Origin of the sequence: Rahnella sp. PD4 (assembly GCF_049199325.1) — a bacterium.
Classification (GTDB): domain Bacteria; phylum Pseudomonadota; class Gammaproteobacteria; order Enterobacterales; family Enterobacteriaceae; genus Rahnella; species Rahnella perminowiae.
This window is the reverse complement of the sequence record NZ_JBLZQF010000002.1, coordinates 1-230,686: the sequence shown is the minus strand read 5'-3', so window position 1 is coordinate 230,686 and position 230,686 is coordinate 1. Positions and strand designations below refer to the sequence as shown.

The following is a 230,686-nucleotide window of genomic DNA, read 5'->3' as shown; positions in this document are numbered from 1 at the left end:
GCCGGTCGGATGCAGCATTTCTTTGCCACGGAACAGCGCCGCAATGCGTGTCGCCTGGGGCATTTGCAGATCACGCAGTGCGGCACCGACGCACCATTTGTCGGAACCGAGCTGATAGACAAATTGTTCCCAGTCGTTATAAACATCGATATCCAGCCCGACGCGTGAAATCGGCGTTGGTTGCGGCGGCACCAGCACTTTGGCTTTTTTGGCCGCAAAGCCTAAGGATGTGCCCTGAAGCAGCAAGGAAACCAGCACGATAAAGAAGGCGACATTAAAATACAGTGTGGCGTTAGGCAGTCCGGCCATCATCGGGAACACTGCCAGAATGATCGGCACTGCGCCACGCAGCCCGACCCAGGAAATAAAGAAGCGCTCACGCAAGGTAAAGTTTTTGAACGGGATCAGACTGACAAACACCGACAGCGGGCGTGCCAGCAGAATCATCCACAATGACAGTGCCAGCGCTGCGACAGCAATGGGCAACAGATCGCTTGGCGTCAGCAACAAACCCAGCACCAGGAACATACCAATCTGGCTGAGCCAGGCCAGCCCGTCAAAGGTTTGTAAAATACCGTGACGGTTGCGGATGGGCATATTGCCGAGCATCAGGCCGCACAGATACACCGCCAGAATGCCGCTGCCTTCCAGTGACATGGTTGCCGCGTACACCAGCAAACCCCCGCTGAATGCCAGCAGCGGATACAGCCCGGTCGCCAGCGTAATCTTATTAATCAGCTTGTGCAGCAGCCAGCCGCCGCCCACACCAAACACGATGCCGAGGCCAAACTGGCGCACCACATCAACAACAAACATCAGGCTAAGGCCCTGTTCACCTTTAGATATCATGTCTATCAGGGTGATGGTCAGAAATACCGCCATCGGGTCGTTGCTGCCGGATTCAATTTCCAGCGTGGCGCTGACACGTTCGTTCAGACCTTTACCCCCGATCAGCGAGAAGACGGCTGCCGCATCGGTTGAACCGATAATTGCGCCAATCAGTAAACCCTGCATCAGGTTGATATTGAACAACCATGCGGCGGCCAGCCCGGTCAACCCGGCGGTAATCAGGACACCGATTGTCGCCAGAGACAGGGCAGGCCACAGGGCAACACGAAAGGAAGAGGCCCGCGTACGCATCCCGCCGTCCAGCAAAATTACCGCCAGCGCCAGGTTACTGATCAGATAGGCGGCGGGGTAATTATCGAAGGCAATACCGCCAATTCCGTCGACGCCCGCCAGCATGCCGATCGCCAGGAAAATGACCAAAATAGGGATGCCAAGCTTAGAAGAGAACGAACTGAGCAAAATGCTCGCTGCGACTAACAGGGCGCCAATAAAGAAAAGAGTATTAATCGTGCTGGCGTCCAAGAGCGTTCTCCTTGTAAGGCATGAATGGAGCGGGGTGTGCGGTATCGTCATCAGTGACAATGCCTTTAATTTATCAGGAAAATGATCGCGTTGCTGAGGTCATTTAGGATTTTTATTAGTTGCACTTAAAAATAAAAAACTATGCTTAAAGAGGAGTGAGGTTTATATGCAGTGCATACAAAAGGAAACCACAATGAGTGAATTTACCGGTGTACACCGCGAGGTGATGAAAGATGGCGCGATAAAACATGTTCTTATCCGCGATGCGCAAGGCAATGAACAGTCAGTTGCAGCAAAAGATTATATTTCGCAAGGGATCGAGCCAGATCTGAATGAGTTGCCCGAAGTTGAGACTGACAGTGAATTCCCGGTCGCGGGCAAAGCCTGAGGAACAGAGCTCCCCGCTGCGAAACAGCGGGGTTTTTTCAGGATTTCAACAGGATAAAAGGATCAGACGCCTAAGCGATCGCGCAGAGAATAATAGGCTGCGCCCAGCATGGTAAACGGGACCTGAAAATTGCGGCCGCCGAAGAAAGGCATGTGCGGCAAACGCGCAAACGCATCGAAGCGTTCAGCATCGCCACGCAACATTTCGGTGATGAGCTTTCCGGCCAGATGCGTTAGCGTAACGCCATGCCCGCTGTCACCCTGCATGTAATAAATGTTATTTTCCAGCCGGCCAAACTGCGGCAGGCGTGATAACGTCAGCAGGAAATTGCCGCCCCAGCGATAATCGATCTTCACGCCCTTAAGCTGCGGGAAAGTACGGTTGAGTTTGGGCAGGATCACTGAATCGATATTGGGCGGATTTTTGCCGCCGTATGTCACGCCGCCACCATACAGCATTCGCTTATCAGCGGTAAGGCGGAAATAATCGAGCAGATAATTACAGTCTTCTACGCAATAATTGTTGGGCAACAATGACAGCGCCATGTCATCGGACAAGGGTTCGGTTGCGATGATCTGCGAGCCACACGGCATGCTCAGACGTGTGAGGCGGGGCGCCAGTTGCTGACTGAGATAGGCATTACCTGCCAAAATCACATATTTGGCTTTCACCTGACCTCGGGCTGTGTGCACTAATGCCGGTTCCCCGTGATCAATACGCGTGACAGCGGAGCCCTCATATATACGTCCGCCATGACGGCGCACCGCTTCGGCTTCACCCAACACCAGATTCAGCGGATGAAGATGACCGCCATTTTTATCCAGCAGCCCGCCCACGTAGCGATCGGTGGCGATTTCGCGACGCACGGCGGTTTCATCCAGCAGTGTCAGGTGAGTGTGGCCGTAACGGTTCCATAACTTTTGCTGTTCGCGCAGCTTCGACAACTGACGGGTACTCAGCGCGGCAAAAATACAGCCGGGGCGATAATCGCAGTCGATGGCATACTGGTCGATACGCTGGCGAATAATGTTCGCGCCTTCAAACATCATACTGCCGAGCATATCCGCGGTCTGACGTCCGTAGCGGTCTTCGATCACATCAATATCGCGGCTATAAGAATTGACTACCTGGCCGCCATTGCGCCCGCTGGCCCCCCAGCCCACGCGCGCGGCTTCAAGCACCACCACGTCGTAACCGGCCTCACACAAATATAAAGCAGACGAAATGCCGGTATAGCCTGCACCGACAATACAAACATCGCACTCAATATTGTCTGTCAGTTCCGGCCACGGCGCGTGTTTGTTGACGGAACTGGCGTAGTAGCTGTCGGTATGTGGCACCCCGGCCACGCGGGGACTTCCTGTTTGGGCACTCATGATGACATCCTTCCTGAGGTTCCCGTTGCCACGTACTGAGCCGGTGACAACTAGAAGGTATTAGGCGTATGTGCGCTGACAATCCTGCAAATCCGCGACGAAATATTACTGAAACTGTGAGGGTCAGCCGTGTTAATGGCATAACTTTGTCCCGCACGCAGCGGGTAACGTTGACCATTGACGGTTAAGATGATTTCTCCTTCTAACAGGGTGCCGACTTCCTCGCCCTGATGTTTGATTTTGTCGCCCGTGGTGCTGCCGGGCTGATAGGTCTCCAGCAGCATGGCGACACTGTGGTTTAGCGTGCCGTTGTGCACCATTCGCATGGAGACGCCACGACTGCCGATTTCGATTAAATCCGCCGCATTAATCACGATTTGCGGCGCGTTACTTTTATGCTCTTCGGCGAAAAACTCCGAAAGTGACAGCCCGTAAACCCGCAATAACTTCTGCAACGTACTCACGGCGGGGCTGACTTTATCCTGTTCGATAGTGCTGATGGCGCTGTGTGTCAGGCCAGACAACTCGGCGGCTTTGCGTTGTGACATCCCGAGTTGCTGGCGAATTTCAGAAAGCCGGCGACCAGGCGCCAGACTGACTTCGCTCATCCGTTTATTCCTCTCGTACGCTCCGGGCCTGATGGCCCTTGCGACAGGCAGCGATAAAAGCGTTAAACAGCTGACGCGACACCGGGTCAGTCAGACTGTGCCATTCCGGATGCCATTGCACACCAAGGGCAAACGGATGATTGCGGACACTCACGGCTTCCACCAGATTGTCCGGTGCGCGCGCTTCCACGGTCAGTGCTTCACCCAGACGGTTAGCCCCCTGACCATGGAGAGAATTCACCTGAAATTGCTGATAATCGGGTAGTAATTCTGAAAGTAAGCCCCCCGGTTCGATATGCACCGGATGCACGAGATCATACTGATTGTCATGTGGCAGGCTGGTATCTTCGCGGTGATCCATATAGCCCGGCACCTCCTGTACTTTGCGGTGCAGACTGCCGCCGGTGGCCACCACCAGCTCCTGCAAACCGCGGCAGGCGGCAAAGAGCGGGATCTTCTTATCCAGCGTTGCGCGTATGAGTTGTAAACTCAGGCGGTCGCGGCCGGGATCGGCCAGCTCCTCGACACCTTCTTCACCGTACTGATGAGGTTCAATATTGCTGGGGCTGCCGGTGAGGAAGATGCCGTCCAGACCGCGCAGAATCTGATCTATCGCGCCTTCGCGAGCCGCCAGTTCATGCGGCAAACAAACCGGAAGGGCATCGGCGTTGAAAATAGCGTCCAGATACTTTTCATGGACAGTGAGGGCAGGGTTTTCATCAACCGTGTTTTCGCACATGACTACCCCAATGACCGGTCTGTAGCGCGTCTCTTTTCCCGCAGATGCCGTGGAAAATATATTGCCCATAATACCGCCTCGTTGAGTAGATGAATTGACTGACAGCACGCGCCTCCCCGCACGTCTCTGTTCAGAATATTGACCTTTCATTGACCAATTTAGCAGCGCTCTGCTCGCTTTTCAAACGGATATGTTACGGGAATGTAGATGTTGCAAAAAATTAATGTTGAGGCTAGGGTTAATAATATGGCTGTTATTTTGAGCAAAAAAAGCGTTTTTTTGAGCATAACTGAGAGGATCCCGACTCCATGAGAGCACAGCGTTGAACACAGTGATGACCCGGTAAAGATAGCCGGCTGGCACCATGGTGGGGCCTGATATGCCGGAAACCAGCAAATGGCGGAAAACCTATGCAAGCGACTGAACTGATGAAAGAAATCAAGAAAGAGATTAGCGGGACTGAACCCCTCGCTAAGCACGTTGAAGAGCGAAGTAGCGCGTTCCAGGATGAAGTGTCTGAATACCTGGAGCGTCATCCACAAACTCTTCACGTCGACGTCCTGCTCACCGATCTCAATGGCTCCTTCCGCGGCAAACGCATTCCCGTCTCAGCACTTCGAAAACTCGAAAAAGGTTGTTACTTCCCGGCATCGGTCTTCGCCATGGACATTCTCGGTAATGTCGTGGAAGAAGCCGGATTAGGCCAGGAACTGGGCGAACCCGACCATGTCTGTGTGCCGGTTCCCGGTACCTTAACGCCCTCCGCCTCCGATCCTGAACATACCGGTCAGCTGCTTCTGACCATGCTTGACGAAGATGGCACTCCCTTTAACGTTGAACCACGCAATGTGCTTAATCATATCTGGCAAACATTGCGCCAGCGGGGTCTGTTTCCGGTGGTAGCGGTAGAGCTGGAGTTCTATCTGCTCGACAGGCAGCGCGATGCCGAAGGCTATATTCAGCCACCTTGTACGCCGGGGACGCAGGAACGCAGTATGCATAGTCAGGTTTACTCCGTAGATAATCTTGATCACTTTGCCGATGTGCTCAGTGACATTGATCGCCTGGCTCACATTCAGGGTTTACCGGCGGACGGGGCGGTAGCAGAGTCCTCACCGGGACAATTCGAAATCAATTTGCACCACAGCGAAAATATTCTGCGCGCCTGTGATCACGCCCTGATGCTCAAACGTCTGGTGCGTCTGGTGGCAGAGAATCATGATATGGACGCCACTTTTATGGCGAAACCCTACGACGAATACGCGGGCAGCGGGATGCATATCCATCTCAGCGTGCTCGATGACAACGGTAAAAACCTGTTTGCCGGTGACGGTGGCGACGATTCTGAACTGATGAAACGCTCCCTTGCCGGAATGATTGCGCTGATGCCTGCATCCATGGCATTACTGGCGCCGAACGTGAATGCTTTCCGCCGCTTCCAGCCGGGCATGTATGTGCCGACCCAGGCCTCATGGGGACACAATAACCGTACCGTTGCACTTCGTGTGCCTTGCAGCGGAACAGCAGACCACCGTGTGGAATACCGCGTCGCTGGTGCTGATGCTAACCCGTATTTAGTGGTTGCCACGGTGCTGGCAGGCATGCTGTATGGACTGGATAACGATTTGCCATTACCTGAACCGGTTACCGGTAACGGTCTGGAACAGGAGGGTATTCCGCTGCCTATCCGCCAGAGCGATGCATTGTATGATTTTGATGAACAACCGGCGCTGAAAAAGATCCTCGGGGAGCGTTTCTCGCAGGTCTATCACACCTGTAAATCTGATGAACTTCTGCAATTTGAGAGAAGAGTAACGGAAACGGAAATCGACTGGATGCTGAAAAATGCCTGATTCCGGGGGCGTGCCTGGCACTGTGTAAAAGGTTAAACCTTAAGTGTTGCCACGCCCATACAGGGGGGATCTGTGCGTGAATGTTTTGAACGCGAAAAGAATTTGTAACGCAACGCCTGTGAATGTTGTCATTTATGCGTGATTTGTGCAAAATACGCCGCACTGCAGATAACCGACGCTTAAAGGCGCCGGTTATTTTTTTTGTATATGCAGTACCCAACTAATTCAACAGAGGCCGGACCCAGATCCGGATAGATAACAAGGTTCGTGTGCGATCCCAAATTAAAACCGGTCGCCACTATGAGGAAATGTAACATGGGGCAATACTTCAAACCTGTACCGGTACCCGCCGGTGCTACTTTCAGCTGCGGCCACATTCGCACAGCCTTCATCTCCGCGTTCAGCGAGGTGAAGATCACTCCCCCGTTTACTTGTAATAACTCCCGAAGTTTTCCCTGTACGTTGCTTTCAGAGGCGTTTAAGCGCCCGGTATTTGCAATCCAGGGAGGGCTGAACCATGTCTGCTAATGCTACTGCCGCTCCGGCCACCCAGCGTGTACAACTGCGTAAAACCCTGACATTGGTTCAGGTTGTGATGATGGGCCTCGCCTATCTGCAGCCGATGACCATTTTTGATACCTTCGGTATCGTTTCCGGCCTGACCGATGGCCACGTTGCGACGGCGTATATCTTCGCGTTGATTGCCGTCCTGTTTACCGCCGTCAGTTACGGCAAGCTGGTGCAGCGATTCCCGTCTGCCGGTTCTGCTTACACTTACGCGCAAAAAGCTATCAGCCCGCACGTCGGCTTCATGGTCGGCTGGTCATCATTGCTGGACTATCTGTTCATGCCGATGATCAACATTCTGCTGGCGAAAATCTACCTGGAAGCCATCTTCCCGGGCGTGCCGTCGTGGATCTTTGTCGTAGCCCTGGTCGGCATGATGACCGCGTTCAACCTGCGTGGCATCAAAATCGTCGCAAACCTCAACAGCATCATTGTTGTCGTGCAGGTGGCGATCATGGTGGTCTTCCTGGGCCTGTTAGTTCGTGGCGTCTACATGGGCGAGGGCATGGGCACTCTGGCAACGACTAAGCCATTCTTCAGTGAGAATGCGCATGTGGTGCCAATGATTACCGGAGCGACTATCCTGTGCTTCTCGTTCCTGGGCTTTGACGGCATCAGTTCGTTGTCTGAAGAAACTCCGAACGCGGGCAAAGTGATCCCGAAAGCGATTTTCCTGACCGCGCTGATCGGGGGTATCATCTTCGTGGTGGTGTCTTACTTCCTGCAACTGTATTTCCCGGACATCTCGCGCTTTAAAGATCCGGACGCGTCTCAGCCTGAAATCATGCTGTATGTGGCAGGCAAGTTCTTCCAGTCCGTCATTCTGTGTTTCAGCTGTGTAACCGTTCTGGCATCGGGCATGGCTGCCCACGCCGGGGTTTCCCGACTGTTATATGTGATGGGTCGCGATGGTGTATTCCCGGAAAAACTGTTCGGTTATGTGCATCCGAAATGGCGCACCCCGACATTCAACGTCTTGCTGGTTGGCGTTGTGGCGATGTCTGCGGTGACCTTTGATCTGGTTACGGCGACGGCGCTGATCAACTTCGGCGCGCTGGTGGCGTTCACCTTCGTGAACCTGTCTGTGATTTCACAATTCTACATTCGTGAAAAACGTAACCGTACATTCAAAGATCACGTCAATTACCTGATCCTGCCGGTGATTGGTGCACTGACCGTCGGTGCGCTGTGGCTGAATCTGGAATCGAGCTCGATGACACTGGGCTTAGTCTGGGGAGCGATTGGTCTGGGGTATCTGGCGTTTATCACCAAAGCGTTTCGCAAGCAGCCGCCGCAGATGAGCGGGGAAATAGCACCGGAAGCGTGATTTTTGCCCTTTGAAAAGGGCAGGAAACTTTCTTTGCAGATGGCCGCTGCAATGGCGGCTCTAATTTGCAGCAAGCCTCTGCAAAAGAGGCTTTTAAAGTAGCTTAGTGAAAGTTTCGGTTTTTCAACAACAGTTATCATACGGCTTTTCGTGCCGAAACCGACGAGAGAGGAAAGTGCTTTTCCTCTCTCGACTCTCCTCGCTTTTTTCACTGCGCGCTTCGCTTGTTACAATGTTTCAGGTGCTATTGCGACAGGCTGGAAATCTTGCCGCTGTGCGGTACCTTCTCTCGGTCTTCGAGCCATAGGTCTCGAAGCCGCTCCGTTCAGCAAGATTTCTGAATCGCCCGCACGATCTTAAATTCAACATCAAACTGATGTTTATCTTTTAGAAAAGTGGATTGGCGTGCTCAAAAATGGCACCGAATGAACGGTTCGAGACCTATGGCTCGAAACCTGAAATTCGGGAATCGCGCAGCGATGACATTTTGCGCCACTCGCTTAAGTGACAGAACATGTCCGTCGTACTTGCGATAGCGCGCAGTAAAAAAGCGCGGAGGAATCCAAAGGAGGGGAAGCACTCCCCTCCTTTGGGCGGTTTCGGCGCAACGAGTTAAGTGATCATTGTACGTGAGAAACCGAAATTTACTCGGTCAGTTTTTAACGTCGGTAACTCACTGATTTTGAGAAACCGAAATTTTCACTATTCCAGAAGGGGGCGTTGGGGAATCCCCAAAAATTAACCCACCAGTTTCTTCCCATATTCAAACAGCGCCTTGAGAAGCGCTATCTTCTCAGCATCCCCCTCATGCAAGTTATAGAGCGATTCAAGCTCTAAAATGTACGCCTGCACACGTTCGTCCGTCAGTTTCTCCTGGCGATGCAACGTCCAGCGCTTTTGCTCGGCATCGGTAAGCGTGGCGGGGTAGTTGCGTGCACGGAAACGGAACAACAGCGGCTCAATGCGCGCGTCGTTAAAAGTCAGATCCAGCGCGGGAAGGTTCTCCGGACGGGTTTCCAGAATGATGCGCATGGCCGCGCGATCGGCATCTCTGAAAAAACCATCGTAAAGGCGGGCGTCCACGTCATCGGCCGGGGTAAAGGGTTCAGCTTCAGCAAACATCGCGACCACTTTCTCGCGCACCTGCGGATTTTGACGTAGCAATTGCAGATTTTCCAGGCAGCGCTGACGGTCGATCCCCAGGCGTTCGGCATTTTCCGGTAACAATGTCTTGGCCGGAGCCAGCACCGGACATTTATTGATATGCACCAGTTTGATCGGCAGCGGAGATTGTCCGGCCTGCAAAGCATCGCGGCGGCTGTACAGGCGCTCACGCATTTCATCAGGACTGAGATCTAACAACGTCGACATATCACCGGCGAGGTCACACATGATCACCGCATTCTTATTCTCAGGATGCCACGCCAGTGGTGCTACCCATGCGGTATTACCCCGTGCAGCGCCGAACATACCGGAAACATGCACCAGCGGGGCCATGGCAGGAATATCAATCAGGGTATTAAGTTTATGTTTGCTGCGATGCTCGAGCAGAAAGTTAAACAAACGCGGCTGCGCCTGCTTCACCAGTTTCGCCATGGCGATAGTCGCGTAAACGTCGGCCATCGCATCATGGGCATTTTCATGTTCGATACCATTGGCTTTGGTCAGATGTTCAAGACGGAAACTCGGGAAGCCATCATCATTTTCCGGCCAGTTGATGCCTTCCGGACGCAGCGCATAACAGGCGCGCATTACATCCAGTAAATCCCAGCGGGAATTGCCGTTTTGCCAGCTGTAGGCATACGGGTCGTAAAAGTTACGATAAAGGATATTCCGGCTGACTTCATCGTCAAAACGGATATTGTTATAACCAACAATGCAGGTGCCCGGCACGCTGAATGCCTGGTGAATTTGCGCGGTAAACTCGGCTTCAATCACACCGCGCTCCAGGGCAATTTGTGGCGTGATGCCGGTAATCATCACTGCTTCAGGTTCAGGCAGATAATCATCAGAAGGGCGGCAATAAATCACCAACGGTTCTTCGATGATATTGAAATCTTCGTCAGTTCTTACCCCGGCAAACTGCGCCGGACGATCCAGCGCCGGGTTTTTACCAAAGGTTTCATAATCGTGGAAGTAGAACGTTTTTTGCGGCTTATCTGACATAATTTTATTGTGCCTAAATTCGTATGTATTTTACTGTCCAAACCAGTGCGTCAACCAGGCGTATCGCCACCCAGTATTCTATCAGATAGAGTCTGCTGAGTCCGGTTTGCCAACAATGCTCGGAGAAAAATGGTTTGTCTGTTTACATAACATTATCATGGCTCCCGGTGACAAATGAACTCTGTGAATTTTAAAGTATTGAATGGTAAGTAAACAAATTTTTAACATGGTAATAAGCTTGTGATCCGTTTTTTCCACAGGGAAAATCTGTCTCAAAATATTTGCTTAGTAAGGATTCGGCCATAAATGGTGAAATTATTCTGGATAGTAACAGCATATATAGTAAGGCGAGCACATTATCCCGTTCAGAATTATATTTACAGGCGGCAGGATTATGATTGCTCATAAATATAGAGGGGAGGGGAATGCGGAAAATTTTAACATCAGCGTGATTTTCGTTGAAAAAAGCCTTTGCTGTTTTAGCAAAGGCTCAGTATGTTTATTTTTTAACGATCATAATAGAGTCACATGAAGGGTTACCATGTTTATCTATCGTTAGGGTCGTAAGCATGTTATTAAATTTCCTTACATCAAGAGATGAAGAGCCGTTGTTCTCGATATGGCTTGATATATGTCTTCCAGACATGTCGGAAATGGTGACATCCACACCATCAGCTGTTGAACACGTATTCCGGACTGATGAAATGAGGAGTTCATTAATGCCATTTAACGTCCAGGTTATTGTGGTCGGACGGTTTTCACCTGGATGTCCATAGAGAGTTCCATCATCTTCAATGTCTAATTTGCCCCACACATCACCTAAAGAAATCGATCCCGTTGAATAAGGAATGAACAGACTGGTGTCGTAAATCCCTTTCCATTGCGGGTAGCTGATATAATATTTTGAGATGAAATCCATCATTTCATTATAGGTAAACGGCCTCGTTCTTTCATAAACATAGGCGGTAGCCCCCTTTTCGAGCGGATAGCCATTTCCAACCCTTTTAAAAGCTTTTCCTATCCCCTCATTATTTAGCAACTCTTTTGCAGGAATTGTAATAACTTGCTGGCCTGATGGCGTTAAATGTGTTTGTACGGGATCAACAACGATGATGAACCTGGACATCAGTGCAGGAATGTTCAGCCCGTCTCTGAGATCAACCTGGGACATTCCAGTCAAATACTTACTCAATTTCAGATTTGAAAGTGTGTCGAGCATATTATCGTTAAGAACACCACTGGATGATAAAACAGTCAGTTTTTCAGTATCATGTAGCATGCTCTGAATATCAGAAGATAACCTGACATAGTTGCCATAATTATCAACACGCATTGGTGTGTATTTAGTGGGCAAATATTTTGAGAAGTCATTGATGTTTGTATTAAATAAGGACTGCTTATTAATGATAAGACAGATGATTATTGTTAATGAGACAAGAATGGCTTTAGGGACGGTAGAATTCAGTTTGAAAAGGAACCATTTTATTGAAATGGCTGAAGCGATAAGTACCCATAATGCAAAAGGCAGGCAGTGATGCAAACCCGGTGATTGAGTTTTTGTAAAGATGAAAAAACTAAAAACCAAATTGAATAAAGAAAAAATGACTAAATATTTCTCTTTCGTTTTCTTAGTAAAAATTGATACGACTACTGATATTATAAAAAATGGAAATATGTACAATCCAATATCATGCAAAACGTTATAAAGAGATGATGCGACACTGGACTGATAAGCAGAATAGATAAACGAGTAATCAGTTGTTGCCACTCTGACAAGCAAGTTCCATTGCAATGCTATCGATAATAATATTGATACAATTCCAGATATAAAAAAGAAGGTGCAAATCCTAAAGATTTTTTTAAAACTATGCCCTTCTACTTTATAAATAAAATAATTCAGCACAGGTAAAGAGAGATACATTGAAATGACAGTATAGGCATACCATCTTCTGAGTAAAAATGGCGACCATAAAATAGCACCAAGGATGATCGCTCTTTTGATATTCAGTTTACCAGACAGATCTGTTTTACATGTATAGATAATCGCTGATATAACAAAGATAAGACCGCAAATATCAGGATAACCTCTGAGCGTAGGAGCCCAAAAAGCCACAAAAGTTGCAGGCAGGACCAGAGAAATAATTGTCCAGCAGACAGACTGCTTCTCAGAAAATTGTTTTAATAGGACTGAAAACAGAAGTGATACGGGGAGCAAATAAACAATGGACAGCGATAATATATAGGTGAGCCTACCCTCTCCACCAAAAGCGTAAAAGAGGGAGGTTAAAGCCACGGGGAGGAGATTATAATCATCATTTTTTATCGACGAAGCAAGTCTCGACAGTGTCCCAACAGGATCAATAGAAAAGCCCAAACTGAATTGTTGCCACAATCTCCAGTACCCATTGGAATCCCAATAATATATATTATGTTCCTTCCCTACATAATGCATTGTAAGGTAAGTCACAAATAAAAGTACCACTGTAAAAAATATAGTACCCCTGAATTTTTTACTTAAATTCATTGTCATCACCACGCTTTTCCTCAACAAAAAAACGAGGCCTCCCTTTAGTTTCGATGTAAATCTTTCCAACATACTCACCAATCACACCCAGGCAGAGCAGTTGCACACCCCCCAGGAAAATGATTGAAATCATTACTGAGGTCCAGCCCTCAACAGTGCTACCTGTGATTTTTTCAAAAATCGCATAAGCTGCTGTTATTATTGAAATAAGACAGGTAATAAAGCCCAGTGCAGATATCATCCTGAGTGGGGTTATAGTCAGCGATGTAATGCCTTCTACAGCTAATGAAAGCATCTTCTTTAATGGATATTTGGATTCTCCGGCTACCCGGTCATCTCTCGAATAATAAACCCTTGCTGAATTAAATCCTAATAATGGAACAATTCCGCGAATATACATATTCTGTTCTTTAAACGTAAGCAAACAATCGACAGCCTTTCGACTCATCAGTCTGTAATCAGCGTGATTAGAAACCTGATTTACTCCCATCTTTTCCATCAGTGAGTAGAACAGATTGGCACTTATTCTCTTGAATGCACTGTCGGTGGAGCGATCATCCCTCACACCATAGACAATATCATTACCTTCTTGATATTTTTCAACCATCGTTTCTATGCACCGAACATCATCCTGAAGATCGGCGTCTATACTTACCACAACATCTGCAGTTGTATTCGCTAAGCCTGCTATCAGTGCATTCTGATGGCCTCGGTTTTTAGAAAGTTTAATCCCAGAGACAAAAGTGTTTTTCTGGCACGCTTCTTTAATCTGATCCCATGTGTCGTCTTTGCTACCGTCATCAACAAAAATTATCTTGCTGCCTGCGCCGATTTTTTGCGTTGAAATTAAATTGCATAATACCTCGCCTAATACTTTTAGGCAGTGTGGGAATGCTTCTTTTTCATTATAGCATGGAACCACAATTTCCATTCTAGGAGGGGTATTATCGCATTCCTGCGGTATATCAAAATCGTTCATTTCATCACCCAAAATCTATTAAGTAGGAAGCCTGTTATGGTATAAAAAATCATCCCTATGATTTGCGAGAAAAAAGTGTAATCCGGGAAGAAGAATAATATGCATTTAATTGGAACAAGGTTAACAAGATAAGCAATTCCGCAAGTCACCAGAAATTTTATCAATCTGCTGAAGCTTGGGGTCGAATTAAATGTAAAGAGCGTATTTAGGATAAAACTGAATATTATACCAACTACGTAGCCAATAGCATTGGCCAAATAAATGTTCACGTTGGCATACATCAGGGAAAATATAACGATACCTGTTAACCCTGTATTGAAAAGCCCAACAACCATATATTTAGCGAGTAATTTATTTGTGGACACTCTAACCTGCTTAAAACACGTACCGTAAGTTGATAGGTAATGGTAGTTAAAAATGTTAACTTAACAAGCGTTAACATAATGAATGTGATTATGTTATGGCTACCTAGGTGTGTCAGACTGGATTTTACTCAACACTACAGCAACCTGTCGCCAAGAGACCTCTCAATGTCCTCATACTTCACAGGCAAACCGAGGCTTCCGGCATTGCTGTATCTGTACTCTTATCCGTGTCGCTCAATTACAGTATTTGGTGAAAATTACGTCAACAAATTGATAGTGCTGCAATACATATATTTTCAACGAGATATAACGATCTATGGAATTTACTCTGTCACTCAAAAATATTGACTTGTTATTGTTAATAAATTTTCTTAATTTTGCGACCAGACTTAGAAGATAAGCACAAACCCCGTCTGATAAGCAGTAAATGCACCGAAGGATATTGTCACTGAGAAGAGAGTATTTTCCTTCCGAAGCTTCCTTTAACCCCATTCCAAAATATTGGCACAATCCAGGGCCGGTTGTTAAATAAATCCCGGAGGTCCGCTTTTCCGTCTCACCGTACCCAATCCCTGATAAAAACCAGGGTGATCCCCTCTGGTAACTCGGCTAAACTAGCGCCTTCTTTGTATTTATGCCTTACGGCAGGCTCAACGTGCGTCTCGACAAGAAAATTTCTCAGCTGGATAACATCATTTACCGTAATTACAGAGTTACTCACGCCCTGCGTATTGCGGTGGCGTTTATTCTGACATTCCTGATTGTCCGGCTGACAAAAATCCCTGAAGGCACCTGGCCGCTGATCACAATGGTGGTGGTGATGGGGCCGATTTCCTTTTGGGGGAATGTGGTTCAGCGGGTGCTGGAGCGCATCACCGGCACCGTATTCGGTTCACTCTCAGGGTTGATAGCCTTATGGCTTGAACTCTATTCCTTTCCGCTGATGTTGATGTGGTGCGGGATTGTGATGTTCGTCAGCGGCTATCTGACTCTCGGCAAGCGTCCGTATATGGCGCTGCTGATTGGGATTACGCTGGCGGTCGTGTGTGGCGCGGGACCTGGCGATATGAATACTGCACTGTGGCGTTCCGGTGATGTGATTTTCGGCTCCCTGCTGGCACTGCTTTTCGCCAGTATTTACCCCCAGCGCGCGTTTATTCACTGGCGCATGCAGATGGCCGATTACCTGATGTCGCTGAATAAACTCTATAGCGCCTGGCTGTCGCCGAACATGCTTGAACGCCCGCAGTTGCACGGTAAAATGAAAACCACGATGGGGCAGATGGTCAAAATGCGTTCTCTGTTTGCTCCCGCCAGTAAGGAATCGCATATTCCGCGTGAAGTGTTTGACGCTATCCAGACTCTGAGCCGTAATCTGTTGTGTACTCTTGAACTGCTGGCCGATGCCTACTGGAGTTCGCGCGAAAGCCATTTCCTGATGCTCAATGCCCGCACGCTGCGCAGCGCGCAACGGCTGATGCTCGATACGCTGGAAAAACTCAGTCTGATGCTGATGAACGGTACCAAAGGTGATGAACTGACGATCAATCATCAGCTGAATGAATCTGCAGAAGAACTGAAAGCGCTGATGGCGGAAATGAATGCCGCACACCATCTGGAAGCGCAGGTGTACGGCTATGTGTGGCTGAGTTCGCAGGTCGCGGAACAACTGCGGGCGATGGGAGACCTGATCACCATGACGATGCAAAAAGAAGACGCTCAAATAAGCAGCGTTAAAACGCCAAAAGCATGAAGGGATTTTTGTCTGCGGTCTAAAACGGGTAAGATGGTCTTATTGGACGATTATCTGAGCGCACCGCCCGATCTTTGCTAGTCTTCCTGCTAACTGCCGGTAAGGCAGACCAAGCGGTTGCGACAAGTCAGTCACTGAATCTGTGTAACTTAATCGAAGGTGTTAAAATGGACAATATCAACAAGCCGAGTTTCCAGGACGTTCTGGAGTTTGTGCGCATTTTCCGTCGTAAAAATAAATTACAACGTGAAATTGCTGACAACGAAAAGAAAATCCGTGACAACCAGAAACGCGTTCTGCTGCTCGATAACCTGAGTGATTACATCAAACCAGGCATGAGCATCGACGAAATTCAGGCGATCATTGCCAGCATGCGCGGCGACTATGAAGATCGCGTTGATGACTACATCATCCGCAATGCAGACCTGTCGAAAGAACGTCGTGAAATGTCCAAGAAACTGAAAGCAATGGGCGAAATCAAAGCCAACGAAACCAAGTAATTTCGTCGCCGCTGAAAGCAAAAACCGGGTGGATACCCGGTTTTTTTACGTTTGCACTAATCCAGCACACGCAGCGGCTTACCCGCCAGAAATGACCGGATATTCTCGACCGCTTCGGTGAAGTACACCTGATAATTACTGTCGGCGACATAACCCAGATGGGGTGTCGCCAGCACGTTCGGTTGCGTTCTGAAAGGATGATCGGCCGGCAATGGCTCGGCATCAAAGACATCAAGTCCGGCACCGGCTAACTGACTGTTTTGCAGCGCGCTGAGCAGGGCGGGTTGATCGACAATGGCAGCGCGCGACGTATTGATCAGCAGGGCAGAGGGTTTCATCTGTGCCAGTTCTTTCGCACCCAGTAAGCCGCGTGTGCGCTCGCCGAGCACCAGATGAATGGAAACCACGTCGCTGGTTTGCAGTAACGCTTCTTTTGATGTGCAGAATTTTACGCCATGTGCTGCGGCGTGTTCTGCGGTCAGATTATGACTCCACGCGCACACCTCCATGCCAAAGGCCTGCGCGATATGGGCCACCTTCTGGCCAATTTTCCCCAGCCCCAGCAGACCAAGCTGTTTACCGCTCAGGCCGACGCCCAGCGTGCTTTGCCACGGGCCGTTGTGACGTAGCGCATTATTTTCCGTGACCAGATGCCGTGCCAGCCCGAGGATCAGGGCCCACGTCAGCTCAACCGGCGCGGCCTGTCCGCTGCCGGTGCCACAGACCGTCACGCCATGTTTTTTCGCAGCGACAAGATCAACCGACGCATTACGCATGCCGGAAGTGATCAGCAGTTTCAGATTGGGCAGGCGGGCAAACAGCGCAGCGGTGAATGGCGTACGTTCGCGCATAATCACCACAATGTCGGCATCTTTCAGCGTTTCAGCGAGGGCATTTTCGTCGGCAATATGTTCTGTCAGCGCACGGCATTCCACCTGTGGTGCAAGTGACTGCCAGTCAGCCAGCGACAGGGAAACATTCTGGTAATCATCAAGAATCCGGCAGTGAAGTGGCATGGAAATCTCTCATCTGAAAATCATGATAAAGAGATATAACACTGAAACAGCCGGGAGGTGAAGTCTCCCGGCTACGCGGCCTGAAAAGATTAATTAATGCAGATGAGAAAGGCTGGGCGCGCTGATGCGCAGGCCGTCTTCGCTGAACACCATACAACGTTTGGCATCAAACCAGGTGGTCAGGCTCTGATAAGGGTTGAAAGCCATGTCGCCCGGTAGCAGCATTTTAAAGCCATCAATGCCATAACACTGACCAAACAGATACGTGCTGTTGCCCAGCCGCTCTACCACTTCGCAGTTAAATTCCAGCACGTTTTCGGTTTCCTGCGACAGCAAATGTTCAGGGCGGATCCCAAGCGTGACTTTATCACCCGCCGACAGTTCAGAGGTGCTCAGTGCCAGTGTCAGGGTCTTCTCCGGCGTCAGGCGTACTTCGAGCTGTTCCGGCTGCCAGCGGATCACTTCAGCAGGCAGGAAATTCATTTTGGGTGATCCGATAAACCCCGCGACAAACTGATTCACCGGATTGTAGTAAAGATCCATCGGTGCGCCCATTTGCTCGACTTTGCCGTAATTCATCACCACGATTTTATCGGCCAGTGTCATGGCTTCAGTCTGATCGTGTGTCACATACACCATGGTGGTTTTCAGTTCCTGGTGCAGCTTGGAAATGTGTAACCGCATATCCACACGCAGCTCTGCATCAAGGTTAGACAGGGGCTCATCGAACATAAATACCTGCGGATTACGCACAATCGCACGCCCGATGGCGGTTCGCTGGCGCTGTCCGCCGGAAAGCTGTTTCGGTTTTCTGTCCAGCAGATGAGAAAGCTGCAACGTTTTGGCGACCATCTCCACCTGATGACGAATTTCTTCTTTCGGCACGCCGTTGACTTTCAGCCCGTAACCCATGTTTTCTGCAATGGTCATGTGCGGATAAAGCGCGTAAGACTGAAACACCATCGCCACACCACGCCGGGAAGGATCGACGTCATTCACCCGCTGCTCGCCGATGTAAACGTCTCCTTCCGTAATCTCTTCCAGCCCGGCAATCATGCGCAGCAGGGTGGACTTACCGCATCCTGATGGCCCGACGAAAACGGTGAATTCGCCGTCTTCAATATCAATATTGATGCCATGTAATGTCACTGTTTTATCAAAACGCTTGACCACATTTTTAAGTCTGATGCTGGACATGTGAGACCTCATAAAGAATTCATACCGCTGATGTTTCGGACTATAACCACCTTGTGTAAGCGTTTGCACAAGCGGGTTCGAATTTTGGAGAGAAGATCACACAATGCGCATCTTTTTGTAGTGATTTATAGCTTGTAAGTTTAACGTATAACATAGTTTTTAAGGCGACATTAATCAGTATTAAATCAGCTTTTATGGGGTTTGATACAAAGATTTTAGATTGAGTGTCGTTATAAACCCTACAAAAATGTTATACCTTCACATCCAGGAGCAACAATGAAAATTACACACCTTACTGCCTTGGTACTGATGTCGTTAAGTCTGAGCAGCCAGGCCGTCCGGGCAGCCGGGGGGCAACTGCTTATCTGGGAGGATATTAAGAAATCTTCCGGTATTTCCGACGCGGTGAAAGATTTTGAAAAAGAGAACAATGTCAAAGTCGTTGTGCAGGAAACGCCTTATGCACAACAAACGGAGAAATTACGTCTGGATGGTCCGGCAGGCATCGGCCCTGACGTCGTCGTGATCCCTAATGATCAGCTGGGCACGGCCGTGGTACAGGGGTTACTGGCACCGCTGAATCTCGACAAAACGTTTCTTGCCAGCTTCACACCGCCGGCGTTAAACGCCTTCCAGCTTAAAGGACAAACCTACGGTGTGCCGAAAGCAGTCGAAACGCTGGTGCTGATTTACAACAAAGATTTACTGCCGCAGGCACCGGCGACCCTCGACGAGTATTACACCTTCTCCAAAGCCGAAAGGGCGAAAGGCAAATACGGCCTGTTAGCCAAGTTTGACGAAGTGTATTACGCCTATGGCGCGATGGCTTCCATGGGGGGCTACATTTTCGGTAAAGATGCGAAGGGTGAAATCAACGTTGAAGATATCGGCCTGAACAAACCGGGCAGCATTGAAGCCATTACTTATCTGAAGAAATTCTATGCCGACGGGTTATTCCCGGCAGGGATTGTCGGTGATAACGGGCTGAACGCTATCGACTCGCTGTTTACTGAGAAGAAAGCGGCTGCGGTGATCACCGGCCCGTGGGCCTTCCAGCCATATGAAGCGGCGGGTATTCACTATGGTGTTAAAGCGTTACCGCTGCTGCCAAACGGCAAACCGATGAGTTCATTCCTCGGCGTGAAAGGTTATGCGGTTTCAACTTACAGCAAGCAAAAACCGCTGGCGGAGAAATTCATCACCTTCATCAACCAGCCGAAGTACGCCAAAGTGCGCTACGAAGTGACCAAGGAAATCCCTGCTCTGACGGCGCTGGTTAACGATCCAATGATTAAAAACGATGAAAAAGCCAACGCGGTGGCAGAGCAGTCTACCCGCGCGACGGCCATGCCGGGTGTACCGGAAATGCAGGAAGTCTGGGGTCCGGCGAATAACGGTATTCAGCTGGGTGTGACCGGCAAACAACCGGTTGATGCCGCGCTCAACGATGCGGTGAAAAATATTCAGATGCAAATCGAAGCGGCGAAAGCCAGCAACGAGTAACCGGTAACGCTTGCTGAAACCCCGTATGTCTGACAGGAGGGAGTGATTTCACTCCCTCACCAGTGAAAGGAACATCTTTGTGTCTATGCGTCTTCATGAGGAAAACCCGGCGCCACTTTCCGCCAGCCACCATGCACCGGTGGCGCTGGCGGTGGCGCTGATCCCCGGTTTTGGGCAGTTTTATAACCGGCAATGGGCCAAGGGAATACTGTTTTTTATCATCCTTATTTGTTTCGCCGGCGTGTTCTATGATTTCCTGCGTCAGGGATTATGGGGTTTATATACGCTGGGTGAAGAAGTACCGCGTGATAATTCGATATTTCTGCTCGCCAAAGGCATTATCAGTCTGCTGATTGGCGCATTCGGTGCGGCTTTTTATTACTGGAGCCTGCGCGATGCATGGGCAAACGGTAAACGCCGTGACCAGGGCATGGAATTACCCAGCGTGCGTAAGCAATATCATTTGCTGCTGCGTGAAGGTTTTCCCTATCTAATGATCACACCGGGTTTTATTTTACTGGTGTTTGTGGTGGTTTTTCCGATTATATTCGGCTTCTCAATCGCGTTTACTAATTACAATTTATATCACACGCCACCGGCGAAATTAGTCGACTGGGTGGGGTTCAAAAACTTTATTAATATTTTCACGCTCAATATCTGGCGCTCCACATTGCTGGATGTATTGCAATGGACGGTGGTCTGGACGGTGCTGGCGACCACGCTGCAATGTACGGTGGGTGTCATGCTGGCGATTCTGGTGAATCAGAAAGATTTGCGCTTCAAGGCGCTGATCCGCACCGTGCTGATATTGCCGTGGGCGGTGCCGGGTTTCGTTACCATTCTGGTATTTGCGGGTATGTTCAATGATTCATTTGGCGTCATTAATAACGGCATTCTGGCGGCCTTAGGTATTGAGCCTAAAGCCTGGCTGACCGATCCGTTCTGGACCAAAACAGCGCTGATCATGATGCAGACCTGGTTGGGCTTCCCGTTTGTGTTTGCCATGACTACCGGCGTATTGCAGGCTATCCCGAACGATTTATATGAAGCCGCGACGATGGATGGTGCCAGTACCTGGAAGAAACTCAAAACCATTACGTTGCCGCTGGTCTTATATTCCATTGCGCCAATTATTATTACGCAATACACCTTCAATTTTAATAATTTCAATATCATCTATCTGTTTAATAACGGTGGCCCGGCGGTGGCCGGTTCGAATGCGGGCGGAACGGATATTCTGGTGTCGTGGATATATAAACTCACCATGTCATCTTCGCAATATGCTATTGCGGCGACCATTACAATTCTGCTGTCGATATTTGTAGTCGGTATTGCATTGTGGCAATTCCGGTCAACGAATTCATTTAAACAAGATGATATGGCGTAACCGGGAGAAGGAATATGAGTAAACACACCAGTATTAAAAGAAACCGGTTTATCCGCCTTGCGCTGAGTTATTTACTGTTGCTGATGGTGGGGGTAATTATTATTTATCCGCTTATCTGGACAGTCGGTGCGTCACTCAATGCCGGTAACAGCCTGCTCAGTACGTCGATTATTCCGGAGAATGTCTCGTTCCAGCATTACAAAGACTTATTTAACGGTGAAGTGAATTATGTCGGCTGGTACTGGAACTCGATGAAAATCAGTTTCCTGACCATGATCCTGACCCTGATTTGCGTGAGTTTTACCGCTTATTCCTTCTCGCGCTTTCGTTTTAAAGGCCGGAAAGACGGGCTGATGCTGTTCCTTTTATTGCAGATGATCCCGCAGTTTTCGGCGCTGATCGCCATTTTCGTGCTGGCGCAATTACTGGGGCTTATCAACAGCCATCTGGCGCTGGTACTGATTTACGTCGGCGGCATGATCCCAATGAACACCTATCTGATGAAAGGCTATCTCGATGCCATTCCGAAAGATCTGGATGAATCAGCGCGGATGGACGGCGCCGGTAATTTCCGCATTTTCATCGAAATCATCATGCCGCTGTCGAAGCCGATCCTGGCGGTGATAGCGCTGTTTTCCTTCACCGGCCCGCTGGGGGATTTCATTCTTTCGAGCACCATTTTGCGTACACCGGATAAGTACACCTTGCCGATTGGCCTGTACAACCTGGTGGCGCAAAAAATGGGGGCTAATTACACCATGTACGCCGCAGGGGCGGTACTGATCGCCGTACCGGTCGCCATTTTCTATCTCGCCTTACAAAAATACTTCGTTTCCGGCCTGACGGCTGGCAGTACAAAAGGATAATCCGATGTCTTTATTTTCTAAGAAGATTTTCAATAAAAGCGCAATGGCCTGCGTACTGCTGGCCATGTCGTTCTCCGGTGTGGCACAGGATGTGGTGATCAAAAAAGTCGCTAACGTGCCCGCAGATTTCATCAAGGGTGCCGATATCTCGACGCTGATAGATGTGGAGAAACACGGCGGCAAGTTCTTTGACCAGAACCACAAACAGACCGATGCGATGGTGATCCTCAGGCAGAACGGTTTTAACTACGTCCGTTTACGCTTATGGGTGGATCCTAAAGATGCACAGGGCCATCCGTACGGCGGCGGAAATAACGATCTGGCCACCACGCTGGAACTGGCGAAACGTGCTAAAGCCCTGGGTTTTAAAATCCTGCTTGATTTTCATTACAGCGATTTCTGGACCGATCCCGGCAAACAGTTCAAGCCAAAAAGCTGGGAGAAAATGGATTATCCGCAGTTGAAAACTGCCATTCATGATTATAGCCGTGACGTGATCGCCAAATTCCGCGCACAGGGCACCGTACCGGATATGGTGCAGGTCGGTAACGAAATGAACGGCGGCATTTTGTGGCCGGAAGGCAAAAGCTGGGGCGCGGGCGGCGGCGAGTTTGACCGTCTGGCCGGGTTGCTGAATGCGGCGATTACCGGTGTCCGCGCGGACGAAAAAAATCCGTCAGATATCAAAATTATGTTGCATCTGGCTGAAGGCACCAAGAACGATACCTTCCGCTGGTGGTTCGATGAAATCAACCGTCGCAACGTGCCTTATGACGTGATTGGCCTGTCTTTTTATACTTACTGGAATGGCCCGATTTCAGCGTTGCAGACCAATATGGATGACATCAGCAAACGCTACAACAAAGACGTGATCGTCGTGGAAGTGGCTTACGGCTATACCACCAAAAACTGTGATGCAGCTGAAAACAGTTTCACGGAAAAAGAAGCCAAAGACGGCGGCTATCCGGGCACGGTGCAGGGCCAGGCCGATTTCCTCAGCGATCTGATCAAAAGCCTGGTGGCCGTGCCGGATCATCGCGGCAAGGGCCTTTTCTACTGGGAACCGACCTGGATCGCTGTTGACGGCGCCGGCTGGGCGACACCTGCCGGTATGACCTACATCAATGATCACTGGAAAGAGGGCAACGCCCGCGAAAATCAGGCGTTGTTCAGCTGTGACGGCCAGGTTCTTCCTTCCATCAAAGTCTTCAATTAATCCCTTTTTCCCCGGCCGGATTGGCCGGGGTGTGAATATTTCTTAAAGTTCCTAAGGACCCAAGCATGACGAAATTTCCTCCTCTGAGCAGTAAGATTTCCGGCCTGTTACATGGCGCGGATTACAATCCGGAACAGTGGCTGGAGAGCCCCGATGTCCTGATTCGTGATGTCGAAATGATGAAAGAGGCGTGCTGTAATGTCATGTCAGTCGGAATTTTCAGCTGGTCAGCGCTGGAACCCGAAGAAGGCCATTTCACGTTTGGCTGGATGGATCAGGTGCTGGATCGTTTGCACGAAAACGGCATTTCGGTATTTCTCGCCACACCAAGCGGGGCGCGTCCTGCGTGGATGTCGCAAAAGTACCCGGAAGTCCTGCGTGTGGGGCGCGACCGTGTAAAAGCGCTGCATGGCGGACGTCATAATCACTGCATGAGTTCGCCGGTGTATGCCGAAAAAGTTCAGGTGATGAACAGCGCGCTGGCGAAGCGCTACGCACATCATCCGGCCGTCATCGGCTGGCATATTTCCAACGAATACGGTGGCGAGTGCCATTGTGATTTTTGCCAGACCCGTTTCCGCGACTGGCTGAAAGCCCGTTATGTCACACTGGATGCGCTGAATAAGGCCTGGTGGAGCACCTTCTGGAGCCACACTTATACCGACTGGGCGCAGATTGAATCACCATCACCACAGGGCGAAAGTGGCGTTCATGGGCTGAATCTCGACTGGCGTCGTTTTAATACCGATCAGGTGACCCGTTTTTACAGTGAGGAAATCCGTCCGCTGAAAGCGGAGAACCCGGCGTTACCGGCGACCACCAATTTCATGGAATATTTCTACGATTACGATTACTGGAAACTGGCCAGTGTGCTGGATTTTATCTCGTGGGACAGTTATCCGATGTGGCACACCCGCAAAGACGATATTGGTCTGGCGGCGTATACCGCGATGTATCACGACCTGATGCGTACCCTGAAACAGGGCAAACCCTTTGTGCTGATGGAATCGACGCCGAGTTTCACCAACTGGCAGCCGGTTAGCAAACTGAAAAAGCCGGGGATGCACATTTTGTCCTCCCTGCAGGCAGTCGCGCACGGTTCGGATTCGGTGCAGTATTTCCAGTGGCGTAAAAGCCGTGGTTCTTCGGAGAAATTCCACGGCGCGGTGGTTGATCACGTCGGGCATATTGATACCCGCGTCGGACGCGAAGTGTCTGAACTGGGCAGGATTTTATCCGCACTGGCGCCGGTGGCAGGCAGCCGCGTAGAAGCCAGAGTGGCGATTATCTTCGACTGGGAAAGCCGCTGGGCGATGGACGATTCCCTCGGGCCGCGTAATGAAGGGCTGGAGTATGAAAATACCGTCGCCGGACATTACCGCGCACTGTGGTCGCAGGGCATTGCGGTCGATGTGATCAACGCCGACTGCGATTTAACCGGTTACGACCTGGTGATTGCGCCGATGCTGTATATGGTGCGGGCAGGCGTCGGTGAGCGGATCACCGCGTTCGTGCAGGCCGGTGGCCGGTTTGTCGCAACTTACTGGAGTGGTATCGTTAACGAAACAGATTTGTGTTTCCTCAGCGGGTTCCCGGGGCCGTTGCGTCCGGTGCTGGGGATCTGGGCGGAAGAAATCGACAGCCTGACTGATGACCAGCACAACAGTGTCAGCGGTACCGAAGGCAACGCGCTGGGCTTAAACGGTCCGTACCGTGCCAGCAAATTGTGTGAAGTGATTCATCTTGAAGGCGCGGCAGCACTGGCAACGTATGGCGAGGATTTCTACGCGGGAACCCCGGCGGTGACCGTGAATCTGTTTGGCAAAGGCCAGGCCTATTACCTGGCTTCGCGCAACGATCAGCAATTCCATGCTGATTTTTATACCGCGCTGGCGAAAGAAATGCAGTTGCCGCGGGCGATAGAAACGGATTTACCGGAGGGTGTCACCGCAGCACGTCGCACAGACGGCGAAAATGAATTTATCTTCCTGCAAAACTACGCCGCAGACAGTCAGACGGTGACGTTGCCGGATGATTACCGCGACATGGTGCATGGCGGTGTATTACCCCGCAAACTGACGCTGCCGGCATTCGGTTGTCAGATCCTGTCGCGCCGTTTATCTGCCATTTCTTAAACTCTTATTTTTAACAACCACGTGCAATCAGGTTTTTCCGGTTGCACGTTTTTTTTCATTCCTGAAAGAGAGTGTTCATCATGGTAAATATTAAAGACTTTATGCATGTATTCTCTGCGAAGAATAAAAGCCCTGAAAATGAGATCCCGCCACCGACTGATGTGGCGTTATTAATTGATGCACTCGGCGGGCGCGATAATATTATTAACGTTGATGCCTGCATTACCCGTTTGCGGGTGACGGTAAAAGAACTCAGGCGGGTGAACTCCGGCGCTATCCAGCAGACCGGCGCGATTGGCGTGGTAATCATCGGTCAGGAAGTGCATGCCATATTTGGTAAGCAGTCCGACAGCCTGAAGAAATTAATGACTGAGAAGTTTGGTTTAAAAAGTAATTAATCTCTCTTACGTAAACGCACTAAAAATAAAGGCAGCCCGACACAAGGCTGCCTTTATTATTTCTGCTTTCTATAAATGATAATAATGATGCTGCTGTGCGGAGAAAAAACGTAACGATCCCCTACAAGAGAAATTAAGTTTTGTCTGTCGCTTTATTACAATGAGGATATTTTTTTAATAATTAACACCTGTTTTTTCAAATCCATTGGAGTTGCAGCAAGGCAGCAAGTGAGCGAGTCCCGATGAGCTGACTTATGTCAGTGATTCGGGTGAGCAAACGTAGCTAATGCAGTTGCAGCTTCAAGGAAGAAAAAAATCACCACCAGGCTTCGACCTGAACACCAAAGTTCCACGTATCCGCTTTGGTATGATCATCAAACGTATCGCCATGCTCCGAATCATTCAGATAAGACGCGAACACACGCAGTTCAGGACGTGACATAAACTCCGGCCCGGCTGCCAGCCCCATCGCCAGTGTATATTTTTGACCGCCTTGTTTGTAACTCGCCCCGGTCTTGTAATCATCTTTCTGGTAGAACGTACCGACTTCACCGATGGTGCGTACATAATCAGTCCACTGATATTGCGCACGTCCCACCAGAGAAACCAGTTCAGTCGTATCGGTGTAATCAGTGATGTTTTCTGCGTGGCCGTAGGTCAGCACATGGTTAAGGCTGAACTTACTGGTGATCGGGATAAGACCGGTGATGATGCCGCGATAACCGGTGGCATCATTGGTATAGTTCCACATATCGTACCAGCCGCCGCCCTGTGAAATCATGTTCTGCGCCAGACCTTTATTCGCGTACTGCAATACCAGTTTGTTATAGCCGCCCCACATGTCCTGGCTGATTTCACCGGTCAGCATCACGCCGTTATCCGCATCATACAGGCCGCCGTACTCTTTCTGGTCATGCGACAGATTTGGCATGGCGTAGTCGGCACCGATTTCCATCCACGCACCGCTCCAGGGTTTAATTCCGGCATAACGCACGTCGATGTAGTTGATGTTCACATCATTATTACCGTCCACGCGGTAATCTACGTCATTGGCATCGCCACGGATCCACGCCAGAGAAAGCGCGCCTTCGCCCATTTTAAGATTTTCAATACCGGCACCGGCACCGGAAATGTTCCAGTATTTGGTATCGATGATGTGTAAATCATGACGCTGGTAATAACGTTTACCGCCCCAGATCACGGCATCTTTATCCCAGGGGACCAGCCCTTTGATTTGCAGATTCAACTGGCGCAGGCCGAACTGTGCATCGTCATTTAAGGTGTTTTCATCATCATTAGAGCCGTCAGACACCATACTGACCATGGAGTCGACGTAAAAACTCACGTCATCTTTCTTGTAAACTTCGCTGCCCAGTTCAATTTCGCCGTAGGTGTCATCTTCGTTGCCCAGACGCCCGACTTTATTTTTCTGGAATTGTTCCAGACTGCCACCGCCAGAAACCCCCACGCCCGAACGCAGATATCCATGAAAATCAATATCATTTGCCACGGCAGGGCCCGCTGTGATGGCGAGGGAAACCGCCACAGCCAGAGTGCGTAAGTTGTGTTTCATTTTTTTTCCTTATGATTGTATGACGTTCACATTTACGGAATCTATAAGATACCCAGAAACAATAATGATCAATTTTACATATTGTGAAATGTGATATATGTCTACAAGTTATGGATTATTGATAAATCGTGAGTGATATAAATCACGAATATATTCAATGTTAACGTATAACTTATGCATTACCGGTCACCCGGATTGAACTTTTAAATGAGATCCCGTACGTTGGCTCGATTATCATAGGATTGAGCAAAATCACGGGTTGCGGTCTGGGGAAAGAATGAAATCAAAAAGTTCGACATTAGAGGATGTTGCCCGCTATGCCGGTGTTTCGTATCAGACGGTTTCGCGGGTGTTAAACAAATCGGCCAATGTCTCAGATGCCACGCGTCTGAAAGTTGAACAGGCCATTGAAGTTTTGCGCTATGTGCCGAACCGGCTGGCACAGCAACTGGTGGGGAAGCAGAGTTTTACCATCGGACTTGTCACGACGTCACTGGCGCTACACGCGCCTTCGCAAATTGCCGCGTCAGTGAAGAAATATGCACATCAGGCCGGGTATCAGGTACTGATTTCAATGATTGACGGAGACGTCAACCAGAGCATTCAGGACTCGATTAATGAACTGAAATCACAACGTGTTGAGCGTGTCATCATCAACATTCCGCTGGAAAGCGCCGAGGCGGGACGGATTTATGAAAATAACCGCGACATCCTGTGTCTTTTTCTTGACGTCGATCCCACCAGCCCGGTGTTTAATGTCTGCTTTAATCCGGCTGACGGTTCACGCGCCAGCGTGGAATATCTGCATGATTTAGGGCACCGTGAATTTGCCTTGCTGGCGGGACCGGAGGATTCTGTCTCTTCCCGTTTACGTCTGGAAAGCTGGCAGGAAACGCTGGCAGAGAAGGGCATTCAGCCGGTGACGGTTATTCACGGCGACTGGAGTGCAAAAAGCGGTTATTACAGCGCGTTGCAGATTTTGCGTGAAACTCCGCAATTCACCGCCATGCTGGTGGGAAATGACCAGATGGCGCTTGGCGTCATCAGTGCGCTTCATCAGCACAATGTGGCCATCCCGCAGCATGTGTCGATCATCGGATACGATGACACCTACGACAGCGCTTTCTTTCATCCGGCACTGACCACCGTCTCACTGGATCTCGATTTGCAGAGCAAAGAGGCGGTTGAACATTTGCTGGCCGAAAACCCTGAGACGATGTCATCGAAAATTCTGCCTGCGAAGCTGGTGGTGCGTAATTCCACCCGTGCGCCGGGGCAGCAGGAGAAAGATCTCAACCTGATAGCCGATCAGCTCAATATTCTGGCGCAGCAGTTGCGGGGGCAGTAAGAAAACGCTTTAATTCTTTACCTATTAAAAAACCCATTGAAATATCAGATGAACAGGCAAAAGGATGTGATGAAATGACGTTATGGCAGTGTTATTTGCAGGGCTGGAAAAAGTATGTAGATTTCCGTGGCTGCGCGACCCGCAAGGAGTTCTGGACATTTGCGCTGGGTAATTTGCTGATTATTATTTTGCTGACCATGGGCGTTTCATTCCTGTTCGCGCTGGCGGGGAATCCTTACAGCATTTTTTACGCCGGGGTTGCTTATACTTTGTTTGCCCTGGCGACGGCATTACCGCTTCTCGCGGTCGGGATCCGGCGTATGCACGACATCAACCGCTCCGGCTGGTGGTTTGGCGGTGTTTATCTGGCAGGTATTGTTTCGCGCCTGCTGAATACCATCCTGATGCAGTACGCCTCGCCGGAAACCTATGTGTGGATGAAAATCACGTTGGGTATTGTACTGGGCTGGATCCCGCTGCTGGTCATGATTTTCCTGTGCTGTCAGAAATCCAGGCCTGCGCCGCAAACACAATCCCGCATTGTTGAGTAATGCACTACTGAACACCCTGTCGCGCATTTAGTCCGATAAGTTTGCCGCCAGTTGCGCGGCAAATACCTCCAGTTTCGTCAGCCCCCACGGCCAGTCGCCGAACCCTGATTCCACATTGATATGTCCGGCCTCCCCGATATCTGCCAGTTCGCAGCGCCACGTCTGCGCCCAAAACTCTGCCCGGGTAAAGGTCAGCAACGGATCGGTATGGCTGGCGACCAGCAGCCCCGGTACGGCCAGCGGTACAGGAAGAATGTCATCATTGAGCCCGAACCGCATGGGCTCGGCAGGAGCGACCAGCATCACACCCGCCGTGAGTTGCGGATGACGGTTCGCCCACACCAGGCTTGCGAGCGCGCCAAAACTGTGGCCGATCAGCAGCAGCGGGGAAGGGGCCTTTTTCTGCTCACGGTCAATGGCAGTAATCCAGCCTTCAAGATCAACCTGCGCCCAGTTGCGCTGCTTTATGCGCAGCCAGTGGGGATATTGTTCATGCCAGCGGCTTTGCCAGTGCCCGGCTTCGCTGTCACGCAATCCGGGAACCAGCATGCGGGTTATTTCAGGCACCGGGCTCATTGTGGGAAAGCCATCAGCACGATGGCAATTGCCAGCAAATCCGCACTGCCTCCGGGGCTGAGATGACGGGCTATCAGGGCGTTGTCCATCTGCTGTAAATCCTCCGTCTGCCAGCCTGTGTTCAGTAACCGGCGGGCATAATCCTGTACGAAACGTAATCCGCTGAGGCCGCCGCGTGCCACCAGATTGGTGTCGGGGTTATAGGCCATCAGGCGCAGCAAAGCATTAAGGCTGCGGCGTTCAGAATGGCTTTCCTGATACCAGTATGGAAAAACGTGGCGACGCAAAGTGAGGAATCCGCTCTGTACCTCGCCCCGGGCACCGGTCATCCCGTGTGCCACAAACAGCCGTTCACCCGCCGACACCGGCTGGCGGCAGTGTTGTAATTCGCGCTCAACCAACCCTTGCGTCATGGCGGCCACTTCAGCACATAAGCGGTTGCGGGTCAGCAACCGGCGTTGTCCGATCAGTCTGCCTGCGGCGGTGCACAATAACCCGAGCGAGAAGATGCCGCCTTTGTGGGTATTAATCCCCTGTGTTGCGCCGAACATCGCCTGCTCACAGGCCAGTCCGGTCGGACGGATGCGCATCAGCATCCCCTGTAAGGGTTGCAGAAAATCCTGCTGACCAAGAGTAAAAAACTGATGGAGCCAGGGCGTGATGGCATCAATGCTGCGCAGAAACAGGGGCAAATCCATGTCGCTGTGCGAGCCGTTGTTGGCACTGTCCACCAGCCCCGGTTTGGGGGTCAGCCAGACTTCACGGCGCAACGCTTCGGCTGCCAGTGCGGCAATGTCAGTAGAGACAGGATGTTCAGAGCATACGGTGCCAGCCATCAATCAGTGCCTCCACTTTGGCGATAACTTCCGGTAGCGGGTGCTGGCGCGAACGGGCACAGGCATGGGCGGGGCCATCGCAAATCAGACAGCGGCGGCTGGCATTGTCGAGCGAACGGCGGCCCACAATGCCCGCCTGCGGGCAGATCACATCGAAATCCCATAAACGCCCGAGGATATGTGATTGTTCCAGTTCAACCGTAGCCGCTTTCACTTCCGGCGCAGGATGTTTCACGCACCAGAACGCTTCCGCACCGGTGGGCAGCCAGAAGACCTGTTGTTTCAGTACCGGCCAGCCATGTTGCAGCAACATGACTTCGGCACGTTGCAATGCCTCACGCATAACCTGACGATACACGACAGAGTCTTTCACCGGCCCCGGCGTTACCAGCGTGAGTGAAATCAGCGGTTGCGAGAATTGAGTCAGCCAGTGGGTTTGCCGTTTGGCCCGCAGTTCCTTTGCTGCCAGCAAATCCTCAAGGCTGACGCCTGCATCAGCAGGCGTCATGATGGTCATTTATGCGTCCTCTTTTACCTGATGAACCACGTCAATGACACTGCCGTCGCGATAGCGGATAACACCCACGATGCGGTCAGTGAATTCAATCGGTTTCGGTTCGCCGGTCAGGGAAATCGCCCGCTGATACAACGCCTCGATGTCCATGATTTTCAGACCCGCCTCCTCCAGTCGCTGCCGGATTTCCGGACGTGCCGGGTTGACAGCGATGCCATGATCAGTCACCAGCACATCGATGCTTTCCCCCGGCGTTACACGGGTGGTGACGCGGCGCACCACCGTCGGAATTCGGCTGCGCAATAAAGGCGCGACGACAATGGTCAGATTGGCCGCACTGGCAACATCGCAATGACCGCCGGACGCGCCACGCATGACACCGTCGGAACCGGTGATGACATTAACGTTAAAACCGGTATCGATTTCCAGCGCGCTCAGAATGACGATATCCAGCTGGTCGCAGCTCGCGGCCTTTGCACCCGGATTAGCATAAACGTTGGTGGATATCTCGATGTGCTGCGGGTTACGGCTAAGTGACGCCGCCGCCTGACCGTCGAAACATTGCGTATCCAGCAGCGTTTGAATCAGACCTTTTTCATGCAAATCCACCAGACTGCCGGTGATGCCTCCGAGGGCAAAACGGGCGGTGATCTGGTGGCGTTCCATTTTCTCTTCCATGAAACGGGTGCAGGCCGTGGCCGCCGCGCCGGAACCGGTTTGCATCGAAAATCCCGGTTTGAAATAACCCGAGTATTCAATGACTTCAGCCGCCGTACGGGCGATCATCAGTTCACGCGGATTACTGGTGACACGGGCAGCGCCGACGCTGATTTTCGCCGGATCACCGACCTGATCGACTTTAACGATGTAATCCACCTGATCCTGTACCAGGCTGGCGGGCATATTAGGGAAGGGCACTAATTCTTCGGCCAGCAGCACCACGGTTCTGGCGAATTGCGCATCCACCATGGCGTAGCCCAGCGAACCACAGCAGGATTTACCCTGTGTACCATTGGCATTGCCGAATTCATCGCTGCACGGCACGCCAAGGAATGCGACATCAATGTTCAGTTCGCCGTCCTGCAATAATTTAACCCGACCACCGTGCGAGTGGATTTGTACCGGTTGGTCCATCAGCCCGTGAGAAATGGCATCGGCCAGTTTGCCACGCATCCCCGAGGTATAGATTTGGGTGATGACACCGTGGCGGATATGTTCGATCAGCGCATCATTACAGGTCATCAGTGAACTGGATGCCAGCGTGAGGTTTTTAAAGCCGAGTTTTGCCAGCGTGGCGACGACATTATTAATAACCTGATCACCTTCACGGAAAGCATGGTGGAAGGAAATGGTCATGCCATCTTTCAGGCCGCTGCGCGCAATCGCCTGTTCCAGTGAATCGCATAATTTACGATGCAGACGGGCATCAGGATCGGAAAGATATGGCGTATTACGGTGCGCACCGTCAAAGGCAACCAGATGTCTGAGCTGCGGATAAAGACTGTGCAAAGTTTCAGTTAAATGACTCATTAGCTTGATATTCCTGTACAAAATTAAAGGCTAGCGACGGATACCGGATGCGCTGGCGCGTTCAAGTACCACCTGCGCATGGTTGATGATCGGGCCATCGATCATCTTGCCGTTGAGCGAAATCACGCCCAGCCCGTTGCGCTCGCCTTCTTCTGCGGCGGCAATCACCCGGTGCGCATAGTCCACATCTTCCTGCGTCGGCGCGTAAGCGTTGTGTAACAGCTCAATCTGTCGCGGATTGATCAGGGATTTGCCGTTAAAGCCCATTTTGCGGATCAGCTCCACTTCACGCAGGAAACCGGCCTCATCATTAATGTCGGAATACACCACGTCGAAGGCGTCAATTCCGGCGGCACGTGCCGCGTGTAGCACGGCGCAGCGGGCATAAAACAGTTCGGTGCCGTCGCCGCGCTCGGTTTGCATATCCATCACATAATCGAAAGCCGCCAGCGCAATGCCGATCAGACGCGGCGAACAGCGGGCGATCGCCACGGCATTGATTACACCAATAGCTGATTCGATGGCGGCCATCACTTTGGTGGAACCGACTTCGCGCCCGCAGGCCTTCTCGATGCGTTCGATATGCGCTTCCAGCTCAAAAATATCGTCCGGCGTATCGGTTTTGGGTAAGCGCACCACATCCGCACCCGCCCGTACCACGGCCTCCAAATCTTTAAGGCCAAACGGTGTACTGAGCGGGTTGATACGCACTACGGTTTCGATATCGCGATACATCGGGTGTGAAAGCGCATGGAAAACTAAAATGCGTGCCGTGTCTTTCTCACGCAGTGAAACGGCATCTTCGAGATCAAACATGATGGAGTCAGGGCGATAAATGAATGCCGTGGATAACATGGCGGCACTGGCCCCCGGCAGGAACAGCATGCTGCGGCGGAGTTTTTTCATCGTAACATCTCCCAGTTAATCTCTTCAGCCTGTGCCGCACGCAGTACTGCACTTTGTACCCGGGCACGAATGACGCAATCCAGTGCACCTTTGTCTTCAATAATCACCAGACCCGCGATAACACCGAGTGTATTCAGGGTGTCATTCACGACACGGCGGATCTGATCGCCAAACTGTTTGGCGACTTCACTGCTGATCACCACATTCAGCTCACTGGCCGGGGCGATTTTTACCAGTAAATCGCTGGATTCAACCGTTCCTGCCAGCGCCTCCTTCACAATTTTCATGGGTTTTTCCTGCTGTTAACAAAGTGAGGGTGAAATAATAAGAACATCGCCATGCACCGGATCCGCGGGCGCAGTGGCGGAATAATGTTGCTCAAGGTGGGCGTAAGTACTGGGCGGAACAATGTCGCGGATACGCGGTAACTGATGCGTCCGGAGCAGCGCACGCACTTCAGATGCCGAAATTGCCCTGCCGCTGGCATGACGTTTGCGGGGCAACTCAGTCACCTTCAGCGGTTGCGACGCCAGGCGGGCAGGTGCTTCCAGCCAGTCATGCATGTCGCAGTTGTACTGATGAGTCACCGGACAGAAAGGTTCGCTGCCCACAAAACGATGCGTAATCCCTAATGCCGGGGCGATGTACTGACGGAAAATCAGCAAATCCATCACGCTCCACGCCTGATTCACCAGCCCCGCATCCTTGAGGAAATAGCCGGGAAAGGTTGCGCGGGAGATTAGGTATTCAGAACCGACATGCACCGTCACGTTGGGCAGGTCCGCGACCCCCATACGGACCATTTCAAGACGTTCCTGAAACGGGAAATACGACACGTCTTCGCTTACCACAAAGACATGCAGCCAGTCGCAGGTTGCTGCCGCCTGTTCGGTGAGAAAGCGATGCCCGAGAGTGAACGGGTTGGCGTTCATCACCACCGCACCGATGCGCTGGCCATGATGATAATGGCGCTGTAAACCGCAGCAGTACTGACTGATGCCCACGGGTGTGTTTTCCATCAGCACGGCGACGTCGTCCCACTGGACCAGCGGGTAAAACCCGCAGCCACGAAAGCGCTCCCGATTTGACGGCCGGGTGTACAGAAATAAATGGAATTTTCCGCCAGATACCGCCAGATTTTCCACTTCACCCAGCAATCTGGCGCTGAGGTTTTCGCCGCGCCAGTCGGCAGCCACGGCAACGCATTTGATAATGTTGCTGACCAGACCTGCGCATCCGACCAGCCGGCGGCCCGAGCAGGCCACCACGAACTGCTCTATGTCGTCATCCATACCTAACTGGCTTTGTTGCAACAAGGCGCGGATATCCTCCAGCATGCCTTTCGGTGGCTGGCTGACAGAGATGACATAAAAGTCGGGTTCGTCACGGCTGAACATAATGCATTCCTGATGTCTGGTGTAAGTCGACGCAATGTTTAAAACGCCGGGCTGAATGCCCGGCCAGGTCAGTTGGTTTTAAGAGGTTAGTGAGCCGCCCGGGCATGGCTCACCTGACGGCCGGCGGCAACCTTGGTTTCTGCCGCAACAATCACATTGCTGAGATGACCAATCTTTTCAATTTCTACTTCGATGCGATCGCCGGGTTTCATAAACAGCGGCGGTACGCGCTTTTTACCTACCCCACCTGGCGAACCGGTAATGATCACGTCACCGGCACTCAGTGAGGTAAAGGTGCTGATGTACTCAATCAGTTCGGCAACGTTGTGGATCATGCTGCGGGTGTTGTCGTCCTGCACCATGTGACCGTTCAGCCAGGTGCGGATTGCCAGTGTGTGCGGGTCTGGGATCTCATCGGCCGTGGTCATCCACGGCCCGAACGCACCGGTCTGTGGCCAGTTTTTACCGGCGGTAAACCAGGTGTGCTGCCAGTCGCGGGCGGAACCGTCCATATAGCAGCTGTAGCCGGCGACGTGCGCCAGGGCGTTTTCGCGGGAAATATTTTCCCCGGCAGAACCGATAATCACTGCCAGTTCACCTTCGTAATCAAATTCGACAGAACGGCTCGGTTTGATGACGGGAGAAGCGTGGCCGGTTTGTGAATCAGCAAAGCGGACGAACAATGTCGGTGCCGGATTATGCTGGTCAAATTCTTTGCGTTTTTCGGCGTAGTTCATACCAACACAGAGAATTTTTTCCGGATTCTGGATGACCGGCAGAAAAGTCAGATCGTCGATATCCACATCTGCGGGCAGGGTCGCCAGCGCCTGAGCCTGTGCCAGTGCATTGCCTGCCAGCAGAGCTTTGAGGTCCGGATAACGCTGACCGAGATGGCGACCAAGGTCGATCATGCCGTGCCCGGTTGCGATGCCGTAGGACTTGCGCCCCTGATAAAGATAACTTGCCAGTTTCATAAAAATATCCTGAATTAAAAAAGAGTTAGCGCGGCATCAGACGAGGAAGTTGCCGAGCACCAGCAGGGCAACCGAGACATTAATGGCCCCGCCAATACGTGTGGCTATTTGGGCAAATGGCATCAGTTGCATGCGGTTACCGGCAGTCAGAATGGCGACATCACCGGTACCGCCCTGGCCACTCTGGCAGCAGGAAACGATGGCGACATCAATCGGGTGCATGCCAATTTTCTTGCCGACGAAAAAGCCGGTGGTGACCAGCGCTGCAACAGTGCTGACAATGACCAGCAGATTAGAAATCGTGAATGCGGCAACCAGTTCATTCCACGGTGTGATGGCGACGCCGACGGCGAACAAAATCGGGTAAGTGACGGAAGTCTGGAAGAATTTGTACACCACCTGAGAACCTTCGAGCAGGCGGGGAGAAACGCCGTGCGCCAGTTTCAGGCCAACAGCCGCAAACAGCATCCCGACCGGTGCAGGAAGACCAATCAGCTTGTGTAACAGCATGCCCACCATATAAAGCAGAACGGCCAGTAATGCACCTGAGGCAATGGTCGTGACATCGGTTTTACCGCCAGCCACTGTCGGCGTGTTGCTTTCCGTTGTGGCATTTTTAGCAGACGGCATCAGCTGACCTTCGCCGGTGAGGTGTGGATAGCGTTTACCTAGCTGATTGAGAGAACCGGAGATCACGATAGCCGTCAGGCTGCCCAGCATCACGATAGGCAGGATGCGACCCAGCGCCACACCCTGGTCCATGTGTAATAAGGTTGCGTAACCAATGGACAGCGGGATGGCACCTTCACCCACGCCACCGGCCATGATCGGTAAGATCAGGAAGAAGAAAATCTGAAAAGGTTCCATGCCCAGCGCCAGACCGACCCCCATCCCGACCAGCATGCCAACCACTTCGCCGCACAACATTGGGAAGAAAATACGCATGAACCCCTGGATCAGCACTTTGCGATCCATGCTCATGATGCTGCCCACGATAATGCAGCAGATGTAGAGATACAGAATATTGGTGCTTTTGTAGAACTTGGTGGTGGACTCCACCACAACATCCGGCAGCAGGCCGTAATAGACCAGCGCGGAAGGAATGAACGTGGCGCAAATCGCCGCAGCGCCCATCTTGCCGATAAAAGGCAGACGCTTGCCGAACTCGCCACAGGCAAACCCAAAGAACGCTAACGTGGCGACCATCACCACGATGTCGCTCGGCAGTTTGCCGTCAAGACAATCTATTGCGATAAGTAGCCCCGCCATGGCGAACAGCGGTAACGGAATAATGCCGATTTTCCAGGTATCGAGAATGTGCCACCATTTTTCTTTTAATGAGAGCTGTTTAACGCAGGAAGATCCCGCAGTAACAGAATAGGTGTCGTCAGTTGTACTCATTATGAATCCCCTGTGTCAATTTGTGCAGGGAGTATAAGAGTAATGCTGACCGGTAATATGTGAGGTGCCGCAAATTAGAAAAGGTGTTTTAAAGGAGTGAAAGGTTTTTATGGTTTTAATTAATTTAAAAACTCAGGCCGCTATTATTTTCGTGGTTTTTATGGTGTTATTTGCAATTATAATATTACTGTTAATTTATGGTGAAATAGCTGTTGTGAATTATGGGGTTAGCCGCCCAGGCCCTGACGCGCCTGATGATGTTATGCGGCATGCCTCGCAACTTTAATCCTTCACGCTGACGCAAATACCGGGGCGTGATAATATCTTTGCACTTTCTATTAATATCACTGTCTGGTTATAGGTTTCCCGATGCGGTTTCGGCCTTCTTTTCAGATAAAGCTATTCATTTATCTTGTCATGCTATTTATGACACTTTTTTCGATAGCGGGCATTTATTACTATTATGATATAGAACGTCAGTTATATGAAGATATGGGTACTCGTGCAAAAGTTCAGGCAGAGGAAATTGCACTTATTCCTTCATTAATTACCGCCGTTGAAAATAAGGATGTTCCGGCTATTAATCATTTAATGATGAGTATTTCTGCACGCAGTGATGCCAGTTACATGGTGATAGGCGATGGTAAAGCAATACATCTGTTTCATTCGATTTATGCTGACCGTGTGGGGAAAATGCTGGTCGGGGGAGACAACGGGGATGTGCTGGCGGGCAGAAGCACCACCACCATCCGGCTGGGAGGTATCGGCTTATCGTTGCGCAGTAAGGCACCGATCATCAACGGGCAAGGCAACGTGGTCGGTATCGTTTCTGTGGGGTATCTCACCAGCCACATCAATAACCTGACTATCGAAAAAGTCATCCGTATTTTGCTGGCCGCCGCCACCTTGCTGCTGGCGTTGTTTACCTTCTCATGGTTTTTTTCACGTTCGATTAAACGGCAGATGTTTTCGCTGGAGCCCCGTGAAATAGGTCTGCTGGTGCGTCAGCAAAAGGCGCTGATGGAATCGATTTACGAAGGTGTGATCGCTATTGATGCGCAGTTGCGGGTCGCGGTCATCAACCAGGCGGCCAAAAAATTGCTCAGTCTTGACGTGCCGTCCCGTGAACTGCGAGGTCAGCCGCTCGGGCAGGTGATTGCGCCGGTCAGTTTCTTTGATCCGCAGGTTATGCTGGAAAAAGATATTCACGATGAAATCTGCCTGTTCAACAACCTGACAGTGATCGCCAGCCGGGTACGGATCATGCTGGAAGACCAGCTCCAGGGGTGGGTGATCACTTTTCGGGATTGCAGCGATATCGACCGGCTCAGCATCCAGCTGAGCCAGGTGCAGCGTTATGCCGATAACCTGCGGGTGATACGCCACGAACAGCTCAACTGGACGGCAACACTCGCCGGGCTCCTGCATATGGGACGTTACGACGAGGCGATCCGCTATATCGAAGCTCAGTCTGAAAGTGCGCAGGAATTGCTGGATTTCGTTTCGGCGCGATTTTGCTCACCAAAATTATGCGGTCTGTTACTCGGGAAATATGCCCGTGCACGGGAAAAAGGCGTTGAGCTAAAATTTGATCCCGCCTGTGAGTTAACGCATCTGCCTGCCGCGCTCAGTGAAACCGAACTGATGTCGATCATTGGCAATCTGCTGGATAACGCCATCGAAGCCACATTACTGCGCGGCAATGAAGCCGGGCCGGTAGACGTGTATGTCGTTTCCGGCGCAGATGATCTGGTGATTGAAGTCGCTGACCATGGCATCGGGATAGCGCCGGAGCGGCGCGGGCAGATTTTTTCGCTGGGGGTGACATCCAAAACACAAGGCGATCACGGTCTGGGCCTGCATCTGGTTGCCAGCTATGTCAGCCATGCTGGTGGCACTATTGAAGTATCTGACAATCCGCCAACTGGCGCTGTTTTTTCGGTTTTTATTCCACACCACCGCCCTGAAGAACAAAGTGGCTTTATGCCGGTAAATCCCCGTCCAGAAGCACTGGAAGAGAGCAAATGATGCAAGCTGAAATGATTGACGTAATGATTGTTGAAGATGAAAGCCAGCTGGCACAACTGTATGCCGAGCTGATTGATAATCATCGCTGGTTGCGGCTGGTAGGCAGGGCCACCACGCTGCATGAAGCAAAAGTGCTTATCGAGGAAAAGCATCCGCAATTGCTGTTGCTGGATAACTATTTGCCTGACGGACAGGGAATTTCATTGATAGAGGATGACCTGCTGAAGAAAACGCACTGTTCGGTAATTTTTATCACTGCCGCCAGCGATATGACTACCTGCAGTCAGGCTATCCGCTGTGGTGCGTTTGATTATATCCTCAAACCGGTTTCGTGGAACCGGCTGCAACAATCGCTGGATCGCTTTATCCAGTTCAGCCAGACCCAGCGGACATGGAAAGTGGTGGATCAGCAAAACGTAGACAGTCTTTATCAGCTACAGGCGAAGGATTTTACGCCGAGAGCGGGCAATAAAGGTATCGAGGAAAATACGCTGAACCTGGTGGAAGGCATCTTTATGCAGAATGCCGGACGCTGTTACTCAGTCGATGAGGTGGTCAGCGAAACGAGGTTGAGTAAAACCACCGCCCGCCGCTATCTCGAACACTGTGTGCAAAAAGGGGATTTAAAAGTCGAAATGCTGTACGGGAAAATCGGCCATCCCCGCCGGATGTACCGGCGGGCATAATCCCGGTGAGTCATTCTGTCCTTTTGGCCTTCGGGTATTTCCACAACCAGCGGCCGCTGGCCATACGCCAGTAGAAAAACAGGCCGCGCACGATCCAGTCGAGGAACATCCCCAACCAGATGCCGACTACGCCGAAACCCAGTACGATACCGAGGAAATAGCCCACCACAATACGACAGCCCCACATCCCGAGCATAGAAACATACATGGTAAAGCGGGCATCACGCGCCCCCTTCAGGCCAGCAGGCAGCACCCACGAGGCCGCCCAGAAAGGCATAAAAGCAGCATTCAGCCAGATCAGGATTTTTACCACGTCGATAACGTCTTGCTCATTGGTGTAAAACCGCGCCAGCAAACCGGCAAATGGCACCGAAAGTAAGGCCAGCACACACAGCCCGAAGGTAGAAAGCCAGAAAATATGGCGCAGCTGACGCTCGGATTGGGCAATCTGTCCTTTGCCCAGACGTGTCCCGACGATAATGGTTGAGGCTGACCCCAGCGCATTCCCCGGCAGGTTGATCAGTGCGGCAATTGAAAACGCAATAAAGTTACCGGCAATCACATTGGTGCCCATGCCTGCGACAAAAACCTGCGTCAGTAATTTACCGCCGTTAAACAGCACCGATTCGATACTGGCCGGAATACCAATCCCCAGCACTTCACGCAAAATGTTGGTATTGAGCGGCAGTAAATAGCTTTTCAGGGAGATTTTCAGTGAAGGATTAAAACCGACCATCAGCACAAAAATAACCGCAATCGCACCGATATAGCGGGCAATGGTCAGCCCCAGGCCGGCACCGATAAAGCCCAAACCGTGCCAGCCGAAACAGCCATAGATCAGTACGCTGCTGATCACCAGATTAAGGATGTTCATCCCGCCGTTAAGTAGCATCGGGATTTTGGTATTACCCGCACCGCGCAAGGCACCGGAACCGATCAGTGCGATAGCCGCAGCCGGATAGCTCCAGCTGCTCATTTGCAGGTAAGACAGCGCCAGTTCTTTTACCTCCGGCTCTGCATTACCGGCGATCATGTCAATAATCACATGCCCGGAAAATTGCAGAAGTATCGCCAGCAGGACGGCAAAAACGGTCATGATCGCCAGTGACTGACGGGCTGCCGCACGGGCGCGCTCATGGTCGAGTTTACCCAGGCTGAACGCAACCACGACGGTCGTACCCAGATCGACGGCGGCGAAGAATGAAATCACCACCATGTTGAAACTGTCGGCCAGGCCCACTCCAGCCATCGCTTCCTTGCCCAGCCAACTGACCAGAAACGTACTCAGTACGCCCATTAGCAGAACGCAGGCATTTTCGAAGAAAATAGGAACAGCGAGGGGCGTGATTTCACGCCAGAACAACGTACGGTAAGAACGCCGTTTCGGATACCAGGGCGTGCGCTCGATGGCTTTGCGCAAAGAGACGATGACGTTTTGCAAGAGAGTTCCAGTGTGACAGAAAGTAGAACAGCGTTTTAAATTATGATGGTAAAAGACTCTGCATTATGCAAAGTCTTTTTTTAGGAAATCCTTAATTCCCCGTCATATTTCGTGCCGCAGATGCGTCGGCTGCGTTTAATGACCCGAATCACTTACTGAAGGTAAGTTCATCGGGATTATCAAATTTGCTGCCGGCAACACGAACTGTTTAGGGGAAGTCAGCGTGGTGATCAGCGGAAAGGGGGTTCGTTAAATGTCCGCAGTTTACGTGAATGCAGGTGATCGCCCTCGGCGCGCAACAGGTCAATGGCGCAGATACCAATTTGCAGATGTTCTGAAATGGCACCTTCGTAGAATTTGTTTGCCTGGCCGGGCAGTTTGATTTCTCCGTGCAGCGGTTTATCAGAAACGCACAACAACGTGCCGTAAGGCACCCGGAAGCGGTATCCCTGTGCGGCGATGGTGGCGCTTTCCATATCGACGGCAACGGCACGACTGAGATTAAAGCGCAGCGCTGACGCGGCATAACGCAATTCCCAGTTACGGTCGTCGGTGGTCACGACCGTGCCGGTACGCAGGCGTTGCTTGACTTGCTCACCCGGCATGCCGCTCATCATTTTGGTTGCGTCATACAAGGCACGTTGCACTTCAGCAATGCTTGGGATCGGGATATCCGGCGGCAGTACGGCATCCAGCACATGGTCGTCACGCAAATAAGCGTGAGCCAGAACATAATCACCGATCGACTGTGTTTCCCGTAATCCGCCGCAGTGACCAATCATCAGCCAGACATGCGGGCGCAGAACCGCCAGATGATCGCAAATGGTTTTGGCATTGGCCGGACCGACGCCGATATTGACCAGCGTAATTCCCGCACCGTCGCGGGCAATCAGATGATAGGCGGGCATCTGGTGTTTTTTCCAGGCCAGATCGGAAACTGCCTGTTCAGGGTTTTGCGTTTCGGCTGTAATAAATACGCTGCCTGCGCAGGCCAGTGCTTCATAAGGACTTTGCGGATCAGCAATCTGCGCACACGCCCAGCTGACAAACTCATCGACATACCGGGTGTAGTTGGTGAACAACACGTACGGCTGAAAGTGTTCGATAAGCGTGCCGGTGTAATGACGCAGGCGTGCCAGCGAAAAATCGGCGCGCAGCGCATTGAAATGGGACAGCGGAAAGGTGTCGCCGGGATAATGCAGGCCGTCAGCGGTTTCATCGCCAATCTGCGACAGTTCGGTGGTCGGGAAATGTTTCGCCAGCCCGGCACTCATCGATCGGTCAAGCATCAGATCAGAGCCGTCAATCACATATGAATAAGGAATTTCCTGTTGTGACGGCACCACTTCGATAACCGCGTCATATTCCTCGCCCAGCAGGGAAAGCTGTTCCAGCAGATAGTGACGGAACAGCTCCGGGTGCGTGATGGTATTGGCATAACGGCCTGGATGCGAAAAACGGCCATAAGCGCGGGTCGGGTTTTTGGCTGGCGTCACGCCATCCCAGCTGACACGCAGTTCCGGATAAACAAACAACCCGGCAGCACGCGCCGTGATATCAGGCAGCGCACCCTCAACGATGAAATCTTTAATCGCATTCCGCAGTGCGGCGACAGAATTGTTGTACATTTCTTCGAGCTTCTCAATCGCCTGTGAAGGAGTGAGGGACTTGTTATCCATACGCTTTTCCTTTGTGCTTCATTTATCATCATTCATTCTAAATATGGCTTGTCTGCACGGTGCCGCCAATGTTTTATTAGGGTACGGGAGCCAGATGGTGCTTTTATGAACGAACAGGGGGAAGTGAATGATCCGGGTATGGGGCAGAAAAACATCGTCAAATGTGCAGGCGCTGATGTGGTGTATCGGGGAATTAGGGCTTGCGTATGAAAGGACCGATATCGGCCATAAATACGGTGGTAATGACACCCCGGAATTTCTGGCGATGAACCCCAACGGCACGGTTCCTGTGATCCGCGAGGGTGAAGGCCAGCCGCTGTGGGAAACCGGTGCCATCCTGCGTTATCTGGCCGGGAAATACGGCACTGATGAATTCTGGCCGCAGGATCCTGAACGGCGTGCCGAAACAGATAAATGGACGGAGTGGGCAAAAATCGGTGTCGCGATGAACTTCACTGTGCCGGTATTCTGGATGGTAGTAAGAACGGCGGCTAAAGATCAGGATCATCAGGCATTAGAAAAATCATTGCAGAATCTTAATAAGAAGCTGGCGATTGCCGAAGCGCAGATTGCCCGGCATGGTTACCTTGCCGGAAGTGAATTCACCCTGGCCGATATTCAGTTTGGCCACAATTTGTACCGCTACTTCGATATTGCCATTGCACGACCGTCCTTCCCGGCTATCGAGCAGTATTACGAAAAACTCACCCAGCGTCCGGCATTTGCGGAACATGTAATGGTGTCTTACGAGGAATTGCGGGTGGTGTAAATCTGCTTCAAATGCTAAAAAGCCCGCTTATATTTTTAAGCGGGCTTTTTTAAATGGCCTGTGTTTCAGCGGTGCACGGGTGTCTTCATAAAAATCGCCGTAAGGGCGGAAAGCAAACAGCCCGCCATCAGATAAATGGCGACGGAATGCCATTCACCGCCGGAGAAATTCAGCAATGCGGCCGCAATAAACGGCGTAAACCCACCGCCCACTACGCTGGCAACCTGATAACCTACGCCTGCACCGCTGTAGCGGTAACCCGCACCGAACATTTCCGTAAACATGGGCTGCTGCACGCAGACCACCATATCGTGAGCGATATTTGCCAGCAACAGCGAGAAAATCACCACGCCGGCAATTGAACGTGCTTCGAGTGCCATAAAGAACGGGAAAGCGCTCAGCGCGCCGACTACAGCGCCGGTGATGTAGATGCGGCGGCGACCGTAACGATCCGCCAGCCAGGCGAACAGGGGAATTGTCAGGCAACTGATACCGCCGACCAGCAGCCCGATATTCAGAAACAGCTCACGCGACAGCCCCAGATTATGCGTCGAGTAGTTAAGGGCGAACGCAGTGACTATGTACATCGTCAGCAGTTCGCACAGGCGCAGAAGGATGATTTTCAAAAAAGCCCCGGGATGGCGAAACAGCGCTTCAAATACCGGCAGTCGCTTTTTGGCCGCTTTGGGTTGCCCGACCTGAGCACGTTCGAACTCGGCGGACTCTTCCATGCCCTTACGCACCCACAGCGCGCCGATCACCAGCACAACGCTGAACAGAAACGGCAAACGCCAGCCCCAGCTCAGGAACTGCGCGTCGGTGGTCAGGCTGCTTATCAGCGACACCAGACCGGTAGCGAGCAGCAGGCCGACACCATATCCCATCTGGATCCCGCTGCTGTAGAACGCTTTTTTGCCGGAAGGCGCACTTTCAACCGCCAGCAGTGTCGCGCCACCCCATTCACCGCCCACGGCAAATCCCTGAATGGCGCGCAGGATGACCAGCAGAGCCGGAGCCCACCAACCGATCGTGGAGAAAGCGGGAAGAATGCCGATACAGGCGGTGGCAATGCCCATGATCCAGACAGTCATCATCAGCATGCGTTTGCGGCCCAGACGATCGCCGAAATGACCGAAAACAATGCCGCCGAGCGGACGAAAGAGAAAGCCGACACCGAAGGTGGCAAAGGCGGCGAGCGTACCCATTGCCGGGTCGATTTGCGGAAAAAATTCACTGTTAAACACTAATGCTGCGGTAATGCCGTAGAGCAAAAAATCGAACCAGTCTACGACCGCGCCAACGAAGCTGCCCCAGGCAGCACGGCGGGCACGGTGATATGAAGGTATCTCCTCATCGGGGCGGGAGGCAGTGAGCATGGAGTCCATAATTGTCCTGTCTGTTCGTCAGTATTCTAAAATTTTCGTTATTAAAATCGGTATTCTTTATTAAAATCGGTAAAAGTATTCACCTGGCTTACATGCAACAAAAGAAAAACCGCTACTGAGACTACAGCGTCAACCTCCCGGTTAAAAACGCTTTTCAAAACAAAAGGGCAAAGTCACGCAGACAATCGGACGGGCGGGGCGTGACAGAGCGTTTCGTTTTCAGAACGGGCTGGCATTGCGGGCTTCGATCCGTTCTCCGCTGACGGGATGAACAAAATGCAGTTCACTGGCGTGCAACATCAGTCGCGGAGCCTGTTCAGTGCCCGGCAGCAGGCGTCCGCCATACAGGTCACAGCCCAAAATAGGGTGGCCCAACTGCTGACAGTGAATGCGAAGCTGATGAGTGCGTCCGGTTTCCGGGGTCAGTTGTACCCGGGTCAGTGGCAGTAACGCGCCATTTTCCTGCTCATGATAAAAGCGCTCAACGACCCGGTAGCCGGAGCGGGCGGGCTTGCCATGGATGGCGCAAATCGACATCAGCGGAAACAGCGCCGGGTCTTTGGCAATCGGTGCGTCTGCCACCCCGTCGTTATGTTCGAGATGTCCGCAGAGCAGGGCGCTGTACTGTTTGGTCACTGTGCGCTGGCTGAATTGCTGACAGAGTGCGGCATTGATAGCTTTATTACGCGCAATCACCATCAGACCGGAAGTCCCGAAATCCAGACGGTGGACCAGTGTACAGCCGGGAAATATCTTGACCAGCCGGTGATGTACGGAATCAAGGTTTTGCGGATTTTTCCCCGACAGGCTGAGCAGTCCGGCAGGTTTATTGATAAGCACCAGATGTTCATCCTGATAGAGCGTTTCGATGGGGTCATAACAAGGCGGGGCAATAAAAGTATCGATAATCGCAGACATCGGGTTACCCGGATGAGGAGTGGAAGCGGATAATAGCGAATTTTAAACCGGGTGGCGAATCTTGCGGTTCACCTGACAGAGCAAGGGATAGTAACAGAAAACCCCCGCCGAAGCGGGGAGAGGTTAACGCTTATTTCAGCGCCGCGCCGAGCACCAGAAACAGGCAGTTGAGCACAACCAGCAGGCCGAGCAGTGGCAGCACCCACAACAGATAGCGGGTATAGCTGACTTTGGCCAGCGCCAGTCCGCTCATCACGATGGCTGAGGTGGGCGAAATCATCGCTATTGTACCGACCGCGCACTGAAATGCCGTCACCACCATTTCGCGGCCGACGTCGGTAAAATCTGCCATGGGTGCCAGCACCGGCATCGCCAGTGTCGCCAGCCCGGATGAACTGGGCACCAGGAACGACAGCGGCATGATCAGCAGATACATCATGACGGTGAAGGTGCCGGAAGGCGCGCCGTTCGCCAGACTTTCCATAGAGTGCAGTACCGTGTCGGTGATCTGCGCGTTGTGCATAATTACCGTGATGCCACGCGCCAGCACGATAACCAGCGCGGCTCCCATAAAGTCGGAGATGCCTGCCAGCATCGCGTTGTAGAGCCCGTTGCCGCGCAGGCCGCCCAACAGGCCGGTCACTATCGACATAACAAAAAACAGCGCGGTCAGCTCGGGGAAGTACCAGTCCAGCTGCCAGGACCATGAGGTGGCGTTCGGTCCGGCGATCACCTGCGCCCAGGGAATGATGGCGAAAATCATGAAGACGAACGTGACGGCGAAAGTCAGCATCACGCCTTTCTGGCGGCGGTTCATCGGCGGTGGCAACTGTAATCTGGCCTGCGCCAGTTCCCGGTCCTCAGCGGAAAAGCCCACTACCGAATGTGCGGCGTTGCGCTGCACACGGCGGGCATAGCGCACCACATACAGAATGGCGACGGCCGTCAGCACGATAAACATCGCGAAGCGCAGACCGATGCCGCTGCCCATCGGCACGCCAGCGCCCGCCGAGGCGGCGCCGGTCATGAACGGATTGACCGTGGAGTTCATGTTGCCCACCACCGATCCCACCAGAATCACGCCCACCGCTGTCATGCGATCGAAGCCCAGGCCCAGCAGCAGCGGCACCAGCAGCGCATAGAAGCCCAGTGTCTCTTCGCCCATGCCGTAAGTGGAGCCGCCGATGGCGATAAGCAGCATCACCATGACGATAAGCAGCCCGCCGCGCTGTCTGAAGCGTTGTGCCACGTGTCCGAGACATGCGTCGATCGCGCCGGTTTTGGTCGTTGTGACGATAAAGGCGCCCAGCGACAGCACGTAGAAAAATACGCCGATGGCGCCGAACAGGTTACCGCTCTCGTAGGGACCGACATGGCCAGCGGCATTCTCCACGCCGTAAAGCCCGTTTACCGGTGCCAGAAACAGTTCTTTGATCCGCTGCACGGTGGTCAGCGGACTGGCGGTGACCTGAAAGCTGCCCGCCACCGGGCGACCGTCCGCCATATGGTATTGTCCGGACGGAATGATGAACGTCAGCAGCCAGACGACGGCGGTGATGGCCAGCAGAACAGTGTAAGTGTTGGGAAAGCGCCAGGCTTTACGGGTCGCCGGGGCGGCGGCGTTTTCATATTCAGACATCATGCACCTCGTGAAACGGAACGGACTAATGAAGGGGCGACCAGGCGGCGCGCCAGCGCAACCCCGCCCATGACCGGCGGACATGCTAACAACAGCAGCGACAGCCGGGGATCGTGTTTGCGCAGACGTGCGGCCAGCCGGTCGAACAGCGGCGGCTGATGGCGGATTACGCCGCCAGCCGCCACTACACAGTCGATTCGGGCACCGCGCCGGCACAGCCGGGCGATAAGTTCCGCCAGCGATTCGGCCGCAGCATCGACCACGCCCGCTGCCAGGGGCGAACCGGCCTGCAGGCATTCGAAAATAACGGACGCGTGGCGACTCCAGACGCTGACAGGCTGACGCAGCAGTTGCGACGGCAGATCCAGCAGGTGGTCTGCCCCGAAGGCGCGTGTCAGTGCGATGGCGAGCGGATCGTCGCTGCGTCCCCGATCCCAGTCCGTCAGTACCGCGCGGATCCCTTCACGCACCAGACCGCTGGCACCGCCTTCGTCGCCCACCAGCCAGCCCCAGCCGCCAGCCAGCAGCCAGTGGTCTTCCGGCCCCAGCGCCGCCGCCACCGAACCCGTACCGGCAATCAGCCCGGCCGCGTGTGGCTGGCTGGCGCACAGCGCGACCAGTGCCGCGTCGTTGACCACCTGACATGCGCTGTCGGGAAAGTGACCCGCCATCAGTGCCGTCATGCGTGCGCATTCGTCGGGCGTATCGCAGCCGTGTGCGCCGATGCCTATCGCCCGGGGCGGGGCGGCGAGTCCGGCCTGTCCGGCGGCGAGGGCAATCAGCTCAGCCATGCGCGCGGCCTTGAAGGCATAGCTTTCGCCGCCCCAGCGTCCGGTCGGCCACTGCGCGTCCATCCGCGCCTGTCCGGCGCTGTCTTCGATGCGGATATGAATTTTGCTGCCGCCCACATCCATTCCCAGCCAGCTTTGTGTCATGACACCACCCCGCTGATTTTGGTATCCAGCCGTGCGACAACGCCGGCATCAATATCGCGATCCACAACCCGGCCCAGCGCGATCGCCAGCAGATCCATGACCAGTATTTCCAGCGCCAGGCGCTGCAGCGGCGGCAGGACCGGCAGTTGCACGGTCTCTGTGCCGGGCAGCGACACGGCCTGATCTGTCACAAGCAATATCGGTACGCCGAAGGGTACAAGCTGCTTCGCCAGCAAGATTTCCCGCTCGCCGCCGATCAGCACGTGTGCGGTGCCGTGACCCACGGCATCGGTCATGCCGTGCAGATAGTGGCGCGTCCCCATGCCCATCGCTGCCATTTTCGGCCCTTCGCGCAGCAACAGGGCGCCCTGTTCAGCGGCGCTGAGGCTGGTGCCGCCACCAACGAAATCGATACAGCCGGTGTGACCGGCCTGCTGTGCGAACCGATCCACGGCCGCCCGGGCGGTATGCCTCACTGCGTCCAGTTGCGCGGGTAACTGACGCCAGCCTGCGTTGCAGTCGCGTCCGATCAGCGCATCCGTCAGCAGGCCCAGGCAGACACTGGTGGCCAGCAGCGCCACGGAGGACATGCCGGAATCGATCAGCGTGCCGAGCCAGAGCGTGTCGGCGCTGACCGCCGCCAGCGGCGAGTCTGCCTGATTAACCAGTGCCAGCCGCCGCCCGGGGCGCTGCTGTTCCAGCACTCTCACAACTTCCGGGCTGCGTCCGCTCTGAGAGACGCCCAGATACCAGTCTGCCAGCGGCGGCGTGCCATCAGGCATATCGTCACCATTGCTGCGTAGCGCCCGCAAACCGGCCGCTCGCAGTTCATGTACCGGCGCGGCGAGCACCGCATAAGATGCGCCGATACCGGCGAACAGCAGCGTGCCGCCGCGCAGTGCGGTGATATCCAGCGTGTCCAGCCACGCCTGTGCGCGTTCGCAGGTCGACTCCAGCGCGGCGGCCTGCCGGGCGACGCCCTGGGCGAAAGGGATTAAAATTTCTGTGCCGGTCATGTCATCATTTCCCTGTAGTGTTAAGGATGAAACTTTTATGTCACAAACAACTTCGCACAGTTTGTGCAGTGCGGGAAATGACGTAATAAATCGATAAAAATCAGTAAACTGATGGTTTTTCGTTGCATTTTTCTCGTGCCGTTTCAGCCGGTGCTGACAATTTTCTGCGTGATAACTTGACCGTGAGGCATCATCTCGCGCATAAAACTTGACCTTATTGCCATAACATTGACCGAAATAGTCTGAAGCAGCGGCGGAGTGGCAAGGTAAATAAGTATTCCCTATGATGGCGCGCCGCCCGTTTCGGGCGACTCCGTCCCCCGGTGCACACCGTGCGGTTAACCGCGTAAAGGAGAGAGAATGACCCATTCATCATGGCCGGTGCTGGTGCTGGCCCGCGATCACGACGCGGCAGTGATTAGCCGGGCGCTGAAGCGGCGGCGGCTGCAACGTCTGGCACGTGGCATCTACAGCGGTGACATTGACACCCCTGCCGACATCATCGTCAGACGTTATCTGTGGCAAATCGTCGACTATTTCTTTCCGGAGGCTGTGGTGTGCGGGGCGAGTGCAATGCGTGCCGATCCGGCCGCGGGTGGCGTCATCGAACTCTGTCATTCGCGGCGGCGGCCGGTTGTCCTGCCGGGGATAACGCTGCGTCCTCAGAGTGGCGCGGCGCGCCAGCCTGACGACACGCCGCTGCACGGTTCGCTATGGCTCAGTTCGCCCACGCGTAGTTTGTTGTGGTTTTTCAGCCAGCCGGTGGCCGGCCGCGACAGCGGGCTGCTCTATAGCTGGTGGCGCCGGCAGGAGGCGGAACGCCGTGAGCTGTTGTCTGGTCTGGCGCAGCGTGCTCATACGCTGAATCAGCAGGCGGCTGTGGCGGAGGTGACGGCGTTTTTACGCCAGCGCACCGGAGAGACGACTCTGCCGGACGGGGAGGGGACGGGGCCGTCTCCGGCGCTCAGCGTTACGGCGCAATTGCTGGCGATCGAACTCATCGCGCTGGGCGGTGCGACTCAGTCCGAGCTGACGGCAAGGCTCGGCATGGCCAAAAGCACGGTGTCCACCGGTCTGCAAGAGCTACAACGTCACAGCTCGATCGTCGCCACGGCCGGTGCCAGAGGGCGCGGTGCCAGTGTGTATCAGCTGGCGCGTCAGGCAGGGTGGGTGCTGGGTGCGGATATCGGCAACAGTCAGGCGCTGTTTATCGCCCGTAGTCTGGATGGCCGGCAGCTGGCGCTGCGTCAGTTCACCAATGGCGCGTCCGCGCAGCTTATCATTGCGGCAGCCGACGCCATCGCCGCACTGCGTCAGGAACTGTCCGCCTTTGGTCCGCTGCTGGCGGTGACGGTCGCTTTGCCCAAACCGGTGCGCCCGGATGTGCCGCTTTCCGGACGCGACGGTCCGTCGCAGGCCGGACTCTCGCCGGATGCCATTCTGGCACGGCTGCCGCTACCCGACGGCGTGCATCCGTTGGTGGAGAATAACGTCAACTGTGCGGTGGTGGCCGAAGTTAACCACGGCATCGGCCGGGGGCTGCAGGATGTCGCCTTCCTGCAGATAGGCGAACGCATCGGCTGCGGCATTATAGCCGGGGGCGCGCTGATTCACGGTGCGCGTGGCTGCGCCGGTGAAATCGCCGACCTGCCGTTTCCCTGGAGCGAGCGGGAGAAACCGGGCGAGTTACTGCTTGAGCAGCATCTGGCGCAGCGCGGATTTCTGGATAGCTTCAACGCACAACGGCCGCCGGGCGCTCCGGCGGTACGCTCGCTTGAGGCGCTGCTGGAGCGCGCGGCGCGCGGCGAACCTGTCGCCCAGCAGGCGGCGCAACACTACGGCGAGCAGATCGGTTTTCTGGCGTTAGGTTTGGTGGCGATACTGGATCCGGCCATGATCATTCTCGGCGGCAGCGTCGGCTCGAACCGGCTGATTGTCGCTGCGGCGCGGCGGACAGTTGCCGCCATATCCCCCTATACCACCGTCGCCGCCTCGCAGTTTGGTCATCTGGCGACGGCGGAAGGTGCTGCTCAGCTGGCGCTTGAGGCCGCGCAGCGTAAACTGCTGGGCAAAGCGGTGCGGCCGCGCCAGGGCGACGCGGTCTGATTTGACGCGGACAGGGACAGAAATTGATGCGATGTCCGAACGGAATCGCGAAACGTTAGCGTTAACCGGACCGGATGAGCAGTTGAGTGCGGCAGACATCCAGAATTTCATCAGCCAGAGCGGAATTATCCGGGCAGGCACGGGACAACACCAGGGCACCGACAAGATGGGCGATGGTATCTATCAGGTCAGCGCGCGTGCCATTTTCAGTTCCTAAAATTGCCAGCTGGCGTTCAATTCCGGCGGCAAATGTCGCCTTGATTGACGCAGACTGACGGGCTGTATCGGTGCCCAGTGCCGACATCACACACCCTTTTCCCATATCATCGCGATGTTGTCGGGAGAGGTAGTATTCAATAAATTTTTCCCGGTCCACACCTGCCGTGCTTTCTGCAGAACGCGTAAAACCGCAGCTCATTGCCTCCGCCATCAGATCAGACTTGGAACCAAAGTGCTTGTAAAACCCGCCGTGGGTTAAGCCTGCAGCAGACATCAGTTCCGCAACGCCCACGCCATCGTAACCGCGTTCACGAAAAAGTTCTGAGGCCGTTTCAACAATGCGCATCCGGTTTTCCCGAACCTGCTCTTTTGACACTTTCATGCTTTCCTGCCCTCTCAAAAATAGGGGTTAAGTATACATTGATGATGGTCATAATCAAACCGGTTGACTTTATAGATTATGATCATCATCATTATGCTGACACGTTGACCCACCCCTTAGCAGGTAAATAAACATGACAAATCAACGCTTATTTCAGCCCTATGATCTTGGCGCAATCACACTGGCCAACCGCATCGTGATGGCACCGCTGACACGTAACCGGGCCGCAGCGGGTCTGGTACCGGGCGAACTGGCGGCGACCTACTACGCCCAGCGTGCCACCGCAGGGTTGCTGATTACCGAAGCGACGCAGATCTCCGCACAGGCGCAGGGTTATCAGGATACGCCGGGGATCTACACACAAGCTCAAATCGATGGCTGGCGCAAAGTGACTGACGCCGTGCATGCCAAAGGCGGGCGCATATTTGTACAGCTTTGGCATGTAGGACGAATTTCGCATGTTGATTTGCAGCCTGGTGGCGCTGCGCCGGTCGCACCGTCCGCTATCCGTGCCGGGACGAAGACCTTTGTGAACAATAGTTTTACTGACGTTTCTGAGCCACGTGCGCTTGAATTGCAGGAAATACCGGGGATTATCGATGATTTCAGGAAGGCATCGGCCAATGCCATTGCGGCCGGATTTGACGGCGTAGAGATCCACGGTGCCAATGGTTATCTGCTGGAACAGTTCCTTAAAGATGGTGCTAATCAGCGTACTGATGAATACGGTGGCTCTGTCGGGAATCGTGCGCGCCTGTTGCTGGAAGTCACGGCGGCCGTAAAAGATGAGATCGGTGCAGAACGTACAGGCGTACGTATTTCACCGGTTTCACCTGCTAATGCGATTTCATGCAGTGATCCGCAGCCACAATATGATTACCTCGCTGAACAACTCGATGCATTAGACATCGTATACCTCCATGTGGTTGAAGGCGCGACGGGCGGCCCGCGTGATATATCACCGTTCGATTACGACTCCCTGCGCCGGCGTTTTAAAAACACCTACATCGGCAACAATGGCTATGACCTGGAACTGGCGTCCGCTCAGCTTGCGCAAGGCAAAGCCGATCTGTTCGCGTTTGGTCGCCCGTTCATCGCCAACCCGGATCTGGTCGGCAGGCTGAAGACGGGCGCGCCTCTGGCCTCACTCAATCCTGAAACGCTTTATGGCGGTGGCGCAGCGGGATATACCGATTACCCGTCGCTGACTGAGACCAGCAAGTAAAGCCCTACCTACATCGCACATGGCGGATTCTGTTTACACCTTAATAAAGAAGATCAACTTATGACTAAAGCTTCAGTTCTCATCACAGGCGCATCCACGGGTATTGGTGCTGTTTACGCGGAACGGTTTGCCCGCCGGGGCCACGACCTGGTTCTGGTCGCGCGCGACAACGCGAAGTTAGAAACACTGGCCGCGCGTCTGCGACAGGAAAATGGCATTTCTGTCGACGTTCTGCCTGCCGACCTCACGCAAACGCGTGATTTAGCCGCGGTCGAAGCCCGTCTGCGTGAAGACTCACGGATTGGCATCCTTATCAATAACGCGGGTATCGCGCAGTCCGGCAGTTTTACCGGGCAGACGCCTGATTCGATAGAAAGCCTTATCGCGCTTAACGTCACCGCCCTGACCAGACTGGCCAGCGCCGTGGCACCACGCTTTGTGCAAGCGGGGGAAGGATCGATCGTCAACATCAGTTCTGTCGTAGGCCTGGCCCCGGAATTTGCCATGACGGTTTACGGTGCAACTAAAGCCTTTGTTCTTTTCCTGTCTCAGGGACTGAATGTCGAGCTGTCATCTAAGGGCATTTATGTCCAGGCGGTACTCCCTGCCGGCACTTACACGGAAATCTGGGACCGTGCGGGTATCGACATCAGTAACGCGGCAAAATTCATGGAAGTGGGCGAGTTAGTGGATGCCGCACTGGTGGGCTTTGATCGCCGTGAACAGGTCACCATCCCGCCTTTACATAATGCTGCCCGCTGGGACACCCTCGATGCTTCGCGTCAGGCGCTGCTTTCAGACATCAAACAAGATGAAGTCGCTGAACGATATAAAGCACTTTAGTCAATGAGGTGAACTGTGCAGAACGGTCTTCCGGCGGTTCTGCACAGCGGTAAATCCGACATACATCTCTTACAGCCTGTCCTCTCATCAGCGATGAGAAACCACAAACTCATCATGAAGGCCTTATTCAGCATGACAAAAAAACGTGTAGCACTGGTTACCGGTGCGTCCTCAGGTATTGGCGAAGCATCTGCTCTTAAACTTTTAGCGGCGGGGTATAGGGTATATGGCACGAGCCGGCGTGGTCCTCAGGCGGGAAAGCCTCCGTTTCCGTTACTGACGCTGGATGTGACAGACGACGCTTCTGTCGGGGCCGCCATTGATGAGTTGCTGCGCCTGGAGGGGCGGATCGATGTTCTGGTGAATAATGCGGGTTTCGGGGTCGCGCCGGCGGCGGCGGAAGAAAGTTCTGTCGAGCAGGCCAAACACATTTTCGACACCAACTTCTTGGGCATCGTCAGGTTGAGCCGGGCAGTGATCCCTTATATGCGCCGTCAGGGCAGCGGGCGCATCATTAACATCGGTTCGATACTCGGGATCGTTCCGTTACCTTATGTGGCACTTTATGCTGCCAGTAAGCATGCGGTTGAAGGGTATTCGGGTGCACTGGATCACGAACTGCGCACACAGGGCATCAGAGTTTCTGTCATTGAACCTGCCTACATAAAAACACAGTTTGAAGCCAATAATATCGAGCCGGATGCCAGGCTGGAAGAGTATGACCAGATCCGGGCTAAGCTGGCGAAAGTGGTGAGCAAGGCGATGGCTGAGGCGGAAAGTCCGCAGGTTGTGGCTGACGTGGTGGTTAAAGCGGCTCAGACGTTACGCCCGAAGATGCGTTACACGGCAGGCAAGCTGGCCGGTCAGTTGAATTTTATTCTCAGATTCGCCCCTGCTTCATTTCTGGATAAAGTGGTGCGCAAAAGTCTTCAGCTTGATGCGAAAGCATAAAAAAGACGTTTTTACGATGGGTTATTACCGGGGATTTTTTGCGCGGCAACAGGGCCGCTAAGGAAATTTCATTGGCAAACGCGACAGGGCAAACAACAAATGAAAACTAAGACGATGAAAGCGTTTACGTTTAAACGCTATGGTAAATCCCCAGAGCGGGGATTTGATAACGTAGATTATCCTGCCCCTGATGCTGATGAAATCCTGGTTAAAGTTTATGCGGTGGGTCTGAACCCGATTGATAACATTATCCCAACCGGAATATTTAAGCCGGTTTTGCATTTTAAGCTCCCCGCCACATTGGGCAGCGACTTGTCCGGAGTGGTCATTGCCGTGGGGAGTCGTGTGACGCGTTTCTCCCCAGGCGACGAAGTCTTCGCCAGCATTTTTGACAAGGGAACGGGTTCCCTTGCCGAATTTGCTTTGGTGCCTGAAAGCGCGGCGGCCATGAAACCCGCCAGTCTGGATTTTGTGCAGGCAGCTTCGCTCCCGATGGTGAGCCTCACATCCTGGCAGGCACTGACAGAGCGAGCCGGGCTGCATCCGGGCCAGAAGGTTTTTATTCCGGCAGGTTCAGGGGGAATTGGCAGTTTTGCCATCCAGCTGGCGAAGCATCTTGGCGCAAAGGTGGGGACAACAACCAGTACGGGCAATGTCGAATGGGTGCGTCAGCTTGGCGCAGACGAAGTGGTTGATTATAAAAAGCAAAAATTCGAAAATGTGCTGAGTGGCTACGATATGGTTCTCGGCACTGTCAGAGGCGATTCAATTGAAAAATCTACCCAAATTCTCAGGCCGGGTGGAAAGATTGTTTCTCTCACCGGCCCGTTAGATGCTGCGTTCGCGCGGACCCGGGGATTAAATTTCTTTCTGCGTTTTGTCTTCGGGCTGATGAGCCGCAAGATGATGCGTCTTGCGAAAAAACGAGGGCTGACCTATTCATTTCTCTTTGTCCGTCCTGATGGCGATCAGCTTACTCAAATCGGTAAACTCATAGAGGCTGAACAAATCAGGCCCGTGATCGACAAGGTATTCCCTTTTGCACAAACAAAGGAAGCTCTTGCCTATCTGGGGCAGGGACACGCGAAGGGGAAAGTGGTCGTTAAGATGCAGGAGTCATAACAGGTAAGATTTGAATCTGTTTAAACGAAAATCGACAGGATCAGTCTCTGCTCTTTTGACGGGATATCCTGGCCATTGCGATAGTTAAAATTGTTCGCTTACCTCGGGCTCTTTTTATGTCATCTGTTGAAATGAAATATATCCCGCTTTGTGATCTTCAACATCTCATGGCGATAAACCTCCATCACTAATATCTCCCGTGACGGACATTTTCCAGCATGGCGGAAGATTAACGACAAAAAATTAAAGCCCGCTTAAATCTCCTTAAACGGGCTTCTCTCATGAAACCATCCGGCTTACACCTTCCTTTCTCAAAATGAGCATTTGTTTGCTTTGCCCGACAGAATTCCCCGCTTATTACGTCACAAAAAACATAAGTTCCCATTTTTGTTTACTTCCGTTTTGCTATTTAAGCTATGAGCATCATCACTATTTAACCTGTTTTATACATTTATTCTGAATACAGAGAAGGTGGGTGGCTATGTTTCTTGAAGAGCGTCGGCAACAAATCCTGGAATATCTGGATAAAAATGAGCGGGTAAAAGTGGATGTTTTGGCATCCCTGTTTGCGGTGACCCGAGAAACCATTCGCAATGATCTGAATGTCCTGGCGGCTGAAAAATTGGTTCAGCGCTGTCACGGCGGGGCAATGGTAATCCGGCGAAGTTTGCAGTCAAAGCTGATTACTGACACCGGCGATAACTTTGAAGTGTTGCTACAACGGCTGCAGAGTCAGAAAAGAAAGCAGATTGTGCAACAGGGTAAAGGAAAGAACATGAAAGGTAAGGTGTGTATTCTGGGTTCATTTAACGTCGATATTGTGGCAAAAGTTGAACGTTTTCCAAAAGGCGGGGAATCTCTGCTGGCGCTGGGCAGCACACTCGGCCCCGGCGGCAAAGGGGCTAACCAGGCCACGGCTGTCAGTCGTGCAGGGGCCAAGGTGCATTTCGTTTCCAAGGTGGGTAAGGACCAGTTCAGCCAGTTTGCTTATGATCACCTGACCTCCTCGGAGATTCACTCCTTTACCCTTTATCAGTCGGAAACCGAACCAACCGGCAATGCCATTATTTATGTCTCGCAGGAAAACGGCGAGAACATGATTGCCATTTATTCCGGTGCCAATAAAACCATCAGCGAAGACGAAGTGGCGGCAATCGCACCCGAACTTGAAGATTCGGACGTGCTGCTGGTGCAGCTCGAAAACAACTTTGCCGCTACCTTGAGTGCGATGAAGCTGGCTAAAGCGCTGGGAGTGAAAGTGATACTCAACCCGGCTCCTTTCTCGAACCACGCGCTTGAGTGTCTTGAATATGTTGACGTTATTACCCCTAATGAAACTGAGGCATCGCAGCTGTCCGGCATTGACGTGAAAGATGTAGCCAGTGCCAAAGAGGCTGCACAGCGTATCGTCAGTCAGGGTGCCAGGCGGGTCATTATTACGATGGGATCGCGCGGCGCGCTGCTGCTTGACGGCAATCAGTTCCAGCACATTCCGGCTTTCCCGGCGCTGAGCGTTGATACCACCGGTGCAGGAGACGCCTTCAACGGCGCGCTGGCCTCAGGTATCGCCAATGGGCAAAGTCTGGTGCAGGCGGCGACCTATGCCTCGGCATTTGCCTCGCTGGCAGTCGAACGCGAAGGCGCATCAAACATGCCTGATAACCCCCAGGTTTTGGCACGTCTGGCGCAGCGGTAAATGCTGCGTTCACTCTTTAATTTCCTGTAACGGTCGCTGCTTTGATGCATTGAGTCTGGCGGCCACGTAATCGATTCCGTCTTAAGGAGCAGTAATGACTAAAAGTATTGAAGGTATCGTGCCGGTGATGTTGACCCCTTTCACCGCAGACAACCAGATTGACTACCCTGGCCTGACCCGTTTGATCGACTGGTATCTTGAGAAAGGTGTCGATGCGCTGTTTGCCGTGTGTCAGTCGAGCGAGATGCAATTTCTGACTCTGCAAGAGCGCGTTGAGCTGGCGGAGTTTGTGGTGAAACACGTCGCTGGGCGCGTGCCGGTGATTGCCTCTGGCCACATCAGTGATGATATTAATGACCAAATCAGTGAGCTGAAGGCGATGGCGAAAACCGGAGCCGACGCACTGGTACTGGTCACTAATCATCTTGACCCGAAAAATCAGGGCAGTGAGACCTTCTTCGCCACGCTGGATAAGTTGCTGAGTGTTTTGCCTGAATCTATGCCGCTGGGACTGTATGAGTGTCCTGCACCGTATCGCCGCCTGCTGACCGACGAAGAGCTCACTTACTGCGCTAACACCGGCCGCTTCGTTGTACTGAAAGACGTGAGCTGTGACCTGGCAACCGTTACCCGCCGTGTGAAGCTGGTGGCGAATACGCCGTTGAACATCATTAATGCTAACGCCGCGATCGCTTATCCGGCGATGCAGGCGGGGTCTAAAGGATTCAGCGGCGTGTTCACCAATTTTCATCCCGAGCTTTACAGCTGGCTGTATCACAAGGCGGCAACCCAGCCGCAACTCGCCGATGAGTTAGCCATTTTCCTGTCGCTGGGCGCGGTGACGGAAACATTAGGGTATCCGAAGAATGCCAAGATTTATCATCAGCGTCTGGGCACTTTCGACAGCGAGTTCTGCCGGGTGAATAAAGACAATGTGCTGGAAAAGTTCTGGGGACTGACGGTATTGCTGGATCAAATCCACAGCGGCACTGCGCTGTGGCAGAAAAAAATCGCTGCCGTATAAGAGACGATAGCGGTGAGTGATGCGGATGAGCAGCCGTCTTATCCGCTGATTAATCGCCTGGTCGAATATTCTTGCAAATGATTACGCTTCCGGGCAGTAAGTTTTAATTTATAACATTTTTAGCCGTAATCCGACCCTTGATATAAATAAATATAAAAGGATTATTCAACATGATCGTATGTTGCCTGAGAGACTGGGAACGTGAAAAATTCGCTTTCCATCCGATTATTAATAAAGGTATTGAGTATATTACTCAAACTGATTTCTCAACACTAACACCAGGGAAGTTCGATATTATTCCGGGCAAGATGTTTTGTCTTTTTCAGGAAATGAATACCGTTCCTGCTCATGAAATGCGCGCTGAGTCACATTTCAAGTTTGTCGATATTCAATTTCTCTTGCAGGGAGAAGAAACCATCGGTGTGGCGCGTGGTGCGGCGGAGCATGAGGTGGCAGAAGACCGGGCTGAGAAGCACGATATTGTGTTTTACCAGGAAACGAATAATGAATCGCTGATTCATCTGGAACCCGGCATGTTTGCCGTTTTCTTTCCGCAAGATTTACATCGTCCTTGTTGTAATACCCAAAGCGAGTCTTTTATTCGTAAAGCTGTGATTAAAATTCATCTGAGCCTGTTCAGTGATGCCTTATTTATGAATAACCCATAGTGGATGATTTAAATTATGAAAGATGCTACCTCTTCTCTCGATGCACCTCTGGTTAAAACGGCCGCTCCTGTTGTTTCACGCTTGCGCTGGGGCATTATTTTTATTTTGTTAATGGCGGCAGTGATTAATTATCTCGACCGTGCCAATTTAAGTATCGCCAATACGACTATTGCTAAAGAGTTTGGTTTCAGCCAGACGGAAATGGGTCTGCTGCTGTCGGCATTCCTGTGGCCTTACGCGCTGGCAAACCTGCCGGCGGGCTGGCTGGTTGACCGTTTTGGGCCTAAAAAAATGTTCTCATGGGGCGTGGGCCTGTGGTCCACCTTCACGGTGATGGCAGGTTTCGTTAATGGTTATTCCATGTTCTATGCCCTGCGCATGCTGCTGGGCATATCCGAATCACCGTTCTTTACCTCCGGCATCAAGATCACTCACCGCTGGTTCTCTGACAAAGAGCGCGCGCTGCCGACCTCCATCATCAATACCGGCTCGCAGATTGCCAATGCCATTGCGCCGCCAATCCTGACCGTGCTGCTGTTAACGCTCGGCTGGCGCGGCATGTTTATTGCCATTGGCCTGGCGGGGATTCCGCTGCTGCTGGTCTGGCTGAAATTTTACCGCAATCCGACCGAGCGCGAAGAAAAGGTGATCCACGCCAATTCTCAGTGGGTGCAGAAGTCGGTGACCGACGTTAACGGCAATAACAAGGCGAGCTGGGGGGCGCTGTTCAGACATAAAACCACCTGGTTTATGGTGATCGGTAACTTTTCTATCATGTTTACCATCTGGGTTTACCTGACCTGGCTGCCGGGTTATCTGGAGAAATCGCTGGGCTTTAGCCTGAAACAAACCGGCTGGCTGGCGGCCATTCCGTTCCTGGCGGGGATTTTGGGCGTGCTGTGTGGCGGGGCCATTTCTGACCGTCTTATCCGTCGCGGTGTGAAAACCATTACCGCGCGTAAGGTGCCGATTGTTGCCGGTGCTGCGCTGGCGGCCTGCTTTGTTGCGCCAATACCGTTCGTGCACAGCACAACATTGAGTATCGCACTGTTGTCGATTGGCTACTTCTTCTCGCAGCTGCCGCAGGGTGTGATCTGGACGCTGGCTTCAGACATTGCGCCGAAAGAGCAGGTGGCATCGATGGGGGCAATTCAGAACTTTGGTGGCTTCCTGGGGGCAGCCTGTGCGCCGATCGTCACCGGAATTATCCTTGATGCAACCGGACAGTTCACCAACGTCTTCTTCCTCGGTGCCGGTTTACTGATGTTGGGTGCGCTTAGCTACGGACTGTTCGTGAAAAAGCCGATTCTGGTGACAATGTCGAGATAATGACAACCGTAAGCTGCATTAAACGCCTTGCTATCGGGGTGTTTAATGAGTGCTGTTTTCTGACATTTCTCCGTTCAGAAGTGGACATACCAATCTGAGCGGGGGGACGTCTGACGTAATCGCGGCATGGCGCGATTGCCAAACAATAAACAGCGTGCGAACTCACCCTTAAATCTGCTGAAATTAAAATGTATCGCATATTAGACGCGGGGGCTGAAACCGAGTATTTCAATATTCTGATGGGAAATGTGAAGGTCACCGGCATTAGACAATACCGATGCGGAGGGGGAATGAAAATGCATCGGGAAGACTTTTCACGCTAACTCGTTGAATTTAAATTATACAAAGGTTTGTTCAGTTTTATGAAAATCAAAAAGCCCGCTTAAGTTTCCTTAAGCGGGCTTCTCTAAATGATCCTTATCCATTTGAATGCCAGAGCCCGGATTGCAGACTGGTGAGATTTTCCTTTTTCTCGCAGTCCCTGATAATAAAGTCTGGCCCAGTATGATGAGTTAGCGTAGGTTTTCGCTCCATTGGAACTCAAACCCCTCAAGCAGACATGACAGCCCGCTGTGTGCCACAAGCGGAACTTGCTTACATCATGCTATGTTAGTTTGCTGGGAGCAGGTCAAGATGTTCACTGCGCCTATGCTTCAGCAACACCTGCCAGAACTTTTCAAGGAATAAAGAAATGGCTCGTAAGTATGTTTATGGTGATAAACCAATCCGTACAACAACCGCTGAGATAGTTGAAAACGAGTTTGCTGGAAAGGCTACGGCTGCCCAGGTCGATGCAATTTTAAAGAAAAGATTTCCACATTACAAAGACAATACTTATTTGAATCTGATAGTTAACGCAGTTAACTGCAATCGTGGTCACTGGAGTTTTAACAGGACTGCCAGACGAACAGATGATGCCACCCATCGCCACCATGAATATGATCGACTTTTCAAGCGCGGAAACGTTTTCGAGGTCTATGATTCCGCACTTCATGGTGTGTTTGAAATCTATGAAGCTTCAGACGGCAAATGGCTAACACGTCCGGTTAAAAGTGAGTTTGAAAAGGCCATAGAAACAGCGTCTCAACTTACCTCAGAACAACGTAGAGAGAAGCTGGCTACAGCCAACACCACGCCAGAAAGGGTCATTATAAAGAGCTATACCTTCAAGCGTAATCCCCTCGTTGTAGCAGAGGTATTAGCCTTAGCTGGAGGTAAGTGTCAAAGCTGCCTACGTGATGCACCATTCAAGCGGGAAGATGGTAGACCGTATCTTGAAGTGCATCATGTGGAGTGGCTTGCTAACGGTGGAGAGGACTCTGTTGAAAATGCTATTGCACTCTGTCCGAACTGTCACCGCGAAGCACACTACGGCGCGCTTGTGTTGAAGCCGGCTAACATTAAGTAGTCTTCTTATAGCCCTCAACGTCTGCTCCTCGCTCTCAGCAGACCTTCAGCGTCACGTGTTTGTCTGCTGTGTGCCGGAGCGGACATTCATAGCGAATGATATGGTGATTTCGAGTGAAGGGCAGATCCCAAAACGGGTGGAGGTGATTTTGAGAACGCAGAAAAGATGCATGGGATATGTGGCTATCGTCGTCGACGATTATGACCGAGCGATTGAATATTACACAAGTAAGCTCGGGTTTACGCTTGTTGAAGACACGCCTCAACCTGGCAAGCGCTGGGTGGTTGTGACTCCTAACCCGGAAAGTGACTGTAATCTTCTTCTGGCCCGAGCCTCAAACGATAGGCAGGAAACCTTTATCGGTAATCAGTGTGGCGGCCGGGTGTTCCTTTTCCTTCAGACCGACGATTTTTGGCGCGATTATGACGCTATGAAGACTGCAGGCGTTCAATTTTGCGAGGAACCACGTGAGGAAGAGTACGGGACAGTGGTTGTATTTGAGGATCTCTTTGGAAATCGCTGGGACTTGTACCAGAACAACTAATTTTCCAAAGCGCCTTAGGGCGCTTCTTTAGCTTCAGTTTAGCTATCCATGACTTAGAGTAAATATTTAGAGTAAATACGCTTACATTGATTGTCTGAGCCATTCACTCTGTGTAAGAGAAAAAAGCAGGCTAGGCGGAGCGTCTTTCACATCATGGATCTCTTTTACGTATTGCAACCCGGCTTTTTGAAGAACTTTCTGCGATGCCATGTGATTTCCTCTAACTACGGCAGATATCTCAGTCAGCTTTAACTCACCAAATCCATATCTGACGGAGTATTTCGAAAACTCTGTCGCCAGACCTTTTCCCCATGCCTCTGTGGCGAAACGATATCCTAAGTTATTAATTACGATATCTGCATAACTGCTGATGCTCAGACCTCCAAAACAATGATCCTTTCAGGACTATCCTGCAAAGAGATTGCCCAGTTTCCAAAACTGTGAGTTTCCCAGTGGTTGATCCAGCGAGCTAAAACAGTTTGTGCATGTTGCATGTCAGGATATGGCCCTGCGGGGTTAAAGGTGTTCGTAGCCGGGTCGCCATAAATTCTGAAAAGGTCATCCAAGTCAGATGTAGTTACGGGGCGAAGATGCAGTCTGGTGAGTTGTAGTTGCAAAATAATTTCCTAAATAATGTGTTCATTAGGTTAGTTATATATCTGTTTTTATAGTTAGGAAAAAGCAGGTTCGCGGTAAGCCTTTGACATTACGCAGGTATAAAAAACACAGGCCAAATCCCCAACTGCGCTGGCTGTCAGTGATGCGGAGCAGCCACTCAGCAATGAGGTCATTTTCCTCATTCAGATGAGGCTGATAGCGATAACAGCTTTCACTGACAACAAACAACTGGCAGGCAAAACGCACACTGACGTTTCGGTTTCTGACCGCGTCCTGTGCCATCTGCTTTCGACGCGATGGCGTCACCACTTTTTTGCCATGGCCTCCTGAATAATTTCGGCTTTGAGGCGTTCTTCAGCATACATTTTTTTGAGGCGACGGTTTTCGTCTTCCAGTTCGTCTAATCCATTGACCGTCGGTCGGTCAATGGATTAGACTTGAACAAAATCACTCCACTATTTAAGGATCTGGAATGCGTTTAAGTCGCCGTCACGCCGCGCTTGCTGCTGCTTACATTGGTACTTTCCTTGCCTCGCTAGATATTAGTATTGTTAATGTTGCTCTACCTACGATGCAGAGTGCGCTGCATACTGACATTGCAGGTCTGCAGTGGGTGATTAATGCCTATGCCGTTTGCCTTTCTGCTTTTATGCTGTCTGCAGGTCCGTTGGCAGATCGCTATGGCCATAAGCGTGTTTGGGTGAGCGGCGTAATACTGTTTACCTGTGGCTCTGTTTTGTGTGGACTCGCACCCAATATTGGCATGCTACTCGCGGGGCGGGCAGTCCAGGGGATAGGTGCAGCGTTATTGATTTCCGGAGCTATGCCAATCTTGTCGCACGCTTTTACCGACGCAAGACAGCGGGCACATGCGATCGGGGGATGGTCTGCTTTTAGCGCCTTGGCACTGATCCTCGGACCGTTGCTCGGAGGCATACTGCTACAGTGGCTGGGATGGCAAAGTATTTTTTTGGTCAATACTCCACTATGTCTGGTGGCAATAGCGGCAGGGCTCTGGGGGATAACTGAACGTAAATATCCTGAGCATGCGGCGATGGATAAGCTGGGCCAGATGCTGGGGATTTTGTCTTTAGGAGCGTTAGCCTGGGGGATGATTGAGGCAGGTAATTACGGTTTTAGCGACAGATTGCCACTGATTATCCTCGCGTTTGCTGTGGCGGGTTTTATTCTGTTTGCTATGGTCGAGATGCGAACACCGCGTCCATTGCTACCGCTGGTATTGCTGCGAGAAAAGGCGTTTGTCATCGTTAACCTAGCGTCATTTATCCTTGGTTTTTCATACTATAGCTGCCTATTCTTCTTCTCTATTTTTCTGCAACAAATCCAGGGCTGGGCGCCGGTTGAAGCAGGCTGGCGTATGTTACCGTTATTCGCCGTCACGGGTCTGGTATCGCTGTTGTTTGGTCGCATCAGTCTAAAACTGCCGATGCGCGAATTACTGGTCATCGGTTATGGTCTGGCAGGCCTGTCGATGGTAGCGATGGTGCAAATAGATGCTGAGACCTCTTACTGGATAGTTGGGACGTTATTTACCCTACTGGGCGCGGGGGCTGGGTTGGCCGTGCCCGGCATCGGCATGCTGGTGATGGGCATGGCTCCCACAGAGCAAGCCGGTTCAGTTTCCGCCATGATGAATGCGCTACGTCAGGCCGGGATGACGGTAGGTATCGCTTTACTTGGTACGCTAATGACCGGGCGCGCCATAAGCACTCTTACAGCGTCCCTTAGTACCAATGGTATTGACGACGCGGGACATATTGCCCATCTGGCGGTGACGAGACATATCCCCTCTACGACCCTCGCTGATTTTAGCTTTCGGTATACTTCAGCAATGGCGAGCGGCTTTCATTTAGCCATGCTGTGCGCCGGAGGCGTCTGTTTAGCCGCCATGGCATTATTGATGCGCATGAAGCCAATAAAAAAGCTGGGGTGAGGTTATCCTGCAGGTTAGTGATTGCTTACGGAATCTTTAGACTTTATTGCATAATGCGCACTCAGACAGGCTCCAACGACTCGGCAATAGGGTCAATATTGTCTATGATAGAAGTTAAGTTTTAGATGATAAAATTGTTGCCATGAAAACTAAGAAAACCAGCTCAGTGCCGCGAACTAAACCCGCGGAAGTACGTCTTGATGAACTGATGGATGCCGCGCAGCATTTGTTCATCACGAAGGGGATAGAATCCACCACCGTTAGCGAAATCGTACGCGATGCCCAGGTAGCAAAGGGCACCTTCTATCATTATTTCCCCTCAAAAAACGAGATGCTCTCCGCACTAAGAGAACGTTTTACCCAAATTTTTATCGAGCGAATTCAACAAGCTGTCGACAATTGCCCTTCTAATGACAGCATCGCACGGTTGCGAGCCTGGTGCGATGCAGGGATTGCTGCCTATTTTGACGGGATGGACGTTCATGACGCCTTGTATCACGATCATCATTACCCTACTCGTAGTAATAAGGATCGCGACGCAGTTGTCGAACAAATTTTAACCATCCTTAATGATGGCAGCGCCTGTGGTGCCTGGAAGCTTGCTAATCCACGTTTGACGGCCATCATCATGTACCATGGGATGCATGGGGCAGTGGATGATGCAATGGCAAGCGATCAAGACGAAAAAAACAAACTTTCTCACCAGTTGACAGAGGAATTCCTGCGTTTGATTAGTCCGGTACATCCATAATCAATGAAAGAGACGATGCAGATGGGATGGCGGTAGGCCATCCCATTTTTTTGATCACCAACGATAATCAATGGTGGCGGTTATAGTCTGACCACCAAATTTTCCCGGAGCGGAGGGAAAACTGTAAATGCATCGGGAAGACTTTTGACATTCACTGATTGCATCAAAGTCACACAGACCTGGGCACCGGGCATGAAAAGCAAAAAGCCCGCTTAAGTTTCCTTAAGCGGGCTTCTCTAAATTTGGCTCCTCTGACTGGACTCGAACCAGTGACATACGGATTAACAGTCCGCCGTTCTACCGACTGAACTACAGAGGAATCGTTGGAACGGGGCGAATAATAACGACTGCCCCGTGGCATGTCAAAGGGGAAACTGTATAAATGCGTGCGTTTGCTGGTACTTTAGCCAACTTGTTGAGAATAGAGTCAAAAAGGCCCGCTTTCATATTGAGTCAGGTATTTTTCGGTCTTAACGCAATGCGCGACAAGCGCGGGTGATCCGCTCGCAGGCTTCCTGCAACCGGTTGTCATCAATGGCATAAGCAATACGCAGATAACCCGGCGCTCCAAAAGCAGAACCCTGAAGCGTGGCAACGTGGCCTGATTGCAGCAAATAAGCGGCAAAATCTTCATCTGTCTTGAGAATATCACCTGAAGGTGTCGTTTTACCTGACATCCCCTGACAATTAGCGAAAACGTAAAATGCGCCCGGCGGCGCTTCGGCACTGAGGCCGTCAATGGCATTCACGCAGTTCATGATCAAGGCGCGGCGGTGCGTCAGGATGTCGATCCATTCTGTGATGAATTCATTGCCCTGTTCCAGAGCGGCAACAGTCGCGGCCTGAGAAATGGAGCTGGGGTTGGAAGTGCTTTGCGACTGCAAAATTTGCATGGCAGAAATCAGCCACGCGGGGCCGCCTGCATAACCCAAACGCCAGCCGGTCATTGAATAACCTTTAGAAACACCGTTTACGGTCAGGATACGTTCTTTCAGACGAGGCTCGACTTCGGCGAGTGTGGCGAAAATACCGGGCACAAAACAAATTTGTTCGTAGATGTCGTCTGCCATCACCAGCACCTGCGGGTGCTCCAGCAGAACGGCGGCCAGTGCGTGGAGTTCGGCAGCTGAATAGACTGCACCGGTCGGATTGTTCGGGGAGTTGAGGATTACCCAACGTGTTTTCGGGGTGATTGCGGCGGCTAAAACTTCCGGCTGCAATTTCCAGCCATCACTTTCCAGACAATGAACAATCCGCAGTTCACCTTCCGACAGTGCCACCATATCCGGATAAGACACCCAGTAAGGGGCAGGAATAATCACCTGATCGCCAGACGAAACGGTGGCCAAAAGTGCGTTAAAAATGAGTTGCTTGGCGCCACTTCCCGCGATGACTTCGTCCGGGCGGTAACTGATCCTATTTTCACGCTTAAACTTAGCCATGATGGCTTGTTTAAGCGCGGCGGTACCGGCAACGGCAGTGTATTTTGTGTCACCTTGTACAATCGCGTCGATGCCAGCTTGCTTAATATGTGCGGGAGTATCGAAATCCAGCTCACCTTCGCCCAGGTTGATGACATCAGTACCCGCCGCGCTGAGCGCACGAACCTGGTCGGAAATCACCGCTGTCGGCGAAGGGCGCACACGACGCAAACGAGGTGCAAGAAATTCAGCAGACATTGTTTCCCCTGTATGAACAATAACAAAATTGTATTATGTGAATCATTAAAACCAATTTAAACTTACCATTCTTCTTTTTGCTTTGCTCATGATTTCTGCGTACTGAGCTGTATTTTACTGACGAAAACGGCAGGGCTGCGGGGTATTGCTGGCGATGAGCCTGCGGGCTGTCTGAACTTTTCATTTATATTTCAAGGTTGTCTTATGGCTTTTATTTTTGTTGCACATGACACACCTGAGCCATCGCTGTACGGCGCGATGGCGGCAATACTGGCGGCACAAAAAGATTTACCGCTGGCACATCTGCCGGTGAGCTGGGATACCGCACACTATCCTGATGCCTGTCAGCACGTCGTGGGTGAAGGGCAACTGGTCACCAGCGGGTTGCTTTGGGCAGAACGGCTGATTTTGCAAAGTGCCGGTAAGGTGATGAAGCTGGAGGAATTGCTGAAGACGTATGGCACCGGGGATATGGTGATCCCCCTCGGGCCAACGCAGATCATTCAGTTCACTCAAATGGCACGGCAGGTTCGCGAAAACGCGTTTGACTATGAATTGATTACGGTTGAGCGCGAAAATCAGGGGTATGTGTTCAGACGGCACGGACTGACGGATGAAGCCGCCGGATACTGGTGGCGTGATCGTTATGGGCGCTGGATAAACCACGATACGCCGTCACAAACCACCACTTCGCTGCGTATCGCGCTGGTCGGCGTGCAGTCCGAGCAGTGCACGACCTATCCGGCCACGCTCGCTGCGCTGGGTGATGCCGCGGATGCTTTATCTGTGTCGCTTGATATTGTATATGCCGCGCCCCAGGTGCTGGAAGCTCATCTGCATGAGGTGATGGAAAACGTCGATGGCATTTTACTGCCGGGCGGCTCCGCGATGTGTAATGTGGCCGGACAGATTTGTGCCGCGCATTATGCCCTCAATCGCAATATTCCTGTTCTCGGGCTGTGCCTGGGCATGCAAACCATGACGACGGCCATCGTGCAGAACATGATGGGTTCTGCGAAAGCCAGTCTGGCGGAAGCGGATCCTGATGCTGATATTAAAACTTTTGTGCCGCTGACGGATATGCCAGCATTTCCGGTGCACCGCCTCGGGGATCATCGGATGCATTCCCGCCCCGGCAGCCGGTTGCATGATATTCTTGGCGATGAATTTATCGTACGCTACAACCACCGTTTTCACCTTGCACCTGAACTGAAACCGGATCTGGAAAATCACGGATTACTGATCAGCGGGACCGATGCCACCGGCAAGATTGCTGACGGAATCGAATTCACACGCCATCCGTTTTACCTCGGCGTACAGGGCCACCCGGAGTTGTCATCACTGCCCGTGAAACCTCACCCGTTGCTGATAGCTTTTCTGCAAGCGGCGTCAGCACAGCACGGATAAATTAACGGCACCATGAATAATCCCCGCCTTCAAAGACGGGGATTTTTGCTTAAAGTGGACTACTTCAGTGTGACGCCGGAACGCGGATCGGCGGCCAGACGGCGCAGTTCCTGCTCCACCAGCCCGATCACATCAGCTTGCAGATCACTCAGCGGGGCGCGGACATGGTGGCCATCAAAACCGCGCAGATTCATGGCCGCTTTCACCAGTTGAGGCTGACCGAAACGGCGGGCCAGCGCCCGGTACGGATACCACAGACGGTGCAGTTCGCGGGCTGTGCTGGCATCGCCGCTTTCCAGCGCACGATAGGTTGCCAGAATAATTTCCGGCAGTGCGCCGCTGTTTGTGGTGCTGATGCCGTCAAAACCACACATCATCGGCCCTAAAAATGCCAGATCGGAGGCGCAGAACAGGCGCAGACGCCCGCCAAGACGGCTGGCAATCTGATCGATAGCCGTCGGGTTCAGGTCACCTTGTTTGATACCCACCACGCCGTTGATGTCTGCCAGTTGCTCCAGCACTACCGGCGGCAACGTAATGCCGATGCCCGGCGCGTTATACACCAGAATTCCGGTGCGTGATAACGGTGCCATCTGTTTAAAGAAGCTGATAATTTGCGCGTCAGTCACTTCAGAAACAAACGGCGGCGTGACCATCGGCAGGCCACCCAGATTGCCTGCCAGTTGTGTTAAATCGCGCACGACGCGGGCATCTGAACCTGCGCTGCACAACATCACCGGCACGCGGTCACCCACCACTTCCATCACATGGCGGAATAGCGTGGCGCGTTCGTCTGCGGTCATCGCCGGGAATTCCCCGTACGTGCCGCCAATCAAAATGCCGTCATAACCGAGGCCGATTACCCGCTCAATGTTGCGGGATAACCCGGCGAAATCAAACTCACCGCCTGCCGTAAAAGGCGTCACGGTAATATTAAAAATACCTTTCAGGCGCGCCTGACTTTCACTGATGTCTTTCATTTATTCAATTCCCATCATCTGGTTAAAAGCAAAATCAAAGTAAGGTCAGCGGACGATCCACTGTGCCGAGGGCGCGATAGCCGGTTTCAGTCACAACAATGGTTTCGCTAACGCCAACGGTGAATTCGCCGTAAATGCGCAATGCGGGTGGAATGTGGAAGGTCATGCCTGGCTGTAATTCGGTGGTGATGCCGCTGTAAAGGCTGAGGATCGCGCCTTCGCCCCAGTCCGGTGCGAACGAAATACCAATCGAATAACCGGTGCGTTTTTTGAAGTTATCTGTGTAGCCAGCGCGGTCGATAACGGCCTGACAGGCCAGATGCGGTGCTTCGCATGTCGCGCCCGGGCGGATGGCATCGAGTGCAGCCTGCAACGCTTCCTGACACACTTTTTCCATTTCCAGCGCCACGGCTGGCGGTTTGCCGAGCCAGGCGGAGCGCATCAGGGCCGCGTGATAACGGTCGTGAGCGGCAGCCATTTCAAGGAAAATCGGGTCACCCTCGACGATTTTACGACGACGCCATGTACCGTGCGGCACACCGGTGCGCGGGCCACTGGAGACCAGCGGTTCCATGCCCATATATTCGGAACCGGCGGCAATCGCCGCGCCCATCATGGCGGAAACCAGATCGTTTTCTGTCGCACCTGCGGCAATCGCCGCACGGCCTGCCAGCATGCCGGCGTCAACGTAACGGGCGGCGTGCGCCATTTTTTCCAGTTCTGCGGCTGATTTCACGGCACGCAGTTGTTCGATAACACCAGCCGCATCGTGGATCGTGCCGATTGCAGCCTGTAAGGCTTCGTATATTGCGATCGGCAGGAACCAGCCGCGTTTATCGATACCGATCCGGCTCTTCATCCAGCCACGCGCTTTCAGCACATCGAGCAGGAAATTCACCGGATTATCGCCATCGGTATAAATCGCCGCATCGCGGATAAAGGTGTTGGAGATGAAGTTGAAATACTCCAGCTGGCGGATAACGAAAACCGGTTCGCCTTCCACCGGCAGTACCAGCGTCTGGAAAGTGTAATAGCCCGGTGTTTGCTGGCCTGTCAGGTAAAAGATGTTTTCCGGCCCGGTGATCACCATCACGTCCAGACCGGCTTTCAGCAGTAACTGACGCGCCTTCGCCATGCGCTGCCGATATTCTTCTTCGTGAAACGCAGATTCTGCGCCTGGCACGATGCGGCCCGTATCGGGTAATGATGTTGCTGTCATTGTTCAAACTCCTGAATGAATTCTGTACGGGAAGGGGTGAAGTGGATACCCAGCCCCGCGCCCGGCGGGCTGCTGAGTAATCCCTGATGATAGGAAAGGCCGTGAACCGGGTCGTTGCCCAGTCCGTCGGCACCGTAAAGTTCGGCATAAGCAGGCTGGCAGGCTCGGGCGACGTGCAGTGCGGCGGCGGTAGCGGCACCGCCTTCGTTCATCTGACCAATCATGAATGGCACGCCCGCTGCCGTAAGACGTCGTGCGGCAGCCATTGTCGGCGCAATGCCACCCATTTTGACCAGTTTGAGATGTGCCATAATCTTACCGTTCAGCCGCAAAATGCGTTCTAAATCTGCCTCGCTGCTCATGCTTTCATCGAGCATCAGTGGCACCAGGCTGGCTTCGGCCAGCGCCGGATAATAGTGCGCATTCGCGTCAGAAACCGGCTGTTCGAGATAACTCATTTCAAACTTCGCCAGCGAGATTAAATGGCTGCGGGCCGCTTCCGGCTGCCATTGGCCGTTGGCATCTGCGGACAAACTGATTTCGTGCCCGAAACGTCGGCGCAGCGCACTGAGCCGTGCTTCATCTTCTTCGAACGAAGCCACGCCGACGCGCAGTTTAAGCTGTGTAAAACCGCGATCCACATACGCCGTCGCCTGTTGCAGCATCTGCGCCATCGGCGTCCAGAACAGCGTCTGGTTGGTGTGATAACTCACTGTTTCGCTATTATCTGCGCCGGCCAGTTGCGCCACGCTGATGCCTTCCTGACGCGCGATCAGATCATGCAGCGCGATATCCAGCAACATGCGTGTCGGTGCCAGAAAGTCCGTCAGCCGTTGCGGCAGATTGAGTAAAATTGTGCTGGCAGGCTGACTGAGATCCAGTTGCTGCAACGCACGGATCGCATCACTCAACACCCGTTCGGCGCTATAACCATTGAGATAAGCCATGTTGATGCGCACTTCGCCCAGCCCGTTGAAGTTTTTGTCTTCAAGCAGCAGATACAAGGTGTCCAGCCCCGGCACACGGCCCGACGAGGCGGTATAAAGTTGCAGATGCGGATACCGCAGGTCGGCGCGATATAAGGTCGCTTTCACTGTTTTCCCCTCAGCGTTTGAGCATTTTTAAGGCGACATCGCAGTAAATTTTGCTGCCTGCCACGAATTCATCGATGGGGATAAATTCATCAGGTTTATGCGCGACGGCCAGCGAACCGGGGCCGATGATGATGCCTTTAGTACCCAGACTGCGAAAATGCACCAGATCGCATCCCCCCTGAAAACCGAACGGGCCGGGTTCAGGATTGCCCTGCGCGGCACAGGCTTCAACGCCCGCCCGCACAATCGGATCGTCAGAATCGGTTTCGGTCGCACCGCCGGTGGTCGGTTTGTAGGTGAGTATTTCGCTGCGCACACCGAATTTTTCCTGCGCCAGTTGCAGTAAATCCTGAATTTCCTGTTTCACGGCGTTCTCGTCTTCGCCCGGCACCATCCGTCGGTCGAGCAATAATTCGCAGGCGCCCGGGAGCACGTTATCGGCATGTCCGCCGCTAATGCGCGTGACCGTCAGGCTGGCGTTACCGACCAGCGGATGGCAGCGACAACGCACGGTATGTTCATGCGTTTCTTCCACCAGACCGAGCAGTTGCGCGGTACGGAAAATAGCGTTCTCCCCCAGCTCCGGTGTGCCGGAATGCGCGGTGACGCCATGAACGCGAACCAGCGGACGTAAACTACCTTTGTGCGCCGAGTATGTGGTGTTGGAGGTCGGTTCGCCGATCACCACGTAATCGATATGCGCCGGAGCTTCACGCACATAAAACTTCGCGCCTTCGCTGGCGACTTCTTCGTCGGCGACAAAAATCGCCATCAGTGTGCCGCTCCAGTCATTGCGGTTGGCCGCGAGCCATCGCATGGCTTCGATCATGGCGATCAGCGGGCCTTTAGCGTCGCAGGCTCCGCGGCCATACAACCGCCCGTCGCGTTCGGTGAGGGTAAACGGATCCTGATGCCAGCCTTCACCGGCCGGTACGACGTCGATGTGGGTGTTAAAGGCAAAGCACGGGCCGCTGCCGTTTGCCAGCCTGCCGATCACGTTGGTGCGTCCCGGTGCGTACTCGCTGAGCGTCATGTCGAAGCCGATGTCGCTCAGCATGGCGCTGATAAGCTCTGCTGCCTCGCGTTCACGTCCCGGCGGGTTTTCGGTATTGATCGCCACCAGTGCGGCAAGATCGCGTTTCATTCTGCTGATATCGGGCGATGAAAGACTCATCGGTGTCTCCTGAAAAACAGTTTTGTGGCAAAAGTCAGGTCCCTGGTGAGGGCGCAATAGATGTTTTGGGGGTGCTGAAAAGGATCAATGCAAGATTTGATCTAAGAAACGTTGTGCCCGCAGGCTGACATCGCCGCCGAAGAATTTTTCGCCGGTCGCGTTTTCGATGATTTCGCCGTTTTCCATAAAGACGATGTGATTGGCTGCACGTTTCGCGAAGCCCATTTCATGCGTGACCACAATGCTGGTCATGCCTTCGGCGCTGAGATCGGCCATCACGTCGAGCACTTCGCGGATCATTTCCGGGTCAAGCGCAGAGGTGGGTTCATCAAACAGCATCAGTTTGGGTTTCATCGCCAGTGCACGGGCAATGGCAACACGTTGCTGCTGGCCGCCGGAAAGTTCATCAGGGAACGAATCGGCTTTATCAGGAATTCGTACTTTGCCGAGCAGTTCCAGGGCCTGTGCCCCGGCTTCACTGCGGCTGACGCCCAGCACGGTCATCGGCGCGAGCATGATGTTTTCGGCCGCCGTCAGATGGGAAAACAGTTCGTAGTTCTGGAACACCATACCGATGTCACGGCGTAATTTATGCGGCTCGATACTGGCGTGGGTGATGTCCTGATTGCGAAAGAAAATCGAACCCCCCTGGATCGGCTCCAGTAAATTGATGCAGCGCAGCAGGGTAGATTTGCCTGAACCTGACGGACCAATCAGCACCACGGTTTCGCCCTGAACCACATTCAGGGAACAGTTTTTAAGAACGTGTTGTGCGCCAAAATGTTTATCGACGCCGATGATTTCCAGAACCGGTTTGGATTGACTCACGGACTTCTCCTCAGTTTGGCGTGCTGCTGCGCAGCAGGCGTTCAGTCAGTGACAGCGCGGGTTTTTTGCGTTTTTTCGGATCAAGCGAACGCTCCAGCCAGGCCTGTCCGACCATGAAAACGGAAGTCAGCACCAGGTAGTAAATACCTGCGGCGCAGAGTGCTTCGAAATATCGGAAGCTGGCGCTGGCGGTCTGATTGGCGATGAGCAGCAGTTCCTGTACGGCAATCACCGACACCAGTGCGCTCGACTTCAGCATGCTGATCATCTGATTGCCCATCGGCGGCAGCACGATGCGCGCGGCCTGTGGCAACACAATCTTGCGCATGATCTGGCCCTGAGTCATGCCGAGCGCCATCCCCGCCGTTCGCTGCCCGCTGCGCACGGCCTGTAAGCCGGAGCGTAAAATCTCCGCCATATACGCCCCTTCATTTAAGGACAGCGCCATCACCGCACAGGTGAAAGCGGAGAAGCGCAGGCCGAAGGTTGGCAGAACGTTGTAAACGAAAATAATCTGGAACAGCACCGGTGTGCCGCGAAACAACCAGAGATAGAAGAAGGCCAGAACGGATCCCGCCCTGAAGCGGGATTCCTGCAGCAGGGCCAGCACCAGCCCCGCAATAATGCCAAAGAACAGCGAGCACACCGTTAATAACAAGGTCATTAATGCGCCCTGAAAGAACGCCGGTGAGAACAGGTATTGCCAAACAAGATCAAGTGACATGAACTTTCCTCAATGTCAGGGCAACGCTTTACTTAACATTACGGTTTCAGAAAATGGACACCGAAGCCGGGAACTGCCATTTGCTGATGATTTTTTGATAAGTTCCGTCTTTCACCACGTCCTGAAGGCCTTTTTCCAGCAGCGATTTCATTTCGGTATCGCCTTTACGCACGGCAAAACCGATGTGCGTGTCTGCTTCAAACTCAGCACCGACGGCTTCGAAGGTATCGCCTTTTTCGCTCAGCAGTGCCACAGCACCCGGCGTTGACAGGAATTCTGCATCAGCACGTTTTTGTGCCACTGCGACGGCAGAATCCGTGGCAGCCGGGAAGGTCAGCACGGTCAGCGCTGGTTTTTTAGCATCCAGACATTTCTGGTTGTCTGCACGCGCCTGACTTTCTTCAATGCCGCCCAGCGTCACGGCGATGTTTTTGCCGCACAGGGACAAATCACGACCGGTGATTTTTTCCGGATTGCCTTTCGCCACAATGACGCGGCTGCCGATTTTCAGGTACGGCACAAAATCCACCTGCTCAGAACGGGTCGGGTTGATGTACATCGCTGAGTTGATGATATCGAGACGTTTACCCTGCAACGCGGGGATCAGTCCTTTGAACTCCATCGACATCGGTTCCGGTGTCAGCGCCAGTTTTTCCGACAGGGCGGTAATGAGATCGATATCAAAACCGCTCAGCTTGCCGTCTTTCGTAAATTCAAACGGCATGAACGTGGCGGCGGTGCCATACGTCAGATGACCTTTACTGACCAGCGCCGGCGCAGCAGCCTGGCTGAACAACGGAGCACTCAGGCAAATAGCGGCCAGAGAGACGGCGGCATATCGACGCAAAAAAGCTTTTTTTGACATGACAGACTCCAGTTTCCCATGAGCAGGATTGCTCTTTGTGTCTCATTAAATACAATTAAATTTGTGAGTCAAGGCTCTTTTTTGGTGCATTAATTGCACGATTTGGGGGATTTATAACCAGACTTCACCATCCTCAAGGCTTGTGATATTGTACAAACCTAAACAACAAATACTTTCAGGTGTTGCTATTCCATGACCCAATCTACGACAGCCAGCGGAAGGCGTCTGGCAAACCAAATCCTTGACCTGATACGTGAAGCAAAATTTGAGCCAGGTCATCATCTCAGGGAGCAACAACTGGCTGATATGCTCGGTGTTTCACGTACGCCGGTGCGTACTGCCCTGAAATTACTGTGTGAGTTAGGAATTATCGAAGCGCGACGCAATCAGGGTTTTTTCCTGCTGAAAGCCTTCGACGAACTTCAGCGCATCAGCATTGATATCCCTGCCAGTAATGATCAGGATTTATACGAGCAACTGGTCAAAGACCGTATCGCCGGAAAGTTGCCGGATTCCCTGACGCAGACGGAAATCGCCCAGCGCTATGACGTTGATCGTGGTGTGCTGGCGCGCACGTTGCTGCGTCTGGCGGAAGACGGGTTGATCGCCCGCAACAAGGGGCATGGCTGGTCATTCTTACCGACCCTGAATACCGATGTAGCGCTGAGTAACGGCTACGGATTCCGTCTGATGATTGAGCCAGGCGCGCTAATGGCGGCAGGTTATCACGCCGATAAAAGCGCGCTGCGCCGCTTGCGGATGCAGCATATTTATCTGATTACTCATCCGGATATTCTGGCCGTTGATGGCCGTCAGATTTTCGAAACGGACGCCACCTTCCATGAAATGCTGGCGGAGTTCAGCGGCAATATTTTTGTTTTACAGGCAATTCAGCAGCAAAACCGGCTGCGCCGCCTGCTGGAGTTCGGCAGCTACACCAATAAACAGCGTGTGCGCGAATGGTGCGAGGAGCATGTCGCGATCATCGACGCCGTGCTGGAAGGGCGGATGGAAGCGGCGGCGGACATGATGCGCAGCCACCTGCAATCGGCTTATCAGATGGTGCTTAACAAAGTCGGTAAAGTGGGGTGATCCGCTGTTTTTGTCTTACATAAACAAGAGGAAAAAGTGATGGACTTGGGTATCCAGGGCCGCATGGCGCTGTGGCGGCGTTTCTTGCCAGTCAGCAGACGTCATATATGACCGGTTCGGTGATCCGCGTCGATGGCGGCATGATCCCGTCAATATAAACACTACGTCAGGAAGTGATGCTGCGAATCTGTTTCGTGGCATCGCTGTTATTAAACCTGCTAATTTTTAAAGATAACCTATAAGTCTGCATGATATTGGTGCAGGTCTCTTTTGCAGCCGTATGTCATGATCCTCCGTTTTATCCCCGCCCTCTGTCGCCTATTTTTCCCGTGTAATAGTTTTCTCTTATATTTTCGTGGATTAGCACCAGTAATGGGGATTTTTAATTCACGTGCCGGAGATTGGCGTAAATCTTGCTTTTATTAGTCACACTTATTATTCACATCAACAACGACCGCCCAGGGTTATCCCTTTCGCGTAAGATGGAGACAGAGATGAATCTCAGACGTCTGAAGTACTTTGTGAAAATCGTCGATATTGGCAGCCTGACGCAGGCTGCTGATGTTCTGCACATCGCCCAACCGGCATTAAGCCAGCAACTGGCGACGCTGGAAGGGGAATTGCAGCAACAATTGCTGATTCGCACTAAGCGCGGCGTCACTCCCACCGAAGCCGGTAATATTCTTTATTCGCATGCGCAGGCCATTTTGCGTCAGTGTGATCAAATCCACAGTGCCGTAAACAACGCCGGACAATCGCTTAGCGGACAGGTTTCCGTCGGTCTTGCGCCGGGCACTGCTGCCTCCGGGCTGGCGCTGCCGCTGTTGCAGGCAGTTCGCAAACAACATCCGGGGATTCTGTTGTATCTCAACGAGAATTTCGGCACTGCCCTGGGGGATCTGGTGATTAACGGGCGTATGGATATGGCGGTTTTTTACGGTTCCGGCATCGCTTCCGGGCTGAGCAGTCAGCCACTGATGAAAGAAGATTTGTATCTCGTCGGGGCACACTCCGTGCCGAATCCGGGGAAATATGTCGAACTGAGTGATGTGGCAAAGCTAAACCTGTTTATGCCGCGCTCACATAATATTACCCGCCGTCTGGTGGATGATGCGATGGCGGTACGCCGTTTAAGTGCCAATATCATTGGTGAAATTGAATCTTCAGCCACACTGACCGCCGCCGTTGCCAGCGGGCTGGGTGCCACTATTTTGCCTGAATCTGCGGCCCGTGCCATGACCGGCCCGGCCAAAGCCTGGATGTCATGTATCAGCGGCCCGGCAATTCAGGTTCCGCTGTCGCTCTGCGTTTGTGAAACGCTGGCATTATCGCAGGAAGCCATGGCGGTGAAAAAAATCCTGTTGTCTCTGGTCTTTGAGCAGACCGCGCCGGTGATGGAACCGATGTTAGTGGCGAGCTGATAGTTTACGACGACCTCCCCTGAAAAGGGGAGGCGTAAAGCCAGAAAACCACATCCGGACGTCTGCTCCTGAGAAAGAAAATCGCCATTTAAGCTGAGGCGTTCAACTCACTATCAGCACGGGCATTTACCCATCTTCCCCCCTTCGCTCGGGAACCGCGCCTCCAGACATCGCCGGTGGAATTCACGTTCAGTCATCGGTGTCATTTCCGGATGTCTGACGGCCATGTGGCGGACATAATTCTGATAATCCTGCACGCCGACCATCAGGCGAAAACTCTGTGCGGTACGTTTTATCGCCAGCCTCAGCCAGCCGGCCACATTGTGTGGTTTTGGCTGCACCGTGAATAACGGCTGACAGCGGATAACCTGTAACACCGCAGGCCGCGGTGTTTTGAATAATGCTCTTGAATCAGACATGGCGGGCCTCACGACGTTGTACAACAGCGGTTTCATGCACTGTCGGCGTGTCTGATTGCAGCGCACGGCGGATCACGAAGCAGGCTGAAATCAACATGGTGACCGCTACCAGCATGAAGAATCCACACAGAAGGGCATTGATCTGATTGTTCAGTACGATGGTGTGCATGTCCGCCAGCGTTTTGGCGGGTTTAATGATTTCGCCGCTGTCGATACCGGCACCGAATTTCTTCGCCTGCGCCAGGAAACCAATCGATGGTTTTTCGTGGAAAATCTTCTGCCAGCCTGCGGTCATCGAGGTGATAAACAGCCAGATAGTGGGCAAAATGGTGACCCATGCATAGCGCTGCTTCTTCATTTTAAACAACACCACCGTGCCCAGAATCAACGCCATCGAAGCCAGCATCTGGTTGCCGATACCAAACAATGGCCACAAGGTATTAATGCCGCCTAGCGGGTCGACGACGCCCTGATAAACGAAGAAGCCCCAGCCTGCAACCGCGACGGTAGTTCCGGCGAAAGTACCAATCCACGAGCGGTTATTGGCTAAAGAAGGCACCGCGACACCCACCAGATCCTGCACCATAAAGCGGCAGGCGCGGGTACCGGCATCCACGGCGGTAAGAATAAATAAGGCTTCGAACAGGATAGCGAAGTGATACCAGAAGGCCATCATCGCACGACTGTTGAACACATCGGTGATGATGTGAGCCATCCCGACGGCGAAGGTAGGCGCGCCACCTGCGCGGGAAAGGATTGACTGCTCGCCGACATCTCTGGCGATTTGCGTCAGAATTTCCGGCGTGATCACAAAGCCCCAGCCGTTAATCACCTGCGAGGCGCTTTCTACCGTGGTCCCGATCAGGGCCGCCGGAGAGTTCATGGCAAAATACACACCCGGGTCGATAACGGATGCACAAATCAGCGCCATGATCGCCACGAAGGATTCCATCAGCATCGCACCGTAGCCGATAAAGCGGATATGACTTTCGCGCTCAATCAGTTTCGGTGTGGTGCCGCTGGAGACCAGCGCATGGAAACCTGAAATCGAACCGCAGGCGATAGTGATAAACAGGAACGGGAACAGGCTGCCGGAAAACACCGGACCGCTGCCGTCGATAAAGCGCGATACTGCAGGCATTTTCATCTCCGGCATGGCAAAAACAATGCCTACGGCCAGCCCGGCAATAACCCCGATTTTCAGGAATGTGGAGAGGTAATCGCGCGGTGCCAGCAGCAGCCAGACCGGCAATACCGAGGCGATAAATCCATAGATCACCAGCACCCAGGTCAGGGTGGTGCCGTGCAGGGTAAAGAACGGTCCCCAGAACGGGTCTTCGGCAACATTGCCGCCGTAAATGATGGCGAGCATCATCAGCACAAAACCAATCACCGACACTTCAGCGATTTTTCCCGGACGCAGAAAACGCATGTAGATGCCCATGAACAGGGCAATCGGAATGGTTGCGGCAATGGTGAACAGCCCCCACGGACTGTCGGCCAGTGCTTTGACCACCACTAACGCCAGCGCGGAAAGGATGATGATCATCACGCCCAGCGCGCCGAGCATAGTAATAACGCCCGCGAAGTTCCCCAGTTCCTGTTTGGCCATTTCCCCCAGAGAGCGGCCATCGCGGCGGGTAGAAATGAACAGTATCAGGAAGTCTTGTACCGCACCGGCCAGCATCACGCCGACCAGGATCCAGATCGTGCCCGGCAGAAAACCCATTTGTGCGGCGAGGATCGGGCCTACCAGCGGACCGGCTCCGGCGATGGCCGCGAAATGGTGGCCGAACAAGACCCATTTATTGGTCGGTACGTAATCCAGTCCGTCATTGTGACGCTCGGCCGGAGTCATGCGTTTGTCGTTGAGTTCAAAAACTTTTTCAGCGATAAACAGGCTGTAGAAGCGGTAAGCAATGCTGTAACAGGCAATAGCGGCGACCACCAGCCAGAGAGCATTAACATGTTCGCCACGGCTGAGGGCCAGCATCCCAAAGGCAAAAGCCCCGATTAACGCCACCACCAGCCAGGTTATCCCGGACTTGACGCTTTTCATGATGTACAACTCCTTATGAGGGGTCCGGTGAGAGCCCGCCACTTTTTATGTCGAGAGTGTGATGTGCAGAGGTAGGGGTCGCCTGGTTATATTTGGTTGCGACCTTGTTAAATTATTGTTCAAAAATAATGTTTTTAAACAGAAAAGTATGAAGTTAAAGATGAAAATGTGATGCGGCTGACGCTTTGCGCAAACCAGACGGGGCGGATAACAGCAAAGTTGTGGCGGGGAAGTAAAAAAGCAAAAAAAAACCGGCCACGATGGGCCGGTTATTCTGTCAGGTTAAGGATTATTCAGCGGTTGCTGACTTTTCCTGGCCTGGTTTGTGGTCACGCATGTGCTCCATTTTGGCGGCGCGTTGCTGATAGTTTTCATTGAACTGTTTTTTCTGCTCTGGTGTCAGCAGGTTATACATTTTGTTCTCAGCACGGGCACGGTCAAGCATGCGGTCAGACTGCGCTTTAGTGATGGTATCAATTTGCGCTTTTACCTTAGCTTCATCGAAGCTGTCGGTCGCCACCAGGTTGTGCATCTGATCCATCTGGGCTTTCATGGCTGCACGGTCAGGGCGCGCCCCGCTGTCTTTCATGATTTCTTTCATCTGTGTTTTCTGCTGTTCAGTCAGGTTCAGGCCCGCAAACGGATTCATATGCTGCGGTCCTTTATGATGCAGCATTTTGCCTTGCGTGGCGGTCGTGGCGTCAGTGGCCGGTGTCGCGGTGGTTTCAGCAGCAAATGCGAAAGAAGCGGAGCTCAGAGCCAGAGTTGAAGCCACAATCATTGCGGTAAGTTTACGCATAATTAAATTCCTCATTGGAGATTCAGGCAATTCGCCCGTTTTGTTTCGACGAAAACAAGTCTACTCAATCCAATGAATAGTAATGCGGTGTGGATGTAAAAGAGTGAAAGGCGGAGTGTTACTTTTCCAGCGATCGTGGAGAAAGTGTTTAGAAAGCGTAAGGTTGCGCGAACAGGTGTGAAAGGAAGCTCAGATAAATCTGAGTAATGCGGTGAATTCACACATTATCATGGTGAATGTTTCGCCGCCATAACTCTCTGTTAAATGTTCGTCGCTGTTGATGAGCAGTTTACGTCAGAGGGAAAGCGCAAAATCAGGTATAATAGTTATCTTTTGATTAACACTTTCTATAACAGTGCTGATGGATAATGACTCAATCCCGTTATGAAACGCTGGCGCGTACCTTGCGCAGACAAATTGATACGCAGGTCTGGTTACCGGGCGAACGGCTGCCTTCATTGCGTGATACCTGTAAACAGTCTGGCCTGAGTCTGATGACTGTGCTGCAGGCCTATCAGCTGCTGGAAAGTCAGGGTGTGATTGTCGCACGTCCGCAGTCCGGCTATTTCGTGGCGGCGGGGGGTCAGAGACCGGTGCGTCCTTCTCCCGACGGGCGTTTACATGCCGCAGAGCAGGTGGACGTCAATGACGCTATTTTCGATATTCTTAAAGCCGGGCAAGATCCCGCCGTGGTGCCGCTTGGTTCCGCGTTTCCTGATCCGACACTTTTCCCGCAACCACGTCTGGCTCGCTCCCTGGCGAGCGCCGTCCGCCGGATGTCGCCACACAGCGCCACTGCAAATCTGCCGCCGGGTAATGAAGAACTGCGTCGCAGCATTGCGCAGCGGTATGCGCAAAACGGTATTGAAGTGGCACCCGATGAAATTGTCATTACGTCAGGTGCGATGGAGTCGCTCGGGTTAAGTTTGCAGGTTGTGACCGAGCCGGGGGATTGGGTGGCTATCGAATCGCCGGCTTTTTACGGGGTATTGCAGGCGATTGAGCGGCGTAAATTAAAAGCCGTCGCCATTCCGACTGACGTGCGTAGCGGCATGGATCCCGAGGCACTGGAACAGGCGCTGGAAATTTATCCCATCAAAGCCTGCTGGCTGATGTCCAGCTTTCAGAACCCGCTCGGATGCAGTTTGCCGCCGGAGAGAAAAACACGGCTGGTGAGTATTCTTCAGGCGCATAAAGTGGCGCTGATAGAGGACGATGTCTACAGCGAACTGTACTTTGACAGTGAACGGACGGTGCCGCTGAAAGCCTCGTCATACCGCAGCGAAATTCTGCATTGTTCGTCTTTTTCGAAATCTCTCGCGCCGGGCTTTCGCGTAGGCTGGGTGGCGGCGGGGGCTTATGCCGAACGTATTCAACGCCTGCAACTGATGAGTACATTATCGGCCAGTGTGCCGGTTCAGCTGGCATTAGCCGATTATATGCAAAAAGGTGCGCAGCAGGGCGGCTACGATACCCATCTGCGGCGGTTGCGCCGTGTGCTTGAACAACGCCAGATGGCGATGCGTCACGCTATCCTGGCTGAGTTTCCGGCGCAGGTGACAGTGACGCAACCCGCCGGCGGGTATTTTTTATGGCTGGATTTGGGCGATAACGTTGACGCGGCACGGGTCTATCAGCGCGCTCTGGCAAAAGGCGTCAGCGTCGCGCCCGGCACCATGTTCTCCGCCGACGCGCGTTTCAGCCATTGTATGCGCATTAATACCTCTTTCGAATGGGGACCGCACACCGCGCGTGCCGTCTCCATTCTGGCAGCGCTGGTGGCGGATGAAATTAAAAGGTGAGAATGGTTTCACACATCCTGTTCGCGCAGGATTTTACCGACATTTCCGCCCGGATGGACTTTCAGCAGCCGCTGCTGATCAAAGCCGTTGCGCAGCATGATGTTGCCACACAACGCATCGAACACCGCCAGCACCAGTATGATGGACGTGGTAGCCAGCATATTGAGCGGGTCGATTTCCCGCTCAATATGTGTTTTCACCACCAGCGTGGCGGCACGGGCGATCGCCGAATCCGTATTCTCCGTCACACTGATGATCGCCACGCCCCTGGCTTTCAGCGCCGGTAACAAACGCGTCAGTTCTTCAGAGTTTCCGCCCCGGGAAATTAAAATCATCAGGTCATCGCTGCGCATAAAGCCTAAATCACCATGGGCGGCATCGGTGGCGCTGAGATATACCGCCGGTTGTTCGACGCATGCCAGCATATGGGCGATTTTCCGCGCCGCAATGCCCGACGTCCCGACGCCGCTGACGGCAATTTTGCCCTTACAGCCGGTGATCAGGGTCAGTAACTGCTGCCAGATATCGGCATCGAGATTGTGCCGTAATGCCAGCAATTCCTGGCTGTAGGTTTGCCAGCCCTGGCACGCCAGGGCAAATTCATCCTCCACATTCATTGGGTTTCCCCCTGCATCAGGCGGCGGTATTTCATGCTGTCGTGGTACATCTCATGAAACACACGGTATTTGCGATCGTAATACTCTTTGATTTTATTGGTTTGCGGTGTGACCGTTTTGCCGATGCGGCTCATGGCCGCCATCGCTTCCGGCAACGAGTCGTATGCGCCGGCCGCAACGGTGCCCATCATGGCACTGCCGAGTAACATCGCTTCGCTTTCTTCCGGTAACAACATTGCACAGCCTGTGGCGTTGGAGTGCTCCTGTACAAACACCGGATTTTTGGTGCCACCACCGCTTGCCATCATGGTATCAATGCGATATCCACTCTGGTTCATGGTCTCGATGATATGGCGGGTGCCCAGCGCCAGCGCCTGAATGGTGGCCAGATAATGCAGTGCCATGTCTTCCGGCGTACGCGAGAGTTTCAGACCGGTCAGCGTACCGGTCAGCGTCGGGTTGGCGCGCGGTGAACGGTTGCCGTGGAAGTAGGGCAGCATATGAATATCTTTGGTCAGGAAGGCGATATTCTCCGGTTCACCGGCCATTTTTCGCAAAATATTGTTGAGTACTTCGTAAATAGTTTTGCCGCTGTCTTTACCCTGTTTCAGTAAATCGTGATAACACGGATGCGACTGAATCATATGGTCAATCAGCGCGCCGGTGGTGGATTGCCCCCCTTCGTTCAGCCAGTAATCTGGCAAAATAGCCGAGTAGTAAGGCCCCCAGATGCCGCCGATATAACGTGCGCTGCGGGACATCGCCATGTGCGCCGTGGAAGTGCCGCCAATCAGCGCGATGCGGTTATCGAAGTCGGCCGATTCACCGGATGCGCCGCTGGCACCGAGAATACCGAGGCTGCCTGCATGGGCATCAATGATAGAAACGCTGACGGCGGTGCCTGCCATCAGCCCCATCTCTGCGGCGGCGCGCTGTGTCAGACCATGCCCGAGCGGCTCGCCCATGGTTTTTACTTCACTGCCGATTTTCGCCGCGTTGTTTTCCAGCAAATCTTCCAGCCCGATCTGGCGGAAATAGCTTGGATCCCAGCGGTCTTCATGGCCGATATACGTCCATTTACAGACGGTGGAACACAGCGAGCGCGTGGTGTCCTGTGTGGCGCGCCAGGTCAGAAAATCCGGCAGGTCGAACAGGTGACCGACGTTGTTCCAGGTGGTCGGCATATGCTGTTTCAGCCAGAGCAATTTCGGCGTTTGCATTTCCGGTGAAATAATCCCGCCAACGAATTCCAGCACGCGGTGACCGGTGGCATTAATGCGCTCGGCCTGGGTAATGGCACGGTGATCCATCCAGACAATAATGTTTTGCTCGCTGCGCCCGGACGGGCTGACGGTCAGCGGCTTACCTTCTTTATCCAGCACCACCAGCGAACAGGTGGCGTCGAAGCCGATACCTTTCACCTGGATCGGGTTGATGTCAGCCTGATTAACCGCATCTTTCACGGCGTTACAGACAGATTGCCAGATCTCATCGGACGATTGCTCGACGAAATCGGCTTTCGGGCGGTATAACGTAATCTCACGGCTGGCCTGGCCAACCATGCGGCCGGTCATGTCGAAGACACCCGCGCGGGCGCTGCCGGTACCTACGTCGACTCCAATAAAATAACTCGCCATGTTCTTTCCCTTCGGTAAAAAGCTTTCGCTTAAGATTTTCTGTTTTGCAGAGCGATAAACAGGATCAGAACGCCGCCCCACAGAGCCATTGTCAGATAACTGCTTACCCCCATCAGGTTCAGGCCACTTTCCAGCATTTGCAGGACGATCAGTGCCAGTACCAGCCCGATGACCCGGCCGAAACCGCCGTCGGGATTAATCCCGCCGAGTACGGAGGCCAGAATGGTCACCAGCAAATAGGAGTCGCCGTAACCTGCTTTTGCCGAGTTAAATTTGGACATCATCAGCAATGCCGCACCCCAGCCGAGCAGGGCGGAAAGCACATACACCGCGATAGTAACTTTATGGGTATTGACGCCGCTGAACCGCGTGGCCTGTTCGTTGGAACCCATCAGATATAAGCTGCGGCCAAGTGTGGTGTGTTCGAGTAATACCCATAACAACAGCGCCACCAGCAGGAATAACAGCAGTGCGACCGGAATGCCCAAAAGACTGCCGTTGCTGAGATACTGGATTGCCGCCGGGAAGCCGGAAATCACCGCGCCGTTGGTCAGCAGAATATTCAGCCCGGCAATCAGCGTCATGGTGCCGAGCGTTGCCAGAATCGGTGAAACTCCGATATACGCAATCAGCGCGCCATTGAGTACGCCAGTCACCACCGCAACGGCCAGACCGGCGAGCATCGCCAGCGCGAAATATTCCGGCTGACCCGGATGCGCCACCAGAATGGCTGCCATTGCCAGCGAACAGGCATTTGCCCCGGCAATCACCGAGAGGTTGATACCACCGGTGAGCATGGTGATGCCCATCCCCAGAGCCAGCATGCCCAGAATCGGCAATTGCGAGGAGATCGACTGGAAATTGCCGATGCTGTAAAAACTGCCGCCCAGCGTAAATGAGAACAATACGGCAACAACAACGATAATCAGCAACTGCAAGCGGATGATGCGGTCGCCGGGGAAGAATCGGGTTAAAGTCGTCATGTCACATCCCCTTTGCCAGTTTGCGTTTTTCATTCCACGCGGTGCTGCTGATGCTGACCAGAATGATCACGCCGCTAAATACCTGATGCCAGTAAGATGAAATGCTCAGCAGCGTCAGGCCGTTTTGCAAAAAGGCCAGCAACATGACACCGAGGACGGTGCCGGTCAGCGAGCCGCGACCACCGGTCATACTGGTACCGCCTAAGACCACCGCCGCCAGTACGGTCAGTTCATAACCGAGTAACGAGTTGGGTGCCACGGACTGAGTGATCTGCGCCTGTACCACGGCGGCGATACCTGCCAGCAATCCCATAAAGCCATACACATAAAAATGCAGACGCAGGATGTTCAGACCCAGGCGCGACGCGGCATCACGGTTGCTGCCCATGGCGTAAATCTGCCGGCCCACACGGGTGCGGTTCATCAGCACGCCGGTGGCAATAATGACGCCCAGCAGGCTGAGCAGCGGCAGCGTCAGGCCATAGTCGTAACCGTCGGCGGCAGTAAAGGAGAACCAGTTGATGCCGTTCATGAACCAGTCGGGGAAGCCGTAAAGCCAGGTGCCATTGGTCAGATACACCAGCAAACCGTAGAAAAGGTTTAATGTGGCAATCGTGATAATAATGGCCGGCACGCGCAGCCAGTAGACCAGGAAGCCGTTGACCAGCCCGAGCAGTAAACCGATGCCCATCGACATGGCAAACGCCAGAGGAAAGCTGCCGCCATGATGAATGATGTAACTCGCCATCACGTACTGACCGATAGAGGTCACTGCCGGGAAAGAAATGTCGATACCACCGGCAATCAGTACCACAAACAGGCCGCAGGCCAGAATACCGAGAATGGCGTAGCTGGTGGCAACATCGGTCAGGTTGCCGAGCGTCATAAATTCACGGGTACTGATACTCAGGCCAATCACCAGCAGCAGTACCAGTAATCCCAGCCAGAATTCGTGCAGGGAAAACAGTTTCGTAAGAGATTTGTTATTCATTGATCGCCTCCGCAATCTGCGCTTCGCTGCTCTGATGCGGCGCAAATTCCGCCACCAGCTGGCCTTTACGCATCACCAGCACGCGGTGGCTGTTGTAATACGCTTCCGGGATTTCATCGCAAATCATCAGCACTGCCATGCCGGATTCCGCCAGATCGCGCGCGATGCGGTAAATCCCTTCTTTATTGGCGATATCGACACCGACTGTCGGCGAATCGAGGATCAGGATATGTGGCTGCGTCGCCACCCATTTGGCGATGGCGATGCGTTGTGCATTACCGCCGGAAAGGGTTTTCACCGGCAGGCTGCTGTCCGACACTTTAATGTTCAGATCACGGATCAGGTCTTTCACCACGGAGGCGGCTTTGCGGTGATCCATCAGCCCGGTGCCGGTGCGCAACTTGTCAAAAATTGACACCAGCGTGTTGTCATAAATGGATTGTTCCATGATCAGCCCCTGCGTCAGGCGATCTTCCGACACATACGCAATGCCGTGACGGATAGCGTCGCGGTTGCTGTGGAGTTTCACCGCCTTACCGTTGACACGGATTTCCCCGCTGTCCGGTTGACTCATGCCAAACAGGCTCAGGCAGAGCTCGGTACGTCCTGAACCGAGCAGGCCGATAATCGAGGTGATTTCACCCTGACGCAGCGACAGCGAAATATCCTGATACTGACCTTTGCGGCTCAGATGGCTGACTTCCAGCAGCGGCGTGACGTTGACCGGCGCGCGTTGCGGCAGATGGCTGTAGGTAAAACGCTGTCCGGTCATCAGGAAGGCCAGTTCATTACTGTCAAGTTCACTGGCCGGATAGGTACCGACCAGTTTGCCATCGCGCATCACACTGATACGGTCAGCGACTTCCATGACTTCATCGAGGCGATGGCTGACAAATACCACGCAAATACCGGCAGCTTTGAGCTCATTCACCACCCGCAGCAAACCGTTCACTTCGGTGCGGGTCAGCGACGCGGTGGGTTCATCCATAATAACCAGACTGGCGTCAGCCGCGATTGCCCGGCATATTGCCACTAACTGGCGGTCAGCAATCGACAGCTTTTCGACTTTACGATCCGGATCCAGTGAGACGCCAACCCGTTGCATCGCCGCGATGGCTTTTTTGCGCATTGCCTCACGATGTACCCAGAAATCGCCGCCCGGTAAATAACGGTGGATAGCAATATTTTCAGCCACCGATAAATTGGGGAATAAAGACAAGTCCTGATAAATAACCTGAATGCCATAATAAGACGAAAGCTGTGGCGTCAGGGCGTGAAAAAGTTTTCCGTCAAGCGTAATGGCTGCGCCTTTCTCCGGCTGGTAGACACCGGAAATAACTTTAATGATGGTACTCTTGCCGCAGCCATTCTGACCGGCGAGACAATGTACTTCACCTTTATTAAGCGTCAGGCTGACATTATCCAGCGCTAATACGCCGGGGAATTTTTTACTGATTTTTTCGAGGCTGATAAAGGCCTCAGCAGGGGCAGGGGACGTGCTGAGAGTATTCATCGCAATCCTTACAACATGCCCTTCATTCTTCACGCTGCGGGTGCGTTGGCTTCACTTGCTCACCCGAATCACTTACTTATGTAAGCTCATCGGGGTTTACTCATTTGCCGTCTTCTCACAACGCGAATTATTTAGGGTATAAGTTTTCAATGTCTGATTAGAAATTCAGATACGGCACAACATACAACGCCGTATCTGTTTCTATTTGCCTGGTGTGGCGCTGGAGATAAATTATCTCCGGTAAATAAAAGTATTAAAAAGCTAAATCAGAATCCGAGTGATTTCGCATTTTCTGGTGTGACTTCCAGGATTTTATTAAAGCGGATCACGTGCTTATCCATATCCACATCAGCTTTGCCTAACCCGTCGATGCTCAGATCTTTATTCACTTCTTTACCCTGCAACATCTGGTCGGCGACCGTCACTAACGCGTAACCGGCATCTTTCGGATCCCACAGCAGCACTTTCTTAATATCACCGCGCATCAGGTATGGCGCAGCCTGAGCTGGCATGGCAATACCCACAACGGCGATTTTATTTTTTGCACGTTTTTGCTGAACGGCCTGACCGGCACCAATCGGGCCGAGTGAACCGAAACCAATAATCCCTTTCAGATCAGGGTAGGTTTTCATTAAATCGAGCGTTGTGGAGTAAGACTTATCAATATTTTCCGCGACCGGCAGGCGTGACGTGACTTCATGCATATCCGGGTATTTTTCTTTCTGATATTTAATCGCGGCATCGGCCCATGCGTTATGCAATGGCACGGTCAGCGAGCCGACATAAATCGCATAACCGCCTTTGCCGCCCATGTCTTTCGCCAGCTCGTCCATATTGGCTTCGGCGTATTTCTGGCTGTCGATGGTTTCGATATCCCACTGACCAATCTGCTGATCCGGCGATTCGTGCGTTAACACCACAATGCCCTGATCACGGGCTTTGTTAAGCACCGGTTCCAGCACTTTGGCGTCGTTCGGCACCACGATAATGGCGTCGACTTTTTTGGCGATCAAATCTTCAATCACTTTGACCTGCTGAGCGGGATCCGGCGTGGATGCGCCCACCTGATAGGCATTAACATCCAGTTTCTGTGCGGCTTCTTTTACGCCGACTTCCATACGTGTGAACCATGGAATACCGGTGACTTTGGCAACGACGGCTATGTCGTAAGGTTTGGCGGCAAATGACGGTGTTGTGAATAACATGCATGCTGAAACCACACATGCACTGACTAATGCGAGGTTAAATTTCATGTCTGTACCTTTTCTTATGATGTTCTGTTCTGGTGTAGGGAACGGCTGGTGGTTATTTATTCCACATTCAGAGATTAACTTAAGGGGAAAGCTTTTTTCGCGCAGCCGTAAACAGAATGTGATCAGCGCCCTAAAAAGTTAAATTTAATAACTTTTAATGTTAAATTAAAGTTAATAAAAACCATCAAGTTCACACCACAGAGAAATCGTGGGAGTGTTACCGATAACAATTTAACAAAATGAAATCTAAAATTTAACAAAATGAATACAACTTGCGTCAGAAATCGGGGGTTATCAGCAAGAAAAACCGTGAGATTTTTTTTATTTGCGCAGAGTGTGAAGAGGGTCACGGGGTTTTCATGCCCCAATATTGTGCGTCATTGCACCTTAATCAGGCATGGCGCTGCGCCTGAGCGCGGGCTTCACGCGCCGGATCACAATTCTGTATAAAACATCCCGGCGGAAATAAAAATATTTCCCTGCATACTCATTCTTCTGACCGCATTGCTGCACAAGGGGATTTTTTCTTTTATTCATTTTTTATGCAATAAAAGTGAATAATGGCAGGTATTAAGTGGTTGTTTTTTCTAGCTCTCACTTTTTTTATTCACTTTTTTCCTTTGCTGGCATGAAGAGTGCAATCTATGATGAGACTGAGTGAGATTATTTATTAACTTTTAAATAACAAATTAATAACTGTCATTTCTCGCCAGCGTGATTGCCCGCTAAATGTGCAAAAACATCGGAACCCGGTGCATTTCCCGTCTGTATGGGGGACGGGCGCGTGCACCCTGAAATCAGCTTATAAGAGGTTTATATGGAACACCAACAGCAGCCGCAAAACGTCAGCCGCCAGAACTTTGATGACTGGATGGTACCGGTTTATGCGCCGGCGGCATTTATTCCTGTGCGCGGCGAAGGATCCTGGCTGTGGGATCAGGCGGGCAAAGATTATGTCGATTTCGCCGGCGGCATTGCGGTGAATGCACTCGGACATGCGCACCCTGAAATTCGTAAAACCCTGCATGAGCAGGCGGATAAAGTCTGGCACCTGGGCAACGGTTACACCAATGAACCGGTGCTGCGGCTGGCAAAGCAACTGATCGACGCCACTTTTGCGGACAAAGTATTTTTCTGTAACTCCGGCGCAGAAGCCAACGAAGCGGCGCTGAAACTGGCCAGGCTTTACGGCAATAAAACCGGCGGTGAAAAAAACGAAATTATCGCCTTCAAAAACGCATTCCATGGCCGCACGCTCTTTACCGTCACTACCGGCGGTCAGCCGAAATATTCTGAAGATTTTGCCCCCTTGCCAGAGGCCATTACCCATCTGCCGTTTAACGATCTGGCAGCGGTGGCCAGCCAGATCTCTTCCCGCACCTGTGCGGTGATCGTTGAACCGATCCAGGGGGAAGGTGGCGTGGTGCCGGCAGAGGCGGAATTTCTGCAAGGCCTGCGTGAGTTGTGTGACAAACATCAGGCAGTGCTGATTTTCGATGAAGTGCAGACCGGCGTCGGACGCACCGGCGAATTGTATGCCTATCAGCATTATGGTGTCGTGCCGGATATTCTGACCAGTGCCAAAGCGCTGGGTGGCGGTTTCCCGATTGGTGCGATGCTGACCACTGACCGTTATGCCGCGTTATTCCAGCCGGGTACGCACGGCACCACTTACGGCGGTAACCCGCTGGCAACGGCGGTGGCGGGAAAAGTCTTTGCGCTGATTAACACGCGGGAGGTGTTGTCAGGTGTGCAAAAGCGTCATCAGTGGTTTGCCGATGGCCTTAAGCGCATCAACGATCGTTATCGGGTGTTCAGTGAGGTGCGCGGGCAGGGGCTGCTGTTAGGTGCAGTGATGAGCGAACGGTATAAAGATCAGGCCAAACAGCTCAATACGCTGGCGGCCGAAGAAGGACTGATCGCCCTGATTGCCGGGCCTAACGTACTGCGTTTTGCGCCATCACTGATTATTCCGGGTGCGGATATTGAAGAAGGGCTGAACCGGCTTGAGCGTGCCGTTGCGCGCCTGTGCGTGTGATTGTTTGGGATAAATGAGGTAAAGCATCATGATGTTGATTCGACCTGTGCGGCCCGGCGATCTCGCCGACATCCTGCAGTTGTCAGGCAAAACCGGCATCGGTTTAACGTCTTTGCCCAAGGATGAAGCGCATTTACGCGGGCGCATTGAGCGCTCAGTGGCGACCTGGGAAGGTCGCCTGGATAAAGCCGAGCAAGGTTATCTGTTCGTACTCGAAGACACTGAACAGAAAAAAGTGGTGGGCGTCAGCGCCATCGAAGTGGCGGTCGGGCTCAGTGAACCGTGGTACAACTTTCGCCTTGGCACGCTGGTGCATGCCTCCAAAAGCCTGAACATTTATAAACCGGTGCCGACGCTTTTTCTCAGTAATGATCACACCGGTTATACCGAACTTTGTACGTTGTTTCTCGACCCGGACTACCGCCACGGCAAAAACGGACAATTGTTATCGAAAGTCCGTTTTTTGTTCCTGGCGGCATTTCGTGAGCACTTCTCCCGCAAGGTGATTGCGGAGATGCGCGGTATGTCTGACGACAACGGTCATTCACCGTTCTGGGACAGCGTCGGACGGCATTTTTTTGGTATGGAATTCGCCGAAGCCGACCGTCTGACCGGTATGGGACAAAAATCCTTTATTGCCGAACTGATGCCAAAGCATCCTTTATATACCGAGTTGCTCAGTCACGAGGCGCGTGAGGTGATCGGCGAAGTGCATCCGCAAACCGCCCCGGCGCGTGCTGTGCTTGAAGGTGAAGGGCTTCGTTACGAAGGGTATGTGGATATTTTTGATGCCGGCCCGACGCTCGAAGGTGAAATCGATCAGTTACGCGCGGTAAAGGAAAGTTGTCTGCTGCCTGTCCGGCTGGCGGAACATCGCAGCGGGCGGGACGAGCCGCTGTATCTGGTCGCCAATGAGCAATATCAGAATTTCCGTGCCTTACTGGTGCCGGGCGGCGACTCGCCGCATTCTCTGACGCTTAATGGCCGCGAAGCTGACCTGCTCAGTCTGCGCGAGGGCGATACCCTGCGTGCCGTGGCGCTTTTCCCGGGTGATACCCCGGCTTCTGCAACCCAGTTTCTCAAAAAGGAAAGTCTCGCATGATGCAACCTGCACTTTTTATTCAGGGCCAGTGGCGCAGCGGACAAGGCGCGCAACTGAACAAAACTAATCCGGCCGATAATACATTGCTGTGGTCGGCGCTGAGCGCCAGTGCTGAAGATGTCGGGGCCGCCTGTACAGCCGCACGCACGGCATTCCCTGCATGGGCACGTAAAACCGTGACCCAACGTGCTGAGGTGATTAAGCGTTTCGCGGATTTACTGACGGAACACAAAACCCGGCTGGCGGAAATCATCAGTCAGGAAACCAGCAAACCGCGCTGGGAAACGCTGACAGAGATTCAGGCCATGATCGGCAAGGTCGCCATTTCACTGGAAGCCTGTCAGCAACGCACTGGCGAAAAACACACCGCAATGCCCGACGGTGAAGCCGTGCTGCGCCACCGTCCCCATGGCGTGCTGGCCGTTTTTGGTCCGTACAATTTCCCCGGCCATCTGCCGAACGGCCATATCGTTCCGGCTTTGTTGGCGGGTAATACGCTGGTGTTTAAACCGAGCGAACTGACGCCCAAAACCGCCGAAGAAACGGTGAAATTGTGGGAGCAAGCCGGATTGCCGGAAGGCGTTCTGAATCTGGTACAAGGCGGTCGCAGCACCGGTGAGGCGCTGGCAGCCTGCGATAATATCGACGGCCTGCTGTTTACCGGCAGCGCAGGTACCGGCTATCAGTTACACCGTCAGCTCGCCGGTCAGCCTGAAAAAATTCTGGCACTGGAAATGGGCGGCAATAATGCGCTGATTGTCGAGCCGGTAGAGGATATTGATGCAGCGGTTAATCTGACTATTCAGTCAGCATTTATTTCTGCCGGACAGCGTTGTACCTGTGCCCGCCGTCTGCTGGTGAAAGAGGGGGCGGCGGGTGATGCATTTATTGCGCGTTTGCTTGATGTCACCATGCAACTGCGGGTCGGGGGATGGGATGACACGCCGCAGCCGTTTATGGGGGGGGTGATTTCTGACGTTGCAGCACGCAATATGCTGAAAGCGCAGGACGGGCTGCTGGCGCTGGGCGGAAAGCCGCTGCTGTTGCTGACACGCCCGGACCCGCTGAATACGGTCCTGACGCCGGGCATTATCGATCTGACCGGCGTGGCCGGTATTCCTGATGAAGAATATTTCGGCCCGTTGCTGAGCATTTACCGTTACAGCGATTTTGATAATGCCATCGCCCTCGCCAACCGGACGCGTTTCGGGCTTGCCACCGGGCTTATCTCTGCTGATCGTGATCAGTTTGAGCAGCTATTGTTGGAAGCCAGAGCGGGCATTGTGAACTGGAATAAACCGCTGACCGGTGCATCAAGCAATGCGCCTTTTGGGGGGATCGGCGCTTCGGGTAACCATCGTCCTAGTGCGTATTATGCGGCGGATTATTGTGCCTGGCCGATGGCCTCGCTGGAAACGGACAAACTGGAACTCCCTGCGACGCTGTCGCCAGGTATTGATTTCCGTACAATCTGAGGAGACAGGAATGTCTGGATGTGAAGCAAATTTTGACGGATTAGTTGGCCCGACGCACCATTACGCCGGGTTGTCGTTTGGCAATGAAGCCTCGACTAAAAACCAGGATACGGTGGCGAATCCGCGTCTGGCGGCAAAACAGGGCTTGCTGAAAATGAAAGCGCTGGCTGACCTGGGTTTTGCGCAGGGCATTTTGCCACCCCACGAACGTCCGCATCTGAGCACGTTGCGAAAAATGGGCTTTGGTGGCAGCGATCGGGAGGTGCTGGCCAAAGCGCAGGCTTATTCGCCGCGTTTGCTGTCGTCACTGAGTTCGGCGTCTTCCATGTGGGTAGCCAATGCGGCCACGGTGTCGCCTTCAGCCGACAGCGCGGATGGGCGTGTGCATTTCACGGTCGCCAACCTGAACAATAAATTCCACCGGGCCATTGAGGCAGAAACCACGTCTGCCATTTTGCGCGCGACCTTTCATGCCGATAAATATTTTGCTCATCATGATGCGCTGCCGCAGGTGGCTGCGCTGGGGGATGAGGGCGCGGCGAATCACAACCGGTTATGTGGTGCGTACGATAAGCCTGGGGTGCAGGTGTTTGTTTACGGACGTGACGGGCTGGCGACCGGCGGGAACGAACCGGTGCGTTATCCGGCACGCCAGACCCGTTTAGCCAGTGACGCCGTGGCGCGTTTACATCAGCTGGATGAAAAACGCACGGTGTTTATTCAGCAAAATCCGCAAGCCATTGACAGCGGCGTTTTCCATAATGACGTCATTTCTGTCAGTAACGGTAACGTGCTTTTCCATCACGAGCAGGCGTTTGTCAATTCAGGCAAAGCGCTGGAGGAAATCCGCCGCAAAATGGCGGCGCTTGAGCTGGATTTCTGCCCGGTTGAAGTGCCGCAGTCGGAAGTATCTCTCGACGATGCGGTCGCGACCTATCTGTTTAACAGCCAGTTACTGACCAAATCCGACGGCAAAATGCTGCTGGTGGTGCCGGAAGAATCCCGCCAGCACACCGGCGTCTGGGCGTATCTTTCTGCACTGAAAGACAGCGGTGGTCCGGTCGATCAGCTTGAAGTGTTTGATCTGCGCGAAAGCATGCGCAACGGCGGTGGTCCGGCGTGTCTGCGTCTGCGTGTGGCGCTCAACCGCAACGAACTTAATGCCATCAATGTGGCTTCGCTGATGAACGACAACCAGTTCACGCGGCTTAATACCTGGGTGGATACGCATTATCGTGATCGGATGCAGGCTAAAGATCTGGCTGATCCGCAGCTTCTGACCGAAGTGCGCACTGCGCTCGACGAGCTGACGACTATTCTCGGGCTGGGTGCGATTTATCCGTTCCAGCGCTGAGCCATCACAGGAGTGAAGGTATGTTTGATTTACTGGCGACGACGCTGTCCGGCGACGCGGTGACTGAACCTGCAGGACAAACCGAAACGCTGGACTGGCAATGGCGCGGCGAAGGCATTCTTGAGCTTTCACCGCGTCAGCCCTGTCAGGCGGCGGTGGTGATTTCTGCCGGTATTCACGGTAATGAAACTGCGCCTGTTGAACTGCTTAATCAACTGGTCAGCGAACTGCTGTCAGGTGAAAGGTTGTTGCGGGTCCGGTTGCTGGTATTACTGGGCAATCCGCCGTCAATGCGTATCAATAAGCGGTTTACCGGCGCCGATATGAACCGTATGTTTGGCGGACGTCACGCGCGTTATACACCTGATAATGAAACCCGCCGGGCGCAGGAACTTGAACAGGTGATGGCATTGTTTTATCGCAGCGCCACCGCCGCAGGGACAACTGAGCGATTCCACTATGATTTGCACACGGCGATCCGTGGTTCAAAGCATGTGCGTTTCGGGTTATTGCCGTTACAGACGCGAGCGAAAAGCGCAGCGATGCTTGCGTGGCTCGACGCCGCCGGGCTGGATGCGCTGGTGCATCATCGTTCGCCCGGAGGGACATTCACGCACTTTAGCAGCGAGGTTTTTCAGGCCGACAGTTGCACGCTGGAACTAGGCAAAGCGCTGCCGTTTGGCAGTAACGATCACACGCAGTTCACCGGTATCCGCCGTGCGCTGGAAGCGCTGGTCAGCGGCGAACCGTTGCCCGCACGCGAAGCTGCCGCGCCGCTGGTGCATTACCGCGTGGTGCAGGATGTGATCCGCTCACAGGACGATTTTCAGCTGTTTATCCCGGCTGATGCGTTGAATTTTACGGCGTTCAGGCAGGGTTTTGTGATCGCAAAAGAAAGCGGCAAAACTTACAGGGTGGAAGCAGAGGAAGAAGTCGTGCTGTTCCCGAACCCGAACGTTGCGCTGGGGTTAAGGGCAGGGCTGATGCTGGTGAAAATGTGATGAGTAAAAGCAATGTAGTTGCCATTAAAACCCCACCCCAACCCTCCCCTTCGCAGGGGAGGGAGCCGCTCGAGTTTTTTTCCAGATGCGAAGAAATGGAACAGGTTTTCTTGCTTGTCCCATGCTAAATCTCGGGTGGGTTTTCTTGCGCATCCCCCTGCGAAGGGGGAGGCGGGGAGGAGGTATTAATAGCGGCACGAGAAGCTGAGGTGTGTGCAGGGAATGATGTTGCCTGCCAGCAAAACCGCCCAGGCATGCACCACCCCAAAAGAAAAAGGGTTCTGATTTTCATCAGAACCCTTTTTCTTTAATTTGGCGGTGAGAGAGGGGTTCGAACCCTCGATACGATTTCTCGTATACACACTTTCCAGGCGTGCTCCTTCAGCCACTCAGACACCTCACCGTGTTCGTTACAGCGCGAGCGTTGCAACGGGGCGCTACTATAGGGAGACAGCCGCGAAGGGTCAAGAAAATTTTCAGCGTTTTGTGTCAGGTGCTCAGAGTCTGTTCAGCGAAAATAATGCCGTGGTCGCCGGGTTTTTGAAGCGCCCGAAACAAAAAAGGCTCTGATTTTCATCAGAACCTTTTTTGTTTAATGTGGTGGAGAGAGAGGGGTTCGAACCCTCGATACGATTGCTCATATACACACTTTCCAGGCGTGCTCCTTCAGCCACTCAGACACCTCTCCAGTCGCCAGCTGCACCGCAGTGCTGCTGACCGGCGCTAATGTAGGGAAAAGTAGTCTCACCGTCAACTCTCTTTTACCGGTTCGATGCCATTTAAACAAACTTAGAACAATCTGATGATTTAAAGAACAAAAAATGCCTTAAGGATGTACAGCCGGGATCTGATGACGCACGGTGATTAAAATGACTTATCAAAATGCATAAATAAGTAGCGCTTCTGCATAGAAGCACAATTATCCCGCAAACACTTTTTGTTACCGCTAAATAGCAAGATATGTTGTGGTAATCATCTCCGGTAGCGGTATAACAATGCACTCTGAAAAAATGCTTCGCATAAGAACTGTACAGGTCACCATTTGAAGCAGCGTTTATTTATCACATAAAGACAGGGGGCATTCTTGAGTCAGCCAAATAACACGGTCGGATCGCAGCACCGGACCGCCATACCTGCCGGTGCGGGCACATTATTTTTTGTTCAGACGTTCGCAACGCTCGGCTTTGCTGTGCTGTATTCCACACTGGTACTTTATGCCACCAAAAAACTCGGCTTCAGTGAAGATAATGCCAACGCCATCATGGGCGTGTTCGGTGCCTTCAACTACGGGCTGCATATGTTCGGTGGCTACCTCGGCGGACGTTATCTTAGTAACCGCAATCTTTTCGTACTCGGCATGGTGTTGCAGGTCTTTGGCTGTGCGCTGATTGCGCTGGAAGGCGTGACCGGGTTGTACTGGGGATTAGCCATGTTCCTGACCGGCAGCGGACTGAATGTGACCTGCCTGAACATGATGCTGACCCAGCGGTTTGCGCCGGACGATGACCGCCGTGAATCGGCCTTCCTGTGGAATTATGCCGGGATGAACCTCGGCTTCTTTATTGGTTTTGCGGTCGCCGGTTATTTCCAGCTCAGCGAAAATTACCGCGCACTGTTTTTGTTCGCCACGTTAGGTAATGTCGCGGCAGTTGTGGTGACACTCTCCCGCTGGTCGATTCTGGCCGACATCAGCACGCCGCTGAAAGAAGCCAGCCGCAGCCAGTTGTTGCGCCGGATGGCGATCGGTATAGCCATTCTGATTGTGCTGGTTCCGGTTATCCGCATGTTGCTGACGCACGCAGAATTCAGCAGTTATTTTGTGGTCGCACTGGGTATGGTGATTTTCGCGCTGATGACGCTGGTGACATTCCGCCATCGTGATGCCGGTGAACGCCGCCGCATGAAGGCATATCTGCTGCTGGCACTCGGTTCGCTGGTTTTCTGGACCCTGTATCAGCTGGCTCCGATGGGGCTGATGCTGTTCTCTGAAAATAATATTAACCTGAATGTGTACGGTATCCGCGTGGCACCGCAGTGGATCCAGAACATTAATACTGTGGTTATCGTGATCGGCGGTCCGCTGATGGCACTGTGGTTCAACCGCCTGCGTCAGCGCGGCTGGAACATTGATATTCCTGCGCAATTCTCTGCCTCATTATTTTGCATGGGACTTGGGATGCTGGTGTTACCGCTGGGGATCCATCTGGCGGGCGGCGACGGTCTGGTGGCGTTTAAATGGATTGCGATCAGCTATCTGCTGCAAAGTATCGGTGAGTTACTGATTTCCCCGATCGGTTACGCAATGATTGGCAAACTGGCTCCGCCGCGTTATCAGGGCGTCATGATGGGTTGCTGGATGATGGTGACCGGTGTGGCGTCGGTGCTGGCGAGTTACATTTCCGGGCTGATGCCGCAAAACGCAGGCAGTACACCGGTACTGACAAATCCGGGCTACAGCCAGGTGTTTAACGTGCTGGGTTGGGGGGCTGTTATCACAGGTGTGGTACTGCTGGTACTTATCCCGCTGTTGCGCCGGATGATCCACCGCGAGCCGGCGGGCGCCTGATTTATTCGCAGTATCCGACAGTCGCTTCACAAGCCCCGAATTCCGGGGCTTGTTCTTTTTTACGTCACAGGGTTGCATCACGATGATATTCAGGGAAATCTATCTGCTCACAGGAGGCTTCCCCGATGAACATTATTTTTTACCACCCTACATCTGATGCAAAACCCTGGATTGACGGCATAACAAAAAGATTACCGCAGGCCAGTATCCGCGTGTGGAATGCTGATGATCATGACCCGGCGGATTACGCGCTGGTCTGGCGGCCGCCGAGCGCTATGCTTGCGTCCCGCACTATGCTGAAAGGCATTTTCGCACTGGGGGCTGGCGTTGACGCTATCCTAACGCAGGAACAGCGCCATCCGGGCACACTGCCAGCCGGTGTGCCATTGCTGCGCCTTGAAGATACCGGCATGTCTTTGCAGATGCAGGAATATGCGCTGGCGACGGTATTACGTTATTTTCGCCGGATGGATGAATATCAGCTGTTCCAGCAACAAAAGCAGTGGCACCCGCTTGCCCCGCATTCACGCAGTGAATTCACCATTGGTGTTCTCGGTGCCGGCGTGCTCGGCAGCAGCGTGGCGAAGGCACTCGTGGACATGCAGTTTACGGTACGCAGCTGGAGCCGCAGCGCCAAGTCACTGGAAGGTGTGGCGAGTTTCTATGGGGACGATCAACTGGCGGGGTTTGCCCGCGGCTGCAAAGTGCTGATCAATCTGTTGCCCAATACCCCGCATACCGCCGGTGTTCTCAATCATCAACTGTTCACAAATCTTTCGCATAATGCGTACCTGATTAACCTTGGCCGTGGCGGACATCTGGTGGAAGGTGATGTGTTACGCGCCCTCGACAGCGGCCAGATTGCGGCTGCCACGCTGGATGTCTTCATCGAAGAGCCGTTACCGGCCATGCACCCGTTCTGGTCGCATCCGCGTGTCAGCATTACGCCACACGTCGGTGCTGACACCTTGCCGGAGCAGGCGATGGACAGCATCGTGAGTAATATTCTGGCGATAGAAGCGGGGCGCGAGCCGACAGGCCGCGTCGATCCCGGTCGGGGTTACTGATATTCATCTGCTAACATGATAAATGCTGCGGTTATTTTTGCCGCAGCGGAAGATTTTCAAGGAGAGCACATGCCGTACCCGGTTGACTTACACATGCACACGGTTGCCAGCACACACGCCTACAGTACATTGCATGATTACATCGATGAAGCAGTACAAAAGGGCATCAGGCTGTTTGCCATCACCGATCATGGCCCTGATATGGCTGATGCGCCGCACTACTGGCATTTTATGAATATGCGGGTGTGGCCGCGTCTGGTGAATGGCATCGGCATTCTGCGCGGTATTGAATCGAACATTAAGAATATTCATGGCGATATCGATTGCACCGGCCCGATGCTCAAAGAAATTGACGTGATTATCGCCGGTTTCCATGAGCCGGTGATGCAGCCTGTCGATAAAGAAACCCATACCGCGGCGGTGATTGCGGCAATGGCGGGCGGTGAAGTGCATATTATTTCGCATCCGGGCAACCCGAAATACCCGATTGATATTCCGGCCGTGGCAGCCGCTGCCGCAAAATATAATGTGGCCCTGGAGCTGAATAATTCGTCGTTCATCCATTCGCGTGTGGGCAGTGAACCCAATTGCCGCGCCATTGCGCTGGCAGTAAAAGAAGCCGGTGGCTGGCTGGCGCTGGGGTCGGATTCGCATATCGCCTATTCGCTCGGTGGCTTTGAACATTGTGAACGTATTCTGCGCGAAATTGATTTTCCGCAAGACCGTATTCTTAACGTCAGCCCGCGTCGTTTCCTCGATTTTCTTGAGGCCCGTGGCCGTGCGCCCATTGCTGAATTAAGCGAACTGTGACATTGTCGCGGCCAACGTGCGGGTGATAAACCCTTTTCATTGTCTGATCAGGTTACTGTTATGAATGAATTTTCGATTGTCTGCCGCGTGCTGGGCACCTTATTTTATCGCCAGCCGCAGGATCCGTTACTGGTTCCGCTGTTTGGTCTGATTCAGGATGGGAAGCTGCGTGAACACTGGCCGCTGGAACAGGATGCGTTGCTGATCCGCTTACAGGAAAGTGCCAGTCCGGAAGCACTGGCCGCTGAATTTAACCGTCTGTTTGTCGGTTCAGAATGCGCAGTTTCGCCATTCCGCAGTGATTACGTTGAGGGCGCAAATGAAATGGATGTGCGCACATTCCTGCAACAGCGCGGAATGCCTTTAGGTGAAACACCTGCCGATCATTTTGGTGGCATGTTACTGGCCGCGTCCTGGCTGGAAGATCAGTCGCAGGAGGATGAAGTGGGTGCGCAAATCGCGCTGTTCGATGAATTGCTTTTCCCGTGGTGCGGTAAATTCCTCGGTAAAGTGGAAGCGCATGCGACCAGCGGTTTTTATCGTACCTTGTCTGAAATCAGCCGCGAAGCCTTGCAGGTCATGCGTGATGAATTGCAGGAACAGTTGCCACCCGATCTGGATGACGCTGAAGAAGACGATCAGTAACCCCTGGCGAAGAACATAAAAAACCCGGCGGTGGGTCATCACGCCGGGTTTTTTATGGTGACTCTTTAGCTGAAATTAATCAGTGAAGGGGATGACGAGTTGCCCCGGTTTCACTTCTATCCCTTTCGCCAGTTTCTTCGCCATCGCCTCGCCTTTACTGTGATCGCCATTAAGCACATAAGCCGGACGCTGGTTGAAATAGGTGTTCAGTGAATTGTTCAGGTATGGCATCAGACCTTTCATCACGTTATCCATTTTTTCAGGCTTGATGGTGTAATCCGTCACCTGCATATCCCGCAGGAAAATAGCGCCTTTTTCGCGGTCATAAGAAGGATTCGCTTTCAGGGTCAGGTGCATATCGGCTTTTTGCGGCCCGAACAGTGAGGAGATATCGACATGTGCATCCCCGGTCAGCGTCACGACGCCGGGTTCAGCGCGGCCGATCTGGCTGCTGAGATTGGTCAGCACCAGTTTGGCATCCACCAGGCCAGGAACACCCAACTGTTTTTCAAATTTGTTGTTTTTTTGCAGGTAATCATTCACCTGCTGCTCACTGATGGTGTACTGCGTCAGCTGATTACAGCCTGCCAGCAGGCTGGCGCAAATCAGTGCGGCGGCTCCTATAAATCGCTTTGTCATTCTTCCCTCATTACGTAAAAACTATTTTCTCAGCATGACCGCAATGCGGTATCGCGCCAATCAGACAACGCTGATTAGCCTAAGTGCTGAACGAGGGGAAGAAAAGGAAAAATAGCCGGAAGCGCACTTCCGGCTGCAAAGGCTTAACTTGCTAAGCGTGTTAATAAGTTAACCTGGGTCTGCTTGGCCATATTATCGCGATAGGCCTGAACCCGCGAAGGCCAGTCAATACCCTGAACGATCGACAGTGAACGCAGTAACGGCCACAGATTAATATCATCCTCGGAAAGCTCACCGTTCACGGCGTTAGGCTCAACGATCAGTTTGTCGAGTGCGCGCAGATCCTGACTGATTTTTTTCACCAGCCCCTCAGAATGCTGCAGATGCTCCTCAAAACTGCCGCTGGCGGCCTGCTTTTTATCGGAGAAATATTTACGTGCTGCCGGCGTGGAGAATTCTTCCAGCGGCGCGGCGGCAAAGCGTGGCAGTAGCAGACGGCCGGTATAGTCGGACACCTGCCGCAGCCAGGCGGCAATTGACGCATTCAGCGGCCCGGTCAGCAGGGGTTTACCGTCACTTTTGTCGATGTAGTGCACGATGTCCATACTCTCAGGCATGAAGCCGCCATCCTCTTTTTGCAGGATGGGCACCATTTTTTTACCGACCATTGATACGGGTGTTTTTTCATCATCATTGAGCAGCACCTTGAGCTCAACGGGGATGTTCTTCAAACCGAAAATCATGCGGGCTTTCACGCAGAAAGGGCAATGTTCGTAAATGTAAAGTCTCATAGTACTTAGCTCCTGTTATCGCCGGCGGTGACCTGTAGGGTGCATGAAAACTGCCGGATGTAGGTTCAGATTCTTCCCGATTTCCCGATATAGTAAAGCCAGTATGGTTACAGATGTCAGTGAGATCAAACCGCGCTGGCGAAAGCGCGGTGTGAATGACAGGGATCAGTTGCCGCTGAGCATGGCGGGTTCGATGCGGCGCAGGTTGAACTGCCAGTACAAACCGGTGAGGGTGATAAAGCCGACAACACCGAGTAATAACCACGGTAATTCGGGCAATTCGAGCGCACGGCCGGTGTCGTACATCCAGCCGCCACCGGTATAACCGATGACGCCGCCGAGAGCCAGCCCGAGACGGCTGAAGCCCATGTAGCTGCCACGCGCGCGGGCATCGGCCAGAGAGGCACCGAGGGTTTCACGGGCCGGTTCAGCAATGATGGAGCCGATGTAGAAAAAGCCAATCAGCAACAATAGCGGGTTGATTGAGGTGACCAGCCCGACCGGCAGCAGGCTCAGTGCCATGATCAGCAGACCGAACATCAGGCGCTGCTCAAGACGGAAACGTTTTTCACTCCAGCGGGCAATCGGATATAACAGCGTCAGCGACAGCACGGCTTCGATGGCGTACATCCATTTCACCGCTGACGGACTGCCTGCGACATCATTGACCGCAATCGGCAGCATCAGCATCACCTGAACAGTCAGCATGTAATAACCGGTGAGCGTGAGGACGTAGGCCAGAAAACGGCGGTCACGCAATACGCGCATCATGCCTTCGCGCATCGGCGTACGCAGGGTGGAAATGCGGTAAGCCGGTAACAGCCAGGCGTTGCAGGCAGCGGCCAGACAGAAGATTGCGGCTCCGGTCCAGCAAACGTAATGGAAATCATATTGCAGCAGCCAGCTGCCGATCAGGGCGCCAATAACGGCGCCTGCGCTGTCCTGCATCATCATCAGAGAAAAGAAACGGCTGCGTTCATGCGGACGGGTCAGTTTGATCACCAGCGCGGTGCGTGGTGGATCAAATAACGTGCCGCCAAGGCCGGAAAGAATACAGGAGCAGACCAGGATCCACGGTTGATCGGCCATCGCCATCGCGGCAAATCCTGCAGCACGCAATAACATGCCGCTGATAATCATGGGTTTCGCCCCGAACCGGTCAGCAATCGCCCCGCCAAAAATGCCTAATCCCTGTTGCGTAAGCTGACGAACGCCGAGCGCCAGACCAACGGCCATTGCTGCCCAGCCAAGCTGATCGACAAATCGGATCGAGATCAACGGAAAAACCACGAAAAAGCCTAAAATCACCAGCGCGTTGTCTAATAACAGAAAATACTTACCCAAGCTCCGAGCTTGTGATACCAGAGACATGCTTCACCATGAGCGATTATATGTATCCTGTCCGGCAGATACAGAAAGGAGAAAAGACCGTTCCAGTCTGAACCGGAAACAGGCATTTAGATAGGGCGCTATTGATAATATTTTTTTATCGTCAAGCCGCGTTCTGACTGGCAGAATTAGCGATGATCTGTCGTTTCCTATAAATTCTATTTATCGACCCATGCGGAATGTGGAGGGAAGGGATGTTTGGCTACAAATCTGCCGTGCCAAAGGTACGGCTTACCACTGACCGGATGGTCCTGCGCCTGGTTCATGATCGTGATGCACACCGGCTGGCTGAATACTACGCTGAGAACCGCGCGTTTCTGAAACCGTGGGAACCGGTCAGGGATGAAAGCCATTGTTATCCCTCAGGCTGGCAGGCGCGTCTGGGGCTGATTACCGAGATGCAAAAACAGGGCAGTGCATATTATTTTATTTTGCTCGACCCTGATGAAAATCGTGTCATGGGAGTGGCGAACTTCAGCAACGTGCTGCGCGGTTCTTTCCATGCCTGTTTCCTCGGGTATTCTCTTGGACAGGAGTGGCAAGGCAAAGGCCTGATGCATGAAGCGTTGCAGTCCCTGATCCGCTATATGCAACGCCAGCAAAAAATGCACCGCATCATGGCCAATTACATGCCGCACAATAAACGCAGTGGTCAGCTGCTCGAACGTCTCGGTTTTGAACGCGAAGGTTATGCCAAAGACTATCTGCTGATTGACGGCAAATGGCAGGATCACGTGCTGACAGCATTAACCTGGCACGAATGGACACCCCCGTCCCGATAAGGAGAGCACGATGAAACACGAACTCAGCGCCCGCGAGGCCCGTGTCGTGGGCTGTTTGCTGGAAAAACAACTCACTACGCCAGAACAGTATCCGATGACACTTAACGGCCTGACGACGGCCTGCAATCAGAAAACCAACCGCGAGCCGGTAATGGAACTGAGTGAAAGTGACGTTCAGCAAACGCTGGATTTACTGCTGCGTAAACATATCATCCGTACCCTGAGCGGCTCACGTACCATGAAGTATGAGCACCGCTTTTGTAATTCCGAATTCGGTAATCTTAAATTTTCTCCGCAGGAAGTGGCGGTTGTCACCACGCTGTTATTGCGTGGCGCGCAGACACCGGGCGAGCTGCGAACCCGCACTAACCGTCTGCATGATTTCTCAGACGTCGCTGAAGTTGAGCAAACGCTGACTGAACTGACAAACCGTGAAGACGGCCCGTTCTGCGTGCGTCTGGCGCGTGAACCGGGTAAGCGTGAAAGCCGTTATATGCATCTGTTCAGCGGAGAAGTCAGCAACGTGGCCAGCAGCGCCGAAGAACCGCCGTTCAGCGCTGCGCCGGAAAGCGCTGATCTCGCCGCGCGCGTGGAAACGCTGGAAGCCGACGTTGCGGAGCTGAAACAGCGTCTGGAAAATTTGTTGCAGCATCTGGCCGATTAATGAAAAGGAGCGTGCGGTGAGTAAATTACGTATCGGAGTGATCGGGCTGGGTGGTATCGCGCAAAAAGCATATCTGCCGGTGCTCAGTCATGCCCAAAACTGGACGCTGGTGGGCGGTTTTTCGCCCAATCAGCAAAAAGCACAGGCCGTTTGCGACAGTTACCGCATGGCGAATTTTTCGCGCATGGATGAACTGGCGGGGCAGTGTGATGCCGTTTTTGTGCACAGCAGTACCGCCAGCCACTTTGAGGTGGTTAGTCAACTGCTGGCGCAGGGTGTGCATGTGTATGTAGATAAACCGCTGGCCGCTGAACTTAAGCAGGCCGAGCAGCTAGTTGAACAGGCTGACAAAGTGGGCAAAACGCTGATGGTCGGCTTCAACCGCCGCTTTGCGCCGCTGTACCGCCAGTTAAAACAACAGATGCAAAATCCGGCGTCCGTGCGCATGGACAAACACCGGACCGACAGCGTCGGGCCAAATGACCTGCGTTTCACCTTGCTGGACGATTATCTGCACGTGGTGGATACCGCGCTGTGGCTTGCGGGTGGCAATGCCAGCCTGGAAAGCGGTCTGATTCAGATTAACGAAGCCAATCAGATGTTGTACGGCGAACATCATTTCCTCTGTGGCGAGACGCTGGTGACGACATCAATGCACCGCCGGGCAGGGACTTTCCGTGAGAGCGTGCAGGCAGTGGCTGACGGCGCAGTCTATCAGCTGGATAATATGCAAATCTGGCGGGAAGAACAGCAGGATATTCTCACACAACTGCCGGTACCGGGCTGGCAAAGTACGCTGGCGCAGCGCGGATTTGTCGGTGCTATTGAACACTTCGTGTCCTGCGTGAGTAACCAGACGACGCCGGAAACCAGCGGCGAGCAGGCAATTTATGCGCAGGCAATGATCGGCAAAATTCTGGATTCTTAACCTGAATTCTTAACAGGAAAACCGCGCGGGATGGCACGGTTAACACTCTATAACAACATAAAACAACTGCCGGTGGCTATTGTATGGCGGATGCGTAGACTAAGCGCATCTTTGAGCCATGCGGGTTCCTCTTTCACGTTGCTGATGCAGCCGTGATGGTTTAACTATTTGATATACATGTAAACCGGTAAACAAGAAAGCGACATGAATCTACTTAAATCTTTGGCAGCCGTCAGTTCTATGACGATGTTTTCACGTGTATTAGGTTTTGCCCGCGATGCCATTGTGGCTCGTGTATTTGGCGCCGGAATGGTCACCGACGCCTTTTTTGTGGCGTTTAAACTCCCGAATTTATTGCGCCGTATTTTTGCAGAAGGTGCATTCTCACAGGCCTTTGTGCCGATTCTGGCTGAGTACAAAACTCAGCAGGGCGAAGAGGCCACCCGCACCTTTATTGCCTATGTCTCGGGATTACTGACGCTGGTTCTGGCGATTGTCACCGTGTTGGGCATGATCGCAGCCCCTTGGGTGATTTATATCACTGCCCCGGGCTTTGTGGATTCTCCTGACAAATTTGCCCTCACCAGTTCGCTGCTGCGGATCACCTTCCCGTATATCCTGCTGATTTCCCTGGCATCCCTGGTCGGGGCGATACTGAACACCTGGAACCGATTTTCGATCCCGGCTTTTGCGCCGACCTTCCTGAACGTCAGCATGATCGGTTTTGCATTGTTTGCTGCGCCGTATTTCCACCCGCCGGTGCTGGCACTGGCCTGGGCTGTGGTGGCCGGGGGAGTGCTGCAACTGGGTTATCAGCTTCCGCATTTGAAGAAAATCGGCATGCTGGTATTGCCTCGTCTGAATCTGAAAGATGCCGGTGTGTGGCGTGTGATGCGTCAGATGGGGCCTGCTATCTTAGGTGTCTCTGTCAGCCAGATTTCACTGATTATCAATACCATCTTCGCATCGTTTCTGGTCTCCGGTTCTGTGTCATGGATGTATTACGCTGACCGTCTGATGGAGTTTCCTTCCGGTGTACTGGGCGTGGCGCTCGGCACTATTCTGCTGCCTTCACTGGCGCGAAGTTTCTCCAGCGGTAATCATGGTGAATATAATCGCCTGATGGACTGGGGCTTGCGTCTGTGTTTCCTGCTGGCGCTGCCAAGTTCTGTCGCGCTGGGTATTCTGGCTAAACCGCTTACGGTGGCATTATTCCAGTATGGCAAATTCAGCGCATTTGATGCTTCGATGACGCAACGTGCGCTGGTGGCCTATTCCGTCGGACTGATGGGACTGATCGTGGTGAAAGTGCTGGCACCGGGCTTTTATTCGCGTCAGGACATCAAAACACCGGTGAAAATTGCCATCATTACGTTACTGATGACGCAGGTCATGAACCTGGCCTTTATCGGGCCACTCAAACACGCGGGGCTTTCCCTGTCGATCGGGCTGGCCGCCTGTCTGAATGCCTCCCTGCTTTACTGGCAACTGCGTAAGCAGGATATCTTTCAGCCGCAGCCTGGCTGGAGAGTGTTCCTGATCAAGCTGATCGTGGCAGTGGTTGCGATGTCAGCCGCATTGCTCGGCATGATGTGGCTGATGCCTGCATGGGATGTGGGCGGAATGGCGTATCGTCTGGCACGTCTGGCGGCAGTGGTCGCTGTCGGGGTGGTTGCATACTTTGCGGTGCTTGGCCTGCTGGGCTTTAGGGTGAAAGAGTTTGCCCGCAAGCTGGACTGATTAACGCAGATTTCAGAAACACAAAAGGGCGCCTGAGCGCCCTTTTTTAATATCCACAGCCGTGAGTTACATACGTTCTACGGTTTCGATACCCAGCGTATCCAGACCGGTTTTCAGCGTGCGTTGTGTCAGCAGCGCCAGTTTCAGACGGCTGTTGCGACTGGTTTCATCTTCTGCATTCAGGATCGGGCAATGTTCGTAGAAGCTGGAGAACAGGCCTGCCACATCGTACAGATAGGCACACATGGTGTGCGGTGTGCCTTCACGGGCAACAACCGTCAGCACTTCTTCGAACTGCAACAAACGGGTTGCCAGCGCCGCTTCGCGTTCTTCGCTTAGCACAACCGGCCGGGTCAGGCTGTTTACGTCAATATCGGCACGTTTAAAGACAGACGCCACACGGGTATAAGCATATTGCATGTAAGGTGCCGTGTTGCCTTCAAACGCCAGCATGTTATCCCAGTCGAAGATGTAATCAGTGGTACGGCTTTTTGACAGGTCAGCATATTTGATGGCGCCGATACCGACGGCATTCACCAGTTTTTCCAGTTCAGCGGTGTCTTTCATTTCCGGATTCTTTTCCGTGATCAGCTTACGTGCGCGATCAATGGCTTCATCCAGCAAATCGGACAGCTTCACCGTGCCGCCTGAACGGGTCTTGAACGGCTTGCCGTCTTTACCCAGCATCATGCCGAACATGTGGTGTTCGAGTGCCACGGAATCCGGCACATAACCCGCTTTACGGGCGATGGTCCACGCCTGCATCAGGTGCTGATGTTGACGGGAGTCGATGTAATACAACACGCGATCAGCACCGAGAGTTTCGTAGCGGTATTTCGCGCAGGCGATATCGGTAGTGGTGTAGAGGTAGCCGCCATCTTTTTTACGGATGATGACGCCCATCGGATCGCCTTCTTTATTTTTATATTCATCCAGATAAACGACAACAGCCCCTTCGCTGTCGACGGCCAGACCTTTGGCCTGCAGGTCAGAAACGATGCCCGGCAGCATGCTGTTGTACAGGCTTTCACCCATCACATCGTCTTCGGTCAGGGTGACGTTCAGGCGATTGTAGGTGAGCTGGTTTTGCTTCATGGTTACGTCAACCAGTTTGCGCCACATCTGCAAACAATATTCATCGCCGCCTTGCAGCTTCACTACATAACCACGTGCGCGCTCAGCGAAGGCTGGGTCTTCATCGTAATTTTTCTTGGCCGCGCGGTAAAATTCTTCCAGATCCGCCAGATTCATATCACCGGCATTTTCGTTTTGCACTTTTTCCAGGTAGGCAATCAGCATGCCGAACTGTGTGCCCCAGTCGCCAACGTGGTTAGCGCGGATCACTTTATGGCCAAGGAATTCATTGGTGCGTACGGCAGCGTCACCGATAATGGTGGAGCGGATATGGCCAACGTGCATTTCTTTCGCTACGTTTGGCGCGGAATAGTCGATAACGATAGTTTGGGGTTCAACCGGTGCGATGCCCAGTTTTTCATCGCTCAGCGCGTGGTCTACCTGCGCGGCAACAAAAGCAGGATCCAGGAAGATATTGATAAAACCCGGTCCGGCAATTTCAACTTTGTTGGCAATCCCGCTCAGATCTAACAGTTCAACGACTTTCTCTGCCAGTTGTCGCGGTGGCATGCCGAGTTTTTTTGCCACGGACATAACACCATTAGCCTGATAGTCGCCAAACTGAGCTTTAGCGGACTGACGGACTTGCGCTTCGCTGTCGGCTGAGGCGCCTGCAGCGATCAGCGCCTGGCTGACTTTATCTGAAAGAAGTGACTGAATATTCACCGAAGTACCTTTATTTAGGAATGTGGTTGTTTGCTGTTCATCCCAATGCGGACGAACCTAAAATAATGCGTGTTTATATCATATTCGCCCTGCGACGTCAGTATCACCGCGCGTCCGGGCTGAGGAAAGCGCGATTGTGCGGCCTGTCTCTGGCAACCGGATGAAAGGCTGTGTAAATTACCCGACCCTGAAGATTCGTAAACTGAAACAAGATAGGATGGCCGCCATGAACCATGTGCCGGAGTTACAGGATTTAGCTGATGATTTACCGCGTTTTGTCGGCGTACTGACGGCGTTCGCCGCAAAGTTACATATCAATCTGAGCGAGTTTCACGCGGATCATATTTCAGTGCGTTGTCATCAGAACACCACGGCGGAACGCTGGAAAGCCGGGCTGGAACAGTGTGGCAGCCTGCTGAATGAAACCCTGATTAACGGACGGCCAATTTGTCTGTTCTCACTGAACGAACCTGTGCAGGTCGGGCCGCTGAGTATTGATCTGATCGAGTTGCCTTATCCCGGCGATAAACGTTATCCGCACGAAGGTTGGGAACATATTGAAATTGTCCTGCCGGGGGCTGAAGACGAATTATATACACGGGCGCTGGCGCTGATTGCCGATGAAGCGTTGATGACGCCCGGTGTTAAGCTGAAACAAAGTGCGCCAAAAGGGGAAAACGAGCGTTTGCCTAATCCGACGCTGGCAGTCACCGACGGATCTGTGACCATCAAATTTCACCCGCACAGCCTGCGGGCGATTGTCGCCAGCGAAAGGGATGAGGCTTAACGGTGCAGCGCCAGTAAGGCGGCATCCATGCGATCCAGCGCTTTTTCCAGTAATGCGCGCTGGCAGCCCAGATTGATACGTACGTAAGCCGGTGCGCCAAAATCGGCTCCGCCTGAGAAACCAACACCGGCTTCGACAAAGAAACGGTAAGGATCCTGCACCGGCAGTGCGCTGGCATCAATCCAGCCAAGGTAGGTGCCTTCCGGTGCCAGCATGCGTAAGCCCGGCATCGCGTTGATTCTGGTCGTCGCCAGTTCGCGGTTACCCCGCAGATAACTGAGCTGCGCGTTAAGCCATTCTTCGCCATCGCGATAAGCTGCGGTTGCCGCAACATACGCCAGAATGTTGACGTGCGGCATAATGCCTTTACTGGCTTCAAGGAATTTCCGGCGCAGTTCCGGGTCAGGGATAATCGCCATCGACGCGCCCAGACCGGCCAGGTTGAAAGTTTTGGACGGCGACATGAGCGTGATCGAACGCTGCTCAGCATCGGCATTGAGGGAAGCAAACGGGATATGTTTCAGGCCCGGCTCGAGGATCAGATCACAATGAATTTCATCCGAACATACCACCAGATCGTGACGTTGGGCGAAGGCCAGTTGTTCGAGTAATTCCTCGCGACGATACACTGTGCCACCGGGGTTATAGGGGTTGCAGAGCATCAGCAGCTTTTCGCTGCCATCGAGTACGTTTTCGGCACTGGAAAAATCGGCCACCCAGCGCTGTTGCTGTTCAGTTACATTAATGTATTTAAACTGACGGCCTTCAGACTGAGCCGCCTGCATAAATGGCGGATAAATGGGCATTGGCATCAGACTGGAATTTTGCTGTGCCACGGTGGCGCGAACGGCGACGTTTAATCCGCACACCAGACCCGGTAGCCAGACAATCCATTCGGGCTTAATTGTCCATTCGTAGCGATCCGCCAGACGTTTTACAACTAAATCAACCAGTTCCGGCGGTGTAAAACCATAACCGAAGACGCCTTCTGCAACGCGTTGCTGCAACTCTTTGATAACCTCTGGTGGTGAAGTAAAGTCGGTATCGGCCACCCAGAGCGGGATCACATCCTGATTATTGTATTTATTCCACTTAACGCTATCACTGTGACTGCGGTCTACCCATAAATCAAAATTGAGTGTCATAGTTAGCTTTCCTAAGCAAGCAGGTTGGGCGGGGATGCTCATCTCAAAGCCTACGCGACATGGCCGGTTACAGACAAGTGTTGTAGCATAATGCCGTAAACAGGAGAGATCACATGACTAAATTAGAAGTGTGTTGTTACAGCGTTGATTGTGCGTTGACAGCAGAACAGGCCGGGGCCGATCGTGTTGAATTGTGCGCCAGTCAGGCTGACGGCGGCATTACGCCGAGTTACGGCACTCTCCTTCTGGCGAGGGAAAAAGTGACCATCCCTGTACACCCGATTGTCCGTCCAAGGGGGGGTGACTTTTGCTACAGCCGAAGTGAATTTGAGGTGTTGAAAAGTGATATTGCCTGTATTCGCGATCTTGGTTATCCGGGGCTGGTTGTCGGCATGCTGGACGCGGAAGGGCACATAGATATGGCGAGAATGTGGGAAGTGATGGCGCTGTGCGGTGATATGGCCGTGACATTCCATCGTGCATTCGACATGTGTCTGAATCCGAAGATTGCACTGGAGCAATTGACTCAGTTAGGGGTGGCGCGCATTCTGACTTCCGGACAACAACAAAATGCCGAAGTCGGTTTACCGATGCTACGGGAACTGAATCAGCTAACGCGTGGTCCAATCATTATGGCTGGCGCGGGTGTGCGCCTGACGAATTTGCAGAAGTTCGTTGATATCGGGCTGAGCGAGTTACACAGCTCAGCAGGACGTCAGGTTAAATCCGCCATGCGCTACCGTAAAGCCGGTGTCACGATGAGCTCTGACACGGACTTTGATGAATTCAGTCGTTATTGCGTGGACGGCGATATTGTTGCCGCAATGAAAAGTACATTGCAGTTTGACGATGAAATATCCCGCACGGCGTGATAAATAAAAATTTAACCGGGTCACACGACCCTTATTGCGTCGCCCTGCGCAAGTACCAGGCCCCGTCATATTGGCGGGGCTTTTTTTATGCTCTTAAAAGCACTTGCAGAGGCGCTTTTTCTGACGGGCAAAACACTTCAGCCCCAGGTCAGCAGCGCCACACCGAACATTCCTGCTTTCACCACCAGGCACATCACAAAAAGACCTAAAACAATAACGGCGCGGTCCATGAGGAATCGAATTCTTCTGCGCATTGATTTCTCCACGAAATACTCGCGTACTGATAAATTGATCTGGACGAACTTATACACGAGATGCCAGGGATCAATCCAATGATAAAGCGTTAAAATGCGAAGCTTTACAAAGGGCTGTGGCAGACAGGGGGAGACTACTTCTCGTAAAAGTTTTTTATTTTTATCGCGACGTCAATATTTGCCCAGTGTAATTCGTTTTCCTGGTGCAGGCTGCTGCTGCCATCTTCCCAGGAAACGTAATACGACACGATGTTGTGCTCTGATTCAAAGGTATTCATCACGGTGCCTTTGATATCACCTGATACGTGTTTAACGATGCTGCCTTTTGGGAACTTCATACTTCCTCCCGTAACGCGAAAGACGATCTTTGTCATCACAACCGATAGCCTTCTGAAAGGTTAGACCTTTTTACTGCAGGATGTACAGCGTAACGCGACTGAAAGTGTGGGTTAAGTGCGGGCAATAACCTCCGGCAGACAGGGGACTGGCTGACGGAGGTGAGAGGAAATTACGGCTTGCGGGCGATGAGCAAGGCGCGGCGCGGTGCCGGATAGCCTTCAATGGTTTTGGTCGGATCCTGCGGATCGAGGAATTCAGCCAGAGATTCGCTGGTCATCCAGTCGGTACGGCGTTGTTCTTCACATGTCGTGACGCTGACATCTGCGATACGCACATCGACAAAGCCGCATTTAATCAGCCAGTTTTTCAGGGCTGGTGCGGAAGGGATAAAATAGATATTCCCCATCTGTGCGTAACGGTCACCCGGTACCAGAACCTGTTCACTATCCCCTTCGACAACCAGTGTTTCCAGCACCAGTTCCCCTTCACTAACCAGCTGATTTTTCAGTTGCAGAAGATGATCTAAGGGTGAACGACGATGATACAGCACGCCCATAGAGAAAACGGTGTCAAACGCATTCAGCTCGGGTAATTGTTCGATGCCCAGCGGCAGTAAATGCGCACGCTGATCGCCGCCCAGTAATTTACGCACCGCCTCGAACTGACACAGGAAAAGCTGCATCGGGTCGATACCCACGGCAAGATGGGCGCCTGCGCCAATCATGCGCCACATATGATAACCGCTGCCGCAGCCGACATCTAAAATCGTCCGCCCGACAAGGGATGAAATATGCGGCAGAACCCGATCCCATTTCCAGTCTGAACGCCATTCGGTATTGATTTCAACGTCGTACAGTGAAAACGGACCTTTACGCCATGGCATCATGTTGCGCAGCAGGTTTTCAATGCCTTCGCGCTGGCCTGCAGGCAACGGTATTTCCATACCTGCGCTGACGCCGTGCAGTAAATCCAGACGCTCGGGTTGCAGCAACGGCAGGCGGTCTACGGAGTTAAACCACAGTTTAAATTTGCCGTGCAGGGATTCTTTCTGCCACGCGGTTAGCTGTGAGGGCAGGGTATTGAGCCACGGACTCAGCGGCCCTTTAGCGATGACGCGATAAAAATCACCAAAATCAATCATTCTGCATCTCCGGCTTTCAGTGCAATCAGTGAGCCGAAATTAAAACACTGGAACCAGACTTCCGTGTGCTGGAAACCGGCCTGATGCAAACGGGCTTTATGGGTTTCAACGGAATCCGTCAGCATAACGTTTTCGAGCATGCTGCGTTTCTGGCTGATTTCCAGCTCGCTGTAGCCGTTTGCACGCTTGAAGTCGTGATGCATATTGAACAACAGTTCGCCGACGTCTTTGTCTTCAAAGCTGAATTTTTCTGACAGCACCAGCGCCGCACCCGGTCGCATTCCCTGATACACCTGATTGAGCAGACGCTGACGGTCTGCCGGTTCGAGGAATTGCAGGGTAAAGTTGAGCACCACCATGGAGGCGTTTTCCAGCCCGATATCCAGAATATCGGATTCAATCACGCTCACCGGCGTATCTGCACGGAAAGCGTCAATGTGGCGGCGGCAGCGTTCCACCATGGCGGGGGAGTTATCGACAGCAATAATTTGGCAGCCCGGCACCTTAATGTTACGACGCATCGACAGCGTGGCAGCACCCAGTGAACAACCCAGATCATAGACATTGGAGTCGGGCTGAACAAAGCGCTCTGCGAGCATGCCAATCATCGAAATAATGTTGGAATAGCCCGGGACAGAGCGTTGGATCATGTCGGGGAAAACTTCCGCGACGCGTTCATCGAACGTCCAGTCGCCAAGCTTATCTATTGGTGCAGAAAACAATCTATCGTGGTTTGCCATAGCGGTGAGTCAGGCCAAAAAGAATGTGGGTAAAAAGTTGAGGGCAGATTTTAGCAGATACTGGCGCAGGCAGATACCTGCGCGCCTTGGAGTTGTTTCAAAAGGACATCAAATTTATCGGGTAATGGCACAGTAATCAGTCAAAGTTCAAAAACTGTGACCATGGCAGATAAATAATATTGACCACGACCATCAGGACCAGCGAAATATAAGTGGCAGCCATGCCATTACGGCGCCAGGCAAATTCGCGGTTTTTGAGCCCGTAATAATGAAATAACCGGCCGAGGATCAGTAACAGGCCGCAGGCATGTACTGTCCAGATTGCCGCGCCGTTCATTTCCATATACAGCAACAGTAAACAGCCGATCGGCAGATATTCTACGGCGTTGCCGTGTACGCGGATGGCCGTTTGTAATTCATAGGATCCGCCGTCACCGGTGGCGATACGGTATTGCATCCGCAAACGGACAACATCGAAAGAGAGTTTGATTAAAAGTATGGCGGCAAGCACGACATATAACGCGCTAATCATGATGACTTCCTTGGTTATTCCCTGTTTTCCGGCGGAACGGCACTGATTTTCCGCTGCGTCACTATGATAACGGGATGACGTAAAACTGTCGTCAGAAAAACATGAATATTCTCAGAACAACGTGTCCTGTTCCGGCCAGTCCGGTGCGGGCTGAACCGAAGGAATATGCTGGCGCAGATCCTGCCACAGGCTGCGCGCCTGCTGCGGTGCGTCGGAACAATCAGGCGTATGAATGAACAGGTACGGCGACAATCCTTGTGATTGCCAGTCGCTGAGTTTGGTGATCCACTGACCGAACAGCGGGCGGTTCGCTTCGAGACTGTCGCCACCGATAAAGCGGACAATTGGCCGGGTGGATGTCGCCAGTGCATGCAACGGCAAAACGGGTTTTTTACGTTTGGCTTCAAGCACCGCGTGTGTTTCGGATGTAGAGCTATGAACCGGGCGGCTGTCGAGGATCGCACGGTTAATGCCGCGCTGATGTAATCCCTGATTCAGTGCACGTTCCGCCTCGCCTTTTTTGAAGAAATCCGGATGGCGAACTTCGATGCCATAATCGAAACCGGCGGGCAGGGCATCAAGGAACTGCCATAAGCGGTCAAGATGGACAGGCGCGAACGCTGCCGGAAGTTGCAGCCAGAGTTGCCCGGTGCGTCCGCCAAGCGGTTCAAGCGTGCGGTAAAACATACTGACGTCTTCCTGACAATTCGTCAGTGCCGCTTTATGGCTGATGTCGGAAGGAAATTTGAAACAAAAGCGGAAAGATTCAGGCGTCATATCACGCCAGCGCATCACCACTTCCTGTTTGGGCAGGGCGTAAAATGTCGTATTGCCTTCGACACAATTGAAGTACCGCGCGTAATCGGCCAGATCACGCAAACCCATCTTCGCCCAGGCGCTGTGGTGCCATTGCGGTAAACCAATATACATATCGGTGCTCCTTTTTTCCGGGCCGGATCCCAGGTAAAACGCCGCCTCAGCGGGCGGCGTTCAGGCATGGAAATCAGGGTAACGTTACGCTGGCAACGCGGCAAGCACTTCGGCGGTGGAACGGACACGGCTGATACGCGGGAAAATAAACTGCATACTCGACTGATGATGATCATTATTGTGCGCGCTGCACGCATCTTCTGCGATCACCAGTTCATAGCCATGTTCCCAGGCATTACGGGCCGTTGATTCCACGCCGATATTGGTGGAAATACCGGCCAGTACGATGCTTTTAATGCCACGGCGACGCAGTTGTAAATCCAGGTCGGTGCCGTAAAACGCGCCCCATTGACGTTTGATCACCAGCAAATCGCTGTCGGTAACGTTCAGCTGTTCCGGGAATTCCCACCAGCTTGCCGGTAAACCGCCTTCCGGTGCGACAGAAGGCACATCCACCGGTTGCTTCAACGCTTCGTCAAAGGAGTCAGACCAGCCTACGCGTACCATCACCACTGGCGCACCGAGTTGACGGAAACGGTTGGCCAATTCAGTCGCGTTGTCCAGCACCTGCTGTGCGGTGTGCGGGCCGCCCGCGAACGGTAAAATCCCTTTCTGTAAGTCGATCAGTACCAGCGCGGTCGTTTTTGGATCAAGTTTCATGCTTAGCTCCTGGTTTTCAAAATAGGTAATAAGAGAAAGGAGTGATTTACTGCGTGTACAAAGGGGATGGCGCGAGTTTATGCTAACGCGGGGGGCAAAAAGATATAATTTTGTTAAATTATGTGTAGCTAGCAACAGGCATAAATTTCCGCGCCAGCGTTGACATGTTCGTACTTATCCTTCGCCGGAAATTCCTTTATAATAGCCGCCTTTTTTCGACCTGAATAAAACCCATTCCGCGCGCTGCTGAGTTTTGCGGCGGGCGACCAGAGTCAATAACCGTTTCTGTGCCTGTGAGCCATGAGGCCGGGTAGTGGGATCAAAAGGATACCGTTATGCGTATATATTGTGGAAAACTGAATGCGTCCAATGTGGGCCAGGAAGTAACATTGTGTGGCTGGGTTAACCGCCGCCGCGATTTGGGTGGTTTAATTTTCATCGATATGCGTGACCGCGAAGGCATCGTCCAGGTTTTCTTCGACCCCGATCAGGCTGAAGCCTACAAGCTGGCGTCTGAACTGCGTAACGAGTTCTGCATCCAGCTAACCGGTATTGTGCGTGCACGCCCGGAAAGCCAGTTCAACAAAGACATGGCGACCGGTGAAGTGGAAGTCTTCGCCAGCAATCTGAACATCATTAACCGTTCAGAATCGCTGCCGCTGGACTCCAACCACGTCAACACTGAAGAAGCGCGTCTGAAATACCGCTATCTTGATTTGCGTCGCCCTGAAATGGCTAACCGCCTGAAAGCACGCGCAAAAATCACCAGTTTTGTGCGCCGTTTCATGGACAGCCATGACTTCCTGGATATCGAAACTCCGATGCTGACCAAAGCCACGCCGGAAGGTGCGCGTGACTATCTGGTGCCAAGCCGTGTGCACAAAGGCAAGTTCTATGCCTTGCCGCAGTCTCCTCAGCTGTTCAAACAGCTGCTGATGATGTCCGGTTTTGACCGTTATTATCAGATCGTAAAATGCTTCCGTGATGAAGATTTACGTGCTGACCGTCAGCCTGAATTCACCCAGATCGATGTGGAAACTTCTTTCATGAGCGCAGAACAAGTGCGTGAAGTGATGGAGAAACTGGCCCGCGAACTGTGGCAGGAAGTGAAAGGCGTGGATCTGGGCGATTTCCCGGTCATGACTTTTGCAGAAGCGATGCGTCGTTACGGTTCTGATAAGCCGGACCTGCGCAACCCGATGGAAATGGTTGACGTTGCGGACCTGATGAAAAACATCGAGTTCAAAGTGTTTGCCGATCCGGCCAACGATCCGAAAGGCCGCGTGGCAGCATTACGTGTCCCTGGCGGTGCTTCCCTGAGCCGTAAACAAATCGACGAATACGCAAAATTCATCGAAATCTACGGTGCCAAAGGCCTGGCTTACATCAAAGTGAACGAGGTCGCGAAAGGCCTGGAAGGCATCCAGAGCCCGGTGGCTAAATTCCTGAATGAAGAATTGCTGTCTGCCCTGATTGAACGTACCGGTGCACAAGATGGCGACATGATCTTCTTCGGCGCAGCCAGCGCTAAGATTGTGACTGACGCCATGGGTGCACTGCGCCTTAAAGTCGGTCGTGACCTGAAAATCACCAAAGAAGACATGTGGGCTCCGCTGTGGGTGATCGACTTCCCGATGTTTGAAGACACCGATGAAGGCGGTCTGAGCGCTATGCACCACCCGTTCACTGCGCCGAAAGACATGACGGCTGAAGAGCTGGCCGCGAACCCGGTTTCTGCTATTGCTAACGCCTACGACATGGTCATCAACGGTTACGAAGTGGGCGGCGGTTCTGTGCGTATTCACCGCAGCGAAATGCAGCAGACGGTGTTCAGTATTCTGGGCATTAACGAGCACGAACAGCGCGAGAAATTCGGCTTCCTGCTCGATGCACTGAAATACGGTACGCCTCCGCACGCAGGCCTGGCATTTGGTCTGGATCGTCTGGTGATGTTGCTGACCGGAACGGATAACATCCGTGACGTAATCGCTTTCCCGAAAACGACCGCAGCGGCGTGTCTGATGACCGAAGCACCAAGTTTTGCCAACCCGGCGTCACTGCTGGAACTGGGCATTGCGGTTGTGGCTAAAAAAGAAGTGACACCCGACACAAATACAGAGAATAACTAATGAGCTATAAGCGTCCTGAGTCGATACTGTGCGTCATCTACGCCAGAAACACCGGCAGGGTGCTGATGCTTCAACGTAAGGATGACCCGGATTTCTGGCAGTCGGTGACCGGCAGTCTGGAAGACGGGGAATCCCCGAATCAAACCGTGCAGCGGGAAGTCATGGAAGAAGTCGGTATCGACATTGCAGGTGAAAACCTGCCGCTTCAGGACTGTAACCGCTGCGAGGATTTTGAAATATTTGCGCATTTGCGCCATCGCTATGCTCCCGGCGTGACCCGTAACAAAGAACATTGGTTCTGTCTGGCGTTACCCGACGAGCGTGATGTGGTTCTGACTGAACATCATGCGTACCGGTGGCTCGATAAACCGGCAGCGGCAGCGCTGACGGTCTCACCGAGCAACCAGCAGGCGATTGAAGAATTTGTAAACTATTCGGTCTGTTAAGACTTTAGACTTTTTGGAGATATTTATGGCAGGTCACAGTAAGTGGGCCAACACCAAGCACCGCAAAGCGGCGCAAGATTCTAAACGCGGCAAAATTTTCACCAAAATCATTCGTGAGCTGGTCACGGCTGCGCGTCTGGGCGGCGGTGATGCGGGTTCAAACCCACGTCTGCGTGCGGCTATCGATAAAGCGCTGTCCAACAACATGACCCGCGATACCCTGAACCGTGCTATCGCACGCGGTGTGGGCGGTGACGAAGACACCAACATGGAAACCATCATTTATGAAGGTTACGGCCCTGGTGGTTCAGCCATCATGGTGGAATGTCTGAGTGACAACCGTAACCGTACCGTGGCAGAAGTGCGTCATGCGTTCACCAAAACCGGGGGCAATCTGGGTACCGACGGTTCCGTGGCGTATCTGTTCTCCAAAAAAGGCGTGATCACTTTCGCACCGGGTCTGGATGAAGACGTGCTGATGGAAGCCGCGCTGGAAGCAGGCGCAGAAGACATCATTTCTTATGATGACGGCGCTATCGATGTATTCACTGCCTGGGAGAATCTGGGCGAAGTGAAAGACGCGCTGGAAGCTGCCGGTTACAAAGCTGATTCCGCCGAAGTCACGATGATCCCATCGACCAAGGCCGACATGGATGCAGAAACTGCACCAAAACTGTTGCGCCTGATTGATATGCTGGAAGATTGTGACGATGTGCAGGAGGTTTACCACAACGGTGAAATCTCCGACGAGATCGCAGAAACGCTGTAATCTCTCTGCCAGCCGGTGGCTACCACCGGCTGGCTATCCTGTTGCCCCTCAGCAGTTTATACTCTCCCCAACTTTGTAAAAAACGACAACACAAGGCGTTAACTGGCTATGGCTATTATTCTGGGGATTGACCCCGGTTCGCGTATTACCGGCTATGGCATTATCCGCCAGACAGGACGTCAGCTCAGTTATCTCGGCAGCGGCTGTATCCGTACTGTCGTGGACGATATGCCGGGGCGTCTGAAACTGATTTACGCCGGTGTGTCGGAAATTATTACGCAATTTCAGCCTGATTTTTTTGCCATCGAATCGGTGTTTATGGCGAAGAATGCCGATTCTGCGTTAAAACTTGGCCAGGCGCGCGGTGCCGCCATTGTGGCCGCCGTTAATCAGGACCTGCCGGTCTTTGAGTATGCCGCGAGGCAGGTCAAACAGACCGTCGTCGGTACCGGTGCCGCAGAAAAAACGCAGGTTCAGCATATGGTGCGTTCAATCCTGAAATTACCGGCGAATCCGCAGGCAGATGCCGCCGATGCGCTGGCAATTGCGATAACACATTGCCATATGAGCCAGAATGCTATCCGGCTCAGCAGTGACAAATTACAAATGGCGCGCGGACGTATGCGATAGCGGCGGTGCGTTCGTTGGGCTGGATATTCATCCAGCCTTTTTTATGATATAAACATCGCTGCTTTTGACCTGATAAGGAAAATGAACGTGATAGGCAGACTACGAGGCATTATTCTGGAAAAACAGCCCCCTTTGGTGCTGCTTGAAACCCAAGGCGTTGGCTATGAAGTGCATATGCCGATGACCTGTTTTTATGAATTGCCGGAACTGGGCCAGGAAGCTATCATATTCACGCAATTTATCGTCCGTGAAGATGCCCAGCTGCTCTATGGATTTAACGATAAACAAGAGCGCGCGCTGTTCCGTGAACTGATCAAAGTGAACGGAGTCGGACCCAAACTGGCGCTGGCGATCTTGTCAGGTATGTCGGCTCAGCAATTTGTCAGTGCGGTAGAAAAGGAAGAAATCACCGCATTAATTAAGTTACCGGGCGTCGGTAAGAAAACGGCAGAACGTCTGGTTGTCGAAATGAAAGACCGGTTTAAAGGATTAAACGGTGATCTATTTAACAGTCATACTGATATCACGTTACCTGCATCGTCGTCGAAAGCTCAGGAATCTGACGCCGAAGGCGAAGCCGTTGCAGCACTGATTTCCCTCGGATACAAACCCCCAGAAGCCAGCCGTATGATCAGCAAAGTTGCCAAACCGGGCGCCGAATCTGAAACGCTAATTAGAGAAGCGCTGCGCGCGGCGCTGTGAGGTAAACGATGATTGAAGCTGACCGCCTGATATCTTCTGAAGTCTTCAGTGAAGAAGAAGTCATCGACCGTGCAATCCGCCCGAAGCTGCTCAACGAATACGTCGGTCAGCCTCACGTGCGTTCGCAAATGGAAATCTTTATTCAGGCGGCCAAGCAACGCAAAGACGCGCTCGATCACCTGTTGATTTTCGGACCGCCGGGACTGGGTAAAACCACGCTGGCTAATATCGTGGCGAATGAAATGGGCGTGAATTTACGGACCACTTCAGGACCGGTGCTGGAAAAAGCCGGTGACCTGGCCGCGATGCTGACCAACCTCGAGCCACACGATGTGCTTTTCATTGATGAAATCCACCGTCTCTCACCGGTCGTCGAAGAAATTCTGTATCCGGCGATGGAAGACTATCAACTGGATATCATGATTGGTGAAGGGCCTGCGGCACGTTCCATCAAACTTGATTTACCGCCGTTTACCCTGATTGGTGCGACGACCCGCGCCGGTTCACTGACGTCACCCTTGCGTGACCGTTTCGGGATTGTGCAGCGTCTCGAGTTTTATCAGGTGGCGGATTTACAGCACATTGTCGGGCGCAGTGCGTTATGCCTTGGGCTGGAGTTGTCGGAAGAGGGCGCGCATCAGATTGCCCGCCGTTCACGCGGTACGCCGCGTATCGCCAACCGTCTGTTGCGCCGTGTGCGTGACTTTGCCGAAGTTAAAGGCGACGGCACCATCAACGGTGATGTGGCCAACGGCGCGCTGGATATGCTGGATGTCGACGCGGAAGGTTTCGATTACATGGACCGCAAACTGCTGCTGGCGATTATCGACAAGTTCACCGGCGGACCGGTCGGGCTGGATAACTTAGCGGCGGCGATCGGTGAAGAACGCGAGACGATTGAAGACGTGATCGAACCTTTCCTGATCCAGCAGGGGTTTATTCAGCGCACACCGCGCGGACGCATGGCGACCAATCATGCCTATAAGCATTTTGGTATCGTCAGAGAGACTGAGTAACAACGCTTTGTATGCATAAAAAACGGACGCTCAGGGCGTCCGTTTCGCTTTTCATCATCCGTGGTTACTGATTGACGTCGCACCGGCTGACCATCCGCCAGTCGCGGGGCAATTCCCGCACTTCGCCGGCCAGCGTGATTTTGCCACGCGCCTGAATATCCCTGCTCGACGACCCTACCTGTACCTCGGCAAAACCCGGTTCGACGATACGCTTACCGGCGTTACTGGTGAAATTGAGCATATCGGTGGGGATGCTGAAACTGAGCGTTGCCGTTTGCCCGGCGTCCAGTTCAACGCGTTCGAAAGCTTTCAGTTCCTGCACCGGACGCACCAGTGATGCCACGCAGTCGCGCAGATAAACCTGCACCACTTCGCTGCCCGCTTGCTTACCGGTATTGGTCACTTGTATCTGCACCTCAATGTCGCCATTTTCGATGGCGACAGGATGCTGACTGAGCTGAAAATCATGATAACGGAACGTGGTGCCGCTCAGTCCGTAACCAAACGGATATTTTGCACCAAAGTGGAATGCAACCGGCGTGCCGCCACTTTTCAGCTTGTGATTGTAATAATAGGGCATTGCACCGGCGCTTTTCGGCACGGAAAGCACCAGCCTTCCGGACGGAGCCTCTTTGCCGCTGAGGATGTCGCTGATGGCGCATCCACCTTCCTGACCGGGGGCAAACGCCATAAGATATCCTGCGACTTTTTCTTCCAGCCCGCCGAGCGAATACGGCCGCCCGCCGGTCATCACCACAACGGTCGGTTTGCCGGTGGCGATGACCTCTTCCAGCAACTGCTGCTGAACGCCAGGCAACTTCAGGCTGTCAGTATCAGAACCTTCTCCTACTGTGCCGCTCTGGAACAATCCGGCCAGATCGCCGACAAATACCAGTGCGACGTCACTCTCCTGCGCCAGTTTAACCGCCTGCGGAATAAGTGCGGTGCTTTGTGAGACCGGTGAGTTTTGCATCGGGGTTCCTGCATCGCCGGGGAATACCGGCGCACCGGCGGTGCGTTTTTCGAGAATATGGCATCCTTTGGCATAACGGATATTTTGTTCACCGTAAGCGTCGCGCAAAGCCTGTAACGGCGTGATGACCTGTTCTGTCTGCGCTTGCATTTCGCTGATGATCAGATGCACCGGGAAGCTGTAACCGCTGAGTAAGGCCAGCGGATCATCTGCCGTCGGGCCTATTACCGCAATTTTCTGGCCAGATGTCGGTTTCAGCGGCAGGATGCCATTATTTTCCAGTAAGGTGATGGATCGCACAGCCGCTTTCCGGGCCAGTGCCCGTGTGGCAGGTTGCTGCAGTTGCGGCTGAAGTTCGCTGACATAAGGTTGTTCAAACAGCCCGAGACGGAATTTTTCGGTCAGTATGCGGGCAACAATTTCGTCAATCTTCACCATATCAATCAGGCCACGTGAAACGGCATCTGCCAGATGCTGCGCGCAGTCACCTTTCGGTAATTCAATATCCAGACCCGCATTAAACGATAAAGCGGCAGACTCGGCATCGTCATGGCTGACGCCGTGATGCTGATGCAGCAGACTGACGCCGCCATAATCGGCAACAATCAGGCCGTCGAATCCCCATTGTTTACGCAAAATTTCGGTCAGCAGGAAATGATCGCTGTGGCACGGCTGTCCATCAATATCGTGATAAGCCGGCATGACGGAACCGGCATTTGCCAGTTTCACCGCCATCTCAAAGGGCAGCAGAAACGTGTCATTCAGTTCGCGAAACCCCAGATGTACAGGCGCATGGTTACGCGCGCCTTCGCTGAAAGAGTGCCCGACGTAATGTTTCAGCGTTGCCAGCAGGTCACGCTTTTCACCCTGTAAGCCGCGTACATAAGCCGTTGCCATCACGCCGACCAGATACGGGTCTTCACCAAAGGTTTCTTCGGTACGTCCCCAGCGCACATCGCGTGACACATCCAGCACCGGCGCCAGCCCCTGATGACAACCTACGCTTTGCGCTTCCTCACGGATAGCGGCGGCAATCTGCTCCATTAATTGCGGATCCCAGGTTGAGGCATAGCACAGGGATGAGGGAAACAACGTGGCATCTTTACACAGCAGGCCCACCAGACATTCCTCGTGGAACATTGCCGGGATGCCCAGCCTCGTTTCTTCCACCAGAGTTTTTTGCAGCCGGTTCAGCGCTTGTCTGCCTTCAGCCGGGCTCACCACGTGGGTGCCAAGCGGGCGGGTAATTTGCCCGGCACCCAGTGCCAGTTGCTGTTCCAGTCCCTGACTCTGTTTATGCCCGGCAAAGTCATCGCTCAGGTCGGTACGTTCTTTGTGATTGCCGTGGCTGTCGAGGATCAGCCAGAACGCATGCATCTGGGCGAATTTTTCCTCCGGCGTCATACGGGCCAGAAGATCGGCGACGCGGCTGGATACGGGTTGGGAAGCATCCTGATAAAGATAAGTCATCTTGCATCTCCTTGATTAATCAAAGGCCGGGAACCGCTGAGCACGGGTTCCTCTGCGCCTGCGAAAGAACGTCGCGTTGCGAGGGATGAGGCGATAGTTTGCATTGTGCGGTTGTTGAGTTTGTAGATGAAAAGCAGGGCGGCCATCAGCAGGAATAGCGCACACGGCACCAGTGTGAACAGTGAATTAATGGTTAACATTACCGGCGCACTTTGCGTGGCACCGTTCGGCAGGTAACCGACCATACCGAGCACCCAGCCGACAATAGCTCCACCCAGTGCCAGCCCGAATTTAATGGCAAACAGCGCCGTGGAGAATACCAGCCCGTCAAGCCGCCGGCCGGTGCGGGATTCTTCATGATCTACGACGTCTGAGAACATTGTCCATTGCAACGGCGTGGTGAGGTTTTGGATAAAACTGAACACCAGATTGAGGGCGAAAATAAGGCCAATGGACGGCGAAGGAACAAAGAAAATAGCCGCGTTGCAGATCACAAAGGTCAGGATTGTCCATTGATAGGATTTAATCCGGTCGAATTTACCTAATAATTTCTCAGACAGTAAGGCACCCAATAATGAGGCGATCATACCGAAAACAATAAAATTAAATACCAGATCCGGACGGGCCAGCACATATTTCACGTAATACAGCGTGGCGGAACCCCGGATAACCACGGCGCACAGCAGCAAAATATTAAAAATAAAAACAATGCGCCATTGTGAGTTATTCCACAGCAATTTCAGGTCGCTCAGCATTGAACCGGACGTATCATTACGTGGCTGATAACGCTCCCGCGTCAGCCCGAAACAACAGAAAAATAATACGATACCTAGCAGTCCCATCAGGCTCATGGCATAGAAGTAGCCTTTCTGCGGATTACCGGCACCGAGTTTTTCCACCAGTGGCAGGGCGATCACCGTGACCACCAGGCCGCCGATAAATGACAACCCGAAGCGCCACGATTGCAGTGAATGGCGTTCGCGTGGATCGAGCGTTAACGCCCCCGGCATCGCACAATACGGCACATTGATGGCGGAATATACCAGGCTTAGTAAAGTATAAGTCACTGCTGCATAAATAATTTTACCGGTTGGCGATATATCAGGCACATAAAATGTGATCAGGCAACAGACACCAAACGGGATCGCAAACCACAGCAGCCACGGGCGGAATTTCCCGTAGCGCGTCGTGGTGCGGTCAACCAGCGCGCCGATGCAGGGATCGACACAGGCGTCCACGGCACGAACCACTAAAAATAGCGTGCCCATAATCGCGGCGGGTAAACCAAAAACATCCGTATAGAAATAAGCGAGAAACAAGGTCGCTGTTTGCCAGACCAGCGCACTGGCCATATCGCCGAGTCCGTAGCCAATCTTATCTTTCACTGAAAGAACCGGAGTGATCATCATTATTTGTTACCTGCTTTCTGTAAGGAGAGATAACCGACGGAAAATAATTATTAATGTCTTTAACGAAAGAAAGATAAATAACCTGAGGAAGTCAATTGATGCCAAAAGTATTGTGAATAGAACCAAGGTAAACAATTGAGGAAACGAATATACAAATTACGTTTTTTGATTTTGTTTTTTATTTGTGAACGGGATCAAACTGATCATTGCCACCGGAGGCATGAAAGGCGGTATATGTCTGACAAAACCGCCGCAGGACATGATTGTGCCGGAGATTATCGCCGGTGAACGGGCTGAGACGATGGTTTTATAAAGCTTCCCGCCAGCGGAAATAACCGGTTACCGCTTTTAATGCGGCGGATAACTGGCGGTGGCCGGGGTAGTAGAGAAAGAATCCGGGAAAAGTGACCGACCAGTCTTCAAGTACCCGGATCAGCTTACTTTCTGCCACCAGCGCATCATGTTCTGCACTCTGTGCGCTGTAAACCAGCCCGGCGCCGTCGAGTGCAATGCGGGTCATCATGCTGACGCTGTCGACCACCAGTGGCCCCCTGACGGGCACAGCCACCTGTCGCCCGTCTTTTTCAAACTCCCAGCGATAGAGCGAACCGCTGGCAATTTCCCGACGACCAATGCAGGCATGATTTTTCAAATCGGCAGGCGTTCGGGGTTGCGGATGTCGTGCGAAATAATCCGGCGAACCGTACACCGCAGAGTGAAAATCGGCAGTCAGGCGTACAGCATTCATGTCTTGCTGAACATCGCCCCGGATGCGCACCCCCGCATCAAAACCCTCACTGATGATGTCCACAAAACCGTCATTGGTGGCAAGTTCGAGCGTGATATCCGGAAACTGCTGACAAAATTCACGCAACTGTGGCAGGAAAACCATTTCGGCGGCGATGCGCGGCGTATTAATGCGCACCGTGCCTTTCGGTATTTCCCTGAAAGCATTGATATTTTCTACCGCGCCGGAGATGGCCAACAATGCCGGAGCGATGTCCGCCAGCAGGGCGATACCCGCTTCGGTTGGCGACACCTGCCGCGTGGTGCGGTTCAGCAACCGTACACCCAGACGCTCTTCCAGGGACCGTAAGGAATGACTCAGCGTTGAAGCCGTTAAATTCAGCCGCGCCGCAGCTTTGCGGAAACTCTTCTCTTCCGCTATGGCGACAAAAGCGGTCAGTTCTCCAAATTCGCAGGGGCGCATGAGTTTCCTGTTGATGAATGTGAGCCAGTAAAGCATGCGATATAGCATGGCTTATTTACATCAATCAATCCACTTATAGTCAGGTCTCGGTACGGAACATTCATCCACGGGAGAAAACATGTCTCAGATATTACGGTTAAAGGGTCGGGTTGCGCTGGTCACCGGCGGCGGTTCAGGCATCGGGCGGGCGGCTGCACTGGCATTTTCACGCGATGGGGCGAACGTCGTGGTGGCAGGCAGACGGGAAACAGAACTGCAGGAAACGGTGATGATGATCCGCGAACGCGGCGGTGATGCTCTGGCGGTGCCGACCGATGTGTCAGACAGCGCACAGGTCCGGCATCTTATTGCCGCGACGCTGGCACAGTACGGGCGGCTGGACGCCGCGTTTAATAACGCGGGTGTGGAAGGCTTTGCGCCGGTCAGTGACATGACAGAAGCAGAATTTGACCGGGTGATTGCCACTAATCTGAAAGGCGTCTGGCTGTCAGTGAAATATCAGCTGGAAGCCATGACCGCCGCAGGGCGTGGCGGCGCGATTGTGAATACCTCTTCCTGGCTGGCGCACGGAGCAAGTATTGGCTCTGCGGCGTATTCCGCCAGCAAAGGCGGACTTGACGCGATGATCCGCGCTATAGCACTGGAAACCGGTGCGCAGAATATCCGCATCAATAACGTTAATCCCGGCATTATCGATACCCCCATGGCGCGGCGGCTGGGAGCCAATGAAGAAACGCTGATCCCTTTTGTGCGGCTGACCCCGGCGGGGCGCGTGGGCCAACCGGCAGATGTCGGCGACGTGGTGGCGTGGCTGTGCAGCGATGAAGCGAGGTTTGTGACCGGTCAGAATCTGCTGGTGGATGGTGGATTCACGGTGGCGGGGTTGCGCTAGATAAGACGAAAAGAGACGGAGGCTCAGGGACGGGCGTCTGTCTGCATAAAATCTGAAGCCGATCACAATTTCATCATCCGGCAGATATTACGACTTGTTTCTGTTTACGATTCGCCAGAGAATCCGGTTCAGAAAGCAGGATTGTTACTGTCTGACAGGCAAAACCTAAATTTCTCATTTCTTTGTGTATCGCAAAGAATCGGGAAATTTAGGTTTTTTTTTGGCCTGAATTCAGGGGCCGGCCGCCCCTTTGAAACACAACGGCAATGTCGTGCACGACGCCATTACTCTGATGAGATGACACTATGGAATACAGAACATTAGCCGATGAAATTCTCCGCGGAGTGGGCGGAAAGGACAACGTTAACAGTGTGGTGCATTGCGCCACCCGCTTACGTTTTAAACTCAAAGACACCCGTAAAGCCGATGCAGCCGGGCTGAAAGAAAATCCGGGCGTAATCATGGTGGTCGAGAGCGGCGGTCAGTTTCAGGTGGTGATCGGCAACCACGTCGGTGCAGTGTATGACGCGCTGGTGAAAGGCAGCGCGCTTTCCGACAGCGGTGACGACGACACCGGCGAAAAAGACAGTTTGTTTGCAAGAGCCATCGATGTCATCTCAGGCATCTTCACGCCGTTTATTGGCATTATGGCCGCATCAGGGATCCTGAAAGGTTTTCTGGCACTGGCGCTGGCCTGCGGCTGGATGGTGCCGGAAAGCGGGACCTATAAAGTCTGGTTCGCCGCCAGCGACGCTATGTTCTATTTCTTCCCGCTGGTGATCGGTTATACCGCCGGTAAAAAATTCGGCGGTAACCCGTTTGTGACCATGATGATTGGCGGCGCGATGGTGCATCCGCTGATGATTGCCGCCTTTAATGCACAGCAGTCTGGCGCACAGGGTGAGCATTTCTTCGGCATCCCGCTGGTCTTTATCAATTATACCTCTTCGGTTATCCCGGTGATCCTGGCCGCGTGGGCATCAAGCTGGCTGGAAAAGCGGGCAATGAAAATTTTGCCCGGCGCGCTGCGTAACTTTATTACACCATTAATCTGCCTAATGGTGATTGTGCCGCTGACATTCCTGGTTATCGGTCCGGTGGCGACCTGGGCCAGTCAGCAACTGGCCAATGGCTACCAGTTTGTTTATCACGTCAGCCCGATGGTCGCGGGTGCCTTTATGGGTGCGCTGTGGCAGGTGTGTGTGATCTTCGGTCTGCACTGGGGGCTGGTGCCGCTGATGATCAACAACTTCAGCGTGCTCGGCCATGACACTATGCTTCCGCTGTTACTGCCTGCGGTGATGGGGCAGGTCGGTGCGGTCGCTGGTGTGATGCTGCGCACCAAAGATGCCCGTACCAAAGCGCTGGCAGGGTCGGCGATCAGCGCCGGGATTTTCGGTATTACTGAACCGGCGGTCTATGGCATCACCTTGCCGCATCGCCGTCCGTTCATTTTCGGCTGCATCGGCGGGGCGCTGGGCGCGGCGATCCTCGGCTATTTCCAGACGACTGCCTACTCCTTCGGTTTCCCCAGTATTTTCACCTTCACCCAAATTATTCCGCCGGCAGGGTTTAATAACACGGTGACGGCGGCGATTGCCGGCACCCTGATTGCCATACTGTTTGCCGCACTGGCGACTTATTTCTTCGGGATGAAAGAAGAAGCGGTCGCACCGGCAGTCAGCGAAAAGGCCAAAGCGGAAGCCATCCAGGCACCGCGTGGCAAAACGCTGGTTGCCAGCCCGATGAGCGGTCCGTGTATCGCGCTCGATACTGTGAAAGATCCGACATTTGCCAGCGGGTTGCTGGGTAAAGGTGTGGCCATTGTGCCTGTCAGCGGAAGAGTCGTGTCACCGGTGGATGGCACGGTGGTTTCACTGTTCAAAACCCATCACGCCATCGGAATTGAATCGGAAAGCGGCGCAGAAATTTTGATCCACGTCGGCATCGACACCGTGAAACTCGACGGCAAATTCTTTACGCCACACGTTGCTGTCGATGCGGTGGTGAAACAGGGTGATCTGCTTCTGGAATTCGATTTGCAGGGCATTACGGATGCGGGTTATGACCTGACTACCCCAGTGATTGTCACCAACAGCGATGATTATCTTGACGTCATTCCGGCCGGTGTCGGACAGGATGCCCGCGAACAGACCCCTTTACTGACTTTATTACGCTAACGAACAGAGCCTGGAGGTTCATATGAACAAACAATTCCCAAACGGATTCTTATGGGGCGGAGCCGTCGCAGCCAATCAGGTGGAGGGGGCATACCTGACAGACGGTAAAGGCTTATCCACATCAGATCTACAACCGCAGGGAGTTTTCGGCCCGGTGCAGGAACGTACGGAAGGGGATTTCGGCGTGAAAGATGTCGCCATCGACTTCTATCACCGTTATCCGCAGGACATGAAATTGTTCGCCGAAATGGGCTTTACCGTGCTGCGTACCTCAATCGCCTGGACGCGTATCTTCCCGCAGGGTGATGAATCACAGCCGAATGAAGCGGGTCTGGCATTCTACGACCGCCTGTTTGATGAAATGGCAAAATACGGTATTACACCGCTGGTGACGCTTTCTCACTACGAAATGCCGTACGGCCTCGTGAAGAAACACGGTGGCTGGGGCAGTCGCGACACCATCGGTTTCTTTGAAAATTACGCCCGTACCGTGTTCACCCGCTATAAAGATAAAGTGAAGCACTGGCTGACCTTTAACGAGATCAATATGTCGCTGCATGCGCCGTTCACCGGCGTGGGACTGCCGGAAGACAGCAGCAAGCAGGAAGTTTATCAGGCCATCCACCATCAGCTGGTTGCCAGTGCCAAAGCGGTTAAAGCCTGTCACGAGATTATTCCTGACGGTAAAATCGGTAATATGTTGCTCGGGGGCATGCTGTATCCGCTGACCTGCAAACCGGCCGATATGATGGAAACGTTGCAGCAAAACCGCGACTGGTTATTCTTCGGCGATGTTCAGGTACGGGGTGCCTATCCGGCTTATATGCAGCGTTTCTTTAAAGATCGTGGCATGGACATTACTATTACGGCGGAAGATAAAGCGGCGTTAAAAGAAACCGTTGATTTTATCTCATTCAGTTATTATATGACCGGTTGTGTCACCACGGATGAAGAGCAAAATATTAAAGCGCGTGCCAATATATTAAATATGGTGCCGAACCCGCATCTGCAAAGTTCCGAATGGGGATGGCAGATTGACCCGGAGGGTTTGCGCTTCTTAATGAACGAGCTTTATGACCGTTATCAGAAACCGTTATTTATTGTCGAGAACGGTTTGGGCGCGCGCGATAAAGTTGAAGCTGACGGCAGCATTCATGATGATTACCGCATTCAGTACATCAATGACCACCTGGTTCAGGTGCGTGAAGCCATTGAAGATGGCGTGGAAGTCATGGGCTATACCAGCTGGGGGCCGATTGATCTGGTCAGTGCCTCGAAAGCGGAATTCTCCAAACGCTACGGTTATATCTATGTTGACCGTGATGATCAGGGTAATGGCACGCTGGAGCGCCGCCGTAAGAAAAGCTTCTTCTGGTATCAGGAAGTGATTAGTTCAAACGGCGCATCTTTAAAATCCTGATCTGACTTTTGCCATTAATAATAGATAACCCTGCGGCTTATAAATTATAAGCCGCCTGTTCGCTCTGTATTAAAAATAACAATAATGATCATTTAAAATAATCAGACGGAAATATAATGATGACACTTTCTCTGACTTCTCCGACACCTGAATATAAAGAAAATAATAAAATAAAGCACCTGCTGAAATATGGATTTTGGGTATTGTGTTTCTCTGCACTACATAATCATGCTGCCCAGGCCGCCGGTAACTGGAACGGTACCGTGCTTGGTTTTGAAGCGCCGGGCGAGGGCATGTTCGGCGATATGCTGGGTATCCGTCCGATCATCGAAGACCACGGTTTCCATTATCAGCTCGGTTATCTGAGTGAATCCTCTTACAACGCTGGTGGCGGTTACAACCATGATAAACATCTGGCGTATATCGATCAGTTCTCGCTGACTTTTACGCAGGATCTGGAAATGTACACCGGCATTCCCGACGCGGCCATCGAAGGGAACATTGTTAACCGTAACCACAACGATAATCTGACCACAGAACGTACACAGGATCCGCGCGTCGGATTTAACGACCTTGCGCAGGAGAGCTGGGGCGGACAGTCCATAACCCGTCTGGGCTGGCTGACCTTTGGCCGTAGTTTCGATGATCGCAAACTGCACTGGCGCATCGGCATGATGAACAAAAATCAGGACTTCGACCAGATAATCCCCTGTGATTTTCAGTTGCTGAGCCAGTGCGGCGGTAAATCCGCCAACTCCATGACCTGGTACAACTGGAATAAACATTACTGGGGCACCACGGTTCAGTACAAACTGACATCGGAACTGACGCTGAAAACCGGCATCATGGAACAGAACCCGGACGCGTCGGATCGTAAATACGCCTGGAGCGGTTCCCTGAAAGGCGCCCGCGGTATCCTGCTGCCGATGGAAGCGGAACTGAAAACCAAGGTGAATGGTTTGCCGGGTATTTATAACTTCGGCCTGCTGTATACCAATTCGCCGCAAACCGATTTGTCGCAGGGGAAAACGCAAAGTGTCGGCGCAACGGATCCGCAAGGTTACCGCAAACACAGCAGCACCTGGTTTATGTATACCGGCTTCAACCAGCAGATCACACAGCGCGGTGATGATCCGAACCGTGGCATGAGCGTGTCATACAGCCTGGGAGTAGGCGACCAGCGCAGTAATACCATTCATTACACGCAGGCGGCTTCCCTGCGCTATCGCGGGCTGTTTGATGCGCGTCCGGAAGACTGGCTGGGCCTGGGTGTGACACATATTCAGATGAGTAACCATTACCGTCAGAATCAGGAAAACCTGAATACTCTTTATCAGGTCGATGATTACGGCAATCCGCTGTATACGCCGCTGTCAGGCCATTCCGTCAACGCCGATCTGTATTATCAGATCAAAGTGCGTTCATGGCTGGTTTTGCAACCGGATTTGCAATACTGGTACCGGCCGGGCGGGGTGAAGGAAACGCAGGATGCCTGGGTGACCGGACTTAAGGCCATCGTCACGTTCTGAGTACAAAATTTACGCCTGACTGCGGATCGGATCTGGTAAAATTAACAGGCAGATCCGCAGACTGCGGCAGACAAAACCTGATCATCCGTACGGACGATTGGGTTTTTCTTTTCAGGGAGTCACAATGAAAATCGCCAAAATACTCAATAATAATGTGGTGGTTGTCGTCAACGAACAGCAGCGCGAACAGGTCGTTATGGGACGCGGGCTGGCGTTTATGAAGAAAGCCGGGGATGAACTGGATGACAGCAAAATCGAGAAAGTCTTCGCCCTGCAGAATGACGAACTGGTCGCACATCTGACGGAGCTGTTGTCGCATATTCCGATGGAAGTGATGACGACCTGCGATCAGATTATTTCACTGGCTCGCGGGCGGCTGGGGAAACTCCAGGAAAACCTGTATATCGCACTCACCGACCATTGCAATTTTGCCATTGAACGGCAGAAGAAGGGAGTGCCTATCAGTAATGCCTTATTATGGGAAACCCGCCGTCTCTACCCGAAAGAATATGCCCTCGGGCTGGAAGCGCTGGAGATCATCGACACCCGTCTCGGCGTACGGCTGCCAGTGGATGAAGCGGGCTTTATTGCCCTGCATCTGGTCAACGCACAACTTAACGGTGAAATGCCGGAAGTGGCGCAGATCACCCGTGTGATGCAGGAAATCCTCAATCTGGTGAAATACCAGCTGCGTATCGAATATGACGAAGAAGCGCTGAGCTACCAGCGTTTCGTCACCCATCTTAAATTCTTCGCCCAGCGCATGCTCAGCCGCACGGTGGTGGCCGACGACGACATGACCCTGCATGTGGCGGTGAAAGAGAATTATCCGCAGGCGTGGTTGTGCGCGGAAAAAATCGCCGATTATCTGGCCGCGCAATATCAGCGCGAACTGACCACGGAAGAAATTATGTATCTCTCCATTAATATCGAACGGGTGAGAAAAGAGAGTCTGCCGAAATAATTGTCCTGACCGCACGCAGACGCAAAATTTGCATCGCGAAATATGACTGTTCACAATTTTTTATGACGGTTTTTTTTGCCACGGTTAGTGAGAACAGGTAGCATCCTTCGCCGTTATTGCACCAAAACAGTTCCGGCTAAAAAAACTACAGTGGGTAAACCCCATAAACGGCGAGGCTTGCAATCGTTTGCTTGCAGCACCCGGCGTCAGGTGAAGGTTATTTTGGAGAACAACTCATAATGAAGTCTCATAAGAAAACGGCAGAGGCGAAGCACGCGGCTAAACGGCGCTGGCTGGATTCCCACGATCACGGTTATCACAAGAGTATGGGCAATCGTCAGGTTCAGATGATTGCCATTGGTGGTTCTATCGGTACCGGTCTGTTTCTCGGCGCGGGGGCGCGTTTACAGATGGCAGGCCCGGCACTCGCTATCGTGTATGCGGTGTGTGGTATTTTTTCATTCTTTATTTTGCGTGCACTGGGCGAACTGGTTTTACACCGTCCGACCAGCGGCAGCTTCGTATCCTATGCCCGTGAGTTTCTGGGTGAAAAAGCTTCTTATGTAGCAGGCTGGATGTACTTCCTGAACTGGGCGATGACCGGCATTGTCGACATCACCGCAGTGGCTCTGTACATGCACTACTGGGGAACCTTCGGTGATGTTCCGCAATGGATGTTTGCGTTGGGCGCACTGGCGATTGTCGCCACCATGAACATGATTGGCGTGAAATGGTTTGCTGAGATGGAATTCTGGTTTGCGCTGATCAAAGTGGCCGCGATCGCTATCTTCCTGGTGGTTGGTGTGGTGTTCCTCGGCACCGGCAAACAACTGGACGGTAACGCCACCGGCCTGCATCTGATCACCGACAACGGCGGTATTTTCCCGCACGGGCTGTTGCCGGCGCTGGTTCTGGTGCAGGGCGTGGTCTTTGCATTCGCAGCCATCGAACTGGTCGGTACCGCAGCGGGCGAAACTAAAGATCCTGAGAAAGTGCTGCCGAAAGCCATTAACAGCGTTATCTGGCGTATTGCCTTGTTCTACGTCGGCTCCGTGGTGCTGCTGGTTCTGCTGCTGCCATGGAATGCGTATCAGGCGGGGCAAAGTCCGTTTGTTACCTTCTTTAGTAAGCTGGGCGTGCCTTACATCGGTACTATCATGAATATCGTGGTGCTGACGGCGGCGCTTTCGAGCCTGAATTCCGGACTGTATTCCACCGGTCGTATTCTGCGTTCCCTGTCGATGGGCGGCTCAGCACCGAAATTCATGTCTAAGATGAGTGCGCAGCAGGTGCCGTACGCCGGTATTCTGGTGACTGTCGGCATCTACATTGTTGGTGTTATTCTCAACTACTACGTGCCTTCACAGGTGTTTGAGATCGTCCTGAACGTCGCCTCACTCGGCATCCTCAGTTCATGGGCTTTCATTATTGTCTGTCAGATGAAACTGCGTACTGCCATCAAAGAAGGCCGTGCAAAAGACGTGTCTTTCAAGATGCCGTGGGCACCGGTAACCTCATGGCTGACGCTGGCGTTCCTGGCGGGCGTGCTGATCCTGATGGCCTTTGACTACCCGAACGGCACCTACACGGTGGCGACCATCCCGGTGCTGATCCTCCTGCTGGTCCTGGGCTGGATTGGTCTGCGCAAACGTGCGGCTGAAGTGCATGCCGAACAGGCTGAGCAGGAAGAAGCGCATCAGGCAAGTCTTAACGCGAAATAATTCGTTTCGCAGATTTTCAGCAAAGGGCTGCCGTGAAGGTGGCCCTTTTTCATTCGTGCCCGGTAAAAAAATCCGAAACAGCCATAGTGCCTCTCTCCTTTGACTAGGCTTATTCTTTTATGATGAGAGGGAGCAAATGTTGAAGATTTTTTTACACATATTCTCCAGCCCGGAAAAATTCCTCGGGCTGCTAAGTACCGCAGACAGGGATAACACGCTGGAAGAAGGTGAGCGTATTCTGATTGATGAAAACGGTACGGCGTCAGTCAACCTGGCTAATCAGGAGATGCAGAAAGACTTTGCCCGTCACGTCAAACGTATGAGCGTACTGTAATGGCGACAGCGGTTTTCATGGTCTTAATGGTCTGCGGCTACTGGTACACCACCCGAGACATTTCATCGCGTTTCAAACTTAAACGCACCTTCGGCTGGGACGTCTATTTTTTGGTGGCTCTGTATGGCTGTATTTTTGTCCTGCAGGGGGTGCTGGTCATCGCGCTGGTGTATCTGGTGCTGTGGGGGATTTCTGACGTCATCAACTGGCTGCCTGCTTTGGCGCATCAGCAACAGGATGTGCACTACCATCGTGATTTCATCAACTGGAGCTTTTTAGGCATTCAGGCACCGGTGGTGATTATGCTTGCCGTTTCCGTGATGCTGTGCCTGGTGCGCACCACCTGGTCGCCGGGCTTACGCCTCAATACTGCCGGACGCAAACAACTGTACAAACAACTCACCCGCGCCAACGGCGTGGAAGGGCTGTTGTATCAGTGTATGGAAGAGGGCGATATGGTGTTTATCACGTTACAGTCGCGGCGCGTATATATCGGCATGGTACATACCGCAAAATGTGAAACGAGTTCATCAGACAACGTTGTGGTGATCCCGATGGTCAGCGGCTATCGCGATAAAGATACGCTGGAGCTGCGCGTCGAGCACAATTATGCCCGCTATTATCAGGAACATGGCATCACACCTGTGTCAGAACCGGTGAGTGTATTGAAATTTCGAAAGGTGATTTTACTGAGCCAGATAGAAACCCTGTCGCTGTTTGATCCCTCAAGCGCCTGCGCGTTTAAGAAACTTATTCCGCTGATTGAGGAAGAAATGGCCCGGAAAATTGGCGAGAAGGACGCCTGAAATAAGGCGTCCCGCAGGTATTACACGATAGTGAAGCTGAAATCACTCAGACCTTCGATGCCGCCGGTGATCACGTCACCGCGCACGACCGGTCCCACACCGGCTGGTGTACCGGTATAGATCAGATCACCAGGTTTGAGTTCCACCGCCTGAGACAGATAGCTGATAACGTCCGCCACCTGCCAGATCTGGTCGCTCAAATCACCGCGCTGACGTTTCTCACCGTTCACGTCGAGCCAGATTTTACCGGCCGCCGGATGACCTGTCTCACTCACCGGCAGCAGCGGATTCGCCGGTGCGGAAGCATCAAACCCTTTGGCGAAATCCCACGGACGTCCCAGTTTCTTGGCCTGTGCCTGAATATCGCGACGGGTCAAATCCACACCCACGGTGTAACCCCAGACGTGTGACAGTGCGTCTTCAGCGGCAATATTTTTACCGCCTTTTGCCATCGCGACGACCAGCTCCACTTCATAGTGCAGGTCTTCGGTCAGGGTCGGATAGGGCACATTGCCGCTGGCGGGAACCACGGCATCAGCCGGTTTGCCAAAGAAGAAAGGGGGTTCGCGATCAGGATCATGGCCCATTTCGCGGGCGTGCTCGGAATAGTTGCGCCCAACGCAATACACGCGGCGCAACGGGAAACGGGCGCTCTGGCCTTCGACGGCGAGAGACGGAACTTCAGGTGCAGCAATTACATATTCAGTCATCGCATTCACTTCACAAAGTTATCGAATTAACATATTTGCAAAGCGAATCCACATTGACCAGTAAATTTATGTTACTGGTCAATGTCTCACTGTCAGGCTTTGTAACGCGGTGCGGCATGAGCCTGCAGGAAGTTTGGCACCATCGCACCGCGCAGGGCATCAAAATCGTTCCACTGTTTTTCGTCCTGTAGTGGTGGAATGGTGATTTTTTCTTTGCGGTCAAAGCCCAGTAAGGCGGCATCCACCAGTTCACCCACTTCCATCACGCCCGGGACTTCATCGATATTTTTGCCAGAACGTTCCCAGATTTCTGTACGCGTTGCGGCAGGCAGCACCGCCTGAACGTACAGACCGCGTCCGGCCATTTCAAATTGCAGCGTCTGGCTGAAGGTAAGTACAAAGGCTTTGGTGGCGGAATACACCGCAGACTGCAATTCCGGTGCCAGCGCCATGACAGATGCAATATTGATAATTGCCCCGTCTTTGTGGCTGATCAGGCCGTCGAAGGCCACGCGGGAAAGACGTGCGACGGAGGTAACGTTCAGGGCGATCAGATTTTCGATGGCATTGGCGTCGCTGTTTTCAAAACCGGCTTTCAGCGAAGCGCCGGCATTATTCACCAGCAGCGAAATCTGCGGTGTAGCGCGGATAAATTCCTCAACGCGGGTTAAATCTTCGCTGCGGGTTAAATCGGCAGGCAGCACAGTGACGCTGACGCCGGTTTCCTGTTGCAGGCGGTCCGACAGCGCGTTCAGGCGTTGAACGTCACGGGCAACGAGGATTAAATCGTAACCACGTTTCGCCAGGCGATCGGCATAGGTTGCGCCAATGCCGGTGGATGCGCCGGTGATTAAGGCCAGGGGCTGAGAGCGAGTTGTATCTGACATGGTATAACCTCGGTGTTGAGTAATTGGTTTAATAATAAAACCAGATGATTTTTAGCACCGGTGGTTTTATAATGCAACCAGATTTTCTTAAACGCATTAAGCAGGAAGTGCCATGAAACGAACCCGTCTGGAAAACACGCCTTGTCCGGCTGGCCGTGCGCTGGATTTAATCGGCGACTGGTGGACATTGCTGATTGTCCGCGACGCGATGTACGGCATCTCGCGATTCAGCGAATTCCAGCGCAGTCTGGGGGCGGCGAAAAACATTCTCAGCACCCGGCTTAAGGCGCTGGTGGCAGAAGGCATTTTAAAGATTGAACCCGCTGCCGACGGCTCGGCGTATCAGGATTACGTACTGACCGAAAAAGGGCGGGCGCTGCAACCGGTGCTGGTCGCGCTGGGGCAGTGGGGAAGTGAATATTTGTTTGAAGAAGGCGAAGCCTGTACGCAACTGGTGGATATCGAAAGCCGCCAGCCGCTGCGTAAGCTGGAGATCCACGCGCAGGACGGGCGGGTACTTGAGAGCCGGGATATTACGGCGATTATTCCTGAGATTTAAAATTTGAATTCGATCAGCTCCTCCCCTGTGAAGGGGAGGAGCTAAAAGCGAAACCCGCAATGACGCGATCGGCTCCCGCGCCTGAGAAAGGGAGGAGCAAGTTTACCGCGCAATCCTCTCATGCCAGTATTTCGTAAACTCTTCCTCACCATTGAGGCTGACGACCATATCACCGCTGACGATGAAATGCGTCAGGTCGCTGCGCAGTTCAAGCGTAATTTCCGCCTCCATCCACCAGCCTTCACGTCCCATTTTCATGGTCTGTGTGAGCAGATAACGGGCGGAAAGCGGATCGCTGTTACTGACCGTCAGTTCACGACGCAGACTGTGGTCGACGGTGGTGTCGATATCATCAAAGCGGTAAACGCCTTCGCCGAATACGCCCCCCACGCCATGCGTGACGCTGGTCCAGCTGTCCGTGAGGAAATCGTAAGTGATGTTACGGTCAACGCGGCCGGGGGACAGTACAGTTTGCGGCGTCAGCGGTGCGCTTTGTGGTTCCCTGATCGGGCCATCAACCGACACCGGTTGCCCGCACACCGGCAGGCTGAGTTGCGCGCTGTGCAAATCTAACGTCAGCGTCGCGGCTTCAGGCATCGGCCAGATCATCGGCCAGAAGGTGGTGGCCAGCGAGAGCCGCATCCGGTGGCCGGTGGCAAAACGGTGTGCGATACCGTCCAGTTGTACCGGCACTTTGACTTTCTGGCCGGGAATAAGGGGCACAGATTGGTCATGGCCGTGCAGATGCGACAAATTCAGCCACCCGTGCGTGACACGGTTTACCGAACCGTCCGGCGCGACGTCAGAAAGCCGGACATACAACATGGCGGCGGGTTTATCGCTGCTCAGTTCGACGGTAAATTCCGGGAAGCCGAAAATGGTCAGCGGTTCAGCCAGCGGTTCTCCGTCGAAGATTTCCGCCATGCCGTCATCGACACGCTGATCCGGCGGCATTTCGCCGGGCACGCCTGCGCCCATCCATTCACCGGCCATCAGGCCATGGTTTTGCGGCGAACAGATATTGAGCACCCCGGCATCAACGTCCGGTTGGGTATTGAGCTGGCCGCGTGTCAGCCATCGCGGGCTGTGACTGATATTGCTGGCGGTGCCGCGATCAAATCCCACCCATTCGCCACGGCTGACCGGACGCATCGCCGATGGCGGCTGACTGTCCTGCAACCAGGTTTGGATCATCGGGCCTTCCATCGCGCCATTGTCTTCACCTTTCAGCCAGTGATCCCACCAGCGCACGGCTTCCTGTAAGAAACCAATTGCCGGCTCCGGTGTGCCGTCCTGCGGATAAATATGTGCCCACGGGCCGAGAATGGCGCGGCGTGGCACTTTCAGATTATCCATCAGGCGGAACACGGCGTTACTGTAGGCGTCGGCCCAGCCGCCGATGGCCATGACCGGACACTGGATTGCCGGCCAGTCTTCGCATACGGAACCGTGCTGCCAGTATTCATCGCGCAGCGGATGTTCCATCCATAATGCCGGGAAGAACGGCATGTTTTCCAGACGGTTCAGCCAGTCTTTGTACCAGCTTTCACCGACCAGCGCCGGATCCGACGGGCGGCTTTGATACGCCAGCATAATGCCGCCCCACCAGAGATTGTCGTTGAGCAGACAGCCGCCTTTGTAGTGAATATCGTCGTGGTAACGGTCGTCGGTGGAGCAGACAGTGATGATGGCTTTCAGGGCGGCAGGGCGGCGGGCAGCGACCTGCAGACCGTTAAAGCCCCCCCAGGATTTGCCCATCATGCCCACATTGCCGCTGCACCAGCGTTGTGCAGCGATCCACTCAATGACTTCCAGTGCGTCGTCCTGCTCCTGAAGCAGGTATTCATCGGCCAGTAATCCGTCGGATTCGCCGCTGCCACGCATATCCACCCGCACCACGGCGTAGCCGTTGCCGGCGAAGAAACCGTGCATCGGTTCGTCGCGGGTGCGGGTCCCGTCGCGTTTGCGGTAAGGGATGTATTCGAGGATCGCAGGAACCGGTTGCTGTTCAGCGTCGTCCGGCAGCCACAGGCGGGCAGCGAGACGCGTGCCATCACGGAGCGGGATCCACAGATGTTCAGTCACGGTGACGGCGTGCGGGAATTCAGTCACGATGCGTTTGGTGTTCATAAGACTCCTGTCGGGGAAATCGCTGCCGCAGGTAGCGCCGTGCCACGCTGGACGAGAACGTCATCCAGCCAGCTGGTGCGCATTTCCGGTACGGAGGTCAGCAGTTTTTCGGTATAGCTGTGCATGGGGGCGCTGAAGACCACGTCAGTATCGCCGCTGGCGACCACCTGACCCTGATACATCACGGCCACCTGATGGGCGATACGTTTCACCGTACCTAAATCATGGGTGATAAACAGGTACGACAGCCCGAGTTGTTCCTGTAAGCGGCGCAACAGATTCAGTACTTCTTCCGCCACCAGCGGATCGAGCGCTGACGTCGCCTCATCACAGATAATCAGTTCCGGCTGCGCAGCCAGCGCACGGGCGATGCAGACGCGCTGTTTCTGCCCGCCGGAAAGCTCGCCGGGGCGACGGTCGATCAGTTTGACCGGCAGTTCGGTGAGTCGCAGTAATTCTTCCACACGCTCACGCACCTGCTTTTTGTTCATGCCGAAATAGAATGTCAGCGGGCGGCCGATGATATCCAGCAGTGTCTGGCGCGGATTCAGCGCCACGTCAGGCAACTGATAAATCATCTGCATGCGGCGCAGCGTTTCTTTATCGCGCTGATGGAAATGATGTGAAAGCGAAATGCCGTCGAAATCCACCGAGCCTTCGGTATCCGTCAGTAAACCCACCAGCGCCCGTGCCAGCGTACTTTTTCCGCTGCCGGATTCGCCGATAATCGCCAGCGTTTTGCCGCGCGGCAGTTGCAGGCTGACGTCATGCACTACCTGCTTACCGTTGTAGCCGGTGCTCAGTTTGCGCATCGTCAGCAACGGCTGACCGGCGGTTTCATGGCCGCCGGTCAGTGGTGTCAGGGCGTGTTCGCGTTCCGCCACCAGTCTGCGGGTATATTCCTGCTGCGGATTTTCCAGAATGGTCTGCGTGCTGCCAGTTTCCACTTCTTTGCCGTGCCGCAGCACCATAATCCGGTCAGCAAGCTGGGCGACAACGGCCAGGTCGTGCGTGATATACAGCGCCGCCGTGTTGAACTCGCGCACCAGTTTGCGCAGCATCACCAACACTTCAATCTGCGTGGTGACGTCCAGTGCGGTAGTCGGCTCGTCCATAATCAGTAAATCAGGCTTACAGGACATGGCCATGGCGGCCATTGCACGCTGAAGCTGGCCACCGGACAACTGATGCGGGTAACGTTTGCCAATGTTTTCAGGGTCCGGTAAATCCAGCGAGCGGAACAGCGAAATCGCCCACTGGCGGCTCTCTTCCTGGCTCATCAGACCGTGGCGGATCGGGCCTTCGCAGACCTGTTTTTCGATGGTCAGCGCCGGATTAAACGAGGCTGCTGCGCTTTGCGCCACATACGCCACGCGCTTGCCGCGCCATTGACGTTTGATATGCGAAGGCTGAGAAACGATATCCGTGCCGTCCAGCAAGACTTCGCCACCGGCAATCCGGCAACCCTGACGTGCATAGCCGAGCGCCGCCAGTCCGATGGTCGATTTCCCTGCGCCGGATTCGCCAATCAGGCCGAGCACTTCACCGGCTGCCAGTTTCAGACAGATATCCTGCACCAGCGGCGAACCGTCGAGGGTCTCGATGCGCAGGCCGCGCATTTCTAAAATCGTGCGTGTCATGCTTCGTCTCCATGCGGCAGGCTGTTACGTGCCAGCAGCCAGTCGACCACCAGATTGACGCCAATCGTCAGCAAGGCAATCGCTGCTGCCGGATATAGCGGGGCGAACTGACCAAAGTTAATCGCCTGAGCATTGTCACGCACCATGCTGCCCCAGTCGGCATACGGCGGCTGAATGCCCAGCCCTAAGAAGCTTAAGCCCGCGATAAACAGGAAGGTAAAGCAGAAGCGCATGCCAAACTCCGCCAGCAGCGGCGGCAGGGCGTTAGGCAGGATTTCCCGGAACAGCACCCAGCGCAGCCCCTCGCCACGCAAACGCGCCGCTTCAACATATTCCTGACAGACAATTGCCTGCGCTACCAGCCGTGCCAGACGAAACACACGGGTGGCATCAAGCAGGGCGATGGTCAGCACCAGCACGGGAACAGAGGTGCCCATCACGGACAATACGATCAGCGCAAAAATCAGCACCGGAATCGACATCACGGTATCGACGATGCGCGACAGCACCATATCCACCCATTTACCGTAAATCGCCGCCGTAAAGCCGGTGACGATGCCGATGATGAAAGAACTGAAGGTGATAGTCAGCGCGATAGCAATGGTGGTGCGGGCACCAAACAGGATGCGTGACAGCATGTCGCGACCGAGACTGTCGGTGCCAAATGGCGTGGCGGCGGAGGGCAGCAACCAAATGTCACCGACCTGTTCAGTTTCACTGTGCGGCGCGAGCCACGGCGCAAAAATAGCGGCCAGCAGGTTCACCGCAATGATCACAATACCAATCCAGGCCGACAGCGGGATGTTAATGAAATATCGGTTCATGCGTTCCCTCTTCAGCGCGCATGGCGCAGGCGTGGATTGCACCAGATCGCCAGTAAATCGGCGGTGGTGTTGAGAAAAATATAGGTGCCGCCAAACAGCAGGCCGCAGGCCTGAACCACCGGCAGGTCGCGTTTGGTGACCGCATCCACCATGTATTGCCCGATGCCCGGATAGACAAACACCACTTCCACCAGGATGACACCCACCACCAGATACGCCAGATTGAACGCGACGACATTAATGATTGGCGCAAGGGCGTTGGGCAGGGCGTGAGATACCACAATCCGCCATCGCGGAATGCCTTTCAACACCGCGCTTTCAATGTACGGGCTGGCCATCACTGCGGTGACTGATGCACGCGTCATGCGCAGCATATGCGCCAGCACGACCAGCGTCAGGGTAACCATCGGCAGCGTACAGACGTAAAGACGGTCGATGAACGAGGAACTGCTGTCCACCATTGCCAGACTCGGGAACCATGTCAGCCGGATAGCGAAAGCGATGACCAGAATGTAGCCGACAAAAAATTCCGGCACCGAAATACTGATTAGCGTCAGGGTATTCGCCAGCCGGTCAAAAACGGAACCGCGCCAGATGGCGGATGCGATGCCTAAACCGACGGCAAGCGGTATCGCGATCACCGCCGCATATCCGGCAAGGAACAGGGTGTTTGCCAGACGTGGCAATAATTCATCGCTGATGGCACGCCCGTTCGCCAGCGACTGTCCTAAGTCACCATGCATAATGCCCGCCAGCCAGTGCAGATAACGTAGCACTGACGGCTCATCCAGCCCGAGTTGCAGACGCAACGCGGCCACGGTTTCAGGCGTGGCACTCTGGCCTAAAATGGCCGTCGCGACGTCGCCGGGCAGCATTTCCGTGCCGATAAAAATCAGCACAGAAACCAGCCACAGCGTGACAATGCCTGACAGGATCCGCTGTAAAATCCTTTTCTTCATCATGCCTCCAGCCAGACGCGCTCGGCCAGACGACCACCCATGAAGTTGAACATCGGGTGGGGTTTGATACCGCCGACTTTTTTGCTGGCCGCATCAAGATAATCGCCGAACAGCGGGATCATCGCGCCACCGTTATCGCGCACGATACTTTGCAGCTCGCCATAAATTTCGGCCCGTTTGCCCTCATCGAGCAGTGAACGGGCCTGCAACAGCAAGGCGTCAAACTTCTCATCTTTCCAGTGGGTGTCATTCCATTTCGCCGTCGACTGATAGGCGGTGGAGAACATCTGGTCAGCGGTCGGACGCCCGCCCCAGTAACCCATGCTGAACGGTGCTTTCATCCATACATCGTCCCAGTAGCTGTCGGCGGGCTGGCGTTTAATGTTGACCTGAATACCGCCTTTCTGTGCCTGCCCCTGGAACAAAGCGGCGGCGTCGAGCGCACCGGCAAAAGCGGCGTCAGAGGAGGACAGTTCGATTTTAAGATCCGTCAGACCGGCTTTTTTCAGATAGAACTTCGATTTGTCCGGATCGTAAACGCGCTGTTCCAGACTGTGATTGAAGAAGCGATCGGTCTTAGGGATCGGGTGGTCATTGCCCAGCGAGCCGTAGCCACGCAGCACGGTGTCGAGGATTTTCTGACGGTCTATGCCGTGTTTAATTGCCATGCGCACATCGTTGTTGTTATACGGCGCAACGCTGCAGTCCATCAGGAAGGTGAAATGCTGGCCGCCGGAAGAACGAATAATGTTCAGTGCCGGGCTGCGTTTAAGGAAGTCGACGGTTTTGAAATCAACGCGGTTAATGGCGTGAACCTGACCGGAAATCAGGGCGTTGGTGCGGGCGGTCGGGTCGTTGATGACCAGCACTTCCACGGCATCGACAAAGGCGCGATCCGGTTTCCAGTAATTCGGGTTGCGTTTAAACAGCGATCGTACACCCGGTTCGTACTGATCAAAGATAAAACCACCGGTACCAATCGGGTGAGACCAGTCGGTGAAGCCTGCCGGTACCACCACCAGATGGTAATCCGCCAGCAGATAGGGCAGGTCGGCGTTGCCGCTTTCAAGCGTGATCAGGATCTGCTTATCGCCCTGTTTAGTCAGACCGGTGATCGGGGCCAGCTGGGACTTGATCGCGCTTTTGGATTTGTCGCCGCGATGCAGGTTGATGGAGTAAAGAATGTCATCGGCATCCAGCGTCTTACCGTTATGGAAAGTCACGCCCTCGCGCAGGGTAAACACCCATTCAGCAGCACCGGGTTTGGCCTCCCACGCGGAGAATAATTCAGGTGTGGCTTTGTTATTTTCGTCAATTTCAATCAGGCCGTTCATCAGCATATATGCCTGATTTAGCGGGACCCAGTCGCTAAATAATGTCGGGTCCAGCGTATCACTGGTATTTCCCCCTGACATACCCAGTTTTAATATGCCGCCTTTTTTCGGTTCAGCAGCAAAAGCAGAGAACGGTGAAAAGCCCATGGCACTCGTAATACCCACAGCGGAAGCGCTGGTAATAAAGCCGCGACGGCTAAGTTGTGCATCCTGCATTAATTTCGTCAAAGGGGAATTATTATCTTTCATTAATTTTCTCCATAGTACGTGCTGGAATTTTTTAGGTGCAGGTGAAATATCCCGGGTGGATCAATGGGCGCAATGGTTTGCCTTGATGATTTATATCAAAACCCCCTGTTGAACTTGCATGAGAATTTATCATGAGGGTATGCGAAAAATGCGCGGCAGAACACCCTGAAAAGCTTTATTTTTCTGATCTACCAACGTCTGAAAAGGGAAGTGACCGGTGGAACTGCATACGGTTGTCGGCTTAATTGGCGTGTTTTGCTATCTTCTGGCTTATGCGCTGGTTCAAATGCGCAGGCTAGCGGTTGATGCTAACAGTTACGCCTATCTTAATATAATCGGCGGTGTGTTTGGTCTGTATTCATTAAGTCATGATTTTAACCTTGCATCCTGTATTTCACAGTCATGCTGGCTATTATTTACATTAATTGGCATGAATTCGGCGAGAAAACGCAGATACCTTGAAAGGAATAAAATCCCGCCGACGGATATATAATTAACATATAAGATTCTTATTAATCTCCATCTCCCCTTCACAGGGGAGGAAGCAAACTATTTAAGGCTGTTTCAGCCAGTTAATAACTTTGTGTACCATGGGTTTGAGGAACCGATCCTGCGGCGTCAGCATGTAGCATTTTCCTGCCGCCGCCAGTTTGCCGGGATGCGCGGCGACAAGCTGGCCGTTATTGATATAATCCTGCACGAGTCCTTCCCAGCCGAGCAATATCCCGTCGCCCAGCACTGCCGATTGCACCAGGAACGGATAATTATTGGCGCGCCACGTTCTGCGCGGCGTCACGAAGCTGACACCCTGTGAGGCAAACCAGTCGCGCCAGCCTGTCCATTCACGCTGTGGATCATCCTGAATCAGCAGGGTTTGTTCCAGAAGATCGGCGGCGCTGGCCTCCGGCGGAAGACGAGCCAGAAATTGCGGTGAGCACATCGGATAACATACTTCGTCAAACAACGCCTGAACGTGGTATCCGGGCGGCGGCTCACGCAGATAGAAGATAGCCAGATCAAATTCTGATGACTTAAGGTCTGAAAAGCTGTCGGAAATTTTCATGCGGATTTGCAAATCGGGCAAAAGCTGGCGCAATAACGACAGGCGGGACGACAACCACAGGCCGCTCATGGCGCTGGTACAGGCCAGTGTGACCTGCGGTAAACCATTCCAGCCCATGACTTCCGCCGTGGATTGCGAAATATCGCCCAGTAATTTACGCACCTGATGCGCATAGGTTTCACCGCGTGGCGTCAGGGTCGTTTTACGCTGAGCGCGCTGGAAAAGCTTACACCCGAGCATTTCCTCCAGCTGGATGATCTGGCGGCTGATGGCACTTTGAGTAAGATTCAGCTCATCGGCTGCCCGGGAAAAACTGCAATAACGCGCCACGCATTCAAAAGCCACCAGCGTGTTCAGTGGCGGTAACGGTTCTATCTGCACGGTAAAGTCTCCCCGCATGGGCGTTTAGCTGTTTTCCAGCATCAGCGAAATCGTCAGACCGACCTGCTGGATGGCGCGTTCAGTTTTTGCAGTCAGGGGCTGGGCATAGTTGATGCGCAGGCAATTACGGTATTTGCCTGAAGCAGAGAATATCGAACCGATGGCAATTTGCACGAGATGTTCTTCGAGCAGCCGGTTCAGGCGCTGTGTATCCACGCGTTCATCGAGTTCAATCCACAACAAAAAACCGCCCTGCGGACGGCTGACACGCGTACCACACGGAAAATACTTCATCACCCAGTCGGTCATGATGCACAGATTGCGCTGGTACTGATTACGCATCCGGCGCATATGCTGCAGGTAATGTCCCTGTCTGATGAAATCGGCGATTGCGATTTGTGGCAGCGTCGCCGACGCGCCGGTAGTGATGTATTTCATGTGCAATGCGCGGTCATGGTAGCGACCCGGCGCGATCCAGCCGACCCGTAAACCGGGCGCCAGCGTTTTTGAAAACGAGCTGCACAGCAATACGCGGCCATCTTCATCGAAAGAAGTGATGGTAGCAGGGCGCGGATACTGATACGCCAGTTCACCATAAACATCGTCTTCGATAATGGCGATATCGTAGCGTTGTGCCAGTCGCAGCAGACTTTTTTTCCGGTCATCCGGCATGTTGTAACCGAGCGGATTATTGCAGTTTGGCGTCAGTTGTATGGCCTTGACCGGCCACTGCTCGAGTGCCATTTCCAGCGCTTCGAGGCTGATGCCAGTCACCGGGTCAGTCGGGATTTCCAGCGCTTTCATGCCGAAACCTTTCAGGGTTTGCATGGCTCCGTGAAAACTCGGCGAATCCACCGCCACAATATCACCTTGTTCGCAGACCGAACGGATAGCGATAGACAGGGCTTCATGGCAACCGGTGGTGATCAGAATATTGCTGGCATCCATGTGGCTGCCGCTGTCAATCATCAGGCGGGCGATTTGTTCGCGCAATTCTTCCGAGCCGTAAATGCTGTCGTAATGAAATGCATTGAGATTCTGATGCTGTCCGGCCCGGCCCATCAGACGGCTGAGTGGCCTGAGCGTGGCTGCCGTGACGTCCGGCGAGCCCCGCCCGAGTTGAACCACACCGGGACGATGCGGCGAAGTGATCAATTCAAGTACCTGATCCCACTGGGAAATATCCACAGGACGTTGTGTCGGGCGGCAAATCGCCGGCAATGCTGCCTGCAGACGCGCATCTTTCACGAAGTAGCCGGATTTGGGCCGCGCTTCCACCAGCTGTTTTTCTTCCAGCACCCGGTAGGCCTGCTGAACCGTACTGACGCTGACGCCATGTTCGCTGCTTAACACCCGCACCGAAGGCAGGCGGATCCCCGCCGGATACAGGCCCTGTTCAATACGGTCACTCAAGACATTTGCCAGATTTTCGTAACGGTTCATTTTCTTTTCCTCAACGCCTGCGCAAAGAAAGCAGTACAGATGGACACAATCTAACGCTTAATCTGTCATCAGATCCAGATCTGTATGGTCGAAATACAAAAAAACTGAATCTGTAATGTTTTCACCGTTTGTTAGATCCTGATGTCAGGTCGTCAACGGGAGCAGAATATGAAAAAAATCATTGAAGATCGGCAGTTTGCCGGATGTGACACGCGTGTCTGTGCAGAGATCGCAACACCTGAGCGGGCAGTACAGATGCCGCAGAAAAAAGCCGGATGGGTAAAACAGTTATTTGCCGTCGTGCACGACTGGAATGAGCGGCGCGTCAGCCGCAAGATTTTGCATTCACTGAACGCGGATCAGCTGAAGGATATTGGTCTGGCGAAATCGGATATTGACAAAGAATATCCTAAAGCCATCTGGCCGAACTGGCCGAAGTGATTTTGCGCCCTCCCCTGCGAAGGGGAGGAGCGGTCATGAGTTTTACTTCACCTGCATACCCGGCTGTGCGCCGGAATCCGGGCTGAGCAGGAAGATGTCTTTTCCGCCAGGGCCCGCCGCCATCACCATCCCTTCAGAGATACCGAAGCGCATTTTACGCGGTGCGAGGTTCGCGACCATGATGGTCAGACGACCTTCCAGTGCTTTCGGATCAGGATAGGCAGAACGGATACCGGAGAAAATCTGACGCGTTTCGCCGCCCAGATCCAGCTTCAGACGCAGCAGTTTGTCTGAACCTTCGACGAAATCAGCGCTTACGATCAGTGCGATACGCATATCCACTTTGGCAAAATCATCAAACGTAATGGTTTCCTGAATCGGATCATCGGCCAGCGGTCCGGTTGCCGGAGTTTTGGCTGCAGCGATATCCTCTTTTGAGGCATCAACCATCGCGGTCACTTTATCCATTTCGATACGGCTGAACAGCGCTTTGAACGGATTCACCTGATGCGACAGCAGCGGCTGGGCAATCGCGTCCCAGTCAAGCCGGGTATTCAGGAAAGCTTCTGTGCGCTCTGACAATGCAGGCAGAACCGGCTTCAGATAGGTCATCAATACACGAAACAGGTTAATTCCCATTGAGCAGATGGCCTGCAGGTCGGCATCACGGCCTTCCTGTTTCGCCACCACCCACGGAGCCTGTTCGTCGACATAACGGTTGGCCAGATCAGCAAGTGCCATGATTTCACGGATGGCGCGACCTGACTCACGGCTGTCATAAGCCTGAGCGATGCTTTCCGCGGCGTCGGTGAAGGTTTTGTACAACGCTTCATCGGCCAGCTTATCAGCCAGTTTGCCGTCAAAACGTTTGGCAATAAAACCGGCATTACGTGACGCCAGATTGACGACTTTATTGACGATATCGGCGTTAACACGCTGCACGAAATCTTCCAGATTCAGGTCAATATCGTCGATGCGTGAAGACAGTTTTGCCGCGTAGTAGTAACGCAGGCAGTCTGCATCCAGATGGTTAAGATACGTGCTGGCTTTGATGAACGTGCCACGGGACTTGGACATTTTCGCACCGTTGACGGTGACATAGCCGTGCACGAACAGATTAGTCGGCTTGCGGAAACCGCTGCCTTCCAGCATTGCCGGCCAGAACAGGCTGTGGAAGTAAACGATGTCTTTACCGATGAAATGGTACAGTTCAGTCGTGGAGTCTTTTTTCCAGAACTCGTCGAAATTCAGATCGCTGCGGCGGTCACACAGGTTTTTGAATGAGCCCATATAGCCGATGGGCGCGTCCAGCCAGACGTAGAAATATTTGCCCGGGGCATCCGGAATTTCAAAACCGAAATACGGGGCATCGCGGGAGATGTCCCATTGCTGCAAACCATGTTCAAACCATTCCTGCATTTTGTTCGCCACTTGTTCCTGCAGTGCACCGGAACGGGTCCAGGCTTGCAACATCGCGCTGAACTCAGGCAAATCAAAGAAGTAATGTTCGGAATCACGCAGCACCGGCGTTGCGCCCGACACCACAGATTTCGGCTCGATCAGTTCAGTCGGGCTGTAGGTGGCGCCACATACCTCGCAGTTATCGCCATACTGGTCAGGCGATTTACATTTCGGGCAGGTACCTTTAACGAAACGGTCAGGCAGGAACATGCCTTTCTCCGGATCGTACAACTGAGAAATAGTGCGATTCTTGATAAAACCGTTTTCTTTCAGACGACCGTAAATCAGCTCTGACAGCACACGGTTTTCATCACTGTGGGTGGAGTGATAGTTGTCGTAACTGATGCCGAAGCCGGCGAAATCTTTCTGATGCTCCTGGCTCATTTCGGCAATCATCTCTTCCGGCCTGATCCCGAGTTGCTGTGCTTTCAGCATGATCGGAGTGCCGTGTGCATCGTCCGCACAGATGAAATGCACTTCATTGCCGCGCATTCGCTGGTAACGAACCCAGACGTCAGCCTGGATGTGCTCGAGCATGTGACCGAGATGGATGGATCCGTTGGCGTACGGAAGTGCACAGGTTACCAAAATTTTTTTCGCGACTTGAGCCATAGTAAGAGCTTGCTTTCTGTAGTTGAAATCAGGGGCATTGATGTTAACCGAAAGCGCCGCCCCGCGTAAACAAACGGGGGGATCTCCTTGCGTGTGTTCTGTTATGCTTAAGGCAGATACCTCGTCTGATAACCCCTTTCAAGGAGCCGGGATGACATCTCAATCCCCACAGCAGACCACACCCGCAGGGCTGCGCGCACTCGTGACCGGCGTACTGGCCACCTTCCGCCATTCCACACTGCAAAAAGATTTGCCCGCGATGAAAGCGTTGCATCACTGCGTGTTAATGGATGAAGTTTTACATATTGATCTGACCCTGCCGTTCGCCTGGAACAGCGGTTTTGATGCGTTAAAGGAAGAAACCAGCAGCGAATTGTTGCGGGTGACGGGGGCGTCTGCGATTCAGTGGAATCTGCGCCACGACATTGCCACCATCAAGCGGGCAAACGAACAGCCGGGTATCAAGGGTGTTCGTAATATTCTGGCAGTCAGTTCAGGCAAAGGCGGGGTAGGGAAGTCTACCACGGCGGTTAACCTGGCGCTGGCGCTGGCGGCGGAAGGTGCCAAAGTCGGTATTCTGGATGCGGATATTTATGGGCCTTCTGTCCCGAATATGCTGGGTACTGAAGAAGAACGCCCGACCTCGCCGGATGGCGTGCACATGTCGCCGATTATGGCGCACGGCCTGGCGACCAACTCGATTGGCTATCTGGTGACAGATGAAAACGCCATGGTGTGGCGCGGGCCGATGGCCAGCAAAGCGCTGATGCAGATGCTGCAGGATACGCTGTGGCCAGATCTGGATTATCTGGTCATCGACCTGCCACCGGGTACCGGTGATATTCAGCTTACGCTGTCGCAAAATATTCCGGTGACCGCCGCCTTAGTGGTCACGACGCCGCAGGATATTGCGCTGCTTGATGCGATGAAGGGCATCGTGATGTTTGAGAAAGTCCATGTGCCGGTGCTGGGGATTGTCGAGAACATGAGCATGCATGTGTGCAGCAACTGCGGGCATCACGAACCGATTTTCGGTACCGGTGGCGCGCAACGTCTGGCCGAGAAATACCGCTGCGAATTGCTGGCGCAATTGCCGCTGCATATTTCACTGCGTGAGGATTTAGATCGTGGCGAGCCGACAGTGGTTTCTAATCCGGAAAGCGAATTCACAGTGATTTACCGCGAACTGGCGGCAAAAATTGCGTCACAACTGTTCTGGAAAGGCGACGCCATCCCGACAGAAATTGCCTTCAGAGCCGTTTAATCCCCCAACTCTGCGAATTATTGCCTGATGTCAGCGATTACACCGCCTTAACGCTGGCATCGGGCAGTGTGTTGTACTTATAATTGGCGCGTTCAAAGCACATGTCTGTGCTTGCCTTCCAACTTCCAAATCAGGTCTTTAATTTTATGTCTGACAAATTCCATCAGTGTGTCATCGTGGGTATCGCTGGCGCATCTGCTTCGGGAAAAAGCCTCATCGCCAGTACGTTATACCGTGAACTTCGTGATCAGGTCGGTGATGAGCATATCGGGGTCATCCCGGAAGATTGCTACTATAAAGACCAGAGTCACATGACCATGGAAGAGCGGGTCAAAACCAACTACGACCATCCAAGTGCGATGGACCACAATTTACTGTTCCAGCATTTACAGGCTATGAAGTCTGGTCAGGCAATTGAATTACCGAGCTACAGCTTCATTGAGCATACCCGTCTGCCAGAGACCGTCACTCTTAAACCGAAGAAAGTGATTATTCTGGAAGGGATCCTGCTCCTGACCGACGCGCGTTTACGTGACGAAATGAATTTCTCCATCTTCGTCGATACCCCGCTGGATATATGCCTGATGCGCCGCATGAAACGTGACGTCAACGAACGTGGTCGTTCAATGGATTCCGTGATGGCGCAGTATCAGAAAACGGTACGTCCAATGTTCCTGCAATTTATCGAGCCTTCAAAACAATACGCAGACATCATTGTGCCGCGCGGCGGCAAAAACCGGATTGCGATTGATATCCTCAAGGCTAAAATCAGCCAGTTCTTCAATTAATCGCGGAACAATCCGTTAACACCACACCGGAGATACGATGAGACTTTGCGACCGAGATATAGAAGCCTGGCTGGACAGCGGCAAATTAGGCATTTCACCCCGTCCGCCGGTTGAACGAATTAACGGTGCAACGGTAGATGTGCGTCTGGGAAACGGCTTTCGCGTTTTCCTCGGCCATAACGCGGGTTATATCGACCTGAGCGGCCCGAAAGACGAAGTCAGTGCTGCGCTCGATAAAGTGATGAGTGATGAGATTGTTTTGCCGGAAGGTGAAGCATTCTTCCTGCACCCTGGCGAACTGGCGCTGGCAGTGACCTATGAGTCGGTCACTATTCCTGACGATCTGGTGGGCTGGCTGGACGGACGCTCCTCACTGGCGCGTCTCGGGCTGATGGTGCACGTAACCGCACACCGTATTGATCCGGGCTGGAAGGGACGTATCGTTCTGGAGTTCTATAATTCAGGTAAGCTCCCGCTGGCGCTTCGCCCGGGAATGTTGATTGGCGCGCTGAGTTTTGAGCCGTTATCGGGTTCTGCTGCAAGGCCGTACAATAGTCGTCAGGACGCGAAATACCGCGACCAGCAAAGCGCTATTGCCAGTCGTATTGACAAAGACTGATTCTGTTTTTCATCCGTTTTACGGATAAAAACGTGAGGAAGGCATGAGAAGACTACTGACAACACTGGTGATCTTACTGGTGGTTATCATTGCCGGCATGACTTCGCTGGTATTCCTGATTAACCCGAACGATTTCCGCCAGTACATGGTGGAAAGAGTCGAGATGAAAAGCGGCTATCAGCTGGCCATCAACGGTTCACTGCGGTGGCATGTCTGGCCGCAGCTTAGCATCATTGCCGGTCAGACATCTGTGACCGCACCGGGTGCTAAAGTCCCGGTGGTCAGTGCGGAAAATATGCGGCTGGATGTCAAACTCTGGCCTCTTCTTTCTCATCAGCTTGCGGTGAAGCAGGTTCTGCTGAAAAACGCTGTTATTCGTTTAACACCGGAAACGGAAGAAAATCAGCCTGATGCGCCGGTGGCCCCTTCTACGCCAACGCCTGTTGCCCCAGCGGCCTCTGAACTGGAAGCAGGCTGGAAATTTGATCTCGATAAAATCAGTGTGGCTGACAGTTTACTCATCTGGCAGCGTGGTGATGACGAGCAGATCAACGTGCGCGATATCAATCTGGAAATGGAAAAGAATGACAACCGTCAGGCTACCATCCAGCTTTCAAGCCGCATAAACCGCGATCAGCGCGATCTGTCTTTCACGATGAAGGCTGAACTGGATATGCAGCACTATCCGCAGGCTGTCTCTGCCAACATCAGCAAATTCACTTATCAGCTCAGCGGTGCCGATATTCCGGTGAAAGGTCTTCAGGGAAACGGCTCGATGCAGGCCAGCTACCAGCGGGATAATAATTTGGTGACGCTGAATCAGCTGGCGCTGACCGCCAATGATAATCAGATTTCCGGTACGGCCACCGCGAAGCTGGGTGAACGGGCGGATTACCAACTGAATTTAAACGCCAATAAACTTGATCTTGATGCACTGACAGGCTGGCAGCCTAAGACTGATGAGCCCGCATCGCAAACGGCGCAGTCTGTTACCTCCGCCCCCGTTATTGCCCGTGATGTGGATGAACAACCCAACGGACTGAATAATTTGCAAACCTTCAATGCCACGCTGGCGCTGAAGGTGGCGGATCTCACCTATCGCGGGATGAAAATCCAGAACCTTGCACTGAATGCGGTCAATCAGCAGGGCAAGATTTCTTTGCCGGCATTAAGCGGCAACATGGGGGCCGGGCACTTTTCTCTGCCTGGCACTGTGGATGTCACAGGGAATAAAATTCATGTTCATCTGACACCGGATGTGAATAGCATTGAACTGGGCGATTTTCTGGCGGCTTACGGGTTACCGAAAGTCCTGACCGGCAGCTTCTCGATGCAGGGCGATGTGAGCGGAGAGGGGTTATCGGCCGCCGATTTCGCACGCCGCTGGCAAGGCGACGGGCAACTTTCAATGGATAATGCGCGTCTGAATGGCCTTAATATTCAGCAGCTTATCCAACAGGCAGTCAGCCGTAATACCAGTAATGTTCAGGGGCTGGAAAAGTATGAACACTATAGCCAGATCGATACGCTGAAAGCACAGGGACATCTGGCCGGAGGGACACTGACCCTGAGTAACCTTGAAGGCCAGTCGCCCATGGTGTCCGGGAAAGGTGACGGAACAATCGATATGTCGAATCAAAAGGTGGATATGAACTTGCTGATTCGTGTTACCGGTGGCTGGAAAGGTGACAGCAATTTGATCAATACCCTGAAAACGACAGATATCCCGTTGCGGGTTTACGGACCCTGGGCTCAGATGGGATATCAGTTACAGGTGGATCAGATACTGAGGCGTACGCTTGAACAAAGCGCTCGCAGCGCCATTCAAAACTGGGCCGATAAACGCAAGGACAGTAAAGAAAAAGGCGATGTTGAGAAATTATTAAACAAATAATCTCTTCCTCTAAGCGTATTCTGAGTATAAAAAAACGGGGTGCCTGTGCCGGCACTCCGTTTTTATAGGGTAGGGGTTTCAGACTTCATAATCGTCTTCCGAGGCGGTTTCAGGCGGCGTAATCTTTACTTTTAGAATGCGGTGACTACTGACTTCTAAAGGTTCAAACAGATAGCCATTAATGTGTATCTGTGCGCCGACCTGCGGGATGCTTTGGGTATATTCCATCAGCAAGCCAGCCAGCGTGTGATATTCCCTTTTTTCATCCACCGGCAGGGAGATATACATCACCAGATCGTCAAGCGACATGTAGCCGTTGGCTATCCAGCTTCCGTCCTGCTGCTGCCGGATATCATGTCGTGCATCAGGCGTTTCGTCAGACTCAGGCAGGTTACCGGCAATAGTTTCCATCACATCCGTCAGGGTCACGATCCCTTCGACAGAACCGAATTCATCGACGACGAAAGCAAAATGTGTTTTTGCCTTGCGGAATTGTTCGAGGGCCATCAGCAGAGAAAGTTGCTCCGGGAAGATCAGGGGCTGGCGGATCAGTGCCTTAAGATCCAGTTCATTTTGCAGTAACTGTTGCCTGAGCAGATCAACCACGTGTACAACGCCCAGCGGTTCATCGGTCGAACTGTCTTCGGTAACCAGCATACGGGTGTGCTGGTTAGCAGCGATTTGCAGTGTCAGCACGTCAACCGGGTCATTAAGTTCAAGATTATCAACATCATGACGAGAGGTCATCACGCTGCTGACGGTGCGCTGACCCAGCCCCAGCACACGTTCAATCATGTGGCGTTCCTGCTGGTTAAAAATCGCATCCTCATCATCAGCGCTGTCAGCAATCATGTTCGAAGAGTGTGTATCAAGTTCAGCTTCTTCATGTTTACCACGCAAGACGCGCAGTACGGTTTCTGCGGTACGTTCACGCAGCGAGCGCCGTGAGGATAAAAAGCGTTTGCGGTTAAACTGTGCGAGCTGGTTCAGCCCTTCAATGATCACGGAGAAACCGATCGCGGCATACAAATAGCCTTTCGGAATAACATAGCCAAAACCTTCGGCAACCAGGCTGAAGCCGATCATCAGCAGGAAGCTGAGACATAAGATGACGATAGTCGGGTGCGCATTGACGAAACGTGTCAGTGGCTTACTGGCTAACAGCATCAGGCCAATAGCAATACACACCGCCGCCATCATGACCGCCAGATGTTCAACCATTCCGACGGCGGTAATCACCGAGTCGAGTGAAAAAACCGCATCCAATACCACAATTTGAGCCACGACCGGCCAGAATTTAGCGCCACGTTGCTGATGGTTTTGTTCCTCATCTTTGCCTTCGAGCCGCTCATTAAGCTCCATTGTTGCCTTGAACAACAGGAATATACCCCCCGCGAGCATAATCATATCGCGGGCGCTGAAAGGATGTCCGAGCACGCTGAGAAGAGGGCGGGTCAGTGTAGATAACCAGGATATTGAAGCCAGCAGCAGAAGCCGCATGATGAGCGCCAGTAAAAGGCCCGTAATGCGAGCTTTATCACGTTGATGACGCGGAAGTTTATCGGCCAGGATGGCAATGAAAATGAGATTGTCTATCCCCAGGACAATTTCGAGAACTACCAGGGTTGCAAGCCCGGCCCAAATCGAGGGATCGGCGATCCATTCCATATTGCGTTTTTCACCTTTGGTTACACGACGGCTGTCGCACGTTGAATAATGGGCGTCAGTGCCATAAATTTCAAATTTAAAACAGGGAGCTAGGCCAGTCTGTAAGGATCAGGAGGGATGAAGAATAAGAGGTGAGAAAAAAGTCGGCAGGACTGTTTTGGAAAGCAGCAAGATATGATTACTAAATCGCCGAACAGGTACAACATTCCTAAAAATAAGTGTTTAGCTTACCGTTTGGTGCGGCTTACTGGTATTGTAATCGAATTAACATAATCGTGTTTGAGTCCTAAAATCATGAGTATGGTCTCCCTAAACCAAATAACAGAGACTATACTTGTGAAAGAATTAACGGATTGGAAATTTAAATCAATTTAACTATTTCAGTTCAGAGAAATCCCTGACGCGTTTGGATGCTGACTGACTGAATTTACATACCATAGGTTTCAAGGAGTATCCTTTACAATGTTAAAAGCTGTTATCCCTGTTGCCGGTCTGGGCACACGTATGTTGCCAGCGACGAAAGCTATCCCAAAAGAAATGCTGCCTATCGTCGATAAGCCTTTGATCCAGTACATCGTTAATGAATGTGCTGCGGCGGGCATCAAAGAAATCATTCTGGTCACGCACTCTTCGAAAAACGCGATCGAAAACCACTTCGATACCTCTTTCGAACTGGAAAGCATGCTTGAATCTCGTGTAAAACGTCAGCTTCTGGAAGAAGTGCAGTCTATCTGCCCTAAAGGCGTGACAATCATGAACGTACGTCAGGGGCAATCAAAAGGCCTCGGGCACGCGGTTTTGTGTGCAAAACCTCTGATTGGTAATTCTCCTTTCGCGGTTATTCTGCCGGACGTGCTGATGGATGATTCCACCAGTGATCTGCGTAAAGACAACCTTGCTGCGATGCTTCGCCGTTTCCAGGAAACAGGTAACAGCCAGGTCATGGTTGAAGAAGTCCCGGAAAAAGACGTTTCCAAGTACGGTATTGTCAACTGCAATGGCGTAGAAGTAGAGCCGGGCGAAAGTGCGCCGATGACGGCCATCGTTGAAAAACCTGATCTGAAAGACGCGCCATCAAACCTCGCGGTGGTGGGGCGCTATGTGCTGTCGGAAGCTATCTGGCCACTGCTGGCAGTTACCCCGTACGGTGCAGGTAATGAAATCCAGCTGACGGATGCTATCGCCATGCTGATGAAAAAACATACTGTTGAAGCCTTCTCAATGACCGGCCGTTCACATGACTGTGGTGATAAACTCGGTTATATGAAGGCGTTTGTTGAGTACGGTATTCGCCACAACACGCAGGGCGAAGCGTTCAACACATGGTTGAAAGAATTTACCGAAAAATAGTTAACAGGCTTATAAAAGCACCGATTAATTCGGTGCTTTTTTTTTTGTTAAGAGAAAGCTACCAGACCTGTCTCAGTGCACGAAAGTGAGACTAATCCGCTGTAGTCCTCATATCTGACCCCTTATATTAATTGATTACCAAAGTTACGTTGGATTTTCAAAAGATAAAGTCGCCCTTACGGTGATTTTTAGATCACGGGCGGTATTAATTTTGATTAAAAAATGAGTCATTGCTCGGGTAAGTCAGGCGGAAGGCTAAACTTAGAGGTTTATACCCTAAAGCGTATGATATTATAGGGAGTTGAATGTCGGCTCTTATGGCTATTTACACAGTATTAAATGTTTAGTGGAAGCCTGGCCTTTATTACGATTTCCATAAAATTTAACATTTTATTGTGAAAGCACGAAGACCTTCAGATTGGTCATGCAAAAATTGCTGGTGCAAGTGTAAAATTAATCACGTGAGACCTTTTATAATGAATATACTGATAACTGGCGGCGCGGGTTTCATCGGTTCTGCGGTAGTACGTCACATCATTTCTGAAACAAACGACAATGTGCTCGTGGTTGATAGTCTGACGTATGCAGGCAATTTAGAGTCCCTGAAGCTCGTCGAAAATGACCCTCGCTACCGTTTTTCTCTTACGAACATTTGTGATCGTTCTTCTCTTGATGACATCTTTGCTGAGTTTAAGCCAGATGCTGTTATGCATCTGGCTGCAGAAAGCCATGTCGATCGCTCAATTGACGGGCCTTCAGCTTTCATTGATACCAATATCATCGGTACTTACACTCTCTTAGAAGCCTCCCGACACTATTGGGCGGGATTAGATGATGAGAAGAAAAGTCTGTTCCGGTTTCATCATATTTCTACCGATGAAGTTTATGGTGATCTGCATGGAACGGATGAGCTTTTCACAGAGACCACGGCCTATGCGCCAAGCAGCCCGTACTCAGCATCAAAAGCAGCAAGTGATCATCTTGTCCGTGCATGGAACCGAACCTATGGTCTCCCGACCCTGGTAACAAATTGCTCAAATAACTACGGACCATTTCATTTTCCTGAGAAACTGATCCCGCTCGTTATTCTTAATGCACTCGCGGGTAAACCTCTTCCTGTTTACGGTGACGGTGCTCAAATCCGTGACTGGTTATATGTCGAAGATCATGCACGGGCGCTTTATCGGGTTGTTACGCAAGGTGTTATTGGAGAGACGTATAACATTGGCGGGCACAATGAACGCAAAAATATCGATGTCGTCACGACCATTTGCGAGATCCTTGACCAATTGTTACCTAATAAGCCTGCAGGGATAACTCATTTCAAGCAGTTGATCACCTTTGTCAAAGACCGCCCGGGTCATGACATGCGTTATGCTATCGATGCCAGTAAAATTGAACGTGAACTTGGCTGGAAACCTGTTGAGACTTTCGAAAGTGGAATTTTGAAAACAGTGAAATGGTATCTTGAAAACGAAACGTGGTGGAAACGTGTTCAGGATGGATCTTATGCAGGTGAGCGGTTAGGTTTGAAAGACTAAATAGAAGAGGTTGTGAGTTAATGAAAGGTATTGTTCTGGCTGGTGGTTCAGGTACAAGGCTTCACCCAATCACTCTAGGGGTATCTAAACAGTTACTGCCTGTTTATGATAAGCCGATGATTTATTATCCGTTATCCGTACTGATGCTGGCAGGCATTAATGAAATTTTGCTCATCTCCACACCGGAAGATCTGCCTTCATTTAAGCGATTACTGGGTGATGGTTCTCAGTTTGGCATCAAGTTAGAATATGCAGAACAGCCCTCACCAGACGGCTTGGCGCAGGCATTCATTATCGGTGAGGATTTCATTGATGGTGAAAGGTGCGCATTGGTATTAGGTGATAATATCTATTTCGGACAAGGTTTCGGCAAGAAATTAGAAGATGTTGCTGCAAGAGAAAGCGGTGCAACTGTTTTTGGTTATCAGGTTTTAGATCCAGAGCGTTTCGGTGTTGTTCAATTTGATAAGGATTTCAATGCGTTATCTATCGAAGAAAAACCGGCTAAACCTAAATCACAATGGGCGGTAACCGGGCTTTATTTTTATGATAACGATATCGTTGAAATGGCTAAACAGGTCAAACCTTCAGAACGCGGCGAACTGGAAATTACCACATTAAATGAGATGTATCTGAAGAACGGCAAACTAAAAGTGGAATTACTCGGTCGCGGCTTTGCATGGTTAGATACCGGGACTCACGATAGCCTGATCGAAGCTTCTCAGTTCATCCATACCATCGAAAAACGTCAGGGATTGAAAGTTGCGTGTCTGGAAGAAATTGCCTACCGGAAAGGATGGATAACACGAGACCAGGTTGAATCGCAAGCAAAATCCATGAGTAAAACCCCGTATGGTCAGTACCTTGCTAATCTTTTAATCGAGGACTGAGTCGTCAGTTTTTTATTAGGAGTTATTCTCAATTTAAGCGTAACTCCTAACTCTTTGTTTAAAAAGACTGCCAGTAATTTGGACTGAAATTCAAGTTGAGACAGAGTTTCACTCCACGCTGTTTATATAGTCCGCAGTGTCGCTTAACATTTACATAAGAAACCATAATGAATGATTTTTTAGGTAAATGTTAAAATAAAAAATATTGTCCAGTGCATTGGTAGCTGTTGAGCCAAGGGCGGTAGCGTGCGTAAAGGGTATAAATTTTTACCCTGAAACTACGATGACATTTTTATCACCATACTCGCAGATATGAATATTTTTTAGATCGAAGCATGATTAGGCGATAATTGATAAGCAATAAAATTTGATTAGTTGAGTAACTAAATTTCAAACGAGTAATATATGAAAACAATTTTAATTGTAGGCGGCTCAGGTTTTATTGGTACTAATTTGAGCGAATACTTTTGTGAGAGAGATTTTAAAGTTATTAACTTTAGCCGTTCTCCATCACAGATCAGTCATCCAAATCTGATTAATATATGTGGTGACTGCAAAAATACAACCATATTAAATGAAATATTTACTGATTATAAAATAGATATGGTTGTACATTCATTAACAAGTTTTACAGCAATGGACAAATTAGGATCATCACAAGAGGTATTAGCCACTAATCTCTCTGCATTTATTGACCTGATAAGCGTTATGAAAACGCACGCTGTTAAAAAACTTATCTATATATCCTCGGGTGGTTCTATTTATGGCGTAGCCGATGCCCCGATTAAAGAAACGCATGATATATCCCCTGTCAGTTTCTACGGCTGGATGAAAGAATCATGTGAGCATTACCTGGAGTTCGCTTCAAGACTGGATCCGGAATTTAAATTCCTTATCTTACGCCCGGCAAATGTTTACGGTAAATATCAGAAAATTGAGAGAATTATTGGTGTTGCATTAAGAAATGCCATTATTGGTCAATCTATGGATATCTATGGGAACACCAGCACGTGTAAAGATTATATCCATATAGATGATTTTTGCGAAGTAGTCGATAAGTTGATGCACTGTCAAAACTGGAATGAAATTTATAATGTAGGTTCCGGTATAGGAACAAGTATTGAAGATATTCTGAAATATGCTCAGATAATAGCAAAAAATAAAATTGAAATAAATTATCACGAGAGAAAGTCAGGAGATGTTCCTTACAATATTTTAGATATAAATAAATTAAAAAAAGCCATCAATAAGTCGAGTTTTATATCTGTTGAGGCCGGGATGCATGATATGTATAAATATGTTCTCTCCGTCACAGATAAAGAAAAAGCTTAATTCGATTAAAGGTCGAAATTACCATTGGAATTTCACTATCAAGAAAATGAAATTTGTTGTAAGTGAAATGGTTTTCAATAAGAATTAATCTATATAGAGAAGTGTATGAAGTACAGTTTAGGTTATTTGTTTGATTTAGCGACAGTAATTACTGAAAAAGAGCTAAAGGTAAGATACAAAAGTAGTTTCTTTGGCTACTTATGGTCGATTGCTAATCCCCTGTTGTTTGCCATGATATATTACTTTATCTTTAAGTTAATAATGAGAGTTCAAATACCCAACTATACCGTTTTTATTATTACCGGGCTTTTCCCATGGCAATGGTTTGCAAGTTCAACGTCTAATTCATTATTTTCTTTTTTGGCTAATGCACAGATAATAAAGAAGACTGTTTTTCCGCGTTCTGTAATCCCCATGAGTAATGTACTAATGGAATGCTTACATTTCATTTGTACCATTCCTGTTATTATTATTTTTCTTTACGTTTATGATATGCGCCCGTCCTGGGATTGGATCTGGGGAATTCCGCTGATCGGTTTCGCGCAGATTATTCTTATGCTGGGTGTGGCGCTAACTTTATCTACACTCAATTTGTTTTTCCGTGATCTGGAACGTTTCATAACGCTTGGTATTATGTTGCTCTTTTATTGCACGCCAATATTATACTCTTCAGATATGATACCCCAAAAATACCGCTGGCTTATTGACTACAATCCTTTGGCTAATATGATTATCAGTTGGCGTGATTTATTTATGAATAATACGGTTAATTATACTGATATAGCCACTCTGTACGGCTATGGAATAGTGATGCTTATAATCGGCAGTAGTATTTTTAATAAATTAAAATATCGTTTTGCAGAGATTCTATAATGAGCGTTGTCATTGAGTTCAAGAATGTAACTAAAAGATACCCCCTTTATCATCATATAGGCTCAGGTATAAAAGAATTAATATTTAATCCTCGCAGAGCGCTAAGTCTGCTTAGTGGCAGAAGTTATCTGGCCATTGAAGATATTAATTTTGTCATTGAGAAAGGCGAATCAGTTGCACTGATTGGCCGTAATGGCGCAGGTAAGAGTACCTCACTGGGACTGGTTGCAGGTGTGATGAAACCCTCATCCGGGACGGTCAGTGTCACGGGCAGAGTCGCCTCAATGTTAGAATTAGGCGGTGGTTTTCATCCTGAATTAACCGGACGTGAAAATATCCGCCTGAATGCAACACTGCTTGGATTGCGTCGAAAAGAGCTTAAGCAGCGAATGGACAAAATTATTGAGTTCTCAGAATTAGGCGATTTTATCGATGAACCTATTCGTGTTTACTCAAGCGGTATGCTGGCAAAATTAGGTTTTTCAGTAATCACGCAAGTTGATCCTGATATACTCATAATCGATGAAGTTCTCGCTGTGGGGGATATTTCATTCCAAAGAAAATGCCTGGCAACGATTAATGACTTTAAAGCGAAAGGTGTAACCATTCTTTTTGTTAGTCACAACCTGGCAGATGTATCCAAGGTATGTGATCGCGTTATATGGATTGAAGATCATAAGCTTAGGCAAATGGGTAACTCTGCTGATGTCATTGCTGCTTATCAGGCAGTAATGGCCTGATATTATATATTTAATTATTGTGATGGAATAAAGGATGAAAACTGTATCAATCTATACTTGTCACCATAAACCGAGTGCGTTTCTCGATTCATCGGTGATAAAGCCTATACATGTAGGAAAAGCCAATTCACTTAATGTTATTTGTTGCGACGGTGATGATACTGGCGATAATATATCGTATAAAAACCCGTTCTACTGTGAACTTACAGCCCATTATTGGGTATGGAAAAATGCAATACCTACAGATTATGTTGGTTTTATGCATTATCGCAGACATTTTAATTTTTCTGATGATCAACAAAAGCCAGAAGATAACTGGGGAATGGTGAATTGTGATGAAATCAATGCCGGGTATCAAGATGAGTTTGGTTTAAATGAGAAACAGATATTAAAATTATTAGAAAACACAGACCTCATCGTTCCATGCAAATGGTCAGTAAAATCAGCGGGTAGCAATAATAATTATCACCATTATAAAGTTTCAGAACACTTACATATAAAAGATTATCAGACAGCCATTGATGTCCTTCTAAGACAACACCCTGAGTATTCTTCAGCTGTTAAACACTTTAATACAGCAGTTGATGGTTATTATACTAATATGTATGTCATGAAGAAGCCATTGTTCGACGAGTATTCAGCCTGGCTTTTTGGTATATTAGATGAACTTGAAGATGAAATCGCATTCGAAAATTACTCTGCCCAAGAAAAAAGAGTCATCGGACATATTTCTGAGCGTTTGTTCAATATCTTTATAATTTTCAAATTAGAAAGTGAAAATCTTCGTATTAAAGAAGTACAACGAACATTTATTAAGAATGAAACATTTAATGGCAAGCTGGGCCCATATTATAGTGAGAGAAATATCCCTATAGTTATTTGCTCGGATGATAACTATGCGATGAGTCTTGGTGCGCTAGTTAATTCCATTGTTCAGAATTCAAGTTCAAATCATAACTATGACATTGTCATACTTGATAATGGACTCAGCCAGCGTAATAAAGAACGTGTCAAAAATCTGGTGACGCATACTGCCAATATGAACGTCCGCTATTTCGATATAAATGCATTTAAGGAAATTAAAGATGCTTATATCAGACCACCTTTTACGGCTGCTACTTATTCCAGGCTTTTCATCCCAAAACTGTTTACAGACTTTGAAAAAGTACTTTTCATTGATACCGACACAGTAGTTGAGAGTGATCTCGCTGAACTCATCGAAACACCGTTAGGTGATAATCTGGTTGCTGCCGTACAAGATATTGTCATGGAGGGGTTTGTTAAATTTGGTAATATTGCGCGTTCAGACGCGGGTGTCCAGACGGCAGAGGAATATCTTAAAACCAGACTGGGAATGGCCGATACTGATAATTATTTCCAGGGGGGAATCATTGTCTTCAATATCGATCAAATGAACAAAGAGAGTATTTTCGAAAAATTGATGGCAGCCATGAAAGGGCAAAGCTACTGGTTCCTTGACCAGGATATAATGAACAAAGTCTTTTATGGCCGTGTTCACTTCTTGCCTATGGAATGGAATGTTTACCATGGTAATGGTCATACAGACGTATTTTATCCTAACCTGAAGTTCTCTACGTATATGAGATTTCTTAGCGCTCGACGTAATCCTAAAATGATTCACTTTGCGGGTGAAAATAAACCCTGGAATACAGATAAAGTCGACTTCTATGACAATTTCATAAAAAATATTCAGGGTACGCCTTGGGAAAAAGAAGTCTATGACCGCCTGATTGATGCTGAAAGTTCTGGCCAGTCGACGGCCATCGCGTTGCAACCGGTGTTATTACAAACAAGAATTAAAAATAAATTAATGCCGTACGTTAATCGCTTTGCCCCTGCGGGTTCAAAGCGAAGATCTGTGATTGCAAAATGTTATTATAAATTTCGTCGTGTCGTTATAGGTTAATAAGGTATAAATTATGACTAAGAAAAATATTCTCATTGTAGGTGCTGGTTTTTCTGGCGTCGTTATCGGGCGGCAACTTGCTGAACAAGGTCATAAAGTTCGAATTATTGATAAAAGACCTCATATTGCAGGAAATTGCTTTGATGCTCGTGATGAGGATACTCAGGTCATGGTGCATACCTACGGACCTCATATATTTCATACAGATAACCAATCCGTATGGGAATTTATTCAGAAATATTCCGTGATGATGCCCTATGTCAACCGGGTTAAAGCAACATATAATGGTAAGGTGTATTCATTACCTATCAATCTCCATACCATAAACCAGTTTTTTGGCAAAACATGTTCTCCAAACGAAGCGCGCGCATTGATTGAGGAAAAGGGAGATAGCTCTATAACAGATCCTCAAACCTTCGAAGAACAGGCATTAAGGTTCGTTGGGAAAGAGTTGTATGAAGCTTTTTTCAAAGGCTATACCATTAAACAATGGGGAATGTCTCCGGCAGAGCTTCCGGCATCGATCTTAAAAAGATTACCGATACGATTTAATTACGATGATAATTATTTTAACCATAAATACCAGGGAATGCCCAAAGACGGGTATACCGAGATGGTTAAGAATATGGCTGAGCATCCGAACATAACTGTGGAGCTAGGAACCGAATTTAATTTCGATGAAAGGGCCAGTTATGATCATGTTTTTTATAGTGGTCCTTTAGACGCATTCTATCAATATCAATTTGGCCGGTTAGGTTATCGCACATTAGATTTTGAGAAATTCACCTTTAACGGCGATTATCAAGGATGTGCGGTGATGAACTACTGTGAACAAAATGTTCCTTATACCCGCATAACCGAGCATAAATATTTCTCCCCTTGGGAGTCGCATGAAGGATCGGTTTGTTATAAGGAATACAGTCGCAGTTGTGAGCCAGAGGATATCCCTTATTATCCAATCCGCCAGGTTGGTGAAATGGCTCTGCTGGACAAATATTTAACCCTTGCTAAAGCGGAAAAAAATATTACTTTTGTTGGTCGCTTAGGGACTTATCGATATCTGGATATGGATGTTACGATTGCGGAAGCCCTGAAAACTGCCGAAGTATATCTGAAATGTATCAATGAATCAGATGCTATGCCTGTATTCACGGTTGATGTTAGATGAATACGACAGCATTAATTGTCACTTTTAATCGGCTTGATAAGTTGAAAAAATGTTGGCTATCCACTTCGATGCTGCCTTTCGACAATATTGTTATAGTCAATAACTGTTCAACGGATGACACGGCTTCCTGGCTTGCAAGTATTGAAGAACCCCGGTTGACCGTTTTATCTTTGACTAAAAACACCGGCGGTGCCGGTGGTTTTAGAGCAGGGGCTGAGTATATTGGTGCTCATATAAACACCGAATGGGTGTTTATGTATGACGACGATGCCTATCCGGCTCCTGATTTGCTTCATAATTTTGGCGAGATCATGCTTGATGACACATCGGCGCTAAGTTGTCGGGTCATTGATACTCATGGCATTAATTGCAAAATGAATATGCCGTTTGTCAAATTACCAAAAACGTTGTTAGACAATATTAAATATTTTCTCAATGCAAAAGACTATATCCCTGATAATGAGAGAGTTGAGCCATGTGTAACTCTTTCTTTTGTAGGTACGGTAATTCGTGCTGATGTTTTGAGTTCTGCATCGCAATATATACACGATGATCTTTTCTTGTATTATGATGATGTTTATTTTTCTCATCATCTGGTTCTTAATGGCCATAAGTTTCTCTATGTACCAAAATTAATCTTCACACATGATATTAGTATTACCGGGGACTCAATCACCCCTGTTTGGAAGGTTTATTATCTTATTCGTAACCTTATCCTTGCTAAAAAATTTTTCAAATCCAACGGGCCATATTCGGTAGTCGGAATAGTGTTGCGAATTATAAAAGCTTTTTTAAATGTATCTAAACAAGATAATAAATATCTTTATCTTAAATATATCATAAGAGGCGTAATTGATGGTGTCTTCTTTAGGTCTGGTAAGCGCCATTGATGGTAAATGAGAGATGAGAAAAATATGTTACTTTATAAATTCTGATTGGTATTTCGATTTGCACTGGCTTGAGCGAGCTTCATATGCACAAGAAGTTGGCTATCAAATTCATATTATAACTAATTTTGTCGATCAGTCATTAGTGACTAAACTTACTAAGATGGGGTTTATTTGTCATAACTCATCAATTTCTGCTCAGTCCGTTAACCCATTAAAATTTGCTTGTGAATTAGTAAATACAACAAAATTGATAAAATCCATCAATGCTGATGTTTTACATTGCATAACTATTAAGCCATGTTTGATTGGCGGGTTGTATGCAAAGATTTTTTCGAAAAATATTGTCATAAGCTTTGTCGGGCTTGGCCGGGTATTTACAGAGAAGAAGCTTAAATTTTCTCTCCTGAAACGGCTCATCATACCTCTTTATAATTTTATCTTTTCGAATAAAAAATCTTTGCTGACCTTTGAGCATCAAAGTGACAGGCGTTGTATTCTACATTCATTGAAAGTAGATGAAGACAGAACGGTAGTTATAGATGGTGCAGGTATAAATATCATTGACTTTCCCTACTCAAAGGAACCTTTAAGGGAAATTCCGGTGGTTTTATTTGCAAGCAGATTATTATGGAGCAAAGGACTTACTGACCTTATTAATGTAAAAAATAGCCTCCATCTCGAGGGCGTTGAATTCACTCTCAATGTTGCCGGAATACCCACGCCCAATGATCCTGATGCTATCCCCCTTGGTTTTCTTGAAGAGGCGCATAACAAAGGAGAGATAAACTGGCTTGGGAAATGTGACGATATGAAAGAGTTGATTAAAGACGCTAATATTGTTGCACTTCCCTCTGTTTATCCTGAAGGAATACCGCGTATTCTTTTGGAGGCAAGTTCTGTCGGACGCGCTATAATTTCATATAATGTCGGTGGTTGCAGCAGTCTGATTGAAAACGATGTAAACGGATTTATTATTGACAAAGGCGATATTAACGCTCTGGCCGGGTGTTTAAAGCATTTAGTCATAAATGCGGATGTGAGAGGCAGAATGGGGGAGAATGGGCGAAAACTGATAGAAGGGAAATTTTGTTCTACAATAATTACAAAAGATACCGTTAATCTTTATGGTTATTTATTGAAGAATAAAGCTGAATGATATGCACAAGGATTTTAATATGATTTCTTTTGGTCTGTTTTCCAAAAATAAAAAAGTAGATGCTATTGAACCTCTGCCAATAACTACACCCGTTCATAACCTACTTCCGCCAAAAACATTCTATCTTATTTCCGCATCGGGTATGCCTAATTATGGTGATGATATGCTCACCCGGGGGTGGATTAATCACATTAAACTGCGATACCCTCAGGCAACAATCTATCTCGATGCCGTGGATCCCTTAGTGGCTGCAACATTGTATCAGGACGTTAAATGCGTCAATTATTTATGGCAACTGGCTCAGGCGCTTGGAGAAGAGGGGAGTATCGAAACCAAATTTTCTGATACTTATCTTCTGCCAATGCGTGAACGCTTAATGAGTGAAATTTTTGAAGAGACTGACAGCATTCATTTATTGGGCGGAGGATATATTAATGAATTGTGGGCGGCTAATCTTCGGTTGATCGAACTGGTCTCATATTTTGGTAAAAAGCATAATGCCTTAACCTATGCAACGGGTCTGGGTTTGCAGCCGCTGTCGGATGAGAAAGCTGCCTATCTTTCTCAATTTATTAAAGATTATTTCTGCTTTGATGTCAGAGACCATGCCAGTTATCACGTTTTAGAAAAATACCTTCCAGGCAAAATCTCATTTATTGGTGATGATTATTTTTGTTTTCCATTCTCTGACGTTGTGAGTTTAGTCGAAAGAGACAATCCTGTACTCCGGTTATGCCTTCATAATGAATTTTCTGAAGGTGACGAAAATGAAATACGTTTTATGGAGCAGGTTGAAGCGGCAATAGGTGCTTTTATTCAAAAGTTTCCAGATTCATTGATACGTTTTTATGAGTTCAGACCTGGCTCCGATGGCTATTTCTATAAGAGACTTAAACAAAAGTTCCCCAGCATAGAAATGGTCTTTTTTGAAACGATTTGGAAACATGGCTTGCAGTTTTCCATGAAAGATTTCTTCCTGTCTACCCGGTTCCATTTTCAACTTATCGTTTCCAGTGTTGGATTGTCAGGCACGTCCTTTTATTGGTCAGAATATTATAAAAATAAATTCGATAGTCTGAAGTATGTGACTGACTGGTCTTTTTTAAAGCTGGGGGAAGAATCGTTAAATCTTGACTCTTTTTTTGAAAATCACGGTCCTGCGTTCCTGATTGATTTCGGACGCGTTAATCGTGAGAAAAAAATGCTGGCGGACAGGCTGTATGCATCCTCTGATGAGCAGGACTCAGCGGCGATAAGCATCTGAGCTCTTGATTGCCTGTAAAAGCTCTTTTTTACCTGCATTCCTGAGATGTTACCGGTAAAGTAAACCCGGCCTCTGAGAAGGCGAAGCAGACAAGGGCAGGCATGTGCGATCAGAATATTGTTATGGCTGCGATAGGTTCACCCATCGCCTTTCTCATGTACAATGCTTGTGTTCATTTGTATGGTCCGGTGCAGGTAAACTCACTGTTTACAGGGGTTTAGACTAAAAACCGGGCGATCAACTATTTCAGACAGGAGTTGCTAATGTCCAAACAACAGATCGGCGTAGTCGGTATGGCGGTAATGGGCCGTAACCTCGCGCTTAACATCGAAAGCCGTGGTTATTCCGTTTCCATTTTTAACCGTTCCGGCGACAAGACTGATGAAGTTATCGCTGAAAATCCGGGTAAAAACCTTGTTCCGCACTACACCGTCGAAGAGTTTGTTGACTCACTGGAAAAACCTCGTCGTATCTTGCTGATGGTGAAAGCCGGTGAAGCAACTGACAAAACCATCGCATCCCTGACTCCGCACCTGGATAAAGGCGACATCCTGATCGATGGCGGCAACACCTATTATAAAGACACGATTCGTCGTAACCGCGAACTGTCCGAGCAAGGTTTCAACTTCATCGGTACCGGTGTTTCCGGCGGTGAAGAGGGCGCACTGAAAGGCCCGTCCATTATGCCTGGCGGCCAGAAAGAGGCGTACGCGCTGGTGGCACCGATTCTTGAGAAAATTGCAGCGCGTGCTGAAGATGGCGATGCCTGCGTAGCTTACATCGGTGCAGACGGTGCGGGTCACTACGTCAAGATGGTTCATAACGGTATCGAATATGGTGACATGCAGTTGATCGCCGAAGCCTATTCCCTTTTGAAACAGTCGCTGAATCTGAGCAATGAAGAGCTGGCTACCACCTTCGCTGACTGGAACAAAGGCGAGCTGAGCAGCTACCTGATCGACATCACCAAAGATATCTTCACCAAGAAAGACGAAGACGGTAAATATCTGGTTGATGTGATTCTGGACGAAGCAGCAAACAAAGGTACCGGTAAATGGACCAGCCAGAGTTCACTGGATCTGGGCGAGCCACTGACCCTGATCACGGAGTCCGTGTTTGCCCGTTACCTGTCTTCCCTGAAAGACCAGCGTGTTGCGGCTTCTAAAGTATTGTCCGGCCCGGCGGTGAAAGCCTTCTCCGGTGATAAAGCTGAATTTATCGAGAAAGTGCGTCGCGCTCTGTATCTGGGCAAGCTTGTTTCTTATGCGCAAGGTTTCTCACAGCTCAAAGCTGCGTCAGACGAGAACAACTGGGATCTGAACTACGGTGAGATCGCCAAGATCTTCCGTGCTGGTTGTATCATCCGCGCACAGTTCCTGCAGAAAATTACCGATGCGTATGCTGAAAATGCATCTATCGCTAACCTGTTGCTGGCACCGTACTTCAAAAATATCGCTGATGAATATCAGCAAGCGCTGCGAGATGTCGTCTCTTATGCTGTTCAGAACGGTATCCCGACGCCTACATTCTCTGCTGCGATCAACTACTACGACAGCTACCGTTCAGCGGTACTGCCTGCTAACCTGATCCAGGCACAGCGTGACTACTTCGGTGCGCATACTTACAAACGTACCGATAAAGACGGCGTATTCCACACCGAATGGTTGGATTAATTGCCTGACCGGCGCGTGTTAAGCGCGCCGCAGGGTTGTTGACCGTGACAAAAAAGCCGCCGATGCATCAGCAAAGGCGGCTTTTTTACGTCTGAATATTTACGTTTGAACGGCGCCGTTATTTCTTATGACGCTGACGCAGATTATCAATGATTGCGCTCAGGTTCAGATCCTGATCCTGCAGTAAGACCAGCAGGTGATAGATCAGATCTGAGGCTTCGTTTTTCAGTTCAAAGCGGTCGTTGACGGTGGCGGCCAGCGCGGTTTCCACACCTTCTTCACCCACTTTTTGTGCGATGCGTTTGGTGCCGCTGGCGTAGAGTTTGGCAGTATAAGAACTTTCCGGATCGGCCGTTTTGCGCGAGGCCAGCAGTTCTTCCAGCTGATATAAAAACGCCCAGTCGGTTTCAGCAGGGTGGAAGCAGCTGTTATTGCCTTTATGGCAGGTCGGGCCAACCGGATTGACCAGCACCAGCAGCGTGTCGTTATCGCAATCCGGCGTGATACTGACAACATTCAGATAGTTTTCTGACGTTTCGCCTTTGGTCCACAGACGCGCTTTGGTGCGTGAATAAAATGTCACTTTGCCGGAAGACTGCGTGACATTCAGCGCCTCCTGATTCATATACCCGAGCATCAGCACTTCGCCCGATACCGCGTGCTGGATGATGGCTGGCATCAGGTTATCCACTTTTTCCCAGTCGAGCTGGTTAATCTGTTCACCGGTCAGCAGACCGGTTTTTACATCCTGATTACTCACAAGCGGATCTCCACGCCATTTTCGGCTAAGTAGCTTTTTAGCTCGCCGATATTAATAATTTGTTTGTGGAACACGGAGGCGGCCAGTGCACCGTCGACCTGTGCTTCCCGGAAGGCGTCGAGGAAGTGCGGCATGGTGCCCGCGCCGCCTGAAGCGATCAGTGGAACATGGCATACTTCGCGGATCATCTTCAGTTGCTCAAGATCATAACCGTTACGCACGCCATCCTGATTCATCATATTCAGAACGATTTCACCAGCACCACGTTCCTGCACTTCCTTCACCCAGTCGATGGTCTGCCATGTGGTGATTTTGGTGCGTGCTTCATCGCCGGTAAACTGATGAACCTGATAAGTTCCCGTCTCTGCATCATGCCACGTATCGATACCGACAACGATACACTGTACACCATACCTGTCGGCAAGGCGGGTGATCAGCGTCGGATCCGCCAGTGCAGGGGAGTTTATGGAAATTTTATCCGCGCCGAACTGCAAAATCTGGCTGGCATCTTCCAGGCTCTTAATACCGCCCGCCACACAGAAGGGGATGTCGATGACTTCCGCCACGCGCGATACCCAGCTTTTATCCACAACACGACCATCGCTTGAGGCGGTGATGTCGTAGAATACCAGTTCGTCCGCACCTTCCTGCGCATAGCGTTGCGCGAGTGGCACAATATCGCCGATGATTTCGTGGTTGCGGAACTGTACGCCTTTGACGACCTGACCGTCTTTAACGTCGAGGCAGGGGATTATCCGTTTTGCCAGCATGAAATTGCCTCCGTCACATTAAATTTACCGTCGAGCAATGCACGCCCGACAATCACGCCTTCCACGCCGCTGTCACGCAATGCTGCGATATCATCCAGCGAACCGATGCCGCCGGAAGCCTGAAACGCTACCTGCGGATAACGTGCGGTCACTTCACGATAAAGTTCTACATTGGAACCCGCCAGCGTGCCGTCACGGGAAATATCGGTGCACAGCACATGTTTCAGGCCGAACGGCAGGTATTGCCCGACGACCTGTTCCAGCGTGATATTAGAATTTTCCTGCCAGCCGCTGATGGCCACATTTTTGGTGCCTTCGGCATCAATGCGGACATCCAGTGCCAGCACCAGCGCATCCGCGCCGAAACGGCTGAACCAGCCCTGTACGGTCGCCGGATCTTTAACCGCAGTTGAACCTACCACCACGCGGGTGGCGCCAGCTTTGAGCAAGGCTTCGACATCCTGCGCGTTACGGATACCCCCTCCCACCTGCACCGGTACACAAACGCCAGCCAGTAATTGAGTCAGCAAAGGGATCTGACGTGCTGCCGGATCTTTTGCGCCGGTTAAATCGACCAGATGCAGAACCTGTGCGCCTTGCTGCTGATAATCCTGTAAGCGCAGTAACGGATCATTACCGTAGTCACGTTGCTGCCCGTAATCGCCCTGATGCAAACGCACCACACTGCCTTCGATCAAATCCAAAGCGGGAATAATCATGCTGTTTACATCTCCAGAAAGTTTTTCAGCAACCGGGCGCCTGCGGCACCGGAACGCTCGGGATGAAACTGCACGCCAAAGAAATTATCTTTTTGTACAGCAGCACTGAAGGGCTCACCGTAAAGTGTCTGGGCAACCGTATTTTCGCATACCGGCATCGCAAATCCGTGGACGAAATAGAAGTAGGCATTTTCATCAATGCCGCGGAATAAATGGCTGTCGGCATTGGCTGTGACCTGATTCCAGCCCATATGCGGCAGCGGCAAACCGAAATCAGGCATGCGTTGCACGGGGGTGTCGATAATACCCAGCGTATCAATACCGCCATTCTCTTCACTGGAAGAGGCCAGCAGTTGCATGCCCAGGCAAATACCCAGTACCGGTTGAGTGCAGGCTTTGATAAGCCCGATCAGCTCACGTTGTTCGAGCTGTTCCATGGCGGCCTGTGCCGTGCCAACGCCCGGTAAAAATAATTTGTCAGCCTGCAACACAATCTCCGGGGAGCGACTCACCACAGGCTCATAGCCCAGGCGCTGAACCGCATATTTCACGGAGGAGAGATTGGCGCAGCCGGTATCAAGGATAACGACATTCATCACAGCACTCCTTTCGAACTCGGCAGGGTGTTGCCATCGACACGAATTGCCTGGCGCAGTGTGCGGCCAAAGGCTTTAAACAGGCTCTCAACACGGTGGTGATCGTTCTTACCTTTGGTTCGCAGGTGCAGGGTACAGGCCATCGCATAAGACAGTGAACGGAAGAAGTGTTCGACCATTTCCGTGCTCAGGTCACCGACGCGCTGATAGTTAAATTCAGCTTTGTATTCAAGATGCGGACGCCCGGAGATATCCAGTGCACAGCGGGCCAGACATTCATCCATCGGCAGCACAAACCCAAAACGGCCGATACCGCGTTTATCGCCCAGCGCTTTGTTCAGGGCTTCGCCCAGCGCCAGCGCGGTGTCTTCCACGGTGTGGTGATCGTCGATATACAAATCACCTTTCACTTCGATGTTCATGCGAAAACCGCCGTGGGTGGCAATCTGATCCAGCATATGGTCAAAGAAGCCGACACCGGTGCGGATTTTGCTTTCGCCTTCGCGATCGAGCCAGACATCCACTTCAATTGCCGTTTCGCGGGTCACGCGGTTTACTTTTGCATGACGGTCACGTTTGGTCAGCTGTTCGGTAATACTGGCCCAGTTCAGCGTATCACGCTGATAACGCAGCCCGGTGATGCCCATATTGGCGGCCAGCTGGATATCCGTGTCACGATCACCAATCACATAGCTGTTTGCCGTGTCCAGTACACCGCTTTCCAGATAACCCGCCACCAGTTTAGTTTTCGGTTTACGGCAATCACAGTGATCGGCGGGCAGATGCGGACAAATCAACACGTCATCGAAAACGATGCCCTGAGAAGTCAGTATCTGCATCATCAGGTTGTGTGGCGGGTCGAACGTTTCCTGCGGGAAACTGGCCGTGCCCAGACCGTCCTGATTGGTGATCATCACCAGCTTAAAGCCGGCATTTTGCAGCGCTAATAACGCCGGAATGACACCCGGTTCGAGGGCCAGTTTGTCCAGACGGTCGACCTGAAAATCTTCAGGTGGTTCGGAAATCAGGGTACCGTCGCGGTCGATAAACAGTGTTTTTTGCAATAACGGACTCTGGCTCACATGTGCTCCTTGCGGGGGCTATTTTGATTTTTATTGAAGGTCGTGGCGGTGGCCGCCGGTAACAGTTGCAGGGCAGTAATCACGCGTTGCAGCTCTCTCCGTGTACCGATAGTAATACGCAGGCAGCCGGAAAGTCCCGGTTGCTTGTTCTGGTCACGCAGGATAATGCCCTGATCCCAGAGGTTTTTAAATACGGCGCTTGAAGCGGAGAAGCGTGCAAGCACGTAGTTAGTGTCACTGGCAAAAACCTCTTCTACACAGACACATTTTTTCAGTTCTTCCAGCAACCATGTACGGTTTTCTGTTATTTCAGTGACACGCTGGCGCATTAACGCCAGTCCTTCCGGGCTCAGGGCCTGTGCGGCAATATCGGCCACCGGCGTAGATAAAGGATATGGCGCGATCACTTTCATTAATAAGCCAATCAGGTCGCTGTTGGCGAGTGTAAAGCCGCAGCGCAGACCGGCAAGGGCAAACGCTTTGGACAGCGTGCGCAAAATGGCCAGATGCGGATATTCCTGTAACCAGCCGGAAACTGTCGCCTGCGGGCAGAATTCGATATACGCCTCATCGACCGCCACAATGGCGCGCCCGCGGGTCATGTCCAGCACGGCCCGGATCTCATCCGGGTCGATGATATTGCCGGTCGGGTTATTCGGGCTGCACACGTAAACCAGTTTCACGCCCTCCAGTGCGGCTTCAATCGCCGGAAGATCCAAAGACCAGTCGGCTTTTGCGGCCACGGTCCGGCCTTCCACGCCTATTGTCTCGGCACTGACGCTGTACATCCCATAAGTCGGCGGGCAATAAAGAATAGCGTCTTTACCCGGCTCACAGAATGCACGGATCAACAGTTCGATGCCTTCATCTGCGCCGCGACTGACCAGCACCTGTTCCGGATCCACACCGGCGTAAGCGGCGTAGCGATTGATGACCACCGCAGGCTGACATTCCGGATAACGGTTAAGGGTTTGCTGCGTCAGTTCGAACTGTGGCGCGATGGCGTATTCGTTAGCGTTAAGCCAGACATCTCCGTTGCCGCCCAGACGGCGGGCAGACTGATACGGTGTCAGTTCCCGGACATTTTTTCGTGCCAGCGCCTGAACGCTGAGGTTATTTTCATTGCTCATCGCGTTGCTCCTTCAAAGCCTTCACACGCAAAGTCACGGCATTTTTATGTGCGGTAAGCTGTTCAGCCTGCGCCAGGGTTTCAATGGTATTCGCCAGTCCCAGCAAACCTTCAGGCGTTAACTGCTGAACGGTCATGCGTTTCTGGAAATCTGCCAGACCGAGGCTGGAACAGGTGGCCGTGTAACCGTAAGTCGGCAAGACGTGGTTGGTGCCGGAGGCATAATCGCCCGCTGATTCCGGTGACCAGTCACCGAGGAATACTGAACCGGCGCTGGTGATACTGTCGACCAGTTGCTCCGGATCACGGGTTTGCAAAATCAAGTGCTCCGGACCGTATGCATTACTGATTTCAATACACTGCGCGATGTCTTTCGCCACAATCAGCCGGCTGCTTGCCAGTGCCTGACGGGCAATCTCGCTGCGGGATAATGTCTGCAACTGACGTTCAACGGCTTCGCCGACCGCCTGCGCCATTTTCAAATCCGGCGTCAGCAAAATTACCTGTGAATCCGGGCCATGTTCTGCCTGGGAAAGTAAATCAGAGGCGACAAAATCAGGTGTTGCGCCACTGTCGGCAATCACCAGCACTTCTGAAGGCCCGGCTGGCATATCGATTGCCGCGCCGTCCAGGCTCTGACTAACCTGACGCTTGGCTTCGGTGACGTAGGCATTGCCCGGCCCGAAGATTTTCGCCACACGCGGCACGGTTTCGGTACCGAACGCCAGCGCGGCAATGGCCTGTGCACCGCCCAGCTGATACACCTCTTCCACGCCGCAAAGCTGCGCGGCATATAAAATTTCATCGGCAATCGGCGGCGGAGAACACAGAACCACTTTCTGGCATCCGGCAATCCGCGCCGGTGTCGCTAACATTAATACAGTCGATACCAGCGGCGCAGACCCGCCGGGGATATACAGCCCGACAGACTGAATAGGGCGCGTCAGTTGCTGACAGCGCACCCCCGGCTGTGTTTCGATATCCACAACGGCCAGCTTTTGCGCCTGATGGAACGTGTCAATGTTACGCACGGCATGCGCCATCGCCTGTTTTACATCATCGTCTAAACGCGTTGCGGCTGCCTCGATTTGCTGTGCGGTGACACGCAATTCCTGGACTTCAGTTTTATCAAAGCGGGCGCAAAACTCGCGCAGCGCACTGTCACCTTCACTGCGCACGCGGCGCAGGATTTCGCTGACAGATTCGGTAATACGGTCAGACGCCGACATTGCCGGGCGTGTCAGCAGCTCGCGACGCTGTAGCTCTTCGCATTGCTGCCAGTCAATCGGGGTAGTAAACGCGTCAGGCTTCATGGCTTACTCCATCATTTTTTCGATTGGCAGAACCAGAATGGAACTGGCGCCCAGCGCTTTCAGTTTTTCCATCGTTTCCCAGAACAGCGTTTCGCTGCTGACCATGTGCATGGCCACGCGTTGCTGGTCGCCTGCCAGTGGCAGAATAGTCGGACGTTCAGCACCCGGTAACAATGCAACGATTTCGTCCAGACGCTCACTTGGCGCGTGCAACATAATGTATTTGGATTCGCGGGCCTGAATAACGCCCTGAATACGGGTCATCATTTTGTCGATCAGCAGCTGTTTTTCTTGTGGCATGTCGCCGTCGCGCTGGATAAGACAGGCTTTGGAGCGGTAAATCACTTCCACTTCACGCAGGCCGTTAGCTTCGAGCGTCGCACCTGTGGATACCAGGTCACAAATCGCATCTGACAAACCAGCGCGTGGCGCAACTTCTACAGAGCCGTTCAGCAGACAGGATTTGAAATCAACGCCTTTCTTGTCGAGGTATTGTTTAAGCAGGTGCGGATAAGAAGTGGCGATACGGGCGTTTTGCAGGCTTTGCGGACCGGTGTAATCCGTGTCCAGCGGGGTGGCCAGGGAAAGACGGCAACCGCCAAAATCCAGACGACGCAAGGTGAAATAGCGCGGGTCTTCGCCCTGAGCACGGCGGCTCAGTAACTCTTCTTCCAGTACGTTTTCACCAATAATGCCCAGATCCACCACGCCATCCATCACCAGCCCCGGGATATCGTCATCACGTACACGCAAAATGTCGATCGGCATGTTTTCTGCGAAGGCGATCAGACGCTGTTCCTGCAGGTTGATTTTGATCCCGCAGCGGGCCAGCAGTTCGCGTGATTCATCGCTCAGGCGACCTGACTTTTGCATTGCTATCCGTAAACGTGTTTTATCCAGCATGATGACCTCAGTTTCTTAATTATTTATCGTAAAAATCATTTGTTTAAAGGCGTTAACTTCAATCCGTCAGGCCAAAAAAAAGCCCCCGGAAGAAATCTTCCGGGGGCTATCTCTGCGTTCTGCGCCACTGGAAGATCTAAACAGTCTCCCAGCACCAATCGCCTGAAAGACTAGTCAGGGTGATGGTGATGATGGTGGTTAATCAGAACGTTTATCATGTCAGTCTCTCAGTATGTTCATTGCTGTGCGGCGTGATTCAGATTTGAAACATTCGCAACACAGACTGCATTCGCTGCCAATAAAACTAAACGATCGGGCGGCAACAGCGCAACCTTTTTTTCCGATGATGAGTTTTTCTTATCCACGTCGGGGGTTTCATCGGATAAATGAATAATTCGTTAACAGACACAGAGAAAACCTTACGCTGGCTGAACGGAGAAAAGGCGATGTTTGCTAATATAAAGGAAGCGGTATCAGCAAAGGGTGTTGTGAGGCCCGATGCCAATGAAACAATGGAGCAAAGTATGAAGAAGGTTTCGATTATCGGACTGGGCTGGCTGGGAATGCCACTGGCGATGGCACTGGCTTCTAAAGGCTATGAAGTCGTGGGCAGTAAAACCACGCCGGATGGGGTAGATGCCGCAAGAGCGGTGGGGATCGAATGTTTCCCGCTGGTGTTTACGCCGCAGATGGAATGTGCAGCGGAAGATCTCGATCAGTTGCTGAATGTCGATGCGCTGATCATCACCTTGCCTGCACGCCGGACAGTGGAGGGCAGCGAACTGTACTTCCAGGCGGTACAGCTGTTAACTGACAGCGCGCTGGCGCATAACGTGAAACGCATTATTTTCACCAGCTCGACGTCTGTATACGGTGAAGGAGACGGTGTGGTGCGCGAGGGATCTGCGCTTGAGCCGGTCACGGCCAGCGGAAAGGTGCTTAAAGAACTTGAAAACTGGCTCCATGGTTTGCCTAACACATCGGTTGATGTGCTGCGTCTGGCCGGTCTGGTGGGTGGCGATCGTCATCCCGGTCGTTTCATGGCCGGAAAGACGCAGGTCAAAGGCGGCCAGCAGGGTGTTAACCTGGTACATCAGGATGATGTCATTTCGGCAATTACATTGCTACTCAGCCTGCCCAAAGGGGGCCATACATTTAACCTGTGCGCGCCTGTGCATCCGGCCAAAGCTGAGTTTTATCCGGCGCTTGCCAGACAGATGGGGCTGGAGCCGCCAACATTTGCTGAACCTGCTTCAGCAGAGAAGGGCAAAATCGTCGATGGCGAACGGATCTGCAAAGAACTGGGATTTGAATATCAGCATCCTGATCCGCGAATCATGCCTTTTTAATCATCAGACGCGATTTAAATAATACAACGTTATGACCTGTCGGAAATTTCGGCAGGTTTTTAAAGTATCCGCTGCATTTACGTTCAGAAAACAGCTTTCTCATTGTGAAAGAGACTATTATTCATCATGGGCTCGCCTATTTTAATCTCTCTGCTTAATTAGCCGGTTTAATCGCAGATGATTTTTGAAGCCGGTTGTCTTATCTCCGCTGACCTCCCTGTTAAAAATGCGTTTAAATCATCCCCCGGGCAGTAAAACTGGCGGCAGATGCTGATTTAGTAATAAAATTCCTATTCATGAACTTTTTGTTTGCCATTGCGCGGTATAAATCACTTTTTTAAGCACAATCATTAAAGTTTTCCTGAACATTTGCCGATAGGTAAGTACGGCAAAGCATGGCCGTTTCATCACTTCTTCTTATCAATCCGCTCCCGTTGCCGGATGTTTCCGCATGCCCGATCATAAATTCTTACAATCCTTGTCTTTTTATTTTTAAAGCTGCATGGTTGCTCACGATTTAAGAACAGTTAACGCGTATTTCCTTCACAATCCTTTAGGACAACTCCCCGTAAAGCCTTGCACTGCCTGGGTTGGGCACCTTAAGCACAATGATCATGCTATTTGAAATTCGCAGCATAAATATCTGCATGAACTGTTAATTCCCCCTGTCTGTGCTGATGATTTGGCTTTGTATGGCCTTTGTACAAATTGATCTAAAAAAGGCTAAAAAAGACAGTTTGAGGACAGCTTTTTAGACGCTTTTTTACTTTTGGCTTAAAACTGCGCAAATTTTTACGATAAATTGCACTTTCAGGAACAAAATAAATTTTAAAAGTGTGATCTACATCACACTTTATTCAAAATTCGTCCACGGTAAGATTGTATGTATAAAGGAAACGGGGTTAGAGTTGCGTCGTAGTAAGATTATTCCTAATAATGTATGTAAAAGCGTTTCACTGAATGAGGCGCCATCACAGCAACGGACTCTGCCAGTACACCAAAACTAAAGTGTTTTTCGATTACTTAGCAGCCCAATTGTCACAATTAATTTAGTTTACATCAGGAACAACATTGTATTGGCGGTGAAGTAAATACCGCGGGGTAAATCTAATTGTCATCGTGAGATTTATTAATCAGCCAATGATCCAATTGTTTTGATAGTAAAAAATACTCCTGTCACGCCGGGTAAAACTCTTGCTGCATGGAATATGTCTATCAATCCGCCGTCTTAAAAAAACGGCATCGGTTACGGGGTAGAACAGAATGTCCGAATTGCTTAAGCACATATATGATATCAACCTGTCATATTTACTGTTGGCACAGCGTTTGATTAACGACGAAAAGGCCTCAGCGATGTTTCGCCTGGGGATCGACGACGTAATGGCAGACACCCTGAGACAGCTGACGCTGCCTCAGATGGTGAAGTTAGCTGAAACGAACCAGCTTTTATGTCAGTTCCGCTTTGATGACAGTAAGACAATTGAACGCTTGACCCAGGATTCGCGTGTGGATGACTTACAACAAATTCATACCGGTATCTTGTTGTCCAGCCACCTGCTGAAAGGTCTGGCTGCGAAAGACAGCGGCGCGATGAAGAAAAGGGCGTAGCTATGTCTGGTAAAGATGCGTCAACCAAACCGGCAGAAAAAAGCATTGTTCAGGAAGCGCGGGACATTCAGCTGGCGATGGAACTGATTACGCTGGGTGCCAGATTGCAGATGCTGGAAAGCGAAACGCAATTAAGTCGCGGCCGGCTGATAAAACTGTACAAAGAATTACGAGGAAGTCCTCCCCCGAAAGGCATGCTGCCGTTCTCTACTGACTGGTTCATGACCTGGGAACAAAATATCCATTCTTCCATGTTTTACAACGCTTACTCTTTCCTGCTAAAGAGCGGCCACTGTAATGGCGTGGAAGCCGTGATCAAGGCTTACCGTTTATATCTGGAACAGTGTCCTGAGCAGCCTGGTGAAGCGCCGATCCTCGCGCTGACACGTGCCTGGACATTAGTACGTTTTGTCGACAGCGGTATGTTGCAGCTTTCAGCGTGTAACTGCTGTGAAGGCTCATTTATTACCCATGCACACCAGCCCCGCCACGGGTTTGTTTGCAGTCTTTGCCAGCCCCCGTCCCGAGCAGTAAAAAAACGTAAACTTTCCCCGCAGGTTGCCGATATAACATCTCAAGAGCTGGACGAACAGGTCAAGCGCGCAGTTTGAGAGAGTTGGGTAGCAGTAAGTCGTTCTGAGCGGTGGCTACCACCGCTCATCAATTCCCCCCTGACATCTCAGTCATTCTTTGACCTCTTTTTTGCAAGTTCTGTGGCAAAAATGGGCCAGACACATGGCGCGCGCTTTACCTCGCCCTAAAACCACATCGAATTAAGGATTCATCGTGCTAGTGATAATAGGTTACATCGTGGTGTTGGGCTCAGTGTTCGGCGGTTTCATGCTCGTCGGCGGTGAACTGGGCGCGTTATACCAACCCGCAGAATTGCTCATCATTGGCGGTGCCGGTATCGGTGCCTTCTTCGTCGGTAATAACGGTAAAGCGATCAAATCCACAATGCGTGCGCTGCCTCAGCTGTTCCGCGCATCGAAATACAACAAAGCGTTGTATATGGATTTGATGGCGCTGCTTTACCGGGTATTAGCCAAATCACGTCAACAGGGGATGCTGTCGCTGGAAAATGACATCGACAATCCGGCCGAAAGTGACATTTTTGCTAATTATCCGCGCATCCTTGCCGATAAACATTTAGTCGAATATCTGACTGACTATCTGCGACTTATGGTCAGTGGCAACATGAACGCCTTTGAAATCGAAGCGCTCATGGACGAGGAAATCGAAACTTACGAGCACGAGAGTGAAGTGCCGGCGAACAGCCTGGCGCTGGTCGGTGACTCACTTCCGGCATTCGGTATCGTTGCTGCGGTCATGGGGATCGTACATACCCTGGCGGCGGCAGACCGTCCGGCTGCGGAACTCGGGGCGCTGATTGCCCATGCCATGGTCGGGACCTTCCTCGGTATCCTGCTGGCGTACGGTTTTATTTCTCCGCTGGCCAGCGTGTTACGCCAGAAGAGTGCTGAAAACGCCAAAATGATGCAGTGCATTAAGGTGACATTACTGTCGAGCATTAACGGTTATGCGCCGCAAATCGCCGTCGAATTTGGCCGTAAAACGTTGTACACCTCAGAGCGACCTTCCTTTATTGAACTGGAGGAGCACGTTCGCCAGGTCAAGTCGCCGGGTCAGAAACAAACTGAAGAAGAAAAAGTATGAAGCATCAAAGCCATCCAATCGTTGTTGTACGTAAGAAAAAGAATAAGCACGGCGGAGGGCATCACGGCGGTTCGTGGAAGATTGCTTACGCTGACTTTATGACAGCGATGATGGCTTTCTTCCTGGTGATGTGGCTGATTTCCATCTCCAGCCCTAAAGAACTGGTGCAAATTGCCGAATACTTCCGTACACCCCTTGCGGTGGCGATCACAGGCGGGCCACGCAGCAGCGACGCAACCAGCCCGATCCCGGGCGGCGGCGAAGACCCGACCGTGCAGGACGGTGAAGTGCATAAAATGGATCAGTCGCAGGGTGAAAGTAAGCGTGAATCGGATGATTTACAGCGGTTGCAGCAAAAGCTGGAAGATATGCTGGCGTCGGATCCGCGGCTAAAAGATTTACGTCCACACCTGATGATTAATCTGACCGAGCAGGGCTTGCGTATTCAGATTATTGATAGCAAAAACCGCCCGATGTTCCAGCTTGGCAGCGCGATTGTTGAGCCGTACATGCGCGATATCCTCAGGGCGATTGCGCCAGTGCTGGATGATTTTCCGAATAAAATTAGCCTGGCGGGCCATACCGATGATATGCCGTATGCCACGGGCGAACGCGGCTACAGCAACTGGGAACTGTCGACTGATCGCGCCAATGCTTCACGTCGCGAGATGGTAACAGGCGGCCTCAGTGAAGGAAAAGTCCTGCGGGTGATGGGCATGGGGTCTTCCATGCAGCTGAAAAATCATCCGGCAGGTGATGCTATCAACCGTCGTATCAGCATTTTGGTCCTGAACAAACATGCTGAAGAGGCGATTGAACGGGAAAACAGTGAGGGCGAGGCGATCACGATCAGTGACGCTGGCGAGCTGCAAAGACAAGTACAAGGCACACGAACAGTGCCGGCATTAGCACCACAAATGAGTCCGGCACCGGCAGCCCCGGCGTTAGCGCCACAGGCAAGCCCGGCACCGGCAACACCAGAGAAAGCACCATCAATACCCGGGATTGAGACGCAGACGCCAGTGACACCATCGGCAGGCGCTCAACCTGCGACGGCAGCTCCGGCTGCCGCGGCGGGCACGGCACCTGCGACACATTAACAAGCCGCGATTCACAGCAGAGGTGATCACGTGAGCATGGATATTACTGATTTTTATCAGACATTTTTTGATGAAGCAGACGAGTTGCTGGCGGACATGGAACAACATCTGTTGTTGCTTGATCCGCAAGCGCCTGACATTGAGCAACTGAATGCGATTTTCCGCGCAGCGCACTCAATCAAAGGCGGTGCAGCGACGTTTGGATTTACGGTTTTACAGGAAACGACTCACTTACTGGAAAACCTGCTCGACGGTGCTCGTCGCGCTGAAATGAGCCTGAGCACTGACATCATCAACCTGTTTCTGGAAACAAAAGACATTATGCAGGAGCAACTCGACGCCTATAAATCTTCCCGGGATCCTGACGCAGAAAGCTTTGAATATATCTGTGCGGCCCTGAGACAACTGGCCCTCGAAGCGCAACAGGCGCGTGAACCTGCGCCAGATCTTCACGCGGTTGAAGCACTGGCAGCAGCAGAAACTGCCGCGCCAGCGCCGGTAGCCGCGGCGGGCAAGGGCGATTTACGCGTGCGCCTTTCCGGCCTGAAAACTCAGGAAATTCCTGTGATGCTGGAAGAACTCGGCAATCTCGGGGAGATCAAAGATCCGGTTCAGACTGATGACAGTGTGGAAGCCACCCTGATCACTACAGTGACCGAAGACGACATTGTTGCGGTGCTGTGTTTTGTGCTGGAACCGGAACAAATCAGTTTCACACACGCGCCGGCGTCTGCACCTGCTGTCGCGGTAGCCGCTTCTGCGCCTGCTGTAGCGGAAGTTGCCGCCGCACCGGCGGTTGTCGCCCGTCAGGCTCCGGTACTGGTGGCTGTGCCGAACAGTGAACCGGCTAAAGCCCGTGCACCTAAAGCTCCGGAATCCACCAGCATCCGTGTTGCTGTTGAAAAAGTGGACCAGCTGATCAACCTGGTGGGCGAACTGGTGATCACCCAGTCCATGCTGGCGCAGCGTTCAGATTTATTGGATCCGGTAGTGCACAGCGACCTGCTCAACAGCATGGGTCAGCTCGAACGTAACGCCCGTGATTTGCAGGAATCGGTGATGTCGATTCGTATGATGCCGATGGAATTCGTGTTCAGCCGCTTCCCGCGTCTGGTACGTGACCTCGCCAGCAAACTGAATAAGCAAATTGAACTGACCCTGCTCGGCAGCTCGACCGAACTGGATAAGAGCCTGATCGAACGTATCATCGATCCGTTGACGCATCTGGTGCGCAACAGTCTCGATCACGGTGTGGAAACACCGGAAGTGCGTCTTGCCAACGGTAAAGAACCCACCGGTAACCTGACTCTGTCTGCTGAACACCAGGGCGGTAATATCTGCATCGAAGTGATCGACGATGGTGCCGGTCTGAACCGTGAACGTATTCTGGCCAAAGCGGCATCGCAGGGTATGAACGTCAGCGACAACATGAGCGATGAAGAAGTCGGCATGCTGATTTTTGCCGCCGGTTTCTCGACCGCAGAAAAAGTGACTGACGTTTCGGGCCGTGGCGTTGGCATGGACGTGGTGAAACGAAACATTCAGGAAATGGGGGGCCACGTTGAAATCCATTCTCAGCAGGGCAAAGGCACCACCATCCGTATTCTGTTGCCACTGACGCTGGCGATCCTTGACGGCATGTCAGTAAAAGTCGGTAAAGAAGTCTTCATTCTGCCACTGAACGCGGTGATGGAATCGCTGCAACCGCTGTCAGAAGATCTGCATCCGCTGGCCGGTGGTGAACGTGTTCTGCAGGTGCGTGGTGAATATCTGCCGCTGGTTGAGTTGTACAATGTCTTTGATGTTGAAGAGGCCAAAACCGAGGCAACACAGGGCATTGTGGTGATTTTGCAGAGTGCGGGACGTCGCTATGCATTGCTGGTGGATCAACTGATTGGTCAGCATCAGGTTGTGGTAAAAAACCTGGAAAGCAACTATCGCAAAGTACCGGGTATTTCCGCCGCCACCATTTTGGGTGACGGCAGTGTGGCGCTGATCGTGGACGTGTCGGCATTGCAGTCGCTGAACCGCGATAAGTTAGCAACAGGCGCCACCGCCGCATAACAAGCAAAGCTCCCGGCGACTATCAACGCCGCCGGTTGTGAAAAACTCAGGCCGATTTAAAGATAAAAGCAAAGGTGAACAACATGGCAGGACTTGCAACCGTGGCGAAAATTGCGGGCGAAACAGTAGGTCAGGAATTTCTGATCTTTACTTTAGGCGATGAAGAATATGGCATCGATATCCTCAAAGTGCAGGAAATCCGCGGATACGATCAGGTAACCCGTATTGCTAACACCCCGGCCTTTATTAAAGGTGTCACTAACCTGCGCGGTGTTATCGTGCCGATCCTCGACCTGCGCGTCAAATTCGCTCAGGAAGACGTGATTTATAATGAAAACACCGTGGTGATCGTACTGAACTTCGAAAACCGCGTTGTCGGGATCGTGGTTGACGGCGTGTCAGATGTCCTGTCGCTGAGCCAGGAGCAGATCCGCCCGGCACCGGAATTCGCCGTGACCATGTCGACTGAGTACCTGACCGGACTGGGTTCGCTCGGGGACCGTATGCTGATCCTGGTGGATATCGAGAAACTGCTGAGCAGTGAAGAAATGGCACTCGTTGATAGTGTGACGAAAATTTGATTTTCGTTTGTTAAGATCAAGGTCGTGGGCGCCGGCCCACACCGGGTTAAGGGGCGTAAACGCGCCCCTTAACAATCCTGCGTTTTTTCACTGCGCGCTGTCGCAGGTACGACGGACATGTTTCGCGGCTTCTGTGTGTGGCGCAAAATCTTGTCGCGTTGCGATGCCTTCTCTCGGTCCTGAAGCCCCCGGTCTTCAGGCCGCTCCGTTCAGCAAGATTTTTGAGCACGCCAGTCCCGACCGAATAAAAACCCCGTTCTGATTCTCTCGCAAAATCAAATGCGGAAGGGTGTTGTCTTGTTCCTTCCCCTGAGAAGGGGAAAGCCGGGATGGGGTATTAATGGCATCTCTGCAACTCACTGCAAATTCTAAAAACTCCCTGGAAGCAGTATCCCATTCCCGCGATTTGCCCATTTTTAATGTGTGGATATACAGTTATTGTCTCCTCGCTGCGGCAAAATCCGCAGTCAGGTGTAGGAACCTGAACCCTCATGGCGGATGTTTTAATTTCGCCATCGCTTTGTATTACCGGCAAAAAACGAATTATTATCGTATATTGTTTTTGGTAACTCGGGCGGGGCAGCTTTCGGGCTGGTCGGAGAGGGTAACCGATATTCCTACCCCTGCCTGAGTTACCACCTTGAGTGTAGGAACTTAAGTGGTAGCGTGATACGCAATCTAATATTAGGTTCTAATCAAATGGATATTACTCTCACAAACAACACACCCCCCGATTCATGGACACTCACCGATCGCTGCCGGTTACTGGCAAATGCGCTGGTGAATCCGCAAAACAAAGGTGCGCAGGACAGGCTTTGTATGATGCTGCACAACCAGCTCGAATGCCTTGAGGCGTCCTTATCGCAACCCATCCCGGAGCACCGGAAAGATTTAGGCATACCGCTGGACGACGGCTTATTTGATTACGCCGAGCTTGAGCCCGATGAACTTTGCGATCAGTGCATGGCGCTGAACTTCACACTGATGACGCTGCAAGACAGAAAGATAAAAGAGATTATCGCGTTTATCCTGTGGGAACGTTTCGAAATGCTGCGCTGCTCGCTGTATGCCTCCACGGAGGAAGCCGCATGAACAAAGACTGGCATCAGGCCGATATTATTGCGGCCATTAAAAAGAAGGGCACCACGATGGCGGCAGTTTCACGCCGTGCGGGGTTGTGTTCCTCAACGCTCTCGAATGCGCTGACCCGCAAATGGCCGAAAGGTGAAAGGCTGATCGCCGAAGCCATCGGCGTAAAAGCCGAAACCATCTGGCCGAGCCGCTACACCGAAATAACATACAACTGAGATCAGCTCCCTCCCCTGCAAAGGGGAGGGTTGGGGTATTAATGGCATCTTCGAACTAACCCTCTTTTTTCCACTTTCGCTAACCCATTGATTTTACTTAATCACTCAGATCATCAAAAAAAGAGGGTATTTTTGCCCAAACAGGCATAATCTTTTGCAGTTCAAAGGATAAACCTGAAAACGCAACAGTTCACTGCCGCACAGGCAGCTTAGAAAACCAATATGGATGCGCCATGGACAGCTAAAGAGTTCACTGCCGTACAGGCAGCTTAGAAAGTCAGTGTGTAACGATCAGGATTATCAGGCCGCTCTCGCGGCAGTGATTGATGGTTATCGCTCTGAACATGGCTTTGTCACGCTGGCGGCCCGTTATGCAGAAAACCTTGCTAACGGGCGTTTCCTCTGGCGTAACCGGATTGGCGCGCAAGGCATTGCCGTTCATGTTACGCATAATACGCAGTGCTGGGAATTTGAGGCGGACAAATTCAACCTGCGTCAGTTCAGCCAGCCAACCGGTGATCTGGCTGAACTGGCGGCTGTCATTGAGGAGGGGCTGAGTGCAGTGGCAACAGTGCCGTGGTTTTGAGGCGATGGCCAGGGGCAGGCCCAACGTTGCGGGCCCCCCGTTCATCCCGGCAGACTTCTTTCGGCTGATTCCTTGCGCCACATTGTCGGTGTCATCCCAAGCCGCTGGCGGAAGTGATGGCGCAGGGTTTCGGGTGATCCAAAACCGGCCTGTTCGGCGACGCGGTCAATGCTTAATGTGCCGTTTTCCAGCAGTGCGCAGGCTTTTTCCAGCCGCACGTTCAGCATCCATTCGCCCGGTGTGGTACCGGTCGCATCATGGAAACGGCGCAGAAAGGTGCGGCGGCTCATTCCGGCTTGCGCGGCGAGCTGATCAATCACCAGCGGCGTATTAAGGTGGCCGCGTAAGTCATCGAGCAACGGGGCGAGCGTTTTTGTCTGTTGCCGCGGTACCGGTTGGCGGATCAACTGAGCCTGATTGCCTTCGCGCAGGGGCGGAGTCACCATGCGGCGCGCCGTACGGTTAGCGACTTCAATACCATAATCACGACGGATCAGATGCAGACACACGTCGACCCCCGCCGCACCTCCGGCAGAAGTAATGATGTTGCCTTCATCGACATAAATCATGCCATGCTCCACCTGCACGTCAGGGAATTTCTTCGCCAGTGCATCGGTGCTGTTCCAGTGCGCCGTCGCCCGTTTACCGTCCAGCAAACCCGCAGCGGCCAGCACGAAACTTCCTGCGCAGATCGACACAATTCGTGTCCCGTTATGGTGAGCCTTTTGCAGTGCAGCCATCAGCCGGTCAGAAGCCGGTTCATGTATGCTTCGCCAGCCGGGAATGACAATTGTGCCGGCGTCTTCCAGCAGTTCCAGCCCGCCGTCCACCATCAGCCGCACGCCGCCTTGTGCGCCGAAAGTTCCTTCTTCGACCGATGCGACGGATAACGCGTACAACGGTTCGCCTGTAAGTTCATCGGCACGTCCAAAGGCTTCGACGGCAATCCCGAACTCGAAAGTGCACAGACACTCATAAGCCAGCAATACCAGTCGCCGGTTGGGCGCAGCGGGATAACGCGGAGAACACATCAGTGGCAGATCAACTTTTTGCATAACAGGATAACCATCAGGTTGGCATAATCTTGACGATACATGGCACACAGGCAGATTTCTACTCTGCCGCCAATCTTCCATGCTAAGCCTCTCTTATCCCCGCAGGATTTAAGCATGAAAAACACACTCGCCCTGATGGCCGTTTGTCTGGCCGCCCTGATGTCGGGGCTGGAAATTTCCAGTGTCCCCGTCTTATCACCGGTACTCGAACGGGAACTGCATACCAGCTTCCGCGAGCTTCAGTGGATCATGAACGCTTATACGCTCGCCTGCACCACGGTACTGATGGCGATCGGTACGCTGGCAGACCGGTATGGTCGTAAGCGTGTTTTTATCATCAGTATTGCTGCGTTCGGACTGACCTCGCTGATGTGTGGTCTCGCGGGAAGCGCACAATGGCTTATCGCAGGCCGTTTTCTTCAGGGACTGAGCGGCGGTGCCATGCTGACCTGTCTGATTGCCATTCTTTCAACGCAGTTTCCGCAAGGGAAAGCGCGCAGTCAGGCGTTTGCCGCCTGGGGAATTACGTTTGGTTTCGGATTAGGCTTCGGCCCGATCATCGGCGGCTCGCTGGTCGCCTGGCTGAGCTGGCGATGGGTGTTTCTGGTTCACGTGTTTATCGCCGTCCTGACCCTGATACTGGCGCTGAAAAACGTGATGGAATCCCGTGATGAACAGGCTAAAAAACTGGATCTTGGCGGTCTGATAACCCTTTCGGTGACAGTTATGGGTGCGACCTTTCTCATTACTCAGGGCGGCAGCCTGGGCTGGAGCAGCGTCACAGCCGGTGTTGTTTTGCTGGCAACTGCCGTCAGCGCGGTCATGTTCATCCGGATTGAAAAATACCATCCACATCCGATGTTTGATTTTTCGGTCTTCCGCGTCCGGGCATTTTCTGGTGCGCTGATGGGATCGGTCGGGATGAATTTCAGCTTCTGGCCGTTGATGATTTACCTGCCCGTGTATTATCAGGGCGCGCTGGGTTATGGCAGTGTCGCCACCGGCACCGCATTGCTGGCTTATACGTTACCCACGTTGCTGATGCCGCCGCTCGGTGAAAAACTGACGGCACGTTTTGGCGCGTCACGCGTGATCCCGCTGGGATTATTCACCCTGGGCGCAGGGTTTATGCTGATGCAAATCGCGGTCCTTCATCACCTGAGCTTATTGCCGGGCGCGTTGCTGGCAGGTATCGCGCTGGGGCTGACCAATACGCCTGTCACCAATACCACAACCGGCTCCGTTGCGCCAAACCGTGCGGGAATGGCCTCGGGCATTGATATCAGTGCCCGGCTGATTACGCTGACGATTAACATTGCGCTGATGGGAATCCTGCTTGTGACGGGAATTACCGCCAGCCTGAAAGAATTAATGCCTGCTGAAAGGGATCTCTCTTTGCTGGCAGAGCGTATCGCAGGTGGATCAGTCATTGAAACCCTGCAAAGCGGGCAGGTTGCACAGGCGCTGACGCAAGGATTCGCCGGTATTCTGATCTATGGCGCGGCTGGCGTCTGGGTACTGGCGCTCCTCAGTTATTGGCTTTTTAACGACAAGGGGCGGCGTAAAACAGTGACTTGCGAGCCGTCCTGAGTTTACAAATCAGCGTTGCATATCATGCAGCGCATTTTTGCGTGATGCCTTCCATTTGCCTGAAAAATAACCACTTTCTCTGTGCGTCTTCTGACTGAATATGGCGTGATAGCACTGCGGGACGGGGCTTCACGGAAAGAGTCGTGATGCAAAATGATAATTTGATTAAGTACGACATCTGGCGTACATTGAGGCCTCATGAGTTTCAGAGAGATCAAATGGAAGGTGATTGAATGTTTGAAGAATGGAAATATTGAATTTGAGGCAAGACGCGGGATTCAGCTTAAGAATTTGTTAAGTACGGGTGACATCTCGCCCTTTGAAGTGGCTGCCTTAATCGGCAGGGCATCCGGAGATAATTATCAGGTTCGCCCCTACCATTTTGACAGCAGTATTGATGTCCACATCATCACCGTCAGTAGTGCCGGAGTACCCTGGTACATCAAGTGGTATTTTACAGAGCCCACCAGTGTTTTTATCAGCGTTCATCATTAAGGAAGAATATGATTATTTATAAAGTCGGGGACGAGAAAAAGGCGATGTGTGGCGTGTGTGAGGCTTTTCGCATTGTCAGCTATCAGCTGCGCGATGTGCCGTTTGATGACGGCAGCGGTATGGTGAAAAATATCATCGCGGGAGTGTGTAAAACCTGTGACAGCGTTGCGGTGATCCCTTATCAGTCTGTGCCTGCCATCAAAAAGCAGTTGCAGAGACAACGCAAAGCCGTGGAAACCCGTGTGCCTGCGCACATGATTGATCTGTTAAATATGGCGAGTGCAGAGTTGGGGGCAACCCCTGATTTTGTGCCTTTACTGCTGAAGTATTACATTCATCAACTGGCATCAAACCCGGAAGCCGCCCTGCATCTGGTGACCTTGCTGACGTCAGAGCTGGCGACCGGTCTGGCTAATAAGCGCCTTTCCCTGAAAGGGCGGGAAATCGGTAATGATATTGAAAAGCTCAAAACCCTTTCCCAAATCGATAACACCACAGAATTACTTAAAGGTGTGGTGCTGATGATTCATCACGACCTTCTGATAAATCCGGATGCCCAACGCATCGCAGTGTTAAAGAGTTTTGTCGCCACCGTCGCCTGATATCCTTCCCCCCCCGAAAAAATCCGATCCCGATCACATAAAGTTCCTGTTTCCCCTGCCGATAACTGTTCCAGATAATTCTCATTTGAAAAGGAACAACATGTTTAACCGTATGAAAGTGGTCACGGGCATCGTGATCTTACTGGTGGTCTTCGGTGCTTTACAGTTGGTATCCGGCGGCCTGTTCTTTAAATCGTTAAAGACTGACAAAGATAATTTCACCACTTCTCAGCAAATCCGTTTACAGCAGGCAGAGTTTAATGCCAGCTGGATTTATCTTCTGCAAACCCGTAACACCCTCAACCGCGCGGGTATCCGCTTTATGCTCGACGCAAACCAGATGGGCAGCGGTGCAACGGTCAAAGAACTGATTGATACCGCAACCAAAGATCTGCAAATCGCCGATCAGCACTTTGCCAGTTATCAAAAAATCCCGGTCGATGCCAGCCAGAATCCGCAATTTGCCGCCGATGCCAAAAAGCAATATCAGGTGCTGCATGATGCGCTTTCGGAACTGATTGAGCTGATTGGTCTGGGGCGTATTAATGACTTCTTCGAACAACCGACGCAGCAGTATCAGGATAACTTCGAAAAAGCGTTCGTCACCTATATCGATCAGAACGACCGTTTGTATAACGATGCGGTGAAGGTCAGTGAGAACTCCTTCACGCATGCTATGTGGATGCTGGGTTCTGTGTTGATTGTGCTGGCAATTTTCATTCTGCTGGCCTGGACGGGCGTGCAACGCATCCTGATCCATCCGCTGAAAAATATCGTCGATACCATACGTAAAATTGCAACCGGTGATCTGACGCACGAAATAGTCGTGAAAAGCCGTAATGAAATCGGCCAGCTTGCCGATAGTCTCAAGTACATGCAGGACGAACTGATCCGCACGGTCTCAGGCGTACGTCACGGCGCTGATGCCATTTACAGCGGCGCAAGCGAAATCTCCGCAGGCAACAGCGATTTATCGTCACGTACGGAACAGCAGGCGTCTGCGCTGGAAGAAACCGCTGCCAGCATGGAACAACTGACCGCGACCGTGAAACAGAACGCGGAAAACGCCCGTCAGGCCAGCCAGCTGGCACTGAGCGCGTCCGAAACCGCACAGAAGGGCGGGAAAGTGGTGGCAAACGTGGTCGATACCATGAATGACATCGCCAGCAGCTCGAAAAAGATCACTGACATTACCGGTGTGATCGACGGGATTGCTTTCCAGACCAACATTCTGGCGTTAAACGCCGCCGTTGAAGCGGCGCGTGCGGGCGAGCAGGGCCGCGGATTTGCGGTTGTGGCCGGTGAAGTCCGTACCCTGGCGCAGCGCAGCGCGCAGGCAGCAAAAGAAATTAAAGGGCTGATTGATGATTCTGTCAGCCGCATTAATACCGGTTCAGTGCTGGCGGAAAGTGCCGGCGAAACCATGCATGACATGGTGAATGCCGTCACCCGTGTGACTGACATTATGGGCGAAATCACCTCGGCATCCGATGAACAAAGCCGCGGGATTGAGCAGGTCGCACAGGCTATCACTGAAATGGATCGGGTGACGCAGCAGAACGCTTCACTGGTTGAAGAGTCCGCGTCCGCTTCGGCGGCGCTGGAAGAGCAGGCGAGCCTGCTGACGCAATCAGTGGCCGTGTTTACGCTGAGTCAGACCACAAATAACAACGTGCGCCAGAACCCGGCTTCTTCGGGCAGACTGCCTCTGTTGACTCCGAACCTGTCAGGTTCTAAGGCCGGTAACGGTGGAGCGCAGGGGGCAGATTTAACCGAAAACTGGGAAACTTTCTAAGTACGTATATGACATCGCAACCCGAAATAATCAGGTTTGCCGTTAACGCAAATGCAGACCTGAGTATGCAGGGTATAAGAATAAAGGTGCCGGTCTGGGCTGGCACCTAATGAGGTTATCCATGTTTAAGCACATCCGTGTGTCCACCTGCATGTTTCTGTTATTGATAGTGTTCTTTGTTATGCAACTGGTTAACAGCGGGTTATCGCTGCACGCCGCCCACACGGATAAATTGAATTTTGAGCAGATATCCAACACCGCTGAACAGCGTGATGCGCTCAGCCAGTCCTGGTCATATCTGTTGCAGACCCGTAATACCCTTAACCGCGCGGCAACGCGTCTGGCGCTGAAACAGCCCCAGGAAAATATCACTCAGCTGATGTCAGATGCCAAAGCCAGCCTGAAAAAAGCAGAAGAGGCTTACGCTGCGTTTCTGGCTCTGCCACGCAGAACAGAAAAAGCCGTTGCGCTGACCGCCGTGAACAAAGCGAGCTATCAGCAACTGCACGATATGTTGCAGACACTGACTGATCTGCTGTCCGCCGGCGACATGAATGGTTTTCTGAACGGTCCGGCGCAAAAGTACCAGGATCAGTTCCAGAAAGATGTGGGTGATTACACCGATTACGTCGGCGCCCGCTTCCGTGAAGCGCAAATGCAAACGGCGGCGTCTTACCAGAATGTCATGATCAACACCTCCGTCGTACTGGTGCTGCTGATTGCCCTGACGGCACTGGCGCTGGTTGTGACCCGCCGCATTCTGTTTACACCGCTGACCATTATGCGCGGACATTTCGACCGCATCGGAGCCGGTGATATTTCATCCCCCATCATTGCGCAAGGGCGTTACGAAATTAAAGTCATGCTGGAAAGCCTGCAACAGATGCAAACGTCGCTGGCAGAAACCGTGCGTACCGTGCGTCATGGCGCGGACACCATGTTCTCCGGCCTGAAAGGGATTGCGGCGGGCAACACCGATTTATCTTCACGCACTGAACAGCAGGCGTCGGCGCTGGAAGAAACCGCAGCGAGCATGGAACAGCTGACCGCCACCGTGAAACAGAATGCCGAAAATGCCCGGCAGGCCTCGCAGCTGGCGCGTGATGCGTCGAATACGGCTGAAAAGGGCGGTGAACTGACCAGCAATGTGGTGAAAACCATGAATGACATCGCTGGCAGTTCGAAGAAAATCAGTGCGATCACCAGCGTCATTGATGGCATTGCATTCCAGACCAACATACTGGCCCTGAACGCCGCAGTCGAAGCGGCACGTGCCGGTGAACAGGGGCGTGGATTTGCGGTCGTGGCCGGCGAGGTGCGGAGTCTGGCACAGCGCAGCGCACAGGCGGCGAAAGAAATTAAAGCGCTGATAGATGAATCTGTCAGCCGCGTCAGTCAGGGTTCCCAACTGGTGGAATCTGCCGGAAATACCATGGATGACATTGTTCGGGCTGTTACCCGCGTCACCGACATTATGGGTGAAATCGCTTCGGCGTCTGATGAACAAAGTCGCGGTATCGAACAGGTATCGATTGCCGTAACTCAAATGGATCAGGTGACACAGCAAAACGCCACACTGGTTCAGCAGGCCGCTTCTTCCACACATGCGCTGGAAATCGAGTCTGAAAATCTGACCCGTGCGGTATCAGTATTCCGACTGTCCTCCGCGGACAGTGCCTTACGCCGCAGCGGACAGGCTCCGGGCTTTACGCCCCGCCAGGTGGCACAGCCTGCGTTACTTCCGACCACCGCACGTGCGGCATCGGCAGATAACTGGGAAACCTTCTGACATCGGATGAAGAGTGAATTGGGTACCCGTTACACCACCTGTCCATTTAATGGAGCTGCACCATGAATCAACCAGGCTCGCCAATGAGTGCTGATAACACCTCGATCATGGCACAGATGATCCAGCGTTTACCGCTGTCTGATACCCATTTCCGCCGGATCAGCGAGCTGATTTATCAGCGCGCGGGTATTGTGCTGGCGGATCACAAACGCGAAATGGTCTACAACCGCCTGGTCCGGCGGTTGCGGATACTCGGGCTGAATGATTTCACCAGCTATATGGCGCTGCTGGAAAACGACAGCAATAGCCCGGAATGGCAGGCGTTTATCAACGCACTGACCACCAATCTGACGGCATTTTTCCGCGAAGCGCATCACTTCCCGATCCTGGCGGAACATGCCCGTTCGCGTCCGAATAATTACAGCGTCTGGAGTACGGCGGCCTCAACGGGCGAAGAACCGTATTCCATCGCCATGACGCTGAGTGAAGCGCTGGGGCCGAAAATGGCAAGCTGCCGTATTCAGGCCAGTGACATTGACACCCAGGTGCTGGAAAAAGCCACCGCCGGGGTTTACCGCCTCGAAGAGCTGCGAACCCTCAGCCCGCAGCAGTTACAGAAATTTTTCCTCAAAGGCACAGGCCCGCACAGCGGCCTGGTGCGTGTGCGCCCTGAACTGGCGCAGATGGTGGCTTTCCAGCAGCTGAATCTGCTGGCAAACCAGTGGCAGCTTAACGGTCCGTTTGATGCAATTTTCTGCCGCAATGTGATGATTTATTTCGATAAAGAAACGCAGGAGAAAATTTTACGCCGATTTGTTCCGTTACTTAAACCGGGGGGCCTGATGTTTGCCGGACACTCCGAAAACTTCAGCCAAATCAGCCGGGAATTTTATTTGCGCGGTCAGACTGTCTATGGCCTCGCCAAGGAGAGGTAATGAATAAAATCAGAGTGTTGAGCGTCGATGACTCGGCGTTAATGCGTCAGCTGATGACTGAAATCATCAACAGCCATCCGGATATGGAAATGGTGGCGACCGCCCCCGATCCGCTGGTGGCGCGTGATCTCATTAAAAAATTCAACCCGGACGTGCTGACGCTGGATGTTGAAATGCCGCGCATGGACGGCCTGGATTTCCTGGAAAAGCTGATGCGTCTGCGTCCGATGCCAGTGGTGATGGTGTCTTCACTGACCGGTAAAGGCTCGGAAATTACCTTGCGTGCACTGGAACTTGGCGCGATTGACTTTGTGACCAAACCGCAACTGGGGATCCGCGAAGGCATGCTGGCCTACAGCGAGATGATTGCCGATAAAATCCGTACCGCCTCCAAAGCGCGTCTGAACAAAAGCGTCAATCTTGATCAGCCGCGCATTCTCAGCCATACACCGCTGCTGAGCAGTGAAAAGCTGATTGCCATCGGCTCATCGACGGGCGGTACAGAAGCTATCCGTCACGTGCTGCAGCCGCTGCCGCCGACCTGTCCGGCGCTGATGATCACTCAGCATATGCCACCGGGTTTCACCCGTTCTTTCGCCGATCGTCTGAACAAGTTATGTCAGATTACGGTGAAAGAAGCCGAAGACGGTGAACGTGTTCTGCCGGGCCATGCCTATATCGCACCCGGTGACAGACACATGGAACTGGCGCGCAGTGGCGCTAACTATCAGGTTAAGTTGAACGACGGTCCGGCGGTGAACCGCCATCGTCCGTCGGTCGACGTTTTATTCCGTTCGGTGGCGCAGTTTGCCGGACGCAATGCCGTCGGGGTGATCCTGACGGGAATGGGCAATGACGGCGCCGCCGGCATGCTTGAGATGCACCGCGCCGGGGCTTACACCCTTGCACAAAACGAAGCCAGTTGTGTGGTATTTGGTATGCCTCGTGAGGCTATCGCCACGGGTGGCGTAAACGAAGTGGTGGATCTGAGCCAAATCAGCCAGCGGATGCTGGCGCAAATATCAGCCGGTCAGGCATTACGTATTTAATTTTTCAGCCTTGTGCTGGGTAGCAAACCTTAGGAGTAGATAAAACATGGCCGATCCAAATCTGAGATTTCTGGTAGTAGACGATTTCTCTACCATGCGTCGTATCGTGCGCAACCTGCTAAAAGAGCTGGGCTTCAACAATGTTGAAGAAGCGGAAGACGGAGTTGATGCACTGAACAAACTGCGCGCCGGGGGTTTTGACTTTGTGGTATCCGACTGGAACATGCCCAACATGGACGGTCTGGATTTGCTGAAAACCATCCGTGCTGACGGTGCGCTGTCCAAACTGCCGGTGCTGATGGTGACCGCAGAAGCGAAGAAAGAAAACATCGTTGCCGCCGCACAGGCCGGGGCCAGTGGTTATGTGGTTAAACCCTTTACCGCCGCCACGCTGGAAGAAAAACTGGGCAAAATCTTCGAAAAACTGGGCATGTAGGAGTCCGTATATGGCAGAGATACCAATGCCTGCAAATGATGCAGCAACCGCGGGCGATATTATCGCCCGCATTGGGCAACTGACCCGTATGTTGCGTGACAGCATGCGTGAACTTGGCCTGGATCAGGCCATTGCTCAGGCAGCCGAAGCGATCCCGGATGCCCGCGATCGTCTCGATTATGTGGTCACCATGACCGCTCAGGCGGCTGAACGTGCCCTGAACTGTGTGGAGGCCGCGCAGCCGCGCCAGAATAAACTTGAATCTGCCGCGAAGAAACTCGATAAGCGTTGGGATGAATGGTTTGAAAATCCGATTGAACTCTCGGATGCCCGCGAGCTGGTCACTGACACCCGCAGCTATCTGAAAGAAATCCCTGAGCACACCAGTTTCACCAATGCTCAGCTGATGGAAATCATGATGGCGCAGGACTTCCAGGATCTGACCGGTCAGGTGATCAAACGTATGATGACCGTGGTACAGGAAATCGAAAATCAGCTGTTAATGGTGCTGATGGAAAATATTCCTGAACAACAGGTTAAAGCGAAACGTGAAAACGACAGCCTGCTGAACGGCCCGCAACTCGATTCCAACGGTGTCGGTGTGGTGGCCTCACAAGAACAGGTAGACGATCTGCTGGACTCATTAGGTTTTTAATGTGTCTGCCAGTCCGCCATAAACACCCTTCCGTATCGCACTGAGGGGTGTTTTCCTTATCTGGAATTTTTTTACATAAATTCATCTGCTGAATAGCCGCCATTTTTCCTCTCTAATTCACCCATCAGACTGCGCCGCTTTTGTCATGCTATCCCTGCGTCATTGAATCTGTGCCCGTGGTGTTTTACATGCCGGGTAAACCCTGACAGGAACCGCCGGTGGCTGAAGAAAGCGATCTCGAAAAAACAGAAGCTCCCACATCGCACCGGCTTGAAAAAGCGCGTGAAGAAGGGCAGATACCGCGCTCGCGCGAACTAACCTCCATTTTGATGCTGGGGGGCGGCTTAACGCTGTTGTGGATGTCCGGTGAGTCTATGGCACGGCAACTTGGCGTGATGATTTCGCAAGGTCTCAAGTTTGATCACGGCATGGTCAGCGATGACCGGCAGGTGTTACAGCAGATGGCGACGCTGCTGGGGCGCGCGGTCTGGGCGTTACTGCCGGTGATCGGCGGCCTGATTTTGATCGCACTCGCCGCGCCGCTGTTACTCGGCGGCCTGATGTTCAGCGGCAAATCTTTTGCGCCCAAGTTCAGCCGTATGGATCCGATTGCCGGATTTAAGCGTTTATTTTCCGCTCAGGTACTGGCGGAGTTGCTGAAAGCTATCCTGAAGGCGTTGCTGGTCGGTACCGTCGCCGGGATTTATCTGTGGCATAAATGGCCGGACATGATGAGGCTGATGGCACAACCGACCATTCCGGCACTCGGTGAAGCGCTGAATATGGTGGTGTTTTGCGGCCTGATGGTGGTGCTTGGATTAACGCCGATGGTCGGTTTTGACGTGTTCTGGCAGATCTGGAGCAACCTGAAAAAGCTGCGCATGAGCAAGCAGGATATCCGCGACGAGCATAAAAGTCAGGAAGGTGACCCGCATGTCAAAGGACGTATCCGCCAGCAGCAACGTGCGATGGCCAAGCGTCGTATGATGGCCGATGTGCCAAAAGCGGATGTCATCGTCACCAACCCGACACATTACGCTGTGGCACTGCAATACAGTGAAAATAAAATGAGTGCACCGAAAGTCCTGGCGAAAGGCGCAGGGGAAGTGGCACTGCGCATCAGGGAACTCGGTGCCGAACATAAAATTCCGATGCTGGAGGCACCGCCTCTGGCGCGTGCGCTTTACCGGCACAGTGAAATTGGTCAGCAAATTCCGGCGACGCTCTATGCCGCCGTGGCTGAAGTTCTGGCCTGGGTGTATCAGCTGAAACGCTGGAAGCGTGAAGGCGGACTGATCCCGAAAAAACCTCAACATTTGCCGGTCCCTGAGGGGCTGGATTTTGCAGCAGGAGAGAGTGATACCCATGGCTAATCTGGCCGAGATACTGCGTTTACCCGCCAACTTTAAGTCCGGACAATGGCAGGTACTGGCAGGACCCATTCTTATCCTGATCATCCTGTCGATGATGGTGCTGCCGTTGCCGCCATTCATCCTTGATCTGCTGTTCACCTTTAACATTGCGCTGTCCATCATGGTGTTGCTGGTGGCGATGTTTACCCAGCGCACGCTGGATTTCGCGGCATTTCCCACCATTTTGCTGTTTTCAACGTTATTACGTCTGTCGCTGAACGTTGCCTCAACCCGTGTGATCCTGCTGGAAGGGCACACCGGCGGCGCGGCAGCGGGCCGGGTGATTGAAGCCTTCGGCCACTTCCTGGTCGGCGGTAACTTCGCCATCGGTATTGTGGTGTTTATCATCCTGGTGCTGATCAACTTTATGGTTATTACCAAAGGTGCCGGGCGTATTGCTGAAGTCGGTGCGCGTTTCGTGCTCGACGGTATGCCAGGTAAACAGATGGCGATTGACGCGGATCTGAACGCCGGTCTGATTGGCGAAGATGAAGCGAAAAAACGCCGCAGCGAAGTGACGCAGGAAGCCGACTTCTACGGTTCAATGGACGGTGCGAGTAAATTTGTGCGAGGTGACGCGGTTGCCGGTCTGATGATCATGATCATCAACGTCGTCGGCGGCCTGCTGGTCGGTGTATTGCAACACGGGATGGATCTTGGCCATGCGGCTGAAAGTTATACCCTGCTGACCATCGGTGACGGCCTGGTCGCGCAGATCCCCGCGCTGGTTATCTCCACGGCGGCCGGTGTTATCGTCACCCGCGTCGGCACCAACGAAGACGTGGGCGAGCAGATGGTTACCCAGCTGTTCCGCAATCCGCGCGTCATGATGCTGAGTGCCGGTGTTCTGGGTTTGCTCGGTATGGTGCCCGGCATGCCAAACTTCGTTTTCCTGATGTTCACAGCCGGGTTGTTGGCGCTGGCATGGTGGACTCGCGGTCAGGAGCAGAAAAAACCATCCACTGCAGAGGCCGCACCGGCCGTGGCAGACAGCGGTAAACAAATGGTAGAAGCCAGCTGGCAGGACGTTCAGCTTGAAGATCCGCTGGGTATGGAAGTGGGCTACCGTCTGATCCCGATGGTGGACTTTGCCCAAAACGGCGAGCTGCTGGGGCGTATCCGCAGCATCCGCAAAAAATTCGCGCAGGAGATGGGCTATCTGCCGCCGGTAATTCATATCCGCGATAACCTTGAACTGCCGCCGGCGGGCTACCGTATTCTGATGAAAGGTGTGGAAATCGGCACCGGTACGGCGCATCCCGGCCGCTGGATGGCGATCAACCCGGGCAGCGCGATAGGCGAACTGCCGGGCGAACCGACGGTTGATCCGGCATTCGGGCTGGCGGCGTTCTGGATTGAACCGGCTATGCGCGAGCAGGCACAAATTCAGGGCTATACCGTGGTGGAAGCCAGTACCGTCGTCGCCACACACCTGAACCACCTGATCAGTTTGCACGCCAAAGAACTGTTTGGCCGTCAGGAAACGCAGGAGCTGATGGAGCGCGTCACCAAAGAAATGCCGAAGCTGACGGATGATTTCATTCCGGGCATCATTTCGCTGACCAACATGCACAAAGTGTTGCAGAACCTGTTATCTGAACGCGTTTCGATCCGCGATATGCGCACCATCGTTGAAACACTGGCGGAATACGCGCCGAACCAGCCGGATCCTAACGAACTGACCTCCGTGGTGCGTGTTGCGCTCGGCAGGGCTATCACGCAGCAATGGTTCCCGGGCAATGGCGAAGTGCAGGTTATCGGGCTGGATACCTCCCTGGAACGCCTGTTATTACAGGCGCTGCAAAGCGGTGGTGGTCTGGAACCCGGTCTGGCTGACCGCCTGCTGACCCAGTCCGAGGCCGCATTACAGCGTCAGGATATGCTCAGCGCGCCGCCGGTTCTGCTGGTGAATCACGCGCTGCGTCCGCTGCTGTCCCGTTTCCTGCGCCGTTCACTGCCAAATATCGTCGTGATGTCGAATCTGGAAATGACCGACAGCCGCCAGATTCGCATGACGGCCACCATCGGCGGTGAATAAGATGTACCGCGCCGCACTGTGGTTACTGACCGCACTGAGCCTGCCAGCGCTTGCCGCGTCCGGCACATGGTCAGATACGCAGCGCGGTGTGGTATTGCAAAACCGTGGCGTGATGATGTCATCGGGTGCATTAGCCCCGCCGGCCTCCGCGCCCGTGCGCAGTTCAGGCTCCGCCACCATCACAACGCTAAGCTGGAAATACGAAGTGCTCGGCGCAAGACCCGCCGGTCTGCAGGTAAAACTCTGCAACACCCTGAATCACTGCGTGAGTCTGGAAGCCGAAGGCGGGGTGACAAAATCGTTTTACGGCCAGACCGCCACTTCGCCATTAAGGTTTGTTTACTTTGTTCCCGGCGGTGGCGCGATGAATACGCCGCTGCGGGTGATGAGTAATCAGGTGATCGTGAACTATCGCTAAATCGCCGGTTTTCCTCCCTTGCATCCCCCACGCTATTCTACTCCGCGCTGTCGCCGGTTCGACGGACATGCTCTGTTACCGCTATGGGTGGCGTAAAATGTCATCGCTCCGCGATTCCCGAATTTCAGCCTGCGAGCCTCGGGTCTCGCACCCTTGATTTGGTGCCATTTTTGAGCATGCCAGTGGGCATTTTTAAAGACACATCTGCATATTTCTATAGTGCTGATATTTTCCGGCAGCGTTACGGAGTTAACAAAAGGGAGCCGGTAAACGTGTAAAATATTTCCCTGTTTGCAGGAAGAGAAAAATGCTTAACAGGGAGATTGACTTTATGGCGTCTGTACCACTATCAAACCCGGGTTCCAATATTGTCAGTGATCATATGAGGGAAGCCCGACAACATGGAATGTCTCGCAATATGGCGACAGCCTGGACGTATTATTGGTTTTATCAAAAGGTTAGAAATGGTGGCCCATGGGACTATGAAATGATATTCATATTGATGATAAAAATCGCGTAACAGTTAATTACAGCGGGCGATTCATAAATATGGCGAGTGGTGTAGATCAGGTGACATTTGAAATACAGAGATAAAACCTCAGATAATAAAAACCGCCATGTGCGGTTTTTTAATGCAACCCCTAAAAACCTTCCGGAAGCCGTCTCCCATTCTCAATGTTTGCTCATTTTATCGGTATGGATACACAGTTGATATTTCCCCGCTGCGGCAATATCCACAACCGGGATTTGCAACGCATTGGCAGTAGGGGTTCAAGATGCTGCGGGCGCTTTCAGAAAGCTTGCCGAGTGAGAGTTTCGAGACGTAAGGCTCGAACACCGAAATGAGGGAACCGCGGAGCGGCAAGATTCCGCGCCTTTCACGGTGGCATCTGAAACATAGCCAGCATCAAACATGGCAAGGTTTGAAAACCGCCCCCGTTTCGGTTTAAACCGAGATCTTGCGTACGGTTTGCCCCGAAACGGTTTCCTGCCCGTTCGGCCCGTAGAATTTCTGCGTCTGACTGGCGTTAAGGATCGCCAGCGCTTCGGTGTTATAGGCAATCTGCTTGCCCAGTAACATGCCGTTGTGACGGTTAATCTGACTCAGTTTAGTGGTCAGTTGCACCACATCTTTCCACATCGCGGAGATTTCCGGCTGTCGGGAATAGGGGGCTGTTTGCCTGAGGCGCTCGTCATGCTGACGACGCTGTTTATCAAGATAGTCTACCGTGGCTAACAATGAACTTTTCTGCTCGGTTATATGCTGCAAGGCTGCACCATTCACGCGTCCTGAGCACAGTATCGTCTGTTCGTGATTAATCACCTGATCCAGCGCTTGCAACGTTTCAACCAAGGTAGTCATGGTCTTGATAAAATTCTTCATCGGGCCTTATTACCTTCCAACTTTTTGTCTTTACACTGATATTTTCAGCTTAAAGACCTTTGAGATAATCCTGCGTGTCCTGTAACAAAGCATCAGCAATTTTGCCGGTATCCATCGTCAGTTTACCGTCGCGGATAGCTTGTTTCAGTTCGTCGACACGTGCCGTGTTGATGTCCTGTGCACTTGACTGCGTCAGAGACGCTTGCGCTGAACTCAGTGTCACCGCCGTACCGCTGGTGGTGGTGCCAGAAACAGACTGTTCTTTACGCGCGTTCTGTACTGACGCTTCAGACGGCTCGCGCTGCTGGATCGGGGTTAAAGGTGAGACACCTTGAGTACGATCGATAGCCATAAATTTCTTCTCCAGTATGAGGACTCAGGGTTTAGAAAATCTCATGAAAACCCTAAAAATGCCGTCACGGGACGACTCTGATACGTTTGTTATCGACATGTGGCGCAATAACTTTAACCTTTATTGCAGCTTTTTGTAGAGCTACGGCTGCATTTAGGATTATATCGTCACTGTCACAGACCCATCTGAGCCTACCGTCCCGTTCACAATTGCACCTGACGGCATTCTGATCCGCACTGATTCATTCGCTGCAGCATTGTTCATCGCCTTACCGGCGCTTGATACATTAAAACCACTGCCTGTTGCCTGAACCTGAACTTCCTGCCCCGCGTGAACCATCCACGGCCGGCGCAACATCGATAACGTCAACGGTTGCCCGATGCTGATATTGCGCAGCGTGATGCCATTCACAGCCTGCTGACTGTCGAGAATGACCTTCGGCGGCAACAGATCCAGTCGCCCGGTTTTTTGTTGCATATCTGTTTGTGCCAGGTGAGAGCCTGCCGGTACGTTCTTTGCCGCGATCCAGTAAGTGCCGCTGACCTGCACTTTAGTTTGTACGTAACTTTTCTGACCGTTGCAGTTCACCGCCACGGAGACATTGCCCCAGGTGCGACTGTTCGGTGAAAGCATAAATTGTGGTGATAAACATTGTGGCTGGCGCGCAGCCGGGGTGTTTACGACAACGGTCACCTGCATCCCGCTGTCGGCATATTGCTGCCGGAAGAACTGCTGAATTTGCGAGGACAACAGTGTATCGCTATTGGATGAGGCCGGCACGCTTTTGACGGGCAAAGGCTGGGCATAGCTCATCGCACCAGACATTACACCTATCAGGATGCAACCCAGCGTAATGCCTGAACGACGGATTTTCAGCATATTCATTCGCGTTTTACCTTTGTGCCAGCCTACTACTGCCGACAAGTCTACGCTCACTTTGATATTCCTAAAGGGACAAATAGCGCCCGATTTCATGCTTATTCAGACGATAGCCAGTTGACACTCGCATTTATGCTGTCGACTCCAAAATCTCACTTTGCGGAGGGCGCATGCTCGACAAACTGAACGCCGCACTACAGTTCCAACAGGAAGCGCTCAACCTGCGCGCCCAGCGGCAAGAAATTCTTTCAGCCAATATCGCAAACGCCGATACCCCGGGGTATCAGGCTCGCGATATCGATTTTGCCAGTCAGTTACAAAAGGTGATGGAGCAGGGGCGTGCGAGTGGCAGCGGCATTTCTTTGTCTCTGACGTCTGACCGCCATATCGCGGCGTCCAACGTTCAACCTGCTGATATGGATCTGATGTACCGGATCCCGGACCAGCCATCGGCAGATGGCAACACGGTCGATATGGATCGTGAACGTACCAATTTTGCGGATAACAGCGTGCGCTATCAGACCGATTTGACCGTTCTCGGCGGCCAGATCAAAGGGATGATGTCGGTGCTGCAAGGATAATAGCCCATGTCAATGCTTGGTATTTTTGATATCGCCGGTTCTGCGCTGGCCGCGCAGTCTCAGCGTCTGAACGTCAGTGCCAGTAACATGGCCAACGCCGACAGTGTCACCGGCCCGGATGGTAAGCCATATAAAGCAAAGCAAGTTGTTTTCCAGGTGGATGCTGCACCGGGTCAGGAAACCGGCGGCGTGAAAGTGGCGCAGGTGGTGGATGACCCGGCACCGATGCGCATGGTGTATGAGCCGGGTAATCCGATGGCGGATGCAAAAGGCTATGTGCAGATGCCAAACGTAGATGTGGTCAGCGAAATGGTGAACACCATCTCCGCTTCCCGCAGTTATCAGGCTAACGTCGAAGTGCTTAACACCACTAAGTCGTTAATGATGAAAACCCTGACTCTGGGGCAATAGCGGAGCGAATCATGGCAATTACCACGTCAATTAATGACACCACTGATAACACGACGATCAGCAGTACCAGCTCCGGCGGCTCGTCTACGAAGGGAACCAGTTCAGCGGATGATCTGTCCAGCAGTTTCCTGACCCTGCTGGTCGCCCAGCTGAAAAACCAGGATCCCACCAATCCGATGGATAACAGTCAGCTGACCAGTCAGTTGGCACAAATCAGCACGGTCAGCGGGATTGAAAAACTCAATACCACGCTGGGCAGCATTTCCGGGCAAATCACCAGTGGTTCATCGGTTCAGGCCAGTTCGTTGATCGGCCACGGCGTGATGGTGTCCGGCAGCGCAATTCTGGTCGGCAGCGACACTGACGGCACGGTCAGCACCACGCCATTCGGATTTGAGCTGGAAACGGCCTCTGATACCACCACCGCCACGGTCAGTGATTCCACCGGTAAAGTGGTGAAAACCATTACGCTGGGCGCACAGACTGCCGGCGTGCACAGCTATACCTGGGACGGTACACAGGACGATGGCACCAAAGCACCGAATGGCAGTTACAGCTTTAGCATCAATGCCCTGAAAAATAATCAGCAAATGGTGGCAACACCGCTGAATTATGCGCTGGTCAATGGTGTGACGACAGATTCATCCGGGAATACCGCGTTGGATCTGGGCGTGCGTGGAACCGCGAAAGTTGATTCTGTACGCCAGATTTTGTAAGCGAGCAACTCAGACCGCTCCCTCCCCTGCGAAGGGGGAGGAGCTGTAAACACTACCCACAGTAAAATGGAGCTAATATGAGCTTTTCCCAAGCAGTCAGCGGCCTGAGCGCGGCATCGACTAACCTCGATGTGATTGGTAACAACATTGCCAACTCCGCGACCGTCGGTTTTAAAACAGCGACCGCCTCTTTTGCCGATATGTTCGCCGGTTCCCAAACCGGTATGGGCGTTAAAGTCGCCGCTGTTACTCAGAACTTCAATGACGGTACCACCACCAACACCTCCCGCGGTCTGGATGTCGCGCTGAGCGGCAACGGATTCTTCCGGTTGTCCGACAGCAGCGGTGCCATTTATTACTCACGTAACGGTCAGTTTTCACTGGATGCCAACCGTAACCTGGTGAACATGCAAGGTTTGAGCGTCACCGGTTATCCGGCGACAGGTACGCCGCCTACTATTGCGGCGGGTGCGCAGCCGGTTGCCCTGAACATCCCGACCACCATGATGAGCGCGAAAGCGTCTACTTCTGCCACGATGGTGGCTAACCTGAACTCAACGGACAAGGCTATTCCGGCCACCAAAACGTTCAGCAGCAGTGATGATACCAGCTACAACTACGTCAACAGCATCACCACCTATGACTCACAGGGTAATGCCCACGATAACAACGTCTACTTCGTGAAAACTTCTGCCAACAACTGGGATGTTTATGCACAGGACGGCAGCGTGGCCGGTTCAGCGGCCGCCAAAATTGGGGCTATGCAGTTTGATACCAGTGGTGCGCTGGTCGGCACAACCAATGCGGCAGGCACGGCCAATGCCGGTCTGGCACTGACGTTGCCAATGAACACCGCCACTAACGGTACCGTAACGCCGCAAACGGTGTCTCTTGATTTCACCGGCAGTATCCAGCAGAGCACCGGCAGCGACAGCATCGGTTCCCAGAATCAGGATGGTTATGCAGCGGGTCAGATGACCGGTTATACCATCAATGACGACGGCACGATTGCCGGCACTTACTCCAACAACAAAACCCAACTGCTGGGTCAGATTGTGCTGAGTAACTTCTCTAACCCGGAAGGCCTGAAATCTGAAGGTGACAACGTGTGGACGGCGACGTCTTCTTCCGGCCAGGCTGTGACCGGCATTGCAGGTCAGGGCGGTTTAGCGTCAATGACCAGCGGTGCGCTGGAATCTTCCAACGTCGACCTGAGTGCGGAACTGGTCAACATGATTGTTGCGCAGCGTAACTACCAGTCGAATGCGCAGACCATCAAAACTCAGGACTCCATCCTGAACACGCTGGTTAACCTGCGTTAATACGCGTTCTATCACCTGAAAACAGGGCAGCATTATGGATCACGCTATCTACACCGCAGGCGGCGCAGCCAGCCAGACGCTGGTTCAGCAGTCGGTGACGTCGAGTAACCTGGCTAACGCCAATACACCGGGATTCCGTTCGCAGCTTTTAGCGATGCGCGCAGTGCCGGTGGACGGTGAAAGCCTGCAAACCCGCACGCTGGTCACGGCGTCCACGCCGGGCGCAGATATGACGCAGGGAAAACTGAACTACACCGGGCGTCCGCTGGATGTGGCTTTACAGCAGGACGGTTTCCTTGCGGTGCAGATGCCTGACGGCTCTGAAGCGTATACCCGTAACGGTGACATGCAAGTGTCACCGACTAACCAACTGACCGTTCAGGGTCATCCGGTTATGGGGGATAACGGCCCGATTGAAGTTCCGCCGAACTCTCAGCTTACGGTCTCTGCGGACGGGACGATTGCCGTGCTTGAAGCCGGTGCTGATCCTAACACGATGGGTCAGCTCGGTAAGCTCAAGCTGGTGAAAGCGGCCAACAATGAAGTCACCCGTGGCGATGACGGTATGTTCCGGCCAACGCCGGCGACCGTTCAGGCGCGGGGTGCTGCTTTACAGGCTGACCCGACCATTCACGTTATGCCCGGAACGCTTGAGGGCAGTAACGCGGATCCGGTCTCCACCATGGTTGACATGATAGCTAACGCCCGCCGCTTTGAGATGCAGATGAAAGTCATCCACAGTGTCGATGAAAATGAACAGAGTGCCAACAATCTGCTGTCAATGAGCTGATGATGGCAGAGGAGTAATGACATGATCCCATCGCTGTATATTGCGAAAACCGGTCTGGATGCCCAGCAGACCAATATGGATGTAATCGCCAACAACCTGGCGAACGTCAGCACCAACGGTTTTAAACGCCAGCGTGCAGTATTTGAAGACCTGCTTTATCAGACAGTCCGTCAGCCTGGTGCGCAGTCTTCTGAGCAAACCAATCTGCCATCCGGTTTACAGATTGGTACCGGTGTGCGTCCGGTTTCTACGGAACGTTTATTCTCGCAGGGCAACCTGTCGCAGACCAGCAACAGCAAAGATATCGCCGTTAAAGGGGAAGGTTTCTTCCAGGTTCAGTTGCCGGATGGCACGACGGCCTATACCCGTGATGGTTCTTTCCAGGTTGACCAGAACGGTCAGCTGGTGACCTCAAGCGGTTATCAGGTGATTCCTGCTATCACTGTCCCGGCCAATGCCCTGAGCATGACCGTCGGGCGTGACGGTATCGTCAGTGTGACCACACAAGGTCAGACTGCCGCCCAGCAGGTGGGGCAGCTGACGCTGAGCACCTTCATCAACAACAGCGGTCTGGAATCGTTGGGTGAAAACCTGTACCAGGAAACCCAGAGCTCCGGTGCGCCAACCGAAAGCACTCCGGGCCTGAACGGCGCGGGTCTGCTGTATCAGGGTTATGTGGAAACGTCTAACGTCAACGTGGCGGAAGAGCTGGTCAACATGATCCAGACTCAGCGTGCTTACGAAATTAACAGTAAAGCCGTGTCCACGTCGGACGAAATGCTACAGAAACTTTCCCAGCTGTAACGTTTAGCGGTTGATTGAAAACAAGAGGACAGGGGCGGAAACGCTTCTGTCCTGAACCGGTTCAGATCCCTACCAGGTCGATTTTTTAAAGGCGATAACTGTGGTGACCAAAAAAATAACGTCGGTAATGACTTTTTCTAAAGACCGACCAGGCAAGCTGGTGCTGCCGCTGTTAATCACGTTACTGGCGAATGGTTGCGCGTATATGCCGCATACCCCGCTGGTACCCGGAGCAACCACAGCGAACCCTGCGCCAGCGGCACCGCCGGTTCCTAACGGTTCGATTTTCCAGTCAGTTCAGCCGATGAACTACGGTTATCAGCCTCTGTTTGAAGACCGCCGTCCACGTAACGTGGGTGACACGCTGACCATTGTCTTGCAGGAGAATGTCAGTGCGAGCAAAAGCTCCTCGGCGAACGCCAGTCGTAACGGCGCAACCACCTTTGGTGCTGCGACAGCGCCACGTTATCTGGAAGGCCTGTTCGGCAATGCCCGTGCCGATCTGGATATGTCCGGTGCCAATACCTTTGCCGGTAAAGGCGGCGCAGCGGCCAATAACACCTTCAGCGGCACCCTGACCGTGACGGTGGCGGAAGTGCTGGCCAACGGCAACCTGAAAGTTGTCGGTGAGAAACAAATCGAAATTAATCAGGGAACTGAGTTCATCCGGTTCTCCGGTGTGGTCAACCCGCGCACCATCAGCGGTGCGAACGCCGTGATCTCCACCCAGGTGGCTGATGCACGCATCGAGTACGTCGGGAATGGCTACATCAATGAAGCGCAGAACATGGGCTGGTTGCAGCGGTTCTTCTTAAACTTATCGCCGTTATAACGAGGCAATCATGCGAAAACTACTTTCCGGTATTATCTGTCTGGCGATGTCCGCCCTGGTGGTACTGCCCGCATCCGCCGACCGTATTCGTGATCTGACGACGGTACAAGGTGTGCGTGATAACGCCCTGATCGGCTATGGTCTGGTGGTGGGCCTTGACGGCACCGGTGACCAGACCACACAAACGCCTTTTACCACCCAGACGCTGACCAATATGTTGTCCCAGTTGGGTATTACCGTACCGGCGGGCACCAACATGCAGTTGAAAAACGTCGCCGCCGTCATGGTCACGGCCAAAATGCCCCCGTTTTCCCGCGCCGGACAGGCGATTGACGTCGTGGTTTCTTCTATGGGTAACGCCAAAAGTATTCGCGGCGGTACTTTGCTGATGACGCCGATGAAAGGGGTGGATAATCAGGTTTACGCACTGGCGCAGGGTAACGTGCTGGTCGGCGGAGCGGGCGCGTCTGCCGGTGGCAGCAGCGTGACGGTTAACCAGGTTTCGGGCGGGCGTATCACCGGCGGGGCGACGATTGAGCGTGAATTACCGAGTACTTTCGGTACCGAAGGCGTGATCAATCTGCAACTCAATGATGAAGATTTTAACCTGGCGCAGCAGATCAGCGACGCGATCAACCGTCAGGGGATGGGCATGGCCTCCGCCCTGGATTCCCGCAATATTCAGGTGGTCGTACCGCGTGGCAACACGTCTCAGGTGCGCATTCTGGCGCAGATCCAAAATATCGAAGTGAATGTCGGACCGATGGACGCGAAAGTGATCATCAACTCCCGTACCGGTTCCGTGGTCATGAACCGCGATGTGACGTTGGATAACTGTGCGGTTGCCCAGGGCAATCTGTCCGTGGTGGTCGATCGCCAGAACGATGTCAGCCAGCCGAACACGCCGTTTGGCGGCGGTCAGACGGTAGTCACGCCGAACACTAATATTTCCGTCCGCCAGTCCGGCGGGTCGATTCAGCAGGTACGCTCCAGTGCCAGCCTGAACAATGTTGTCCGCACCCTGAACGCGTTAGGCGCAACGCCTATCGATCTGATGTCCATTCTGCAGGCGATGAAAACCGCCGGATGCCTGCGTGCTGATTTGGAAATTATCTGATGAGCGATCTGATGTCGATGTCAGGGGCGGCGTATGACACGCAGTCCCTTAACAAACTGAAGCGGGATGTGGCGCAGGATCCTCAGGCGCACATCAAAGAAGTGGCGAAGCAGTTTGAAGGCGTGTTTGTGCAGATGATGCTGAAAAGCATGCGTCAGGCTCTGCCGCAGGGTGGCATTCTGGATAACGAATCCACCAAACTTTATACATCGATGTACGATCAGCAAATTGCCCAGGACATGTCCGACAAGGGGTTGGGCATGGCCGATATGATGGTTGAACAACTGACCGGTGGCAGCAAGCAACCGTCCGAACTGGCGGGAACGGTGCCGATGGCGCTGGACGGTGAAGTGCTGAAAACTCTGCCGGTTCAGGCGATGGAGCAGTATCTGCGTAAAGCTATTCCGACTGCGCCGGACCGCACCACCGGCGGCGCACCGTTGCCAGCCGACAGCGGCCAGTTCGTGTCCAGCCTGACCATTCCGGCACAGGTCGCCAGTAAAGACAGCGGGATTTCGCATCAGCTGATCATGGCGCAGGCTGCACTGGAATCCGGATGGGGCCAGCGTGAAATCCCGACCGCAGATGGTAAACGCAGCTTCAACCTGTTTGGTATCAAAGCGGGCAGCAACTGGGACGGTCCGACCACGAATATTACCACCACGGAATACACCAACGGTGTGGCGAAAAAAGTGCAGGCCAGTTTCCGTGTGTACGGCTCTTATGTGGAAGCCATCAGTGACTACATCAAATTACTGACCAATAATCCGCGTTACGCGCAGGTGGCCTCAGCTAACACCCCTGAACAAGCCGCACATGCGCTGCAACGTGCCGGCTATGCAACTGACCCGAATTACGCCGACAAACTGGTGAGTGTGATCCAGAAAATTAAAGGCGCGGGCGAGCAGGCCGTGAAGGCCTATAGCCATGATTTAAAAGATATCTTCTAGTCCTGCAAATCCTCGTTTTTTTTCTCAAGTTTTAGCGGTGCAGGCCGATAATACGATCAGAATGGGAAAAGGGGATAACCCCCGTTTCAGTTCCCTTAATTATACGGTGGTAAAAGTCACCGGCAGCCAAAAGGTCACTCATGTCCAGCAGCTTAATTAATACCGCAATGAGCGGACTGAACGCAGCGCAGGCGGCGCTCAGTACCACCGGGAACAACATCGCTAACGTCAGTGTGGCAGGTTATAACCGCCAGACCGCCATTATTACGCAAAGTAATGGTACCTCGACGCCTGTCGGTTATATCGGAAATGGTGTGACGGTGACGGGTGTGAATCGTGAGTACAATTCTTTCGTGGTGAAACAGCTTCTGGGTGCCAGCGCAACCGGCAGCGCGCTGTCAACGCAGCTTGATCAGGCCAGTTCTATTGATGACCTGCTCGGCGACAGCTCCACCGGTATTGATGCCACCATGTCGACCTTCTTTAAAGGCCTGCAAACGCTGACCAGCAATGCCAGCGACAGCTCGGCGCGTCAGTCTGTTCTGGGGGAGGCTCAGGGTTTAACCGCCCAGTTCAACAGTTCCGCCAAATACCTGAACGACATGAATACCGCCGTTAACCAGCAAGTCACGCAGAATGTTGACCAGATCAACACCTTTGCGTCGCAGATTGCCAAACTGAATAATCAGATCACCGCAACGCGCGGCAGCACCGGACAGGAACCTAACGCCTTGCTCGATCAGCGTGACCAACTGGTCAGTCAGCTGAACAACGTCACCGGTGTGGTTGTGACCCAGCAGGACGGCGACACCTACAATATTTCCTTCGCCAACGGCACGCCGCTGGTGAGTGGCGGCAACGCCAAAACGGTTGTTGCCATGGCTTCGAGTGCCGATCCTTCCAAACTGACGGTCGGCATGACCCAACCTGACGGTTCGGTTTCTGAAATTCAGGAAAGCCGTCTGACCACCGGTTCGCTCGGCGGTACACTGGCTTTCCGTAAAGACAACCTGGAACCGGCCATTAACCAGCTCGGGCAACTGGCGCTGGCGCTGTCTGACAGCTTCAACACCACCAACAAAGCCGGTTTTGACCTTAACGGTGACGCGGGAACGAACTTCTTCTCCTTCACCGGTGCCACTACCGTAGGCAACACCAAAAACACCGGCAGTGCACAAGTGAGCGTGGCGTATACCGACACGGCAGCAGTGAAGGCCAGCGATTACACCATGGCTTATAATGGCAGCAGTTGGGATGTGACACGCGTCTCCGACGGAGCAAAAATCACCCCGACAGCAGGCACCGACAGCAGCGGTAATCCGACGATGAATTTCGACGGGTTGTCGGTTTCCGTCAGCGGTACGCCGGACAACAATGACAGCGTGACCATCAAAACGGTCAGTAACGTGGCAGGCAGCATGAATGTGGCCATCAGTGATTCTTCATTGATCGCCGCTGCGGGCGCGGCAAACAGCGGTGTGAGTGACAACACCAACGCGCAGAAATTGCTGAATCTGCAAACGGCAAAACTGGTAGAAGGTAAATCCACCCTGTCAGGCGCTTACGCCAGCATGGTAAGTAACGTGGGCAACCAGGTTGCCACCCTGACAACTACCAGTACCTCGCAGGCCAATATTGTCACGCAGCTCACCAGCCAGCAGCAGTCTATCTCCGGGGTCAACCTCGATGAAGAATACGGCGATCTGCAACGTTACCAGCAATATTACCTGGCGAACGCGCAGGTCGTGAAGACGGCTTCGACGATATTCGACGCGATCATCAACATTCGCTGATCCCAGAACTGACAAGGAACTGATGCCATGCGTCTTAGTACCAATATGATTTACGACCAAAACATGAATGCGGTGCTGGATGGCCAGAACCGCTTTCAGGCGACAGGTTTACAGCTGTCCACCGGCAGCAAAGTAAGCAAACCTTCGGATGATCCGCTGGCGGCGTCGCAGGCGGTGCTGGTGCGTCAGGCGCAATCGGAGAACAGTCAGTTTTCCGTAGCCCGTACCTTTGCTAACCAGAGCATGAGTCAGGAAGAGTCGGTTTTAAGCAGCGTGACCTCGACCATTCAGTCTGCGCAGACGCTGATTGTTCAGGCCGGTGACGGTTCTTTAAGCGATGATGACCGCTCTTCTCTGGCGACCAAACTGGAAAGCCTGAAATCGCAGTTACTGAACCTTGCGAACAGCACTGACGGTAACGGCCGTTTCATTTTCGCTGGCTACAAAAGTGATACCGCGCCGTATACGCAGGACGCCACAACGGGTGCGGTGACCTATTCCGGGGGCACGACGTCCATTACGCAGCAGGTTGATGCCAGCCGGACGATGACCATTAACCATACCGGTAACCAGATTTTTGATTCATTAACCGGTGATGCAAAAGCCGAACCGGACGGCTCGCCGAGCGAGACAGATGTGTTCAAAACCATCGACGGTGCACTGACCGCGCTGAAAACGCCTTCGGCTGATTACACCACCGATACGCAATACACCGATGCCATTGATAAAGCCAACCGTGGCCTGAGTAACTCACTCAATAACGTACTTTCCGTGCGTTCAGAGCTGGGTACGCAGATGGATGAACTGGACAATCTCGATACGCTGGGCGACAACCGTGACGTGGCGAACTCCACCAAACTCAGTAACCTGGTAGATACAGAGTGGACCTCCGCCATTTCAACCTATACATTGCAGCAGGTCGCGCTTCAGGCATCGTATAAGACATACAGCGCCATGCAGGGGATGTCCCTGTTCCAGATGAATTCGTAATACTCTCCGGCGCGTAAATTTACGCGCCAAACCTTCACTCTTCATTATCGCTGCCTGCCTTTACCGCAGGTATGCAGACATTTTTCTGACTGTACTTAAACCGGGTACTTTCAGCTTTGTATGTCGTCTTTCTAAGGTTTGGCGACATACTCTTTTTCACTCCCTCTGATCCTATTTTCTTCCAAATATTCCCTCTGAAAATATATTTACAGGCTTATTGTCTTTAAATCATCAGATCAATAGCTGAGCGGAAGCTGACGTGTCAGCCATCCGTAATCTACAACTTTCAATATGTGTTTTGGTTTATAACCCCTGTCACTTACGCTTTCGGTTTACTGAAATATCATCCGGTGATGGGGGGGTAATTCTATATTTTCAATAGGATACAAGATATTTAGCAATGCTTAATACTTAAGTAAGAGGATATCCTGGCCTGGGAAATATACAATTTCTGAATAGATTATTTAATCGTTTCACTGTCTGGATGATATATGGAAGAAAGTAACCCCTGGCCCACTTTTGTGGACGCCTTCTCAACGGTTTTATGCATATTTATTTTTCTGATGTTGGTATTTGTTCTCAACAGCATGTTGACGATGTATGAAAGCGCTAAAAAACATTATGTTCCTGAAACCCCCTCGGCGACATATACCGCAAAAGGATTACCTGAACAAACGGCATTACCCAAGCCCGTAGAGTCGCAAAAAAATATGAGCAAATCTGCTGAAAATGTCCCGGAAAATAATTCCACCGACGTAGCAGCAACCGGGGGGAAACAATCTCCGGCTCAAACTGAAGAGCAAAAGGAAAACCAGACAGTCATAACGCTGGCACAACAAGGAGGCACGCCGGTGCAAAGCGCTTACGGCAAGTTTGATGTGCAAAAAGAAAATCCGGCATATGAGATAAAAGGTAATCAATTTATTATTCATTTTAAAAAAATGGAGCAGGGTTATTCCCCTGAAATTATAGATAAATTGAATGAATGGTTAAAGGCTGATAATAAAGCTGCTTCTGTCAAGGTATATACCAATGTCGAAAAATCTATTTCCGTCTCCGATGCTATGCGACTTGCTTATCAGCGGGGAATTATTCTTTTGAAAATTGTGAAAGAGACTGAAACTAATCAGGACGTCGCTATTTCAGTGATCAACGATGCTGCTGTTATGAATAACAGCGCTGTCATTACAAAAACTGAGTAACATAATGAATTACATTAAACAAAGTGGTATTTTCCTGAAGAATAAAATGGGTTTTTTGGGGGCTTTATTTATTGCCTTAATCCCTTTGATACTCATGATCGTTCCTGGTGTCCGAAGTTATATTATCGGCACTTATGCCGTCGCAGCATTTTATAATACTGTCGTCATCATTGTGTATGCCATCGGTTGTGTGATCGTATTATCATCATTTATTGAAATAAACAGATGCGACATTGTATTAAAAACAAAAGACGATAAAAAAACAGCTCACCTGTTAGGGGATGCGAATAAAATTGTCTTTAAAAAAGAGCACGGTCTTGACGATGACACATTACTGTCAGTGTATGAAAACATTGATGAAAGTGTGAACCGTAAACACAACCAACGCATGTCTGCGATTTTAAGTTGCGCCAATATTTCCACCATGATTGGTCTGCTGGGCACGTTTGCGGGTCTCTCGCTGACCATTGCGTCGGTTATCTCCTTGCTTGATAAATCACAAATAGGGGGAGGGAATGATGCGGATACTCTGAAGATCATCGTGAACGTCGTCTCTTCTTTGTCTGAACCTCTCCGGGGTATGAATACGGCGTTTGTTTCTTCAATTTATGGTGTGGTAAGCGCCATTCTTCTGAACGTCATGAGCTCACTGGTTCGCAATGCGTTTGTCCGTCTCAACGTGACGCTGCGTGATACTAAGCTCGAATTCATTCGTGAAATGAAGCGCAAACATCAACCCGCAAAGACCCGCACTCTGCGCATTGTTTCATCGCTGGATGAAATGGTCAGTGACATTAAAGATACGCTGCTCAGCTTCCAGGATCGTTTACTGAATATGTGCGCAGACTCGAATAATACCCTGCACAGCATGGTCGAGCAGGACAACATTAGCCATGCACAGCGCGCACAATTTGAAACGTCATTATTGACCGTCTGCGAAAGGGGCGCGGGCCAGTTAAATGAAATCCATCAGGGTGTCATGAAAGCAAATCTGCAATTAACCGATCAGCACACAGCCATCACTGCCACACAGCAGCAGGTTTCCGGTCAGCATGCTCTTCTGGTCAGTCAGCATGAACAGCTTGATGCTCAGGAAGGTCAGCTAAAAGCGTTAAACCTTTCTCAGCAAGACATCGGGCGCAGTCAGGAAACGCTTTTGCAAGAGACAAGCAGTTTACAAAACTCGCTCACCGACCTGCATGCCACCACACAAATCATTCATGAAAAGAATCATCTGCAGCTGAACAAAATGGATGAACACATTGTTCTTCATGAATTGAAAAATACCGACCTGCACAGTGAAACTCAGAGCCATATCCAGGGACATCTGAAAACGTTCGCACCTCTGTTCTCCCAAATTGCCGATATGCAATGTTCTTTGCAAAAAGATGTGCTGGTATTGAAGGATAAGAAAAACCCGTGAAAATCTCGATAATCTCATTAATGATCGGTATTTCCGTATTGTCTGTGCCGGCTTTCGCTTCACAGCGCGCGGTTCAGGACAGCGGAGCCTATCCTCTTACGGTCCTGGTAAAACACGCGCTGGAAGCTCAGCCTTCTGTGGCTATTTCTTTTCTTGATATCGAACGTCGGCATCAGGAAACGAATATGAGCAAATCTTCCCTTTATCCGACATTAGATGCAACATCGGAAACTTCGCAAAAAAATAAAAGCGACGGAGACGAGAATAATATCGAAAATAAAATCAGTCTTGCCTATCGGATCGCCGATTTTGGTGTGAGGAGTAACAATATTGAGAAATCTGAAAGTATTGAAGAAAGCAGTGCCAGTGATTTCTTGCAAAGCATGAACACGACTGCGAAAGAAACGACAGATGCTTTTCTCAATATTGAAAAACTAAAAAATATCCTGGCAAGTATTGATGAAGAAAAGATTTTCTACAAAAAAATGTTGAATGATTTTTCTGAACTCATCAATTCAGGGGTGGCGATGCAGTCAGACTTACGTAAAGTCCAGGCATCCATCGATGCGTTAAGCACGCAGGAATTAACGTATCGTTCGCAGGCAGACACCGAACTGGCTAAAATCCGTAATATGACAGGTGATGCAGTCACGTTGGAAAATATTTCCCGTTTACCTGATGTTTTTGACAGTTACAAATTTGATACTGACAGTAAAAGCGTGATTAAACAGGTAATGCGGGATAATCCGACCTGGAAGTCTCTGCAAAAAAATACTGATGCGGCATATTCTGATATTAAAGCAGCTAAAGCTGCCAACTATCCGACTATAGATGCGAACATCAACTATACCGACAATAATCCTTCCGGAGATGCTGAGCCGGAAGATTATCGAGATGAAGTTAGAGTTGGCGTGAAAATAGGATTCAATATCTTCAATGGTTTCAAAAATCAGTCAGAAGAAAGCAAGTTTGCTGCTCGCTATGGTCAGTCAAAACTGGAATCAGATGATTTTATTTTAAAAAGTCGTAATAGTATTGATGTGTCATTGTCGAAATATCGATCCAATCTGGAAGCCCTTGATATTGCAAAGCGCTCCTATGATAACGCCGGTAAAATGACGGAGTTATACAAAGAAGAATTCAACCTTGGGCAAAAATCATTGCTGGATGTTATTTCCAGTCGCAATGAACTTTTCCAGGCTCACATATCCATGATTGAATCGACGTACGGTATCTACCAGTCCAAGCTTGAACAGATGTCGCAGATTTCGACTTTGCTCAAAGTATTGCAACTGCAAGATGATGTCATAAAACCGGGATCAAGGTCTCTTTTGCGATGAACAGAAAACAAAGTGACCATCTGATGATGGTCATAATGATCATGACGTTCCTGATCATTATTCTTTTCAGTTTGGTAAAAGTAAACTCCGTTGTACATGGGCAGGGTATTATTGCCACGAAAGATAATACTCAAATCGTTTCCCTTTCTAAAGGTGGGACAATAGAAGAGATTTTTGTCTCCGAACGTGATGTCATTAAAAAAGGCCAGATTCTCGCCAGGGTCTCAAACCTGGATGTGCAGAAAGAATATGACCGCTACTTTACCCAATCTGAATATTTGAAAAAAAGTATTGAAGAACTCACCAGCGTTTTATCCAGTGAAAATAAAATCACTGCGCTTAACGTAAGTGATCTGATCAATAAAGACATTATCAGTAATATTCAGATGGTGAAGAGCCAGATCAGAACTAAGGAAGTCAAAATTACCGGACTGTCTTCAGATATCAATGGACTGAATGTGTCAAAAATCAGTAAGAAGAGTGAACTGGGGTTGCTGCAGGAAGAAATTAATATTCTGTCTCCTCTGGTCAAAAAAGGCATCAGCTCCTACACCAACCTTTTAGATAAAAAACAGTCCGCAGTGCGGCTGAATTCTGAGCTGATTGACCTGGATAACCAGATTTCATCAAAAAAAGATGAAGTTGATTTCATTAACAGTGAAATGAATAACGCAGACTATGAACTGCGTAATTCACTTTCGAAAGATCTTGCCGAAGCTCAGAAAGAACTGGCGATGTGTGAGTCGACGATTAAAATATTATCACGTCAGTTACAGGAGACGAATGTTAAATCTCCGATTGATGGCGTCATCTATCAGATCAATAAAAGCGCATCTACGAAAGGCGGCGTCATACAGCCGGCGGATTCTTTGTTCGAAATAAAACCTTTTTCAACCCTGATGCAGGCAGAAGTCAAAGTGATGCCTAAAGATCGTGATCAGGTGTTCATCGGGGGCAAGGTCAATATCAATGTCCTGTCCTTCATGATGTCGGGCACCAAACCCTATAAAGGGACTATTGAACAGATCAGTCCTGATTCCTATGAGGAGTCTGTCAACGGTTCTATGATCCGATACTACAAAGTCATTGTAAAATTTGAAATACCCCCTCAGGACTTAATTAAAATAATGCCCGGTATGACGGTGGACGCAAATATTATTACCGGCCGGCACAGCATTATGAAATATCTCATGTCACCACTGACTAAAGGGATGAGACAAATGTTTTCTGAACCTTTATCCCCTGCACAACGTAATGCGCCTGAATTATAATTGAAAGGATTACAAAATGGCTAACAAAACAATATTCATCAATGACAGCTCAGTTGTCGATTTAAAACAGTTTGGCAATAAAGAACAGGCGCATTTCATCATTAGCGGTACCGATTTAAAGTTTATTTTTTCCGATGGTACAACCGTAAATATTGTCAACGGTGCTTTATATTCGAGTCTTGAACACAGTAAAGTGGTGTTTTCTTTTACTGATGGTGATATTTCCGGGCAAAATCTCCTTAAATCCATTGATCTGAGTAATTTAGAGCTGGAACGACTTGATTCATCATTATCGGAAGACCGGCAGGCGCGCGTCATCAAAGAAAATGCCGATACGAAAACAGAAGATGAGGCAAACCGTCTCGAAGAGGTGAACAAAGAGGCGGATAAACTCAGGAAAGAAGCAGAAGGTTTACGCGCAGAAGCGGAAGAAGCCCGAAAAGCGGCCAATGAAGTTGAACAACAATTGCAGGAATTCCTGGATAATAAAGCTAAAAATAAAGTTTCCACCAATGGCAGCGGCGTTTCTAATGAATCCGGCGAAGAACAGGAGGCCGCATCCTTCAAAAAGAAAAAATATGATGAAGAAGGCGTTGCAGAGTCAGAGCGGCTTAAACTGGAAGATAATAATTCCTCATCTTCTTCTTCAAGTAGCAAAACGTCTGAAAAGACGGGCGATGAAGTTATTGTTAAGCCGGTTGATATTTCTTTAAAGCTTGATGACAAAAGCGACAGCGGTACAAAAAATGACAATATCACCAATATCGCATCCCCTTCATTTATCGGTTCGACCGCGCCTAATGCAAACATTATCTTAAAAATTGACGGGATTGTTGTGGCGGTTGTGCAATCAGACAACATGGGGAATTTTGTTGCTGATGTTGCCTCAGAACTCCCGGATGGTCAGCATACGATCCAGGCCGATGTTGAGGATGGTCAGGGGGGAAGCGGTAGTGCTAAAATTCTGGTTACCATCGATACCGTGACAGAAATTCCTACCTTTGAACTGAGTTCACAATATTCTATTCCAGTAGAAGATCAGATCCCTGATGAAAACTTAACGCGCTTTACCAATGCCAAAATTATAGGTACGGCTGAAGCCGGTGTGAGCATTGATATTTATATCAATGATATTTTACTGACGACCGTAAAAACGGACGCTGAAGGTAACTGGTCATATCAGTTTAGCGGAAATGAACTTCAGGAAGGCATTAATGATATTACGGTAGTGGCGACTGATAAAGCGGATAATAGTGCCAGTACAACAGGTATTATTACGCTTGATACCATTCCCCCTGAAACGCCCACCATTATTCTTGATGAAAACAGTGATACCGGCCTCTATTCTGATGACAAAATAACAAATGATGTCACGCCTGGTTTTCGCGGTAAAGCCGGACCGGACTCTATTGTAGAGTTGTATGTTAACGGATATAAAATCGCTGATGTTACCGCTGATAGCAAAGGTGACTGGAGTTATACCCTCGACAGTAACGTTATTTTTATGGACGGCACCTATAACGTTCAGGTCATTGCCTCGGACCGTGCCGGGAATACAGCATCGAATGCGATTGATATTGAAATTGACACCAATATCGATGCATTTTCTATTCAGATCGAAGCGGGCAGTGACAGTGGCAATGCTGCCGATAATTATACGAATGTTGCCAGCCCGATATTTACGGGTAAAACAGACTCATTCAGCCATATCAGCATTACCAATACGACCACGGGTGAAACCCTTGAAACCGACGCTTCTCAAAGCGGAAATTATACCTTCAGATTCTCTGGCGAATCCGCAGAAGGGGTAAATCAGCTTATTATCACCGTTGTGGATCTTGCGGGTAATGCGCAGGATTATGATTTTAGCTACACGATAGATACCATCGCACCTGTAACGCCGACTATTGCCCTTGACGATTATGTTATCTCACAATCCGGTGCCACCCTGACAAATGATACGACACCTCTTTTAGTGGGAACCGGCGAGGCGGGGAGTCATGTCAGCGTTTATATTGATGGCAAAAAATACGCCACTGTGGCGGTCACTGCTGAAGGAACGTGGTCAGTTGATGTCGCCCCGGGGTTGAAAGAGGGTGAACACAAAATAGTGGTGGAGGCTCAGGATATCGCGGGTAACGTCTCGCTTCCTTCAGAGGAATACATATTCTCTGTCGATACCATGACTCAAAAGCCTGTTGCTGCATTGGATACCGATGATGATACAGGATCCAGCCAAAATGACTGGATTACCAACCATAATGATAATTTACTGGTAACAGGGGTCGCTGAAAAATACGTCACAATTACCCTCATGCTTGATGGCAAGGAAATGGGGAAAACGACCGCTGATGAAGAGGGGCACTGGTCTTTCGAAATAAATCCCAACCCTGGCCTGGCCGATGATAATTATAGTGTTGAGATCATCGCCATGGATGAAGTCGGCAATATTTCCAGTTCAACGTATGAACTTATTATTGATACCGTCACTTCAACACCCACTATCATGCTGGATGCTGATTCTGATACCGGTATTACACATACAGATGGGATTACTAAAGACCCGCAACCATTATTCAAAGGTGTAGCGGAAGCCGGAGCTGAAATCAGCCTGATGATAAATGGCACCTATTATGGCAGTGCTATTGCGGATAAAAATGGTAACTGGAGTTTCCGTATCCCGGCAGATAAAACCTTAGCCGAAGGCGAATATAACGTCATGGTTACGGCAGTCGATATTGCAGGTAATAGCGCGAACTCGGTTTCTATCCCGCTTATTATCGACTTACATACTGATATTCCTACTATCGATTTATTAAGTGACAGTGGTGACAATCCGGATGACCATATTACCAGCGTTAATTTACCGTCATTCGCGGGTACGGCGGAACCTTTTGCCAGTATCACATTATACTGCGACGGCAACATAGCGGGTAAAGCCAGTGCTGATGCAAAAGGCCAATGGCAATTTACCTATCCACAATCTCTGCCGGAAGGCAGCTATGCCTTTCATGTGAGTGTCGTTGATGTTGCAGGCAATATTGCTACCTCCGAAAGAATCCATGTCACTATCGATACATCCCTGAATATACCTTCTGTAGACCTGCTGAATGAATCCGATTCCGGAGCTTCAGCCACAGATAATATTACGAATACTAAAAGTCCTATTTTCGTACTCAATAGTGTTGATAGTGATGTCACACATGTTCTGATTAACATTGATGGCACTGACTACCCGGCAAGTCTGAATAATGGCGTCTGGTCACTCGTTTGCCCTGTTGAGCTTGCGGATGGCATTCATACCATTACTGCCACTGTTACCGATCTTGCGGGTAATAGTGCGACCTCGGGCACGCTGGACGTGACGGTGGACACCGCGATTTCTGCGCCAGTAGTCACCCTGAGCGACGACACCGGCGTGGCGGGCGATAACCAGACCAACGACACCACGCCGGGCTTTGCGATCGCGACCGACAGTGATGTGGTGACGGTCACGGTCAGCGTGGACGGCGGCGCGGCGCAGGCGGCGGTGCGGGACAGCGAAGGGCAGTGGCACTTTACTGTACCGTCGGCACTCACTGACGGCGAACACAATCTGGTGGTGACGGTGACGGATACTGCCGGTAACAGCATTTCCGGCGAGGCCTTCGCCTTTACCGTGGACACCACGCTGAGCCTGCCGGTTATCGATCTGACCGACGGTTCAGATACCGGTGCACTCGCCACGGACAACATTACCAACAACATTACTCCAGCCTTTGCGCTGAGCCAGATTGACGCCGACGCGGTGACGGTCGAGGTACTGATCAACGGCACCGCCTACCCGGCGACAAAAGAGGGTGACGTCTGGAGCTTTACCGCGCCGGAACTGACGGACGGTGACTACAGCGTGCAGGTGCGGGTCACCGACGACGCGGGCAACGTGGCCACTTCCGGGGCGCTTGACGTGACGGTGGACACCGCCATATCCGCGCCAGTAGTCACCCTGAGCGACGACACCGGCGTGGCGGGCGACAACCAGACCAACGACACCACGCCGGGCTTTGCGATCGTGACCGACAGTGATGTTGTCACCGTGATGGTCAGCGTGGACGGCGGCGCGGCGCAGGCGGCGGTGCGGGACAGCGAAGGGCAGTGGCACTTTGCGGTGCCTGCCGCCCTCGCTGACGGCGAACACAACCTGGTGGTGACGGTCACGGATACAGCCGGTAACAGCATTTCCGGGGAGGCATTCGCCTTTACCGTGGACACCACGCTGAGCGTGCCGGTTATCGACCTGACCGATGCGTCCGACAGCGGCGCGGATATGACCGACAACATCACCAATAACACTACTCCGGCCTTTACCCTGAGCCAGATTGACGCGGACGCGGTGACGGTCGAGGTGCTGATCAACGGCACCGTGTATCCGGCCACGCAGACCGGCGGGATATGGAGCTTTACCGCGCCGGAACTGACCGACG

Annotated in this window: 201 protein-coding genes, 3 tRNA genes, 4 pseudogenes and 1 other annotated feature (1 of these 209 cut by a window edge); of the genes and pseudogenes, 121 read left to right on the top strand and 87 right to left on the bottom strand. The window is 51.9% G+C overall.

Translation table 11 applies throughout. The features are described from left to right. On the bottom strand, window positions 1-1,371 hold the 5' portion of the coding sequence (locus ACOZIO_RS05795) for a potassium/proton antiporter (protein ID WP_129952548.1). It extends 357 nt beyond the left edge of the window; 1,371 of the gene's 1,728 nt are visible here — the first part of the coding sequence; it begins with the start codon at window positions 1,369-1,371; its stop codon lies beyond the left edge, outside the window. A gap of 193 nt (window positions 1,372-1,564) precedes the next feature. On the opposite strand from ACOZIO_RS05795, the gene ACOZIO_RS05790 reads away from it, so the two are divergent. Next, window positions 1,565-1,759 (top strand): hypothetical protein, encoded by a 195-nt coding sequence (locus tag ACOZIO_RS05790; RefSeq protein WP_165383713.1) that lies wholly within the window; start codon window positions 1,565-1,567, stop codon window positions 1,757-1,759. Between the two features lie 62 nt (window positions 1,760-1,821). Here ACOZIO_RS05790 and ACOZIO_RS05785 read toward each other — a convergent pair whose 3' ends face one another. Genes ACOZIO_RS05785 through puuD form a run of 3 tightly spaced genes read right to left on the bottom strand, consistent with a single transcriptional unit; the run spans window position 1,822 to window position 4,551 of the window. Continuing rightward, entirely contained in the window at window positions 1,822-3,135 is a 1,314-nt protein-coding gene (locus ACOZIO_RS05785) for an NAD(P)/FAD-dependent oxidoreductase (protein ID WP_129952550.1), read from the bottom strand. A 50-nt stretch (window positions 3,136-3,185) separates the two neighbouring features. Then, window positions 3,186-3,743 carry an HTH-type transcriptional regulator PuuR gene (gene puuR / locus ACOZIO_RS05780; RefSeq protein WP_129952551.1) on the bottom strand — a complete coding sequence of 186 codons (558 nt, stop codon included), beginning with the start codon at window positions 3,741-3,743 and terminating at the stop codon, window positions 3,186-3,188. Window positions 3,744-3,747: 4 nt separating this feature from the next. Then, on the bottom strand, window positions 3,748-4,551 hold the full coding sequence (puuD, locus tag ACOZIO_RS05775; RefSeq protein ID WP_129952552.1) for a gamma-glutamyl-gamma-aminobutyrate hydrolase: 804 nt from the start codon (window positions 4,549-4,551) through the stop codon (window positions 3,748-3,750). Between the two features lie 359 nt (window positions 4,552-4,910). Between puuD and ACOZIO_RS05770 the strand changes: the two genes are divergently transcribed. Then, a complete protein-coding gene (locus ACOZIO_RS05770) occupies window positions 4,911-6,335 on the top strand; it encodes a glutamine synthetase family protein (protein ID WP_421595193.1) in 1,425 nt (474 codons plus the stop codon). A 517-nt stretch (window positions 6,336-6,852) separates the two neighbouring features. Further along, a complete protein-coding gene (locus ACOZIO_RS05765) occupies window positions 6,853-8,229 on the top strand; it encodes an APC family permease (RefSeq protein ID WP_129952554.1) in 1,377 nt (458 codons plus the stop codon). A 738-nt stretch (window positions 8,230-8,967) separates the two neighbouring features. Here the strand turns inward: ACOZIO_RS05765 and sbcB are convergent. The 4 genes from sbcB to ACOZIO_RS05745 all read right to left on the bottom strand — a co-directional run bounded on the left by sbcB (window position 8,968) and on the right by ACOZIO_RS05745 (window position 14,179). After that, the gene (gene sbcB / locus ACOZIO_RS05760) at window positions 8,968-10,395 is read right to left on the bottom strand and encodes an exodeoxyribonuclease I (protein WP_421595070.1); all 1,428 of its coding nucleotides are present in this window, start codon (window positions 10,393-10,395) and stop codon (window positions 8,968-8,970) included. Between the two features lie 499 nt (window positions 10,396-10,894). Beyond that, a complete protein-coding gene (locus ACOZIO_RS05755) occupies window positions 10,895-12,925 on the bottom strand; it encodes a hypothetical protein (protein WP_421595069.1) in 2,031 nt (676 codons plus the stop codon). Continuing rightward, the gene (locus ACOZIO_RS05750; RefSeq protein ID WP_129952557.1) at window positions 12,906-13,898 is read right to left on the bottom strand and encodes a glycosyltransferase family 2 protein; all 993 of its coding nucleotides are present in this window, start codon (window positions 13,896-13,898) and stop codon (window positions 12,906-12,908) included. The genes ACOZIO_RS05755 and ACOZIO_RS05750 overlap by 20 nt, the downstream gene beginning before the upstream one ends. Further along, window positions 13,895-14,179, bottom strand: a complete 285-nt coding sequence (locus ACOZIO_RS05745; RefSeq protein ID WP_235174251.1) for a GtrA family protein — start codon at window positions 14,177-14,179, stop codon at window positions 13,895-13,897. Before ACOZIO_RS05745 ends, ACOZIO_RS05750 begins: the two co-directional genes overlap by 4 nt. A gap of 739 nt (window positions 14,180-14,918) precedes the next feature. On the opposite strand from ACOZIO_RS05745, the gene ACOZIO_RS05740 reads away from it, so the two are divergent. Both ACOZIO_RS05740 and ACOZIO_RS05735 read left to right on the top strand, forming a co-directional pair. After that, window positions 14,919-16,016 (top strand): FUSC family protein, encoded by a 1,098-nt coding sequence (locus ACOZIO_RS05740; RefSeq protein WP_129952558.1) that lies wholly within the window; start codon window positions 14,919-14,921, stop codon window positions 16,014-16,016. A gap of 167 nt (window positions 16,017-16,183) precedes the next feature. After that, entirely contained in the window at window positions 16,184-16,516 is a 333-nt protein-coding gene (locus ACOZIO_RS05735; protein ID WP_013574907.1) for a DUF496 family protein, read from the top strand. A gap of 56 nt (window positions 16,517-16,572) precedes the next feature. On the opposite strand, the gene ACOZIO_RS05730 is transcribed toward ACOZIO_RS05735, so the two are convergent. Beyond that, the gene (locus ACOZIO_RS05730) at window positions 16,573-17,532 is read right to left on the bottom strand and encodes a D-2-hydroxyacid dehydrogenase family protein (RefSeq protein WP_129952559.1); all 960 of its coding nucleotides are present in this window, start codon (window positions 17,530-17,532) and stop codon (window positions 16,573-16,575) included. A 93-nt stretch (window positions 17,533-17,625) separates the two neighbouring features. Next, on the bottom strand, window positions 17,626-18,729 hold the full coding sequence (locus ACOZIO_RS05725) for an ABC transporter ATP-binding protein (protein WP_129952560.1): 1,104 nt from the start codon (window positions 18,727-18,729) through the stop codon (window positions 17,626-17,628). Window positions 18,730-19,005: 276 nt separating this feature from the next. Here ACOZIO_RS05725 and ACOZIO_RS05720 point away from each other — a divergent pair, with 276 nt between their 5' ends. The 6 genes from ACOZIO_RS05720 to ACOZIO_RS05695 all read left to right on the top strand — a co-directional run bounded on the left by ACOZIO_RS05720 (window position 19,006) and on the right by ACOZIO_RS05695 (window position 26,234). Next, entirely contained in the window at window positions 19,006-20,232 is a 1,227-nt protein-coding gene (locus ACOZIO_RS05720; protein WP_129952561.1) for an extracellular solute-binding protein, read from the top strand. Between the two features lie 85 nt (window positions 20,233-20,317). Beyond that, complete coding sequence (locus ACOZIO_RS05715) at window positions 20,318-21,619, top strand: carbohydrate ABC transporter permease (protein ID WP_129952789.1); 1,302 nt, start codon at window positions 20,318-20,320, stop codon at window positions 21,617-21,619. Between the two features lie 14 nt (window positions 21,620-21,633). Further along, a complete protein-coding gene (locus ACOZIO_RS05710; protein ID WP_129952562.1) occupies window positions 21,634-22,485 on the top strand; it encodes a sugar ABC transporter permease in 852 nt (283 codons plus the stop codon). 64 nt (window positions 22,486-22,549) lie between these two features. Next, window positions 22,550-23,701 (top strand): glycoside hydrolase family 53 protein, encoded by a 1,152-nt coding sequence (locus ACOZIO_RS05705; protein ID WP_238483162.1) that lies wholly within the window; start codon window positions 22,550-22,552, stop codon window positions 23,699-23,701. Window positions 23,702-23,766: 65 nt separating this feature from the next. Further along, the gene (locus ACOZIO_RS05700) at window positions 23,767-25,836 is read left to right on the top strand and encodes a beta-galactosidase (RefSeq protein ID WP_217159236.1); all 2,070 of its coding nucleotides are present in this window, start codon (window positions 23,767-23,769) and stop codon (window positions 25,834-25,836) included. Window positions 25,837-25,916: 80 nt separating this feature from the next. Continuing rightward, on the top strand, window positions 25,917-26,234 hold the full coding sequence (locus tag ACOZIO_RS05695; protein ID WP_129952565.1) for a glucose PTS transporter subunit EIIB: 318 nt from the start codon (window positions 25,917-25,919) through the stop codon (window positions 26,232-26,234). 316 nt (window positions 26,235-26,550) lie between these two features. Here ACOZIO_RS05695 and ACOZIO_RS05690 read toward each other — a convergent pair whose 3' ends face one another. Beyond that, entirely contained in the window at window positions 26,551-27,807 is a 1,257-nt protein-coding gene (locus ACOZIO_RS05690; RefSeq protein ID WP_129952566.1) for a maltoporin, read from the bottom strand. A 277-nt stretch (window positions 27,808-28,084) separates the two neighbouring features. Here ACOZIO_RS05690 and ACOZIO_RS05685 point away from each other — a divergent pair, with 277 nt between their 5' ends. Both ACOZIO_RS05685 and ACOZIO_RS05680 read left to right on the top strand, forming a co-directional pair. Further along, window positions 28,085-29,155 carry a LacI family DNA-binding transcriptional regulator gene (locus tag ACOZIO_RS05685; protein ID WP_129952567.1) on the top strand — a complete coding sequence of 357 codons (1,071 nt, stop codon included), beginning with the start codon at window positions 28,085-28,087 and terminating at the stop codon, window positions 29,153-29,155. A gap of 74 nt (window positions 29,156-29,229) precedes the next feature. Continuing rightward, window positions 29,230-29,706: a DUF805 domain-containing protein gene (locus ACOZIO_RS05680; RefSeq protein WP_129952568.1), complete on the top strand. Its 477-nt coding sequence runs from the start codon at window positions 29,230-29,232 to the stop codon at window positions 29,704-29,706. Window positions 29,707-29,733: 27 nt separating this feature from the next. Here the strand turns inward: ACOZIO_RS05680 and ACOZIO_RS05675 are convergent, their stop codons facing one another. The 9 genes from ACOZIO_RS05675 to ACOZIO_RS05635 form a co-directional block, all read right to left on the bottom strand. Beyond that, on the bottom strand, window positions 29,734-30,282 hold the full coding sequence (locus tag ACOZIO_RS05675) for an RBBP9/YdeN family alpha/beta hydrolase (protein WP_129952569.1): 549 nt from the start codon (window positions 30,280-30,282) through the stop codon (window positions 29,734-29,736). Next, complete coding sequence (citG, locus tag ACOZIO_RS05670) at window positions 30,279-31,118, bottom strand: triphosphoribosyl-dephospho-CoA synthase CitG (RefSeq protein ID WP_421595067.1); 840 nt, start codon at window positions 31,116-31,118, stop codon at window positions 30,279-30,281. Before citG ends, ACOZIO_RS05675 begins: the two co-directional genes overlap by 4 nt. Next, a complete protein-coding gene (citX, locus tag ACOZIO_RS05665) occupies window positions 31,096-31,635 on the bottom strand; it encodes a citrate lyase holo-[acyl-carrier protein] synthase (protein WP_129952571.1) in 540 nt (179 codons plus the stop codon). Before citX ends, citG begins: the two co-directional genes overlap by 23 nt. Next, window positions 31,636-33,162, bottom strand: coding sequence for a citrate lyase subunit alpha (gene citF, locus ACOZIO_RS05660; protein WP_129952572.1), 1,527 nt, complete (start codon window positions 33,160-33,162; stop codon window positions 31,636-31,638). Window positions 33,163-33,192: 30 nt separating this feature from the next. Next, window positions 33,193-34,068, bottom strand: coding sequence for a citrate (pro-3S)-lyase subunit beta (gene citE / locus ACOZIO_RS05655; protein WP_129952573.1), 876 nt, complete (start codon window positions 34,066-34,068; stop codon window positions 33,193-33,195). Next, window positions 34,065-34,355 carry a citrate lyase acyl carrier protein gene (gene citD, locus ACOZIO_RS05650; protein WP_129991166.1) on the bottom strand — a complete coding sequence of 97 codons (291 nt, stop codon included), beginning with the start codon at window positions 34,353-34,355 and terminating at the stop codon, window positions 34,065-34,067. Before citD ends, citE begins: the two co-directional genes overlap by 4 nt. Window positions 34,356-34,370: 15 nt before the next feature. Continuing rightward, window positions 34,371-35,465, bottom strand: a complete 1,095-nt coding sequence (gene citC, locus ACOZIO_RS05645) for a [citrate (pro-3S)-lyase] ligase (protein WP_129991165.1) — start codon at window positions 35,463-35,465, stop codon at window positions 34,371-34,373. An 86-nt stretch (window positions 35,466-35,551) separates the two neighbouring features. Then, complete coding sequence (locus ACOZIO_RS05640; protein ID WP_129952576.1) at window positions 35,552-36,439, bottom strand: fumarylacetoacetate hydrolase family protein; 888 nt, start codon at window positions 36,437-36,439, stop codon at window positions 35,552-35,554. Between the two features lie 36 nt (window positions 36,440-36,475). Continuing rightward, entirely contained in the window at window positions 36,476-37,840 is a 1,365-nt protein-coding gene (locus ACOZIO_RS05635; RefSeq protein WP_129991164.1) for a 2-hydroxycarboxylate transporter family protein, read from the bottom strand. Between the two features lie 109 nt (window positions 37,841-37,949). On the opposite strand from ACOZIO_RS05635, the gene ACOZIO_RS05630 reads away from it, so the two are divergent. The 3 genes from ACOZIO_RS05630 (at window position 37,950) to ACOZIO_RS05620 (ending at window position 40,554) form a co-directional block, all read left to right on the top strand. Beyond that, complete coding sequence (locus ACOZIO_RS05630; protein WP_421595065.1) at window positions 37,950-38,126, top strand: hypothetical protein; 177 nt, start codon at window positions 37,950-37,952, stop codon at window positions 38,124-38,126. Between the two features lie 83 nt (window positions 38,127-38,209). Then, a complete protein-coding gene (locus ACOZIO_RS05625; protein WP_129952578.1) occupies window positions 38,210-39,868 on the top strand; it encodes an ATP-binding protein in 1,659 nt (552 codons plus the stop codon). Next, window positions 39,868-40,554 (top strand): response regulator, encoded by a 687-nt coding sequence (locus ACOZIO_RS05620; RefSeq protein WP_165383722.1) that lies wholly within the window; start codon window positions 39,868-39,870, stop codon window positions 40,552-40,554. Before ACOZIO_RS05625 ends, ACOZIO_RS05620 begins: the two co-directional genes overlap by 1 nt. A 10-nt stretch (window positions 40,555-40,564) precedes the next feature. On the opposite strand, the gene ACOZIO_RS05615 is transcribed toward ACOZIO_RS05620, so the two are convergent. Both ACOZIO_RS05615 and ACOZIO_RS05610 read right to left on the bottom strand, forming a co-directional pair. Further along, window positions 40,565-41,995 carry an EmmdR/YeeO family multidrug/toxin efflux MATE transporter gene (locus tag ACOZIO_RS05615; RefSeq protein WP_129952580.1) on the bottom strand — a complete coding sequence of 477 codons (1,431 nt, stop codon included), beginning with the start codon at window positions 41,993-41,995 and terminating at the stop codon, window positions 40,565-40,567. 230 nt (window positions 41,996-42,225) lie between these two features. After that, window positions 42,226-43,674 carry an AMP nucleosidase gene (locus ACOZIO_RS05610; protein ID WP_421595063.1) on the bottom strand — a complete coding sequence of 483 codons (1,449 nt, stop codon included), beginning with the start codon at window positions 43,672-43,674 and terminating at the stop codon, window positions 42,226-42,228. A gap of 127 nt (window positions 43,675-43,801) precedes the next feature. Here ACOZIO_RS05610 and ACOZIO_RS05605 point away from each other — a divergent pair, with 127 nt between their 5' ends. Beyond that, complete coding sequence (locus ACOZIO_RS05605) at window positions 43,802-44,443, top strand: glutathione S-transferase family protein (protein WP_217219644.1); 642 nt, start codon at window positions 43,802-43,804, stop codon at window positions 44,441-44,443. Window positions 44,444-44,508: 65 nt separating this feature from the next. On the opposite strand, the gene shiA is transcribed toward ACOZIO_RS05605, so the two are convergent. From shiA to ACOZIO_RS05580, 5 genes are all read right to left on the bottom strand, one after another. Next, entirely contained in the window at window positions 44,509-45,828 is a 1,320-nt protein-coding gene (shiA, locus tag ACOZIO_RS05600; RefSeq protein WP_129991163.1) for a shikimate transporter, read from the bottom strand. A gap of 219 nt (window positions 45,829-46,047) precedes the next feature. After that, on the bottom strand, window positions 46,048-46,746 hold the full coding sequence (locus ACOZIO_RS05595) for an RluA family pseudouridine synthase (protein WP_129952584.1): 699 nt from the start codon (window positions 46,744-46,746) through the stop codon (window positions 46,048-46,050). Between the two features lie 130 nt (window positions 46,747-46,876). Next, the gene (locus ACOZIO_RS05590; RefSeq protein WP_129952790.1) at window positions 46,877-48,385 is read right to left on the bottom strand and encodes a YfcC family protein; all 1,509 of its coding nucleotides are present in this window, start codon (window positions 48,383-48,385) and stop codon (window positions 46,877-46,879) included. Further along, entirely contained in the window at window positions 48,385-49,320 is a 936-nt protein-coding gene (locus ACOZIO_RS05585; protein WP_129952585.1) for a BadF/BadG/BcrA/BcrD ATPase family protein, read from the bottom strand. Before ACOZIO_RS05585 ends, ACOZIO_RS05590 begins: the two co-directional genes overlap by 1 nt. Beyond that, the gene (locus ACOZIO_RS05580) at window positions 49,317-50,705 is read right to left on the bottom strand and encodes an SIS domain-containing protein (RefSeq protein ID WP_129991162.1); all 1,389 of its coding nucleotides are present in this window, start codon (window positions 50,703-50,705) and stop codon (window positions 49,317-49,319) included. Before ACOZIO_RS05580 ends, ACOZIO_RS05585 begins: the two co-directional genes overlap by 4 nt. On the opposite strand from ACOZIO_RS05580, the gene ACOZIO_RS05575 reads away from it, so the two are divergent. After that, the gene (locus ACOZIO_RS05575) at window positions 50,697-52,442 is read left to right on the top strand and encodes an ROK family transcriptional regulator (protein ID WP_258453607.1); all 1,746 of its coding nucleotides are present in this window, start codon (window positions 50,697-50,699) and stop codon (window positions 52,440-52,442) included. The two genes, ACOZIO_RS05580 and ACOZIO_RS05575, sit on opposite strands and share 9 nt — an antisense overlap. 61 nt (window positions 52,443-52,503) lie before the next feature. Here the strand turns inward: ACOZIO_RS05575 and ACOZIO_RS05570 are convergent, their stop codons facing one another. After that, the gene (locus tag ACOZIO_RS05570; RefSeq protein ID WP_421595061.1) at window positions 52,504-53,043 is read right to left on the bottom strand and encodes a TetR/AcrR family transcriptional regulator; all 540 of its coding nucleotides are present in this window, start codon (window positions 53,041-53,043) and stop codon (window positions 52,504-52,506) included. 133 nt (window positions 53,044-53,176) lie between these two features. Here ACOZIO_RS05570 and ACOZIO_RS05565 point away from each other — a divergent pair, with 133 nt between their 5' ends. The 10 genes from ACOZIO_RS05565 (at window position 53,177) to ACOZIO_RS05520 (ending at window position 63,853) form a co-directional block, all read left to right on the top strand. Next, window positions 53,177-54,268 carry an alkene reductase gene (locus ACOZIO_RS05565; RefSeq protein WP_421595060.1) on the top strand — a complete coding sequence of 364 codons (1,092 nt, stop codon included), beginning with the start codon at window positions 53,177-53,179 and terminating at the stop codon, window positions 54,266-54,268. A gap of 60 nt (window positions 54,269-54,328) precedes the next feature. Then, window positions 54,329-55,111 (top strand): SDR family NAD(P)-dependent oxidoreductase, encoded by a 783-nt coding sequence (locus ACOZIO_RS05560; RefSeq protein ID WP_217219657.1) that lies wholly within the window; start codon window positions 54,329-54,331, stop codon window positions 55,109-55,111. A gap of 132 nt (window positions 55,112-55,243) precedes the next feature. Then, complete coding sequence (locus ACOZIO_RS05555) at window positions 55,244-56,062, top strand: oxidoreductase (protein WP_421595059.1); 819 nt, start codon at window positions 55,244-55,246, stop codon at window positions 56,060-56,062. Window positions 56,063-56,161: 99 nt separating this feature from the next. Continuing rightward, window positions 56,162-57,184 (top strand): NADP-dependent oxidoreductase, encoded by a 1,023-nt coding sequence (locus ACOZIO_RS05550; RefSeq protein WP_421595057.1) that lies wholly within the window; start codon window positions 56,162-56,164, stop codon window positions 57,182-57,184. A gap of 481 nt (window positions 57,185-57,665) precedes the next feature. After that, complete coding sequence (gene rbsK, locus ACOZIO_RS05545) at window positions 57,666-58,880, top strand: ribokinase (protein ID WP_217159200.1); 1,215 nt, start codon at window positions 57,666-57,668, stop codon at window positions 58,878-58,880. Between the two features lie 94 nt (window positions 58,881-58,974). Beyond that, window positions 58,975-59,904 carry a dihydrodipicolinate synthase family protein gene (locus tag ACOZIO_RS05540; RefSeq protein ID WP_129952594.1) on the top strand — a complete coding sequence of 310 codons (930 nt, stop codon included), beginning with the start codon at window positions 58,975-58,977 and terminating at the stop codon, window positions 59,902-59,904. 170 nt (window positions 59,905-60,074) lie between these two features. Beyond that, a complete protein-coding gene (locus ACOZIO_RS05535; RefSeq protein WP_129952595.1) occupies window positions 60,075-60,572 on the top strand; it encodes a YhcH/YjgK/YiaL family protein in 498 nt (165 codons plus the stop codon). Between the two features lie 15 nt (window positions 60,573-60,587). Continuing rightward, the gene (locus ACOZIO_RS05530; RefSeq protein ID WP_165383714.1) at window positions 60,588-61,901 is read left to right on the top strand and encodes an MFS transporter; all 1,314 of its coding nucleotides are present in this window, start codon (window positions 60,588-60,590) and stop codon (window positions 61,899-61,901) included. A gap of 691 nt (window positions 61,902-62,592) precedes the next feature. After that, window positions 62,593-63,309 (top strand): HNH endonuclease, encoded by a 717-nt coding sequence (locus ACOZIO_RS05525; RefSeq protein WP_122096917.1) that lies wholly within the window; start codon window positions 62,593-62,595, stop codon window positions 63,307-63,309. A 148-nt stretch (window positions 63,310-63,457) separates the two neighbouring features. Then, window positions 63,458-63,853 (top strand): VOC family protein, encoded by a 396-nt coding sequence (locus ACOZIO_RS05520; protein WP_421595192.1) that lies wholly within the window; start codon window positions 63,458-63,460, stop codon window positions 63,851-63,853. A gap of 81 nt (window positions 63,854-63,934) precedes the next feature. On the opposite strand, the pseudogene ACOZIO_RS05515 reads toward ACOZIO_RS05520, so the two are convergent. After that, window positions 63,935-64,470 (bottom strand): annotated as a pseudogene (locus ACOZIO_RS05515) (GNAT family N-acetyltransferase). 79 nt (window positions 64,471-64,549) lie between these two features. Next, window positions 64,550-64,875 (bottom strand): annotated as a pseudogene (locus ACOZIO_RS05510) (IS3 family transposase); the annotation flags it as partial. A gap of 68 nt (window positions 64,876-64,943) precedes the next feature. Here ACOZIO_RS05510 and ACOZIO_RS05505 point away from each other — a divergent pair. Beyond that, a complete protein-coding gene (locus tag ACOZIO_RS05505) occupies window positions 64,944-66,425 on the top strand; it encodes an MFS transporter (protein WP_266062035.1) in 1,482 nt (493 codons plus the stop codon). Window positions 66,426-66,567: 142 nt separating this feature from the next. Further along, entirely contained in the window at window positions 66,568-67,176 is a 609-nt protein-coding gene (locus tag ACOZIO_RS05500) for a TetR/AcrR family transcriptional regulator (RefSeq protein WP_235172998.1), read from the top strand. A 243-nt stretch (window positions 67,177-67,419) separates the two neighbouring features. Here ACOZIO_RS05500 and ACOZIO_RS05495 read toward each other — a convergent pair. Continuing rightward, window positions 67,420-67,495 (bottom strand) — tRNA-Asn (locus ACOZIO_RS05495). 151 nt (window positions 67,496-67,646) lie between these two features. Continuing rightward, window positions 67,647-68,855 carry an aminotransferase class I/II-fold pyridoxal phosphate-dependent enzyme gene (locus ACOZIO_RS05490; protein WP_421595054.1) on the bottom strand — a complete coding sequence of 403 codons (1,209 nt, stop codon included), beginning with the start codon at window positions 68,853-68,855 and terminating at the stop codon, window positions 67,647-67,649. Window positions 68,856-69,059: 204 nt separating this feature from the next. Between ACOZIO_RS05490 and ACOZIO_RS05485 the strand changes: the two genes are divergently transcribed. Then, the gene (locus ACOZIO_RS05485) at window positions 69,060-70,262 is read left to right on the top strand and encodes a glutamine amidotransferase-related protein (protein ID WP_421595053.1); all 1,203 of its coding nucleotides are present in this window, start codon (window positions 69,060-69,062) and stop codon (window positions 70,260-70,262) included. 59 nt (window positions 70,263-70,321) lie between these two features. Here ACOZIO_RS05485 and ACOZIO_RS05480 read toward each other — a convergent pair whose 3' ends face one another. From ACOZIO_RS05480 to ACOZIO_RS05450, 7 genes are all read right to left on the bottom strand, one after another. Continuing rightward, window positions 70,322-71,242: a dihydrodipicolinate synthase family protein gene (locus ACOZIO_RS05480; protein WP_129952605.1), complete on the bottom strand. Its 921-nt coding sequence runs from the start codon at window positions 71,240-71,242 to the stop codon at window positions 70,322-70,324. 34 nt (window positions 71,243-71,276) lie between these two features. Beyond that, window positions 71,277-72,461, bottom strand: coding sequence for a M24 family metallopeptidase (locus tag ACOZIO_RS05475; RefSeq protein ID WP_421595052.1), 1,185 nt, complete (start codon window positions 72,459-72,461; stop codon window positions 71,277-71,279). Continuing rightward, window positions 72,458-73,555 carry a mandelate racemase/muconate lactonizing enzyme family protein gene (locus ACOZIO_RS05470; RefSeq protein ID WP_217157159.1) on the bottom strand — a complete coding sequence of 366 codons (1,098 nt, stop codon included), beginning with the start codon at window positions 73,553-73,555 and terminating at the stop codon, window positions 72,458-72,460. The genes ACOZIO_RS05475 and ACOZIO_RS05470 overlap by 4 nt, the downstream gene beginning before the upstream one ends. Window positions 73,556-73,565: 10 nt before the next feature. Then, window positions 73,566-74,729, bottom strand: a complete 1,164-nt coding sequence (locus tag ACOZIO_RS05465; RefSeq protein WP_235173920.1) for a M20 family metallopeptidase — start codon at window positions 74,727-74,729, stop codon at window positions 73,566-73,568. 84 nt (window positions 74,730-74,813) lie between these two features. Then, window positions 74,814-75,557 carry an amino acid ABC transporter ATP-binding protein gene (locus ACOZIO_RS05460; RefSeq protein WP_129952609.1) on the bottom strand — a complete coding sequence of 248 codons (744 nt, stop codon included), beginning with the start codon at window positions 75,555-75,557 and terminating at the stop codon, window positions 74,814-74,816. A gap of 10 nt (window positions 75,558-75,567) precedes the next feature. Next, complete coding sequence (locus tag ACOZIO_RS05455; RefSeq protein ID WP_129952610.1) at window positions 75,568-76,281, bottom strand: amino acid ABC transporter permease; 714 nt, start codon at window positions 76,279-76,281, stop codon at window positions 75,568-75,570. Between the two features lie 46 nt (window positions 76,282-76,327). Next, window positions 76,328-77,146, bottom strand: a complete 819-nt coding sequence (locus ACOZIO_RS05450) for an ABC transporter substrate-binding protein (RefSeq protein WP_217219474.1) — start codon at window positions 77,144-77,146, stop codon at window positions 76,328-76,330. 192 nt (window positions 77,147-77,338) lie between these two features. Here ACOZIO_RS05450 and ACOZIO_RS05445 point away from each other — a divergent pair, with 192 nt between their 5' ends. From ACOZIO_RS05445 to nac, 3 genes and pseudogenes are all read left to right on the top strand, one after another. Continuing rightward, a complete protein-coding gene (locus ACOZIO_RS05445) occupies window positions 77,339-78,238 on the top strand; it encodes a GntR family transcriptional regulator (protein WP_129952612.1) in 900 nt (299 codons plus the stop codon). 47 nt (window positions 78,239-78,285) lie between these two features. Next, a pseudogene (locus ACOZIO_RS05440) lies at window positions 78,286-78,396 on the top strand (SDR family oxidoreductase); the annotation flags it as partial. A gap of 336 nt (window positions 78,397-78,732) precedes the next feature. Next, the gene (gene nac, locus ACOZIO_RS05435; protein ID WP_129991904.1) at window positions 78,733-79,659 is read left to right on the top strand and encodes a nitrogen assimilation transcriptional regulator NAC; all 927 of its coding nucleotides are present in this window, start codon (window positions 78,733-78,735) and stop codon (window positions 79,657-79,659) included. A gap of 113 nt (window positions 79,660-79,772) precedes the next feature. On the opposite strand, the gene ACOZIO_RS05430 is transcribed toward nac, so the two are convergent. The 3 genes from ACOZIO_RS05430 to spy all read right to left on the bottom strand — a co-directional run bounded on the left by ACOZIO_RS05430 (window position 79,773) and on the right by spy (window position 82,936). Then, on the bottom strand, window positions 79,773-80,078 hold the full coding sequence (locus ACOZIO_RS05430; RefSeq protein WP_129952614.1) for a YbdD/YjiX family protein: 306 nt from the start codon (window positions 80,076-80,078) through the stop codon (window positions 79,773-79,775). Continuing rightward, the gene (locus ACOZIO_RS05425; protein WP_129991903.1) at window positions 80,071-82,137 is read right to left on the bottom strand and encodes a carbon starvation CstA family protein; all 2,067 of its coding nucleotides are present in this window, start codon (window positions 82,135-82,137) and stop codon (window positions 80,071-80,073) included. The genes ACOZIO_RS05430 and ACOZIO_RS05425 overlap by 8 nt, the downstream gene beginning before the upstream one ends. A gap of 289 nt (window positions 82,138-82,426) precedes the next feature. Continuing rightward, on the bottom strand, window positions 82,427-82,936 hold the full coding sequence (gene spy / locus ACOZIO_RS05420) for an ATP-independent periplasmic protein-refolding chaperone Spy (RefSeq protein ID WP_129952616.1): 510 nt from the start codon (window positions 82,934-82,936) through the stop codon (window positions 82,427-82,429). Between the two features lie 368 nt (window positions 82,937-83,304). Here spy and ACOZIO_RS05415 point away from each other — a divergent pair, with 368 nt between their 5' ends. Continuing rightward, the gene (locus ACOZIO_RS05415; protein ID WP_217137427.1) at window positions 83,305-84,738 is read left to right on the top strand and encodes a PLP-dependent aminotransferase family protein; all 1,434 of its coding nucleotides are present in this window, start codon (window positions 83,305-83,307) and stop codon (window positions 84,736-84,738) included. Window positions 84,739-84,746: 8 nt separating this feature from the next. Here the strand turns inward: ACOZIO_RS05415 and ACOZIO_RS05410 are convergent, their stop codons facing one another. The 6 genes from ACOZIO_RS05410 to ACOZIO_RS05385 all read right to left on the bottom strand — a co-directional run bounded on the left by ACOZIO_RS05410 (window position 84,747) and on the right by ACOZIO_RS05385 (window position 91,732). Continuing rightward, entirely contained in the window at window positions 84,747-85,355 is a 609-nt protein-coding gene (locus ACOZIO_RS05410; protein ID WP_421595050.1) for an SIS domain-containing protein, read from the bottom strand. Beyond that, the gene (locus tag ACOZIO_RS05405) at window positions 85,352-86,992 is read right to left on the bottom strand and encodes an FGGY-family carbohydrate kinase (RefSeq protein ID WP_129991901.1); all 1,641 of its coding nucleotides are present in this window, start codon (window positions 86,990-86,992) and stop codon (window positions 85,352-85,354) included. Before ACOZIO_RS05405 ends, ACOZIO_RS05410 begins: the two co-directional genes overlap by 4 nt. Window positions 86,993-87,021: 29 nt before the next feature. After that, window positions 87,022-87,975 carry an ABC transporter permease gene (locus tag ACOZIO_RS05400; protein WP_129952620.1) on the bottom strand — a complete coding sequence of 318 codons (954 nt, stop codon included), beginning with the start codon at window positions 87,973-87,975 and terminating at the stop codon, window positions 87,022-87,024. Between the two features lies 1 nt (window position 87,976). Beyond that, a complete protein-coding gene (locus ACOZIO_RS05395) occupies window positions 87,977-88,966 on the bottom strand; it encodes an ABC transporter permease (protein WP_129952621.1) in 990 nt (329 codons plus the stop codon). After that, window positions 88,959-90,479 (bottom strand): sugar ABC transporter ATP-binding protein, encoded by a 1,521-nt coding sequence (locus ACOZIO_RS05390; RefSeq protein WP_129952622.1) that lies wholly within the window; start codon window positions 90,477-90,479, stop codon window positions 88,959-88,961. The genes ACOZIO_RS05395 and ACOZIO_RS05390 overlap by 8 nt, the downstream gene beginning before the upstream one ends. A 266-nt stretch (window positions 90,480-90,745) precedes the next feature. After that, window positions 90,746-91,732 (bottom strand): autoinducer 2 ABC transporter substrate-binding protein, encoded by a 987-nt coding sequence (locus ACOZIO_RS05385; RefSeq protein WP_421595048.1) that lies wholly within the window; start codon window positions 91,730-91,732, stop codon window positions 90,746-90,748. A gap of 817 nt (window positions 91,733-92,549) precedes the next feature. Between ACOZIO_RS05385 and ACOZIO_RS05380 the strand changes: the two genes are divergently transcribed. From ACOZIO_RS05380 to astE, 5 genes are read left to right on the top strand one after another with little or no spacing between them, the layout of a single operon-like run. Continuing rightward, window positions 92,550-93,770 carry an aspartate aminotransferase family protein gene (locus ACOZIO_RS05380; protein WP_421595046.1) on the top strand — a complete coding sequence of 407 codons (1,221 nt, stop codon included), beginning with the start codon at window positions 92,550-92,552 and terminating at the stop codon, window positions 93,768-93,770. Window positions 93,771-93,798: 28 nt separating this feature from the next. Next, on the top strand, window positions 93,799-94,872 hold the full coding sequence (gene astA, locus ACOZIO_RS05375; protein ID WP_129952625.1) for an arginine N-succinyltransferase: 1,074 nt from the start codon (window positions 93,799-93,801) through the stop codon (window positions 94,870-94,872). Next, on the top strand, window positions 94,869-96,347 hold the full coding sequence (gene astD / locus ACOZIO_RS05370) for a succinylglutamate-semialdehyde dehydrogenase (RefSeq protein WP_129952626.1): 1,479 nt from the start codon (window positions 94,869-94,871) through the stop codon (window positions 96,345-96,347). The genes astA and astD overlap by 4 nt, the downstream gene beginning before the upstream one ends. 10 nt (window positions 96,348-96,357) lie before the next feature. Continuing rightward, window positions 96,358-97,701 carry an N-succinylarginine dihydrolase gene (gene astB, locus ACOZIO_RS05365; protein ID WP_129991896.1) on the top strand — a complete coding sequence of 448 codons (1,344 nt, stop codon included), beginning with the start codon at window positions 96,358-96,360 and terminating at the stop codon, window positions 97,699-97,701. 20 nt (window positions 97,702-97,721) lie between these two features. Next, window positions 97,722-98,702 carry a succinylglutamate desuccinylase gene (gene astE / locus ACOZIO_RS05360; RefSeq protein ID WP_421595044.1) on the top strand — a complete coding sequence of 327 codons (981 nt, stop codon included), beginning with the start codon at window positions 97,722-97,724 and terminating at the stop codon, window positions 98,700-98,702. A gap of 313 nt (window positions 98,703-99,015) precedes the next feature. On the opposite strand, the gene ACOZIO_RS05355 is transcribed toward astE, so the two are convergent. Continuing rightward, a tRNA-Ser gene (locus ACOZIO_RS05355) sits at window positions 99,016-99,105 on the bottom strand. A 195-nt stretch (window positions 99,106-99,300) separates the two neighbouring features. Next, window positions 99,301-99,390: transfer RNA gene (locus ACOZIO_RS05350), tRNA-Ser, on the bottom strand. A gap of 396 nt (window positions 99,391-99,786) precedes the next feature. Between ACOZIO_RS05350 and ACOZIO_RS05345 the strand changes: the two genes are divergently transcribed. The 4 genes from ACOZIO_RS05345 to ACOZIO_RS05330 all read left to right on the top strand — a co-directional run bounded on the left by ACOZIO_RS05345 (window position 99,787) and on the right by ACOZIO_RS05330 (window position 103,790). Beyond that, window positions 99,787-101,268, top strand: coding sequence for a peptide MFS transporter (locus ACOZIO_RS05345; protein WP_421595042.1), 1,482 nt, complete (start codon window positions 99,787-99,789; stop codon window positions 101,266-101,268). A gap of 125 nt (window positions 101,269-101,393) precedes the next feature. Continuing rightward, a complete protein-coding gene (gene ghrA, locus ACOZIO_RS05340) occupies window positions 101,394-102,335 on the top strand; it encodes a glyoxylate/hydroxypyruvate reductase GhrA (protein WP_129952630.1) in 942 nt (313 codons plus the stop codon). Window positions 102,336-102,404: 69 nt separating this feature from the next. Further along, window positions 102,405-103,145 carry a phosphatase gene (locus ACOZIO_RS05335; RefSeq protein WP_129952631.1) on the top strand — a complete coding sequence of 247 codons (741 nt, stop codon included), beginning with the start codon at window positions 102,405-102,407 and terminating at the stop codon, window positions 103,143-103,145. A gap of 60 nt (window positions 103,146-103,205) precedes the next feature. Beyond that, window positions 103,206-103,790 carry a TorD/DmsD family molecular chaperone gene (locus tag ACOZIO_RS05330; protein WP_129952632.1) on the top strand — a complete coding sequence of 195 codons (585 nt, stop codon included), beginning with the start codon at window positions 103,206-103,208 and terminating at the stop codon, window positions 103,788-103,790. Window positions 103,791-103,865: 75 nt separating this feature from the next. Here the strand turns inward: ACOZIO_RS05330 and ACOZIO_RS05325 are convergent, their stop codons facing one another. The 3 genes from ACOZIO_RS05325 to mdtH form a co-directional block, all read right to left on the bottom strand. After that, on the bottom strand, window positions 103,866-104,429 hold the full coding sequence (locus tag ACOZIO_RS05325; RefSeq protein WP_129952633.1) for a lipoprotein: 564 nt from the start codon (window positions 104,427-104,429) through the stop codon (window positions 103,866-103,868). A 143-nt stretch (window positions 104,430-104,572) separates the two neighbouring features. Continuing rightward, the gene (gene grxB / locus ACOZIO_RS05320) at window positions 104,573-105,220 is read right to left on the bottom strand and encodes a glutaredoxin 2 (RefSeq protein ID WP_421595041.1); all 648 of its coding nucleotides are present in this window, start codon (window positions 105,218-105,220) and stop codon (window positions 104,573-104,575) included. A gap of 165 nt (window positions 105,221-105,385) precedes the next feature. Further along, window positions 105,386-106,591, bottom strand: a complete 1,206-nt coding sequence (gene mdtH / locus ACOZIO_RS05315; RefSeq protein WP_129952635.1) for a multidrug efflux MFS transporter MdtH — start codon at window positions 106,589-106,591, stop codon at window positions 105,386-105,388. A 212-nt stretch (window positions 106,592-106,803) separates the two neighbouring features. Between mdtH and rimJ the strand changes: the two genes are divergently transcribed. The 4 genes from rimJ (at window position 106,804) to murJ (ending at window position 110,723) form a co-directional block, all read left to right on the top strand. Beyond that, the gene (gene rimJ / locus ACOZIO_RS05310) at window positions 106,804-107,391 is read left to right on the top strand and encodes a ribosomal protein S5-alanine N-acetyltransferase (protein WP_421595040.1); all 588 of its coding nucleotides are present in this window, start codon (window positions 106,804-106,806) and stop codon (window positions 107,389-107,391) included. A 10-nt stretch (window positions 107,392-107,401) separates the two neighbouring features. Further along, window positions 107,402-108,055: a YceH family protein gene (locus ACOZIO_RS05305; RefSeq protein ID WP_129952637.1), complete on the top strand. Its 654-nt coding sequence runs from the start codon at window positions 107,402-107,404 to the stop codon at window positions 108,053-108,055. Window positions 108,056-108,071: 16 nt separating this feature from the next. Next, window positions 108,072-108,983: a Gfo/Idh/MocA family protein gene (locus tag ACOZIO_RS05300; protein ID WP_217158343.1), complete on the top strand. Its 912-nt coding sequence runs from the start codon at window positions 108,072-108,074 to the stop codon at window positions 108,981-108,983. Window positions 108,984-109,187: 204 nt separating this feature from the next. After that, window positions 109,188-110,723, top strand: coding sequence for a murein biosynthesis integral membrane protein MurJ (gene murJ, locus ACOZIO_RS05295; RefSeq protein WP_129952639.1), 1,536 nt, complete (start codon window positions 109,188-109,190; stop codon window positions 110,721-110,723). A gap of 66 nt (window positions 110,724-110,789) precedes the next feature. On the opposite strand, the gene argS is transcribed toward murJ, so the two are convergent. After that, the gene (argS, locus tag ACOZIO_RS05290) at window positions 110,790-112,523 is read right to left on the bottom strand and encodes an arginine--tRNA ligase (RefSeq protein ID WP_129952640.1); all 1,734 of its coding nucleotides are present in this window, start codon (window positions 112,521-112,523) and stop codon (window positions 110,790-110,792) included. A gap of 217 nt (window positions 112,524-112,740) precedes the next feature. Here argS and ACOZIO_RS05285 point away from each other — a divergent pair, with 217 nt between their 5' ends. Beyond that, window positions 112,741-113,310: a VOC family protein gene (locus ACOZIO_RS05285; protein ID WP_165385190.1), complete on the top strand. Its 570-nt coding sequence runs from the start codon at window positions 112,741-112,743 to the stop codon at window positions 113,308-113,310. Here the strand turns inward: ACOZIO_RS05285 and ACOZIO_RS05280 are convergent. Next, window positions 113,307-114,455 carry a MalY/PatB family protein gene (locus ACOZIO_RS05280; protein ID WP_421595039.1) on the bottom strand — a complete coding sequence of 383 codons (1,149 nt, stop codon included), beginning with the start codon at window positions 114,453-114,455 and terminating at the stop codon, window positions 113,307-113,309. The two genes, ACOZIO_RS05285 and ACOZIO_RS05280, sit on opposite strands and share 4 nt — an antisense overlap. Window positions 114,456-114,568: 113 nt before the next feature. On the opposite strand from ACOZIO_RS05280, the gene cutC reads away from it, so the two are divergent. Continuing rightward, on the top strand, window positions 114,569-115,327 hold the full coding sequence (gene cutC / locus ACOZIO_RS05275; protein ID WP_129952642.1) for a copper homeostasis protein CutC: 759 nt from the start codon (window positions 114,569-114,571) through the stop codon (window positions 115,325-115,327). Between the two features lie 388 nt (window positions 115,328-115,715). On the opposite strand, the gene ACOZIO_RS05270 is transcribed toward cutC, so the two are convergent. From ACOZIO_RS05270 to ACOZIO_RS05245, 6 genes are all read right to left on the bottom strand, one after another. Beyond that, window positions 115,716-115,919 carry a hypothetical protein gene (locus tag ACOZIO_RS05270; RefSeq protein ID WP_129952643.1) on the bottom strand — a complete coding sequence of 68 codons (204 nt, stop codon included), beginning with the start codon at window positions 115,917-115,919 and terminating at the stop codon, window positions 115,716-115,718. A gap of 170 nt (window positions 115,920-116,089) precedes the next feature. After that, complete coding sequence (gene cmoB / locus ACOZIO_RS05265; RefSeq protein WP_129952644.1) at window positions 116,090-117,061, bottom strand: tRNA 5-methoxyuridine(34)/uridine 5-oxyacetic acid(34) synthase CmoB; 972 nt, start codon at window positions 117,059-117,061, stop codon at window positions 116,090-116,092. Continuing rightward, complete coding sequence (gene cmoA / locus ACOZIO_RS05260; RefSeq protein WP_129952645.1) at window positions 117,058-117,801, bottom strand: carboxy-S-adenosyl-L-methionine synthase CmoA; 744 nt, start codon at window positions 117,799-117,801, stop codon at window positions 117,058-117,060. The genes cmoB and cmoA overlap by 4 nt, the downstream gene beginning before the upstream one ends. 136 nt (window positions 117,802-117,937) lie before the next feature. Beyond that, complete coding sequence (locus tag ACOZIO_RS05255; protein WP_095922388.1) at window positions 117,938-118,333, bottom strand: MAPEG family protein; 396 nt, start codon at window positions 118,331-118,333, stop codon at window positions 117,938-117,940. A 111-nt stretch (window positions 118,334-118,444) separates the two neighbouring features. After that, window positions 118,445-119,263 (bottom strand): DUF72 domain-containing protein, encoded by an 819-nt coding sequence (locus ACOZIO_RS05250; protein ID WP_421595038.1) that lies wholly within the window; start codon window positions 119,261-119,263, stop codon window positions 118,445-118,447. Window positions 119,264-119,347: 84 nt separating this feature from the next. After that, window positions 119,348-119,923, bottom strand: coding sequence for a hydrolase (locus ACOZIO_RS05245; RefSeq protein ID WP_217137723.1), 576 nt, complete (start codon window positions 119,921-119,923; stop codon window positions 119,348-119,350). A 335-nt stretch (window positions 119,924-120,258) separates the two neighbouring features. Here ACOZIO_RS05245 and aspS point away from each other — a divergent pair, with 335 nt between their 5' ends. From aspS to ruvB, 6 genes are all read left to right on the top strand, one after another. After that, window positions 120,259-122,052 carry an aspartate--tRNA ligase gene (gene aspS / locus ACOZIO_RS05240; protein WP_421595037.1) on the top strand — a complete coding sequence of 598 codons (1,794 nt, stop codon included), beginning with the start codon at window positions 120,259-120,261 and terminating at the stop codon, window positions 122,050-122,052. Next, window positions 122,052-122,498, top strand: a complete 447-nt coding sequence (gene nudB / locus ACOZIO_RS05235; protein ID WP_129952649.1) for a dihydroneopterin triphosphate diphosphatase — start codon at window positions 122,052-122,054, stop codon at window positions 122,496-122,498. The genes aspS and nudB overlap by 1 nt, the downstream gene beginning before the upstream one ends. Window positions 122,499-122,523: 25 nt before the next feature. Further along, a complete protein-coding gene (locus tag ACOZIO_RS05230; RefSeq protein WP_013575035.1) occupies window positions 122,524-123,267 on the top strand; it encodes a YebC/PmpR family DNA-binding transcriptional regulator in 744 nt (247 codons plus the stop codon). Between the two features lie 108 nt (window positions 123,268-123,375). Continuing rightward, on the top strand, window positions 123,376-123,897 hold the full coding sequence (gene ruvC, locus ACOZIO_RS05225) for a crossover junction endodeoxyribonuclease RuvC (RefSeq protein ID WP_120133488.1): 522 nt from the start codon (window positions 123,376-123,378) through the stop codon (window positions 123,895-123,897). A gap of 87 nt (window positions 123,898-123,984) precedes the next feature. Continuing rightward, window positions 123,985-124,599 (top strand): Holliday junction branch migration protein RuvA, encoded by a 615-nt coding sequence (gene ruvA, locus ACOZIO_RS05220; RefSeq protein ID WP_129952650.1) that lies wholly within the window; start codon window positions 123,985-123,987, stop codon window positions 124,597-124,599. Window positions 124,600-124,607: 8 nt separating this feature from the next. Beyond that, a complete protein-coding gene (gene ruvB / locus ACOZIO_RS05215) occupies window positions 124,608-125,615 on the top strand; it encodes a Holliday junction branch migration DNA helicase RuvB (protein ID WP_129991888.1) in 1,008 nt (335 codons plus the stop codon). Window positions 125,616-125,679: 64 nt separating this feature from the next. Here the strand turns inward: ruvB and ACOZIO_RS05210 are convergent, their stop codons facing one another. The 3 genes from ACOZIO_RS05210 to ACOZIO_RS05200 form a co-directional block, all read right to left on the bottom strand. After that, the gene (locus tag ACOZIO_RS05210; protein ID WP_421595036.1) at window positions 125,680-128,058 is read right to left on the bottom strand and encodes a glycoside hydrolase family 3 N-terminal domain-containing protein; all 2,379 of its coding nucleotides are present in this window, start codon (window positions 128,056-128,058) and stop codon (window positions 125,680-125,682) included. Beyond that, window positions 128,055-129,467, bottom strand: coding sequence for an MFS transporter (locus ACOZIO_RS05205; RefSeq protein ID WP_129991886.1), 1,413 nt, complete (start codon window positions 129,465-129,467; stop codon window positions 128,055-128,057). Before ACOZIO_RS05205 ends, ACOZIO_RS05210 begins: the two co-directional genes overlap by 4 nt. Before the next feature lie 307 nt (window positions 129,468-129,774). Beyond that, window positions 129,775-130,677 carry a LysR family transcriptional regulator gene (locus ACOZIO_RS05200; RefSeq protein WP_129991885.1) on the bottom strand — a complete coding sequence of 301 codons (903 nt, stop codon included), beginning with the start codon at window positions 130,675-130,677 and terminating at the stop codon, window positions 129,775-129,777. 118 nt (window positions 130,678-130,795) lie between these two features. Here ACOZIO_RS05200 and ACOZIO_RS05195 point away from each other — a divergent pair, with 118 nt between their 5' ends. The 8 genes from ACOZIO_RS05195 to ACOZIO_RS05160 all read left to right on the top strand — a co-directional run bounded on the left by ACOZIO_RS05195 (window position 130,796) and on the right by ACOZIO_RS05160 (window position 140,523). Further along, a complete protein-coding gene (locus ACOZIO_RS05195; protein ID WP_129991884.1) occupies window positions 130,796-131,569 on the top strand; it encodes an SDR family NAD(P)-dependent oxidoreductase in 774 nt (257 codons plus the stop codon). A 305-nt stretch (window positions 131,570-131,874) separates the two neighbouring features. Then, the gene (gene bglF, locus ACOZIO_RS05190; protein WP_421595035.1) at window positions 131,875-133,749 is read left to right on the top strand and encodes a PTS beta-glucoside transporter subunit IIABC; all 1,875 of its coding nucleotides are present in this window, start codon (window positions 131,875-131,877) and stop codon (window positions 133,747-133,749) included. Between the two features lie 22 nt (window positions 133,750-133,771). Beyond that, window positions 133,772-135,169: a glycoside hydrolase family 1 protein gene (locus ACOZIO_RS05185; protein ID WP_129991883.1), complete on the top strand. Its 1,398-nt coding sequence runs from the start codon at window positions 133,772-133,774 to the stop codon at window positions 135,167-135,169. A 293-nt stretch (window positions 135,170-135,462) separates the two neighbouring features. Next, window positions 135,463-136,698, top strand: a complete 1,236-nt coding sequence (locus tag ACOZIO_RS05180; RefSeq protein WP_238485985.1) for a carbohydrate porin — start codon at window positions 135,463-135,465, stop codon at window positions 136,696-136,698. Between the two features lie 124 nt (window positions 136,699-136,822). Beyond that, the gene (gene bglG / locus ACOZIO_RS05175) at window positions 136,823-137,662 is read left to right on the top strand and encodes a transcriptional antiterminator BglG (protein ID WP_129952658.1); all 840 of its coding nucleotides are present in this window, start codon (window positions 136,823-136,825) and stop codon (window positions 137,660-137,662) included. 239 nt (window positions 137,663-137,901) lie between these two features. Continuing rightward, complete coding sequence (gene ansP / locus ACOZIO_RS05170; RefSeq protein WP_129952659.1) at window positions 137,902-139,383, top strand: L-asparagine permease; 1,482 nt, start codon at window positions 137,902-137,904, stop codon at window positions 139,381-139,383. 136 nt (window positions 139,384-139,519) lie between these two features. Beyond that, entirely contained in the window at window positions 139,520-139,717 is a 198-nt protein-coding gene (locus ACOZIO_RS05165) for a hypothetical protein (protein ID WP_129952660.1), read from the top strand. Next, entirely contained in the window at window positions 139,717-140,523 is an 807-nt protein-coding gene (locus tag ACOZIO_RS05160; RefSeq protein WP_129952661.1) for a hypothetical protein, read from the top strand. The genes ACOZIO_RS05165 and ACOZIO_RS05160 overlap by 1 nt, the downstream gene beginning before the upstream one ends. Window positions 140,524-140,543: 20 nt before the next feature. On the opposite strand, the gene ACOZIO_RS05155 is transcribed toward ACOZIO_RS05160, so the two are convergent. Continuing rightward, window positions 140,544-141,233, bottom strand: coding sequence for a fumarylacetoacetate hydrolase family protein (locus ACOZIO_RS05155; RefSeq protein ID WP_129952662.1), 690 nt, complete (start codon window positions 141,231-141,233; stop codon window positions 140,544-140,546). A gap of 92 nt (window positions 141,234-141,325) precedes the next feature. Next, window positions 141,326-142,120 carry an SDR family NAD(P)-dependent oxidoreductase gene (locus ACOZIO_RS05150; RefSeq protein WP_129991882.1) on the bottom strand — a complete coding sequence of 265 codons (795 nt, stop codon included), beginning with the start codon at window positions 142,118-142,120 and terminating at the stop codon, window positions 141,326-141,328. A 112-nt stretch (window positions 142,121-142,232) separates the two neighbouring features. Between ACOZIO_RS05150 and ACOZIO_RS05145 the strand changes: the two genes are divergently transcribed. Then, window positions 142,233-142,679, top strand: coding sequence for a winged helix-turn-helix transcriptional regulator (locus ACOZIO_RS05145; protein ID WP_129991881.1), 447 nt, complete (start codon window positions 142,233-142,235; stop codon window positions 142,677-142,679). Window positions 142,680-142,781: 102 nt separating this feature from the next. On the opposite strand, the gene ACOZIO_RS05140 is transcribed toward ACOZIO_RS05145, so the two are convergent. The 5 genes from ACOZIO_RS05140 to ACOZIO_RS05120 are packed head-to-tail and all read right to left on the bottom strand — an operon-like array spanning window position 142,782 to window position 149,815. Further along, window positions 142,782-144,809, bottom strand: a complete 2,028-nt coding sequence (locus ACOZIO_RS05140) for a CocE/NonD family hydrolase (protein ID WP_421595031.1) — start codon at window positions 144,807-144,809, stop codon at window positions 142,782-142,784. Continuing rightward, window positions 144,806-146,449: an ABC transporter ATP-binding protein gene (locus ACOZIO_RS05135; RefSeq protein ID WP_129952666.1), complete on the bottom strand. Its 1,644-nt coding sequence runs from the start codon at window positions 146,447-146,449 to the stop codon at window positions 144,806-144,808. The genes ACOZIO_RS05140 and ACOZIO_RS05135 overlap by 4 nt, the downstream gene beginning before the upstream one ends. Continuing rightward, entirely contained in the window at window positions 146,446-147,273 is an 828-nt protein-coding gene (locus ACOZIO_RS05130; protein ID WP_129952667.1) for an ABC transporter permease, read from the bottom strand. Before ACOZIO_RS05130 ends, ACOZIO_RS05135 begins: the two co-directional genes overlap by 4 nt. 11 nt (window positions 147,274-147,284) lie before the next feature. Next, the gene (locus tag ACOZIO_RS05125) at window positions 147,285-148,232 is read right to left on the bottom strand and encodes an ABC transporter permease (protein ID WP_129952794.1); all 948 of its coding nucleotides are present in this window, start codon (window positions 148,230-148,232) and stop codon (window positions 147,285-147,287) included. After that, window positions 148,232-149,815, bottom strand: a complete 1,584-nt coding sequence (locus ACOZIO_RS05120; protein WP_129952668.1) for an ABC transporter substrate-binding protein — start codon at window positions 149,813-149,815, stop codon at window positions 148,232-148,234. The genes ACOZIO_RS05125 and ACOZIO_RS05120 overlap by 1 nt, the downstream gene beginning before the upstream one ends. Window positions 149,816-150,032: 217 nt before the next feature. Between ACOZIO_RS05120 and ACOZIO_RS05115 the strand changes: the two genes are divergently transcribed. Continuing rightward, entirely contained in the window at window positions 150,033-150,308 is a 276-nt protein-coding gene (locus ACOZIO_RS05115) for a CBU_0592 family membrane protein (RefSeq protein ID WP_015696885.1), read from the top strand. A gap of 60 nt (window positions 150,309-150,368) precedes the next feature. On the opposite strand, the gene ACOZIO_RS05110 is transcribed toward ACOZIO_RS05115, so the two are convergent. Together ACOZIO_RS05110 and ACOZIO_RS05105 are read right to left on the bottom strand one after the other, a co-directional pair. Continuing rightward, window positions 150,369-151,259: a LysR substrate-binding domain-containing protein gene (locus ACOZIO_RS05110; RefSeq protein ID WP_129952669.1), complete on the bottom strand. Its 891-nt coding sequence runs from the start codon at window positions 151,257-151,259 to the stop codon at window positions 150,369-150,371. 24 nt (window positions 151,260-151,283) lie between these two features. Next, the gene (locus tag ACOZIO_RS05105) at window positions 151,284-152,702 is read right to left on the bottom strand and encodes a PLP-dependent aminotransferase family protein (RefSeq protein WP_217233469.1); all 1,419 of its coding nucleotides are present in this window, start codon (window positions 152,700-152,702) and stop codon (window positions 151,284-151,286) included. 168 nt (window positions 152,703-152,870) lie between these two features. Between ACOZIO_RS05105 and ACOZIO_RS05100 the strand changes: the two genes are divergently transcribed. After that, complete coding sequence (locus tag ACOZIO_RS05100) at window positions 152,871-153,143, top strand: DUF1127 domain-containing protein (RefSeq protein WP_129952671.1); 273 nt, start codon at window positions 152,871-152,873, stop codon at window positions 153,141-153,143. Window positions 153,144-153,185: 42 nt separating this feature from the next. Here the strand turns inward: ACOZIO_RS05100 and metG are convergent, their stop codons facing one another. Next, window positions 153,186-155,258, bottom strand: coding sequence for a methionine--tRNA ligase (gene metG, locus ACOZIO_RS05095; RefSeq protein ID WP_255466766.1), 2,073 nt, complete (start codon window positions 155,256-155,258; stop codon window positions 153,186-153,188). A 109-nt stretch (window positions 155,259-155,367) separates the two neighbouring features. Here metG and apbC point away from each other — a divergent pair, with 109 nt between their 5' ends. The 4 genes from apbC to asmA all read left to right on the top strand — a co-directional run bounded on the left by apbC (window position 155,368) and on the right by asmA (window position 159,781). Further along, the gene (apbC, locus tag ACOZIO_RS05090) at window positions 155,368-156,480 is read left to right on the top strand and encodes an iron-sulfur cluster carrier protein ApbC (protein WP_129952673.1); all 1,113 of its coding nucleotides are present in this window, start codon (window positions 155,368-155,370) and stop codon (window positions 156,478-156,480) included. Window positions 156,481-156,626: 146 nt separating this feature from the next. Beyond that, window positions 156,627-157,268, top strand: a complete 642-nt coding sequence (gene udk, locus ACOZIO_RS05085) for a uridine kinase (RefSeq protein WP_013575064.1) — start codon at window positions 156,627-156,629, stop codon at window positions 157,266-157,268. Window positions 157,269-157,305: 37 nt separating this feature from the next. Next, complete coding sequence (gene dcd / locus ACOZIO_RS05080) at window positions 157,306-157,887, top strand: dCTP deaminase (protein ID WP_120133513.1); 582 nt, start codon at window positions 157,306-157,308, stop codon at window positions 157,885-157,887. Between the two features lie 43 nt (window positions 157,888-157,930). Continuing rightward, window positions 157,931-159,781, top strand: a complete 1,851-nt coding sequence (asmA, locus tag ACOZIO_RS05075) for an outer membrane assembly protein AsmA (protein WP_129952674.1) — start codon at window positions 157,931-157,933, stop codon at window positions 159,779-159,781. 78 nt (window positions 159,782-159,859) lie between these two features. On the opposite strand, the gene ACOZIO_RS05070 is transcribed toward asmA, so the two are convergent. Further along, window positions 159,860-161,449, bottom strand: coding sequence for a TerC family protein (locus ACOZIO_RS05070; protein WP_217137731.1), 1,590 nt, complete (start codon window positions 161,447-161,449; stop codon window positions 159,860-159,862). A gap of 462 nt (window positions 161,450-161,911) precedes the next feature. Between ACOZIO_RS05070 and galU the strand changes: the two genes are divergently transcribed. The 12 genes from galU (at window position 161,912) to gndA (ending at window position 176,253) form a co-directional block, all read left to right on the top strand. After that, a complete protein-coding gene (gene galU / locus ACOZIO_RS05065) occupies window positions 161,912-162,799 on the top strand; it encodes a UTP--glucose-1-phosphate uridylyltransferase GalU (protein WP_129952676.1) in 888 nt (295 codons plus the stop codon). Between the two features lie 473 nt (window positions 162,800-163,272). Further along, window positions 163,273-164,340 carry a dTDP-glucose 4,6-dehydratase gene (gene rfbB, locus ACOZIO_RS05060; protein WP_129952795.1) on the top strand — a complete coding sequence of 356 codons (1,068 nt, stop codon included), beginning with the start codon at window positions 163,273-163,275 and terminating at the stop codon, window positions 164,338-164,340. A 20-nt stretch (window positions 164,341-164,360) separates the two neighbouring features. Then, the gene (gene rfbA / locus ACOZIO_RS05055) at window positions 164,361-165,230 is read left to right on the top strand and encodes a glucose-1-phosphate thymidylyltransferase RfbA (protein ID WP_129952677.1); all 870 of its coding nucleotides are present in this window, start codon (window positions 164,361-164,363) and stop codon (window positions 165,228-165,230) included. Window positions 165,231-165,635: 405 nt separating this feature from the next. Next, a complete protein-coding gene (locus ACOZIO_RS05050) occupies window positions 165,636-166,562 on the top strand; it encodes an NAD-dependent epimerase/dehydratase family protein (RefSeq protein ID WP_129952678.1) in 927 nt (308 codons plus the stop codon). A 105-nt stretch (window positions 166,563-166,667) separates the two neighbouring features. Then, complete coding sequence (locus ACOZIO_RS05045; RefSeq protein WP_129952679.1) at window positions 166,668-167,435, top strand: ABC transporter permease; 768 nt, start codon at window positions 166,668-166,670, stop codon at window positions 167,433-167,435. Further along, a complete protein-coding gene (locus ACOZIO_RS05040) occupies window positions 167,435-168,175 on the top strand; it encodes an ABC transporter ATP-binding protein (RefSeq protein ID WP_129952680.1) in 741 nt (246 codons plus the stop codon). Before ACOZIO_RS05045 ends, ACOZIO_RS05040 begins: the two co-directional genes overlap by 1 nt. 34 nt (window positions 168,176-168,209) lie before the next feature. Continuing rightward, window positions 168,210-170,102 (top strand): DUF4422 domain-containing protein, encoded by a 1,893-nt coding sequence (locus tag ACOZIO_RS05035; RefSeq protein ID WP_421595028.1) that lies wholly within the window; start codon window positions 168,210-168,212, stop codon window positions 170,100-170,102. Between the two features lie 13 nt (window positions 170,103-170,115). Next, complete coding sequence (glf, locus tag ACOZIO_RS05030; RefSeq protein WP_129952682.1) at window positions 170,116-171,270, top strand: UDP-galactopyranose mutase; 1,155 nt, start codon at window positions 170,116-170,118, stop codon at window positions 171,268-171,270. Continuing rightward, the gene (locus tag ACOZIO_RS05025; protein WP_129952683.1) at window positions 171,267-172,160 is read left to right on the top strand and encodes a glycosyltransferase; all 894 of its coding nucleotides are present in this window, start codon (window positions 171,267-171,269) and stop codon (window positions 172,158-172,160) included. The genes glf and ACOZIO_RS05025 overlap by 4 nt, the downstream gene beginning before the upstream one ends. Before the next feature lie 13 nt (window positions 172,161-172,173). Next, a complete protein-coding gene (locus ACOZIO_RS05020; RefSeq protein ID WP_129952684.1) occupies window positions 172,174-173,316 on the top strand; it encodes a glycosyltransferase family 4 protein in 1,143 nt (380 codons plus the stop codon). Between the two features lie 19 nt (window positions 173,317-173,335). Next, on the top strand, window positions 173,336-174,580 hold the full coding sequence (locus tag ACOZIO_RS05015) for a polysaccharide pyruvyl transferase family protein (RefSeq protein ID WP_217137737.1): 1,245 nt from the start codon (window positions 173,336-173,338) through the stop codon (window positions 174,578-174,580). A 263-nt stretch (window positions 174,581-174,843) separates the two neighbouring features. Further along, on the top strand, window positions 174,844-176,253 hold the full coding sequence (gene gndA, locus ACOZIO_RS05010; RefSeq protein ID WP_129952686.1) for an NADP-dependent phosphogluconate dehydrogenase: 1,410 nt from the start codon (window positions 174,844-174,846) through the stop codon (window positions 176,251-176,253). A 118-nt stretch (window positions 176,254-176,371) separates the two neighbouring features. Here the strand turns inward: gndA and hisIE are convergent, their stop codons facing one another. Genes hisIE through hisG form a run of 8 tightly spaced genes read right to left on the bottom strand, consistent with a single transcriptional unit; the run spans window position 176,372 to window position 183,525 of the window. Further along, a complete protein-coding gene (gene hisIE, locus ACOZIO_RS05005) occupies window positions 176,372-176,986 on the bottom strand; it encodes a bifunctional phosphoribosyl-AMP cyclohydrolase/phosphoribosyl-ATP diphosphatase HisIE (RefSeq protein ID WP_129952796.1) in 615 nt (204 codons plus the stop codon). A gap of 23 nt (window positions 176,987-177,009) precedes the next feature. Continuing rightward, on the bottom strand, window positions 177,010-177,783 hold the full coding sequence (gene hisF / locus ACOZIO_RS05000; RefSeq protein WP_129952687.1) for an imidazole glycerol phosphate synthase subunit HisF: 774 nt from the start codon (window positions 177,781-177,783) through the stop codon (window positions 177,010-177,012). Then, a complete protein-coding gene (hisA, locus tag ACOZIO_RS04995) occupies window positions 177,765-178,502 on the bottom strand; it encodes a 1-(5-phosphoribosyl)-5-[(5-phosphoribosylamino)methylideneamino]imidazole-4-carboxamide isomerase (RefSeq protein WP_129952688.1) in 738 nt (245 codons plus the stop codon). The genes hisF and hisA overlap by 19 nt, the downstream gene beginning before the upstream one ends. A gap of 5 nt (window positions 178,503-178,507) precedes the next feature. Further along, window positions 178,508-179,098, bottom strand: coding sequence for an imidazole glycerol phosphate synthase subunit HisH (gene hisH, locus ACOZIO_RS04990; RefSeq protein WP_217137739.1), 591 nt, complete (start codon window positions 179,096-179,098; stop codon window positions 178,508-178,510). Next, window positions 179,098-180,162 (bottom strand): bifunctional histidinol-phosphatase/imidazoleglycerol-phosphate dehydratase HisB, encoded by a 1,065-nt coding sequence (hisB, locus tag ACOZIO_RS04985; protein WP_238483124.1) that lies wholly within the window; start codon window positions 180,160-180,162, stop codon window positions 179,098-179,100. Before hisB ends, hisH begins: the two co-directional genes overlap by 1 nt. A 14-nt stretch (window positions 180,163-180,176) precedes the next feature. Further along, a complete protein-coding gene (gene hisC / locus ACOZIO_RS04980) occupies window positions 180,177-181,310 on the bottom strand; it encodes a histidinol-phosphate transaminase (RefSeq protein ID WP_421595025.1) in 1,134 nt (377 codons plus the stop codon). After that, window positions 181,300-182,622 carry a histidinol dehydrogenase gene (hisD, locus tag ACOZIO_RS04975; protein ID WP_421595023.1) on the bottom strand — a complete coding sequence of 441 codons (1,323 nt, stop codon included), beginning with the start codon at window positions 182,620-182,622 and terminating at the stop codon, window positions 181,300-181,302. The genes hisC and hisD overlap by 11 nt, the downstream gene beginning before the upstream one ends. 3 nt (window positions 182,623-182,625) lie before the next feature. After that, a complete protein-coding gene (hisG, locus tag ACOZIO_RS04970; protein ID WP_129952693.1) occupies window positions 182,626-183,525 on the bottom strand; it encodes an ATP phosphoribosyltransferase in 900 nt (299 codons plus the stop codon). A 73-nt stretch (window positions 183,526-183,598) separates the two neighbouring features. Next, window positions 183,599-183,720: a sequence feature (His leader region), on the bottom strand. A gap of 329 nt (window positions 183,721-184,049) precedes the next feature. Here hisG and ACOZIO_RS04965 point away from each other — a divergent pair. The 10 genes and pseudogenes from ACOZIO_RS04965 to ACOZIO_RS04920 all read left to right on the top strand — a co-directional run. Continuing rightward, on the top strand, window positions 184,050-184,874 hold the full coding sequence (locus tag ACOZIO_RS04965; protein WP_421595021.1) for an SDR family oxidoreductase: 825 nt from the start codon (window positions 184,050-184,052) through the stop codon (window positions 184,872-184,874). A 1,263-nt stretch (window positions 184,875-186,137) separates the two neighbouring features. Then, entirely contained in the window at window positions 186,138-186,482 is a 345-nt protein-coding gene (gene flhD, locus ACOZIO_RS04960) for a flagellar transcriptional regulator FlhD (protein ID WP_129952695.1), read from the top strand. Window positions 186,483-186,484: 2 nt separating this feature from the next. Next, window positions 186,485-187,093, top strand: a complete 609-nt coding sequence (flhC, locus tag ACOZIO_RS04955; RefSeq protein ID WP_101078668.1) for a flagellar transcriptional regulator FlhC — start codon at window positions 186,485-186,487, stop codon at window positions 187,091-187,093. 175 nt (window positions 187,094-187,268) lie between these two features. Continuing rightward, window positions 187,269-188,159, top strand: coding sequence for a flagellar motor stator protein MotA (motA, locus tag ACOZIO_RS04950; protein WP_047609299.1), 891 nt, complete (start codon window positions 187,269-187,271; stop codon window positions 188,157-188,159). Next, the gene (gene motB, locus ACOZIO_RS04945) at window positions 188,156-189,259 is read left to right on the top strand and encodes a flagellar motor protein MotB (protein ID WP_129952696.1); all 1,104 of its coding nucleotides are present in this window, start codon (window positions 188,156-188,158) and stop codon (window positions 189,257-189,259) included. Before motA ends, motB begins: the two co-directional genes overlap by 4 nt. 30 nt (window positions 189,260-189,289) lie before the next feature. Next, the gene (gene cheA, locus ACOZIO_RS04940) at window positions 189,290-191,323 is read left to right on the top strand and encodes a chemotaxis protein CheA (protein ID WP_217219482.1); all 2,034 of its coding nucleotides are present in this window, start codon (window positions 189,290-189,292) and stop codon (window positions 191,321-191,323) included. An 83-nt stretch (window positions 191,324-191,406) separates the two neighbouring features. Next, window positions 191,407-191,904, top strand: a complete 498-nt coding sequence (cheW, locus tag ACOZIO_RS04935; RefSeq protein ID WP_129952698.1) for a chemotaxis protein CheW — start codon at window positions 191,407-191,409, stop codon at window positions 191,902-191,904. Window positions 191,905-192,603: 699 nt separating this feature from the next. Continuing rightward, the gene (locus tag ACOZIO_RS04930; protein ID WP_217137744.1) at window positions 192,604-192,996 is read left to right on the top strand and encodes a hypothetical protein; all 393 of its coding nucleotides are present in this window, start codon (window positions 192,604-192,606) and stop codon (window positions 192,994-192,996) included. After that, window positions 192,993-193,211 (top strand): helix-turn-helix domain-containing protein, encoded by a 219-nt coding sequence (locus ACOZIO_RS04925; protein ID WP_129991874.1) that lies wholly within the window; start codon window positions 192,993-192,995, stop codon window positions 193,209-193,211. The genes ACOZIO_RS04930 and ACOZIO_RS04925 overlap by 4 nt, the downstream gene beginning before the upstream one ends. A gap of 277 nt (window positions 193,212-193,488) precedes the next feature. Next, a pseudogene (locus ACOZIO_RS04920) lies at window positions 193,489-193,770 on the top strand (type I-F CRISPR-associated protein Cas7f/Csy3); the annotation flags it as partial. 68 nt (window positions 193,771-193,838) lie between these two features. On the opposite strand, the gene ACOZIO_RS04915 reads toward ACOZIO_RS04920, so the two are convergent. Then, on the bottom strand, window positions 193,839-194,852 hold the full coding sequence (locus ACOZIO_RS04915; RefSeq protein ID WP_129952745.1) for a helix-turn-helix domain-containing protein: 1,014 nt from the start codon (window positions 194,850-194,852) through the stop codon (window positions 193,839-193,841). A 114-nt stretch (window positions 194,853-194,966) separates the two neighbouring features. Here ACOZIO_RS04915 and ACOZIO_RS04910 point away from each other — a divergent pair, with 114 nt between their 5' ends. The 12 genes from ACOZIO_RS04910 (at window position 194,967) to ACOZIO_RS04855 (ending at window position 208,066) form a co-directional block, all read left to right on the top strand. Then, window positions 194,967-196,442 (top strand): MFS transporter, encoded by a 1,476-nt coding sequence (locus ACOZIO_RS04910; RefSeq protein ID WP_129952746.1) that lies wholly within the window; start codon window positions 194,967-194,969, stop codon window positions 196,440-196,442. Between the two features lie 198 nt (window positions 196,443-196,640). Then, window positions 196,641-196,937 carry a hypothetical protein gene (locus ACOZIO_RS04905; protein WP_037034842.1) on the top strand — a complete coding sequence of 99 codons (297 nt, stop codon included), beginning with the start codon at window positions 196,641-196,643 and terminating at the stop codon, window positions 196,935-196,937. Between the two features lie 8 nt (window positions 196,938-196,945). Next, on the top strand, window positions 196,946-197,539 hold the full coding sequence (locus ACOZIO_RS04900) for a hypothetical protein (protein WP_129952747.1): 594 nt from the start codon (window positions 196,946-196,948) through the stop codon (window positions 197,537-197,539). Between the two features lie 100 nt (window positions 197,540-197,639). Next, the gene (locus ACOZIO_RS04895) at window positions 197,640-199,334 is read left to right on the top strand and encodes a methyl-accepting chemotaxis protein (protein WP_129952748.1); all 1,695 of its coding nucleotides are present in this window, start codon (window positions 197,640-197,642) and stop codon (window positions 199,332-199,334) included. A 121-nt stretch (window positions 199,335-199,455) separates the two neighbouring features. Beyond that, complete coding sequence (locus ACOZIO_RS04890; protein ID WP_421595017.1) at window positions 199,456-201,123, top strand: methyl-accepting chemotaxis protein; 1,668 nt, start codon at window positions 199,456-199,458, stop codon at window positions 201,121-201,123. Window positions 201,124-201,185: 62 nt separating this feature from the next. Continuing rightward, window positions 201,186-202,058: a protein-glutamate O-methyltransferase CheR gene (gene cheR / locus ACOZIO_RS04885; RefSeq protein WP_129952750.1), complete on the top strand. Its 873-nt coding sequence runs from the start codon at window positions 201,186-201,188 to the stop codon at window positions 202,056-202,058. Then, entirely contained in the window at window positions 202,058-203,107 is a 1,050-nt protein-coding gene (locus tag ACOZIO_RS04880) for a protein-glutamate methylesterase/protein-glutamine glutaminase (RefSeq protein WP_129952751.1), read from the top strand. Before cheR ends, ACOZIO_RS04880 begins: the two co-directional genes overlap by 1 nt. A 46-nt stretch (window positions 203,108-203,153) precedes the next feature. After that, window positions 203,154-203,543, top strand: a complete 390-nt coding sequence (cheY, locus tag ACOZIO_RS04875; RefSeq protein ID WP_095922326.1) for a chemotaxis response regulator CheY — start codon at window positions 203,154-203,156, stop codon at window positions 203,541-203,543. A 10-nt stretch (window positions 203,544-203,553) separates the two neighbouring features. After that, window positions 203,554-204,198, top strand: coding sequence for a protein phosphatase CheZ (gene cheZ / locus ACOZIO_RS04870; protein ID WP_129952752.1), 645 nt, complete (start codon window positions 203,554-203,556; stop codon window positions 204,196-204,198). 218 nt (window positions 204,199-204,416) lie between these two features. Continuing rightward, window positions 204,417-205,571 (top strand): flagellar biosynthesis protein FlhB, encoded by a 1,155-nt coding sequence (flhB, locus tag ACOZIO_RS04865; RefSeq protein ID WP_129952753.1) that lies wholly within the window; start codon window positions 204,417-204,419, stop codon window positions 205,569-205,571. Then, on the top strand, window positions 205,564-207,648 hold the full coding sequence (gene flhA, locus ACOZIO_RS04860; RefSeq protein ID WP_129952754.1) for a flagellar biosynthesis protein FlhA: 2,085 nt from the start codon (window positions 205,564-205,566) through the stop codon (window positions 207,646-207,648). Before flhB ends, flhA begins: the two co-directional genes overlap by 8 nt. 1 nt (window position 207,649) lies before the next feature. Beyond that, window positions 207,650-208,066, top strand: coding sequence for a flagellar protein FlhE (locus ACOZIO_RS04855; protein ID WP_129952755.1), 417 nt, complete (start codon window positions 207,650-207,652; stop codon window positions 208,064-208,066). 946 nt (window positions 208,067-209,012) lie between these two features. On the opposite strand, the gene ACOZIO_RS04850 is transcribed toward ACOZIO_RS04855, so the two are convergent. The 3 genes from ACOZIO_RS04850 to flgA all read right to left on the bottom strand — a co-directional run bounded on the left by ACOZIO_RS04850 (window position 209,013) and on the right by flgA (window position 210,738). Next, window positions 209,013-209,450, bottom strand: coding sequence for a flagella synthesis protein FlgN (locus tag ACOZIO_RS04850; protein WP_129952756.1), 438 nt, complete (start codon window positions 209,448-209,450; stop codon window positions 209,013-209,015). Window positions 209,451-209,499: 49 nt separating this feature from the next. Continuing rightward, on the bottom strand, window positions 209,500-209,802 hold the full coding sequence (gene flgM / locus ACOZIO_RS04845; protein WP_129952757.1) for a flagellar biosynthesis anti-sigma factor FlgM: 303 nt from the start codon (window positions 209,800-209,802) through the stop codon (window positions 209,500-209,502). A gap of 159 nt (window positions 209,803-209,961) precedes the next feature. Next, a complete protein-coding gene (gene flgA / locus ACOZIO_RS04840; RefSeq protein ID WP_129991815.1) occupies window positions 209,962-210,738 on the bottom strand; it encodes a flagellar basal body P-ring formation chaperone FlgA in 777 nt (258 codons plus the stop codon). Window positions 210,739-210,851: 113 nt separating this feature from the next. On the opposite strand from flgA, the gene flgB reads away from it, so the two are divergent. The 16 genes from flgB to ACOZIO_RS04760 all read left to right on the top strand — a co-directional run. Further along, window positions 210,852-211,262, top strand: a complete 411-nt coding sequence (gene flgB, locus ACOZIO_RS04835; protein WP_129952759.1) for a flagellar basal body rod protein FlgB — start codon at window positions 210,852-210,854, stop codon at window positions 211,260-211,262. 6 nt (window positions 211,263-211,268) lie between these two features. After that, complete coding sequence (flgC, locus tag ACOZIO_RS04830; RefSeq protein ID WP_013575164.1) at window positions 211,269-211,673, top strand: flagellar basal body rod protein FlgC; 405 nt, start codon at window positions 211,269-211,271, stop codon at window positions 211,671-211,673. Between the two features lie 11 nt (window positions 211,674-211,684). Next, entirely contained in the window at window positions 211,685-212,389 is a 705-nt protein-coding gene (gene flgD, locus ACOZIO_RS04825) for a flagellar hook assembly protein FlgD (RefSeq protein ID WP_129952760.1), read from the top strand. 77 nt (window positions 212,390-212,466) lie between these two features. Further along, the gene (gene flgE, locus ACOZIO_RS04820) at window positions 212,467-213,711 is read left to right on the top strand and encodes a flagellar hook protein FlgE (RefSeq protein ID WP_129952761.1); all 1,245 of its coding nucleotides are present in this window, start codon (window positions 212,467-212,469) and stop codon (window positions 213,709-213,711) included. A gap of 34 nt (window positions 213,712-213,745) precedes the next feature. After that, on the top strand, window positions 213,746-214,501 hold the full coding sequence (locus ACOZIO_RS04815; protein WP_129952762.1) for a flagellar basal body rod protein FlgF: 756 nt from the start codon (window positions 213,746-213,748) through the stop codon (window positions 214,499-214,501). A 21-nt stretch (window positions 214,502-214,522) separates the two neighbouring features. Beyond that, window positions 214,523-215,305, top strand: a complete 783-nt coding sequence (gene flgG, locus ACOZIO_RS04810) for a flagellar basal-body rod protein FlgG (RefSeq protein ID WP_013575168.1) — start codon at window positions 214,523-214,525, stop codon at window positions 215,303-215,305. A 127-nt stretch (window positions 215,306-215,432) separates the two neighbouring features. Next, a complete protein-coding gene (locus ACOZIO_RS04805) occupies window positions 215,433-216,137 on the top strand; it encodes a flagellar basal body L-ring protein FlgH (RefSeq protein WP_129991917.1) in 705 nt (234 codons plus the stop codon). A gap of 10 nt (window positions 216,138-216,147) precedes the next feature. Next, window positions 216,148-217,254, top strand: coding sequence for a flagellar basal body P-ring protein FlgI (locus ACOZIO_RS04800; protein ID WP_129952763.1), 1,107 nt, complete (start codon window positions 216,148-216,150; stop codon window positions 217,252-217,254). Continuing rightward, complete coding sequence (gene flgJ, locus ACOZIO_RS04795; protein ID WP_129991814.1) at window positions 217,254-218,204, top strand: flagellar assembly peptidoglycan hydrolase FlgJ; 951 nt, start codon at window positions 217,254-217,256, stop codon at window positions 218,202-218,204. Before ACOZIO_RS04800 ends, flgJ begins: the two co-directional genes overlap by 1 nt. A gap of 140 nt (window positions 218,205-218,344) precedes the next feature. Next, window positions 218,345-219,997 (top strand): flagellar hook-associated protein FlgK, encoded by a 1,653-nt coding sequence (gene flgK / locus ACOZIO_RS04790; RefSeq protein ID WP_217220558.1) that lies wholly within the window; start codon window positions 218,345-218,347, stop codon window positions 219,995-219,997. A gap of 27 nt (window positions 219,998-220,024) precedes the next feature. Continuing rightward, the gene (flgL, locus tag ACOZIO_RS04785; protein ID WP_421595013.1) at window positions 220,025-220,987 is read left to right on the top strand and encodes a flagellar hook-associated protein FlgL; all 963 of its coding nucleotides are present in this window, start codon (window positions 220,025-220,027) and stop codon (window positions 220,985-220,987) included. A 491-nt stretch (window positions 220,988-221,478) separates the two neighbouring features. Beyond that, entirely contained in the window at window positions 221,479-222,189 is a 711-nt protein-coding gene (locus ACOZIO_RS04780) for a hypothetical protein (protein WP_421595011.1), read from the top strand. A 4-nt stretch (window positions 222,190-222,193) separates the two neighbouring features. After that, window positions 222,194-223,612 carry a MotA/TolQ/ExbB proton channel family protein gene (locus ACOZIO_RS04775; protein WP_129991812.1) on the top strand — a complete coding sequence of 473 codons (1,419 nt, stop codon included), beginning with the start codon at window positions 222,194-222,196 and terminating at the stop codon, window positions 223,610-223,612. Next, window positions 223,609-224,952: a TolC family protein gene (locus ACOZIO_RS04770; protein WP_129952769.1), complete on the top strand. Its 1,344-nt coding sequence runs from the start codon at window positions 223,609-223,611 to the stop codon at window positions 224,950-224,952. The genes ACOZIO_RS04775 and ACOZIO_RS04770 overlap by 4 nt, the downstream gene beginning before the upstream one ends. Next, window positions 224,949-226,223 carry an HlyD family type I secretion periplasmic adaptor subunit gene (locus ACOZIO_RS04765; protein ID WP_129952770.1) on the top strand — a complete coding sequence of 425 codons (1,275 nt, stop codon included), beginning with the start codon at window positions 224,949-224,951 and terminating at the stop codon, window positions 226,221-226,223. Before ACOZIO_RS04770 ends, ACOZIO_RS04765 begins: the two co-directional genes overlap by 4 nt. 16 nt (window positions 226,224-226,239) lie before the next feature. Further along, a partial coding sequence (locus ACOZIO_RS04760; protein WP_421595009.1) for an Ig-like domain-containing protein occupies window positions 226,240-230,686 on the top strand: 4,447 nt, incomplete at its 3' end.

Bases quoted from the DNA above. Each gene is read 5' to 3' on its own strand.
- ACOZIO_RS05020 (WP_129952684.1), top strand. From the start codon at position 172,174: ATGAGAAAAATATGTTACTTTATAAATTCTGATTGGTATTTCGATTTG.
- ACOZIO_RS05145 (WP_129991881.1), top strand. From the start codon at position 142,233: ATGAAACGAACCCGTCTGGAAAACACGCCTTGTCCGGCTGGCCGTGCG.
- ACOZIO_RS05180 (WP_238485985.1), top strand. From the start codon at position 135,463: ATGTTCGGCGATATGCTGGGTATCCGTCCGATCATCGAAGACCACGGT.
- bglF (WP_421595035.1), top strand. From the start codon at position 131,875: ATGGAATACAGAACATTAGCCGATGAAATTCTCCGCGGAGTGGGCGGA.
- ACOZIO_RS05715 (WP_129952789.1), top strand. From the start codon at position 20,318: ATGCGTCTTCATGAGGAAAACCCGGCGCCACTTTCCGCCAGCCACCAT.
- ACOZIO_RS05330 (WP_129952632.1), top strand. From the start codon at position 103,206: ATGAATGAATTTTCGATTGTCTGCCGCGTGCTGGGCACCTTATTTTAT.
- ACOZIO_RS05730 (WP_129952559.1), bottom strand. From the start codon at position 17,532: ATGCCACTTCACTGCCGGATTCTTGATGATTACCAGAATGTTTCCCTG.
- ACOZIO_RS04905 (WP_037034842.1), top strand. From the start codon at position 196,641: ATGAGTTTCAGAGAGATCAAATGGAAGGTGATTGAATGTTTGAAGAAT.
- shiA (WP_129991163.1), bottom strand. From the start codon at position 45,828: ATGGACTCCATGCTCACTGCCTCCCGCCCCGATGAGGAGATACCTTCA.
- ACOZIO_RS05280 (WP_421595039.1), bottom strand. From the start codon at position 114,455: ATGACACTCAATTTTGATTTATGGGTAGACCGCAGTCACAGTGATAGC.
- ACOZIO_RS05735 (WP_013574907.1), top strand. From the start codon at position 16,184: ATGGACAATATCAACAAGCCGAGTTTCCAGGACGTTCTGGAGTTTGTG.
- ACOZIO_RS05465 (WP_235173920.1), bottom strand. From the start codon at position 74,729: ATGAGTCTTTCATCGCCCGATATCAGCAGAATGAAACGCGATCTTGCC.
- ACOZIO_RS04890 (WP_421595017.1), top strand. From the start codon at position 199,456: ATGTTTAAGCACATCCGTGTGTCCACCTGCATGTTTCTGTTATTGATA.
- ACOZIO_RS05530 (WP_165383714.1), top strand. From the start codon at position 60,588: ATGAAAGATGCTACCTCTTCTCTCGATGCACCTCTGGTTAAAACGGCC.
- ACOZIO_RS05135 (WP_129952666.1), bottom strand. From the start codon at position 146,449: ATGACACGCACGATTTTAGAAATGCGCGGCCTGCGCATCGAGACCCTC.
- ACOZIO_RS04930 (WP_217137744.1), top strand. From the start codon at position 192,604: ATGGATATTACTCTCACAAACAACACACCCCCCGATTCATGGACACTC.
- citD (WP_129991166.1), bottom strand. From the start codon at position 34,355: ATGAAAATTGTGAAGGAGGCGCTGGCAGGAACGGTTGAATCCAGCGAT.
- ACOZIO_RS05770 (WP_421595193.1), top strand. From the start codon at position 4,911: ATGAAAGAAATCAAGAAAGAGATTAGCGGGACTGAACCCCTCGCTAAG.
- ACOZIO_RS05160 (WP_129952661.1), top strand. From the start codon at position 139,717: ATGGCGACAGCGGTTTTCATGGTCTTAATGGTCTGCGGCTACTGGTAC.
- ACOZIO_RS05755 (WP_421595069.1), bottom strand. From the start codon at position 12,925: ATGACAATGAATTTAAGTAAAAAATTCAGGGGTACTATATTTTTTACA.
- ACOZIO_RS05550 (WP_421595057.1), top strand. From the start codon at position 56,162: ATGAAAACTAAGACGATGAAAGCGTTTACGTTTAAACGCTATGGTAAA.
- citC (WP_129991165.1), bottom strand. From the start codon at position 35,465: ATGTTCAGCCGTGACGAACCCGACTTTTATGTCATCTCTGTCAGCCAG.
- murJ (WP_129952639.1), top strand. From the start codon at position 109,188: ATGAATCTACTTAAATCTTTGGCAGCCGTCAGTTCTATGACGATGTTT.
- mdtH (WP_129952635.1), bottom strand. From the start codon at position 106,591: ATGTCTCTGGTATCACAAGCTCGGAGCTTGGGTAAGTATTTTCTGTTA.
- ACOZIO_RS05070 (WP_217137731.1), bottom strand. From the start codon at position 161,449: ATGGAATGGATCGCCGATCCCTCGATTTGGGCCGGGCTTGCAACCCTG.
- ACOZIO_RS04800 (WP_129952763.1), top strand. From the start codon at position 216,148: ATGCGAAAACTACTTTCCGGTATTATCTGTCTGGCGATGTCCGCCCTG.
- gndA (WP_129952686.1), top strand. From the start codon at position 174,844: ATGTCCAAACAACAGATCGGCGTAGTCGGTATGGCGGTAATGGGCCGT.
- ACOZIO_RS04965 (WP_421595021.1), top strand. From the start codon at position 184,050: ATGAAGAAGGTTTCGATTATCGGACTGGGCTGGCTGGGAATGCCACTG.
- ACOZIO_RS05425 (WP_129991903.1), bottom strand. From the start codon at position 82,137: ATGAAAAGCGTCAAGTCCGGGATAACCTGGCTGGTGGTGGCGTTAATC.
- ACOZIO_RS04895 (WP_129952748.1), top strand. From the start codon at position 197,640: ATGTTTAACCGTATGAAAGTGGTCACGGGCATCGTGATCTTACTGGTG.
- ACOZIO_RS05575 (WP_258453607.1), top strand. From the start codon at position 50,697: ATGACCCATTCATCATGGCCGGTGCTGGTGCTGGCCCGCGATCACGAC.
- ACOZIO_RS05050 (WP_129952678.1), top strand. From the start codon at position 165,636: ATGAAAACAATTTTAATTGTAGGCGGCTCAGGTTTTATTGGTACTAAT.
- astB (WP_129991896.1), top strand. From the start codon at position 96,358: ATGTCTGGATGTGAAGCAAATTTTGACGGATTAGTTGGCCCGACGCAC.
- ACOZIO_RS05765 (WP_129952554.1), top strand. From the start codon at position 6,853: ATGTCTGCTAATGCTACTGCCGCTCCGGCCACCCAGCGTGTACAACTG.
- ACOZIO_RS05450 (WP_217219474.1), bottom strand. From the start codon at position 77,146: ATGTCAAAAAAAGCTTTTTTGCGTCGATATGCCGCCGTCTCTCTGGCC.
- puuD (WP_129952552.1), bottom strand. From the start codon at position 4,551: ATGGGCAATATATTTTCCACGGCATCTGCGGGAAAAGAGACGCGCTAC.
- udk (WP_013575064.1), top strand. From the start codon at position 156,627: ATGTCTGACAAATTCCATCAGTGTGTCATCGTGGGTATCGCTGGCGCA.
- rfbA (WP_129952677.1), top strand. From the start codon at position 164,361: ATGAAAGGTATTGTTCTGGCTGGTGGTTCAGGTACAAGGCTTCACCCA.
- flgJ (WP_129991814.1), top strand. From the start codon at position 217,254: ATGAGCGATCTGATGTCGATGTCAGGGGCGGCGTATGACACGCAGTCC.
- ACOZIO_RS05745 (WP_235174251.1), bottom strand. From the start codon at position 14,179: ATGTATGCCAACGTGAACATTTATTTGGCCAATGCTATTGGCTACGTA.
- ACOZIO_RS05580 (WP_129991162.1), bottom strand. From the start codon at position 50,705: ATGGGTCATTCTCTCTCCTTTACGCGGTTAACCGCACGGTGTGCACCG.
- ACOZIO_RS05390 (WP_129952622.1), bottom strand. From the start codon at position 90,479: ATGAATACTCTCAGCACGTCCCCTGCCCCTGCTGAGGCCTTTATCAGC.
- ghrA (WP_129952630.1), top strand. From the start codon at position 101,394: ATGAACATTATTTTTTACCACCCTACATCTGATGCAAAACCCTGGATT.
- ACOZIO_RS05635 (WP_129991164.1), bottom strand. From the start codon at position 37,840: ATGAGTACAACTGACGACACCTATTCTGTTACTGCGGGATCTTCCTGC.
- ACOZIO_RS05640 (WP_129952576.1), bottom strand. From the start codon at position 36,439: ATGAAACTGGCAAGTTATCTTTATCAGGGGCGCAAGTCCTACGGCATC.
- ACOZIO_RS05200 (WP_129991885.1), bottom strand. From the start codon at position 130,677: ATGCGCCCCTGCGAATTTGGAGAACTGACCGCTTTTGTCGCCATAGCG.
- flgD (WP_129952760.1), top strand. From the start codon at position 211,685: ATGGCAATTACCACGTCAATTAATGACACCACTGATAACACGACGATC.
- cutC (WP_129952642.1), top strand. From the start codon at position 114,569: ATGACTAAATTAGAAGTGTGTTGTTACAGCGTTGATTGTGCGTTGACA.
- ACOZIO_RS05595 (WP_129952584.1), bottom strand. From the start codon at position 46,746: ATGTCTGCGATTATCGATACTTTTATTGCCCCGCCTTGTTATGACCCC.
- astD (WP_129952626.1), top strand. From the start codon at position 94,869: ATGATGCAACCTGCACTTTTTATTCAGGGCCAGTGGCGCAGCGGACAA.
- citF (WP_129952572.1), bottom strand. From the start codon at position 33,162: ATGAGTCATTTAACTGAAACTTTGCACAGTCTTTATCCGCAGCTCAGA.
- ruvC (WP_120133488.1), top strand. From the start codon at position 123,376: ATGGCTATTATTCTGGGGATTGACCCCGGTTCGCGTATTACCGGCTAT.
- sbcB (WP_421595070.1), bottom strand. From the start codon at position 10,395: ATGTCAGATAAGCCGCAAAAAACGTTCTACTTCCACGATTATGAAACC.
- hisF (WP_129952687.1), bottom strand. From the start codon at position 177,783: ATGCTGGCAAAACGGATAATCCCCTGCCTCGACGTTAAAGACGGTCAG.
- ACOZIO_RS05445 (WP_129952612.1), top strand. From the start codon at position 77,339: ATGACCCAATCTACGACAGCCAGCGGAAGGCGTCTGGCAAACCAAATC.
- ACOZIO_RS04775 (WP_129991812.1), top strand. From the start codon at position 222,194: ATGAATTACATTAAACAAAGTGGTATTTTCCTGAAGAATAAAATGGGT.
- ACOZIO_RS04915 (WP_129952745.1), bottom strand. From the start codon at position 194,852: ATGCAAAAAGTTGATCTGCCACTGATGTGTTCTCCGCGTTATCCCGCT.
- ACOZIO_RS04925 (WP_129991874.1), top strand. From the start codon at position 192,993: ATGAACAAAGACTGGCATCAGGCCGATATTATTGCGGCCATTAAAAAG.
- ACOZIO_RS05335 (WP_129952631.1), top strand. From the start codon at position 102,405: ATGCCGTACCCGGTTGACTTACACATGCACACGGTTGCCAGCACACAC.
- citX (WP_129952571.1), bottom strand. From the start codon at position 31,635: ATGACCATCATGACGCCTGCTGATGCAGGCGTCAGCCTTGAGGATTTG.
- nac (WP_129991904.1), top strand. From the start codon at position 78,733: ATGAATCTCAGACGTCTGAAGTACTTTGTGAAAATCGTCGATATTGGC.
- ACOZIO_RS05045 (WP_129952679.1), top strand. From the start codon at position 166,668: ATGAAGTACAGTTTAGGTTATTTGTTTGATTTAGCGACAGTAATTACT.
- flgB (WP_129952759.1), top strand. From the start codon at position 210,852: ATGCTCGACAAACTGAACGCCGCACTACAGTTCCAACAGGAAGCGCTC.
- flgE (WP_129952761.1), top strand. From the start codon at position 212,467: ATGAGCTTTTCCCAAGCAGTCAGCGGCCTGAGCGCGGCATCGACTAAC.
- ACOZIO_RS05505 (WP_266062035.1), top strand. From the start codon at position 64,944: ATGCGTTTAAGTCGCCGTCACGCCGCGCTTGCTGCTGCTTACATTGGT.
- ACOZIO_RS05105 (WP_217233469.1), bottom strand. From the start codon at position 152,702: ATGAACCGTTACGAAAATCTGGCAAATGTCTTGAGTGACCGTATTGAA.
- asmA (WP_129952674.1), top strand. From the start codon at position 157,931: ATGAGAAGACTACTGACAACACTGGTGATCTTACTGGTGGTTATCATT.
- astA (WP_129952625.1), top strand. From the start codon at position 93,799: ATGATGTTGATTCGACCTGTGCGGCCCGGCGATCTCGCCGACATCCTG.
- ACOZIO_RS05695 (WP_129952565.1), top strand. From the start codon at position 25,917: ATGGTAAATATTAAAGACTTTATGCATGTATTCTCTGCGAAGAATAAA.
- ACOZIO_RS05205 (WP_129991886.1), bottom strand. From the start codon at position 129,467: ATGATGATCACTCCGGTTCTTTCAGTGAAAGATAAGATTGGCTACGGA.
- ACOZIO_RS05750 (WP_129952557.1), bottom strand. From the start codon at position 13,898: ATGAACGATTTTGATATACCGCAGGAATGCGATAATACCCCTCCTAGA.
- astE (WP_421595044.1), top strand. From the start codon at position 97,722: ATGTTTGATTTACTGGCGACGACGCTGTCCGGCGACGCGGTGACTGAA.
- flhA (WP_129952754.1), top strand. From the start codon at position 205,564: ATGGCTAATCTGGCCGAGATACTGCGTTTACCCGCCAACTTTAAGTCC.
- ACOZIO_RS05230 (WP_013575035.1), top strand. From the start codon at position 122,524: ATGGCAGGTCACAGTAAGTGGGCCAACACCAAGCACCGCAAAGCGGCG.
- ACOZIO_RS05590 (WP_129952790.1), bottom strand. From the start codon at position 48,385: ATGTCTGAATATGAAAACGCCGCCGCCCCGGCGACCCGTAAAGCCTGG.
- ACOZIO_RS05380 (WP_421595046.1), top strand. From the start codon at position 92,550: ATGGAACACCAACAGCAGCCGCAAAACGTCAGCCGCCAGAACTTTGAT.
- ACOZIO_RS05560 (WP_217219657.1), top strand. From the start codon at position 54,329: ATGACTAAAGCTTCAGTTCTCATCACAGGCGCATCCACGGGTATTGGT.
- ACOZIO_RS05680 (WP_129952568.1), top strand. From the start codon at position 29,230: ATGACGTTATGGCAGTGTTATTTGCAGGGCTGGAAAAAGTATGTAGAT.
- ACOZIO_RS05270 (WP_129952643.1), bottom strand. From the start codon at position 115,919: ATGAAGTTCCCAAAAGGCAGCATCGTTAAACACGTATCAGGTGATATC.
- ACOZIO_RS05585 (WP_129952585.1), bottom strand. From the start codon at position 49,320: ATGACACAAAGCTGGCTGGGAATGGATGTGGGCGGCAGCAAAATTCAT.
- ACOZIO_RS05720 (WP_129952561.1), top strand. From the start codon at position 19,006: ATGAAAATTACACACCTTACTGCCTTGGTACTGATGTCGTTAAGTCTG.
- nudB (WP_129952649.1), top strand. From the start codon at position 122,052: ATGAGCTATAAGCGTCCTGAGTCGATACTGTGCGTCATCTACGCCAGA.
- ACOZIO_RS05565 (WP_421595060.1), top strand. From the start codon at position 53,177: ATGACAAATCAACGCTTATTTCAGCCCTATGATCTTGGCGCAATCACA.
- ACOZIO_RS05325 (WP_129952633.1), bottom strand. From the start codon at position 104,429: ATGACAAAGCGATTTATAGGAGCCGCCGCACTGATTTGCGCCAGCCTG.
- ACOZIO_RS05620 (WP_165383722.1), top strand. From the start codon at position 39,868: ATGCAAGCTGAAATGATTGACGTAATGATTGTTGAAGATGAAAGCCAG.
- ACOZIO_RS04765 (WP_129952770.1), top strand. From the start codon at position 224,949: ATGAACAGAAAACAAAGTGACCATCTGATGATGGTCATAATGATCATG.
- ACOZIO_RS05705 (WP_238483162.1), top strand. From the start codon at position 22,550: ATGTCGTTCTCCGGTGTGGCACAGGATGTGGTGATCAAAAAAGTCGCT.
- ACOZIO_RS05535 (WP_129952595.1), top strand. From the start codon at position 60,075: ATGATCGTATGTTGCCTGAGAGACTGGGAACGTGAAAAATTCGCTTTC.
- ACOZIO_RS05305 (WP_129952637.1), top strand. From the start codon at position 107,402: ATGAAACACGAACTCAGCGCCCGCGAGGCCCGTGTCGTGGGCTGTTTG.
- ansP (WP_129952659.1), top strand. From the start codon at position 137,902: ATGAAGTCTCATAAGAAAACGGCAGAGGCGAAGCACGCGGCTAAACGG.
- aspS (WP_421595037.1), top strand. From the start codon at position 120,259: ATGCGTATATATTGTGGAAAACTGAATGCGTCCAATGTGGGCCAGGAA.
- cmoB (WP_129952644.1), bottom strand. From the start codon at position 117,061: ATGATTGATTTTGGTGATTTTTATCGCGTCATCGCTAAAGGGCCGCTG.
- ACOZIO_RS05025 (WP_129952683.1), top strand. From the start codon at position 171,267: ATGAATACGACAGCATTAATTGTCACTTTTAATCGGCTTGATAAGTTG.
- ACOZIO_RS04910 (WP_129952746.1), top strand. From the start codon at position 194,967: ATGAAAAACACACTCGCCCTGATGGCCGTTTGTCTGGCCGCCCTGATG.
- ACOZIO_RS05405 (WP_129991901.1), bottom strand. From the start codon at position 86,992: ATGGCGAGTTATTTTATTGGAGTCGACGTAGGTACCGGCAGCGCCCGC.
- ACOZIO_RS05455 (WP_129952610.1), bottom strand. From the start codon at position 76,281: ATGTCACTTGATCTTGTTTGGCAATACCTGTTCTCACCGGCGTTCTTT.
- rimJ (WP_421595040.1), top strand. From the start codon at position 106,804: ATGTTTGGCTACAAATCTGCCGTGCCAAAGGTACGGCTTACCACTGAC.
- ACOZIO_RS04805 (WP_129991917.1), top strand. From the start codon at position 215,433: ATGACTTTTTCTAAAGACCGACCAGGCAAGCTGGTGCTGCCGCTGTTA.
- ACOZIO_RS05100 (WP_129952671.1), top strand. From the start codon at position 152,871: ATGAAAAAAATCATTGAAGATCGGCAGTTTGCCGGATGTGACACGCGT.
- apbC (WP_129952673.1), top strand. From the start codon at position 155,368: ATGACATCTCAATCCCCACAGCAGACCACACCCGCAGGGCTGCGCGCA.
- ACOZIO_RS05540 (WP_129952594.1), top strand. From the start codon at position 58,975: ATGACTAAAAGTATTGAAGGTATCGTGCCGGTGATGTTGACCCCTTTC.
- grxB (WP_421595041.1), bottom strand. From the start codon at position 105,220: ATGAGACTTTACATTTACGAACATTGCCCTTTCTGCGTGAAAGCCCGC.
- ACOZIO_RS04880 (WP_129952751.1), top strand. From the start codon at position 202,058: ATGAATAAAATCAGAGTGTTGAGCGTCGATGACTCGGCGTTAATGCGT.
- ACOZIO_RS05400 (WP_129952620.1), bottom strand. From the start codon at position 87,975: ATGACGACTTTAACCCGATTCTTCCCCGGCGACCGCATCATCCGCTTG.
- flgC (WP_013575164.1), top strand. From the start codon at position 211,269: ATGTCAATGCTTGGTATTTTTGATATCGCCGGTTCTGCGCTGGCCGCG.
- ACOZIO_RS05475 (WP_421595052.1), bottom strand. From the start codon at position 72,461: ATGACAGCAACATCATTACCCGATACGGGCCGCATCGTGCCAGGCGCA.
- ACOZIO_RS05130 (WP_129952667.1), bottom strand. From the start codon at position 147,273: ATGAACCGATATTTCATTAACATCCCGCTGTCGGCCTGGATTGGTATT.
- ACOZIO_RS05685 (WP_129952567.1), top strand. From the start codon at position 28,085: ATGAAATCAAAAAGTTCGACATTAGAGGATGTTGCCCGCTATGCCGGT.
- cheY (WP_095922326.1), top strand. From the start codon at position 203,154: ATGGCCGATCCAAATCTGAGATTTCTGGTAGTAGACGATTTCTCTACC.
- ACOZIO_RS05710 (WP_129952562.1), top strand. From the start codon at position 21,634: ATGAGTAAACACACCAGTATTAAAAGAAACCGGTTTATCCGCCTTGCG.
- hisD (WP_421595023.1), bottom strand. From the start codon at position 182,622: ATGAAGCCTGACGCGTTTACTACCCCGATTGACTGGCAGCAATGCGAA.
- hisG (WP_129952693.1), bottom strand. From the start codon at position 183,525: ATGCTGGATAAAACACGTTTACGGATAGCAATGCAAAAGTCAGGTCGC.
- ACOZIO_RS05610 (WP_421595063.1), bottom strand. From the start codon at position 43,674: ATGGATAACAAGTCCCTCACTCCTTCACAGGCGATTGAGAAGCTCGAA.
- ruvB (WP_129991888.1), top strand. From the start codon at position 124,608: ATGATTGAAGCTGACCGCCTGATATCTTCTGAAGTCTTCAGTGAAGAA.
- ACOZIO_RS05430 (WP_129952614.1), bottom strand. From the start codon at position 80,078: ATGTCTGATTCAAGAGCATTATTCAAAACACCGCGGCCTGCGGTGTTA.
- ACOZIO_RS04855 (WP_129952755.1), top strand. From the start codon at position 207,650: ATGTACCGCGCCGCACTGTGGTTACTGACCGCACTGAGCCTGCCAGCG.
- glf (WP_129952682.1), top strand. From the start codon at position 170,116: ATGACTAAGAAAAATATTCTCATTGTAGGTGCTGGTTTTTCTGGCGTC.
- ACOZIO_RS05120 (WP_129952668.1), bottom strand. From the start codon at position 149,815: ATGAAAGATAATAATTCCCCTTTGACGAAATTAATGCAGGATGCACAA.
- ACOZIO_RS05410 (WP_421595050.1), bottom strand. From the start codon at position 85,355: ATGAATGTGGAGGATGAATTTGCCCTGGCGTGCCAGGGCTGGCAAACC.
- ACOZIO_RS05210 (WP_421595036.1), bottom strand. From the start codon at position 128,058: ATGACTTATCTTTATCAGGATGCTTCCCAACCCGTATCCAGCCGCGTC.
- cheR (WP_129952750.1), top strand. From the start codon at position 201,186: ATGAATCAACCAGGCTCGCCAATGAGTGCTGATAACACCTCGATCATG.
- flhC (WP_101078668.1), top strand. From the start codon at position 186,485: ATGTCTGGTAAAGATGCGTCAACCAAACCGGCAGAAAAAAGCATTGTT.
- ACOZIO_RS05185 (WP_129991883.1), top strand. From the start codon at position 133,772: ATGAACAAACAATTCCCAAACGGATTCTTATGGGGCGGAGCCGTCGCA.
- ACOZIO_RS05035 (WP_421595028.1), top strand. From the start codon at position 168,210: ATGAAAACTGTATCAATCTATACTTGTCACCATAAACCGAGTGCGTTT.
- ACOZIO_RS05675 (WP_129952569.1), bottom strand. From the start codon at position 30,282: ATGAGCCCGGTGCCTGAAATAACCCGCATGCTGGTTCCCGGATTGCGT.
- ACOZIO_RS05690 (WP_129952566.1), bottom strand. From the start codon at position 27,807: ATGAAACACAACTTACGCACTCTGGCTGTGGCGGTTTCCCTCGCCATC.
- ACOZIO_RS05015 (WP_217137737.1), top strand. From the start codon at position 173,336: ATGATTTCTTTTGGTCTGTTTTCCAAAAATAAAAAAGTAGATGCTATT.
- puuR (WP_129952551.1), bottom strand. From the start codon at position 3,743: ATGAGCGAAGTCAGTCTGGCGCCTGGTCGCCGGCTTTCTGAAATTCGC.
- ACOZIO_RS05485 (WP_421595053.1), top strand. From the start codon at position 69,060: ATGGCTTTTATTTTTGTTGCACATGACACACCTGAGCCATCGCTGTAC.
- ACOZIO_RS05785 (WP_129952550.1), bottom strand. From the start codon at position 3,135: ATGAGTGCCCAAACAGGAAGTCCCCGCGTGGCCGGGGTGCCACATACC.
- ACOZIO_RS05525 (WP_122096917.1), top strand. From the start codon at position 62,593: ATGGCTCGTAAGTATGTTTATGGTGATAAACCAATCCGTACAACAACC.
- ACOZIO_RS05555 (WP_421595059.1), top strand. From the start codon at position 55,244: ATGACAAAAAAACGTGTAGCACTGGTTACCGGTGCGTCCTCAGGTATT.
- motB (WP_129952696.1), top strand. From the start codon at position 188,156: ATGAAGCATCAAAGCCATCCAATCGTTGTTGTACGTAAGAAAAAGAAT.
- ACOZIO_RS05490 (WP_421595054.1), bottom strand. From the start codon at position 68,855: ATGTCTGCTGAATTTCTTGCACCTCGTTTGCGTCGTGTGCGCCCTTCG.
- ACOZIO_RS04900 (WP_129952747.1), top strand. From the start codon at position 196,946: ATGATTATTTATAAAGTCGGGGACGAGAAAAAGGCGATGTGTGGCGTG.
- flgG (WP_013575168.1), top strand. From the start codon at position 214,523: ATGATCCCATCGCTGTATATTGCGAAAACCGGTCTGGATGCCCAGCAG.
- ACOZIO_RS05700 (WP_217159236.1), top strand. From the start codon at position 23,767: ATGACGAAATTTCCTCCTCTGAGCAGTAAGATTTCCGGCCTGTTACAT.
- ACOZIO_RS05250 (WP_421595038.1), bottom strand. From the start codon at position 119,263: ATGTATATTGGTTTACCGCAATGGCACCACAGCGCCTGGGCGAAGATG.
- ACOZIO_RS05140 (WP_421595031.1), bottom strand. From the start codon at position 144,809: ATGAACACCAAACGCATCGTGACTGAATTCCCGCACGCCGTCACCGTG.
- galU (WP_129952676.1), top strand. From the start codon at position 161,912: ATGTTAAAAGCTGTTATCCCTGTTGCCGGTCTGGGCACACGTATGTTG.
- rbsK (WP_217159200.1), top strand. From the start codon at position 57,666: ATGTTTCTTGAAGAGCGTCGGCAACAAATCCTGGAATATCTGGATAAA.
- spy (WP_129952616.1), bottom strand. From the start codon at position 82,936: ATGCGTAAACTTACCGCAATGATTGTGGCTTCAACTCTGGCTCTGAGC.
- cheW (WP_129952698.1), top strand. From the start codon at position 191,407: ATGGCAGGACTTGCAACCGTGGCGAAAATTGCGGGCGAAACAGTAGGT.
- ACOZIO_RS05480 (WP_129952605.1), bottom strand. From the start codon at position 71,242: ATGAAAGACATCAGTGAAAGTCAGGCGCGCCTGAAAGGTATTTTTAAT.
- ACOZIO_RS05790 (WP_165383713.1), top strand. From the start codon at position 1,565: ATGAGTGAATTTACCGGTGTACACCGCGAGGTGATGAAAGATGGCGCG.
- flhD (WP_129952695.1), top strand. From the start codon at position 186,138: ATGTCCGAATTGCTTAAGCACATATATGATATCAACCTGTCATATTTA.
- ACOZIO_RS05415 (WP_217137427.1), top strand. From the start codon at position 83,305: ATGACTCAATCCCGTTATGAAACGCTGGCGCGTACCTTGCGCAGACAA.
- ACOZIO_RS05245 (WP_217137723.1), bottom strand. From the start codon at position 119,923: ATGAAACTTGATCCAAAAACGACCGCGCTGGTACTGATCGACTTACAG.
- ACOZIO_RS04850 (WP_129952756.1), bottom strand. From the start codon at position 209,450: ATGAAGAATTTTATCAAGACCATGACTACCTTGGTTGAAACGTTGCAA.
- ACOZIO_RS05395 (WP_129952621.1), bottom strand. From the start codon at position 88,966: ATGAATAACAAATCTCTTACGAAACTGTTTTCCCTGCACGAATTCTGG.
- flgM (WP_129952757.1), bottom strand. From the start codon at position 209,802: ATGGCTATCGATCGTACTCAAGGTGTCTCACCTTTAACCCCGATCCAG.
- ACOZIO_RS05385 (WP_421595048.1), bottom strand. From the start codon at position 91,732: ATGAAATTTAACCTCGCATTAGTCAGTGCATGTGTGGTTTCAGCATGC.
- ACOZIO_RS04815 (WP_129952762.1), top strand. From the start codon at position 213,746: ATGGATCACGCTATCTACACCGCAGGCGGCGCAGCCAGCCAGACGCTG.
- ACOZIO_RS05165 (WP_129952660.1), top strand. From the start codon at position 139,520: ATGTTGAAGATTTTTTTACACATATTCTCCAGCCCGGAAAAATTCCTC.
- ACOZIO_RS05155 (WP_129952662.1), bottom strand. From the start codon at position 141,233: ATGACTGAATATGTAATTGCTGCACCTGAAGTTCCGTCTCTCGCCGTC.
- hisH (WP_217137739.1), bottom strand. From the start codon at position 179,098: ATGAATGTCGTTATCCTTGATACCGGCTGCGCCAATCTCTCCTCCGTG.
- ACOZIO_RS05500 (WP_235172998.1), top strand. From the start codon at position 66,568: ATGAAAACTAAGAAAACCAGCTCAGTGCCGCGAACTAAACCCGCGGAA.
- cheZ (WP_129952752.1), top strand. From the start codon at position 203,554: ATGGCAGAGATACCAATGCCTGCAAATGATGCAGCAACCGCGGGCGAT.
- ACOZIO_RS05040 (WP_129952680.1), top strand. From the start codon at position 167,435: ATGAGCGTTGTCATTGAGTTCAAGAATGTAACTAAAAGATACCCCCTT.
- ACOZIO_RS05570 (WP_421595061.1), bottom strand. From the start codon at position 53,043: ATGAAAGTGTCAAAAGAGCAGGTTCGGGAAAACCGGATGCGCATTGTT.
- ACOZIO_RS05255 (WP_095922388.1), bottom strand. From the start codon at position 118,333: ATGATTAGCGCGTTATATGTCGTGCTTGCCGCCATACTTTTAATCAAA.
- hisC (WP_421595025.1), bottom strand. From the start codon at position 181,310: ATGAGCAATGAAAATAACCTCAGCGTTCAGGCGCTGGCACGAAAAAAT.
- ACOZIO_RS05630 (WP_421595065.1), top strand. From the start codon at position 37,950: ATGGTTTTAATTAATTTAAAAACTCAGGCCGCTATTATTTTCGTGGTT.
- ACOZIO_RS05125 (WP_129952794.1), bottom strand. From the start codon at position 148,232: ATGAAGAAAAGGATTTTACAGCGGATCCTGTCAGGCATTGTCACGCTG.
- ACOZIO_RS05605 (WP_217219644.1), top strand. From the start codon at position 43,802: ATGATCCGGGTATGGGGCAGAAAAACATCGTCAAATGTGCAGGCGCTG.
- flgK (WP_217220558.1), top strand. From the start codon at position 218,345: ATGTCCAGCAGCTTAATTAATACCGCAATGAGCGGACTGAACGCAGCG.
- ACOZIO_RS05285 (WP_165385190.1), top strand. From the start codon at position 112,741: ATGGCCGCCATGAACCATGTGCCGGAGTTACAGGATTTAGCTGATGAT.
- dcd (WP_120133513.1), top strand. From the start codon at position 157,306: ATGAGACTTTGCGACCGAGATATAGAAGCCTGGCTGGACAGCGGCAAA.
- bglG (WP_129952658.1), top strand. From the start codon at position 136,823: ATGAAAATCGCCAAAATACTCAATAATAATGTGGTGGTTGTCGTCAAC.
- ACOZIO_RS05725 (WP_129952560.1), bottom strand. From the start codon at position 18,729: ATGTCCAGCATCAGACTTAAAAATGTGGTCAAGCGTTTTGATAAAACA.
- citE (WP_129952573.1), bottom strand. From the start codon at position 34,068: ATGAAAAAACTCCGCCGCAGCATGCTGTTCCTGCCGGGGGCCAGTGCC.
- cmoA (WP_129952645.1), bottom strand. From the start codon at position 117,801: ATGGCAAACCACGATAGATTGTTTTCTGCACCAATAGATAAGCTTGGC.
- flgL (WP_421595013.1), top strand. From the start codon at position 220,025: ATGCGTCTTAGTACCAATATGATTTACGACCAAAACATGAATGCGGTG.
- ACOZIO_RS05150 (WP_129991882.1), bottom strand. From the start codon at position 142,120: ATGTCAGATACAACTCGCTCTCAGCCCCTGGCCTTAATCACCGGCGCA.
- ACOZIO_RS05625 (WP_129952578.1), top strand. From the start codon at position 38,210: ATGCGGTTTCGGCCTTCTTTTCAGATAAAGCTATTCATTTATCTTGTC.
- citG (WP_421595067.1), bottom strand. From the start codon at position 31,118: ATGGCTGGCACCGTATGCTCTGAACATCCTGTCTCTACTGACATTGCC.
- ACOZIO_RS05195 (WP_129991884.1), top strand. From the start codon at position 130,796: ATGTCTCAGATATTACGGTTAAAGGGTCGGGTTGCGCTGGTCACCGGC.
- ACOZIO_RS04780 (WP_421595011.1), top strand. From the start codon at position 221,479: ATGGAAGAAAGTAACCCCTGGCCCACTTTTGTGGACGCCTTCTCAACG.
- hisA (WP_129952688.1), bottom strand. From the start codon at position 178,502: ATGATTATTCCCGCTTTGGATTTGATCGAAGGCAGTGTGGTGCGTTTG.